General features: G+C 60.0%; 210 protein-coding genes, 13 tRNA genes, 2 other RNA genes, 1 pseudogene and 2 riboswitches (2 of these 228 only partly in view). Of the genes and pseudogenes, 115 read left to right on the top strand and 111 right to left on the bottom strand.

Features of this window, described 5'->3' with window-relative positions; translation table 11 throughout:
• From J9788_RS13090 to J9788_RS13070, 5 genes are all read left to right on the top strand, one after another.
• On the top strand, window positions 1-1,123 hold the 3' portion of the coding sequence (locus J9788_RS13090) for a sugar diacid recognition domain-containing protein (RefSeq protein ID WP_182265011.1). Its footprint begins 11 nt before the window's first position; the window shows 1,123 of its 1,134 coding nt (coding positions 12-1,134); the start codon falls outside the window, past its left edge; its stop codon occupies window positions 1,121-1,123.
• A 119-nt stretch (window positions 1,124-1,242) separates the two neighbouring features.
• Window positions 1,243-2,508, top strand: coding sequence for a GntP family permease (locus tag J9788_RS13085; protein ID WP_016928831.1), 1,266 nt, complete (start codon window positions 1,243-1,245; stop codon window positions 2,506-2,508).
• Between the two features lie 9 nt (window positions 2,509-2,517).
• Window positions 2,518-3,681: a glycerate kinase gene (locus J9788_RS13080; RefSeq protein WP_182265010.1), complete on the top strand. Its 1,164-nt coding sequence runs from the start codon at window positions 2,518-2,520 to the stop codon at window positions 3,679-3,681.
• 119 nt (window positions 3,682-3,800) lie between these two features.
• Window positions 3,801-4,763, top strand: coding sequence for a ferrochelatase (gene hemH / locus J9788_RS13075; RefSeq protein WP_046897495.1), 963 nt, complete (start codon window positions 3,801-3,803; stop codon window positions 4,761-4,763).
• 90 nt (window positions 4,764-4,853) lie between these two features.
• Window positions 4,854-6,158: an inosine/guanosine kinase gene (locus J9788_RS13070; protein WP_046897494.1), complete on the top strand. Its 1,305-nt coding sequence runs from the start codon at window positions 4,854-4,856 to the stop codon at window positions 6,156-6,158.
• A 54-nt stretch (window positions 6,159-6,212) separates the two neighbouring features.
• On the opposite strand, the gene ybaL is transcribed toward J9788_RS13070, so the two are convergent.
• Together ybaL and J9788_RS13060 are read right to left on the bottom strand one after the other, a co-directional pair.
• Window positions 6,213-7,904 carry a YbaL family putative K(+) efflux transporter gene (gene ybaL, locus J9788_RS13065; RefSeq protein ID WP_004940247.1) on the bottom strand — a complete coding sequence of 564 codons (1,692 nt, stop codon included), beginning with the start codon at window positions 7,902-7,904 and terminating at the stop codon, window positions 6,213-6,215.
• A gap of 245 nt (window positions 7,905-8,149) precedes the next feature.
• Window positions 8,150-9,370 (bottom strand): MFS transporter, encoded by a 1,221-nt coding sequence (locus J9788_RS13060; RefSeq protein WP_046897493.1) that lies wholly within the window; start codon window positions 9,368-9,370, stop codon window positions 8,150-8,152.
• Between the two features lie 178 nt (window positions 9,371-9,548).
• On the opposite strand from J9788_RS13060, the gene ushA reads away from it, so the two are divergent.
• Window positions 9,549-11,201, top strand: coding sequence for a bifunctional UDP-sugar hydrolase/5'-nucleotidase UshA (ushA, locus tag J9788_RS13055; protein WP_182265009.1), 1,653 nt, complete (start codon window positions 9,549-9,551; stop codon window positions 11,199-11,201).
• 107 nt (window positions 11,202-11,308) lie between these two features.
• Here ushA and J9788_RS13050 read toward each other — a convergent pair whose 3' ends face one another.
• Complete coding sequence (locus J9788_RS13050) at window positions 11,309-12,076, bottom strand: helix-turn-helix domain-containing protein (protein ID WP_046897491.1); 768 nt, start codon at window positions 12,074-12,076, stop codon at window positions 11,309-11,311.
• Window positions 12,077-12,175: 99 nt separating this feature from the next.
• On the opposite strand from J9788_RS13050, the gene J9788_RS13045 reads away from it, so the two are divergent.
• Window positions 12,176-13,333 carry an MFS transporter gene (locus tag J9788_RS13045; RefSeq protein ID WP_182265008.1) on the top strand — a complete coding sequence of 386 codons (1,158 nt, stop codon included), beginning with the start codon at window positions 12,176-12,178 and terminating at the stop codon, window positions 13,331-13,333.
• 92 nt (window positions 13,334-13,425) lie between these two features.
• Window positions 13,426-14,892 (top strand): D-alanyl-D-alanine carboxypeptidase/D-alanyl-D-alanine-endopeptidase, encoded by a 1,467-nt coding sequence (dacB, locus tag J9788_RS13040; protein WP_182265007.1) that lies wholly within the window; start codon window positions 13,426-13,428, stop codon window positions 14,890-14,892.
• 10 nt (window positions 14,893-14,902) lie between these two features.
• Here the strand turns inward: dacB and ybaK are convergent, their stop codons facing one another.
• The 3 genes from ybaK to copA all read right to left on the bottom strand — a co-directional run bounded on the left by ybaK (window position 14,903) and on the right by copA (window position 19,263).
• Window positions 14,903-15,382 carry a Cys-tRNA(Pro)/Cys-tRNA(Cys) deacylase YbaK gene (ybaK, locus tag J9788_RS13035; RefSeq protein WP_046897488.1) on the bottom strand — a complete coding sequence of 160 codons (480 nt, stop codon included), beginning with the start codon at window positions 15,380-15,382 and terminating at the stop codon, window positions 14,903-14,905.
• 228 nt (window positions 15,383-15,610) lie between these two features.
• Entirely contained in the window at window positions 15,611-16,417 is an 807-nt protein-coding gene (locus J9788_RS13030; protein WP_025301805.1) for a TraB/GumN family protein, read from the bottom strand.
• Between the two features lie 134 nt (window positions 16,418-16,551).
• A complete protein-coding gene (gene copA, locus J9788_RS13025; protein ID WP_182265006.1) occupies window positions 16,552-19,263 on the bottom strand; it encodes a copper-exporting P-type ATPase CopA in 2,712 nt (903 codons plus the stop codon).
• 107 nt (window positions 19,264-19,370) lie between these two features.
• Here copA and cueR point away from each other — a divergent pair, with 107 nt between their 5' ends.
• The 3 genes from cueR to J9788_RS13010 all read left to right on the top strand — a co-directional run bounded on the left by cueR (window position 19,371) and on the right by J9788_RS13010 (window position 21,656).
• Window positions 19,371-19,784, top strand: a complete 414-nt coding sequence (gene cueR, locus J9788_RS13020; RefSeq protein WP_046897486.1) for a Cu(I)-responsive transcriptional regulator — start codon at window positions 19,371-19,373, stop codon at window positions 19,782-19,784.
• Between the two features lie 118 nt (window positions 19,785-19,902).
• Window positions 19,903-20,397 carry a hypothetical protein gene (locus J9788_RS13015; protein ID WP_182265005.1) on the top strand — a complete coding sequence of 165 codons (495 nt, stop codon included), beginning with the start codon at window positions 19,903-19,905 and terminating at the stop codon, window positions 20,395-20,397.
• Window positions 20,398-20,450: 53 nt separating this feature from the next.
• Window positions 20,451-21,656 carry a hypothetical protein gene (locus tag J9788_RS13010; protein WP_182265004.1) on the top strand — a complete coding sequence of 402 codons (1,206 nt, stop codon included), beginning with the start codon at window positions 20,451-20,453 and terminating at the stop codon, window positions 21,654-21,656.
• 58 nt (window positions 21,657-21,714) lie between these two features.
• Here J9788_RS13010 and J9788_RS13005 read toward each other — a convergent pair whose 3' ends face one another.
• Window positions 21,715-22,185, bottom strand: coding sequence for an NfeD family protein (locus J9788_RS13005; protein WP_182265003.1), 471 nt, complete (start codon window positions 22,183-22,185; stop codon window positions 21,715-21,717).
• A gap of 2 nt (window positions 22,186-22,187) precedes the next feature.
• On the bottom strand, window positions 22,188-23,093 hold the full coding sequence (locus J9788_RS13000; RefSeq protein ID WP_004940203.1) for an SPFH domain-containing protein: 906 nt from the start codon (window positions 23,091-23,093) through the stop codon (window positions 22,188-22,190).
• Window positions 23,094-23,412: 319 nt separating this feature from the next.
• Between J9788_RS13000 and cfa the strand changes: the two genes are divergently transcribed.
• Window positions 23,413-24,564: a cyclopropane fatty acyl phospholipid synthase gene (gene cfa, locus J9788_RS12995; RefSeq protein ID WP_033642134.1), complete on the top strand. Its 1,152-nt coding sequence runs from the start codon at window positions 23,413-23,415 to the stop codon at window positions 24,562-24,564.
• Between the two features lie 112 nt (window positions 24,565-24,676).
• On the opposite strand, the gene J9788_RS12990 is transcribed toward cfa, so the two are convergent.
• From J9788_RS12990 to tesA, 3 genes are all read right to left on the bottom strand, one after another.
• Window positions 24,677-25,531 carry a co-chaperone YbbN gene (locus tag J9788_RS12990; protein ID WP_182265002.1) on the bottom strand — a complete coding sequence of 285 codons (855 nt, stop codon included), beginning with the start codon at window positions 25,529-25,531 and terminating at the stop codon, window positions 24,677-24,679.
• A 77-nt stretch (window positions 25,532-25,608) separates the two neighbouring features.
• A complete protein-coding gene (locus J9788_RS12985) occupies window positions 25,609-26,385 on the bottom strand; it encodes an SDR family oxidoreductase (RefSeq protein ID WP_004940195.1) in 777 nt (258 codons plus the stop codon).
• Between the two features lie 26 nt (window positions 26,386-26,411).
• Window positions 26,412-27,050, bottom strand: coding sequence for a multifunctional acyl-CoA thioesterase I/protease I/lysophospholipase L1 (gene tesA, locus J9788_RS12980; RefSeq protein WP_182265129.1), 639 nt, complete (start codon window positions 27,048-27,050; stop codon window positions 26,412-26,414).
• Between tesA and ybbA the strand changes: the two genes are divergently transcribed.
• The 4 genes from ybbA to J9788_RS12960 all read left to right on the top strand — a co-directional run bounded on the left by ybbA (window position 27,021) and on the right by J9788_RS12960 (window position 32,621).
• Window positions 27,021-27,707 carry a putative ABC transporter ATP-binding protein YbbA gene (gene ybbA, locus J9788_RS12975; RefSeq protein ID WP_182265001.1) on the top strand — a complete coding sequence of 229 codons (687 nt, stop codon included), beginning with the start codon at window positions 27,021-27,023 and terminating at the stop codon, window positions 27,705-27,707. The genes tesA and ybbA overlap by 30 nt on opposite strands.
• The gene (gene ybbP / locus J9788_RS12970; protein WP_182265000.1) at window positions 27,704-30,136 is read left to right on the top strand and encodes a putative ABC transporter permease subunit YbbP; all 2,433 of its coding nucleotides are present in this window, start codon (window positions 27,704-27,706) and stop codon (window positions 30,134-30,136) included. Before ybbA ends, ybbP begins: the two co-directional genes overlap by 4 nt.
• Window positions 30,137-30,457: 321 nt before the next feature.
• Window positions 30,458-32,014, top strand: coding sequence for a catalase (locus J9788_RS12965; RefSeq protein ID WP_046897613.1), 1,557 nt, complete (start codon window positions 30,458-30,460; stop codon window positions 32,012-32,014).
• A gap of 61 nt (window positions 32,015-32,075) precedes the next feature.
• Window positions 32,076-32,621 (top strand): ankyrin repeat domain-containing protein, encoded by a 546-nt coding sequence (locus J9788_RS12960; RefSeq protein ID WP_046897481.1) that lies wholly within the window; start codon window positions 32,076-32,078, stop codon window positions 32,619-32,621.
• A gap of 56 nt (window positions 32,622-32,677) precedes the next feature.
• On the opposite strand, the gene purK is transcribed toward J9788_RS12960, so the two are convergent.
• From purK to ppiB, 4 genes are all read right to left on the bottom strand, one after another.
• Window positions 32,678-33,745: a 5-(carboxyamino)imidazole ribonucleotide synthase gene (gene purK / locus J9788_RS12955; protein ID WP_046897480.1), complete on the bottom strand. Its 1,068-nt coding sequence runs from the start codon at window positions 33,743-33,745 to the stop codon at window positions 32,678-32,680.
• Window positions 33,742-34,266, bottom strand: a complete 525-nt coding sequence (gene purE / locus J9788_RS12950; protein WP_004940188.1) for a 5-(carboxyamino)imidazole ribonucleotide mutase — start codon at window positions 34,264-34,266, stop codon at window positions 33,742-33,744. The genes purK and purE overlap by 4 nt, the downstream gene beginning before the upstream one ends.
• A 149-nt stretch (window positions 34,267-34,415) precedes the next feature.
• Window positions 34,416-35,138: a UDP-2,3-diacylglucosamine diphosphatase gene (locus J9788_RS12945; protein ID WP_033642139.1), complete on the bottom strand. Its 723-nt coding sequence runs from the start codon at window positions 35,136-35,138 to the stop codon at window positions 34,416-34,418.
• Between the two features lie 10 nt (window positions 35,139-35,148).
• Entirely contained in the window at window positions 35,149-35,643 is a 495-nt protein-coding gene (gene ppiB, locus J9788_RS12940; RefSeq protein WP_016928800.1) for a peptidylprolyl isomerase B, read from the bottom strand.
• Window positions 35,644-35,951: 308 nt separating this feature from the next.
• On the opposite strand from ppiB, the gene cysS reads away from it, so the two are divergent.
• A complete protein-coding gene (gene cysS / locus J9788_RS12935) occupies window positions 35,952-37,337 on the top strand; it encodes a cysteine--tRNA ligase (RefSeq protein WP_033642140.1) in 1,386 nt (461 codons plus the stop codon).
• 58 nt (window positions 37,338-37,395) lie between these two features.
• On the opposite strand, the gene ybcJ is transcribed toward cysS, so the two are convergent.
• The gene (gene ybcJ / locus J9788_RS12930; RefSeq protein WP_033642141.1) at window positions 37,396-37,608 is read right to left on the bottom strand and encodes a ribosome-associated protein YbcJ; all 213 of its coding nucleotides are present in this window, start codon (window positions 37,606-37,608) and stop codon (window positions 37,396-37,398) included.
• Window positions 37,609-37,618: 10 nt separating this feature from the next.
• Complete coding sequence (folD, locus tag J9788_RS12925; protein WP_004940177.1) at window positions 37,619-38,485, bottom strand: bifunctional methylenetetrahydrofolate dehydrogenase/methenyltetrahydrofolate cyclohydrolase FolD; 867 nt, start codon at window positions 38,483-38,485, stop codon at window positions 37,619-37,621.
• A gap of 205 nt (window positions 38,486-38,690) precedes the next feature.
• On the opposite strand from folD, the gene J9788_RS12920 reads away from it, so the two are divergent.
• From J9788_RS12920 to J9788_RS12905, 4 genes are all read left to right on the top strand, one after another.
• Window positions 38,691-38,900, top strand: a complete 210-nt coding sequence (locus tag J9788_RS12920; protein WP_182264999.1) for a hypothetical protein — start codon at window positions 38,691-38,693, stop codon at window positions 38,898-38,900.
• A complete protein-coding gene (locus J9788_RS12915) occupies window positions 38,897-39,205 on the top strand; it encodes a hypothetical protein (RefSeq protein ID WP_182264998.1) in 309 nt (102 codons plus the stop codon). Before J9788_RS12920 ends, J9788_RS12915 begins: the two co-directional genes overlap by 4 nt.
• Window positions 39,206-39,301: 96 nt before the next feature.
• Window positions 39,302-39,378 (top strand) — tRNA-Arg (locus J9788_RS12910).
• Between the two features lie 195 nt (window positions 39,379-39,573).
• Entirely contained in the window at window positions 39,574-40,512 is a 939-nt protein-coding gene (locus tag J9788_RS12905) for a LysR family transcriptional regulator (RefSeq protein WP_182264997.1), read from the top strand.
• On the opposite strand, the gene J9788_RS12900 is transcribed toward J9788_RS12905, so the two are convergent.
• Complete coding sequence (locus tag J9788_RS12900) at window positions 40,509-41,576, bottom strand: ABC transporter substrate-binding protein (RefSeq protein ID WP_182264996.1); 1,068 nt, start codon at window positions 41,574-41,576, stop codon at window positions 40,509-40,511. The two genes, J9788_RS12905 and J9788_RS12900, sit on opposite strands and share 4 nt — an antisense overlap.
• 223 nt (window positions 41,577-41,799) lie before the next feature.
• Between J9788_RS12900 and J9788_RS12895 the strand changes: the two genes are divergently transcribed.
• From J9788_RS12895 to J9788_RS12885, 3 genes are read left to right on the top strand one after another with little or no spacing between them, the layout of a single operon-like run.
• A complete protein-coding gene (locus J9788_RS12895; protein WP_182264995.1) occupies window positions 41,800-43,368 on the top strand; it encodes an ABC transporter permease in 1,569 nt (522 codons plus the stop codon).
• Entirely contained in the window at window positions 43,365-44,108 is a 744-nt protein-coding gene (locus J9788_RS12890) for an ABC transporter ATP-binding protein (RefSeq protein WP_182264994.1), read from the top strand. The genes J9788_RS12895 and J9788_RS12890 overlap by 4 nt, the downstream gene beginning before the upstream one ends.
• A gap of 23 nt (window positions 44,109-44,131) precedes the next feature.
• Entirely contained in the window at window positions 44,132-45,919 is a 1,788-nt protein-coding gene (locus tag J9788_RS12885; RefSeq protein ID WP_182264993.1) for an aryl-sulfate sulfotransferase, read from the top strand.
• 506 nt (window positions 45,920-46,425) lie between these two features.
• Here J9788_RS12885 and J9788_RS12880 read toward each other — a convergent pair.
• Window positions 46,426-46,776 (bottom strand): hypothetical protein, encoded by a 351-nt coding sequence (locus tag J9788_RS12880; RefSeq protein WP_182264992.1) that lies wholly within the window; start codon window positions 46,774-46,776, stop codon window positions 46,426-46,428.
• Between J9788_RS12880 and rfaQ the strand changes: the two genes are divergently transcribed.
• Window positions 46,765-47,925, top strand: a complete 1,161-nt coding sequence (gene rfaQ / locus J9788_RS12875; protein ID WP_182264991.1) for a putative lipopolysaccharide heptosyltransferase III — start codon at window positions 46,765-46,767, stop codon at window positions 47,923-47,925. The two genes, J9788_RS12880 and rfaQ, sit on opposite strands and share 12 nt — an antisense overlap.
• 51 nt (window positions 47,926-47,976) lie before the next feature.
• Window positions 47,977-49,224 (top strand): O-antigen ligase, encoded by a 1,248-nt coding sequence (locus J9788_RS12870; RefSeq protein WP_182264990.1) that lies wholly within the window; start codon window positions 47,977-47,979, stop codon window positions 49,222-49,224.
• Between the two features lie 178 nt (window positions 49,225-49,402).
• Here J9788_RS12870 and J9788_RS12865 read toward each other — a convergent pair whose 3' ends face one another.
• Window positions 49,403-50,899, bottom strand: a complete 1,497-nt coding sequence (locus tag J9788_RS12865) for an NCS1 family nucleobase:cation symporter-1 (protein ID WP_042783826.1) — start codon at window positions 50,897-50,899, stop codon at window positions 49,403-49,405.
• A 133-nt stretch (window positions 50,900-51,032) separates the two neighbouring features.
• Here J9788_RS12865 and J9788_RS12860 point away from each other — a divergent pair, with 133 nt between their 5' ends.
• From J9788_RS12860 to puuE, 3 genes and pseudogenes are all read left to right on the top strand, one after another.
• On the top strand, window positions 51,033-51,749 hold the full coding sequence (locus J9788_RS12860; protein ID WP_033651130.1) for a GntR family transcriptional regulator: 717 nt from the start codon (window positions 51,033-51,035) through the stop codon (window positions 51,747-51,749).
• A pseudogene (locus J9788_RS12855) lies at window positions 51,749-52,616 on the top strand (aspartate/glutamate racemase family protein); the annotation flags it as partial. The gene J9788_RS12860 and the pseudogene J9788_RS12855, both read left to right, overlap by 1 nt.
• Window positions 52,537-53,439, top strand: coding sequence for an allantoinase PuuE (puuE, locus tag J9788_RS12850; protein WP_227414577.1), 903 nt, complete (start codon window positions 52,537-52,539; stop codon window positions 53,437-53,439). The pseudogene J9788_RS12855 and the gene puuE, both read left to right, overlap by 80 nt.
• A gap of 643 nt (window positions 53,440-54,082) precedes the next feature.
• Here the strand turns inward: puuE and J9788_RS12845 are convergent.
• A complete protein-coding gene (locus J9788_RS12845; RefSeq protein ID WP_182264987.1) occupies window positions 54,083-55,264 on the bottom strand; it encodes a hypothetical protein in 1,182 nt (393 codons plus the stop codon).
• A gap of 805 nt (window positions 55,265-56,069) precedes the next feature.
• Here J9788_RS12845 and J9788_RS12840 point away from each other — a divergent pair.
• From J9788_RS12840 to J9788_RS12825, 4 genes are all read left to right on the top strand, one after another.
• Window positions 56,070-56,213, top strand: coding sequence for a hypothetical protein (locus tag J9788_RS12840; RefSeq protein ID WP_162837200.1), 144 nt, complete (start codon window positions 56,070-56,072; stop codon window positions 56,211-56,213).
• A 125-nt stretch (window positions 56,214-56,338) separates the two neighbouring features.
• A complete protein-coding gene (locus J9788_RS12835; RefSeq protein ID WP_182264986.1) occupies window positions 56,339-57,871 on the top strand; it encodes a glycosyltransferase family 39 protein in 1,533 nt (510 codons plus the stop codon).
• Window positions 57,872-58,197: 326 nt separating this feature from the next.
• Window positions 58,198-58,749 carry a flavodoxin family protein gene (locus J9788_RS12830; RefSeq protein ID WP_033642149.1) on the top strand — a complete coding sequence of 184 codons (552 nt, stop codon included), beginning with the start codon at window positions 58,198-58,200 and terminating at the stop codon, window positions 58,747-58,749.
• Window positions 58,750-59,351: 602 nt separating this feature from the next.
• Window positions 59,352-60,800, top strand: a complete 1,449-nt coding sequence (locus J9788_RS12825; RefSeq protein ID WP_046897101.1) for a GGDEF domain-containing protein — start codon at window positions 59,352-59,354, stop codon at window positions 60,798-60,800.
• A 6-nt stretch (window positions 60,801-60,806) separates the two neighbouring features.
• Here J9788_RS12825 and J9788_RS25100 read toward each other — a convergent pair whose 3' ends face one another.
• The gene (locus J9788_RS25100) at window positions 60,807-60,968 is read right to left on the bottom strand and encodes a YnfU family zinc-binding protein (RefSeq protein ID WP_015376921.1); all 162 of its coding nucleotides are present in this window, start codon (window positions 60,966-60,968) and stop codon (window positions 60,807-60,809) included.
• A gap of 81 nt (window positions 60,969-61,049) precedes the next feature.
• Window positions 61,050-61,529 (bottom strand): cold-shock protein, encoded by a 480-nt coding sequence (locus J9788_RS12820; protein WP_004940042.1) that lies wholly within the window; start codon window positions 61,527-61,529, stop codon window positions 61,050-61,052.
• A gap of 167 nt (window positions 61,530-61,696) precedes the next feature.
• Between J9788_RS12820 and J9788_RS12815 the strand changes: the two genes are divergently transcribed.
• Window positions 61,697-62,206 carry a VOC family protein gene (locus J9788_RS12815; RefSeq protein ID WP_015376923.1) on the top strand — a complete coding sequence of 170 codons (510 nt, stop codon included), beginning with the start codon at window positions 61,697-61,699 and terminating at the stop codon, window positions 62,204-62,206.
• 36 nt (window positions 62,207-62,242) lie between these two features.
• Here the strand turns inward: J9788_RS12815 and J9788_RS12810 are convergent, their stop codons facing one another.
• The 6 genes from J9788_RS12810 to J9788_RS12785 form a co-directional block, all read right to left on the bottom strand.
• A complete protein-coding gene (locus tag J9788_RS12810) occupies window positions 62,243-63,070 on the bottom strand; it encodes an amino acid ABC transporter ATP-binding protein (RefSeq protein ID WP_227414555.1) in 828 nt (275 codons plus the stop codon).
• Window positions 63,071-63,079: 9 nt separating this feature from the next.
• Window positions 63,080-63,967: an amino acid ABC transporter permease gene (locus J9788_RS12805; RefSeq protein ID WP_004940038.1), complete on the bottom strand. Its 888-nt coding sequence runs from the start codon at window positions 63,965-63,967 to the stop codon at window positions 63,080-63,082.
• Window positions 63,968-63,997: 30 nt separating this feature from the next.
• Window positions 63,998-64,525 (bottom strand): GNAT family N-acetyltransferase, encoded by a 528-nt coding sequence (locus tag J9788_RS12800; RefSeq protein WP_047025715.1) that lies wholly within the window; start codon window positions 64,523-64,525, stop codon window positions 63,998-64,000.
• A gap of 9 nt (window positions 64,526-64,534) precedes the next feature.
• Window positions 64,535-65,455 carry an ABC transporter substrate-binding protein gene (locus tag J9788_RS12795; protein ID WP_182264984.1) on the bottom strand — a complete coding sequence of 307 codons (921 nt, stop codon included), beginning with the start codon at window positions 65,453-65,455 and terminating at the stop codon, window positions 64,535-64,537.
• Between the two features lie 26 nt (window positions 65,456-65,481).
• Window positions 65,482-66,807, bottom strand: a complete 1,326-nt coding sequence (locus tag J9788_RS12790) for an LLM class flavin-dependent oxidoreductase (RefSeq protein WP_046896761.1) — start codon at window positions 66,805-66,807, stop codon at window positions 65,482-65,484.
• A 188-nt stretch (window positions 66,808-66,995) separates the two neighbouring features.
• The gene (locus J9788_RS12785) at window positions 66,996-68,159 is read right to left on the bottom strand and encodes a M20 peptidase aminoacylase family protein (RefSeq protein WP_182264983.1); all 1,164 of its coding nucleotides are present in this window, start codon (window positions 68,157-68,159) and stop codon (window positions 66,996-66,998) included.
• Between the two features lie 345 nt (window positions 68,160-68,504).
• Here J9788_RS12785 and cspE point away from each other — a divergent pair, with 345 nt between their 5' ends.
• The gene (cspE, locus tag J9788_RS12780; RefSeq protein WP_004940030.1) at window positions 68,505-68,714 is read left to right on the top strand and encodes a transcription antiterminator/RNA stability regulator CspE; all 210 of its coding nucleotides are present in this window, start codon (window positions 68,505-68,507) and stop codon (window positions 68,712-68,714) included.
• A 57-nt stretch (window positions 68,715-68,771) separates the two neighbouring features.
• Here cspE and J9788_RS12775 read toward each other — a convergent pair whose 3' ends face one another.
• From J9788_RS12775 to crcB, 3 genes are all read right to left on the bottom strand, one after another.
• Window positions 68,772-69,962, bottom strand: a complete 1,191-nt coding sequence (locus tag J9788_RS12775; protein ID WP_046896763.1) for a multidrug effflux MFS transporter — start codon at window positions 69,960-69,962, stop codon at window positions 68,772-68,774.
• A gap of 6 nt (window positions 69,963-69,968) precedes the next feature.
• Complete coding sequence (locus J9788_RS12770) at window positions 69,969-70,565, bottom strand: TetR/AcrR family transcriptional regulator (RefSeq protein ID WP_182264982.1); 597 nt, start codon at window positions 70,563-70,565, stop codon at window positions 69,969-69,971.
• Window positions 70,566-70,854: 289 nt separating this feature from the next.
• The gene (gene crcB / locus J9788_RS12765; RefSeq protein ID WP_019454092.1) at window positions 70,855-71,238 is read right to left on the bottom strand and encodes a fluoride efflux transporter CrcB; all 384 of its coding nucleotides are present in this window, start codon (window positions 71,236-71,238) and stop codon (window positions 70,855-70,857) included.
• 78 nt (window positions 71,239-71,316) lie between these two features.
• Window positions 71,317-71,379: riboswitch (Fluoride riboswitch) on the bottom strand.
• Between the two features lie 83 nt (window positions 71,380-71,462).
• Here crcB and J9788_RS12760 point away from each other — a divergent pair.
• Window positions 71,463-71,888 (top strand): GNAT family N-acetyltransferase, encoded by a 426-nt coding sequence (locus J9788_RS12760; protein ID WP_182264981.1) that lies wholly within the window; start codon window positions 71,463-71,465, stop codon window positions 71,886-71,888.
• Between the two features lie 4 nt (window positions 71,889-71,892).
• Here J9788_RS12760 and J9788_RS12755 read toward each other — a convergent pair whose 3' ends face one another.
• Window positions 71,893-72,960, bottom strand: coding sequence for a diguanylate cyclase (locus J9788_RS12755; protein ID WP_182264980.1), 1,068 nt, complete (start codon window positions 72,958-72,960; stop codon window positions 71,893-71,895).
• Window positions 72,961-73,178: 218 nt separating this feature from the next.
• Here J9788_RS12755 and tatA point away from each other — a divergent pair, with 218 nt between their 5' ends.
• Window positions 73,179-73,394 carry a Sec-independent protein translocase subunit TatA gene (tatA, locus tag J9788_RS12750; RefSeq protein WP_004940019.1) on the top strand — a complete coding sequence of 72 codons (216 nt, stop codon included), beginning with the start codon at window positions 73,179-73,181 and terminating at the stop codon, window positions 73,392-73,394.
• Between the two features lie 93 nt (window positions 73,395-73,487).
• Here the strand turns inward: tatA and lipA are convergent, their stop codons facing one another.
• The 13 genes from lipA to leuS all read right to left on the bottom strand — a co-directional run bounded on the left by lipA (window position 73,488) and on the right by leuS (window position 86,989).
• Window positions 73,488-74,453: a lipoyl synthase gene (gene lipA, locus J9788_RS12745; protein WP_004940018.1), complete on the bottom strand. Its 966-nt coding sequence runs from the start codon at window positions 74,451-74,453 to the stop codon at window positions 73,488-73,490.
• Complete coding sequence (gene lipB / locus J9788_RS12740; RefSeq protein WP_176445972.1) at window positions 74,446-75,114, bottom strand: lipoyl(octanoyl) transferase LipB; 669 nt, start codon at window positions 75,112-75,114, stop codon at window positions 74,446-74,448. The genes lipA and lipB overlap by 8 nt, the downstream gene beginning before the upstream one ends.
• Before the next feature lie 134 nt (window positions 75,115-75,248).
• Window positions 75,249-75,515 carry a DUF493 family protein YbeD gene (gene ybeD / locus J9788_RS12735; RefSeq protein ID WP_004940012.1) on the bottom strand — a complete coding sequence of 89 codons (267 nt, stop codon included), beginning with the start codon at window positions 75,513-75,515 and terminating at the stop codon, window positions 75,249-75,251.
• Window positions 75,516-75,619: 104 nt separating this feature from the next.
• Complete coding sequence (gene dacA / locus J9788_RS12730) at window positions 75,620-76,831, bottom strand: D-alanyl-D-alanine carboxypeptidase DacA (protein ID WP_004940010.1); 1,212 nt, start codon at window positions 76,829-76,831, stop codon at window positions 75,620-75,622.
• Window positions 76,832-77,011: 180 nt separating this feature from the next.
• The gene (gene rlpA, locus J9788_RS12725; protein ID WP_046896766.1) at window positions 77,012-78,097 is read right to left on the bottom strand and encodes an endolytic peptidoglycan transglycosylase RlpA; all 1,086 of its coding nucleotides are present in this window, start codon (window positions 78,095-78,097) and stop codon (window positions 77,012-77,014) included.
• A 10-nt stretch (window positions 78,098-78,107) separates the two neighbouring features.
• The gene (gene mrdB, locus J9788_RS12720; protein WP_004940006.1) at window positions 78,108-79,220 is read right to left on the bottom strand and encodes a peptidoglycan glycosyltransferase MrdB; all 1,113 of its coding nucleotides are present in this window, start codon (window positions 79,218-79,220) and stop codon (window positions 78,108-78,110) included.
• An 8-nt stretch (window positions 79,221-79,228) separates the two neighbouring features.
• Entirely contained in the window at window positions 79,229-81,124 is a 1,896-nt protein-coding gene (mrdA, locus tag J9788_RS12715) for a peptidoglycan DD-transpeptidase MrdA (protein ID WP_033642160.1), read from the bottom strand.
• 38 nt (window positions 81,125-81,162) lie between these two features.
• Complete coding sequence (rlmH, locus tag J9788_RS12710) at window positions 81,163-81,633, bottom strand: 23S rRNA (pseudouridine(1915)-N(3))-methyltransferase RlmH (RefSeq protein WP_004940002.1); 471 nt, start codon at window positions 81,631-81,633, stop codon at window positions 81,163-81,165.
• 3 nt (window positions 81,634-81,636) lie between these two features.
• Window positions 81,637-81,954 (bottom strand): ribosome silencing factor, encoded by a 318-nt coding sequence (gene rsfS / locus J9788_RS12705; RefSeq protein WP_004940001.1) that lies wholly within the window; start codon window positions 81,952-81,954, stop codon window positions 81,637-81,639.
• A gap of 194 nt (window positions 81,955-82,148) precedes the next feature.
• Window positions 82,149-82,811, bottom strand: a complete 663-nt coding sequence (gene nadD / locus J9788_RS12700; protein WP_015376938.1) for a nicotinate-nucleotide adenylyltransferase — start codon at window positions 82,809-82,811, stop codon at window positions 82,149-82,151.
• Window positions 82,801-83,835, bottom strand: a complete 1,035-nt coding sequence (gene holA / locus J9788_RS12695) for a DNA polymerase III subunit delta (protein ID WP_182264979.1) — start codon at window positions 83,833-83,835, stop codon at window positions 82,801-82,803. Before holA ends, nadD begins: the two co-directional genes overlap by 11 nt.
• Window positions 83,832-84,392: an LPS assembly lipoprotein LptE gene (lptE, locus tag J9788_RS12690; RefSeq protein ID WP_046896768.1), complete on the bottom strand. Its 561-nt coding sequence runs from the start codon at window positions 84,390-84,392 to the stop codon at window positions 83,832-83,834. Before lptE ends, holA begins: the two co-directional genes overlap by 4 nt.
• Before the next feature lie 14 nt (window positions 84,393-84,406).
• A complete protein-coding gene (leuS, locus tag J9788_RS12685; RefSeq protein ID WP_182264978.1) occupies window positions 84,407-86,989 on the bottom strand; it encodes a leucine--tRNA ligase in 2,583 nt (860 codons plus the stop codon).
• 285 nt (window positions 86,990-87,274) lie between these two features.
• Here leuS and J9788_RS12680 point away from each other — a divergent pair, with 285 nt between their 5' ends.
• Window positions 87,275-87,757, top strand: coding sequence for a zinc ribbon-containing protein (locus J9788_RS12680; RefSeq protein WP_025301844.1), 483 nt, complete (start codon window positions 87,275-87,277; stop codon window positions 87,755-87,757).
• A gap of 40 nt (window positions 87,758-87,797) precedes the next feature.
• Here J9788_RS12680 and J9788_RS12675 read toward each other — a convergent pair whose 3' ends face one another.
• From J9788_RS12675 to miaB, 12 genes are all read right to left on the bottom strand, one after another.
• Complete coding sequence (locus tag J9788_RS12675) at window positions 87,798-88,502, bottom strand: FMN-dependent NADH-azoreductase (RefSeq protein WP_033642164.1); 705 nt, start codon at window positions 88,500-88,502, stop codon at window positions 87,798-87,800.
• A 147-nt stretch (window positions 88,503-88,649) separates the two neighbouring features.
• On the bottom strand, window positions 88,650-89,582 hold the full coding sequence (gene rihA, locus J9788_RS12670) for a pyrimidine-specific ribonucleoside hydrolase RihA (RefSeq protein WP_046896770.1): 933 nt from the start codon (window positions 89,580-89,582) through the stop codon (window positions 88,650-88,652).
• A gap of 113 nt (window positions 89,583-89,695) precedes the next feature.
• The gene (locus J9788_RS12665) at window positions 89,696-90,421 is read right to left on the bottom strand and encodes an amino acid ABC transporter ATP-binding protein (protein ID WP_004939983.1); all 726 of its coding nucleotides are present in this window, start codon (window positions 90,419-90,421) and stop codon (window positions 89,696-89,698) included.
• Complete coding sequence (gene gltK / locus J9788_RS12660; protein ID WP_015376945.1) at window positions 90,421-91,095, bottom strand: glutamate/aspartate ABC transporter permease GltK; 675 nt, start codon at window positions 91,093-91,095, stop codon at window positions 90,421-90,423. Before gltK ends, J9788_RS12665 begins: the two co-directional genes overlap by 1 nt.
• On the bottom strand, window positions 91,095-91,835 hold the full coding sequence (locus tag J9788_RS12655) for an amino acid ABC transporter permease (RefSeq protein WP_004939979.1): 741 nt from the start codon (window positions 91,833-91,835) through the stop codon (window positions 91,095-91,097). Before J9788_RS12655 ends, gltK begins: the two co-directional genes overlap by 1 nt.
• A gap of 216 nt (window positions 91,836-92,051) precedes the next feature.
• A complete protein-coding gene (locus J9788_RS12650; protein WP_033642166.1) occupies window positions 92,052-92,948 on the bottom strand; it encodes an amino acid ABC transporter substrate-binding protein in 897 nt (298 codons plus the stop codon).
• Window positions 92,949-93,343: 395 nt separating this feature from the next.
• On the bottom strand, window positions 93,344-94,873 hold the full coding sequence (gene lnt / locus J9788_RS12645; protein ID WP_182264977.1) for an apolipoprotein N-acyltransferase: 1,530 nt from the start codon (window positions 94,871-94,873) through the stop codon (window positions 93,344-93,346).
• 7 nt (window positions 94,874-94,880) lie between these two features.
• Window positions 94,881-95,759 (bottom strand): CNNM family magnesium/cobalt transport protein CorC, encoded by an 879-nt coding sequence (corC, locus tag J9788_RS12640; protein WP_004939973.1) that lies wholly within the window; start codon window positions 95,757-95,759, stop codon window positions 94,881-94,883.
• Between the two features lie 84 nt (window positions 95,760-95,843).
• A complete protein-coding gene (gene ybeY, locus J9788_RS12635; protein ID WP_004939970.1) occupies window positions 95,844-96,317 on the bottom strand; it encodes an rRNA maturation RNase YbeY in 474 nt (157 codons plus the stop codon).
• Window positions 96,314-97,345: a PhoH family protein gene (locus tag J9788_RS12630; RefSeq protein WP_170853105.1), complete on the bottom strand. Its 1,032-nt coding sequence runs from the start codon at window positions 97,343-97,345 to the stop codon at window positions 96,314-96,316. The genes ybeY and J9788_RS12630 overlap by 4 nt, the downstream gene beginning before the upstream one ends.
• 258 nt (window positions 97,346-97,603) lie before the next feature.
• Window positions 97,604-97,939, bottom strand: coding sequence for a zinc ribbon domain-containing protein YjdM (locus J9788_RS12625; protein WP_004939967.1), 336 nt, complete (start codon window positions 97,937-97,939; stop codon window positions 97,604-97,606).
• Between the two features lie 120 nt (window positions 97,940-98,059).
• Window positions 98,060-99,484, bottom strand: coding sequence for a tRNA (N6-isopentenyl adenosine(37)-C2)-methylthiotransferase MiaB (gene miaB / locus J9788_RS12620; RefSeq protein ID WP_033642169.1), 1,425 nt, complete (start codon window positions 99,482-99,484; stop codon window positions 98,060-98,062).
• A gap of 197 nt (window positions 99,485-99,681) precedes the next feature.
• Between miaB and ubiF the strand changes: the two genes are divergently transcribed.
• Window positions 99,682-100,863 carry a 3-demethoxyubiquinol 3-hydroxylase gene (gene ubiF, locus J9788_RS12615; protein WP_182264976.1) on the top strand — a complete coding sequence of 394 codons (1,182 nt, stop codon included), beginning with the start codon at window positions 99,682-99,684 and terminating at the stop codon, window positions 100,861-100,863.
• An 88-nt stretch (window positions 100,864-100,951) separates the two neighbouring features.
• Here the strand turns inward: ubiF and J9788_RS12610 are convergent.
• The 12 genes from J9788_RS12610 to nagB form a co-directional block, all read right to left on the bottom strand.
• Window positions 100,952-101,026 (bottom strand) — tRNA-Gln (locus tag J9788_RS12610).
• Between the two features lie 4 nt (window positions 101,027-101,030).
• Window positions 101,031-101,107: transfer RNA gene (locus tag J9788_RS12605), tRNA-Met, on the bottom strand.
• A gap of 41 nt (window positions 101,108-101,148) precedes the next feature.
• Window positions 101,149-101,223: transfer RNA gene (locus J9788_RS12600), tRNA-Gln, on the bottom strand.
• A 44-nt stretch (window positions 101,224-101,267) separates the two neighbouring features.
• Window positions 101,268-101,342, bottom strand: a tRNA-Gln gene (locus J9788_RS12595).
• A 30-nt stretch (window positions 101,343-101,372) separates the two neighbouring features.
• A tRNA-Leu gene (locus tag J9788_RS12590) sits at window positions 101,373-101,457 on the bottom strand.
• Between the two features lie 16 nt (window positions 101,458-101,473).
• Window positions 101,474-101,550: transfer RNA gene (locus J9788_RS12585), tRNA-Met, on the bottom strand.
• Window positions 101,551-101,768: 218 nt separating this feature from the next.
• A complete protein-coding gene (gene asnB, locus J9788_RS12580; protein WP_033642171.1) occupies window positions 101,769-103,433 on the bottom strand; it encodes an asparagine synthase B in 1,665 nt (554 codons plus the stop codon).
• 283 nt (window positions 103,434-103,716) lie between these two features.
• Window positions 103,717-105,159 carry a glycosyl hydrolase family 18 protein gene (locus tag J9788_RS12575; RefSeq protein WP_046896774.1) on the bottom strand — a complete coding sequence of 481 codons (1,443 nt, stop codon included), beginning with the start codon at window positions 105,157-105,159 and terminating at the stop codon, window positions 103,717-103,719.
• A gap of 190 nt (window positions 105,160-105,349) precedes the next feature.
• Complete coding sequence (locus tag J9788_RS12570) at window positions 105,350-106,102, bottom strand: HAD-IIA family hydrolase (RefSeq protein WP_004939957.1); 753 nt, start codon at window positions 106,100-106,102, stop codon at window positions 105,350-105,352.
• A 67-nt stretch (window positions 106,103-106,169) separates the two neighbouring features.
• Entirely contained in the window at window positions 106,170-107,390 is a 1,221-nt protein-coding gene (locus tag J9788_RS12565) for an N-acetylglucosamine repressor (protein ID WP_019454064.1), read from the bottom strand.
• Window positions 107,391-107,417: 27 nt separating this feature from the next.
• Window positions 107,418-108,557, bottom strand: a complete 1,140-nt coding sequence (nagA, locus tag J9788_RS12560; protein ID WP_033642173.1) for an N-acetylglucosamine-6-phosphate deacetylase — start codon at window positions 108,555-108,557, stop codon at window positions 107,418-107,420.
• Between the two features lie 18 nt (window positions 108,558-108,575).
• The gene (nagB, locus tag J9788_RS12555; protein ID WP_004939952.1) at window positions 108,576-109,376 is read right to left on the bottom strand and encodes a glucosamine-6-phosphate deaminase; all 801 of its coding nucleotides are present in this window, start codon (window positions 109,374-109,376) and stop codon (window positions 108,576-108,578) included.
• A 334-nt stretch (window positions 109,377-109,710) separates the two neighbouring features.
• On the opposite strand from nagB, the gene nagE reads away from it, so the two are divergent.
• The 5 genes from nagE (at window position 109,711) to J9788_RS12530 (ending at window position 118,676) form a co-directional block, all read left to right on the top strand.
• Window positions 109,711-111,747: an N-acetylglucosamine-specific PTS transporter subunit IIBC gene (nagE, locus tag J9788_RS12550; RefSeq protein WP_046896776.1), complete on the top strand. Its 2,037-nt coding sequence runs from the start codon at window positions 109,711-109,713 to the stop codon at window positions 111,745-111,747.
• A gap of 240 nt (window positions 111,748-111,987) precedes the next feature.
• Window positions 111,988-113,652 carry a glutamine--tRNA ligase gene (glnS, locus tag J9788_RS12545; protein ID WP_046896777.1) on the top strand — a complete coding sequence of 555 codons (1,665 nt, stop codon included), beginning with the start codon at window positions 111,988-111,990 and terminating at the stop codon, window positions 113,650-113,652.
• Between the two features lie 577 nt (window positions 113,653-114,229).
• Complete coding sequence (locus J9788_RS12540; RefSeq protein ID WP_033642176.1) at window positions 114,230-115,633, top strand: OprD family outer membrane porin; 1,404 nt, start codon at window positions 114,230-114,232, stop codon at window positions 115,631-115,633.
• A gap of 45 nt (window positions 115,634-115,678) precedes the next feature.
• A complete protein-coding gene (gene chiQ / locus J9788_RS12535; protein ID WP_046686572.1) occupies window positions 115,679-116,005 on the top strand; it encodes a ChiQ/YbfN family lipoprotein in 327 nt (108 codons plus the stop codon).
• A 13-nt stretch (window positions 116,006-116,018) separates the two neighbouring features.
• The gene (locus tag J9788_RS12530; protein ID WP_182264975.1) at window positions 116,019-118,676 is read left to right on the top strand and encodes a beta-N-acetylhexosaminidase; all 2,658 of its coding nucleotides are present in this window, start codon (window positions 116,019-116,021) and stop codon (window positions 118,674-118,676) included.
• A gap of 249 nt (window positions 118,677-118,925) precedes the next feature.
• Here the strand turns inward: J9788_RS12530 and fur are convergent, their stop codons facing one another.
• The 4 genes from fur to ybfF all read right to left on the bottom strand — a co-directional run bounded on the left by fur (window position 118,926) and on the right by ybfF (window position 121,822).
• Window positions 118,926-119,372: a ferric iron uptake transcriptional regulator gene (fur, locus tag J9788_RS12525; protein ID WP_019454058.1), complete on the bottom strand. Its 447-nt coding sequence runs from the start codon at window positions 119,370-119,372 to the stop codon at window positions 118,926-118,928.
• 329 nt (window positions 119,373-119,701) lie between these two features.
• On the bottom strand, window positions 119,702-120,241 hold the full coding sequence (gene fldA / locus J9788_RS12520) for a flavodoxin FldA (protein WP_004939938.1): 540 nt from the start codon (window positions 120,239-120,241) through the stop codon (window positions 119,702-119,704).
• Between the two features lie 263 nt (window positions 120,242-120,504).
• A complete protein-coding gene (gene ybfE / locus J9788_RS12515; protein ID WP_004939936.1) occupies window positions 120,505-120,792 on the bottom strand; it encodes a LexA regulated protein in 288 nt (95 codons plus the stop codon).
• 256 nt (window positions 120,793-121,048) lie between these two features.
• Window positions 121,049-121,822, bottom strand: a complete 774-nt coding sequence (gene ybfF, locus J9788_RS12510) for an esterase (RefSeq protein WP_182264974.1) — start codon at window positions 121,820-121,822, stop codon at window positions 121,049-121,051.
• 224 nt (window positions 121,823-122,046) lie between these two features.
• Between ybfF and seqA the strand changes: the two genes are divergently transcribed.
• The 4 genes from seqA (at window position 122,047) to J9788_RS12490 (ending at window position 125,439) form a co-directional block, all read left to right on the top strand.
• Complete coding sequence (gene seqA / locus J9788_RS12505) at window positions 122,047-122,589, top strand: replication initiation negative regulator SeqA (protein ID WP_046896779.1); 543 nt, start codon at window positions 122,047-122,049, stop codon at window positions 122,587-122,589.
• 77 nt (window positions 122,590-122,666) lie between these two features.
• A complete protein-coding gene (pgm, locus tag J9788_RS12500; RefSeq protein WP_046897103.1) occupies window positions 122,667-124,310 on the top strand; it encodes a phosphoglucomutase (alpha-D-glucose-1,6-bisphosphate-dependent) in 1,644 nt (547 codons plus the stop codon).
• A gap of 191 nt (window positions 124,311-124,501) precedes the next feature.
• The gene (locus J9788_RS12495) at window positions 124,502-125,140 is read left to right on the top strand and encodes a PadR family transcriptional regulator (protein ID WP_182264973.1); all 639 of its coding nucleotides are present in this window, start codon (window positions 124,502-124,504) and stop codon (window positions 125,138-125,140) included.
• The gene (locus J9788_RS12490; protein ID WP_033642181.1) at window positions 125,140-125,439 is read left to right on the top strand and encodes a DUF3861 domain-containing protein; all 300 of its coding nucleotides are present in this window, start codon (window positions 125,140-125,142) and stop codon (window positions 125,437-125,439) included. The genes J9788_RS12495 and J9788_RS12490 overlap by 1 nt, the downstream gene beginning before the upstream one ends.
• 27 nt (window positions 125,440-125,466) lie before the next feature.
• Here J9788_RS12490 and kdpE read toward each other — a convergent pair whose 3' ends face one another.
• From kdpE to J9788_RS25255, 6 genes are all read right to left on the bottom strand, one after another.
• Window positions 125,467-126,156: a two-component system response regulator KdpE gene (gene kdpE / locus J9788_RS12485; protein ID WP_033637458.1), complete on the bottom strand. Its 690-nt coding sequence runs from the start codon at window positions 126,154-126,156 to the stop codon at window positions 125,467-125,469.
• A gap of 16 nt (window positions 126,157-126,172) precedes the next feature.
• The gene (kdpD, locus tag J9788_RS12480; RefSeq protein WP_182264972.1) at window positions 126,173-128,869 is read right to left on the bottom strand and encodes a two-component system sensor histidine kinase KdpD; all 2,697 of its coding nucleotides are present in this window, start codon (window positions 128,867-128,869) and stop codon (window positions 126,173-126,175) included.
• 73 nt (window positions 128,870-128,942) lie between these two features.
• Window positions 128,943-129,512 (bottom strand): potassium-transporting ATPase subunit KdpC, encoded by a 570-nt coding sequence (kdpC, locus tag J9788_RS12475; RefSeq protein ID WP_182264971.1) that lies wholly within the window; start codon window positions 129,510-129,512, stop codon window positions 128,943-128,945.
• Window positions 129,513-129,530: 18 nt separating this feature from the next.
• Complete coding sequence (gene kdpB / locus J9788_RS12470; protein WP_182264970.1) at window positions 129,531-131,600, bottom strand: potassium-transporting ATPase subunit KdpB; 2,070 nt, start codon at window positions 131,598-131,600, stop codon at window positions 129,531-129,533.
• A 26-nt stretch (window positions 131,601-131,626) separates the two neighbouring features.
• On the bottom strand, window positions 131,627-133,315 hold the full coding sequence (gene kdpA / locus J9788_RS12465) for a potassium-transporting ATPase subunit KdpA (RefSeq protein WP_182264969.1): 1,689 nt from the start codon (window positions 133,313-133,315) through the stop codon (window positions 131,627-131,629).
• Window positions 133,315-133,404 (bottom strand): K(+)-transporting ATPase subunit F, encoded by a 90-nt coding sequence (locus J9788_RS25255; protein ID WP_016928742.1) that lies wholly within the window; start codon window positions 133,402-133,404, stop codon window positions 133,315-133,317. Before J9788_RS25255 ends, kdpA begins: the two co-directional genes overlap by 1 nt.
• A gap of 441 nt (window positions 133,405-133,845) precedes the next feature.
• On the opposite strand from J9788_RS25255, the gene J9788_RS12455 reads away from it, so the two are divergent.
• From J9788_RS12455 to nei, 12 genes are all read left to right on the top strand, one after another.
• A complete protein-coding gene (locus tag J9788_RS12455) occupies window positions 133,846-134,055 on the top strand; it encodes a YbfA family protein (RefSeq protein ID WP_004939916.1) in 210 nt (69 codons plus the stop codon).
• A gap of 142 nt (window positions 134,056-134,197) precedes the next feature.
• The gene (locus J9788_RS12450) at window positions 134,198-135,154 is read left to right on the top strand and encodes a DUF523 and DUF1722 domain-containing protein (RefSeq protein WP_033651168.1); all 957 of its coding nucleotides are present in this window, start codon (window positions 134,198-134,200) and stop codon (window positions 135,152-135,154) included.
• Between the two features lie 16 nt (window positions 135,155-135,170).
• Window positions 135,171-136,601 carry a deoxyribodipyrimidine photo-lyase gene (gene phrB / locus J9788_RS12445; protein ID WP_182264968.1) on the top strand — a complete coding sequence of 477 codons (1,431 nt, stop codon included), beginning with the start codon at window positions 135,171-135,173 and terminating at the stop codon, window positions 136,599-136,601.
• Window positions 136,602-136,623: 22 nt separating this feature from the next.
• A complete protein-coding gene (locus J9788_RS12440) occupies window positions 136,624-137,604 on the top strand; it encodes an MBL fold metallo-hydrolase (protein ID WP_044031756.1) in 981 nt (326 codons plus the stop codon).
• An 18-nt stretch (window positions 137,605-137,622) separates the two neighbouring features.
• Window positions 137,623-138,366: a type 2 GTP cyclohydrolase I gene (locus J9788_RS12435; RefSeq protein WP_016928738.1), complete on the top strand. Its 744-nt coding sequence runs from the start codon at window positions 137,623-137,625 to the stop codon at window positions 138,364-138,366.
• A 158-nt stretch (window positions 138,367-138,524) separates the two neighbouring features.
• Window positions 138,525-139,181 carry a 5-oxoprolinase subunit PxpB gene (gene pxpB / locus J9788_RS12430; RefSeq protein WP_182264967.1) on the top strand — a complete coding sequence of 219 codons (657 nt, stop codon included), beginning with the start codon at window positions 138,525-138,527 and terminating at the stop codon, window positions 139,179-139,181.
• A complete protein-coding gene (gene pxpC, locus J9788_RS12425; protein ID WP_182264966.1) occupies window positions 139,175-140,107 on the top strand; it encodes a 5-oxoprolinase subunit PxpC in 933 nt (310 codons plus the stop codon). Before pxpB ends, pxpC begins: the two co-directional genes overlap by 7 nt.
• Entirely contained in the window at window positions 140,097-140,837 is a 741-nt protein-coding gene (gene pxpA, locus J9788_RS12420; protein WP_004939906.1) for a 5-oxoprolinase subunit PxpA, read from the top strand. The genes pxpC and pxpA overlap by 11 nt, the downstream gene beginning before the upstream one ends.
• Before the next feature lie 55 nt (window positions 140,838-140,892).
• On the top strand, window positions 140,893-141,624 hold the full coding sequence (locus J9788_RS12415; RefSeq protein WP_182264965.1) for a DUF969 domain-containing protein: 732 nt from the start codon (window positions 140,893-140,895) through the stop codon (window positions 141,622-141,624).
• Window positions 141,621-142,640, top strand: a complete 1,020-nt coding sequence (locus tag J9788_RS12410) for a DUF979 domain-containing protein (protein WP_182264964.1) — start codon at window positions 141,621-141,623, stop codon at window positions 142,638-142,640. The genes J9788_RS12415 and J9788_RS12410 overlap by 4 nt, the downstream gene beginning before the upstream one ends.
• A gap of 8 nt (window positions 142,641-142,648) precedes the next feature.
• Entirely contained in the window at window positions 142,649-143,293 is a 645-nt protein-coding gene (pcp, locus tag J9788_RS12405) for a pyroglutamyl-peptidase I (protein WP_016928732.1), read from the top strand.
• Between the two features lie 54 nt (window positions 143,294-143,347).
• Complete coding sequence (gene nei, locus J9788_RS12400) at window positions 143,348-144,139, top strand: endonuclease VIII (protein WP_046896789.1); 792 nt, start codon at window positions 143,348-143,350, stop codon at window positions 144,137-144,139.
• 58 nt (window positions 144,140-144,197) lie between these two features.
• Here nei and J9788_RS12395 read toward each other — a convergent pair whose 3' ends face one another.
• Complete coding sequence (locus J9788_RS12395; RefSeq protein WP_033642196.1) at window positions 144,198-145,490, bottom strand: citrate synthase; 1,293 nt, start codon at window positions 145,488-145,490, stop codon at window positions 144,198-144,200.
• A gap of 729 nt (window positions 145,491-146,219) precedes the next feature.
• Here J9788_RS12395 and sdhC point away from each other — a divergent pair.
• The 8 genes from sdhC to sucD all read left to right on the top strand — a co-directional run bounded on the left by sdhC (window position 146,220) and on the right by sucD (window position 155,973).
• On the top strand, window positions 146,220-146,609 hold the full coding sequence (gene sdhC, locus J9788_RS12390; RefSeq protein ID WP_004939893.1) for a succinate dehydrogenase cytochrome b556 subunit: 390 nt from the start codon (window positions 146,220-146,222) through the stop codon (window positions 146,607-146,609).
• Entirely contained in the window at window positions 146,603-146,950 is a 348-nt protein-coding gene (gene sdhD, locus J9788_RS12385; protein ID WP_004939891.1) for a succinate dehydrogenase membrane anchor subunit, read from the top strand. Before sdhC ends, sdhD begins: the two co-directional genes overlap by 7 nt.
• The gene (gene sdhA, locus J9788_RS12380) at window positions 146,951-148,717 is read left to right on the top strand and encodes a succinate dehydrogenase flavoprotein subunit (RefSeq protein ID WP_015376974.1); all 1,767 of its coding nucleotides are present in this window, start codon (window positions 146,951-146,953) and stop codon (window positions 148,715-148,717) included.
• 16 nt (window positions 148,718-148,733) lie between these two features.
• Window positions 148,734-149,450, top strand: coding sequence for a succinate dehydrogenase iron-sulfur subunit (locus tag J9788_RS12375; protein WP_015376975.1), 717 nt, complete (start codon window positions 148,734-148,736; stop codon window positions 149,448-149,450).
• Between the two features lie 275 nt (window positions 149,451-149,725).
• Complete coding sequence (gene sucA / locus J9788_RS12370) at window positions 149,726-152,533, top strand: 2-oxoglutarate dehydrogenase E1 component (protein WP_182264963.1); 2,808 nt, start codon at window positions 149,726-149,728, stop codon at window positions 152,531-152,533.
• Between the two features lie 64 nt (window positions 152,534-152,597).
• Window positions 152,598-153,812: a 2-oxoglutarate dehydrogenase complex dihydrolipoyllysine-residue succinyltransferase gene (gene odhB / locus J9788_RS12365; RefSeq protein WP_033642197.1), complete on the top strand. Its 1,215-nt coding sequence runs from the start codon at window positions 152,598-152,600 to the stop codon at window positions 153,810-153,812.
• Between the two features lie 122 nt (window positions 153,813-153,934).
• Window positions 153,935-155,101, top strand: a complete 1,167-nt coding sequence (gene sucC, locus J9788_RS12360) for an ADP-forming succinate--CoA ligase subunit beta (protein WP_015376978.1) — start codon at window positions 153,935-153,937, stop codon at window positions 155,099-155,101.
• Window positions 155,101-155,973 (top strand): succinate--CoA ligase subunit alpha, encoded by an 873-nt coding sequence (gene sucD / locus J9788_RS12355; RefSeq protein ID WP_004939878.1) that lies wholly within the window; start codon window positions 155,101-155,103, stop codon window positions 155,971-155,973. Before sucC ends, sucD begins: the two co-directional genes overlap by 1 nt.
• A gap of 72 nt (window positions 155,974-156,045) precedes the next feature.
• On the opposite strand, the gene J9788_RS12350 is transcribed toward sucD, so the two are convergent.
• A complete protein-coding gene (locus J9788_RS12350; RefSeq protein WP_182264962.1) occupies window positions 156,046-157,944 on the bottom strand; it encodes a bifunctional UDP-sugar hydrolase/5'-nucleotidase in 1,899 nt (632 codons plus the stop codon).
• Between the two features lie 684 nt (window positions 157,945-158,628).
• Here J9788_RS12350 and cydA point away from each other — a divergent pair.
• The 21 genes from cydA (at window position 158,629) to pnuC (ending at window position 171,072) form a co-directional block, all read left to right on the top strand.
• Entirely contained in the window at window positions 158,629-160,197 is a 1,569-nt protein-coding gene (gene cydA / locus J9788_RS12345; RefSeq protein WP_004939873.1) for a cytochrome ubiquinol oxidase subunit I, read from the top strand.
• A gap of 14 nt (window positions 160,198-160,211) precedes the next feature.
• Entirely contained in the window at window positions 160,212-161,351 is a 1,140-nt protein-coding gene (gene cydB, locus J9788_RS12340) for a cytochrome d ubiquinol oxidase subunit II (RefSeq protein WP_015376980.1), read from the top strand.
• A 17-nt stretch (window positions 161,352-161,368) separates the two neighbouring features.
• Complete coding sequence (gene cydX, locus J9788_RS12335; RefSeq protein ID WP_004939868.1) at window positions 161,369-161,482, top strand: cytochrome bd-I oxidase subunit CydX; 114 nt, start codon at window positions 161,369-161,371, stop codon at window positions 161,480-161,482.
• Window positions 161,482-161,778, top strand: coding sequence for a cyd operon protein YbgE (ybgE, locus tag J9788_RS12330; protein WP_004939866.1), 297 nt, complete (start codon window positions 161,482-161,484; stop codon window positions 161,776-161,778). Before cydX ends, ybgE begins: the two co-directional genes overlap by 1 nt.
• A 130-nt stretch (window positions 161,779-161,908) precedes the next feature.
• The gene (gene ybgC / locus J9788_RS12325; RefSeq protein ID WP_004939863.1) at window positions 161,909-162,313 is read left to right on the top strand and encodes a tol-pal system-associated acyl-CoA thioesterase; all 405 of its coding nucleotides are present in this window, start codon (window positions 161,909-161,911) and stop codon (window positions 162,311-162,313) included.
• Window positions 162,310-162,993: a Tol-Pal system protein TolQ gene (tolQ, locus tag J9788_RS12320; protein WP_004939862.1), complete on the top strand. Its 684-nt coding sequence runs from the start codon at window positions 162,310-162,312 to the stop codon at window positions 162,991-162,993. The genes ybgC and tolQ overlap by 4 nt, the downstream gene beginning before the upstream one ends.
• Before the next feature lie 12 nt (window positions 162,994-163,005).
• Window positions 163,006-163,434: a colicin uptake protein TolR gene (tolR, locus tag J9788_RS12315; RefSeq protein WP_004939859.1), complete on the top strand. Its 429-nt coding sequence runs from the start codon at window positions 163,006-163,008 to the stop codon at window positions 163,432-163,434.
• 81 nt (window positions 163,435-163,515) lie between these two features.
• A complete protein-coding gene (tolA, locus tag J9788_RS12310) occupies window positions 163,516-164,742 on the top strand; it encodes a cell envelope integrity protein TolA (RefSeq protein WP_182264961.1) in 1,227 nt (408 codons plus the stop codon).
• Between the two features lie 128 nt (window positions 164,743-164,870).
• Window positions 164,871-166,163, top strand: coding sequence for a Tol-Pal system beta propeller repeat protein TolB (gene tolB / locus J9788_RS12305; RefSeq protein ID WP_004939856.1), 1,293 nt, complete (start codon window positions 164,871-164,873; stop codon window positions 166,161-166,163).
• A 44-nt stretch (window positions 166,164-166,207) separates the two neighbouring features.
• Window positions 166,208-166,723 carry a peptidoglycan-associated lipoprotein Pal gene (gene pal / locus J9788_RS12300; RefSeq protein WP_004939853.1) on the top strand — a complete coding sequence of 172 codons (516 nt, stop codon included), beginning with the start codon at window positions 166,208-166,210 and terminating at the stop codon, window positions 166,721-166,723.
• A 9-nt stretch (window positions 166,724-166,732) separates the two neighbouring features.
• On the top strand, window positions 166,733-167,527 hold the full coding sequence (cpoB, locus tag J9788_RS12295) for a cell division protein CpoB (protein WP_182264960.1): 795 nt from the start codon (window positions 166,733-166,735) through the stop codon (window positions 167,525-167,527).
• Between the two features lie 178 nt (window positions 167,528-167,705).
• Window positions 167,706-167,781 (top strand) — tRNA-Lys (locus J9788_RS12290).
• A gap of 29 nt (window positions 167,782-167,810) precedes the next feature.
• Window positions 167,811-167,886: transfer RNA gene (locus J9788_RS12285), tRNA-Val, on the top strand.
• Between the two features lie 7 nt (window positions 167,887-167,893).
• Window positions 167,894-167,969, top strand: a tRNA-Lys gene (locus J9788_RS12280).
• A 15-nt stretch (window positions 167,970-167,984) separates the two neighbouring features.
• Window positions 167,985-168,109, top strand: a non-coding RNA gene (locus J9788_RS12275) — RtT sRNA.
• Window positions 168,110-168,261: 152 nt separating this feature from the next.
• A tRNA-Lys gene (locus J9788_RS12270) sits at window positions 168,262-168,337 on the top strand.
• A gap of 13 nt (window positions 168,338-168,350) precedes the next feature.
• A non-coding RNA gene (locus J9788_RS12265) (RtT sRNA) lies at window positions 168,351-168,474 on the top strand.
• A gap of 45 nt (window positions 168,475-168,519) precedes the next feature.
• A tRNA-Val gene (locus tag J9788_RS12260) sits at window positions 168,520-168,595 on the top strand.
• 6 nt (window positions 168,596-168,601) lie between these two features.
• Window positions 168,602-168,677: transfer RNA gene (locus J9788_RS12255), tRNA-Lys, on the top strand.
• A 587-nt stretch (window positions 168,678-169,264) separates the two neighbouring features.
• Window positions 169,265-170,326: a quinolinate synthase NadA gene (gene nadA, locus J9788_RS12250; protein WP_182264959.1), complete on the top strand. Its 1,062-nt coding sequence runs from the start codon at window positions 169,265-169,267 to the stop codon at window positions 170,324-170,326.
• A gap of 20 nt (window positions 170,327-170,346) precedes the next feature.
• Window positions 170,347-171,072, top strand: a complete 726-nt coding sequence (pnuC, locus tag J9788_RS12245; RefSeq protein WP_021504601.1) for a nicotinamide riboside transporter PnuC — start codon at window positions 170,347-170,349, stop codon at window positions 171,070-171,072.
• Window positions 171,073-171,107: 35 nt separating this feature from the next.
• On the opposite strand, the gene zitB is transcribed toward pnuC, so the two are convergent.
• Genes zitB through J9788_RS12230 form a run of 3 tightly spaced genes read right to left on the bottom strand, consistent with a single transcriptional unit; the run spans window position 171,108 to window position 175,872 of the window.
• Window positions 171,108-172,070, bottom strand: coding sequence for a CDF family zinc transporter ZitB (zitB, locus tag J9788_RS12240; protein ID WP_033652340.1), 963 nt, complete (start codon window positions 172,068-172,070; stop codon window positions 171,108-171,110).
• Window positions 172,070-175,270: a transporter substrate-binding domain-containing protein gene (locus tag J9788_RS12235; RefSeq protein WP_182264958.1), complete on the bottom strand. Its 3,201-nt coding sequence runs from the start codon at window positions 175,268-175,270 to the stop codon at window positions 172,070-172,072. The genes zitB and J9788_RS12235 overlap by 1 nt, the downstream gene beginning before the upstream one ends.
• Window positions 175,267-175,872 carry a response regulator transcription factor gene (locus J9788_RS12230; protein ID WP_033642206.1) on the bottom strand — a complete coding sequence of 202 codons (606 nt, stop codon included), beginning with the start codon at window positions 175,870-175,872 and terminating at the stop codon, window positions 175,267-175,269. Before J9788_RS12230 ends, J9788_RS12235 begins: the two co-directional genes overlap by 4 nt.
• Before the next feature lie 212 nt (window positions 175,873-176,084).
• Here J9788_RS12230 and aroG point away from each other — a divergent pair, with 212 nt between their 5' ends.
• The 3 genes from aroG (at window position 176,085) to J9788_RS12215 (ending at window position 179,631) form a co-directional block, all read left to right on the top strand.
• Entirely contained in the window at window positions 176,085-177,137 is a 1,053-nt protein-coding gene (aroG, locus tag J9788_RS12225) for a 3-deoxy-7-phosphoheptulonate synthase AroG (protein WP_025301893.1), read from the top strand.
• 258 nt (window positions 177,138-177,395) lie between these two features.
• Complete coding sequence (locus tag J9788_RS12220; RefSeq protein ID WP_033642207.1) at window positions 177,396-178,586, top strand: YjgN family protein; 1,191 nt, start codon at window positions 177,396-177,398, stop codon at window positions 178,584-178,586.
• Window positions 178,587-178,593: 7 nt separating this feature from the next.
• Entirely contained in the window at window positions 178,594-179,631 is a 1,038-nt protein-coding gene (locus J9788_RS12215) for a M48 family metallopeptidase (RefSeq protein WP_182264957.1), read from the top strand.
• Window positions 179,632-179,677: 46 nt separating this feature from the next.
• Here the strand turns inward: J9788_RS12215 and gpmA are convergent, their stop codons facing one another.
• The 9 genes from gpmA to modE form a co-directional block, all read right to left on the bottom strand.
• Entirely contained in the window at window positions 179,678-180,430 is a 753-nt protein-coding gene (gpmA, locus tag J9788_RS12210; RefSeq protein ID WP_016928714.1) for a 2,3-diphosphoglycerate-dependent phosphoglycerate mutase, read from the bottom strand.
• Window positions 180,431-180,646: 216 nt separating this feature from the next.
• Window positions 180,647-180,994, bottom strand: a complete 348-nt coding sequence (locus J9788_RS12205) for a PsiF family protein (RefSeq protein ID WP_046896799.1) — start codon at window positions 180,992-180,994, stop codon at window positions 180,647-180,649.
• Window positions 180,995-181,191: 197 nt separating this feature from the next.
• Window positions 181,192-182,235, bottom strand: a complete 1,044-nt coding sequence (gene galM, locus J9788_RS12200; RefSeq protein ID WP_182264956.1) for a galactose-1-epimerase — start codon at window positions 182,233-182,235, stop codon at window positions 181,192-181,194.
• Entirely contained in the window at window positions 182,229-183,380 is a 1,152-nt protein-coding gene (gene galK, locus J9788_RS12195; RefSeq protein ID WP_182264955.1) for a galactokinase, read from the bottom strand. Before galK ends, galM begins: the two co-directional genes overlap by 7 nt.
• Window positions 183,377-184,429: a galactose-1-phosphate uridylyltransferase gene (gene galT, locus J9788_RS12190; protein ID WP_182264954.1), complete on the bottom strand. Its 1,053-nt coding sequence runs from the start codon at window positions 184,427-184,429 to the stop codon at window positions 183,377-183,379. Before galT ends, galK begins: the two co-directional genes overlap by 4 nt.
• A gap of 285 nt (window positions 184,430-184,714) precedes the next feature.
• Window positions 184,715-185,533: a CPBP family intramembrane glutamic endopeptidase gene (locus J9788_RS12185; RefSeq protein WP_182264953.1), complete on the bottom strand. Its 819-nt coding sequence runs from the start codon at window positions 185,531-185,533 to the stop codon at window positions 184,715-184,717.
• A 166-nt stretch (window positions 185,534-185,699) separates the two neighbouring features.
• Entirely contained in the window at window positions 185,700-186,272 is a 573-nt protein-coding gene (locus J9788_RS12180) for a cysteine hydrolase family protein (protein WP_182264952.1), read from the bottom strand.
• A 95-nt stretch (window positions 186,273-186,367) separates the two neighbouring features.
• Window positions 186,368-187,855 carry a molybdate ABC transporter ATP-binding protein ModF gene (modF, locus tag J9788_RS12175; protein WP_182264951.1) on the bottom strand — a complete coding sequence of 496 codons (1,488 nt, stop codon included), beginning with the start codon at window positions 187,853-187,855 and terminating at the stop codon, window positions 186,368-186,370.
• A gap of 90 nt (window positions 187,856-187,945) precedes the next feature.
• Complete coding sequence (modE, locus tag J9788_RS12170; RefSeq protein WP_182264950.1) at window positions 187,946-188,737, bottom strand: molybdenum-dependent transcriptional regulator; 792 nt, start codon at window positions 188,735-188,737, stop codon at window positions 187,946-187,948.
• Between the two features lie 193 nt (window positions 188,738-188,930).
• On the opposite strand from modE, the gene J9788_RS12165 reads away from it, so the two are divergent.
• The 4 genes from J9788_RS12165 to modC all read left to right on the top strand — a co-directional run bounded on the left by J9788_RS12165 (window position 188,931) and on the right by modC (window position 191,766).
• Window positions 188,931-189,080, top strand: coding sequence for an AcrZ family multidrug efflux pump-associated protein (locus J9788_RS12165; protein ID WP_004939813.1), 150 nt, complete (start codon window positions 188,931-188,933; stop codon window positions 189,078-189,080).
• A gap of 158 nt (window positions 189,081-189,238) precedes the next feature.
• Entirely contained in the window at window positions 189,239-190,012 is a 774-nt protein-coding gene (modA, locus tag J9788_RS12160; RefSeq protein WP_182264949.1) for a molybdate ABC transporter substrate-binding protein, read from the top strand.
• A complete protein-coding gene (gene modB, locus J9788_RS12155) occupies window positions 190,009-190,698 on the top strand; it encodes a molybdate ABC transporter permease subunit (RefSeq protein WP_033642225.1) in 690 nt (229 codons plus the stop codon). The genes modA and modB overlap by 4 nt, the downstream gene beginning before the upstream one ends.
• Window positions 190,699-191,766, top strand: coding sequence for a molybdenum ABC transporter ATP-binding protein ModC (gene modC, locus J9788_RS12150; RefSeq protein ID WP_046686592.1), 1,068 nt, complete (start codon window positions 190,699-190,701; stop codon window positions 191,764-191,766).
• A 31-nt stretch (window positions 191,767-191,797) separates the two neighbouring features.
• On the opposite strand, the gene J9788_RS12145 is transcribed toward modC, so the two are convergent.
• Window positions 191,798-192,616, bottom strand: coding sequence for a pyridoxal phosphatase (locus J9788_RS12145; RefSeq protein ID WP_182265127.1), 819 nt, complete (start codon window positions 192,614-192,616; stop codon window positions 191,798-191,800).
• 178 nt (window positions 192,617-192,794) lie between these two features.
• Here J9788_RS12145 and pgl point away from each other — a divergent pair, with 178 nt between their 5' ends.
• Entirely contained in the window at window positions 192,795-193,790 is a 996-nt protein-coding gene (gene pgl / locus J9788_RS12140; RefSeq protein WP_182264948.1) for a 6-phosphogluconolactonase, read from the top strand.
• 60 nt (window positions 193,791-193,850) lie between these two features.
• On the opposite strand, the gene J9788_RS12135 is transcribed toward pgl, so the two are convergent.
• Both J9788_RS12135 and dmeF read right to left on the bottom strand, forming a co-directional pair.
• Window positions 193,851-194,333: a kinase inhibitor gene (locus J9788_RS12135; RefSeq protein WP_046896813.1), complete on the bottom strand. Its 483-nt coding sequence runs from the start codon at window positions 194,331-194,333 to the stop codon at window positions 193,851-193,853.
• A gap of 32 nt (window positions 194,334-194,365) precedes the next feature.
• Window positions 194,366-195,334, bottom strand: coding sequence for a CDF family Co(II)/Ni(II) efflux transporter DmeF (gene dmeF / locus J9788_RS12130; protein WP_072056012.1), 969 nt, complete (start codon window positions 195,332-195,334; stop codon window positions 194,366-194,368).
• Window positions 195,335-195,412: 78 nt separating this feature from the next.
• Between dmeF and J9788_RS12125 the strand changes: the two genes are divergently transcribed.
• A complete protein-coding gene (locus J9788_RS12125) occupies window positions 195,413-195,688 on the top strand; it encodes a metal/formaldehyde-sensitive transcriptional repressor (RefSeq protein ID WP_025301915.1) in 276 nt (91 codons plus the stop codon).
• A gap of 2 nt (window positions 195,689-195,690) precedes the next feature.
• Window positions 195,691-196,092, top strand: coding sequence for a YkvA family protein (locus tag J9788_RS12120; RefSeq protein ID WP_025301916.1), 402 nt, complete (start codon window positions 195,691-195,693; stop codon window positions 196,090-196,092).
• 4 nt (window positions 196,093-196,096) lie between these two features.
• Here the strand turns inward: J9788_RS12120 and bioA are convergent, their stop codons facing one another.
• Window positions 196,097-197,371 carry an adenosylmethionine--8-amino-7-oxononanoate transaminase gene (gene bioA, locus J9788_RS12115; protein ID WP_182264947.1) on the bottom strand — a complete coding sequence of 425 codons (1,275 nt, stop codon included), beginning with the start codon at window positions 197,369-197,371 and terminating at the stop codon, window positions 196,097-196,099.
• An 88-nt stretch (window positions 197,372-197,459) separates the two neighbouring features.
• Between bioA and bioB the strand changes: the two genes are divergently transcribed.
• The 4 genes from bioB to bioD are packed head-to-tail and all read left to right on the top strand — an operon-like array spanning window position 197,460 to window position 201,072.
• Window positions 197,460-198,497, top strand: a complete 1,038-nt coding sequence (gene bioB, locus J9788_RS12110; protein ID WP_033652413.1) for a biotin synthase BioB — start codon at window positions 197,460-197,462, stop codon at window positions 198,495-198,497.
• Window positions 198,497-199,648, top strand: coding sequence for an 8-amino-7-oxononanoate synthase (bioF, locus tag J9788_RS12105; protein ID WP_046896817.1), 1,152 nt, complete (start codon window positions 198,497-198,499; stop codon window positions 199,646-199,648). The genes bioB and bioF overlap by 1 nt, the downstream gene beginning before the upstream one ends.
• Complete coding sequence (gene bioC, locus J9788_RS12100) at window positions 199,632-200,399, top strand: malonyl-ACP O-methyltransferase BioC (protein ID WP_046896818.1); 768 nt, start codon at window positions 199,632-199,634, stop codon at window positions 200,397-200,399. The genes bioF and bioC overlap by 17 nt, the downstream gene beginning before the upstream one ends.
• Window positions 200,392-201,072: a dethiobiotin synthase gene (bioD, locus tag J9788_RS12095; protein WP_033642233.1), complete on the top strand. Its 681-nt coding sequence runs from the start codon at window positions 200,392-200,394 to the stop codon at window positions 201,070-201,072. The genes bioC and bioD overlap by 8 nt, the downstream gene beginning before the upstream one ends.
• A 53-nt stretch (window positions 201,073-201,125) precedes the next feature.
• Here bioD and J9788_RS12090 read toward each other — a convergent pair whose 3' ends face one another.
• Window positions 201,126-202,760, bottom strand: a complete 1,635-nt coding sequence (locus tag J9788_RS12090; RefSeq protein ID WP_182264946.1) for a hypothetical protein — start codon at window positions 202,758-202,760, stop codon at window positions 201,126-201,128.
• Window positions 202,761-202,889: 129 nt separating this feature from the next.
• Window positions 202,890-203,600, bottom strand: a complete 711-nt coding sequence (locus J9788_RS12085; RefSeq protein ID WP_182264945.1) for an ATP-binding cassette domain-containing protein — start codon at window positions 203,598-203,600, stop codon at window positions 202,890-202,892.
• Between the two features lie 454 nt (window positions 203,601-204,054).
• Here J9788_RS12085 and J9788_RS25175 point away from each other — a divergent pair, with 454 nt between their 5' ends.
• From J9788_RS25175 to J9788_RS12075, 3 genes are all read left to right on the top strand, one after another.
• A complete protein-coding gene (locus tag J9788_RS25175; protein ID WP_255326645.1) occupies window positions 204,055-204,183 on the top strand; it encodes a hypothetical protein in 129 nt (42 codons plus the stop codon).
• Between the two features lie 531 nt (window positions 204,184-204,714).
• On the top strand, window positions 204,715-206,727 hold the full coding sequence (gene uvrB, locus J9788_RS12080) for an excinuclease ABC subunit UvrB (RefSeq protein WP_033642236.1): 2,013 nt from the start codon (window positions 204,715-204,717) through the stop codon (window positions 206,725-206,727).
• A 100-nt stretch (window positions 206,728-206,827) separates the two neighbouring features.
• Window positions 206,828-207,094 (top strand): VF530 family DNA-binding protein, encoded by a 267-nt coding sequence (locus J9788_RS12075; protein WP_004939783.1) that lies wholly within the window; start codon window positions 206,828-206,830, stop codon window positions 207,092-207,094.
• Window positions 207,095-207,100: 6 nt separating this feature from the next.
• Here the strand turns inward: J9788_RS12075 and yvcK are convergent, their stop codons facing one another.
• Window positions 207,101-208,018 carry a uridine diphosphate-N-acetylglucosamine-binding protein YvcK gene (yvcK, locus tag J9788_RS12070; RefSeq protein ID WP_033642237.1) on the bottom strand — a complete coding sequence of 306 codons (918 nt, stop codon included), beginning with the start codon at window positions 208,016-208,018 and terminating at the stop codon, window positions 207,101-207,103.
• Window positions 208,019-208,354: 336 nt separating this feature from the next.
• Window positions 208,355-208,499, top strand: a riboswitch (molybdenum cofactor riboswitch).
• On the opposite strand from yvcK, the gene moaA reads away from it, so the two are divergent.
• The 6 genes from moaA (at window position 208,486) to J9788_RS12040 (ending at window position 212,048) form a co-directional block, all read left to right on the top strand.
• Complete coding sequence (gene moaA, locus J9788_RS12065; protein ID WP_182264944.1) at window positions 208,486-209,472, top strand: GTP 3',8-cyclase MoaA; 987 nt, start codon at window positions 208,486-208,488, stop codon at window positions 209,470-209,472. It overlaps the preceding riboswitch by 14 nt.
• Before the next feature lie 24 nt (window positions 209,473-209,496).
• Window positions 209,497-210,012 carry a molybdenum cofactor biosynthesis protein B gene (moaB, locus tag J9788_RS12060; RefSeq protein ID WP_033642238.1) on the top strand — a complete coding sequence of 172 codons (516 nt, stop codon included), beginning with the start codon at window positions 209,497-209,499 and terminating at the stop codon, window positions 210,010-210,012.
• Window positions 210,013-210,015: 3 nt separating this feature from the next.
• On the top strand, window positions 210,016-210,495 hold the full coding sequence (moaC, locus tag J9788_RS12055; protein WP_025301929.1) for a cyclic pyranopterin monophosphate synthase MoaC: 480 nt from the start codon (window positions 210,016-210,018) through the stop codon (window positions 210,493-210,495).
• Window positions 210,492-210,737, top strand: coding sequence for a molybdopterin synthase sulfur carrier subunit (gene moaD / locus J9788_RS12050; RefSeq protein ID WP_004939768.1), 246 nt, complete (start codon window positions 210,492-210,494; stop codon window positions 210,735-210,737). Before moaC ends, moaD begins: the two co-directional genes overlap by 4 nt.
• 2 nt (window positions 210,738-210,739) lie before the next feature.
• Window positions 210,740-211,207, top strand: a complete 468-nt coding sequence (gene moaE / locus J9788_RS12045) for a molybdopterin synthase catalytic subunit MoaE (RefSeq protein ID WP_033642239.1) — start codon at window positions 210,740-210,742, stop codon at window positions 211,205-211,207.
• A 130-nt stretch (window positions 211,208-211,337) separates the two neighbouring features.
• Window positions 211,338-212,048, top strand: a complete 711-nt coding sequence (locus J9788_RS12040; RefSeq protein ID WP_004939761.1) for a Bax inhibitor-1/YccA family protein — start codon at window positions 211,338-211,340, stop codon at window positions 212,046-212,048.
• A 70-nt stretch (window positions 212,049-212,118) separates the two neighbouring features.
• On the opposite strand, the gene J9788_RS12035 is transcribed toward J9788_RS12040, so the two are convergent.
• The 5 genes from J9788_RS12035 to cecR are packed head-to-tail and all read right to left on the bottom strand — an operon-like array spanning window position 212,119 to window position 217,837.
• On the bottom strand, window positions 212,119-213,225 hold the full coding sequence (locus J9788_RS12035) for an ABC transporter permease (protein WP_042783886.1): 1,107 nt from the start codon (window positions 213,223-213,225) through the stop codon (window positions 212,119-212,121).
• A gap of 12 nt (window positions 213,226-213,237) precedes the next feature.
• Window positions 213,238-214,392, bottom strand: coding sequence for an ABC transporter permease (locus J9788_RS12030; RefSeq protein ID WP_182264943.1), 1,155 nt, complete (start codon window positions 214,390-214,392; stop codon window positions 213,238-213,240).
• Window positions 214,389-216,125 (bottom strand): ATP-binding cassette domain-containing protein, encoded by a 1,737-nt coding sequence (locus J9788_RS12025; protein WP_099785322.1) that lies wholly within the window; start codon window positions 216,123-216,125, stop codon window positions 214,389-214,391. Before J9788_RS12025 ends, J9788_RS12030 begins: the two co-directional genes overlap by 4 nt.
• Window positions 216,126-216,133: 8 nt before the next feature.
• Entirely contained in the window at window positions 216,134-217,120 is a 987-nt protein-coding gene (hlyD, locus tag J9788_RS12020) for a secretion protein HlyD (protein WP_164057429.1), read from the bottom strand.
• An 18-nt stretch (window positions 217,121-217,138) separates the two neighbouring features.
• Window positions 217,139-217,837 carry a transcriptional regulator CecR gene (gene cecR / locus J9788_RS12015; protein ID WP_182264942.1) on the bottom strand — a complete coding sequence of 233 codons (699 nt, stop codon included), beginning with the start codon at window positions 217,835-217,837 and terminating at the stop codon, window positions 217,139-217,141.
• Between the two features lie 297 nt (window positions 217,838-218,134).
• On the opposite strand from cecR, the gene rhlE reads away from it, so the two are divergent.
• The 3 genes from rhlE to dusC all read left to right on the top strand — a co-directional run bounded on the left by rhlE (window position 218,135) and on the right by dusC (window position 221,603).
• Window positions 218,135-219,514 (top strand): ATP-dependent RNA helicase RhlE, encoded by a 1,380-nt coding sequence (gene rhlE, locus J9788_RS12010; RefSeq protein ID WP_042783890.1) that lies wholly within the window; start codon window positions 218,135-218,137, stop codon window positions 219,512-219,514.
• Between the two features lie 112 nt (window positions 219,515-219,626).
• On the top strand, window positions 219,627-220,586 hold the full coding sequence (locus J9788_RS12005; protein ID WP_182264941.1) for a D-2-hydroxyacid dehydrogenase family protein: 960 nt from the start codon (window positions 219,627-219,629) through the stop codon (window positions 220,584-220,586).
• Between the two features lie 84 nt (window positions 220,587-220,670).
• Entirely contained in the window at window positions 220,671-221,603 is a 933-nt protein-coding gene (gene dusC / locus J9788_RS12000) for a tRNA dihydrouridine(16) synthase DusC (RefSeq protein WP_033652368.1), read from the top strand.
• 41 nt (window positions 221,604-221,644) lie between these two features.
• Here the strand turns inward: dusC and J9788_RS11995 are convergent, their stop codons facing one another.
• The 5 genes from J9788_RS11995 to uhpC all read right to left on the bottom strand — a co-directional run.
• Entirely contained in the window at window positions 221,645-221,911 is a 267-nt protein-coding gene (locus J9788_RS11995; RefSeq protein WP_033642249.1) for a hypothetical protein, read from the bottom strand.
• A gap of 246 nt (window positions 221,912-222,157) precedes the next feature.
• Window positions 222,158-223,204: a ferric ABC transporter ATP-binding protein gene (gene fbpC / locus J9788_RS11990; protein ID WP_033642250.1), complete on the bottom strand. Its 1,047-nt coding sequence runs from the start codon at window positions 223,202-223,204 to the stop codon at window positions 222,158-222,160.
• Window positions 223,205-223,215: 11 nt separating this feature from the next.
• Window positions 223,216-225,294, bottom strand: a complete 2,079-nt coding sequence (locus J9788_RS11985) for an iron ABC transporter permease (protein WP_182264940.1) — start codon at window positions 225,292-225,294, stop codon at window positions 223,216-223,218.
• Window positions 225,295-225,361: 67 nt separating this feature from the next.
• Window positions 225,362-226,393, bottom strand: a complete 1,032-nt coding sequence (locus J9788_RS11980) for an ABC transporter substrate-binding protein (protein ID WP_182264939.1) — start codon at window positions 226,391-226,393, stop codon at window positions 225,362-225,364.
• Window positions 226,390-226,509, bottom strand: the final stretch of a protein-coding gene (uhpC, locus tag J9788_RS11975) for an MFS transporter family glucose-6-phosphate receptor UhpC (protein ID WP_265183263.1). 1,209 nt of this gene lie beyond the right edge of the window; only the last 120 of its 1,329 coding nucleotides appear in the window; its start codon lies beyond the right edge, outside the window; its stop codon occupies window positions 226,390-226,392. The genes J9788_RS11980 and uhpC overlap by 4 nt, the downstream gene beginning before the upstream one ends.

Below are 226,509 nucleotides of genomic sequence, written 5' to 3'. Positions count from 1 at the left end.
AACCACTCTTCTGGCGGAAGCCACCGCGCGCCAGATCGTCCAGCGGGCGATGGGCATCATCAGCCATTCCGTCAACGTGATGGACAGCAACGGCGTGATCATCGCTTCCGGCAACCCGCAGCGTCTGTTCCAGCGTCATGAAGGCGCGGTGCTGGCGCTGGCGGAGAATCGGGTGGTGGAGATCGACCGCGCCACCGCCGAACACCTGAAGGGCGTGCGGCCCGGCATCAACCTGCCGTTCAGCTTTCGCAATCAGCGGGTAGGAGTGATCGGCATTTCCGGCGAGCCGGCCGAGGTGCGCGCTTACGCCGAGCTGGTCAAGATGGCGGCGGAGATGATGGTGGAGCAGGCGGCGCTGCTGGATCAGCACCAGTGGGAAAAACGCTACCGGGAAGAGCTGGCGAATCAGCTGTTGCAGCCGCAGCCGAACACGGCGTCGCTGGAAGCGATGGCGGCGTATCTGGGATTGGATCTGCGCCAGGCGCGCATCGTGTGGATCGTCGAGCTGCAAGAGGCGCAGCCGCACCTGCTGCGCGAACTGCTGGCTGAGCTGGAGGCCACCCAGCGCGATGCGTTGATCGCCATTACCGGCTTCAATGAAATGACCCTGCTGCGCCCGGCCAGCATGGCGCAAGGCGAGTGGAGCCTGAAGCTGGAGCGCCAACAGGCGCAGCGTCTGCAAAACCAGCTCAAGCACCGCTTTCGGGTGCGGCTGATCGTCGGCGGTTTTTATGATGATCCGCAAAGCGCCTACCGCTCCAGCCTGACCGCGCGCGCCACCCAGGCGATGGCGCAGCGCCTGAAATTGCGCCACGCCACGCTGTTCTACCACGACTATCCGCTGCCGTCGCTGCTGTGCGATCTCGGGGAGGACTGGCGAGCGCAAGAGCTGGGGCGCCCCTGGCGGACGCTGGGCGAACAGGATGAAAAAGGCGTGCTGCGCGCCACGCTGCGCCACTATTTTTCGCAGAATTGTGATCAGACGCAGACCGCCGCGCAGCTGCATATTCACGTCAATACCCTGCGCTATCGCCTGCAGCGCATCGAAGCGATAACCGGCATGAAAATCAATCAATTAACCGACGCTCTGCGGTTGTATATCGGCATGCTGATGCACGACTGAGTTGTGCCAACCCACAAATTCCGCGCCGTTCCTTCGGCGATTTTTTGTTGTTTCCCCTCAGGCCAACGCCGGGCGCGCGGGATATGTTGGCCTGCACATCAACCACGGAGAGAACAACAATGACAACCGTATCCACTCTGGGGGCGTTGGTGGCGTTAGCCGTCGCCATCGTCCTGATTTTACGCAAGGTTCCGCCGGCTTACGGCATGATTGCCGGCGCGCTGGCGGGCGGGCTGTGCGGCGGCGCCGATCTGGTGCAGACCGTGACGCTGATGATCGGCGGGGCGCAGGGCATCACCAACGCCGTGATGCGTATTCTGGCGGCGGGGGTATTGGCCGGGGTGCTGATCGAATCCGGCGCGGCACACACCATCGCCGAAACCATCGTGCGCAAGGTGGGCGAAACCCGCGCGCTGCTGGCGCTGGCGGTGGCTACACTGATCCTGACGGCGGTGGGGGTGTTTATCGACGTGGCGGTGATCACCGTCGCGCCGATCGCGCTGTCGATCGCCCAGAAGGCCGGCATTTCACGCGCGGCGATCCTGTTGGCGATGATCGGCGGCGGCAAGGCCGGCAATGTGATGTCGCCTAATCCGAACACCATCGCGGCGGCGGACAACTTCCACGTGCCGCTCACTTCGGTGATGATGGCCGGCATCGTGCCGGGGCTGTGCGGCCTGGTGGTGGCCTATCTGCTGGCGCGCCGCCTGAGCGATAAAGGCAGCAGGGTGATGGCCGAAGAGTTGACTCAGCATGCCGAGGGCGCGCGGCCGGGCTTTGCCGCGGCGATCAGCGCGCCGCTGGTGGCGATCCTGCTGCTGTCGCTACGGCCGATCGCCGGGATCGCCGTCGATCCGCTGATCGCGTTGCCGGCCGGCGGTTTGGCGGGCGCGCTGTTGATGGGGCGCATTCGCCAGTGCAATCAGTTTATGGTCTCCGGCCTGTCGCGCATGGCGCCAGTGGCGATCATGCTGCTCGGCACCGGTACGCTGGCGGGCATCATCGCCAACTCGGCGCTGAAGGATGTCTTGATTAACGGTTTGACGCATACCGGGCTGCCGGCCTGGCTGTTGGCGCCGCTGTCCGGCGCGCTGATGTCGATGGCGACCGCCTCGACCACCGCCGGCACCGCCGTCGCCTCCGGGGTGTTCAGCTCCACGCTGCTGGAGCTGGGGGTGAGCGGATTGGCCGGCGCGGCGATGATCCATGCGGGCGCTACGGTGCTGGATCACCTGCCGCATGGCAGTTTCTTCCACGCCACCGGCGGCAGCGTCAATATGGCGGTGCACGAGCGGCTGAAGCTGCTGCCGTATGAGACGCTGGTGGGGTTCACCATCGCGGCAATCTCGGCGCTGATGTTTGGCGTATTTAACCTGGCGGGATAAGGAACTGTGATGAAAACGCTGAAAAAAGTGGTTATTGCCCCGGATTCTTTCAAAGAGAGCCTGAGCGCGCTCGGCGTCGCCGACGCTATCGAGCGGGGATTCCGCCAAATCTATCCGCAGGCGCACTATGTGAAGTTGCCGATGGCGGATGGCGGTGAAGGCACGGTGGAGTCGATGGTGGCGGCCACCGGCGGCGAAATCGTTCAGGTGACGGTTACCGGGCCGCTGGGCGAGCCGGTGCAGGGATTTTATGGCCTGCTGGGCGACGGTGAAACCGCGGTGATTGAAATGGCCGCCGCCTCCGGGCTGCACTTGGCGCCGCCCAACCGGCGCGATCCGCGCATCACCACCAGTTACGGCACCGGCGAACTGATGTTGGCGGCGTTAGAGCGCGGCGTGAAGGCGATCATCCTCGGCATCGGCGGCAGCGCCACGAACGACGGTGGCGCCGGGATGATGCAGGCGCTGGGCGTCAAACTGCTGGATCGGGATCGCCGGCCGCTGCCGGTGGGCGGGGCGGCGCTGGCGCAGTTGGCGCATCTCGATCTCGCCGGGCTGGACGCACGTTGGCAACGGGTGAGCGTGACCGCCGCCTGCGACGTCGATAATCCGCTGTGCGGCGAAAAGGGCGCGTCGGCGGTGTTCGGGCCGCAGAAGGGGGCAACGCCGGAGATGGTGGCGCAGCTCGATGCGGCGTTGCATCACTATGGCGAACTGCTGGAGCGGGAAACCGGCCGCGCCGTGCTCACCCAGCCGGGCGCGGGGGCGGCGGGCGGCATGGGGGCGGCGCTGCTTGGCATGCTCGACGCGCGCTTGCGGCCGGGCATCGAGATCGTCACCGAAACCCTGCGCCTGGATGAGGCGGTGCGCGATGCCGACTTGGTGATCACCGGCGAAGGGCGGCTGGACAGCCAGTCTGTCCACGGTAAAACGCCGATCGGCGTGGCGCGGGTGGCCAAGCGTCACGGCGTGCCGGTGATCGCCATCGCCGGCAGCCTGACGCCGGATTATCAGGTGGTGCATCAGCACGGCATCGATGCGGCGTTTTCGGTGCTCGATCGCATCGTGACGCTGGAAGAGGCGTTGGCGGGCGCCGATCGCAATCTGCAGGTGACGGCGCGCAACGTGGCGGCGGTATGGCAGCTGGCGCAAGGAAGAGGCCCACAGGCATAGCCTGTTGCTGTTATCGGTTTCGACGCAGGACTTTTCCGTTACAATAGCCGGCATTAATGGCTGCTGACATCCCGACCCAGAACGGAATGCCGGCCGGAAAGGAAATGAGGGGAACTGAGATGAAGCAAGAGAAACACGGCGTATTGCTGGTGAACCTGGGCACGCCAGATGCGCCGACCTCGTCGGCGGTCAAACGCTATCTGAAGGAATTCCTCAGTGACGATCGCGTGGTCGATACGGCGCCGCTGATCTGGTGGCCGATCCTCAACGGCGCGATCCTGCCGATCCGCTCGCCGCGCGTGGCGAAACTCTATCAGTCGGTGTGGATGGAAGAAGGCTCGCCGCTGCTGGTGTACAGCCGCCGCCAACAGCGGGCGCTGGCGGCGCGCATGCCGAATACGCCGGTGGAGCTGGGGATGAGCTACGGCTCGCCGAGCCTGGCGGAAGCCATCGACAAGCTGCTGGCGCAGGGCGTGACCAACCTGGTGGTGCTGCCGCTCTATCCGCAATATTCCTGTTCCACCAGCGCGGCGGTATGGGACGGCGTAGCCCGGGTGCTGAAAGGCTATCGCCGCTTGCCGTCGGTGGCTTTCATTCGCGACTATGCCGAACACCCGGCCTATATCGCCGCGCTGCAGCAAAGCGTGGAGCGTTCATTCGCCGAACACGGCCAGCCGGACCGTTTGGTGCTGTCATTCCACGGCATCCCCAAGCGCTATGCGCGTCTGGGCGACGACTACCCGCAGCGCTGCGAGGATACGCTGCGAGCGCTGAGCGCCGCGCTGCCGCTGGCGCCGGAGCGGGTGATGATGACCTACCAATCGCGCTTCGGCCGTGAGCCGTGGCTGACGCCGTATACCGATGAGACCCTAAAAGGGCTGCCGGCGCAGGGCGTGAAGCACATTCAGCTGATCTGCCCCGGTTTTTCGGCGGACTGCCTGGAAACGCTGGAAGAGATTAAAGAGCAGAACCGGGAGATCTTCCTCAAGGCCGGCGGCGAGAAGTTTGAGTACATCTCTGCGCTGAACGATGAACCGGCGCATATCGATATGATGCAGCAGTTGGTGGCGCAGCGTCTGTAATCATTCATAATCTGTCTATTAGATGCATCATGATCGGGCGGGGATGTGTTAACATTCTCCGCTTGTTAAACCGCCACCACCACCAATCACATGAAATTTCCTGGTAAACGCAAGTCCAAACACTATTTCCCGGTGAGCGCCCGCGATCCGCTTCTGCAGCAGGCCCAGCCCGAAAGTGAAATCAGCACCTCGTATATCGTCGGCATCGACCAGACGCTGGTGGATATCGAGGCGAAAGTGGACGACGCTTTTGTCCAGCGCTACGGCCTGAGCCTGGGCCACTCTCTGGTGATCGAAGACGACGTCGCCGAGGCGCTGTATCAGGAACTGAACGAAAATAATCTGGTCACCCATCAGTTCGCCGGCGGCACCATCGGCAATACCATGCACAACTATTCGGTGCTGGCGGACGACCGTTCGGTGCTGCTCGGCGTGATGTGCAGCAACGTGAAAATCGGCAGCTACGCCTACCGTTACCTGTGCAATACCTCCAGCCGTACCGATCTTAACTATCTGCAGGGCGTAGACGGCGCCATCGGCCGCTGCTTCACGCTGATCGGCGAAAGCGGCGAGCGCACCTTCGCCATCAACCCCGGCCAGATGAATCAGCTGCGCCCGGAAAGCATTCCGGAAGAGGTGATCGCCGGCGCGTCGGCGCTGGTGTTGAGCTCTTATCTGGTGCGCTGCAAGGAGGGCGAGCCGATGAAGGCCGCCACCCTGCAGGCGATCGAATACGCCAAAAAACACGATGTGCCGGTGGTGCTGACCCTGGGCACCAAGTACGTGATCGCCGACAACCCGCAGTGGTGGCGTGACTTTTTGAAGGAAAACGTGTCGATTCTGGCGATGAACGAAGACGAAGCGCTGGAGCTGACCGGGCTGAGCGATCCGCTCACCGCCTCGGACATGGCGCTGGACTGGGTGGATCTGGTGTTGTGCACCGCCGGGCCGAACGGCCTGTATATGGCGGGCTACACCGAAGAAGCCAACAAACGCCAGACCCAGCACCCGCTGCTGCCGGGGCATATCGCCGAGTTCAACCGCTACGAGTTCAGCCGCGCCATGCGCCGCGAGCACTGTGAAAATCCGCTGCGCGTTTATTCGCACATAGCGCCGTATATGGGCGGGCCGGAGAGGATCATGAACACCAACGGCGCCGGCGACGGCGCGCTGTCGGCGTTGCTGCACGATATCGCCGCCAACGGTTATCACCGCCACAACGTGCCGAACTCGAGCAAGCACGTGCGCAGTTATCTGACCTACTCCTCATTGGCGCAGGTGTGCAAATACGCCAACCGCGTCAGCTACCAGGTGCTGAACCAGCATTCGCCGCGCCTCACGCGCGGCCTGCCGGAGCGCGAAGACAGTCTGGAAGAGTCCTACTGGGAACGTTAACCCGCTGAAAAAGAAAAGGTCCGGCATGCCGGACCTTTTTTTATGCGCGGTGCCTCAGATCGGGCAGCCCCCCATTTTTTCTTCTTCGCTCAGGGTATCCAGCTGCAGGATGTTCAGCATGCTGTTGGCGATCTCCCGTTCGCCCATCACCACCTGATTGGCGCCGCGATCGGTGATGTAGGCCACCTCGTCGTCGTAGTGGGCGCGGGCGATGATCTCGATGTTCGGGCGCTTGGCGCGCGCCGAGGCGACGATCTCGCCGGCCTCATAGCCGTTCGGGATGGTCAGCAGCAGCCAGCGTGCGCAGTCGAGCCGCGCCAGATCCATCACTTCCGGATTGGCGGCGTTGCCCAGCACTGTTTTGATGCCCTGCTCGCGCAGCGCTTCCACCCGCGGGCGGGAGTTCTCGATCACCACCAGCGGGATGCCCGCTTCGGCCAGTTTGCCGCCCAGCAGGCTGCCGACGCGGCCGTAGCCGACCACAAGCGCGTGATTGCACATATCCACCGGGATCTGTTTCTCTTCTTCCACCGCCTCTTCGAGGATTTGCTCTTCGATGGTTTCGGTTTTGGCCAGATAGCGTTCCAGCAGGGTGAACAACAGCGGGTTGAGCATGATGGACAGAATGGCGCCGGCCAGCACCAGATTGCGGCCGTGCTCCGACATCATGCCGAGCGCGATGCCGAGGCCCGCCAAAATAAAGGCGAACTCGCCGATCTGCGCCAGGCTGGCGGAAATGGTCAGCGCGGTGCGCTTGGAGTGACCGAACATTTTCACCAGCAGGAACGCGGCGGCGGATTTGCCGAACACGATGATCGCCAGCGTCGCCAGCACCGCCAGCGGTTCGTTAATCACGATCATCGGATCGAACAGCATGCCGACCGAGACGAAGAACAGCACCGCGAACGCGTCGCGCAGCGGCAGGGTGTCGTGCGCCGCGCGGTGGCTCAGTTCGGACTCGTTCAGCACCATGCCGGCGAAGAAGGCGCCCAGCGCGAAGGAAACGTCGAACAGCTTCACCGCGCCGTAGGCGATGCCGAGCGCCAGCGCCAATACCGCCAGGGTGAACAGCTCGCGCGAGCCGGTGCTGGCGGTTTTCGACAGGATCCACGGCACCAGGCGGCGGCCGACCACGATCATCAGCGCGATGAAGGCGATGACTTTACCGATGGTCAGCGCCAGCTCCATCAGCAACTGGCTGCTGCTGGCGTTGTCATTGCCCAGCATATTGCCGAAGGCCGGCAGCAGCACCAGCGTCAGCACCATCGCCAAATCTTCGACGATCAGCCAGCCGATGGCGATTTGCCCGCGCTGGCTGTCGATCAATTGCCTCTCCTCCAGCGCGCGCAACAGCACCACGGTGCTGGCGGTGGAGAGGCAGAGGCCGAACACCAGGCCGGAGATCAGATCCCAGCCGAGCAGCTTGGACAGCCCCATGCCGAGCAGGGTAGCGACGGCTATCTGCGCCACGGCGCCGGGTATGGCGATAGATTTTACTGCGAGGAGGTCTTTCAAAGAGAAGTGCAGGCCAACACCGAACATCAACAGGATAACGCCGATTTCCGCCAGTTCCGGCGCCAGTGAGGTGTCGGCGACGAAACCGGGGGTGAACGGGCCGGCGAGCACCCCTGCGGCCAGATACCCCACCAGAGGGGAGATGCGCAGGCGGTTAGCCAGCATACCGAGGAGGAAGGCGAGTACTAACCCTCCGACGATGGTGGTGATGAGCGGTGTTGAATTATGCATCCATACTCCTTCTGGCTATGCATCGCGGCACGGGAGAAACGCAACAAAGTTACGAAAAGATACATTTAGTTTATTGCATTTGTTCGCGGCTTGCTTGGCTAATTTGGCCTTTTTTGTAAAAAAGCAGAGGATTTCGCTTAAGGTGCGTCAATGAGGGGGTTTTGTGCCAGATAAACCAAATAACATTGATTTATCCGTAGGATAACCCGGATGAATAAATACTTTCATCCGGGTAGTTCGCGGGGTTATTGCGGTTTATGCTCCATATTGGGCAGTAGCGCGGTAATAATGCCGATAAGCGGCAGGAAAGCACAGATTTGGTAGACTAGCTCGATACTGGTCAAATCCGCGACATAACCAAGAACTGCCGCGCCTAACCCGCCCATACCGAAAGCAAAACCGAAGAATAAACCGGAAACCATGCCGACTTTACCGGGGATTAGCTCCTGTGCGTAGACCAGGATGGCGGAGAATGCGGAGGCGAGAATAACCCCGATGATCACCGTCAAAATGCCGGTCCAGTACAGGGATGCATGGGGTAAAATAAGCGTAAATGGCGCTGCGCCAAGGATTGAGCCCCAAATCACGTATTTACGCCCTATCTTGTCGCCAAGAGGCCCGCCGATGATGGTGCCGGCGGCCACCGCGAACAGGAAGGCGAACAGGTGAATTTGCGCATTCTGCACCGAAACGCCGAACTTATGTATCAGATAAAAGGTGTAATAGCTGCTGATGCTGGCCAGATAGAAGTATTTAGAGAAAATCAGCACAAGCAGAATTCCCAGCGAGTAGGCGACGGTACGTTTTGGCAGCGGTTTCAGCATTGCGGGGCTTTTCGGCTGCCCTTTCGCCGCCCGATGTTGATGTTGGTACCACTTACTGACCTGCAGCAACACCACGATCGCCAGCAGCGCCGCCAGTGAGAACCAGGCGACGTTGCCTTTGCCGTAAGGCGCGATGATCAGCGCCGCCAGCAGCGGGCCGAGCGAGCTGCCGAAGTTGCCGCCCACCTGGAACAGCGACTGCGCCAGGCCGTGCCGCCCGCCGGAGGCCATGCGCGCCACGCGCGAGGATTCCGGGTGGAATACCGATGAGCCGGTGCCCACCAGCGCCGCCGCCAGCAGCACCAGCGGGAAGGTGCTCGCCACCGACAGCAGCAGCAGGCCGGACAGGGTAAAGCCCATGCCGATCGGCAGTGAGTAAGGCTGCGGGTGTTTATCGGTGTAATAGCCGATCAGCGGTTGCAGCAGGGAAGCCGTTAGCTGATAGGTCAGGGTGATCATACCGATCTGTACGAAGCTGAGGTGGAAATCGGCTTGCAGGATCGGGTAAATCGCCAGGATCAGCGACTGGATCATATCGTTGAGCAGGTGAGACACGCTGATGGCGCCGAGGATGGAGAAAGCGGTCCTCTTTACCGTACTGCCCTTGGCGGGCGGCATCGCGCTTTGGCTACTGTCGGTCATATTATTATTAGCCTGATAAGTTGTTGAGCACAGAGATGACATCTTAGGCAGGGCGTTCAATTTTTACCATATCTGAAATAATCAGACTCACATCGCAAAAAATTGAAATCAGCTGTCATTAATTCGCGCTACAATTTCGGCCTCATCATAAAAGCCATTTAATACACGGAGATCCGCCATGCGTTTTTCGCTGAAAACCACCGCATGCGCGTTGGCCGTATCCCTGACGCTGCTGTCGGGGGCCGCCAGTGCCTGGGAAAAGGATAAGACCTACGCCATCACCATTCTGCATACCAACGATCATCACGGTCACTTCTGGCAGAACGATCATGGCGAATACGGTCTGGGCGCGCAGAAAACGCTGGTGGACGGCATTCGCCGCGAAGTGGCGGCGCAGGGCGGCAGCCTGCTGTTGCTGTCCGGCGGCGATATCAACACCGGCGTGCCGGAATCGGATCTGCAGGACGCCGAGCCGGACTTCCGCGGCATGAACCTGGTGGGTTACGACGCGATGGCGATCGGCAACCACGAATTCGACAACCCGTTGAGCGTGCTGCGCCAGCAGGAGAAGTGGGCGACCTTCCCGCTCTTGTCCGCCAACATCTACCAGAAAAGCACAGGCCAGCGCCTGTTCAAGCCTTACGCCTTGTTCGACAAACAGGGCATCAAGATTGCCGTGATCGGCCTGACGACCGACGACACCGCCAAGATAGGCAACCCGGAGTACTTCACCGACATGGAGTTCCGCGTGCCGGCGCAGGAAGCGAAGCAGGTGGTGGAGCAACTGCGCAAGGACGAGAAGCCGGACGTGATTATCGCCGCCACTCACATGGGGCACTATGACAACGGCGAACACGGCTCTAACGCGCCGGGCGACGTAGAGATGGCGCGCAGCCTGCCGGCCGGATATCTCGACATGATCGTCGGCGGCCACTCGCAGGATCCGGTGTGCATGGCCGGCGACAACCGCAAACAGGCGGATTACGTACCGGGCACGCCATGCTCGCCGGATCGTCAGAACGGCACCTGGATCGTGCAGGCGCACGAGTGGGGCAAATATGTCGGGCGCGCCGATTTCGAATTCCGCAACGGCGAGCTGAAGCTGGTGCATTATCAGCTGATCCCGGTGAACCTGAAGAAGAAGGTGGAGAAAGCCGACGGCACCAGCGAGCGGGTGTACTACACCCAGCAGATTGCGGAAGATCCGGCCATGATGAAGCTGCTGACGCCGTTCCAGGATAAGGGCAAGGCGCAGCTGGGCGTGAAGATCGGCAGCGTCAACGGCAAGCTTGAAGGCGATCGCAGCAAGGTGCGCTTCGTGCAGACCAACCTGGCGCGGGTGATGCTGGCGGCGCAGATGGAGCGCGCCGACGCCGACTTCGCCGTGATGAGCGGCGGCGGGGTGCGCGATTCGATTGAAAGCGGCGATATCACCTACAAGAACGTGCTCAAGGTGCAGCCGTTTGGCAACACGTTGGTGCATGTCGATATGAAGGGCCGCGAGGTTGAACAGTATCTGGCGGTGGTGGCCAACATGAAGCCGGATTCCGGCGCCTACGCCCAGTTCGCCAATGTCAGCCTGGTGGCGGACGGCAAGGGCGTCAGCGAGGTGAAGATCAACGGCCAGCCGCTGCAGGCGGATAAAACTTACCGCATGGCGACGCTGAACTTCAACGCGCTGGGCGGCGACGGCTATCCGAAGCTGGACGGGCTGCCGAGCTACGTCAACACCGGCTTTATCGATGCCGAAGTGCTGAAGCAGTACATCGAGAAACACTCGCCGCTGGACGCGGCGGCGTACGAGCCGAAGGGCGAAATCGTCTATCGCTAGAGGCGTCGCGGAACGGCGCTCTCGCTTGTCGCGGGGGCGCCGTTCCCCCCTCGCTTTTCTCCTCTGCATCAACGCCTTTTGTCAGCGTTGCCGTTTTAAACGGCGTCTTACTTTCTTCTCTCCATATACGCCCTCGGCGGGCTGCCCGCCATATTCTTGAAGAAAGTGGCGAAGGCGCTGTCGCTGGAAAACGCCAGCCGACCGGCGACGTCGGATTGGCTCAGCCCTGCGGCCAGCATCTCTATCGCTTTGATCAGGCGCCATTGCTGACGCCACTGTTGATAACCGAGCCCGGTTTCACGGCGGAAAATTCGGCTGATGGTTTTCTCGGAAGCGCCGCTATAGCGCGATAGCTCGTGCAGCGGCGGAAGCATGTCCAGATTGGCCAGATGGCGCAGGCGGCGGTCGCTGGGCAGCGGCAGCAGCGTCAGTTCGCGCGGCGCAGCGGCGATCTCGTCCAGGCAGACCGCCAGAATATTGGCGTAAGGCCCATGCTGCCAGTCGGTGTCGAAGGCGGCGAACGCGATGCGCTCCAACACCTCGCGCAGCAGCGGCGAGGCTGTCAGTACGGCAAGCTGCGCTGGCAGACAGGCATAGCGATCGGCGTCGAGATAAAGCGAACGGTAACCGACGACGCCGTTGACCTGAACGCGGTGAGCCACCTGCGGCGGGATCCAGGCGACTCTGCCCGGCGGCAGCATACAGATGCTTTGGTTGAGCGTGATGCGCATGCTGCCTTGCTGACAGAACAGCAACTGCCCCCTGTCATGCCAATGCGTGCCCGAGTCGTGCTGCGCCAGTTCGGCGGCGATCCCGAGTACGCTGTTGTCGAGCGTATCCGGATTAAAACTGTCCTGCGCCTGAAGCCACGCCATAGTTTGTCCGATTTTGTAAATTTTTCGTCTTTTATATTGTAATCGTCACTGAGACCAGATGCTACCTTGTGCAGCCTATTCTTGGCTACAGGATCTGTTATGCAACGTAAACTGACGCTGACGTTGGCGACGTCGATGATGATGTTTCCCCAGGTGGTGGAGACCATCTACAGCCCGGCATTGACGCATATTGCGCACGGTTTCCGGGTCAGTGCAGAAATGGCGGCGCAAACGCTCTCTTGTTACTTTTTCGCCTTTGCGCTGGGCGTGGTGGTATGGGGGCGGATGTGCGACGTCATCGGACGCCGTCCCACCATTTTGGCCGGGCTGACGCTCTATCTGCTGGCTTCCCTCGTTGCGCTGTTCAGCGGCAGCTTCAGCGTGCTGCTGGTCGCGCGGGTGCTGGCCGCCTTTGGCGCAGCGGTCGGTTCGGTCGGGACGCAAACGGCGATTCGCGATCGCTTCGACGGTTATAAATTGGCGCGGGTATTCTCGGTGATGGGGATCGCCATGGCGATCAGCCCAGCGGTTGGCGTGTTGAGCGGCGCAGTGCTGACTCACTATTGGGGCTATCAGGGGGTGTTCGGCGGTTTGGCGCTGTTGGCGGCGCTGTTGCTGGGCTATGCCGGTTGGCAACTGCCGGAGACGCGTCCGCAACAGGTGGTGAAGAATTCATTTTTCGGCACGCTGGGACGGATGGTCAAGGACGGGGATATTTGGCTCAGCGCGCTGTTGGTGGCGTTGTTCAATATTTGCATGTTCAGCTATTACCAGCTGGCGCCATTCCACTTCTCGGCGTTGGCGCTGCCGGCACAGTGGTTCGGTTATACCGGTTTGGTGTTGGCGGCCGGGGTGGGTATCGGCGCGGCGATCAACACGTTTTTGAGCGGCAAGCACTGGCTGTTCCCCGCGCTGTTGATGCTGGCCTGCGGATTATCGCTGACCGGCGGCCTGCTGGTACTGCTGCTGGAAGGGACCTTGTGGTTCGTTCTGCCGATGATGCTGGTGGTGATGGCGTACGGCATTGCCATTCCCAATATTTTGGCGCGCGCGCTGCGCCATTATAAAGACTGCATGGGCACCGCCGGCGCCATCCTTGGCCTGATGTATTACCTGATGCTCGGCGGTGGCCTGGTGCTGGCCGGGTTGTCGCAGCACCTGGGCGCCGTGCTGTCGCTCTGCAGCCTTGGCGCGCTGCTGTTGGCGTGGCGGGTGGTGCACAATGAGCGTCGTTTGGCGATGTCTGAGCGTATCTGAATGATAAGCGGGCCGGACATTCTCGCCACCGCCGCCTTCCAATGATAGCCTGAGCGACAATTTGGTTTTGATAACGCAAACGGGAAGATGACATGTTGAAAACCGCAGGCTGGCTGTTGCCCGCCATCGTGGCGCTGGTGGGGTGTTCGTCATCCGGCGAACGCCATGGACAAACCCTCGCTCAGGCGCTGGCGCCCCTCGGCCAAGACAAGGCGTTGGTCGGGGCGTCGAGCGGCGTGATGGTGCGCGATGCCGACAACGGCAAGGTGCTGTATCAGGCGCATGCGGATCAGCGTCTGGCGCCGGCTTCCAATATGAAGATCTTCACTTCTTTGGCGGCGTTCGGCGTGCTGGGGGCGGATTACCGCTTTGAAACCCGGCTGCTGGCCAGCGGCAAACAGCGCGGCGATACGTTGCATGGGGATCTCTATCTGCAGGGCAGCGGTGACCCTACGCTCCACCCGGACGATCTCGATACCTTCGCCGCCACCTTGGCGCAGCGCGGCATTCGCCATATCCAGGGGCGGTTGTTGCTGGACGCCGGCGCCTTCGATCAAACGCCATTCGGCGCCGGCTGGAGCTGGGATGATGAACCCTTTGCCTTCGCCGCGCCGATTTCGGCGCTGAACTATGCCTTTACCCCCGGCGGCGATATCAACGTGGTACAGGTGGAGGTGCGGCCGGGCGCTCGCGCCGGCGCGCCGGGACGGGCGAGCTTCTATCCCGCCAATGACGCGGTGACGCTGGTCAATCGCACCACCACCGGCAGTGACACCGCTCTGACGTACGAGCGCCGGCCGGGCAGCAACCGGATCGTGGTCAGCGGCACCATCGCCGCGCAGGCGGAGGCCAGCTCGCGATTGATTACTGTCGATCAACCGGCCCTCGTCGTCGGCGCTTTATTGCAACATGCTCTGCGCGCGCACGGCATCACCCTGCGCGGCAACGCTGAAGAGGGCGTGACGCCGGCCGGCGCACAGCTGCTGGCGCAAAAAACCTCGCCGCCGCTCTCCCGCCTGGTTGTCACCTTCCTGAAAGTGTCCAATAACGGCTACGGCGAGATATTGACCAAGGCGATGGGCCGCAAGACGCAAGGCAAAGGGGATTGGGCCGCCGGTCTTCAGGCGATAAACGGATTTGTGCAAAGCCAGGGCATCGCGGCCGACGCGTATCGCCAGGTGGACGGTTCTGGGCTGTCGCGCATGAACCAGATCACGCCGCAACAGTTGACGACTCTGCTGCTGGCGGCCAGAAAACAGCCGTGGTTTGCCGACTGGTATCAGGCCTTGCCCGTCGCGGGCGAGCCGGGGTTGCTGGTGGGCGGCACGCTGCAAAGCCGCATGGTGAACAGCGCGGCGGCGGGGCGCGCCCACGCCAAGAGCGGTTCCATGACCGGCGTATCGTCGCTCAGCGGCTATGTCGATTCGGCGACCGGGCGGCCGCTGGCATTCGCCATCATCAGCAATAACTATCTGGTGCCCGGCGCGCAGGTGAAGGCGCTGGAGGACCGCCTGGTGGAGATGCTGGCGGCCTGTGACGCCACGGTGGTGTGCCGCTGAGCGCGCGGCGTCAGTCGCGTTTGGCGATGTCGGCGAAGCTGCCGGCCAGCAGGCGGCACAGATCGTCGGCGGCTAGCTCGATGTCCAGCCCGCGTTTGCCGCCGGAAACGTAGATGGTGGCGAACGCTTGCGCCGGGCTGTCGATCACCGTCGGCAGCCGCTTTTTCTGCCCCAGCGGGCTGATGCCGCCCACCAGATAACCGGTGACGCGCTGCGCCAACTGCGGATCGGCCATCTCGGCCTTTTTGGCGCCGAGCGCGCGGGCGACCTTCTTCAGGTCCAACTGGGTCGCGACCGGGGTGACTGCCACCGCCAGGTGTTTGGCGTCGCCGTTCAGCGCCACCAGCAAGGTTTTGTAAACCCGATCGGCATCCAGCCCCAGCTTTCTCACCGCCTCGTCGCCGAAGTTGGTTTCGTCGCTGTCGTGGTGATAAGGATGGAGGGTGAAGGCGACCTTTTGTTTCTCAAGCAGAACGACTGCGGGCGTCATGATGTGTTGTCCAAAATGTCCCCGGCGGGGAAAGGGTGATAACCAGCCTTAAAAATACAAAAATCCAACCTGCCCGGCAACCTGAGCGGCTGTTACATAAAGCGGGTTGCCAAGATATTCACCGGGTTGCTACCCTGTTTACTGTAACCGTTAACACGGTTGCTATGCGTATAACTAGAATACAAGAAATTCCTCTTTGACTGGCCAATAGCGATATTGGCCACTTTTTTACCCCTGCGGCTGCAGCATCGCCGGCAGGTTATCCTCGCCATACAGGTGCAATGCGCCAACCGCCACCACATAGTCTCCGGCCGGCAGCGCCTCTAGCTGGCGCCGCCAGTCGCGATTGCGCTGATGCATCAGCACGTCGTAAAGCCCGGCGCTGAAGGTGGCCGGCAGCGTGTCCAGCGTGCCGCGCGGTTTGGCGTCCAACCACCAGCTCACCATGGTTTGCAGCAGCCGCGCGTTGGTATGCCAGTGCTCCAGCGTATCGCGCAGCAGCGCGATGCCGCCTTCCGGCAGCTGTTCCAGCATCGCCAATTGCTGCTGCGCCCCCTCGAGTTCGATCACCGGTTTGTCCTGCGCTCTGGCGGCCTGCAGCAGCTGATAATCTACGCCGTACTCTGCGCGCAGCCCCAGACGCTGAGCCTGCCGCGCCTGCATCATCAGCGCCACCTGCCAGCCGGGCAGAGTGGCGAAGGCGTGCGGATCGGCGCCCAGTTCGTGGCACAGCGCCAGCAGCTGTTGATATTCTTCGGCGGACAGGCGCTGTTCCAGCTCCGGCTGTTGCTCTGCGTGGTCGAAAGGGGAGGCGGCGCCGGTGATATCGGCTTCGACGATCAGCGCGTCGGCCTGTTGCAGCCGGGCGGCCAGCCGGGGCGGCAGCGGCGACATATCGACGGTGCCCATATGGATGCTGCCCACCAGATGGAGCCGACGCTCGCCCGGCAGAGTGATGTCCAGCGCCGGATAAGCGTAACTTTTGGGCGAGATCAGGCCGAGAAAGGCGGCGAGGCGGCGTAGCAGTTGACCCATACGGCGTGGCTCCTGAATAACGGGTGCGCGTTTTCGCGTGCAAGGCGAGGGAAAATCGTCATTCATGCTAAACGCTATCCGCCGCGCAGGGAAGCCCGGAAAACAGCGGGGCGCCTTGACGGGCGCCCCGAAGCTCACTTCCTGGGTTTAAAACGCAGCAGCCGGTTGGCGTTGCTGACTACGGTAATCGACGACAGCGCCATCGCCGCGCCCGCCACCACCGGGCTGAGCAGCGTGCCGGTCAGCGGGTAGAGCACGCCGGCGGCGATCGGAATGCCCAGCGTATTGTAGATAAAGGCGCCGAACAGGTTCTGCTTCATGTTGCGCAGCGTGGCCTTCGACAGCTCGACCGCATCCGCCACCCCGTGCAGGCTATGACGCATCAGGGTGATGGCGGCGGTCTCGATGGCGATGTCGCTGCCGCCGCCCATCGCGATGCCCACGTCGGCCTGCGCCAGCGCCGGGGCGTCGTTGATGCCGTCGCCAACCATCGCCACGCGTTGCCCCTGCGCCTGCAGCTGTTTGATCGCCGCCGCTTTGCCGTCCGGCAGCACGCCGGCAATCACCCGATCGATACCGGCCTCTTTGGCGATGGCGTTGGCGGTCACCGGGTTGTCGCCGGTCAGCATCACCAGCTGATATCCCTGCTGGTGCAGGCGCTGCAGCGCCGCGATGCTGTCCTCGCGCAGCGGATCGCGAATGGCGAACAGCGCGGCCGGTTTACCGTCAACGGCCAGCAGCACCGGCGTCACGCCGCGTTCGGCCTGGGCGCGCATCGGCGCCTCCAGTTCGTCGGCCGCGACCTGATGCTGTTTCAGCAGCGCGGCGTTGCCCAGCAGCACCTGCACGCCGTCGATCTCCCCGCTGACGCCGGCGCCGCGCAGGGTGCGGAACTGCGCCACCTGCGGCAGCGTTTGCCCGGCGGCGCGTTCCATGATGGCGCGCGCCAGCGGGTGATTGGAGCCTTGTTCCAGCGCTGCGGCCCAGCCGAGCGCCTGCTGTTCGCTGACCTGATTGAAGGTCAGGATCTCCACCACCTGCGGTTTCCCTTCCGTCAGGGTGCCGGTTTTATCGAACACCAGGGTATCCAACTGGCTGGCCTGCTGCAGGGCGTCGGCGTCGCGCACCAGCACGCCGAATTCCGCCGCGCGGCCCACGCCGGAGATGATCGACATCGGCGTCGCCAATCCCAACGCACATGGGCAGGCGATGATCAGCACCGTGGTGGCGATCACCAGCGTATAGACCAACTGCGGCTGCGGACCAAAGAAGTACCACACCGCCGCGCTGAACAGGGCGATAGCCACCACCGCCGGCACAAACACCGCCGAGACGCGGTCGGCCAGTTGGCCGATCGCCGGTTTACTGCTCTGCGCCTGACGCACCAGTTTGATGATGCGCGCCAGCGTGGTTTGGCTGCCGATGGCGGCGGCGCGGAACAGCACGCTGCCGTCGTCGACCACCGTCCCGGCATGCACCGTGTCGCCAGGGCCTTTTTGCTGCGGCACCGCTTCGCCGGTCAGCATCGCTTCATCCAGCCAGACTTCGCCCTGCACGATTTCACCGTCGACCGGCACGCGATCGCCGGTGGTCAGCCGCAGCGTCATGCCGAGCTGCACCTCCGCCAGCGGAATATCGCGCTCGCCGTCGTCAGTCACCAGCCGCGCGGTAGGCGGCGTCAGATCGAGCAGCCGCTCCAGCGCCTGCGAAGAACGCTGGCGGGCGCGCTGTTCCAGCGCATGGCCGAGGTTGATCAAACCGATGATCATCGCGCTGGCCTCGTAATAGAGGTGGCGCGCCGCCATCGGGAAGAAATCGGGCCAAATGTTGACGGCGATCGAATAGAGCCAGGCGGCGCCGGTGCCGAGCGCCACCAGGGTGTCCATGGTGGCGCTGCCGTTCATCAACGCGCGCCAGGCATTGCGGTAGAAGTGCCCACCGGCGAACACCATCACCGCCAGGGTGATGACGCCGACCAGCAGCCAGGGGCGCTGGGTTTCCGGCGTCAGCATCATGCTGCCGCCGAACAGCCCCCAGGCCATCAGCGGAATACCCAACGCCAGCCCCAGCGCCGCCTGCCAGCTAAAGCGCTTCATGTTGGCGCGTGTGGTCTGTTGCTGACGTTCGCGGCGTTCGGTTTCGTCCTGAATCATCTCGGCGCCGTAGCCGGCTTTTTCCACCGCCGCCACCAGCGCCTGCGCATCGGCGGCGCCGGTCACCAGCGCGCTGCGCTCCGCCAAATTGACGCGCGCATGCTCCACGCCGGGAACGCTTTGCAGCGCCTGCTGCACCTTATTGACGCAGCTGGCGCAGGTCATGCCGCTGAGCAGCAGCTGTACGCTGTCGCCCGCGCTGTCGGTTGCCGGAAGAGAAGGTTGCGCCGCTGGCTGAACGTCCGGCAACGAAGGTGTTGCGTCAGTCAACGGCTCAGTTTTTGGGACGACGGCGCCCGCCACGCTGGCGTGATAACCGGCATGTTCCACCGCGGCGATCAGCGCCTGCGGATCGGCATCGCCGTACACTTTCGCGTTGTCTATCTCGACCTCGGCGGCGAACACGCCCGGCACCGCTTCCAGCGCCTTGCGGGTGCTGCCGACGCAGTGCATGCAGCTCAGGCCGCTCAACTGCAGTTCGGTGTCGGCGCGCGGCGCGACTTCTGCCTGATAGCCGGCGGCGATCACGCTGTCGATCAATGCGCTGTCCGACGCTTCGCCGGTCACTTTGGCGTAATGGACGTTAACCTCCGCCTGTTCGACATCGCTGCGGCTTTCCAGGGCTTTTTTCACCCGCTGCGCGCAGTTCATGCAGGACAATCCCTGCAATGCCAGCATAGTGGTGTGTGACATGATTGAACTCCTTGCGTAGAGGCGGTGTTTAAAGGTTGACCGCCTGACCTGTTTTCACTAAGAATGGAGCTTAAACCTTCCAGCAAGGGTAAGGTCAAGGAGGGAAAATGAATATTAGCGACGTCGCGAAAAAAACCGGTTTAACCAGCAAGACGATTCGTTTTTACGAAGAGAAAGCGTTGATTACCGCCCCGATTCGCAGCGACAACGGTTACCGCCACTATTCCGCCAAGCATGTCGAAGAGCTGACGCTGCTGCGTCAGGCGCGGCAGGTGGGCTTCAACCTGGACGAGTGCCGCGAGCTGGTAGCGTTGTTCAACGATCCGGCCCGCCACAGCGCCGACGTGAAGGCGCGCACGCTGCAGAAGGTGGCGGAGATCGAAAAGCACATCAGCGAGCTGGGGAACATGCGCCAGCGTCTGCTCACGCTGGCGGAACAATGCCCGGGCGACGAGGGGGCGGAGTGCCCCATCATCAATAACCTGGCGGGGTGTTGTCATCAGGTGACTGCGGCCAAATAATTCGGACAGCGAGTTGTCCACCTGCGTGTGGCACAACCCGTTGTTTTGGTGCAATGAAGGGCCGAACTTTAAAGTCTTTGTGTCGATTGAGACGCACAGACTTCAAAGAGGTGGTTCTATGACGAGCAGTTCTGACAGCGTTGCCGCGCTTACCGTTATCCCTAGTTTTGAAGCTCTAAGAGCCTATGTACCTGCGCAGACTGGCGTGAGGGTTAGACTTAACGCGTGGAAGGAAGGTGGGATATATGGTGGCGGAGATTTTATTTCTGTCGCTGGTGTGAAAGTTGATGATGGTGGTCACGTCGCGCAAACAACCGGGTTCTATTGGGAAAGGATCGCCGGCTCGGTTAATCTTTATGATTATGGGATAGAAACTACGAATAGGACGACATCAAGTTATGTTGATGTCACCGGAAGCTTACAGGCGGCTATAAACAAAGCGATTGAAAAAAAATGCGCTTTGGTGAGCGAGTTTCCTAAAGCTGGATCTTATGCACAAGTAGGGTTATTTATTTCATCCTCTATCAATATCACCGGGTTGACTTCTCTATCCGGTGCTCTCCACTTATTTATTAAGTCGTCTTCTTTATTCCAAAGACTGATCTTGGGTTGAGACTTCCCTGGGTCGTCATTAACCAGAATGGGCAGTATGACGGAAAAGGTTTAGTGTATGGAACAACCCAAGGTAATCAGGATCTGGATACCATCACTATTTACAATATGGATGGCTACACGGGTAAAGCGATTAATGGCCAACTGCATACGCTTTCAGGTTCCAGAGTTCAATTTCTCTCTTCAATGCACATGAATGGTGCAGGCGTCTATTTTGCTTCTACGTTTGATAACGTATTTAATGACGTCAGGGCGCTGTTCTGTGGCAATGAGATGATGTTCGGTATCGACTTTACCAGTTATCCCGCTGCAACCGGATCGGCGTTTGATGAATCTAACGCCAATACGATCCACTCTTTAATGGCTCATGACTGTAGAGAGAAAGCTTGGCGAGTATCAGGTTCAAAAAATTGGCTGGCAAAAGTTCATGAAGAAGGCACGTTAGTCACTAAGGCAACTGTTGAAACCCCCAACTCTGCCGAAAAAAGAAATGGATATGGCTATATGAATAGCTACTTTTCTTCCGTAGGTGGCGGTGCCGGCGTGATTAATATCTATGCCTCTACAAATAGTACGGTTGAGCATGTTCATACTTTCGGTGCAACGGCAACTGCTGTCGGGAATCTTTCGTCAACGGCGAATGTTTCAATTATACCTGGTGATCCCGCTCCGAATGGGGGGGCTATAGGGACAGTCTTTGCCAAAGACATTGTAGTTATGGCTAATGCCCGCGTCAATTTAGACTCTGTTAGAACGGTAGGTGGAGTAGATATTCGTGACGATAACTCATCCGTATCCAGAGGCAATATTGCGGGTAACCTACAGCTCTCTTCTGCCGCCAAGATTTTAAATAGTTACATCGGTGGCGATGTGATTTCTACGTCGATGCCCAGACTCACTAATTGCGACCTGCAAAAGAGCTTTACCGGCGGCGGGAGTCTGCAAAATACGAAAGTCGTTGGCAATGTAACAACGGTCGATGCGCTGCGGTTGGTTCTGGTTGATGTTTCTTTAGCAACGCTGATGGTTACCGGGAAAGGCGTTTTGTTGGATGTTCAAGGGGGCAACTTTAACCGAATGACCTTTGCCGATGGAGTTACGGGTAGATGGATAATCTTTCCGTCGCCTAGGGTGAATGTGACGGTGGATAATTGGATACCTCCAACATTTGCCGCGGGCCACGGATTATTCACCATCAACCCGCTTTCGAACAAGATTTACACGGTTCGAAACGGCATGTGGGTGGATTATAAGGCGTAAAATACCAGCTCTGCTGGCAGGATGAGTGAGCCGGGTGTGGGCTAGCCCGGCTCACTTGTTAACGCGATGAAGAAGGCAGGGCGCGGATCACCAGCGTCACGCCTTCCACCGCCACCACTTCCACTTCGGTGCCGGCGGGCAGATCTTCCGCCGCCTGCGCGCGCCAGCTGCTGTCGCCGATATTGATGCGCCCCATGCCGTTGTGCATCGGCTCCGTCAGCGTGGCGCGGGTGCCGATCAGCTGACGGTTGCGCTGGTTGAGCACCGGCGAACCGCCGGATGCGGCCGCCGGGCGGCGACGCAGCCAGTACCACCACAGATAGGCGACGACGACGGTCAGGACGGCGAAGATCACGCCTTGCCATTCCCAGGAAAGCGGTGGCAGCAGCCAGATCAAGGCGCCGACCAACAGCGCCGCCACGCCGCTCCACAGCAGGTAGCCGCCGGCGCCGAGCATTTCCGCCGCCAGCAGCACGCCCCCGAGAGAGAGCCAGAACCACAGCGGATTCGCCGCGATCAGTTCGAACATGATTATTTGCCTTTGCTTTCTTTCAGCAGTTCGGTAATGCCGCCGATCGAGCCGAGCAGGCTGCTGGCGTCCAGCGGCATCATCACCACCTTGCTGTTGTTGGAGGAACCGATCTTCTGCAGCGCGTCGGTGTATTTCTGCGCCACGAAGTAGTTCACCGCCTGAATGTTGCCGCTGGCGATGGCGTCGGACACCAGCTGGGTGGCGCGCGCCTCGGCCTCGGCGGCGCGTTCACGCGCTTCCGCCTGCAGGAACGCCGACTGACGTTCGCCCTCGGCCTTCAGGATCTGCGATTGCTTCTCCCCTTCGGCGCGCAGAATGGCCGCCTGACGCACCCCCTCCGCCTCCAGGATGTCGGCGCGCTTGGTGCGCTCGGCCTTCATCTGGGCGTTCATCGAGGCGATCAGTTCCGCCGGCGGCCGCACGTCGCGGATCTCGATACGGGTGATTTTCACCCCCCAAGGATTGGTCGCTTCATCGACGATGTGCAGCAGGCGGCTGTTGATGCTGTCACGCTGCGACAGCATTTCGTCGAGCTCCATTGAGCCGAGCACGGTGCGGAAGTTGGTCATGGTCAGGTTGACGATCGCCTGTTCGAGGTTGCTGACCTCGTAGGCGGCGCGCGCCGGATCGACCACCTGGATAAAGCACACCGCGTCGATGGCGACGTTGGCGTTATCGCGGGAAATCACCTCTTGGGAAGGGATGTCCAGCACCTGCTCCATCATGTTGATTTTGCGGCCGATGCGGTCCATGAACGGCACCACCAGGTTCAGGCCCGGCATCAGCGTTTTGGTGTAGCGGCCGAAGCGTTCTACCGTCCATTGGAACCCCTGCGGCACAATTTTGACGCCGGCGAACACCACAATCAGCGCGACGACGATCACGATGGGAATAAAAGTAAGCATGCAAACCTCCTGTCAGACATATGTAAACAGATATTACGTCAGCGCCGGAAAAATGCCTACTGATACCGCGACTTAATCCAGGGCGCCGACCAAACCCGCGATCAGCGGATCCCGCGTCTGGAACAGAGTGTTGTCACGACAAGTGTGGCACAGCTGAAAAATAAGTATGCCAAAACGGCATGATTTCAATAATTTTTATTCATTTCATGATGTTGCTCGCCTTGGCTAGAGTAAAAACACCCCCGTATTTACCGTCAAAAATTTGTCATTTTTATTTGCGACTATGCTTTTTGAAATGACATTTCGGCCAAGGATTGTTATGGATTCGCTCAGTGTTGATGAACTCGCCCAGAAGAACGATCGCTGGTATCGCATTGTAGAGGAGATGCTGGCGGAAGCCGGCGTCGCCATCAATGGCCCGCGCGCCTGGGATATTCGGGTGCACAACCCGGCGCTGTTCAAACGCATTTTGCAGGAAGGCTCGCTTGGCTTCGGCGAAAGCTATATGGACGGCTGGTGGGAGTGCGAACGGCTGGACATGCTGTTCACCCGCATTCTGCAGGCCGGCGTCGATGAACGGCTGCCGAAAAGCCTGAGCGACATCGCGCGCATCGCCTATGCCCGGCTGTTCAATCGCCAATCGCGCAAGCGTGCCTGGCAGGTGGGCAAAGAACACTACGACATCGGCAACGACCTGTTCCGGGCGATGCTCGATCCTTATATGCAATACTCCTGCGGCTACTGGAAAGAGGCGCAGACGCTGGAGCAGGCGCAGCAGGCCAAGCTCAGGATGATCTGCGAAAAACTGCAGTTGAAACCGGGCATGACGCTGCTGGATATCGGCTGCGGCTGGGGCGGATTGGCGCAGTTTGCGGCGCAAAACTACGGCGTCTCGGTGCACGGCGTGACCATTTCGGCCGAGCAGCAGAAGCTGGCGCAGGAACGCTGCGCCGGGCTGGACGTCGAGATCTTGCTGCAGGATTACCGCGATCTGGATCGTCAGTTTGATCGCATCGTGTCGGTCGGCATGTTCGAGCACGTCGGGCCGAAAAACTACGAGACCTACTTCAGCGTCGCGGCGCGCAACCTGAAGCCCGACGGTCTGTTCCTGCTGCACACCATCGGTTCCAATCAGACCGATCTCAACGTCGACGCCTGGATAGACAAATACATCTTCCCCAACGGCTGCCTGCCTTCGGTGCGGCATATCGCCGAGGCCAGCGAAGGGCGTTTCGTGATGGAGGATTGGCACAACTTTGGCGCCGATTACGATCGCACGCTGATGGCCTGGCTGGAGAATTTCAAACGGGCATGGCCGGATCTGATGGGCGGTTATTCCGAGCGCTTCGAACGCATGTTCACCTATTACCTGAACGCCTGCGCCGGCGCGTTCCGATCGCGCAACATTCAGCTGTGGCAGGTGTTGTTCAGCCCGGCGGGCGTGGAGGGCGGGGTGCGGGTCTATCGCTAATCCCCGTCATATTTCAAGCTGGCTGCACGTTCGAGCCCTGGTCACTTAGTTATCTAAGCTCCCAGGGCTTCTCACATTTGCCGCCTGGATGCAGCTTCAAGTATGACGGATATCAGTACAGCAGGGAGTACAGCTGGCGGCGATATTTAGCGGCCAGCGCGTCGCCGGTGCCGAGCGCGGCCAGAATGTCCATCAGGGTTTTGCGCGCGCTGCCGTTGGCGGCGGCCAGATCTTTCTTCAGATGCCCCATCAGCAGTTCCAGCGCTTCTTCGTTACGCCCGACCTGATGCAGTTGCAGCGCCAGCTGCACCGCCAGTTCGACGTTGTCCGGCTGCTGCTGCACCTGCTGTTGCAGCTGTTGGATTTCCGGCGTGTCCGCCGCCTGCTTCAACAGTTCAATCTGCGCCACCAGGCCCTGATAGCGGGTATCGCGATCCTGCAGCGGGATGGTCGCCAGCACCGCTTCGGCGTCTTCGCTGCGGTTGAGCGCGATCTGAGTTTCGGCCAGCGTCAGGCCGATGTCGCTGCGCTGTTGGCTGCTCTGCCAGGCGTCTTTCAGCAGCGGCAGCGCTTCGGCGGCGTTGCCGGCGGCCAGCAGCTCCTGCGCCTGCGCCAGTTTCAAATCTTCTTCCTTCGGCAGGAAACGCTGCAGCAAGTCGCGGATCGCTTCTTCCGGCTGCGGGCCCTGGAAGCCGTCGACCGGCTGACCGTCTTTGAACAGGTAGACCGTCGGAATGGAACGCAGCCCGAATTGTGAGGCGATCATCTGTTCGGCGTCGCAGTCCACCTTGGCCAGAATGAACTGACCGGCGTATTCCGCCGCCAGCTTGTCCAGCACCGGCGTGAGCTGCAGGCAGTGTTGGCTGCGCTCGGACCAGAAGTAGAACAGCACCGGTGTGGACATCGATTGTTCCAGCGTCTGGTGCAGGTTAGTTTCGTTAATATCAACAACAGCTTGAGCTAGCATCTTTTTTCTCTCTGATCGTGCGGAGCCATGGGGTGTAGATGGGGGCGCGCCGCCATTCTTCAACCCCGTCGGGCGAATTAAGCGTTGCTGCGCAGCAGCCAATCCAGACAGCGGCCCGGCAAAATGCGGCGCAGCACGCTCATCGCGTGCGCCAGCAGGGTGACCGGATAGCGCAGTTTGGCGCGCGGGCTTTCCAGCGCGTGGCGCAGTTTGGGCAGAATGGCCTCCGGCGGCAGCGTCAGGCGCTTGGCGATGCCGGGATTGTGCACCGGTTTGTCGCTCTGCGCCTGATTGACGTTCTGGCTAAAGTGGGTAGAGATCGGCCCTGGTTCGATCAGGCTGACCTGAATGCCGCTGCCGTGCAGCTCCATGCGCAGTGCGTCCGACCAGGCTTCCAGCGCGAACTTGCTGGCGGCGTAGGCGCCGCGCCCGGCGCTGGAGACCAGGCCCATCACCGAACTGGTCTGAATGATCCGCCCTTCGCCGTGCGGCAACATCGCCGGCAACAGCAGCTGGGTCAGTTGGTGGGTGCCGAACAGGTTGGTGGCGAACTGCCGTTCCAGCTGGCTGCGCGAAATGCGGCTGAGCGGGCCGTAAACGCCGAAACCGCCGTTATTGAACAGGCCGTACAGGCGGCCGTCGGTCAGCGCGATCACCTCGGCGGCGGCGCGCTCGACGCTGGCGCTGTCGTCCAGATCCAGCTCGATGCCTTCCAGCCCGAGCTGGCGCATGTTTTCCACGTCCTGCGGCTTGCGGCAGGCGGCCAGCACCCGGTAGCCGCGGTTGCGCAGATCCTGCGCCGCAATCAAGCCAATCCCGCTGGAACAGCCGGTTATCAATACCGCTTTTTGCATAACTTTACCTAGTGTACGACCCTAATTTAGTGAGACTCATGCTTTACTAGAGGCTCCAGGCGCTCCGCCATCCAGGTGGCGATAAACGGCTGGGCGTCCCCATTGGGGTGCAATCCGTCATCCTGCATCCATTCCGGCTTCACCACCACCTGTTCCATATAGAACGGCAGCAGCGGAATGTTGAACTGCTTGGCCAGCGCCGGGTAGACGGCGCCGAACGCTTCAGTATAGCGGCGGCCGTAGTTCGGCGGGATGAGGATCTGCATCAGCAGCGGCTGCGCGCCGGCCTGCTGCACCAACGTGATGATTTGGCCGAGATCGCGCTGTACGTCCTGCGCCGGGAAGCCGCGCAGGCCGTCGTTGGCGCCCAGCTCGATCAGCACCCAGCGCGGCTGATGGTGTTTCAGCAGCGCGGGCAGACGCGCCAGCCCCTGCGCGGCGGTGTCGCCGCTGATGCTGGCGTTAACCAGCTGCGGCGCGCCCGGTTTTTTCTGCCACTGTTCGGCCAACAGCGTCGGCCACGCCCGCTCGATCGGCAGGCGGTAACCGGCGCTTAAACTGTCGCCTAAAATCAACAAGGTATCGGCGGCGGCAGCGCGTAAACTGAATAATCCCAACAGCAAAAGGAAGGGAAGATGCCAGCGGAAAACGTTCTTGAAGTTCATCATCTTAGTAAACACGTTGGTCAGGGTGAGCATCAGCTCACCATCCTTACCGGAGTCGAGCTGCTTGTCAAACCCGCGCAGACGATCGCCCTGATCGGCGAATCCGGATCGGGGAAATCGACCTTGCTGGGCATTTTGGCCGGGCTGGATGACGGCAGCGAAGGCGAGGTGAGTTTGCTCGGCGAGTCGCTGACCGCGCTGGACGAAGAGGGGCGCGCCGCGCTGCGTGCCAGGGACGTCGGCTTCGTGTTTCAGTCGTTCATGCTGGTGCCGACGCTGAACGCGCTGGAGAACGTGCAACTGCCGGCGCTGTTGCGCGGCGAGAGCGACAGACAGAGCCGCGAGCAGGCGGTGCAGCTGCTCGAGCAGTTGGGGCTGGGGAAACGGCTCGATCACCTGCCGGCGCAGCTGTCCGGCGGCGAGCAGCAGCGCGTGGCGCTGGCGCGCGCCTTCAGCGGCCGACCGCGGGTGCTGTTCGCCGATGAACCGACCGGCAACCTCGATCGTCAGACCGGCGATCGCATCGCCGACCTGCTGTTTTCCCTCAACCGCGATTTTGACACCACCCTGATCCTGGTGACCCATGACGAAACCCTGGCGGCGCGCTGCCAGCGGCGGCTGCGGCTGCGCGAAGGCAAGCTGTGGGAGGAAGCATGATCTGGCGCTGGTTCTGGCGCGAATGGCGCTCGCCGTCGCTGCTGATCGTGTGGCTGGCGCTGACGCTCTCCGTCGCCTGCGTGCTGGCACTGGGCAGCATCAGCGATCGCATGGACAAAGGGCTCAGCCAGCAGAGCCGCGATTTTATCGCCGGCGATCGGGTGCTGCGCAGCGCGCATCCGGTGCCGGAAGGCTGGCTGCTGGACGCGCAGCAACAGGGGCTGAAGGTGAGCCGTCAGCTGTCGTTCACCACCATGACCTATGCCGGCGATCGGCCGCAGCTGGCGGACGTGAAAGCCACCGATTTGGCCTATCCGCTGTACGGCAAGCTGGAAACGCGCCCGGCCAACATCCAGCCTGAACCGGGCAGCGTGCTGGTGGCGCCGCGTTTGCTGGCGCTGCTGAACGTGAAAGTGGGGGATTCGCTGGAGGTGGGCGATACCACGCTGCGCATCGCCGGTGAAATTATTCAGGAGCCGGACGCCGGTTTCAATCCGTTCCAGACCGCGCCGCGCATCATGATCAACCTGGCGGACGTCGATAAGACCGGCGCAGTGCAGCCGGGCAGCCGCCTGACCTACCGCTACATGTTCGCCGGCGCCGAGCCGGATATTCAGCGTTACGAAGAACGGCTGACGCCGCAGTTGACGCCGGATCAGCGCTGGTTCGGGCTGCAGGAGTCCGGTAGCGCGCTGGGCAAGTCGCTGCAGCGCTCCCAACAGTTCCTGCTGTTGTCGGCCCTGCTGACGCTGCTGTTGTCGATCGCCGCCGTGGCGGTGGCGATGAGCCACTATTGCCGCAGCCGCTACGATCTGATCGCGGTGCTGAAAACCCTTGGCGCCGGGCGCGGCGCGCTGCGCAAATTGATCGTCGGCCAGTGGCTGGCGGTGATGGCGCTGGCGGCGGTGTGCGGCGGGGCGATCGGGCTGGCGTTCGAGGCGCTGTTGATTCGCCTGCTGAAGCCGGTGTTGCCGGCCGCGTTGCCCGCCGCCGGCGTCTGGCCGTGGCTGTGGGCGCTCGGCGCGCTGGTACTGATTTCGCTGCTGGTCGGGTTGCGGCCGTATCGCCAGTTGCTGGCCACCCAGCCGCTGCGGGTGCTGCGTCGCGATGTGGCGGCCAACGTCTGGCCGCTGCGCTACTTCCTGCCGGTGACGGCGGCGATCGTGGTCGCGCTGTTGGTGTTGCTGATGGGAGCCAGCACGTTGCTGTGGGCGATCCTGGCGGGCATGGCGGTGCTGGCGCTGCTGCTGGGCGGTATAGGGTGGGGCAGCCTGCTGCTGCTACGCCGCATCACGCTCAAGAGCCTGGCGCTGCGGCTGGCGGTCAACCGCCTGCTGCATCAGCCGTGGGTGACCATCAGCCAGTTGGCGGCGTTCTCGCTGTCGTTCATGCTGCTGGCGCTGCTGTTGGTGCTGCGCGGCGATCTGCTCGAACGCTGGCAGCAACAGCTGCCGCCGGACAGCCCGAACTATTTCCTGCTCAACATGACCGAGGCGCAGGTGCCGCAGGTGAAAACCTTCCTGCAGCAGCACCAGATCAAACCGGAAACCTATTACCCGATCGTCCGGGTGCGCCTGACCGAGATAAACCAGCAGGTGGCGACCGAACGGGTGCATGAAGACGATCCGGGCGGCGAGGCGGTGAACCGTGAGCTGAACCTGACCTGGCTGGCCGAACTGCCGGATCACAATCCGCTGGTGGCGGGCAATTGGCCGCCGAAAAGCGGCGAAGTCTCGATGGATGAAGGCATCGCCGGGCGGCTGAAGATCAAGCTGGGCGACACGCTGACCTTCAGCGGCGATACCCAGGCGTTCAGCGCCAAAGTCACCAGCCTGCGCCAGGTGGATTGGGAAAGCCTGAAGCCGAACTTTTACTTTATCTTCCCGCCGGGCGCGCTGGACGGCCAGCCGCAGACCTGGCTCACCAGCTTCCGCTACGACGGCGACGGCCGGATGCTGACCCAGCTCAACCGCCAGTTCCCAACGCTCAGCCTGCTGGACATCGGCGCGATCCTGATACAGGTCGGCGGCGTGCTGCAACAGGTCAGCCGCGCGCTGGAGGTGATGGTGGTGCTGGTGGTGCTGTGCGGCGGCCTGCTGCTGCTGGCGCAGGTGCAGGTCGGCATGCGTCAGCGGCGGCAGGAGCTGGTGGTCTATCGCACGCTGGGCGCCGGTAAACGGCTGCTGCGCCGCACGCTGTGGTGCGAGTTTGCCCTGCTGGGGCTGGTGGCGGGCATCGCGGCGGCGGTGGGGGCCGAAGCGGCGCTGTGGCTGCTGCAAAGCCGGGTGTTCGACTTCCCGTGGACGCCGACGCCGGTGCTGTGGTGGGCGCTGCCGCTGGCCAGCGCGCTGCTGCTGTCGCTGTGCGGCGGCTGGCTGGGCGTGCGCTTGCTGCGCGGCCGGGCGCTATTCCGCAGTTACGAGGGGTGATAGTCAGGTTGTGAAGGGATAGAAATAGTGGGTTCAGGATGTTGAACCCACTATTTTTTCGTCGGTAATGGGCATTATTTATTTGTGATTATTGAACGGAAATTTTGAGTTAAATTTAACCTATCATTATGATAGCCGGCGCACACTTCCAAATTTTTTATTAACTGGTATGGTTTAATTGATTCAGTTTTGGCTGACTTTTAATGTCTTTGTCATATTTCCTCCATATTGTATTGATTTTCTGAATCTGTAATTTAACTCTTAATGAGGATGGGGTTAACCCTCTTCTGGCACTGTATTGTCATTAAAAAGGATAATGTAATGATAAATAGCTATGTGACCAATGATTATAAATTCCGTTTTGCCAGAAAAACGCTGTACATTGCTTTGACATCGTTTCTTTTAAGTTCTTCGGTGACGGCGGAAACGCTGACCAGAGATAATGGTGCACCGGTAGGCGATAACCAAAATTCGCAAACAGCAGGCTCTAATGGGCCGGTATTATTGCAGGATGTTCAGCTGCTGCAAAAATTACAACGCTTTGATCGTGAACGTATCCCAGAACGGGTCGTGCATGCACGGGGGACCGGTGCTTTTGGCGTGTTCACGCCAACCGCTGATATTTCCGATCTTACCGTCGCTGAAGTGTTTAAAATGGGCTCGACGACGCCGGTATTCGTGCGTTTTTCCAGCGTGGTGCATGGCAATCACTCGCCGGAAACATTGCGCGATCCGCATGGCTTTGCTACCAAATTTTATACTGCGCAGGGAAATTGGGATTTGGTGGGTAATAACTTCCCAACGTTCTTCATTCGCGACGCCATAAAATTCCCGGATATGGTACATGCGTTTAAACCGGATCCACGCACCAATCTTGACGATGACTCGCGACGCTTCGACTTTTTCTCCCATGTACCGGAAGCGACCCGGACCTTAACGCTGTTGTATTCAAATGAAGGAACTCCCGCCTCGTATAGAAATATGGATGGCAACGGCGTTCATGCTTATAAATTCGTTAATGGCAACGGAGATATTCATTATGTGAAGTTCCACTGGAAAACGTTGCAAGGGATCAAAAATCTCGATCCCGCTCAGGTCGAAGCTGTACAGGGTAAAGATTACAGTCATCTGACACAGGATTTGGTAACGGCAATCAATCGGGGCGACTACCCGAAATGGGATCTTTATATCCAGGTATTAAAGCCCGAGGAGCTGAAAAATTTCGATTTCGACCCGCTTGATGCAACCAAGATATGGCCGGGCGTTCCTGAGCGTAAAATCGGCCAGATGGTGTTGAACAGGAATCCAAACAACGTCTTCCAGCAAACGGAGCAAGTCGCCATGGCGCCGTCGAACCTGGTGCCGGGGATTGAACCGTCGGAAGATAAGCTCTTGCAGGGGAGGCTATTCGCTTATGCGGACACTCAAATGTATCGTCTTGGCGCGAACGGTTTAAGTTTGCCGATCAACCAGCCGAGGGTCGCGGTCAATAACGGCAACCAGGACGGTAACTTGAATTATGGCGATACCCAGGATTTAGGCGTGAATTATCAGCCGAGCCGACGTTATCCGCGAGAAGAGTTGGCATCCGCACGATACAGCAGCGCGCCGCTCAGTGGTGTGACGACGCAAAGCAAAATCCAGCGTGAGCAGAACTTCCGGCAGGCTGGGGAACTTTATCGGTCCTATAGCGCAAAAGAGAAGGATGACCTGGTGAACAGTCTCGGGACGTCACTGGCATCGGCCGATGTGGAAAGTAAAAATATTATGCTTTCCTACTTTTATAAAGCCGATAAGGATTACGGATCGCGCTTGGCCGCGGTTGCTAAAGGTGATTTGGCCGAGGTGAAAAAACTGGCGGACAAGTTGTCGGACTGATAAGACGACCTTCGAGCGCCCGGTTAATAGGCTCACCGGGCGTTCATGTAAAGAGGTGAAAATGTTTATCATCAAAAAGGCCATTTTATTCTGGCTGAGTGCCGTACTGTTTTTTTCATGGCCTGCACATGCCAGCGAGACTGATCCGACGCTTTCACAACTCAATCATTATCTCTGGGAGGGAGCCAGAAAGGGCGACATTGCAGTGATTAACACCCTAATCGATGGCGGATTTAATCTCGATACCGCCGATGAGAAGGGGTACACGGCCATCATTCTGGCGGCCTACCATGGCCATGATGATGTGGTGCAAGCCCTGCTTGCGGCCGGGGCAGATCCCTGCCTGCGCGACAAGCGTGGAAATAGCGCCTTGATGGGCGCGGTATTCAAAGGCGAGTTAACCGTGGCTCGCCGCTTGATCCGCGCTGATTGCAATGTCAATCAACGCAATCAGGCAGGACAAACCGCGGCAATGTACGCTGCTTTGTTCCAACGGAAAGAGTTGCTGCGTGAGTTAAGCAATAAAGGTGCTGACATGAAACTGGTCGATGATGCGGGTAACAATGTTGAAGCGTTGTCGAAGGGAACGATCAGGACAAGCCGCTAGGCTGTGATATTAAAAATCAGGGTTCACGGGGTTGAACCCTGATTGTTATTGGGTGTTTAAGCCAGCTTCTGCTGTGCCCAGGCCAGCCCGCTTTGGTACTCGCCCGGCAGCAGCGGCGCCAGCGCCTGCAGCGCCTGGCACAGATCGGCGGCGCTCGGGTCGTTCAGATTGAGGTGGCCGACCTTGCGGCCCGGGCGCACCTCTTTCTCATACCAGTGCAGATGCACCAGCGGCAGCGACAGCCACTGTTCGTTGACGGCGGTGCCGATCAGGTTGACCATCACCGACGGCGTACTGACCACCGGCTGCGGCAGCGGCAGGCCGAGGATAGCGCGCAGATGCAGTTCGAACTGGCTGATGGACGCGCCGTTTTGTGTCCAGTGGCCGCTGTTGTGCACGCGCGGCGCCAGTTCGTTGATCAACAACCGATCGCCGACGATAAAGCACTCCATCGCCATCACGCCGACGTAGTTCAGCTCGTTCAGGATCGCCGCCAGCATCTGCTCGGCCTGTTGCTGCAGCGCCGGATTGGGCTGCGGCAGCGCCACGCTGGCGCGCAGGATGCCGTCTTCATGCAGGTTGTGGGTCAGCGGGTAGAACACCGAACGGCCGTCGTGGCCGCGCGCGCCCACCAGCGACACTTCGCCGGAGAAATTGATGCCTTGCTCGACGATGCACTCGCCATAGGCATCGGCCGGCAGTTCGGCTTCCTGCCCCGGACGCAGGCGCCACTGGCCGCGGCCGTCATAGCCGCCGACCCGGCGTTTGACGATCGCCAGCTCGCCCAGCGCAGCGAACACCTGCGGCCATTCGGCGGCGCTCGCCAGCAGCTGCCACGGCGCGGTCGCCAGGCCGAGCTGATCGAGCAGCTGCTTTTGCGTCAGGCGATCCGCCAAACGCGGGAAGATGTCGCGGTTGACGAAGGCGCTGTGAGTCGCCAGTTCGCGCGTCAGCGCGGTTTCCGGCCAGCGTTCAATCTCGGCGGTAATGACGCTGTTCTGATACGGCACCGCCTCAGGTTCGGCATCGATGCCGACAGGGTAGACGGCGATGCCCAGCGGTTCGCCGGCCTGGCGCAGCATGCGCCCCAGCTGACCGTTGCCCAATACGCAAACCGGCTTCATGCGTCCTCCCGCGGATCGGGGTGGTTCAAAACGTCTTCAGTCTGCGCCTGACGCCAGTCCGCCAAACGCTGCGCCAGGGCGGCGTCGTGCAGCGCCAGGATCTGCATCGCCAGCAGCCCGGCGTTGGCGGCGCCGGCTTTGCCTATCGCCAGCGTGCCCACCGGAATGCCGCGCGGCATCTGCACGATGGAATAGAGGCTGTCCACGCCGCTCAGCGCGGCGCTTTGCACCGGCACGCCCAGCACCGGCACCAGCGTTTTCGCCGCCAGCATGCCCGGCAGATGCGCGGCACCGCCGGCGCCGGCGATGATCACGTCAAAGCCGTTGGCGGCAGCCTGCTCGGCGAAGCTGAACAGCTTGTCCGGCGTGCGGTGAGCGGAAACGACTTCGACATGGAAGGGGACATCGAGCTGGGTCAGGACTTCGGCGGCGAACTGCATGGTGGCCCAGTCACTTTTCGATCCCATTACAATTGCGATTTTAGCCCCGGCATTGGCGGCTGAAGCGGCGTTGGCTCCCATGGGTGTAAGGCTCCTGTGATTTGTCTGGCGTCGGCGGAGGGCCGAATGAGGGCGTAGAGCATACCATGAGCGCACGGCGAGGAAAACGGTTGCGTCGTCGGTTTTCACCGGCGAAAGCGCGAATTTTCACCCGCGCGCCAGTGCGGAACTCAGAACGGGAATTGGATCAGCTCGACGGCGTCGGCGCTGACTTTGATCATCGATCCTTCGACGTGCCAGGCGCCCAGCACCGCGCGATGGGCTTCGCCGTTGCTCAACGCCAGCCGATGCACCGCCGGGCGATGGGTATGGCCGTGGATCATCCAGTGCACATCGTGGCGCAGCATCGTTTGCTCGACCGCCTGCGGGTTGACGTCCATGATGGCGTCCGACTTGTACTGGTTGGATTGCTGGCTGCGGGCGCGCATCTTGGCGGCGATCTTCAGTCGCCAGCGCAGCGGCAGCGCCAGGAACAGTTTTTGAATCAGCGGGTTGTGCACTTTACGGCGGAATTGCTGATAGGCTTGATCGTCGGTGCACAGGGTGTCGCCGTGCAGGATCAGGATCCTGCGGCCGTACAGCTCCAGCACTTTTTCTTCCGGCAGCAGCTGCATGCCGCTGGCGCGGGCGAAGCGCTTGCCGAGCAGAAAATCGCGGTTGCCGTGGATGAAATAGCAGGGCACGCCGGCCTGTTGCAGCGCTTTCAGCGCCGCGGCGATCTCCGCGTGCAGCGGCTCGGGATCGTCGTCGCCGATCCAGGCTTCAAACAGGTCGCCGAGGATGTACAGCGCGTCGGCGTGCACCGCTTCACGCCGTAAAAAACGCAGAAAACCGGCAGTGATTGCCGGTTCCTGTGCGCACAAGTGCAGATCTGCGATGAACAGCGTACTCATGCAGCCGCGATTACTCGCTGACGGTCACGCTGTTGATCACCACGTCTTCTACCGGTACGTCCTGGTGCATGCCGCTGCGGCCGGTTTTCACGCCTTTGATCTTGTTGACCACGTCCATGCCTTCAACCACTTCAGCAAACACGCAGTAGCCCCAGCCCTGCACGTTTTCGCCGCGGAAGTTCAGGAAGTCGTTGTCAGCCACGTTGATGAAGAACTGTGCGGTGGCGGAGTGCGGATCGTTGGTGCGCGCCATTGCCAGGGTGCCGATGGTATTTTTCAAACCGTTGTTGGCTTCGTTCTTGATGGCCGCGTTGGTCGCTTTCTGGTTCATGCCCGGCTCGAAACCGCCGCCCTGGATCATGAAGCCGTTGATCACACGGTGGAAGATGGTGTTGTCGTAGAAACCGGCGCGGCAGTAGTTCAGGAAGTTTTCAACGGTAACCGGCGCTTTGTCAGCAAAGGTCTTGATAACGATATCGCCGTGATTGGTGTGGAAAGTAACCATAGTTTTAATCCTAACAAGGTGAAGTGAGACGTCACGTAAAGCGAGTGAACATTCAGACCGCCCTTATAACATATCCGCCCCAGCGAGTCAGCAGCGGCTCAACCGCGCACTGTCTGTGGTAATTGCATTTATGTTATATTATAACAAATGCGCCGGCCGGCGAATTTTGCGCTTTTTCTTCGCGTGAAGTCAGCAAAGCATGGCCTTAACCTTGCAATAGATCAGGCTTCAGGTTTCAATACGCTACCGGGCGTTAAACCTGAAGCCCGGTTATCTTTTTGTTATCACGCACACCACGGAATCTCCCGATGCTAAAGATTTTTAATACCCTGAGTCGTCAAAAAGAGGAATTCAAACCCATTCATGCCGGGAAAGTGGGCATGTACGTGTGCGGGGTAACCATCTATGACCTGTGTCACATCGGCCACGGTCGTACCTTTGTCGCTTTCGACGTGGTGGCGCGTTACCTGCGCTATCTCGGCTATTCGCTGAACTACGTGCGCAACGTCACCGACGTGGACGACAAAATTATCCGCCGCGCGGCGGAAAATCATGAGACCTGCGACCAACTGACCGAACGCATGCTGGCGGAAATGCATGCCGACTTCGACGCGTTGCTGATCGATCGCCCGGACAGTGAACCGCGCGCGACCCAACACATCGCCGAGATCATCGAGATCACCCAGCGCCTGATCGATCGCGATCACGCCTATGTGGCCAGCAACGGCGACGTGATGTTCTCCATCGACAGCGATCCGCAGTACGGGCTGCTGTCGCGCCAGGATCTGGAGCAGCTGCAGGCCGGCGCGCGCGTGGAGATCGACGACGTGAAGCGCAACCCGATGGACTTCGTGCTGTGGAAAATGTCCAAGCCGGGCGAGCCGAGCTGGCAGTCGCCGTGGGGGCCGGGCCGTCCGGGCTGGCACATCGAATGCTCCGCCATGAACTGCAAACAGCTGGGCACCCACTTCGACATCCACGGCGGCGGTTCCGATCTGATGTTCCCGCACCACGAGAACGAGATCGCGCAGTCGAGCTGCGCCCACGACGGCCCGTACGTCAATTACTGGATGCACTCCGGCATGGTGATGATCGACAAAGAGAAGATGTCCAAATCGCTGGATAACTTCTTCACCATTCGCGACGTGCTCGGCCATTACGATGCGGAGACGGTGCGTTACTTCCTGATGTCCGGCCACTATCGCAGCCAGCTGAACTACAGTGAAGAGAACCTCAAGCAGGCGCGCACCGCGCTGGAGCGCCTCTATACTGCGCTGCGCGGTACCGACGCCAATGCCGCGCCGGCCGGCGGCGAGGCGTTCGAAGCCCGCTTCCGCGAAGCGATGGACGACGACTTTAACACCCCGGAAGCCTACTCGGCGCTGTTCGATCTGGCGCGCGAGGTTAACCGCCTGAAGGGGGAAGACATGGCGGCGGCCAGCGGCATGGCGGCGGAACTGCGCAAACTGGCGAACGTGCTTGGCCTGCTGCAGCAGGAGCCGGAGCAGTTCCTGCAAGGGGGCGCACAGGTTGACGACGGCGAAGTGGCGGAGATCGAAGCGTTGATCAAACAGCGTAACGAAGCGCGCGCCGCCAAGGACTGGGCGCTGGCGGATGCCGCGCGTGATCGCTTGAACGAGATGAACATCGTGCTGGAAGACGGCCCGCAGGGCACCACCTGGCGCCGTAAGTAATCCGACAGAAGGAAACAAAAAAGGCGCTGTATTCAGCGCCTTTTTCTATGGCTGCGGGTTAGGGTTTAACCATGACCTTGCCGCCGCCGAACTCCACCACCTGATCGGCGACGATCTTGCAGCGCTTGCGGGTTTCGACCTTGCCGTCGACTTTCACCTGCCCTTCGGCGATGACTTCTTTGGCGGCGCCGCCGCTTTCACACCAGCCCTGGAACTTCAGCAGATCGCACAGTTCGACATGGGGATGATTGTCCAGATTGAAAATTTCCATACTGCCTTACTTATTTAGGTTGAACGTCGTGATATTCCTCGCAGGCCTGCAAGGTATTTTGGATCAGTGTAGCCACGGTCATCGGGCCAACGCCACCCGGCACCGGGGTGATGTAGGCGGCGCGCTCGCTGGCGGCGTCGAAATCGACATCGCCCACCACTTTACCGCTTTCCAAGCGGTTGATGCCGACGTCCACTACGATGGCGCCTGGTTTGATCCAGTCGCCCGGTATGAAGCCCGGTTTGCCGACCGCCACCACCAGCAGATCGGCGTTCTCGACGTGATGACGCAGATTCTTGGTGAAGCGGTGGGTAACGGTGGTGGTGCAGCCGGCCAGCAGCAGCTCCATGCTCATCGGGCGGCCGACGATGTTGGACGCGCCGACCACCACGGCGTTCAGGCCGTAGGTATCGATGTTATAACGCTCCAGCAGGGTGACGATGCCGCGCGGCGTGCATGGGCGCAGCTTGGGCGCGCGCTGGCACAGGCGGCCGACGTTGTACGGGTGGAAGCCGTCGACGTCTTTGTCCGGATGGATGCGTTCCAGCACTTTGACGTTATCGATGCCGGCCGGCAACGGCAGCTGCACCAGAATGCCGTCGATTTCCTCATCGGCGTTCAACTGGTCGATCAACGCCAGCAGCTCGGCTTCACTGGTGGCAGCGGGCAGGTCGTAGGAGCGGGAGAGGAAGCCGACTTCATCGCAGGCGCGGCGCTTGCTGGCGACGTAAATTTGCGAAGCCGGATTCTCGCCGACCAGCACAACCGCCAGCCCTGGCGCGCGCTTGCCGGCCGCCAGACGTTGTTTCACTTGCTCAGCCACTTCGTTTCTAACCTGCTGCGCAATCGTTTTACCATCAATAATCTTTGCTGACATCAGTGTGGAAATCCATCAATTAAGAAAAGCGGGGATGCCGCTATTCTGGCAGAAGCTGAGCGCGCTGTCAGGCGCAGAATCACCCTCGCCGCCGTTGGCGAGGCCGATTTACGCTTTTTTTATGCCGGCTTCAGGAACCTCTACGCCATTTTTACCGGCATTTGCATACGCTGGGGCCATACACAGGGCGAAAGAGGGCAGGATCATGAGAGCGATAACCCGGCTTTATCCGTTGCATCATCAGCCTGATCAGCAACTGGCGCAGCCTAAGCACGTTGGCGAGACGGTGTTCGATTCTTCGCTGCATCCGGCGGACAGTGAGCAACTCACCGCGCTGCATCAGCTCGCTCAGCACCAGACGACGCCGTCGTGGCGGGCGCGCCTGAGCGCCCTGTGGCGGAAGCTGTGCGCATGAACGGCAGCGCATGGGTAGGGTGCGCGCTATTGCTGGCTTGGGCGCCGTGGAGCCAGGCTTCTTTAAACAGCGCCCACCCTGACGTCGTATTGGGGGAAAGACTCACGGCGACTTGCAGTACGCAGGCGGTTGAGCGCGCCGATTGGGGCGACATTACGGCGGTCGTTCAGTCTGTGCGCCTTTGCCTGCGGCGGGGCGATGGGCGGCAAGGGGCCGAACGCACGCCGGGCGATACCGCGGTCGGCCTGGCGCAACGCAGCATAGCGCGGGCCACCGCACGGGCGCTGGCGGAAAAAACGCCATAAAGCACCGTCGCCGCCGTAACGTCATGAAAAGGCATTGACTCGCTAACCTCTGACCGTATAATCGCAACCCGCAACCACAGGTTGCCGCATCTCAATGCGCCCTTAGCTCAGTTGGATAGAGCAACGGCCTTCTAAGCCGTAGGTCATAGGTTCGAATCCTATAGGGCGTGCCATACTTCTACTGAACTCGCTTCATCTCCTTTCTTCCCCCTGAAATTACTGAATTTTTCTGTTTCGAACTCGATTATCTTGGCAAGTTCTAAGGTATTTTGAACGGTAACAAGCTTTTTCTCATCCGGCATTGTGCTGCCAGGAGGCTATACAGTAATTTTATCCGATAACAGCAGGCATGAGGGAGGAGGGAAGCTATGCATCTGGATTTTCGTCAACTGCGCAACTTCGTGGCGTTAGTGGAGTACGGCAGCTTTAATCGTGCTGCGGAGGCTGTTTGCCTGTCGCAGTCGGCGTTTAGCCGCAGTATTCAGGCGCTGGAGCAGGTCGTCGGTCATGCCTTATTCGATCGTCAGAGCAAGCTCCCGACGCTAACGCTGCACGGGCAAAAACTGCTGCCTTATGCCCGCCGTTTTCAGGAACTGAACGTTGAGCTTAGCAGCCAGCTACTCGAAGCGGACGATGCGCAAAACGGTGAGGTAGCCTTTGGCTGCGGCCCAGCTCCAGGTGCGAAACTGATCCCAACCGCCGTCGGTGAGTTTCACCGCCTTTTGCCGCAGGCGAAGGTACGTTTTCAAATCGATAACTGGTTTGCTCTGCATCATGCGCTGGCCACTCAGCAGTACCCTTTTGTGGTCGCCGATAGTTGGCAGGCCGAGCTGGACCCGCAGTTGCGCGTTCAGCCGCTAAGCCCACGGCGCTGCTTCTTCGTTTGCCATGCCGAACATCCGCTGGCAAAGCAGGGGCCGGTCTCTATTCAGGCGATGCTGCGCTACCCCTTTGCAGCTCCCTATTTGCCGCCGGGCGTGCGTAAAGTGCTGGCGACCCTTAGCCAGCAACAGGACTTTACGCCGGCGATTCAGTGCGATCATATCTACGCGCTGTTTTCCACTTTGGCGCAGACCCACGCGATAAGTTTCGCCAGCGAGGATGGCTTCGCGCTATGCCAGCACAGCCATCGGCTGGTGAAACTGGAACTCAGCGATCTGCCTGATGAGTGGCGGCTAATGCAGACCCGGTTTGCCATTATCTCTCCGGTTCACGCGGTTCAGCCGCCGCTGGCTGAGAAGCTGATTGATATTATCCTTCACACCGACCGTCAGCTTCAGCTGCTGGCGCAGGAGGAGAGGGGCTAACCGGCGTTTTTCTCCTCACCTTTGGCATCATATTGCGGCCAGTGTTTTTCCAATTGCTGGGTTTTCAGCGCCTGCTCGACAAACTGTTCGTCCACCCACTTATTGACGTCAAAATCGCTGCGGATCAGACGGCTTGATTTAGCCTGCTCGACGCTGCTGCTAAAGTTGGCGGTCAGGAACGGGTCGATACGCGGCGAGGTGGTAAAGTTCAGATCCTGCGGCTGCAACTTTTCCAGAAACAGCGCTTTGGGGAGCTGGCTCTGCTGCGCCATCTCAGTGGACCAGGCGTCACGATTGGCCGGATCGCTGATTTCAGCGGCGTTCTTCACCAGCACGTTAATGATCTGCTGGGTCGCCTGCGGCCAGGTATCAATAAACGTCTGCGTGCCGAGGAACCCCGCCTGAGTGGTATTCTGGCGGCCGGAGTCACCGCTTTTGACGACCACATCAATCTTATCGCCGCGTAGCGCCAGCAGCGAAACGCCGCCCCACACCGCATCAACGCGACTGGCCGCCAGCGCCGCTTTTCCGGCGTTCCAGTCGAGGTTGATGACCTGCAGACTGCGCTCATTGAGGCCGACGGTTTGCAGCGCCCGGTCAAAGGCCAACTGGTCCGCTGTGCCGCGATAAACCGCCACCCGTTTGCCTTTCAGATCGGCGAGGGTTTTAATCCCTGAGGCTTTGGTCACCGCGAGATAAGATTCCGAACCCCGGCTGCCCAGCAGCAGGCGCGTCGGCAGCCCGTTGGCCTTACCGATAATCGCCGCCAGATCGCCGAGATAAACAAAATCAAGCTGTCGGTTGGCTAACGCTTCATTCACCGCCGGGCCTGCCCCCTTGAAAAACTGCCACTGTACTTCCACCCCCTGTGGTTTAAACACCTCTTCCAACTGATGGCGGATAAACGCCATGCCGACCGGCCCCTCTATAAAGGGTTTGCTGCCCGCGCTCTGGTCCGGCACGCCGATACGAATGGTGCGTAGCGTTTCGGTCTGCGCGTTCGCCGCCAGAACGATGACCGCGATCAGCGCCAGCAAGGTGCGGCTAAAAAAAGCTTTCATCATAACTTATTGCTCCCCTGAGTTTTTTCTCACCCTAAAGAGCCGATGGGCAGCGTGTTAAATGCTTTTATTCGCCAAGCATGGGTGAAAAAAAGCTAAATCAGACGCTGCGCGCCCGGCAGGCTGAAATGCATTCGATGCATCGGGATTATTCGTTTTACGCAATGGCGGCGAAGCGTGAGTCAAGATTTTATAGCGGCATAACTTCCTGAAAAAATGGGCCGATATGTCGCAGATGATTTTAAAAACCGATTCCCCCGGCCGGTTGGGCTTCAGGCTTAACGGCTGGCCATGGCTGCTGCCGGCGTTACTGCTGCTGCTGTGGCACATCGCCGCTCGTGAAGAATGGATGCCGGAGCAAATTTTGCCTGCACCGGCAGTGGTTGCCGATACCGCGCTATCGTTGTTGAGCGGCGATCTGCTGGCGCAGTGGGGATTTAGTCTCCAGCATCTGGCGCTTGGCCTGCTGTTGGGGGCCGTCGCGGGAACACTGCTTGGGGCGCTGTTCGGCCTGGTTCCGGCGGCCGCGCAGCGGGTGGAACCGCTGTTTTATGCGTTGGCCCAAATTCCGACGCTGGGCTGGATCCCGCTATTGATGGTGCTGTTCGGGATTGATAACGGCCTCAAGCTGGCGGTGATCGTCAAAACCACCGTTGTGCCGATGGCCATTAACACGCAGCAGGCGGTTGCCAGCGTGCCGCTTACCCTGAGCGAAGCCGGAAGAGTGATGAACTTTTCACGCTGGCAGCGGCTGCGCTGGCTGGTGATCCCGGCAAGTCTGCCTGGTTGGTTCACCGGTCTGCGCCTGGCGCTCTCGCAGGCCTGGGTATCGCTTATCGTCGTTGAACTGCTGGCGTCTTCAGAAGGCATTGGCTACCTGATGGTTTGGGGTCGGCAGCTGTTTCAACTGGATATCGTCTTCGTCACTATCGCGGTCGTTGGCCTTAGCGGCATGCTGATGGATTGGGCGGCTAATCGGGCCTATTTCCGCCTGGTGTTCTGGCCGCAGCCAGCCGCCGGACGCCTGGCATGGCAACCGCAGGCCAGTTGGCGGGCGCTACAGCTGCCGTTGGTTTTGCTGGTGCTGTGGCAGTTAGCCAGCCAATGGAGCTGGGTGGATAGCGCATTATTTTCTTCGCCGCTGACGGTGGCGGAACGTTTTGTTCAGGGAGGCCTGAGCGGCGAGCTGGCCGCAGCGATGCTGGCAAGTCTGGGCCGGACCTTTATCGGCGGCGCGCTGGGGATCGTCGGCGGTCTGCTCTGCGGGCTGCTACTGGCGCTGTGCTCGCGCGCCGGGCAAGTCTTCACGCCCACGCTTAACGTGTTGCGTCATATCGCCCTGTTTGCCTGGCTGCCGCTGCTGACTGCATGGGTGGGCAACGATAACGGCGGCAAAATCGTCTTTATCGCTCTGGCGTCGTTCTTTCCGATGTTTTTTAGCACGTTGCAAGCCGTGCTTCAACGTAACACGCAGCTTGATGAAGTCGCCAGAGTGCTCCGCTTAGGCGCAATAACCCGCCTAAGCAGGGTCATTCTTCCCGGTGCGTCGCCGGGGATGTTTGCTGGTCTGCGGCTGGCGCTGATTTACGCCTGGCTTGGCAATATCGGCGCGGAATATTTTATGTCCTCCGGCATCGGGATCGGCAGCCTGATGATCAATGCCCAACAGTTGCTGGATATGCCCACCATTCTCTGCGGCATGGTGTTGGTCGGTATCACCGGTGCGGCGCTGGATAAAGCCGGACGTCTACTGGAAATGCGCGCCACCCGCTGGCGTCAACAGGAGCAGCTATGACCTCTTCAACTCTGGTCTCTTTTCGCCACGTGCGTAAATCTTGGCAACAGGTAACGGCGCTACAGAATTTCAGCCTGGATATCGCCGCCGGTGAACTGGTGGCGCTGGTGGGCAGCAGCGGCTGCGGCAAATCGACGCTGCTGCGGATGCTGGTAGGCCTTGAAGCACCAACCCAGGGTGATATTCGCATTCACGGTGAGTCGGTCACCGGCGTGGGCAAAGAGCGCGGCATCGTATTTCAGGAGCCGCGCCTGTTTCCGTGGCTGAATGTGATCGAGAACGTGATGCTTGGCCTCGCGGATGAAAAGCTCAGCCGGGCGGCGAAGCGCCAGCGGGCGCTGGAAATGCTGGAACGCGTGCAGCTCAGCGAATTCGCCAATGCGTTGCCCGCGCAGCTCTCCGGCGGTATGGCTCAGCGGGTCGCGATTGCCCGCGGTCTGGTGGCACGCCCGCAGATTCTGATGCTCGATGAGCCTTTTGGCGCGCTGGATGCTTTGACGCGCCATACCTTGCAGCAGGCACTTTTACAGATTCATCAGCGCGCGGGAACCACCACGCTGCTGGTGACGCACGATGTGGAAGAAGCCGTCGCTCTGGCCGATCGGGTCGTCGTGCTCTCGCCGCGTCCGGGGCGGATACGCGAAGTGATAAGCCTGGTGCTGCCTCATCCGCGCCTGCGAGACGACGCCTCGTTTACCGCCGCCTGCCGCCAGATTCGCAATCTGATTACTTCTGTCTGATTCTTTAATTAAAGGAGCAACCTATGGGACATCCCTCCGTCTACCCGACTGGCGCCACCCGCTACGATCCGCAGCGCGCCTGGAGCGGCTACACCCTTTTCCAGGCCACCGAACACGGTGCGGTGCTGGTGGATATGAACGGTCATGTGGTACGCGAATGGCCTGAACTGCACGGATTTCCCAATAAAATCCTGCCCGGCGGCGCAATCCTTGGCCACAGCGGCGAGCGCGATCCGCGCTACGGCATGCAGGATATGCTCGATCTGATCCAGGTGGACTGGGAGGGCAACGTGACCTGGAAATTCGATCGCTACGAGCAGGTGAGCGATCCCGGCAATGAACCGCGCTGGATGGCGCGAGCTCATCACGATTATCAGCGGGCAGGCAACCCGGTGGGCTATTATGCGCCGGGGCTGGAGCCGCAGGTGGATGGCGGCAATACCCTGATCCTTGCCCATACCAATCTGCTGAACGAAGCGATCTCCGACAAGCTGCTGTTGGACGACACCATTATTGAAGTTGACTGGCAGGGCAACGTGGTGTGGGAGTGGCGCTGCAGCGATCATTTTCACGAGCTGGGATTCGACGATGCGGCGCGCACCGCGCTATACAATAACCCGAATATGCGCGCCAGCGGTGGCGGAATGGGCGACTGGATGCATATCAACGCGATGTCGGCGCTGGGGCCGAATAAGTGGTATGACGCCGGCGATCAGCGATTTCATCCCGACAACATTATCTGGGATGCCCGCGAATCCAACATTATCGCCATTATCCATAAGCAGAGCGGCAAGATAGTCTGGCAGCTTGGCCCGGACTACAGCAAGCCGGAGCTGAAGCACATCGGCTGGATCATCGGTCAGCATCATGCGCATATGATCCCTCAAGGGCTGCCAGGTGCGGGCAATATCCTGATATTCGATAACGGAGGCTGGGCCGGATACGGCGCGCCAAATCCGGCGTCGGCAGACGGAGTGAAAAACGCTTGGCGCGACTATTCACGGATCCTGGAGATAAATCCGCTTACCCTCGATATTGAATGGCGTTACTCGCCTTATGAAGCGGGTCTGCCTCAGCCGACGGATTCATACCGCTTCTACAGTCCGTATATCAGCAATATGCAGCGCCTGGAAAACGGCAATACCCTGATTAACGAAGGCTCGAACGGGCGCATTTTTGAAGTCACCCGCGACCATGAGCTGGTCTGGGAATATATTTCGCCGTTCTGGGGCAAAACGCTGAATAACAATATGGTCTACCGCGCCTACCGCATTCCCTACGCCTGGATCCCGCAGCTGGCGCTGCCGCAGGAAACGCCGATTGCGGCGGTAGATGTACGAACCCTGCGCCAGCCCGGCGCGGCGGCAGCGGGACCGGCGCAAAGCGTGGTGCGGGTGGCGGGCGTACAGCCGTACCGTAAGAGTGCCGATGCGCTGTGCGTGGCAACCGATAATGATACTCTGCGCCGCAGCCCGAAGCTGTTTCGCGTTGCGGAAAGCGCGTTCATGCCGATAAGCGCAGTGAGTGAACTGGAGAGTGAACGGCCAGTGCTGTTGTTCGTTGGCGCGGAGCGCTGCGTGCACTGTCGCAAACTCTGGCAACTGCTGGCGCATGAGAAACTCAGTTCGCGAATTGCTCAGCTGGATACGCGCTATCTGGATGCCGATCGGCATCAGGAGTTGGCGCGAGTTTTGGGCGTACGTGGCTTGCCAACGCTGTTGTTGTTAACCCAGGGTCTGCCGACGACGCAGGCGCCGGCTATGCCCTCGGTTGAAAACTTGCTCGACTGGCTTAATCGCTCGATTGAATGAACCGGCGTGTAGCGGCCTCAGATTGTGGCTCTTTCACAGCTCAGGATAGCAAGAGAACTGTACCAAAATGGGAAAAGCATCTCTCCACCCAGAGTGATAAAGGCCATATCAACAAATTGGTCGCTGCAGCGGGTATTTGTTTGTCATCGTTTTATCTCCTGAAGTGAAAGGGTGAAGGTGTTTGTTTAAACCTGCGGAACGCCTTCAAACGATGCCGGAGCGACGTAATTTTTAACTCCCCGCTTGGCATCCTCCCTGGCGAGTTGGTATCGGGCGACCCGGCCGCGGCGCCGCTGTTCCACCGGTGAAAACGCCTATTTTCCCCTCCACGTTTATTCGCTAACGATGGCTCACTTCCCGCACCGGGCTCTCCGGTCGGGGGAGGGAGTTCAGCACGGCCGCATGCTGCGGCAATAAAAGATATGAACAACCTCAATGGGTTAGGAGTTTTCTCGGTAACCCTGCAATTTGTAAAGGATTGATCGTTTTCAACGATCGGTAGGATCTTATTGATCTGCACAACCAATTATCTTTGCTGCACGGTCGCCGTTAAGATCGGGCAGGATATTATTCGGCGGTAACTCTTTATTCATCCGGTGAATACCACGTAGCGCTCGACAATTTATCAGGATAAAACCCCCGTACTCAGCCATGACGAGAACGTCTGCTAATCGCCCGCTTTCCAGCGATAACGAGATTGACGGTTCAGGGATCACGGCAGAGAGAACGGCGTTTTCTCCCTGCCGCCTTCTCGGGTTATCGAACCGTGGCGCAGCGCTATTTTTATCCTCACGGACTCTTTCGGCCCTGCAGCGGCCTTTTGTATTTTTCTGAGGCGACGAACCATGAATGCCCATCGCACCACCGGCAAACGCCCCGTATCCCCGCTGGCTACACTCCCCGATCGTCGGGTGCCCAATGCGCTTTTGCACCGGGATAGCGTGCAACGCATTCTCGTCATCAAACTGCGCCACTTTGGCGACGTCCTGTTGATGACGCCGGTGCTCAGCACATTGCGCGTCAACTACCCCAATGCGCTGATCGATGTGCTGGTCTATGACGGCACCGAGGCGATGCTGGCCGGCAATCAGGATGTTTATCTGGCCTTTACCGTGGACCGGGATCTCAAGCTCGAGGGGCTGAAAGCGCAATACCGCGGCGAATATGCGTTATGGAACAGCCTGCGGACCGGCCATTACGATCTGGTGATCAACCTCTCCGATCAGTGGCGGGCGGCGTTGTATTGCCGTTTTCTCAAACCGACCTTCAGTCTGGGGTTTCGCTACCCCAAACGCGATAATCGACTCTGGCGGGCCTGCCATTCGCTACTGGTCGACGTTGCCGGCCCGGCGCAGCACACCGTGCTGAATAATCTCAGCATTCTGGCGCCACTGGCCTTGCCCACGACCATCACGCAGGTGACGCAGGCCTGGCGGCAATCTGATGTGGATGACGTTGACCGGCTCAGTCGACGCCATCATCTGACCGATTTTGTGCTGATACAGCCGACCGCACGCTGGGCTTTCAAGACCTGGACGGTGGACGGATTCAGCGCCGTGATTAACCACCTGACCGCCCAGGGCAGAACGGTGGTGCTCACCGGCGGACGCACGCAAGATGAAGCCGCCATGATAAGCGCCATTATGGCCGGCTGCCGGTTACCGCGGCGGGTGATTAATCTGGCCGGGCGTCTGGAGCTGCCGGAACTCGCGGTGTTGATTGACCGGGCGCGGCTGTTTATCGGGGTCGATTCGGTGCCGATGCACATGGCCGCCGCGCTGAATACGCCCTCGGTGGTGTTGTTCGGGCCCAGCGACCTCGCGCAATGGTCCCCGTGGCAGGCGCCCCACACGTTGCTGTGGGCCGGAGATTATCGTCCGCTGCCCGCCCCGGAAGCCGTTGACACCAACACCCGCGAGCGTTACCTCGCGGCCATCCCGGCCGGCGATGTGATACAGGCGGTTAACAGGCAACTGGCATCCCTCGTCGGGTCTGCGCAGCGTTAACCCTGCGCGGCCTTCCACCGTGTTTTTTCTCTTATCAATGAGTACGCCACGATGCTATTCAACTCAGCAGTTTCCTCGTCGCTACAGACGCCCCTTCAGCAACGGTTGTTTGCGTTTACCGCCTTTTTGCTGGGAGCCTCCCTCCCGACCTCCAATCCCCTGATGAATATCTCACTGGGGCTGGTTGTCGTCTGTCTGCTCTGGCTGCGCGATATCCGGCAGTGGGCTGCACTGGTTTGTCATCCCCTGGTCTGGTTGCCGGCCCTGATGTTTGCGCTGCTGGCGTTGTCATTGCTGACGCATGCTCACGCCTACGGCCCCAAAATGGTCGGCAAATACCAAAAATTGCTGTATGTCCTGCCGCTGGCGCTGTTCTTTCTGGCCGACTCGCGGCTGATGACGCAATTTGTCCGCGGCTTTTTGTGGGCCAATGCCGCGATATTGGCCATCAGCTTCATGAGCGGGCTTGGCCATGTCACATTGGGCGGGCTGAATCCCGACAACCCTACGGTGTTTAAGCTGCAAATCACCCAGAACGTGTTTATGGCGCTGGCGGCGCTGGTCTGGTTGTCGCGTGCTTTTGCCTGTAGCGGAAAACGGCGCTGTGGGTATGCGGGACTGGTGTTGCTGGCGACGGTTAATGTTCTGCTGATGGTGCAGGGGCGTACCGGGTATGTGGCATTGGCCGTTGGCATGGGCATCTGGTTATTGCTTACCCTCCGGCGCAAGCAGCAAGTGGCCGTGCTCGGCTGCGGCATACTGGCTGTCGTGATGCTGGTCATGACCCCCAATCGCGCCATGGAGCGCCTGACGCTGGGCGTCCAGCAAATTCAGGGGTGCGTTTTCGCCCCGGCCCAAACGGCTTATGCGGTCTGCGACAACTCCATGGGGCAACGCACCGCTTTCGCCCGCGAAGCCCTGCGACTGATAAAGCAATCCCCGCTGCTGGGCAACGGTGCCGGCAGCTTTTGGTACGGCAATCCGTCCAGCGGCTATGGCGTGCATAATCCGCACAATGAATACCTGTTGGAAACGGTGCAGAGCGGCTTGCTGGGATTGATGGTGTTCCTCACCTGGATGTGGAGTTGCTACCGCGTCGCCTGGCGCTTGCCGCCGGCGCGCCGCAATCTGTTCGTTGCGGTGCTCAGCAGCTACATGGCCTGCCATCTGTTCAATTCATTCCTGCTGGACTCGTCCGAAGGGCACCTGTTTGTCATTATCGCCGCCTTGCTGGCCGGGCTTTCCCTCACCACTCCGCCGTCTCTTCATGCAGACTTGCCTCAACCCCAAATGCGATAGTGGGTTGATGTGCTTCGAAAATACGCGCTTGAACGCGGCGCTCAGCGTTCATCCGCGCATTGGTGAAAAGCCCAGCGGGCGCCTGGTTCGCTCACAACGGCCGCCCCGGCGTTAGCGCTAGGGCGGCGCGGTTGCGGATGGCTTTTTTCCCTTCCGCCGCAGTTTGCTGTGGGCGGAATTACTCTTTTTGCGCCATCACCTTCGCCCGGAACGCCGGACCTGCCACGGCGGCGCGCTCATCGCGGGCCAGCCAGCGGTAGGCGGTCGCGCCGAGGAAGACGCCGATAAACCAGCTGAAGTTGGCCACTTGGTGCAGAGCCGGAATAAAGCTGATGATCAGGCCAATGGCCACCGACGGCAGCAGCGCGGCAATGGCTTTCGGGTTAAAACCGTTGCGGTACCAGTATTTGCCTTTCGGGGTGTCATCAAACAGATCGTCCACGGATACCTGGCCGCGTTTGATCAGATAAAAATCGGCGATCAGGATGCCGAACAGCGGGCCAATAAAGGCGCCCAGCACGTCGAGGGTGTAGTGGATAAGCTCCGGCGAGTTAAACAAATTCCACGGCGTCAGCAGAATCGACCCAACGGCGGCAATCATCCCGCCGGTGCGGAAGCTGATTTTCTGCGGCGAACAGTTCGAAAAGTCAAAGGCCGGCGAGACGAAGTTGGCCACGATATTGATGCCAATGGTGGCGGTGATCATCGTCAGCAGGCCAATGGCGACCGCCAGATCGTTTCCAATGCGGCTGACGGTTTCAATCGGGTCGGTGATCATGTGGCCAAACAGTGATTGTGTGCCGGAAACAATCACTACGGTGACGATGGAGAACAGCAGGAAGTTGAACGGCAGGCCCCAGCGGTTGCCGCGGCGGATCTCGCCCATGTTTTTGCCGTAGCGGGAGAAATCGCCGAAGTTGAGCAGCGGCCCGGAGAAGTAGGAGACCACCAGCGCGGTGGCGGTGATCATTTGCCAGGTCTGCTCCCCGGCGGTCAGCGATTTGCTGGCCAGGGTAAAGGAAATCCCGTCAAAACCGGTCTTGTATACAATCCAGCCCGCCAGCGCCAGCATCACCACGTAGACTGCCGGCCCGGCGATATCGATGAAGCGCTTAATGGCGTTCATGCCGTGCCAAAAGACCATCGCCTGCAGCAGCCACATGGTGGCGAAGCATAGCCAGCCCAGGAGCGACAGCCCGAGGAAGCCGGTTCCGGTGAGCGTGGACAGCGACGGCCAGAACTTGAGCAGCACCAGCATCAGGGCGTTGGCCGCAAGGTAGGTCTGGATCCCATACCAGGCGAAAGCGATAAGCCCGCGGATCACCGCCGGGATATTGGCGCCAAAGACGCCAAACGCCTGACGGCAGATGACCGCATAGGGCACGCCGGCCATTTGGCTTGGCTTCGCCACCAGGTTGGCGCACAGCTGTACGATGCAAATGCCGATCAGCAGGCAGAGCAGCACCTGCCAACTGGCCAACCCGAGCGTGAAAAAGCTCGCCGCGACCACATAGCCCCCCATGCTGTGCACGTCCGACATCCAGAATGAAAAAATGTTGTACCAGCTCCAGTTTTGGTCGCGCGTCGGCGCGAGATCTTCATTACACAGTCGCGGGCTGTAGCCGGCGGTCGCGTCTTTGGCCGAAACCTGATGCATGTGTGTTGAATGTGGCATGAAACCTGCTCCTCTTGTTATGTGGATTGCTGAGGCTATTGCAGGATTCAGGCCACAATGGCTGATTTTGCATACAGAAACCGAGCATTATGTATACGATTTTGCTATCGATAGGTGAAACCGGAGTGGGTGAATGAATACTGAACATTGTCTCCAGGCCGCGCCAGCGCTGCAGGACAAAGATGAAACCATTTATCAGGCGTTGATGACGGCGATTGTCGAGCATCAGCTGCCGCCGGGCAGCAAATTGCCGGAGGAGGCGTTGTCCGACGTGTTTGCCGTGAGCCGCACCGGCATCCGTAAGGTGCTGCAACGACTCGCCGCTGTGCAAATGGTTAGCCTGAAGCCCAAACGTGGTGCATATGTCGCCAGCCCGACGGTGGAAGAGGCGCAGGCTATCTTCCGCACGCGCGCGCTGCTGGAGGTCGCCAACCTTCCCGATATTATCGCCCGCTGTCGGGCGCCCCATCTGGCGGCGCTGGAGCGCATTATTCAGCTGGAACAGCAGGTGCATGAGGCTTACGACGGCCCGGCGGCGATTCGCTATTCCGCCGATTTTCATATTCAGCTGCAGGCGATCTCGGGCAATTCGGTTATCACCGACATGGTGACGCGTCTTTGCCAGCGTTCTTCCCTGGTCATCGCCACCTGGGGCGCGCCGTGGCGGCAGGGGTGCCGTTGCGACGATCATCAGCAGTTGGTCGGTTTGTTGCGGGATAAAGCGCTGCAACCTCTGAGCGATGCCCTGATGCGCCATTTTGATCATATTGTCGCCAGCCTGCGCTTTGAGCGCGATGGCGTCAGCCTGCCCGATTTTTCCCGGTTGTTCGCCGGTTACAAGGAGCCGTGATGTCTTCTGTTTGCATACAGGTTATCAACCCCAACACCAGTCAGGCGATGACCGACACCATCGCCGCCGCCGCGCGCGCCGCCGCCGCGCCGGGTACCGAGATCCTGGCGGTGTGTCCGCGCGACGGGGCGCCGTCCATTGAAGGGCACTTTGACGAAGCCATCGCGGCGATCGGCGTGCTGGAACAGGTGAGGACGGGGCGACGGCAGGGCGTTGACGGTCATGTGATCGCCTGTTTCGGCGATCCGGGATTGCTGGCCGCGCGCGAGCTGGCGCAGGGGCCGGTGATCGGCATTGCGGAAGCGGCGATGCATATGGCGTCGATGGTGGCGACCCGTTTTTCGATCGTCACCACGTTACCGCGCACGCTGATTATCGCCCGCCACCTGCTGCATCAGTACGGTTTTCATCAGCATTGCGCGGCGCTGCACGCCATTGACTTGCCGGTGCTGGCGCTGGAGGACGGCAGCGGGCTGGCGCAGGAGAAAGTGCGCGAGCGCTGCATCCGCGCTCTGAAAGAGGATGGCTGCGGGGCGATTGTGCTCGGCTGCGGCGGAATGGCGACGCTGGCGCAGGAACTGACCCGCGAGCTGCGGGCACCGGTGATTGATGGCGTCAGCGCGGCGGTAAAAATGGTGGAGTCGCTGGTGGCGTTGGGGTTATCGACCAGCAAACAAGGGGACTTGGCCTATCCCGAAACCAAAGCGTTAAGCGGTCAATTTCAGTCGTTAAATCTATTTTAAAGGGATGAAGAATGGTCATTGTCGATGAGAATTACCCCCGCGACCTGCGAGGCTACGCCGGAGATCCGCCGCACGCGCGCTGGCCGGGCAACGCACGGATTGCCGTGCAGTTTGTGCTCAATTACGAGGAGGGCGCGGAGAATCATGTGCTGCATGGCGATGCGGGATCGGAACAGTTTCTCTCCGATATTATCGGCGCAGCCAGCTATCCGGCGCGCCATATGTCGATGGATTCGCTGTACGAATACGGCAGCCGGGCGGGCTTTTGGCGGATCCACCGCGAGTTCAGCCGGCGTGGCCTGCCGCTGACGGTCTTCGGCGTGGCGATGGCGCTGGCGCGTCAGCCGGAGATTGTCGCGGCGATCAAAGCGGCGAAATACGATGTGGTCAGCCATGGCTGGCGCTGGATCCATTATCAAAATATGGATATCGCTGAGGAGCGCGAGCATATGCAAAAAGCGGTGCAAGTGCTGGCCGACCTGTTCGGTAAAGCGCCTACCGGCTGGTATACCGGGCGCGATAGCCCCAACACTCGGCAACTGGTCGTGGAGCAGGGCGGTTTTGATTATGACAGCGATTATTACGGCGATGATTTGCCGTTCTGGAGCGAAGTGGCGTGCGGCGACGGCAGCCGTCGGCCGCACCTGATCGTTCCTTACACGCTGGACGCCAACGACATGCGTTTCGCCACCGCTCAGGGGTTTAATACCGCCGAGCAATTTTACACCTATCTGAAAGACAGCTTCGACGTGCTGTACGCTGAGGGTGAGGAGGCGCCGAAGATGATGTCGGTGGGGATGCACTGTCGTCTGCTGGGCAGGCCGGGGCGTTTTCGCGCGCTGCAGCGTTTTCTCGATTATATCCAGCAACACGAACGGGTGTGGGTCTGTACGCGGCAGCAGATAGCGGACCACTGGCGCGAGACCCATCCGTATCCGGGAACATGACGCATGCCTGGCGGCGTTGTGTCGGCTCCACTGCGAAAACGCCGCCTGCACGTCACGTTTTCAAAGACATGATACGTATGAAAGGCCGCCCTCTCTGCGCCGCTGATGTGACGGGCACGGCGTGATACCGCTCGCCAGTCGGGAGTACTCGAGGCCATTTGACGCTGTGGGGGAGGATTTCAACAGGGGATAGGGGATTAAAAAACCTCGCCGAAGCGAGGGTTTTGTGTACTATGTGACGCTAAGCCATTAAATTAAAAAAAGATAAGTAAGATAGACGATAACAGCAAAAGCCAATGCACTGTATCGCAGGACATCGTATCGCAAGCGGCGCTTGTTTATTCTCACGCCTCCTCCATTCAGTCAGTCTGCCAAAGGTTCGATGAACCACTATGAAATATAGATGTGAAACTCATAACGGATTTTATTTTTTCTGTATTTTGACGTCCGTCGCAATGTGACGGACCTGGCATTGATTTCCAGAATGTGAAGAGGTGAGCAATACGGTTAACTAGATATGATGCTCATGGTTAGCATGAGAGTGTTAACAGAGGGGCGTTGTCGGCATGGGGAGATGTCATCAACGTTAGAACGGCGCTTATATGAGCCGGGGTTAATATCGGCTCATATAAGCGATGGGATGTTATTTAGATATAGGTACGTTCACCGAGATGTTAAGAGATTCGTTCGGGGATTTTCTTTTGGCGTAATATTTTTCGGTCAGAATGTAATAATAAATAGCGATAACAAAACCATCTATTGTAAAAAGTGAGACGGTAGAGGTGAAAATGATCAAAAGAATCAGATCGAAACTTTTGAAGTTCATTACCTGCAGTCCGATGGCCGCTGTGATGAAGCCGATCACGCCCAGGTTAATAAATATGCCGTTCAGGCCAACATTAGGCGTGAAGCCTGCCCCGCCGCCACGAGAGATCAAATAATTGACCATACCCATCTTGGAGTTGTCAAAGCAGTTGTAATCATCGGCACAGCCTAAGAAAAGACTCTTTATATCCATATACTGAATCATATAAGAGGCTGACAGTCTGTGCGCGATTGACTCATTAGGGATGTAAAAATTGGGATCGCCGATGTTTAAATAAGTGGCAAACGATACCAGCGATAAGAAAAATACGGCATAGGTGATCGTTACCGGGATCTTGTTTATTATCCGTTTTAGAGGGTAAAGTATGCCAATGATCAACAGTGAGAATGAAACTTTTGACAGGCTGCATAGAAAACCTGCAGCGAAAAGCGCATATTCTTTTTTCTTCACATTGCCTTCGCGCAGCCTTATCAAGAAAACGACGGCAAGCAGAGAGGCAAAGAACCCCGCTTCCCTAGATAAGCCAGACATGCGAGGGAAAAGAATGATAGCAAATTGGTTGCTCGAAGTTTTGGTTGCGAACTGTCCCCAGATTAATTGGGAGAGGTTTTTAGGCCCCATTGCCAATGCCAGCGATTTGTCGACGAAAAATGCCACAAATTGCATTAGGCACCATACCAGGGAAATTAAAAAGCAAAAATAGACTTTTCGAGATATTTCATTTCGCATTGTGACAAAATAGAAAATCCCTAATGCTAAGACTGCAGATTTAATTGCGATGGTAGGGTTTATTGTGATTAAGCAAACTGCCATCCAAATGAACAAAAACGCAATTGTCTTGCGACTGACTTTTTGCATTCTACTCAGGAATGTTGTGTCGGCGAAAATTAATATTATCCATAAATAAAAGGTCATTCCTGATATATATGGATTAAATGGCACTGCAATGAAAAATATTGCAATCATCCAACGCAGTGTTTCATCATAAAAACGCTTCATGAAAAAATTCCCTTTCATAACAAGCATGCAAAAGAGTTTTTGGCTAATTCTTTGAATTTATCAAACTCTATTTTACCTAGAATGGTATTGCATTGTCTGATTTGTTTTTGTTTGATGATTTATTTGGTGTTAATCACTAATAATTTATTTTATTATGGTTTTTTATTCTAAGTTTAATTTGTTTTTATGTCTGATTTGGTTTTATAATCTGGTTGTTTTGCTTAAAAATTGACCACAAAAAGCTGGCATCAATAAGGTTAATCTGTAAGTTTGGCAATGAGTAGGGCGTTGCTGGTCATGTATGTTGTTATTTATCATGTGATTATGTTCTGGTGTTGATTGTTGTGACATATGGAAACATATTTTCTGTTTTGTGTGTGAGAATTTTCTAGCTGTGCGTGTACGGCATATTAAAAACGCTTAAAGAAAAGTGCAGTGTTATCGCTTTTCAACATGATGCTCATTTTTTTGCTCACGAGGAGGAAGTGGCACCCGGAATGCCTACGGTGCCTGGGGGTAGGTAGAATGAGGGGCATCTGTGGCGGGGCTTACTGCGTTTTCTGTATACACAATGGGGCTGACAATGGGATTGCCGGGCTTTATGCTGGATAACGGCAGCAATGGATAAACGGTTTTCTGTTCCCTTCCGCTGGCCTCGTCACTTATTGATCTGCCCTCGATGTATTAATCTGTATGCTGAAACGATGCTGTCTTGTCCGCTGCGAGGCCGTCGACCCGCTGCCAATTGAACCTTCGTTTATTTTGCCGCGTTACAATAGGTGAAAATTTACCCATGGAGCCTATCGTGCGCAAATCCAGATTCTTTCTCGTGACCTTGCTGTGCCTGTGCGGCGCCGCCGTGCTGTACGTCATGGCTTACCGGGCGTTGGGGCATTACCTCAGCGACGGGGAGAAGGCCTACCCGGACATCACCGTTGAAATCCGCTGAGGGCCGTGCGCCGCCGCGGTGATTGCGCCGATTTTTTCGCACTGATTTACCCGCCATTTACCCGCCGTCGGCAATGATGACGCTGCGTCTCCACACTGTGTGGTTCTCTTGGGCGGAATGCGGTTATGTCACTGCAACAGGTATCGAATGTTTCTTTGAGCAATAACGGCTTAAAAGGCATCGGTTACAAACATTACGCGTTGGCGATCGTGGCGTTTTCGGCGATCGTGCGGTTTATTTCCTTAACGGATCGGTATTTTTGGTGCGACGAGGCCTCCAGCGTGCTGACCAGCCGCTATGATGTGGGCGCTTTGTTGTACCATGCTTCCTTCGATGTTCACCCACCGCTTTATTACCTGCTGCTGCATGGCTGGATGGTGCTGTTTGGCGACGGCATTATGGCGGCCCGCGCGCTGAGCCTGGTGTTCGGCGTGATGACGGTGGCGCTGGCGATGCGTTTTACCCGTTGGTTGACCAACGAGCGGGCGGCGCTGACCGCGGGATGGCTGATGGCGATCATGCCGATGGCGGTGCGTTACAGCCAGGAGGCGCGCATGTATGCGCTGATGGGGCTGCTGGCGATCGCCGCCGCCATGGCGCTGGCGAAGTGGCTGAAAACGCCGGATAACCGCCGTTATCTGGCGCTGTATGCGCTGTTGATGACGCTGAGTTTTTATACTCACTACTTCACGATTTTCACGCTGATCGCGCACTGGCTGGTGGTGTTGGCGCTGTCGTGCCGCCGCGAAGGCGAGTGTTACATCAGACAGCCGGCGTGGTGGGTGGCCAATACGGCGATTGGCGTGGCCTATATTCCCTGGCTGCTGGTGCTGCTCAATCTGCTGGCGCATATCGCCGAACTGCGGGTCGGCGGCGACGTCGGTTGGATCCCTCAGGTTGCCTGGAGCGATCTGCCGGCGATGTATTGGCGTTTTCTCACCGGGCATGATGGCAGCAACTATCCCACGATCATTCTCTGGCTGCTGCCGGCGATGTTTATCGCCTTATGTTCACTGCTGCTGTGGCGGCGCCAGATGCCGAGAAAGTATGCGCTGTTGCTGCTCGGCGGCATGCTGATCCCGGTGACGTTGGTATTCGCCATTTCCTGGCGTTCGCCGCTGTTTGTCGATCGCTACCTTTATTCCGCCGCGCTCGGCATTCCGCTGGTATTGGGCGTGCTGATCGCCGGTACGAAAAGCCGGGTGCGCGGGATCTCTTTGCTGCTGTTCTTCAGCCTGCTGTTCGGCTGCGGCGTGCGCAACGACTATCCGGTCGAGAAAGATGAGTTCAAGGTGATGGTGCACTACATCAACAGTAACTATCAGCCCAACGATGTGGTGGTGGTCAGCAACATGTTCAACTACCTGAGCTATGTGTATTACAACAAGCAGGGCTATCGCGCCTTGCTGTATACCCCCGCCAGGCCCAACGGCATTTCGGGCAAGCCCAATGCCTATGGTTTCGGCACCTTTTTCCACGATCGGGCGGCGCAGACCTACGTCGATAACCTCAGCGCGTTAGCGAAAGGCCATCGCCGGGTCTGGCTGGTCAGCGGCGGGGATTTCAATCAGGACTTCGGCCGTTCGCCGCCGGGGTGGGTCAATACCGGCACCTTCAAAAGCGGCGGTTTCGAGTCGAGGCTGTTCGTGGTGCCTTAAGCGGAATGTCATATTTCCCATTCGGCGTTACATCTGGCCGAGCAAACTTACGCGGGGATGACAGTTCTATACATTGGGATTGGTACTGTAGCTCTACCCGATGATGTTGTGTGTTATCCATTCCCTGTAGTGTATTACCCCATCCCTGTTAAGTTTATCCCGCCTTGTGCGGGATTTTTTTTATCTGCGCATACCCGGCGGCGCGTAGCACGATTTTTTTGAATGACACCGTCAGTTTTATTCAGTATTCAGCCGTTGCGCGCTTGATTAGATTGAACGCGAGATGGGCGTCGTCGGCGCCTCTGTGCAATGAGTGGAGAATTTCTATGGCGAAGACAGTAGTGGTGTTTCATTCCGGCTACGGCCATACCGAGCGTTTGGCGAAAGTGGTGGCGGAAGGCGCAGGGGCCGAACTGATCGCCATCGATCAGGAAGGCGATATCAGCGATGAAGCGTGGCAGAAGCTGGATGAGGCGGACGCCATCATCTTTGGCTCACCGACCTATATGGGCGGCCCGTCCTGGCAGTTCAAGAAATTCGCCGACGCCAGCTCCAAAGCCTGGTTCGGCCGCAAGTGGCAGGACAAAGTGTTCGGCGGCTTTACCAACAGCGCCAGCCTGAACGGCGACAAACAGGTCACGCTGATTGCGCTGCAAACGCTGGCTTCGCAACATGGCGGCCTGTGGGTCAGTCTGGGGCTACTGCCGGCCAACACCAAATCGGCGCAGCGTACCGATGTCAACAACCTGGGCGGTTCGGTGGGGCTGTTGGTGCAAACGCCGTCGGATGCCGGCGTGGACGAGATGCTGTCGGGCGATCTGGCGACCGCCAAGCTCTATGGTCAGCGCGTGGCGGGCTTTGCCGCCAAACTGGCGTAAGGCCTTGCCGCGTGCAGCGTTCATTTTCTCTGCACATTTGGCATGTAAGCTGCGAAATGTTATTAGCCTGCTTGGGCTAACGCTGCATTTCGTACAAATATTCCCGGTTCCTAGGCCGGGTTTTTTGTTGCTAAGGTCTGCTTAAGCTTTCGCCGCTACACTGCATGGCAGCACAGGCATGCAATGAATGGCTGTGTCGTAACTGTCGATTTGCTGTTGTTCAAGCAAGCCCGCTTTAGGCGGGCTTTTTTTGGGTTGTTATTGCACGGGCGGCCCAGTTGCAGGAAAATAATCGCGTAGTTATTCAAATATCATTCAACGAGCAATAACCACAATCTTATTAATGTAATTAACGTCGTCGGCGGCCTATTACGCTTTGCGCTATGCTGTCAGCAGAGCTGAGCATTATTTGCCGACGGTATGCGGGGGAGCCCACCGCCGCCACATTAGGTTCAGAAAAGTCTGTTAATTAATTGTTAATGCTTTTTATTATTGATTTGTCTGGCTTTTTTGGTTGAAATTCGGGTTGATTATCCCTCACTGGCCGGGCGAGAGAGTATGCACATTATTATTCTGGTTATTAGCAAAATATGGGCGAGGCGATGAACGCCAGAATAAACGCCAGGCATGGCCTGCCGCTTACGGTTCAGCTCATCAATCTTTTCATGCTGGCCTTTTTACTTTCCCTGGTGGGCATTCTTAGCCGGCCGATTGGCTCGCTTTCTTTATTTTGGCCGGTGAATGCGATTCTGCTCGGCCTGCTGCTGCGCAAACCCGCTTACGCCACGCCGCTCGGCTGGCTTACGACCTATCTGGGCATGGTTGCCGCCGATCTCAGCACCGGCGAGGGCTGGTCTTTGGCGCTGTGGCTGAATGCCTGCAACATGTCGCTGATCGTCGTCGGTTACGGCATCATGCTGATGCTGCCGCAATCTCAACGGCGCATGGGTAAACCCCAGGCGATACTCTATATGTTCAGCGCCAGCCTGGCCGGTGCGGCGGTGGCGTCGACGCTGTCCGTGCTGCGCAACGATAGCCTGTACAACAACACGGTGGTGGTCGCCTGGTTGGCCTGGTTCAGCGAACAGTTTTCGACGACCCTGCTGCTGTTGCCGGTGCTGATGGCGGCGCCGCGGTTGAAACAGCTGTTGCGCATGCAGGTGCGTTGGCGCTTGAAAGGCTGCCTGCCGCTGCTGGCGCTGCTGCTGTCGCTGGCGTTCAGCGTCTATATCGGCGGGCCGGGCGCGATCGCCTTCCCGATCCCGGCGCTGCTGTGGTGCGCGGTGCGTTATCAGCTGTTCCCCGTGACGTTGCTGACGCTGTTGACCGGTATGTCCGAGATCAGCAGCATCTCTGCCAACCTGGTGCTGTATGAAACGCCGAACAACCATAATGCCTTCCTCGACACGCTGATGTCCGCCCGATTGGGTATCGCCATGCTGGTGATGGGGCCGCTGATCCTCGCCAGTTCCATCGCGGCCAACCGTAAGCTTATGCGGCGTCTGGAGCACAGCGCCAACCACGATTTCCTGACCGGCGTGCTGGCGCGCAGCGCGATGACGCGCAAAGCGGGCGAGCTGTTGGAGCACAAGCACCGTTCCAAAGAAGCGGTGTCGTTACTGCTGATCGATATCGATCATTTCAAGCAGATCAACGATACGCACGGCCACAGCGTCGGCGATCAGGTGCTGGCGTCGTTCGCGCACATCGTGCGGCGCGAGCTGCGGCACGATCAGCTATTCGGCCGCTTGGGCGGGGAAGAGTTTGCCATCATGCTGCCGCGCGCGTTGGCGGCGCAGGGCGTGGCGCTGGGGGAACATCTGCGCCGGCTGGTGGAGCAGACGGAGCTGCAGGCGGAAGGCAAGCAGACGTTGAAAATCACCATCAGCGTCGGCGTCGCCAGTTTGGCGATGAACGAGGTGAAATCGCTGGAGCAGTTGATGAACATGGCGGATATCGCGCTGTATCGCGCCAAATCGCAGGGGCGTAATCGGGTGGAGTCGTTCAACGTGGTGAACGGCAACAGCGTCGAGCATATCCTGTTCCGCTAACCGTTTTCAGCCTTGCCTGGGCTCGAAGCGGGTTTCGCAATTAGGGCAAATCAGTATCACGTCTTGCAGCATTGCCGCGCATTTTTGCCGGGTAACATAGCCGCATTTAGGGCAGACGATTTGGGTGGAGCGGTTGATAAAACCTTTAACGCTGCTGGAATCGGACATATCAATAGCCTGTGTCAGGTGAAAACTCACGCTAACACAGGCGACGACAAATTTCGTTGGTTATTTTCTGTACGCAGAGGCTTACAGGCTTTTCAGCGCCTTGATGGTCTCATCCATGTCGATCTCGTGCTCGGAGAAGGTATGGGTGGTGTTCTGGAAGGTGGTGATGGTCAGCATGCGCAGCGTTTGCATGGCCTGCGCCTGGTCTTCGGACTGCGGGCGAATGCGGTTCATCAGCAGGCCGACTGACAGCACGGTGTTCTCTTTATCCACGTCGGCTTTGACCGGCACTTCTTTGGTGAAGGTATTGAAAGACTTGATGCTGGTGATCTTGATTCTTTCATTGGCGATGATGATGTATTTGCTGGGCGCCAACACTTTGACCGCATAAGCCGACGGGCCTTTGGTGTTGTTGGTCGGTTCGAAGGTCACCGCCGCGTTTTTCTTAATCAGCTCCGGGTTTTGCACTTTAATCACGTGAAAATAACGATTTTCTCCGTTCTCGTCGGTAATAAAGCCGAAGCCTTTGTCTTCAAAAAAAGTCGTTATCTTGCCGTTCATCGCTATTCTCACAAAAAGGTTCAATACAGCGCTTATGATAGCGCGGAATGCCCTGCAGCGACAGATTGCGCGGGCGGCATTTAGTCATGCGATAACGGCATTTAGCGGCTTCCCGGCGACATGCTATGTTCATGATGACTTTATTCAATGCGCAAAAAGGAATAGCGATGGGCATCAAACGTCTCAATCACGCCGTGCTGTACGTCAGCGACGTGCGGCAGAGCGCCGACTTTTATCATCAGGTCTTGGGCTTCAAGCTGAAGCCGTCCGACAGCCCCGATCGAGCGGTATTTACCCAGGCCGCCGACTCGGACAACGATCACGATTTGGCGTTGTTCAGCAAGAACCTGGGCCAGCAGCGCGCCGGGGTGTTTCGCGCCAATGGCGAGCCGCCGGCGGAGCATGAGCCGCCGGCCGGGCTGTACCATCTGGCCTGGGAAGTGGACAGCCTGGAAGAGCTGGAGCGCATTCGCCATCAGCTGGCCGAACGCGGCATTCTCGGGTTGGAAGAGGATCACGGCGTGCACAAAAGCATTTATGGTCACGATCCGGACGGGCTGCTGTTCGAGGTGACCTGGTTTATTCCCCCGGCGTTGCTGACCGAAGAGGACAAAAACCAGCAGGGGATCCGCCCGCTGGATTTCGCCGCCGAGAAGCGGCGTTTCGCCGGCCTCTAACCTGCTCCTGCGCGGGGCGCATCGGCGCCCCGACGCTCACAGCACTTTGTTGAGGAAGTTGACGGTGCGCGGGTGCTGCGGCTGAGCCAGCACCTGTCTGGCATCGCCCTGCTCGACGATCTGCCCGTCGACCATAAACACCACCCGATCCGCCGCTTCGCGCGCAAAGCCGATTTCATGCGTCACCACCACCAGCGTGACGCCCAGATCCGCCAACCCTTTAATCACGTCCAGCACTTCGCCGACCAGCTCGGGATCGAGCGCGGAGGTCGGCTCATCGAACAGGATCACCTTTGGGTTCAGCGCCAGCGCGCGCGCGATGGCGATGCGCTGCTGTTGGCCGCCGGAGAGGTGGCGCGGGTAGGCGTCCGCCTTGTGGCGCAGCCCGACCGTATCCAGCAGCTCATAGGCCAGCGCTTTCGCCCGTTCGCGGGAGTGGATCTTGTGCACCACCGGCGCTTCGATGATGTTTTCCAGCACCGTCAGGTGCGGGAACAGGTTGAAGTTTTGGAACACGTAGCCGACGTTGATGCGCTGCCGGAGGATGGCCTTTTCCTTCAGCTCGTACAGCCGGTTGCCCTTGCGGCGGTAGCCGACGTAGTCGCCGTCGATGCGGATAAAGCCCTCGTCGACGCGCTCCAGATGGTTGATCGCCCGCAGCAGCGTCGATTTTCCGGAGCCGGAAGGCCCGAGGATCACGGTCACGGTGCCCGGCTGCAGCGTCAGGCTGACGTCGTCCAACGCCTTGTGTTTGCCGAAGAACTTGCTGACGTTGCTGATTTCGATCAGGCCGCGCGCCGGCACCGGGGTGAGGTTGCGTGCCGGCTGTTCGGGCAAGGCGTAATAATCAATGGCTTCAGACATGCGGGTCTCCTAACGTTTTAGCCAGCCGGCCAGTTTCTGCCAGGGCGTCGGCGGCAGTTCGCGCACCGCGCCCCGGGCGAAATAGCGTTCGATGTAGTATTGGATCACCGACAGGGCGGTGGTGATGAACAGATACCAGACGGTGGCCACCATCAGCAGCGGTATCACCTGCTGGGTGCGGTTATAGATCACCTGGATGGTGTAAAACAGCTCCGGCAGCGCCAGCACATAAACGATTGAGGTGCCTTTCGCCAGACTGATGATCTCGTTGAATCCGGTCGGAATAATAGATCGCAGCGCCTGCGGCAGAATGATGCGGAAGGTGCGGCGATAGCCCGGCAGGCCCAGCGCCGCCGCCGCTTCGTGCTGGCCGTAATCCACGCCCAGGATGCCGCCGCGGATGATCTCGGCGGTATAGGCGGACTGCACCAGCGTCAGGCCCAGCACCGCCACGGCGAACTGGCCGAGGATATCGATGGTCGGGTAGCTGGCAAATACCACCGAGGTAAAGGGAATGCCCAGCGAGATGGCGTCGTACAGATAGGAAAAGTTATACAGGATGATCAGCACCAGGATCAGCGGCAGCGAGCGAAACAGCCAGATATACCCCCAGGCCAGCGACGCCAGCAGGTAAGAGCGCGACAGCCGCGCCAGCGCCAGCAGGGTGCCGAACAGGATGCTGAACAGCGTGCCGAGCAGCGTCAGCAGCAGGGTCTGTCCCAGCCCCGCCAGCACCGCCGGGGCGAAGAACCACTCGGCGAACACGCCCCATTCCCAGCGCGCGTTGCCCGCCACCGATTGCACGATGGCGGCCAGAATAAACAGCGAAAACAGCGCGCCGATCAGCCGCAGCGGATAGCGGGCGGGCACCACTTTCAAGACTTCTTGTTTGGACATGTCATGTCTCCTGATACAGATAAAGGGGCCTTAGGCGATTTTCCTTTCCGACGCGCAACAACAGGCGTCTTCTGCAATCAGGCTTTTGCGGAACGGCAGGCGGCCATCGTAGGGTGGGCGGCTGTAAACCTCGCTGTCGACGGTGGGATCGAACTGCGGCTGATAACCGTTGCTCAGGTACAGGCCCACCGCTTCGGGCTGGCGAAAGCCGGTGGTCAGATAGAGCCGGCGATAACCCTGCGCCAGCGCCAGCGTTTCCAACTGCTGCAACACCCGTTGCGCCAGGCCCTGGCGGCGCAGATCGCCCCGCGTCCAGATACGCTTCAGCTCGGCGGTTTGCCCGTCATAGCGCTTGAAGGCGCCCATGGCGATCGGCGTACCGGCGCGCAGCAGCACGATGAAGGCACCCTGCGGCGGTGCGTACAGGTCCAGCGGTTCCGGTTCCTGGTCACCAAAATAGTCGCCGTAACGCTGACGATATTCGCCGAACAGCCCCTCGATCACCGGGGCGATCAGCGGGTCGGTCGGCAGCGTCTGAATGAAAGTGTCTTGCGTCATCGCGCGCTCCTAATCGCCCAGACCGGGCGGGTTGATTTCCGACTGCGCAAGACGTTCGACGCTCTCGCCCCAGCGGTTGAGCACCTGATCGTACTGTCCGCCGCGGATCGCGCCGTTCAGCGCTTCATTCACCGCCTGCACCAGCCCGTTGCCTTTACGGGTGGTGACGGCGATGTGCGCCGCCTTGGGCCAACCGCCTTCCACCGTGCCCGCCAGCCGGGTACGGCCATTCAGCGCCGCTTTATAGGCGCCCAGCACGTTGGGCCCGAAATAGGCGTCGGCCCGGCCGGACTGGATCGCCAGCGTGGCGGCCGCATCGTCGGTCACGTAGATCGGCTGGAAGGGTTTGAGCCCCTGCTGCCGGTTCTGTTTGTCCCACGCCAGCAAGATGGCTTCCTGGTTGGTGCCGGAGCCGACGATGATCTTTAATCCGGCGATATCGGCAGGCCGTTTGATCGTCGCGATCTTGCCGCCGGTTTTGACATAAAAGCCGAGCGAGTCGATGCGATAGGTGGCGAAGTCGAAGCGGGTTTTGCGCTCTTTGGTGACGGTGACGTTGGTGATGGCCGCGTCATACTTGCCGGAAACCACCCCCAGCGGCCAGTCTTCCCACGAGGTTTGCACCACGTTCAGTTCCAGGCCCAGGCTGTCGGCCACCAACTGCGCGATATCCACTTCGCTGCCGATAAGCCGCCGGTTGTCGGCGGCGAACAGCGCCAGCGGCGGCGTGTTGAGCGCGGCGATCGCGACGGTGAACCGGCCCGGCTTCACGAAGCGGAAATCGGCCGGCAGCTTGACGATCGCCTGCGGGTTTTTCGGCGCATGGATAGGGGTTTCATTGGCCTGCAAATCGATGCCGGTGCCCGCCTGCGCGGCGCCGGTCAGGCTCAGCAAGGCCGCCACGAGAGCGGCGGTAACGGTTTTCTGCATAGCGGGTATCCCTGAAAACGATCTTATTATTGGGTGAATCTGTTCAACGGACGCTTCAGGCCCAGGTGTTCGCGCAGCGTATCGCCGTGGTACGCCTGGCGGAACAGGCCGCGCCGTTGCAGGACGGGCACCACCCGATCGACGAAGTGCCCGAAGGCGTTGGGCGTACCGCCGCTGATGATGAAGCCGTCGGCGGCTTCGCCGTCGAACCAGCGTTGCAGGCCGTCGGCCACCGCTTCCGGCGTGCCGCTGAACACCGGGCGCGGCGAGGCGGCCTCCAGCGCCACCTGGCGCAGCGTGAGGTTACGCTCGCGGGCGTTGCGCTTGATGGCGTCGGTGGTGCTGCGGAAGCTGTTTTTCCCCAGATCGCCGATGTCCGGGAAGGGCGCGTCCAACGGATGGCGGGAAAAGTCGTAATGTTCGAAGTAGCGGCCAAGGTAGTTGAGGGCGTTCTCGATGCTGACCAGACGGGCGGTCTCCTGGTACTGACGCTCGACGTCCGCATCGTCGTCGCCGACGATCACGCTGACGCCCTGGAAGATGCGTAGATCGTCCGGTTCGCGCCCCTGTTCCACCAACTGCCGCTTCACGTCCTGGTAGAAATCCTGCGCCTGCTCCAGCGTGTCGTGATGGGTGAAGATCGCATCGGCGTGCCTGGCCGCCAGCCGTTTGCCGTCTTCGGAGGCGCCGGCCTGGAACAGGATCGGGCGGCCCTGCGGCGTGCGGCCGATGTTCAACGGCCCCTGCACCGAGAAGAACTCCCCCTGATGATTGAGGGTGTGCAGTTTCCCGGCGCGGAAAAATTCGCCGCTGGCCTTATTGCGCACGAAGGCATCGTCTTCCCAGGAGTCCCACAGTCCTTTGGCGACGTCGAGAAACTCGCCGGCGATGCGGTAACGCAGGCTGTGCTCCGGGTGCTCGGCGCGCGAGAAGTTTTTGGCCGAACCTTCCAGCGGCGACGTCACCACGTTCCAGCCCGCGCGGCCGTTGCTCAGGTGATCGAGGCTGGCGAACTGGCGGGCGACGGTGAACGGATCGCTGTAGGAGGTGGAGAGCGTGCCCACCAGGCCAATTTTGTCGGTGGCGGCGGACAGCGCGGCCAATAAGGTCAACGGCTCGAAACGGTTAAGAAAATGCGGAATGGACTTTTCGTTGATATATAAGCCATCGGCGACGAAGACGAAATCGAATTTCCCTTGTTCGGCTTTTTTCGCCGAGGCGATATTAAATTCGAGGTTGATGCTGGCGTCGGCGGTGGCGTCCGGGTGGCGCCAGGCGGACATATTTCCCGAGGCGCCGTGCAGAATGGCGCCCAGCCGTAATTGCCGTTGATTATTCGCGTTGTCGCTCATCGTGATTATCCTGTCATGCGCCGAAAGGCGCGCGGTGTCTGATGCGTCCACTATTGATGAGCGCTGGCGGGATGTAAAACAACAAAACAGCATATTCAAATGTTGAAAACTGCAAATATCACGGCGAGCGAAAATAATAATCCCCGGCGCAGCATCAGCGGCGTCGGGGAAATACTATTTCACGTTATTCAGGCGTTGCTGAGGGCTTTTTTCGCTGCGGGGGTTAATTGTTGCAGCGTGCGCTCCGCCAGCAGCGAAAAATAGTGGGCGGCAGGGAAGAGGGCGTGCTCATCGGGATTGAAACGCGGATGGTGCAGACCGAATTCGCTGGCGGAGCCGATGCTGACGAATGCGCCCGGCACGTGATGCAGATACAGCGCGAAATCCTCGCCGCCCATTTGCAGTTCCGCTTCTTCGACCCGGTAGCCGGCCTCGGCGGCGACGGTTTTGCTGAACGCCGCCCAATGGGCGTCGTTGATCACCGCCGGCGGCCCCGGCTGCCAGTGGAGTTCGGCCTGTGCGCCGAGCGCGGCGGCAACGCCGTCGATCACCTGGCGAATTTTATCCGGCACCTGGCGGCGCACCGCGTCGCTGTGGGTGCGCACCGTGCCTTCCAGCTCGACGGTTTGCGGCAGCACGTTCCAGGTATTGCCGCCTTCGATGCGCGTCACGCTCACCACCAGCGATTCCAGCGAGCTGAAGCTGCGGCTGGGCAGCGTTTGCAGCGCGCCGACGATCTGGCTGGCGGTGACGATGGTATCGACACCCTGTTCCGGTTTGGCGGCGTGGGCGCCTTTGCCGGTGATGCGGATCTGGAAGCGATCGACGTTGGCGTAGAACGGCCCGGCGCGGGTGGCGAAGGTGCCGGTGGGCAGCTCCGGCGCATTGTGCAGGCCAAATATCGCCGCGACGTTATCCAGCGCGCCGGCGTCGATCAGGTGTCGGGCGCCGTTAAAGGTCTCTTCCGCCGGCTGGAAGAAGATGCGCACCGTGCCCGCCAGTTCGGCTTCACGCGCTTTGAGCAGGTGTGCGGCGCCGAGCATCACCGAGGTGTGAAAGTCGTGCCCGCAGGCGTGCATCACGCCGCTGTTTTGCGAACTGAAGGGCACGTCGGCGATTTCGTCGATCGGCAGGGCGTCGATGTCGCCGCGCAGCGCGATGATCGGCCCCTGGCCGCTGCCGATCTCCGCCACGACGCCGGTTTTCAGCGCCAATGGCAGAAGGCGAATGTTCGCCTCTTGCAGCCAGCGGGTCAGGCGGGCGGTGGTGGCGAATTCGTGATTGGAAAGCTCCGGGTTTTGGTGCAGTTCACGCCGATAGGCGATGATCTTGTCTGCCAACTGGCTGGTCATAGGCTTGGCTCACAGTGGGAAATAAACCCTAACCCTAGTGCAGGGGCCGCCGAAGCAAAAAGACCATCTGGTTATATTTCATAGCGATTGTGTCTGCACGGCGCGTCAACGATGGGGGGCAGGGGCAGGTTTAGGCGTTCGCGCGTTGTTCGCCGGCGCAGGGAGAGGATTGACCTGGAACGGCAACTTACTGCAACCGGTGTCATTCATTTACACCGGACAACACGGATTTTTTCACTCTTTATCGGATTTCTGTGATCGCGGTGGTGGACAAAATCCTGCCTGCTTGCTGTACTGTAATCGACACAGGTTTTGTGTCTTTCATTCACGTTAAAGGTAAGTTTGATGTCTAAGATTAAAGGTAGCGTTAAGTGGTTTAATGAATCCAAGGGCTTCGGTTTCATTACTCCGGAAGATGGTAGCAAGGACGTTTTCGTTCACTTCTCTGCCATCGTTAGCAACGGTTTCAAAACGCTTGCTGAAGGCCAGCGTGTAGAATTTGAAATCACGAACGGTGCCAAAGGCCCATCTGCCGCTAACGTTACTGCTATCTAAGCTGCGTAGCTGAATTTCTTAAAACCCGCTCATTGAGCGGGTTTTTTATTGGGCGCGTTATGCGTCGCTGCGGCGGGCCAACAGGCTGAACAGCAGGATGGCGATGGCGTAACAGCCGACGATGGTCAGCGCCATCGACAGGCCCGAGGTGCCGCCCAGCCCGGTGAGCGGCACGGCGCAGGCGCCAAGCGCGAACATGCACACGCCGATCAAGGCCGACGCGCTGCCGGCTTTGTCCCCCTGGCTTTGCATCGCCAGCGACGAGGCGGTCGGGCCGACGATGCCGATCACCGCCACCGAGAAGAACAGCGGCACCAGCAACACGACCAGCGGCGCATGCAGCGCGGCGGCCAACAGCAGCAACAGCGACGCGATGGCTGCCATCGTCAGCCCGCTCTTCAACACCCGGCGTTCCCCCCAACGTGAACTGAGACGGCTGGCCAGCTGCGCCGCAATGATCAGCCCGACGCCGTTAATGGCGAAGCACAGGCTGAACATCTGCGGGCTGAGGCCGTAGATCTGCTGCAAGACAAAAGGCGAAGCGCCGATATAGGCGAACATGCCGGCCATTACGAAGCCCTGCGTCAGGCACAGGCCCATGAAATAGCGCTGGGTCAGCAACCCGCCGAGCGACATCAGCATCGCCAGAATGCCGCCCTGGCTGCGGCGCTCTACCGGCAGGGATTCGCGCAGCTTCAGCGCCGACAGGCTGAACAGCAGCACGGCGATGGCCGCCAGCACGCCGAAGATGCCGCGCCAGTTCATCACTTGCAGCATGACGCCGCCCAGCACCGGCGCGACGATCGGCGCCAGGCCGTTAACCAGCATCAGCAAGGCGAAGAAACGAGTCAGCTCATGGCCGGCGTACAGATCGCGGGCAATGGCGCGGGAAATCACCGCGCCGCCGGCGCCGGCGATGCCCTGGAGCAGGCGGGCGATCAGTAGTTGGTCAATGGTGGGCGCCAGCGCGCACCACAGCGAAGCGCCCAGCAGCAGGATCAGCGACAGCAGCAGCGGGCGCATACGGCCCAGTTTGTCACTGTAAGGGCCAAAAATCAGCTGGCCGACGCCCAGGCCGAGCAGCCCGGCGGTCAGGCTGAGCTGAGCGGCGGCAGTGGAAGTATTCAGCTCGCCCGCCATTTCCGGCAGGGCGGGCAGATAGAGATCGGTGCACAGCGGCCCCAGCGCGGCCAACAGGCCAAGCACGACGGCGTACACCAGACGTTGTCTGGCTAAGTGTTTGGTCATGGGAGATTAAGATTTCCTGAACAGGTGAGAAATGGCCTGCTGATACAGATCGCGCAGCAGGGACGCATCGGCTTTTTGCGTGGTAAGGATTCGGTAACCGGTACCTTCGCTCATGACGGCGATAAACTCCACCCGCGCGGCGATCTCTTCCGCGCTGAAGTCGGGATACAGCCGCCGCAGGTTGTGGCACACGTGGCGAAACAGCCGCGCTTCCGCATCGCTGAGCAGTTTGGCCACCACCGGGTTGCGCGTGGCCTCGGCGGTCACTTCCAGCATCAGCATGTGATCGGTTTCGCTCTCGCCCGGTTGCTGAAACAGCGTGCGCGCCGCCAGCGTGCCGGCGATCAGGTTGATGTGATCGCCAAGGTTTTCCAGGCGCTGCATCTTGCTGGTGATGATGCGGTTGACGATCTCTTCGATGATCGCGTCTTTATTGGCGAAATAGCGATAGATTTGCCCGACGCTGAGCTGCGAGCCCTGGGCAATCTCCGCCATGCTGGCGGCATGGAAGCCGTGGCGGCGGAAGCTGGTTTTCGCCGCTTCGACGATCTGATCGCGGCGCGCCTGCACCTTGGCCTGTTTACTGTCGTTGGGGGAGAGCATCTGCCCGATCCTTTGCTGCGCGTGAGCCGGGTTCACAATTTTGGGTGTGAACGTTCATTCTCAATTGTAGTGTAACGGATGGGGAGGACGCAAGATGAACGCGCGCCGCGGGGAAAAGGTGTTTAGGCGAACAGGTAGGCGTTGATAAAGGCGGCGACGATCAGCACGCACAGCGCAACGGCGATCGTTTCGGCGGTGGTTTTCGGCAGGCTAAACATAGCGATTTCTCATCCAGTCAGGAGTTCTGGATGAGATTATGCGCATGCAAGATTAAGGAAACATTAAGGGCTTAGCGCCCGTTGACCCACATCACCAGCATGAAGGCCAGCAGCGTCATCGCCAGCGAACCGGCCAGGTTGAGCAGCATATTGGCCAATGCCCAGCCGAAGCGGCCGTCCTGCATCAGATACACCACCTCCAGCGAAAAGGTGGAGAAGGTGGTCAAGCCGCCGCAAAACCCGGTGGTGATCAGCAATTTCCAGGTGGGATCCAGGTGCGTCATGCGGGTGAAAATCGCCATCGCCAGGCCGATGATAAAACCGCCGACCAGATTGACCATCAGCGTACCGAGCGGGATGTGGGCGTTCAGCGGATTCATTTTCATGCTTACCGCCCAGCGCAAAACGCTGCCGACGCCGCCGCCGATAAAGACGGCCAGTAAAGAACTCAACATGGGGCAACTCCCTTTCAAACAGAGAAATTCACGGGCTCGGAAAGGGACAGGCGTAACGCTACGCGCCTCTCTCCGAGAGGTTACGTAGACATCATCAGCCTGTGAAGGCGGTTAGGGAGGAATGTCATCTCCAGCGTGCCGCACGGCCTTTTTCACCGTACCCGATGGATGTTACACCTAACGCCGTCTATTTTGTAGTATCGACCCCCTGCGAGGTAAAACCGATGGAAATCAGAGCGGCGCGTCTGGGCGACCGGCACGCTATCGCCGAATTGATGACGGCGTTGGGCTATCCCGGCACCGAGGCGTTTCTGACGCAGCGCATGCAGCAACTGTTGGCGCACCCGGACGAGGCGCTGCTGGTGGCGGTGGATGGGGCGCAGGTGCTGGGCGTGTTGTCGCTGCATTTTCTGCCGCAGCTGGCGTTGGCCGGCGACATTGGCCGCATCAGCTATTTTTGCGTCGACGATCGGGCGCGCGGCGCGGGCGTAGGGCGGCGGTTGTTGGCGGAGGGAGAGGCGCTGGCACACCGTCGCGGCTGCGATCGGTTGGAGGTTCATTGCCACAGTCGCCGCGAGCGGGCCCATGCGTTTTACCTGCGCGAAGGCTTTGTTGAAGCGCCGAAGTATTTTGCCAAGTTATTAAGTTAGTGAGTTAATCCCCTGGCGACACTGCCGTTTCCAGCCGGTTGCGGCCGTTTTGCTTCGCCCGATAGAGCGCGCTGTCGGCCGCTTTCAGCCAGTCCAGATAGCCGCCCAACGCGGGGTGGTAGTTGGCGATGCCAGCGCTGATCTGCAGCCGCAGCTGTGGCGCCTCTTTGAAGATAACGGCGTCCAGTTGCTGCTGGATGCGCCGCAGGACGGTTTCCGCCTGTTCGGCGCTGGTGTTCGGCAGCACCGCGCCAAACTCGTCGCCGCCGTAGCGCCCGACGATATCCACGTTGCGCAAGCCAATCAGCAGCTCTTCCGCCAGCGCCGCCAGGGCCTCATCCCCCAAAGCATGGCCGAAGGTGTCGTTGATGGTTTTGAAGCGGTCGATATCCATCAGGATCAGCGTGGCGTTGTCCTGGTAGCGGCGGCAGCTGTCGAACTGACGATGCAGCAGATGCTCCCAATGGCGGCGGTTGTACAAGCCGGTCAGCCCATCGCGGGTGCTGATGCGTTGCAGTTCCTGTTTTTTTTCCGCCAGCCGTTTGGCGGTGCGATAGGTCACCAGCCCGAGCAGCGTCGGGTAAAGGTAGATCATCGGCAGGCACAGATAGATCTGCAGCGGCGTGCTGTGCGGGTGGAACGGGAAGCCGAGCAGCGCGCCGGTCAGCGCCGCTGCGGCCAGTTGAATCGCCAATCCTTTGACAAACAGCGCTTTGCCGGCTGAAGCGATGTTATTCATGCTCATCATCGACAGGATGACGATGGCGGGCAGCGCGTTGAACGCCATCATCGCCGCCCAGAAGCCGCCGAAAGCGGAGTCGATCAGCAGGTTGCGAATTTCGGCTTTGAACGGATCTTGGGCGCGGCAGGCCAGGCGGTACGCGAGATGCGGCCAGAGAAAGCCGTGAAAGGCCAGCAAGAGCCAGACCGCCGTGGGCGGAGCCAGGGGATAGAGTGCGACACAAACGCAGATAAAGCCGAGCCCCAGACCGACGGCGCGGGGCAGGTAGGTGCGTTTGGCGAAGCTGAGGCCGGATTTTCGGGCATCGAAAATGGGTGGGGCAATATACATCCGGCATCTCCCTGATGAGTATCATGGCAGCGTATCATGCGGGTGATAAACTAAGAATAGTCTGGGATTCACGCCGTGAAGCCGTGTGGCATTCCTGCGACGGATCTCACTCTGTTACATGTTGCGGTTGTGCCAGCCAAAGGAAAGTCGCTAAATATTCGCAGGCAAGGTCAGTTTTTCTCGCTGTTCACGCAGCGCTCTATGATAAGAAGGTGAGTATGGAAGGTATCAGCATTACCAAACTTCTGGTGATTGCGGTGTTGGTGATTTTACTGTTCGGCACCAGCAAACTACGCACGCTCGGCGCCGATCTTGGCGCGGCGCTGAAAGGCTTTAAAAAAGCCGTGGGCGATGACAGCACGCCGCCGGCCGCCGGCAACAACGCCGCCGAAAGCCAGTCCGCTCAGCAGAGCGTCGAAAAGAAAGACGTTTAACCCCGTCTGACCGCGCGCAATAAAAAACGGATGCCTTGCGGACATCCGTTTTTTGGCGTTTCCGCCGTCTATAGCGTAACAAACTATTACGCGTTATTTCACTTCCATCCCTTTGGCCTGCAGATCGGCGTGGTAAGACGAACGCACGAACGGGCCGCAGGCGGCGTGGGTGAAGCCCATCGCCATCGCTTCTTCTTTCATCTCGTCAAACTCGGCAGGGCTGACGTAGCGCTGCACCGGCAGGTGGTGGCGGCTTGGCTGCAGGTACTGGCCCAGCGTCAGCATGGTCACGCCGTGGCGACGCAGATCGCGCATCACTTCAATGATTTCCGCGTTGGTTTCACCCAGGCCGACCATCAGGCCGGATTTGGTCGGGATATCCGGGTGCGCTTCTTTAAAGCGCTCCAGCAGCTTCAGCGACCATTCATAGTTGGCGCCCGGACGCACCTGACGGTAGACGCGCGGCACGTTTTCCAGGTTGTGGTTGAATACGTCCGGTGGCGTGGCGGTGAGGATCTCCAGCGCGCGGTCCATACGGCCGCGGAAGTCCGGCACCAGCGTTTCAATTTTGATGTTCGGGCTTTTGGCGCGGATGGCCGAGATGCAGTCGGCAAAGTGCTGAGCGCCGCCGTCGCGCAGATCGTCGCGGTCAACCGAGGTGATCACCACGTAACGCAGCGCCATGTCGGCGATGGTTTGCGCCAGCTTTTCCGGCTCGTTGGCGTCCGGCGCGATCGGGCGGCCGTGGGCCACGTCGCAGAACGGGCAGCGGCGGGTGCAGATGGCGCCGAGGATCATAAAGGTGGCGGTACCGTGGTTGAAACACTCGGACAGGTTAGGGCACGAGGCTTCCTCACAGACGGAGTGCAGGCCGTTCTTGCGCATCGCGGCTTTGATGCCCTGAATGCGCGTTGAGTCGGCAGGCAGTTTGATCTTCATCCACTCGGGTTTACGCAACAGCTCCTGCCGTTCGGTGACCACCGTTTTGACCGGGATCAGCGCCATTTTGTCAGCATCGCGGTATTTGACGCCGCGTTCCATCTGAATTGGTTTACTCATAATCGTGCAGGTTCCAGTTACGAAGCTCGACCGTCTGGTAGCCGAGTAAATGAACAAATTCCTGTACCAGGATTGGGTGTATGTCTTCAATGCCAACGCCGGGCGCCAGCGCGCTGACCTGCGTCATCTGCATGCCGGCGTAACCGCAAGGGTTGATGCGTTGGAAAGGGCTGAGATCCATCGCCACATTCAGGGCCAGGCCGTGGAATGAGCTGCCTTTGCGGATCCGCAAACCCAACGAACAGATTTTCTGCTCCCCCACGTACACGCCGGGCGCATCCGGACGGGCGCGCGATGCGAGACGGAAGTGGGCGAGGGTGTTGATAACCGTATCTTCTATCGCCGTGACCAATTGACGTACGCCGACCTTGTTGCGTTTCAGATCGACCATCACGTACATCACCTGCTGACCCGGCCCGTGGTAGGTCACCTGGCCGCCGCGATCGCTCTGGACAACCGGGATGTCGCCGGGCATCAGCACATGTTCGGCTTTGCCAGCCTGGCCCTGGGTGAACACCGGGTGATGCTGCACCAGCCACAGCTCGTCCGGCGTGGTCTCGGTACGACCGTCGGTAAAGTTATGCATGGCTTGGGATACAGGCGCGTAGGGCTGCAACCCCAGCTGACGCAAAATGATCTTGTCTGGTTGCAAAAGAGTCATCGTCAGGTTACAGAAGTGGTAAAGCCATTATACCGGGCGCTCCGGTCTGCGACCAGCCTTTCGCTGACCAAAAATGCGCAACCCGGGAAGACGCTGCGCCATCCCGGGTTGATAAGCAGGGGTTTATGCTGGAATTACAGCACCATGCGAACAATTTCAATGTTGCCCAACTCTTCGTACAGGGTTTCGACCTGCTCGATGTGAGTGGCATTGATGGTGATGGAGACGGAGTGGTAGTTGCCTTTGCTGCTTGGCTTGACCTGCGGGTTGTAATCGCCCGGCGCATGGCGCTGCACCACTTCAACCACCTGGTCAACCAGCTCTGGCTGCGCCAGGCCCATCACCTTGTAGGTAAACGAGCAAGGGAATTCGAGCAGTTCGTTCAGTTTAGTTTTTTGCATGTGCGTGCGCTCCAGAGTGCTAGCTAATCTATAAAGTATAACTCCCGCCGGGGCGGGAGTTAGTGTTATTCACTATATGGGGACGATTTCGCCCGTTTCAACCGTTAACCGAACCAGTGATGGAACATCAGTTTGATGTAGTCCACGATGCGGCTGAAGAAGCCGCCTTCTTTCACTTCGTTCATCACCACCAGCGGACGCTGGTCGATGGTTTTGCCGTCCAGCTGGAAGTTGATGCTGCCCACCACCTGGTTTTTCGCCAGCGGCGCGTGAATTTCCGGCGTGTTCAGCACGTAGCTGGCCTTCAGATCTTTCATGCGGCCGCGCGGAATGGTCAGGTAGACGTCTTTGTCCACGCCCAGCTCAACGCGGTCGGCATCGCCGAACCAGACCGGCTCGGAGGCGAACTCTTTACCGACTTTCAGCGGCGCCACGGTTTCGAAGAAGCGGAAGCCCCAGGTCAGCAGTTTCTTGCTTTCGGCTTCACGGCCTTTGTAGGTGCGGCCGCCCATCACGGCGGAGATCAGGCGCATTTGGCCTTCGGTCGCCGAAGCCACCAGGTTGTAACCCGCCGCGTCGGTATGGCCGGTTTTGATGCCGTCGACGTTCAGGCTGTTATCCCACAGCAGACCGTTGCGGTTCATCTGGCGGATATTGTTGAAGGTGAACTCTTTTTCTTTGTAAATCGCGTATTCTTCCGGCACATCGCGGATCAGCGCCTGGCCGATCAGCGCCATGTCGCGCGCCGAGCTGTATTGGCCCTGCGCATCCAGGCCGTGCACCGTCTGGAAGTGGGTATTCTGCAGGCCCAGCTTGCTGACGTAGGTGTTCATCAGGTTGACGAAGGCATCCTGGCTGCCGGCGACGTAGTCGGCCATCGCCACGCAGGCGTCGTTACCGGACTGCAGGTTGATGCCGCGGGTCAGTTTGGAGACCGGCACGCGATCGCCCGGCTTCAGGAACATCAGCGAGGAGCCTTTGAACACCGGGTTGCCGGTCGCCCAGGCGTCCTGGCCGACAGTCACCAAATCGTCCTGGCCGATTTTGCCCGCTTTCAGCGCCTGGCCGATGACGTAGCTGGTCATCATTTTGGTCAGGCTGGCCGGATCGCGACGCGCATCGGCGTTCATCTCGGCCAGCACCTTGCCGGAGTTGTAATCAATCAGGATGTACGCTTCCGCATCGATCTGCGGGACACCTGGGATCATGGTTTTGATGTTAACGTCATCGGCGTGCGCAACGGAGGCTGCGCTCATTGCGATAACGGTGCCGAGGGCGATGCTTTTGATTAAGCGAAAAGAAGTTACTTGTTTCATGATCGGGACTACAACATCCGTGAAAGTAAAGTTAAAAAACGAGCCACACTATAGCAGATGCGATCCCGGCAGGCATTACCCATTCATCTGACTAATTGCGGTTAGTGCCCTTTTAGCTGCAAGAAAATGTTTCAGCTAAATAACCGCTTATCGGCCGTGAATGCCCGCCGGGCTTAACGCTCAGGGTGCAGCAGTAACGAAAGACTGTTGTTGCGCTTCGCTGGCCAGGCGTTGCTGCAGCTGGGCCGCCTGTTGACGGCTGCTGAACGGGCCAAGCTGGACGCGATAAACGTTGCCGTTGGCCGCTACTTTGCCCGGCACGCCAAACTGTTGGCTCAGGCTCTGTTGCCAGCTCTGGGCGCGCTCGGCGCTGCTCAGCGCACCGACCTGCACCACGTAGCCGCCGGAAGAAGCGACGGCAGCCGTGCCGACAGCCGCAGCGCCGGCCGCGACCGGTGCGGCCACCGCGGCGGCTTCAGGTTCGGAACCTTCCAGCACCCCGGCCGGCACCGCGCTCGGCGCGCCGAGGAAACCGCTGCGGCCGTTGGCGGCATTGCCGCCGGCTGCAGGGGCGCTGTTGTCGTCGGTGCGCAGGGTGCTGTTATCGATCGGGCGCACCGCCGCGCCGCTGGCGATCGGCGCCTCCTGTTGAATAGGGGTGCCCATGCCGCTGGAGCCGAGATCCGGACGCGCCGGCAGGGCGTAGCTCTGTTTCGCCACGATGGTGCCGATGGTGCCGGGGCCGCTCAGCGTGCCGTCGGGCGCCACGTTGATGAAATCGACCTTGACCTTGGTGTTGTTGGACAGGTTGAGGCGGTCGGCGGCGGCTTTCGACAGATCGATGATGCGGCCCTTGGTGTATGGCCCGCGATCGTTGACGCGCACCACCAGCTGACGGCCGTTGGCCAGGTTAGTGACGCGCACATAGCTTGGGATTGGCAGGGTCGGATGCGCCGCCGTCAGGCCGTTGGGGTCAAACTGCTCACCCAGTGCCGTGGTGTTGCCGTTGGCTTCTTCGCCATACCAGGCCGCCAGGCCGGTCTGCGAGAAGTTCTGCGGATCTTTTACGATGCGGTAAGTATCGCCATTAACCTTATAATCCTGCATGTTATTAGGGTTATAGGGTTCATATTGAGGCTCGACGCCGCCGATTTCCACCACCGGGCCGTTGTACGGCTGCGGAGGGGCTTGCTGTTCCGTGGTCGGGGCGGTACAGGCGGAGAGCAACACCGCCGCGACGCCGATCCAAAGCCATTCCTTACGCATTACTCACCTCTTATAAACTTTTAGACAGCATTTTCCGATGCGTGTGGATCGACATGATGATGCCGAAACCGGCCATCAACACTATCAGCGCCGAACCCCCGTAACTGACCAGAGGCAAAGGTACGCCAACTACCGGCAAAATGCCACTGACCATACCGATGTTAACAAAGACATAAACGAACAAAATCAGCATCAAGCCGCCGACCATGACGCGGCCAAAGGTGGTTTGCGCCTTGGCGGCGATCATCAGCCCGCGGATGATCACCAGCAGGTAAAGCGCCAGCAGCACCAGTACCCCGATCAGCCCCAGCTCTTCGGCCAGGACGGCGAAGATAAAGTCGGTATGGCGCTCCGGCAGAAACTCCAGCTGCGACTGGGTGCCGTGCAGCCAGCCCTTGCCGGACAGGCCGCCGGAGCCGATGGCGATCTTGGATTGAATGATGTGATAACCGGCGCCGAGCGGGTCGCTCTCCGGATCGAGCAGCATCATGACGCGGTCGCGCTGATAGCCGTGCATCAGGAAGAACCACAGCACCGGGATGAAGGCCGCCAGCGCGACGGCGGCGACGGCGATCAGCTTCCAGCTCATGCCGGAGAGGAACAGTACGAACAGGCCGGAAGCGGCGATCAGGATAGAAGTGCCCAGATCCGGCTGCGCGGCCACCAGCAGCGTCGGCAGGAAGATCAGCACCAGCGCGATGGCGGTGTTTTTCAGCGAAGGCGGACAGACGTCGCGGTTCATAAAGCGCGCCACCATCAGCGGCACGGCGATCTTGGCGATTTCCGACGGCTGGAAGCGCACTACGCCGAGATCCAACCAGCGCTGCGCGCCTTTACTGATCTGCCCGAAGGCGTCCACCAGGATCAGCAAAATCACGCAGAAGATATACAGATAGGGCGCCCAGCTTTCGTACACACGCGGCGGGATCTGCGCCATGACGGCCATCACGATCAGCCCCATGACGATCTGCCCGATCTTGCGCTCCATCATGCCGATGTCCTGGCCGCTGGCGCTCCACATCACGAAGGCGCTGTAGACCAACAGGGCCAGGATCAGCAGCAGGAACGTCGGGTCGATGTGGATTTTGGTCCAGATCGAGCCTTTTTGTTGGCTTTCAGTCATGTTCTACCTTAGTCACCTTCTACGCCAGGCGGCAGCGGGGCCTCGCTTGGCAATTGCGTATTGTTGTCGCCCAGCAGAATGTGGTCGAGGATCTGGCGGGTGATAGTCCCCACCGCCGGACCGGAGCCGCCGTTTTCCAGGATGATGGCGACCGACACCGTCGGGTTGTTGAACGGTGCGAAGGCGGTCATCAGTTTGTGATCGCGCAGGTGCTCCGCCAGTTTGTGGGCGTTGTAGGTTTCATAGCCGAATACCTGTGCGGTACCCGATTTCGCCGCGGCTTTATAAGGTGCGTCCGCAAAGTATTTGCGCGCCGTCCCGTTCGGACGGTTGGCCACACCGTACATGCCGTCTTTGGCAATTTCCCAGAAGCCGGAGTGAATATCGCCGATCTGCGTGTTTTCTTCCTGTTTGAACGGCACCAGCGCGCCGTTGATGCGGGTGCTCTGCAGCAGGTGCGGCGTTTTGACGGTGCCGTCGTTGATCAGGGTGTTCAGCGCCTTGGCCATCTGGATCGGCGTCGCGGTCCAGTAACCCTGGCCGATGCCTACCGGAATGGTGTCGCCCTGATACCACGGTTTTTTATAGCGTTTCTGCTTCCATTCGCGCGTCGGCATCAGGCCGGAGCGCTCTTCGGACAGATCGATGCCGGTGTACTGGCCGTAACCGAATTTGGTCAGCCAGGTCGACAGCCGATCGATCCCCATGTCATAAGCGACCTGGTAGAAATAGGTATCTGCGGACTCTTCCAGCGCCTTGGTGACGTTCAGGCGGCCGTGGCCCCATTTCTTCCAGTCGCGAAAGCGTTTTTCCGAGCCGGGCAATTGCCACCAGCCGGGATCGAACACCACGGTGTTTTTGGTGATCACCCCGGCGCTCAGCGCCGACACCGCGATATAAGGCTTCACCGTCGAGGCGGGCGGGTAGACCCCTTGGGTGGCGCGGTTGATCAGCGGGCGATTCGGATCGTTCAGCAACCCCTGATAGTCCTTGCTGGAAATGCCGTCGACGAACAGGTTCGGATCGTAGCTCGGGTTGGAGACCATCGCCAGGATGGCGCCGGTGCGCGGATCGCTCACCACCACCGCGGCGCGGCTGCCGACCAACAGCTGTTCGATATAGCGCTGCAGGTTAAGATCGAGCGTCAGGTAGACGTCCTGACCGGCGGAAGGCGGCTGTTCGTGCAATTGGCGGATCACCCGGCCGCGGTTGTTGACCTCGACCTCTTCATAGCCGGTTTTGCCGTGCAGCGTGTCTTCGTAATAGCGTTCGATGCCCAGCTTGCCGATATCGTGGGTGGCGGCGTAGTTGGCCAGTTTGCCGTCTTTGTCCAGCCGCTCGACGTCGCGATCGTTGATCTTCGACACGTAGCCGGTGACGTGGGTGAGGGCGGAGCCGTAGGGGTAGTAGCGGCGCTGGTAGCCTTTCACTTCCACGCCCGGGAAACGGAACTGATTGACCGCAAAACGGGCGACTTGCACCTCGGTCAGCGCGGTTTTCACCGGAATGGAGACGAAACGGCGCGAGCGCTTGCGCTCTTTTTCGAAATTGGTGATGTCGTCATCGGTCAAGTCGACCACCGGGCGCAGTGCCTGCAGCGTGGCTTTGAGATCGTCGACCTTTTCCGGCATCAGTTCCAGCTGATAAATGGTGCGGTTGAGCGCCAGCGGAGTGCCGTTGCGGTCGTAGATGATGCCGCGGCTGGGCGCGATGGGCACCAGCTTGATGCGGTTTTCGTTGGAGCGGGTGCGGTAATCCTCGACGCGGACCACTTGCAGATTATACAGGTTGGCGATCAGGATGCCGGACAGCACCAGGATGACCAAGAACGCCACCAGGGCGCGGCGTACAAACAGGGCGGATTCAGCCGTATAGTCGCGAAAAGGGTTACGTTCTATTTTCATCCCGCTGCTTTATTTCACTCTGTCACGGTCACCACCGGCTATTCCCGGTGGTAAGGATGATTTGTAGTAATACTCCAGGCGCGGTAGAGGCTTTCGGCCACCAGGACGCGCACCAAAGGATGCGGCAGTGTCAACGGAGAAAGCGACCAACTCTGCTCGGCAGCGGCTTTGCAGGCGGGCGCCAGCCCTTCCGGGCCGCCGATCAGCAAGCTGACGTTGCGGCCATCCTGCTTCCAGCGCTCAAGCTGCTGCGCCAGCTGCGGCGTTTCCCACGGCGTGCCTGGGATATCCAGCGTAACGATGCGGTTGCCTTTGCCCACCGCCGCCAGCATTTGTTCGCCTTCCTTGTCCAGAATGCGTTTGATGTCGGCGTTTTTGCCGCGTTTGCCGGCCGGGATCTCGGTCAGCTCAAACGGCATATCTTTGGGAAAGCGGTGCAGGTAATCCATAAAGCCGGTTTGCACCCAGTCTGGCATTTTGGTGCCGACCGCCACCAATTGCAGTTTCACCGCTTAGCTCCAGAGTTTTTCCAGCTCGTACAGGCGACGGCTTTCTTCCTGCATCACGTGCACGATCACTTCGCCCAGATCGACCACGATCCAGTCGGAGGCTTCCTGGCCTTTCATGCCAAACAGCTCCATGCCCGCGGCGCGGGATTCCTGCACCACGTGGCTGGCGATCGACATCACGTGGCGAGTCGACGTGCCGGTGCAGATGATCATGCAATCGGTGATGCTGGATTTGCCCTGTACGTCCAGAGCGACAATGTCTTGGCCTTTGAGGTCATCGATTTTATCGATGACGAAATCTTGGAGCGCTTTACCTTGCAAAGGTTCCCCCTCGGGTGTGTTCTGTTCAGTCGGCTGCGGCGGGCAAAATGCGCGCGCCGCGGCGTAACCGGATAAAGGTTTCGGCAGGCTGCCGCTGAAAGCCAGCTAACTGGTGACTGCCCGGCCAGCTAAGGTTTCCGGGGTTTTCAGCGGATACCTGAAAAATAGCGGCGCAGTATATCACGCACCTTTCGCTAGCGATATAAACCCTGCAACTCGATATAGCGCTGCACCGGGCGCGGCAGCAGATCGTCGCAGTTGAGACCCTGATGGCGGCGCTGGCGGATCTCGGTGGCGGAAATTTCCAGCTCCGGCGTATCGGCCAGATAGATATGGCCGTGCGGGCGGCGGCTGAGCAGCGCCGGGTCGGCAGTGCGATGACGTTCCAGCCACTGCTGCAGTTCCGGCGTGTCCATGCGATCGTTATAGCCCGGGCGCGCCAACACCAGCAGATGGCAGACGTCCAACAGCGCCTGCCAGCGGTGCCATTTATGCAGCGTCAGCAGCGAGTCCTGGCCAATAATAAACGCCAGCGGCTGGGCGGCGCCACGCTCTTTACGAATCGTTTCCAACGTCTCGATGGTGTAGGAGGGGGTGGTGCGATGCAGTTCGCGATCGTCGACCGCGAACAGCGGATTGCCGGCGATCGCCAGCTCGACCATCTTCAAGCGCTGCTGTGCGTTGGCCTCGGGCTGCGGGCGGTGCGGCGGCACGTGGTTAGGCAGCAGCGTGACGCGATTCAGGCCCACTTCGGCGGCCAGCGCCTCCACCGGCCGCAGATGGCCGTAGTGGATCGGATCAAAGGTGCCGCCAAACAGCGCGTGCAATACGGTGGGGTGTTCCGGATTAGTGGGCATCGGTAAAACTCGTGGCCAGGGGTTTGCCGCACAGCAGCATCGACAGGGTTTCCAGTTCCGGCCAGACCGACTGGCCATAGTCCTGCTTGAGGGTCAGCTCGATTTGCGTCAGCAGCTGTACCGCTTGCTGCAGCTGGGCGCCGGACAGGCGTTGCAGCGCCTGGGTCACCAGCGGGCGACGATTCTGCCAGACCTTGTGCTGGTCGAACAGCGTGCGCAGCGGCGCGGACGTCATGCGGCGCTGCAGCGTCAGCAACAGCAGCAGTTCGCGCTGCAGGGTGCGCAGCAGGATCACTGGCTCGACATCCTCTTGCTGCAGCTGCTGCAAAATATGCCAGGCGCGCTTGCTCTTGCCGGCCAGTAAGGCGTCCAGCCAGTGGAACGGCGTGAAGTGGGCGGCGTCGTTCACCGCCTGCTCGACGCGCGGCAGGGTGAGCTTGCCGTCCGGGTGCAGCAGCGACAGCCGCTCCAACGCCTGCGACAGCGCCAGCAGGTTGCCTTCGTAGCAGTAGCACAGCAGCTGATTGGCGGCGTCGTCTAACTCCAGCTTCATCGCCTTGGCGCGCGCGGCGACCCAGCGCGGCAGCTGTGCCTGCTCCGGCGTCTGGCAACTGACGAGGGCGCCGTGCGGGCTGAGCGCCTTGAACCAGGCGCTGTTTTCCTGCGCTTTGGTGAGGCGCGGGCCGCGCAGGATCAGCAGAATATCCTCGTGCAGCAGGGTGGCGAGCTTGGTCAGCTGTTCACCGATCGGCGCCGTTGGGCCGTTTTCCGGGAAAATCAGCAGCAGCGTCTGGCGGCTGGCGAACAGGCTCATCGCCTGGCAGATGCTAAAGATGGCGTCCCAGTCGGTATGGGCGTCGAGGGAAATGCTGTAGTGCTCGCTGAACTGCTGCTGCTGCGCGGCCTGCCGGAGCAGATCCTGGCTTTCCTGCAGCAGCAGCGGTTCATTGCCGCTCAATAAATAACAAGCGCGCAGCCCCTCTCGGAGCTGCGCGGCAAGTTGTTCCGGATAAATGCGGATCATTGTGCGGTTTGGCTTGCCGCTCGTTCGCCAGCGGCAGCGGCTTTCTGCCGGTTTTCTTCTTCCGCCGCGTGCACGGTCAGCAGTTTGCGTACCAGCTGTTGCGCCGCCTGCTCACGCATTTCCTGGCGAATGATCTCCTGCTCGGAGTCTTTGGCCAGCGCGGTCAGCGGGTTGTCGAAGAACGAACGGAACACTTTCACCGACAGCGGATACAGGTCGTGGCCCGGGAGCAGCACCTGGGCCTGCACGGTCAGCACCAGCTGATACTCGGCGGTTTTACCGTCCTGGAAGATTGAAGCGGTATCCTGGCTTTCCGTCGCGCCGAGGATGCGCAGAGAAGGCACGTCTTTACGCTTCGGATCGCTGACGATGGTCACGTCGTTCAGACGCAGCTGCTCACGCACCGCGCGCGTCAACGGACCATAAGGGTCGGCGCTGTCCAGGATCAGCGTTTTCATTTCATTAGGCACCTGCGTGGTGCCACGCAGGTGAAAACCGCAGCCGGCGGTGACCAGCACCGCCAACCCCAGCAACAGCGTCAGAATACGTTGTCGCACAACTCCTCCTTGTGTTAACCCACAACCAGGTTAAGCAGTTTGCCCGGAACGTAGATCACTTTGCGAATCGTGACGCCGTCCAGATATTTAGCCACCAGATGCTCTTCGGCAGCGCGCGCGCGCACTTGCTCTTCGGTCGCATCGGCAGATACGGTGATTTTAGCGCGGACCTTGCCGTTCACCTGCACCACCACCAGCTTGGAGTCTTCGACCATCGCCTGCTCGTCGGCAACCGGCCATGGCGCGGTGTCCACGTCGCCTTCGCCGCCCAGCGCCTGCCACAGGGCGAAGCACACGTGCGGGGTGAACGGATACAGCATGCGAACGACGGCCAGCAGCGCTTCCTGCAGCAGCGCGCGATCCTGCTCGCTCTCCTGCGGCGCGCGGGCCAGTTTGTTCATCAGCTCCATCACGGCGGCGATCGCGGTGTTGAAGGTCTGGCGGCGGCCGATATCGTCGGTCACTTTGGCGATGGTTTTGTGCAGATCGCGGCGCAGCGCTTTCTGCTCTTCGTTCAGCGACGCCACGTCCAGCGGCTGCACCGCGCCTTTTTCCACGTGATCGTAGGCCAGTTTCCATACGCGTTTCAGGAAGCGGTTAGCCCCTTCCACGCCGGATTCCTGCCACTCCAGCGTCATTTCTGCCGGTGAAGCGAACATCATGAACAGACGCACGGTGTCCGCGCCGTATTTTTCCACCATCTCCTGCGGGTCGATGCCGTTGTTCTTCGACTTCGACATTTTGCTCATGCCAGCATAGACCAGTTCACGGCCTTGCGGATCGGTGGCCTTGATGATGCGGCCTTTGTCGTCGCGCTCGACGGTGGCGTCAACCGGGGATACCCAGACGCGCTCGCCGCTGTTGCCGGTGTAGTAGAAGGCGTCGGCCAGCACCATGCCCTGACACAGCAGGCGCTTGGCCGGCTCATCGGAATCCACCAGGCCCGCATCGCGCATCAGCTTGTGGAAGAAGCGGAAGTACATCAGGTGCATGATGGCGTGCTCGATGCCGCCGATATATTGATCGACCGGCAGCCAGTAGTTGGCGGCGGCCGGATCCAGCATGCCCTGGTCATACTGCGGGCAGGTGTAGCGCGCGTAGTACCAGGAGGACTCCATAAAGGTGTCGAAAGTGTCGGTTTCGCGCAGCGCCGGCTGGCCGTTGACGGTGGTCTTCGCCCACTCAGGGTCGGCCTTGATCGGGCTGGTGATGCCGTCCATGACCACGTCTTCCGGCAGGATCACCGGCAGTTGGTCTTCCGGCGTCGGCATCACGGTGCCGTCTTCCAGGGTCACCATCGGGATTGGCGCGCCCCAGTAACGTTGACGGGAAACGCCCCAGTCGCGCAGACGGTAATTGACCTTGCGCTGGCCGACGCCTTTGGCGACCAGTTTGTCGGCGATGGCGTTAAAGCCCGCTTCGTTGTCCAGACCGTCAAACTCGCCGGAGTTGAACAGCGCGCCTTTGTCGGTCATCGCTTCGGCGCTCACGTCAGGCTGGCTGCCGTCGAGGTTCAGGATCACCGGTTTGATCGGCAAATCATATTTGGTGGCGAATTCCCAGTCGCGCTGGTCGTGCGCCGGCACCGCCATCACGGCGCCGGTGCCGTATTCCATCAGCACGAAGTTGGCGACCCACACCGGCAGCTTCTCGCCGCTCAGCGGATGGACAACGAACAGGCCGGTCGGCATGCCTTTCTTTTCCATCGTCGCCATTTCGGCTTCGGCCACTTTGGTGTTGCGGCATTCGTCGATGAAGTTGGTCAGCGCCGGGTTGTTGCGCGCGCCCTGTTGCGCCAGCGGGTGACCCGCGGCGACCGCCACGTAGGTGGCGCCCATGAAGGTGTCGGGACGGGTGGTGTACACCGTCAGCTTCTCTTCGCTGCCAGCCACGTCGAAGGTGATTTCCACGCCTTCGGAACGGCCAATCCAGTTGCGCTGCATGGTTTTCACCTGCTCAGGCCAGCTTTCCAGCGTGTCCAGATCGTTCAGCAGCTGATCGGCGTAGGCGGTGATTTTGATGAACCACTGCGGGATCTCTTTACGCTCGACCTTGGTATCGCAGCGCCAGCAGCAGCCGTCGATAACCTGTTCGTTGGCCAGCACGGTCAGATCGTGCGGACACCAGTTCACCGCTGAGGTCTTCTTGTAGACCAGGCCTTTTTCATACAGCTTGGTGAAGAACCACTGTTCCCAGCGGTAGTATTCCGGCTGGCAGGTGGCGATTTCGCGATCCCAGTCGTAGCCGAAGCCCAGCAGTTTCAGCTGGTTCTTCATGTATTCGATGTTGTCGTAGGTCCACGGGGCCGGTGCGGTGTTGTTTTTCACCGCCGCGCCTTCCGCCGGCAGGCCGAACGCATCCCAGCCGATCGGCTGCAGTACGTTTTTGCCCAGCATGCGCTGATAGCGCGAGATCACGTCGCCGATAGTGTAGTTACGAACGTGGCCCATGTGCAGTCGGCCGGACGGGTAAGGCAGCATGGATAGGCAGTAGTACTTTTCCTTGCTGTCGTCTTCGGTAACTTTGAAAGTCTGCTTCTCTTGCCAGTGAAGCTGTACGTTCGATTCTATGTCTTCTGGACGGTATTGCTCTTGCATGGCGGCCGGTGGTCCTGTAGGTGTAAACCGTTGCCCCGGTCAGAGGCAACGCAATGAACATTTAGTATTCGTAGATCCGCATAGCATAGCTGATAAGACCTCCCGGCAACAACTCCAAGCGCCTGACTCGGCGCATTTAAAAAAAACGCCGCTATGACGCGGCTCACAACCTGCGGATCCCGCGTCTTGCCAAGTGACATCAGTCATTTACGGCTAAAATAAGAACAAGTAGCTTAAGGGTATCCCCATGGCCAAGTCCGGCGCAGCGTTTATCGAGGAGAGTCTATGAACAAGGTTGCTCAGTATTACCGCGAATTGGTGGCATCGCTGACCGAACGTCTGAAAAACGGCGAACGCGATATCGACGAACTGGTGGCCAGCGCGGAGCGGCGGTTGAACGAGGCCGAAGATCTGACGCGCGACGAGGTGCGGCAGGTGACGCAGGCGGTGCGGCGCGATCTGGAAGAGTTCGCCCGCAGCTATCAGGAAAGCCGGGACGAGTTTACCGACAGCGTGTTTATGCGGGTGATTAAGGAGAGCCTGTGGCAGGAACTGGCGGATATCACCGATAAAACCCAGTTGGAGTGGCGCGAGGTGTTCAAGGATGTCAGCCACCACGGCGTGTATCACAGCGGTGAAGTGGTGGGGCTGGGCAATCTGGTCTGCGAGCAGTGTCACTACCACCTGGCGTTTTACACGCCGGAAGTGCTGCCGCTCTGCCCGAAATGCGGTCACGACCAGTTCCAGCGTCGGCCATTTGAACCCTGATGACGTCCCCCGCCGCGGCGGGGGACGCTGACGTTTACCGTTAACGGAACAGTTTCTTCAGCAGGTTGCTCAGGAAACCGCCGCTGACGGCTTCCTGGGCGACGTTTGCCGGCGCCGGTGCGCTGGCCGGGACGGCGACGCCAGCCGGGATTTTCTGCGCGACCGCGATGCGGCTGTCCTGGGCGGCTTTCTCCGCCGCTTCCGGGCCGTAGGCGAAGCCTTCCGCCAGCACGAATTCAACGTCGGTGATGCCGATAAAGCCCAGGAACAGTTTCACGTACGGGGTGATCAGATCCGTCGGCGTGTCGGCGTGGATGCCGCCGCGGCTGGAGATGACGATCGCTTTTTTGCCCGTCACCAGCCCTTCGGCGCCGGCGGAGGTGTAGCGGAACGTCTGACCGGCGCGGGCGATCAGATCGAAGTAGATCTTCAGCTGCGTCGGGATGTTGAAGTTGTACATCGGGGCGCTGATGATCAGCGTGTCGTGCGACTTCAGTTCGGCAATCAGCTCATCGGACAGCGCCAGGGTGCTTTGCTGATGCGGCGTCAGCGGTTTGTCGCCGGCGGTAAAGCCGGCCATCACTTCGCCATCCAGCTCCGGCAGCGTTGGGTTGGCCAAGTCGCGCACGGTGAAGGTGTCTTCCGGGTGAGCTTCACGCCATTGTTCGACAAAAAAATCGACTAATTTTCCAGACTGGGAATATTCACCCAGAATGCTTGATTTCAGGACCAGTACGCGGCTCATTGGCTTATCTCCAGGCGAAGTGTAATCGGTAACGATGTCAATCGGTGTAAACGCATGGTAGAGGCAAGCCATCAACAGTGATAGCGCAAAAATTCGCTGAGTTAAATCAAAAAAGTTGAATGAGGGCGCGAGCGCGCCCCGAGAGGATCAATAACGCGCGACGCGCTCGGCCAGCAGATCGATAAAGCCTGCGCGATCGATGCCGGTCAGCACTTCCACGTTGGCCGCGTTGCCGGTTTGCTGGAAATAGTCCACCACCGTCATGCCGACGGTGTATTCCCCTTTGGTTTCCACACCGACCCAGCGTTCAACGCCGGTAAACAGCTGCGGCGCCAGCAGCCAGGCGATGGTGCAGGGATCGTGCATCGCCGCGCCAGGCAGGCCGCGCGGGTGGCTGAGATACAGTGGCAGGTAAAAATCGAGCATCTCCGCCACCGCCTGCGCGACCGGATTGGCTATCTGACGAATGCGCTCGATATCCTGCGGCAGCACCAGCGCCTGGTGGGTGACGTTCAGGCCGGCCATGGTCAGCGGCACGCCGGATTTCAACACCATCTCGGCGGCTTCGGGATCGACGAAGATATTGAATTCCGCCACCGGCGTGGTATTGCCGGCATTCATGCCGCCGCCCATAAATACGATGCGCTCGATACGGCTTTTCAGCTCGGCGTGCTGGGCCAACAGCAGGGCGATGTTGGTCATCGGGCCGGTCACCACCAGGGTGATTGGCTGCGGGCTGGCGCGCAGCAGGTCGGCGATCAGCTCGACGGCGCCGCGGGGATCGGGTTTGAGGGTCGGCGTCGGCAGGTGGGTGTTGCCCATGCCGGTTTTGCCGTGGACATAGTCGGCGATCACCAGCTCGCGCATCAGCGGGCGAGCGGCGCCGGCGGCGACAGGGATGTCCTCGCGCTGCATCAGGGTCAACAGACCCAGCGCGTTATGCAGGGTTTTCTCCGGCGTCTGGTTGCCGGCGGAGGTGGTGATGGCTTTGACGTCCAGCTCCGGCGAGCGCAGCGCCATAGCCAGCGCGATGGCGTCGTCGAGGCCGGGATCGCAATCGATGATAATAGGGCGGGGCATGTTCTTTCTCCTCTGTTTGTTATCCGGCGAGCATCGGATCAAAAACGAGGAGATACAAGCGCTTTTCGTGCCGGGAGAAAAGATGCGCCCCTGGCGGGGCGCATAGCGAGAACTTAGTGCAGGATCTTGGCCAGGAAGTCCTTGGCGCGATCGGACTCGGGGTTGTTGAAGAAATCGTCTTTGTTGCGGTCTTCGACGATTTTGCCTTCGTCCATAAAGATCACGCGGTTCGCCACCTTGCGGGCGAAGCCCATTTCGTGGGTCACCACCATCATGGTCATGCCTTCGTTCGCCAGCTCGACCATCACGTCCAGCACTTCGTTGATCATTTCCGGATCGAGCGCCGAGGTCGGTTCGTCGAACAGCATGGCGATCGGATCCATGCATAGCGCGCGGGCGATGGCGACGCGCTGTTGCTGGCCGCCGGAGAGCTGGCCGGGGAACTTGTTGGCATGGGCGGACAGGCCGACGCGTTCCAGCAGCTTCAGGCCCTTCTCGCGTGAGGCGGTCTTGTCGCGCTTGAGCACTTTTACCTGCGCCAGTGTCAGGTTGTCGATAATGGACAGGTGCGGGAACAGTTCAAAGTGTTGGAACACCATGCCGACCTTGGCGCGCAGCTGCGCCAGGTTGGTTTTCTTGTCGTTGACGGGCGTGCCGTTCACCAGGATGCTTCCCTGCTGGATCGGCTCCAGGCCGTTGACGGTTTTGATCAGGGTGGACTTGCCGGAACCTGAAGGACCGCAGACGACGACCACTTCGCCTTTTTTCACTTCGGTGGTGCAATCGGTCAACACTTGAAAGTGACCGTACCACTTGGAAACATTTTTCAGGGATATCATCAAACAGTCCTTTTCTTCAAATAGCTTACCAGCGCCGAGGCGGCGAGGCTGATAACAAAATAGACAAAGCCGGCGAACAGGATCATTTCAACCTGGGTGCCGTCGCGTTCGCCAATGGTCGATGCGGTGCGGAAGAAGTCGGCCAGGCTCAGTACGTAAACCAGCGAGGTATCCTGGAACAGTACGATGCCCTGGGTCAGCAGCAGTGGCACCATGGCGCGGAACGCCTGCGGCAGGATCACCAACCGCATGGATTGCCAATGCGTCATGCCCAGCGCCAACGCGGCGGAGGATTGGCCACGCGAGATGCTGATGATACCGGCGCGGATGATTTCCGAGTAATAGGCCGCTTCAAACAGGGAAAAGGCTACCATAGCCGAGATCAGGCGAATATCGGTTTTCGGCGACAGGCCTAGAACCTGTTGTAATAAGCTTGGAACCACCAGATAGAACCACAGCAGCACCATCACCAGCGGCACCGAGCGGAACAGGTTGACATACAGGGTGGCGAACCAGCTGATGGGCTTGAACGGCGACAGACGCATCACCGCCAGCACGGTGCCCCACAGAATGCCGACCACGATGGCGGTCACGGTGATCTTCAGCGTGATCGCCATGCCCTGCAGCAGATAAGGGAAGCTTGGGACGATCGACGCCCAGTCAAATTCGTACATTATTTACTCCCCAGGTTGCCAGGCAACTGCACTTTCTTTTCGACCAGACGCATAAACAGCATGATCACGGCGTTGATGCCGATATAAGCCAGCGTAATGGCGGTAAAGGATTCATAGGCGTGTGCGGAGTAATCCAACAGCTTGCCGGCCTGTGCGGCCATGTCCACCAGGCCGATGGTGGAGGCGATGGCGGAGTTTTTGACCAGGTTGAGCATCTCTGAGGTCATCGGCGGCACGATAACCCGGTAGGCGTTCGGTAACAGCACGTAGCGGTAGGTTTGCGGCAGCGTCAGGCCCATCGCCAACCCGGCGGCTTTCTGGCCGCGCGGCAGGGATTGAATGGCGGCGCGCACTTGCTCGCAAACGCGGGCGGCGGTAAACAGCCCCAGACAGAGCATGGAAGAGACGAAGAACTGCACGTTGGGATCCAGCTCGGTCTTGAACCAGGTGCCGATATTGGCCGGCAGCAGCTCGGGGATCACCAGATACCAGGTAAAGAATTGCACGATCAGCGGCACGTTGCGGAACAGTTCGACGTAACAGGTGCCGAGAGTGGAAAGAAAGCGGTTGGGCACGGTACGCAAGATACCGAACAGCGAACCGACGAAGAAAGCGATAATCCATGCACAGACGGAGAGGGCCACCGTGACCTGAAAGCCGGACCAGATCCAGCCGAGGTAAGTGGTGTTCCCAAACGGGGCCTGCTGCAGGAAGATACCCCAGTTCCAATCTATTGACATAACAAACTCCGATAAACGGGCGCAGGGCGCCGAAGAGTGATGACTTGATAGGCGCCGATCGCCGCGCGGCCAGTTGGGCTGGCTTGTTGCGTGCGGAGATCGGTGACGCGCCTTGGGGAAAATGAGGGAGGGGAACGGCCCCCCTCATTCCTGTCTGTCCCAGTCATCAACTGGGCCGGTTTGGCTTGGCGGCCGCCCCGGCTTTATTCTATTGAGTCAGTTCAACGCTTTGTCGTTAGGCGCTTTGAACAGTTGCTTCATGTCGTCCGACAGCTCGAAGTTCATGTTGAGGTTTTTCGGTGGGATAGGCTGCTTGAACCATTTATCAAACCACTTGGCCGCTTCACCGGAGGTTTGCGCCTGGGCGATAGTGTCATCGACCAGTTTCTTGAACTCAGGATCGTCTTTACGCAGCATGCAGCCGTAGGCTTCTTTCGACTGCGGCGTGCCGATGATTTCCCATTGATCCGGCTTCTTGGCTTTGGCGCGCTCGCCCGCCAGCAGGGCGTCATCCATCATGAAGGCCACCGCGCGGCCGCTTTCCAGGGTGCGGAAGGAGTCGCCGTGGTCTTTGGCGCTGATGATGCGCATGTTCATTTTGTCGCTGTCGTTCAGTTTGTTCAGCAACACTTCGGACGTGGTGCCGGAGGTGACCACCACCGGTTTGCCGGCCAGGTCTTTAAAGTCTTTGATGTCGGAGCCTTTCTTCACCAGCAGGCGGGTGCCGACCACAAAGATGGTGTCGGAGAAGGCGGCCTGTTTCTGGCGCTCTACGTTATTGGTGGTAGAGCCGCATTCGAAGTCATAGGTGCCGTTTTGCAGCAGCGGGATGCGGTTCTGCGAGGTAATCGGCAGCATTTTCACCTGCAGATTCGGTGCATTCAGCTTTTTCTTAACGGCTTCAACGATTTGGTTGGAGTAGTCCTGAGAGTAGCCCACAACTTTTTGCTGGTTGTCGTAGTAGGAAAAGGGCACAGACGATTCGCGGTGGCCGACAACGATAACGCCGTTGTCTTTGATTTTCTTCAGCGTACCGGTCAGGTCTTCCGCGTGCGCCACGCTACCTGCCATACCGAGCAGCAGTAACGATAACGCCAATTTACGCATTTGCATGGTCCAACTCCTTTGCTGTTGTGGTGGCTCTGACTAAAGAGCGTCAGGTTTAAATCGACTATTTATTGCTCAGGTTATAAAGATAGTCTTAGAACGGATAGCCGTTAAAAAATAACCGATTGTGAATATCTTGAAACTAAAATGTTTCATTTTTTGAGACGCCGCGCGCACCAAATCAATGCAACCAAACCCCGACGCACCCGCATGGTGCGTTCGGTGCCTCCAAAATGTGCACGGGTGCGACAAAACGTCAGCAAAAGTTAACCGACGTGCGATGTCACCTTAGATAAAGCAAGGAGTGTGCCAGCCGCGTTGATTTAACGACGTTTTCTGACCGAGGTGGGGGAACGTTTACGGAAACGCGGGGCGCGGCGGGCGCGCCCCGGCGAACAGGACTATTTGCGGCGCAGGCCCAACATCAGCGCCCAACCGCCCAGCAACAGGGTGATCACCCACAGCGGCGCGGCGCCGAAACGCGCGTAAGGCGTGACGCCGGTGGTCGGTGTGACCTTCACTTCAAGCACCTGACGAGTGAACTGCGGGATCTCGGCGATCACCTCGCCGTTCGCGTCCACCGCGGCGGTGACGCCGTTGTTGGTGCTGCGCAGCAGCGGCCGGCCCAGTTCCAGCGCCCGCATGCGCGCCATCTGGAAGTGCTGCCATGGGCCGATGGAGTGGCCGAACCAGGCGTCGTTGGAGATGGTCAGCAGGAAGTTGGTGTCCGGGCGGAAGTTATCGCGCACCTGCTGGCCCAACACGATTTCGTAGCAAATGGCCGCCGTCAGGTTGTAGCCGCGTACGCTGAGCTGCGGTTGTACGTAGTCGCCGCGGCTGAAGGAGGACATCGGCAGGTCGAAGAACGGCGCCAGCGGCCGCAGCAGTGTCTCCAGCGGCACAAACTCGCCGAACGGCACCAGGTGGTGCTTGTTGTAGCGATCGTTGGCAGGGTAGCTGTACGGCGTCGGTTCACCGAGCACGATGGCGCTGTTATAGATTTGCTGGCCCTGCGGCGTGGCGCGCACGTCGACGATGCCGGTGATGAGGCTGCTGTTCTTCGCCCGCATCAGGTCGTCCATCATCGTCAGGAAGCCGTTCTGATTGGCTTCATAATCCGGGATGGCGGATTCCGGCCAGATGACGATCGGCGCCTTGCCCATGTAGGGACGGGTTTCGTCCAGATAGGTTTGCAGCGTGCTGACCAGCGCTTTCGGATCCCATTTCATCGATTGAGCGATGTTGCCTTGCACCATGGCGACATTCACCGCTTTATCCGTCTGCGGGGTAAACCACTGCAGCTGGCGCAGCGGCCATGGCAACAGCAGCAGCGCGGCGGCGATCACCGCCGCCGAGAGGCGGCGCTGATTGACGGCGTACACCAGCAGGCCGGCGATGGCCATCAGCACAAAGGTGATGGCGTCGACGCCCAGCAGCGGCGCGATGCCTTTCAGCGGGCCGTTAATCTGGCTGTAGCCGAACTGCAACCACGGGAAGCCGGTCAGCACCCAGCCGCGCAGGAATTCCGTGACCTGCCACAGCGCCGGCGCGGCGATGGCCAGCCGCCACCAGCGCGTAGCCGGCCACAGGCGGGTCAGCAGCCCGGCGAACAGCCCGGTATACAGCGACAGGTAAGCGGCGAGCAGCGCCACCAGGAAGACGTTGACGGCGAACGGCATGCCGCCGAAATCGGCGATGCTGACATACACCCAGTTGATGCCGCTGCCGAACAACCCGAAGCCCCAGATAAAGCCGAGCAGGGCGGACTGTTTGGTGGTGCGATTGAGGGTAACGGCCAGCAGGCCGAACAGGGAGACGATGGCCGCGGGCCAGAAATCGTAGGGCGAGAACGCCAGCGTCCCGCCGGCACCTGACAACAGCGCCAGCAGGGCGCGAACCCACTGGCGTTCAAGTAATGAGGCTTTAGCCATGTTGGATTTAATCTTCCAGTTTCGGTGGTGGAGAGTCGTCCGGAATTTTTACATGAACCTGGATGATACGTCGACTGTCTGCCATGGCAACTTTAAATAGGTAACCTTCGATTTCAATGGTTTCCCCGCGCGCCGGCAGATGGCCGAAGGCCTGCATCACCAAACCGCCGATGGTATCGACCTCGTCGTCGCTGAAATGGGTGCCGAAGGCTTCGTTGAAGTCTTCGATCGGCGCCAGCGCGCGTACGGTGTACATGTGGCGGCTGAGCTGGCGGATATCCAGATCGTCTTCGTCGTCGTATTCGTCTTCGATCTCGCCGACGATCAGTTCCAGAATGTCTTCGATGGTGACCAGGCCGGACACGCCGCCGAATTCGTCAATGACAATCGCCATGTGATAGCGCTGGGAGCGGAACTCTTTCAACATCCGGTCGACGCGCTTGCTTTCCGGCACCACCACCGCGGTGCGCAGCACTTTGTCGATGCTGAACGGCTCGGAGTCTGCGCGCATGAACGGCAGCAGATCCTTGGCCATCAGGATGCCTTCGATGTGATCTTTGTCTTCGCTGATCACCGGGAAGCGCGAGTGGGCGGAGTCGATAATCACGTCCAGGCACTCTTCCAGCGTCTGGTTGCGCTTGAGCGTCACCATCTGGGAGCGGGGGATCATGATGTCGCGCACGCGCTGTTCGGCGATATCCATCACGCCTTCCAGCATGTCGCGGGTATCAGGATCGATCAGGTCGTTTTGTTCGGAATCACGGATCAGCTCGACCAGATCGCCACGGTTTTTGGGCTCGCCGTGGAACAGCTGGTTAAGGATAAGAGTAAAGAACCCCTTCTTGGGACTGGGGCTGTCATTGCTTTGTGAATGGTCGTCGCTCATGGCGTTTTCGTTACTGTCACTCATGTCAGAGTTAAGGGGCGTCAGCGACAGCCCCGTTAGGGGCTGTAAGGTAAACGGCTGACGTCAGACGGGGTCTTTTTCCGCCAGGTACGGATCAGGATAGCCCAGTCCGTGCATGATTTCGGTTTCCAAAGACTCCATTTCTTCGGCTTCATCGTCTTCGATGTGGTCATACCCTAGCAGATGAAGGCTGCCGTGGACAACCATATGCGCCCAGTGGGCCTCCAGCGCCTTGCCTTGCTCAATCGCTTCCTGTTCAACCACCTGGCGGCAGATGATCAGATCGCCGAGCAGCGGCAGCTCGATGCCAGGCGGGGCCTCGAACGGGAAAGAGAGCACGTTGGTCGGCTTGTCTTTGCCGCGATAGGTCAGGTTCAGCTCGTGGCTTTCCGCTTCGTCCACCAGACGCACGGTGACCTCCGCCTCTTCCTGAAATTGCGGCAGCACGCCTTCCAGCCAGCGCTGGAACGTGGCTTCATCCGGCAGGCCATCGCTGCTTTCACAGGCAATCTGAAGATCCAAAATCACCTGACTCATGGTGTCTCCTGCTCGGAGGCGGCGAGCGCCTCGCGCTTACGTTGTTCGGCAATTGCGTCTTTGCGTTTCTGTTCGGCCGCTTCCCAGGCCTCATAAGCGATGACCACGCGGGCCACCACCGGGTGGCGCACCACGTCTTCGCTGTGGAAGAAGTTGAAGCTCAGTTCTTCCACGTCCGACAGCACTTCCACCGCGTGGCGCAGGCCGGATTTCTGGTTGCGCGGCAGGTCGATCTGGGTGACGTCGCCGGTGATGACCGCCTTCGAGTTGAAGCCGATGCGCGTCAGGAACATCTTCATCTGCTCGATGGTGGTGTTCTGGCTCTCATCCAGAATGATAAAGGCGTCGTTCAGCGTACGGCCGCGCATATAGGCCAGCGGCGCGACTTCGATCACGTTGCGCTCAATGAGCTTCTCCACGCGCTCGAAGCCCAGCATTTCGAACAGGGCGTCGTACAGCGGGCGCAGATAAGGATCGACCTTCTGGCTCAGATCGCCCGGCAGGAAGCCCAGCTTTTCGCCGGCTTCGACCGCGGGACGGGTCAGCAGAATGCGGCGAATTTCCTGGCGTTCCAGCGCATCCACCGCGGCGGCGACCGCCAGGTAGGTTTTGCCGGTACCGGCCGGGCCGATGCCGAAGGTGATGTCGTGATCGAGAATGTTGGCGATGTACTGCGCCTGGTTAGGCGTGCGCGGTTTCACCATGCCACGCTTGGTTTTGATGGTGACCGCCTTGCCGTAATCCGGCACGCTGTCCGCCACCTGTTCCAGCACCCGGCTCTCTTTGATAGCCAGATGGATTTGCTCCGGATCGATATCCGGGATCACGCCGCGAATCGGCGCGGTATCCACGTACAGATGGCGCAGGATATCGGCGGCGGCGACCACGCACAGGTTTTTGCCGACCAGCTTGAAGCGGTTGTCGCGACGATTGATTTCGATGCCCAATCGGCGCTCGAGTTGCTTGATGTTGTCATCAAACGGGCCGCACAGGCTGAGCAAACGCTTGTTGTCTGCGGGCTCCAACATAATTTCTTGTGTTGCGACGTTCAAACTATTCCTCTAGGTCACATCGGGCCTGGTTGATGTCACATAGCGCGTCCGGGACGCGCGCGTTCAGGGCGAGCCTGAATACTCTCTTTCTTGAATTATTCATGGTGCGCCGCAACGGCGCAAGTTTACCGCTGATCTATCTGTGCGCCGTCGGCGGAATTCAAGGGAAGATAAGGAAAAAACGCGGCGGGGCGCAAAGCCCGCCGCGTCATCACAGGACAAGGCCGCCGAGAATCAGTTCTTTTTCACGAACTCGGATTTCAGTTTCATCGGGCCGAAGCCGTCGATTTTGCAGTCGATGTTGTGATCGCCTTCCACCAGACGAATGTTTTTCACCTTGGTGCCGATCTTCAGCATCGAGGAGCTGCCTTTAACCTTCAGGTCCTTGATCACGGTGACCGCGTCGCCGTCCGCCAGCAGGTTGCCGTTGGCGTCTTTGACGATCAGCGCGTCCTGATCTTCCGCCGGGGCGCTGTCGCTCCACTCGTGGGCGCACTCAGGGCAGATGAACAAGGCATTGTCCTGGTAGGTGTATTCGGAGTTGCACTTCGGGCAGTGTGGGAGTTGCATGTTATGTCGCCTCTTCAACAATAAAAAATAAAAAAAAGAACATCACCGGGCGTGGACGCCCGGCGGAGAAACGGTAAGGAGTAGCGCGAACGGGCGGCGATAATGCGGGCCGCCGCGGCGTCAGGGCTGGTAAATGCCGACGCCCAGCGCGTTTTCTTTGCGGGTACGGGCGATCACCGACTGCGGGGATTCATGTACGCGCAGATCCATCTGCTGTTCGGTGCGCACCACTGCGCCACGCAGGGTGTTGGTCAGCACCTCGGTAATTTCCACGTCGACAAACTGGCCGATCATATCGGGCGTGCCTTCGAAGTTTACCACACGGTTGCACTCCGTGCGCCCGGCCAGCTCCATCACGCTTCTGCGCGAGGTGCCTTCTACCAGAATGCGCTGGACGGTGCCGAGCATGCGGCGGCTGAACTGCAGCGCCTGCTGGTTGATGCGATCCTGCAGAATGTACAGCCGCTGTTTTTTCTCTTCTTCGCTGACGTCGTCAACCATGTCCGCCGCCGGCGTACCGGGGCGCGACGAATAGATGAAGCTGAAGCTGACGTCGAAGTTGACGTCGGCGATCAGGTTCATGGTCTGTTCGAAGTCGGCCTGGCTCTCGCCCGGGAAACCGACGATGAAGTCGGAGCTGAGCTGGATGTTCGGACGCGCCTTGCGCAGCTTGCGGATAATCGCCTTATACTCCAGCGCGGTATGGGCGCGTTTCATCATGGTCAGGATGCGATCCGAACCGCTCTGCACCGGCAGATGCAGGAAGCTGACCAGCTCCGGCGTGTCTTCGTACACCGCGATGATGTCGTCGGTGAACTCGATAGGGTGGCTGGTGGTGAAGCGAATGCGATCGATGCCGTCGATGGCGGCCACCAGGCGCAGCAGTTCGGCGAACGAGCAGATATCGCCGTCATGCGTGGCGCCGCGGTAAGCGTTAACGTTTTGGCCGAGCAGGTTGACTTCGCGCACGCCCTGCGCCGCCAGTTGGGCGATTTCGAACAGCACGTCGTCGCTCGGGCGGCTCACTTCCTCGCCGCGGGTGTATGGCACCACGCAGAAAGTGCAGTATTTGTTGCAGCCTTCCATGATCGACACGAACGCGGTCGGGCCTTCGGCGCGCGGCTCCGGTAGGCGGTCGAACTTTTCGATCTCCGGGAAGCTGATATCGACCACCGGGCTGCGGGTGCCCTGAACGTGGTTGATCATTTCCGGCAGGCGGTGCAGGGTCTGCGGGCCGAATACCACGTCGACGCAAGGCGCGCGGCTGCGGATCAGTTCGCCTTCTTGCGAGGCCACGCAACCGCCGACGCCGATGATGACAGACGGGTTCTTCTCTTTCAGCAAGCGCCAGCGCCCCAGCATGGCGAAAACTTTTTCCTGCGCTTTTTCACGGATCGAGCAGGTGTTCAGCAACAGCACGTCCGCTTCCTCGGCGTTGTCGGTCCACTCGAAGCCGTGCGTGCTGTTCAACAGGTCGGCCATTTTCGATGAATCGTACTCATTCATCTGGCAGCCCCAGGTTTTGATATGTAGTTTTTTCGTCATTGACTTGCCATTACTCAGTGCGGAGCGAAAGTTGCGTTACGCGACATGCAGGGCGCGTATTGTAATCATTTGCCGCCGTTGTGACCAGCGCGGGGGAAAATGGCACGTAACCTGAAGCAGAAGCGAAAATCCGGTACACTGCGCAAAACGCCATGTCGGGTGGGATGGCGAGCATTCACATAGAAAACATAGCCAATATGAAGACATCTCAAAATCGGTATGACGCGGTGGTGGTGGGCGGCGGCATGGTCGGCGCGGCGGCGGCTCTGGGCCTGGCGCAGGCGGGCTGGTCGGTGGCGTTGCTGGAACATCAGGCGCCGCAGGCGTTCGAGGCGCAAAGCCCGCCGGACCTGCGCATTTCCGCTATCGGCTGCACCTCGGTGGGGCTGCTGAAACAGCTTGGCGCCTGGCCCGCCGTGACGGCGATGCGCACGGCGCCGTATCGCCGGCTGGAGACCTGGGAATGGGCGTCGTCGCGCGTGGCGTTCGATGCGGTATCGCTGGGGCTGCCGGAGTTGGGCTTTATGGTGGAAAACCGCATTTTGCAGCTGGCGCTGTGGCAGCAGTTCGCACAGTGCGCCAATTTGACGCTGCTGTGCCCCGCCAGGCTGCAATCGCTGCAGCGGGCGGACAAGGCCTGGCAACTGACGCTGGACAGCGGCGAAACGCTGCAGGCGCGGCTGGTTGTCGGCGCCGACGGCGCCAACTCGCAGGTGCGCAAGCTGGCGGCGATCGGCACCAACGGCTGGCAGTATCGTCAGGCGTGCATGTTGATCACCGTCGATACCGGCGCGCCGCAGCAGGATGTGACCTGGCAGCGCTTCTTCCCGTCCGGGCCGCGCGCCTTCCTGCCGCTGTACGATAGCTGGGCGTCGCTGGTGTGGTATGACAGCCCGCAGCGCATTCGCCAACTGCAGGCGATGCCGCCGGCGCAGCTGGAGCGTGAGATCGCCGCCGCTTTTCCGGCGCGACTGGGCCCGGTCAAGGTGCACGCCGCCGGATCGTTCCCGTTGACGCGCCGCCATGCGCAGCGCTACGTGCTGCCGGGCCTGGCGCTGCTGGGCGATGCGGCGCATACCATCAACCCGCTGGCCGGGCAGGGCGTCAATCTGGGGTATCGCGATGTGGATGCCTTGCTAAACGTGCTGAGCGAGGCGCGGGAGCAGGGAGAAGACTGGAGCAGCGAGGCGGTGCTGCTGCGCTATCAAAGCCGCCGCCGTACTGACAATCTGTTGATGCAGAGCGGCATGGATCTGTTCTATACCGCCTTCAGCAATAACCTGGCGCCGCTGACCGTGGCGCGCAATCTGGCGCTGATGGCCGCGCAGCGGGCGGGCAAGCTGAAAGAGCATGCGTTGAAGTACGCTTTGGGATTGTAACCGACAGGGCTCAGCGGTGGCTGGGCCTATTTAAGGTTGGCTGAACGGCAGACAGCAAAAAGCCCGCCGAAGCGGGCTTTTCTAAATATGGCTGGGGTGCCAGGATTCGAACCTGGGTATGCTGGTATCAGAAACCAGAGCCTTACCGCTTGGCGACACCCCAATTATGGTGGCTACGACGGGATTTGAACCTGTGACCCCATCATTATGAGTGATGTGCTCTAACCAGCTGAGCTACGTAGCCGATGTTACTTTTTACTTCTTTGATTTGCAAGCAGTTTGTTATGGCTGGGGTACCTGGATTCGAACCAGGGAATGCCGGTATCAAAAACCGGTGCCTTACCGCTTGGCGATACCCCACCTGCAAACAAATCTTATGTTGAAACCCCATTCCCGAAAGAATATGGCTGGGGTACCTGGATTCGAACCAGGGAATGCCGGTATCAAAAACCGGTGCCTTACCGCTTGGCGATACCCCATCAACATACTGCGCCGACGATGAAGAGAAATGGTGCGGGAGGCGAGACTTGAACTCGCACACCTTGCGGCGCCAGAACCTAAATCTGGTGCGTCTACCAATTTCGCCACTCCCGCAAATACAAAAAATAGATGGTGGCTACGACGGGATTCGAACCTGTGACCCCATCATTATGAGTGATGTGCTCTAACCAGCTGAGCTACGTAGCCCTCTTTTTTTGCTTTGCCTTCATCGGCGTTGCGGGGCGCATTATGCGTATATGACCGATTTGCGTCAACAAGTTTTTTCCCGAAAAAGCGCCCGGAAGCGCCGTTTGTCTGGGTTGTGAACATTATGGCGATAAAATCGGCAATTCAGGCAGTTGGCGGGCGGAAAAGGCAACAAAAAGGCGGGCCAAAAGGCCCGCCCCGGGGAAAATGCCGCGCGATTATTTATAGGCGGCCTGGTGCACGCCGACGGCGCGGCCGGAAGGATCGTCCATCTTCTTGAACGATTCATCCCACTCGATGGCCTTGGCGGACGAGCAGGCGACGGATGGGCCGCCCGGCACGCATTCGGCGGCGCTCGGCAGCGGGAACAGCTCCTCGAAGATTTCGCGGTACAGGTAGCCTTCTTTCGAGGTCGGCGTGTTGTACGGGAAGCGGAAACGCGCGGTTTCGAGCTGTTGATCGCTAATTTGCTGCGCAGCCACCTCTTTTAGCGTGTCGATCCAGCTGTAGCCGACGCCGTCGGAGAACTGCTCTTTCTGGCGCCAGGCCACGCTGGCCGGCAAATAGGACTCGAAACATTCGCGAACGATGTGTTTTTCCATTTTGCCGTTGCCGCACATTTTATCTTTCGGGTTGATGCGCATCGCCACGTCGAGGAATTTCTTGTCCAGGAACGGCACGCGGGCTTCGACGCCCCAGGCGGACATCGCCTTGTTGGCGCGCGCGCAGTCGAACATGTGCAGCGCCAGCAGTTTGCGTACGGTCTCTTCGTGGAATTCGCGGGCGTCCGGCGCCTTATGGAAGTACAGGTAGCCGCCGAACACTTCGTCCGCGCCTTCGCCGGAAAGCACCATCTTGATGCCCATCGCCTTGATTTTGCGCGACATCAGGTACATCGGCGTCGAGGCGCGAATGGTGGTGACGTCATAGGTTTCGATGTGGTAAATCACATCGCGGATGGCGTCCAGCCCTTCCTGCACGGTGAAGTGGATCTCATGGTGCACGGTGCCCAGATGGTTGGCCACCTCCTGCGCGGCGCGCAGATCCGGCGAGCCTTCCAGCCCGACGGCGAAGGAGTGCAGCTGCGGCCACCAGGCTTCGCTGCGTTCCTGATCTTCCACGCGGCGCGCGGCGTACTTCTTGGTGATCGCCGAAATGACCGAGGAATCCAGCCCGCCCGACAGCAGCACGCCGTAAGGCACGTCGGACATCAGGTGGCTTTTCACCGACTCTTCCAGCGCGGTGCGCAGGGCGGCGGCGTCGGTCACGTTGTCCTTGACGCTGTCGTAATCGAACCAGTCGCGGCGATAGTATTCGCGGATCTGGCCGTCCTGGCTCCACAGGTAGCTGCCGGCCGGGAATTCCTTGATGGTGCGGCACACCGGCACCAGCGCTTTCATTTCCGAGGCAACGTACAGGTTGCCGTGTTCGTCATGGCCCATGTACAGCGGGATGATGCCCAGATGATCGCGGCCGATCAGGTAGGCGTCTTTTTCGGTGTCATACAGGGCAAAGGCGAACATGCCTTGCAGATCGTCGAGGAACTCCGGGCCTTTCTCCTGATACAGCGCCAGGATCACTTCACAGTCGGAGCCGGTCTGGAAGGCATAGCGGTCGCTCAACTGTTGGCGCAGCGCCTGGTGGTTGTAAATTTCGCCGTTGACCGCCAGAACGTGGGTGTGCGCAGCGTTGTACAGCGGTTGAGCGCCGTTGTTGACGTCGACGATCGACAGGCGTTCGTGAGCCAGAATGGCTTTGTCGCTGGCGTAAACGCCGGACCAATCCGGGCCGCGGTGGCGCATCAGACGTGACAGCTCCAGCGCTTTCTTACGCAGTTCAACGGGATCGGACTTCAGATCGAGCACACCGAAAATAGAACACATACAACTCTCCTAACGGGCTTTTATGACTGTGATGTTGTTTTTACTGTTATGGGCAGCATTGCCGATTTATCAGCGATAACGCGGTTTTGCTGCGCTGTGGTTATGAAAATGCGCCAAAAGCTGCAGAGGTTGCAAGCGTTTTAGCCATGCGCTGAGAAATAGTTGTTTGCGTGGCTGAGGTTTTTAACGGATTTTCAGTTATTGGCGTGAAAAATTATCGATTATGCAATTTTTAGCGTGATGGCGGGATTGCCGGCCAGTTTGACCGGCAATCGATTAGCGATTAGGCGATGAGCTGCCAGAGAGTGAACGCGGCATCCGGCGTCCAGCCGGCATTGGAGGTGTGCGCCTGAATACAGGTGTATTTCTTGCCTTTATAACTCACGACGTCGCCGGCTTTGTAGCTGTGGTTGTTCTGCCACTCGGGCGCGCCCGGATCGGGCGGCGTACCGTCATTGGCGGTTTTGACCGCCAGCGCGCTGCTCGGCAGGGAGGTATTGCCCTGGGTGTCGGTCGCGGTAACGAAGTAGCTGTACTGGGTTGCCGGCGTCAGACCGCTGTCGGCCAGCGACAGACCGGCGGTTTGGCCGATCGGGTTGCCGTCGCGGTAGACGGTGTAGCTGGCGATCGGTGAGGCGCCGGTGGCGGCGGCCCAGCTCAGTTTCAGCGAGGTGGCGCCCAGCTCTGCGACCGTCAGCGCCGTCGGCGCATTAGGCTTTCCCGGCGGTGGGGTGACGCCGCCCTGAATCAGCGGCGCATAGCGGGTTTTGAACTCCCAATTGTAGGCGACGCCGGCTTTGCTCTTGCCGTTATCCCAGTTGATTGACCAGGTCATCAGGCCCTTGATCGACAGGTTTTTGGCGTCGAGACGCGAGAAAGCGTTATACACCGCCTGTTTGTTGACCACGTAGCCGGTGGCGGCGGCATCGTTGTTGCTCGGCAGGCCGATGACGAATTTCGCCGCCGGGATCTTCGCATAGCCGCGGGTGCCGGTAACCAGGCTTTCCGTCAGGTAGTAGAGGAAGTCCTCTTTCAGGGCGTCGTTATTCTGCGTGATCCAGGCATTGAGTTCATCCACCCAAATACCGTCGCCGCCCTGGTTATAATATTGCGGCGCGATAAAGTCGTAATAGCCTTCGAGGGCATTAATATAATCCAGGTAGGTGCCGTTGGTGCGTAAATACGGGAATTCCGGCGCCATGCTGATAATAAAGTTTTTTCCCTGCGCGGCGTAATGGTCTTTTACTTTTTTCAACGCCGCTGGCAAGACGGTTTTATTATTGGCGGCGCCGATCGCCGCCTGTTCCAGATCGATATCCAGGCCGTCGAAGCCATAGACTTCCACCAGGCGAATAATCTCGTCTTTCAGCTTGTCTTCGTCGCCGGTTTTCAGCTCGATATGCGCGTCTGCGCCGCCGAGGGAGATCAGCACCGCGCGGCCCTGGCTGTTCAGCACGCCCACCTGGCGGCGGAACTCAGCGTCGGACAGGTTGTAAGGCTTGAAGGTCGGGATGCCCTGGCCTTTCATAAAGGCGACGGCCACCACGTTGTACTCGGCGGGAATGTCGGTCAGGTTCATATTGGTGAACTGGCCCTGCTGATAGCCGTCACTGGCGCCGGCGGCCCAGTTGTGCCAGAAACCCATCAGGATCTTTTTATTGGCGATAGACGGCATAATGGCCGCGTCATCGGCGGCGACGGCATTAATAGTGTTATTTGTGCTCATGGTAGCCTCATTAATTAGGGGTAAGGGTTTTCCGCTCGCCGGCAATATCAGCTATTGGCGGGGCGTAACGTTATAATGAGGATTTTTAACGCAGGCAGGCTGAAACCTTTTATGGCCATGGACGAATTAAATTCAAACTGACGCTGAGGGAGAAGGAAATAATGGCGGCCGGGCGGCCGCCATGGCCGCATCAGAAGATGGTGATATCGGCGACGGAAGGGTAGACGTAGCTCGGGCGGAACGGCATGGTTTCGATGTCGCTCAGCGTGGAGACGCCGGACAGCACCAGCACGGTTTCCAGGCCGGCCTGGAAGCCCGCCAGAATGTCGGTGCGCAGGTTGTCGCCAACGATCACCGTCTCTTCCGAGTGCGCCTGCATTTTGTTCAGTGCGGCGCGAATGATCCACGGGCTGGGCTTGCCGACGTAAAACGGCTTGCGGCCGGTGATCTTCTCGATGGGGGCGCACAGCGCGCCGCAGGCCGGCGAGAAGCCGTGGCCGTGACTATCCGGGTTGGTGGCGATAAAGCGCGCGCCGTTGCTCACGAAGTAGGCGGCTTTATGCATCATGTCCCAGTTGTAAGAGCGGGTTTCACCGACGATCACGAAGTCCGGGTTGATGTCGGTGATGGTGAAACCGGCTTTGTACAGCTCATGGATCAAGGCGCCTTCGCCGACCACATAGGCTTTTTTGCCTTCCTGACGGCGCAGGAAATCGGCGGTGGCCATCGCCGAGGTGTAGAACGCGCTCTCCGGCACTTCCAGCCCGGCGGCGGCGAAGCGGTTCGCCAGATCCTGTGCGGTCTGTGATGGGTAGTTGGTCAGCACCACCAGCGGCATGCCTTGTTCCTGGATGCGCGCCAGGAACAGATCGGCGCCGGGAACCGGCGTATTGTCATGCAGCAGCACGCCGTCGATATCGCATATAACGTTTTTGATTTTCATTTGTCGCTGTTTCTCATGATTACGGCAGGCGAAGGGTGACGATAACACGCCTGCCAGAAGCGGCGGATCAGCTTTCCAGCAATCGCTGCAAGAGCACGCCGTTGAGCATCGCGCGTTTGGCCAGGGCGAAAGCGCCGATCGCCGAGCGATGATTGAGTTCGGAGGTCACCACCGGCAGATTTTTGCGGAAGTCCTTCAGCACCTGGGTATTGATACAGCTCTGGATCGCCGGCAGCAGCACCTTGTCCGCTTCGGTGATCTCACCGGCGATCACCACCTTCTGCGGATTGAACAGGTTGATGGCGATGGCCACCGCCTTGCCCAGATAGCGGCCTACGTGTTCGATCACTTCGCTGGCCAGCAGATCGCCGCGGTTGGCGGCCTTGCAGATGGCGTTGATGCCGCAGTCTTCCAGCGTCAGTTTGCTTGGGTAGCCCTGGCTCAGCAACTGGCGCACGCGCTGTTCGATCGCCGCGTTGGCGGCCACGGTTTCCAGGCAGCCGAAGTTGCCGCAGTGGCAGCGTTCCCCCAGCGGATCGATCTGGATATGGCCGATCTCGCCGACGTTGCCGTTGTTGCCGAGAAAAATCTGCCCGTTGACGATGATGCCGGCGCCGGTGCCGCGGTGCAGGCGCACCAGAATCGAGTCTTCGCAGTCGCGGGTGGCGCCGAAGTAGTGCTCCGCCAGCGCCAGGCTGCGGATGTCGTGGCCGACGAAGCTGGTGACGTTGAAGCGCTGCTGCAGGTTGTCCACCAGCGCCCAATTGCTGACGCTGATATGCGGCATGTAGCGCACCACGCCCAGCGCCGGATCCACCAGGCCGGGCAGGATCACCGCGATGGCGATCAGCTCGCGCAGGCGGCGCTGGTTAGCGTCGATGAATTGGGCGATGGCGGCGAACAGCGCATTCTCCAGCGTTTCTTGAGTGCGTTCCGGCAGCGGATAGTGTTCTTCGCTGAGCGACTTGCCGCTCATGTCATACAGGGTGATAGTGGCGTCGTGACGGCCGAGACGCACCGCGACGGTATGGAAATGACGGGTTTCCGACACGATGGAGATCGCGCGGCGGCCGCCGGTGGAGGCTTGCTGATCGACTTCTTTGATCAGCCCGCGCTCCAGCAGCTGGCGAGTAATTTTGGTGACGCTGGCGGGGGCGAGCTGGCTGAGTTCGGCAATCTGAATGCGCGAGATCGGGCCCTGCTGGTCGATCAGGCGGTAAACTGCCGCGCCGTTAAGTTGTTTGACTAAGTCAACGTTCCCTATTTGTGCTTGTCCGCCAGTGCTCATCAATAATTTTACTCGCTGTTCATTGAATTAAACCTCGTTACCGTTAACGAGCGTTTTGGTGATCTTGAAATCACGGGTGAAGGCGGTCAGGTTAGCCACCTTGCCGGCTTCGAGGGTGCCCAGACGGTGATCGACGCCGATGGCGCGCGCCGGATACAGCGTCGCCATGCGCAGCGCTTCGTCCAGCGCGATGCCGATATGCTCGACGCTGTTTCGCACCGCTTCGATCATGGTCAGCGCGGAACCGCTCAGGGTGCCGTTCTCATCCACGCACAGCCCATCCCGATAGTATATTGTTTTACCGGCGAAAATAAATTGGTCAATATCTGCGCCCGCCGGCGCGGTGGCATCGGTGACCAGGACCAATTTATCACCTTTCAGGCGTTTGGCGTTACGGATACTCGCCCAGGCCACGTGATGGCCGTCGGCGATGATGCCGGTATAGACCTCCGGCGTATCGAAGATCGCCCCCATCAGCCCCGGTTCGCGGCCGGTGATATAAGGCATGGCGTTGTACAGGTGGGTGGCGAAGCTGATGCCGGCGGCGAAACCGGTGCGAGCCTGATCGTAGGTGGCGTTCGAGTGGCCGGCGGAGACCACGATGCCGGCCTCGGTCAACTGCTTGATAAAGTGCGGCTCAACCATTTCCGGCGCCAGCGTCACCTTGGTGATCACGTCGGCGTTGGCGCACAGGTAATCGATCATTTCCTGGGTTGGCTTGCGAATGAACGCCGGATTGTGGGTGCCTTTTTTCACCGGGCTGAGGTATGGCCCTTCCAGGTGCAGGCCCAACGCCTGGTTTTGGTGCTTTTTCAGATAAGCGCGCATCACGTCGACGCTGTGCTTCATGAATTCGTCGCTGCTGGTGATCAGCGTCGGCAGATAGCTGGTGCAGCCGGATTTCTCGTTGGCGCGCTGCATGATCTCCAGTGTTTCTTCCGAGATCGCTTCCAGCGAATCGTTGAACTGTACGCCGCCGCAGCCGTTCAGCTGCACGTCGATAAGCCCGGGGGCCAGGATGGCGCCACCCAGGTCGCGCGTTTCGATGCCGGCGGGCAATTCAGCCGCCGGGCAGACTTTCTCGATCAGCCCATCAGCGATAATGACTGCATGGTCATCAAGTACGTCGTGGCCGGTATAGATTCGGCCGTGGGTTAAAGCGAACATCGTAGCCCCCTGCAAAGATTAAAGACTTTTAACGCTTTCCGCTTCTAACTCGCGGAAATATTTGACAGTTTTGACTTTCAGCTCCATGGTGGCCGGTTCGTCGCACACCACTACCGCTTTGGCGTGCAGCTGCAGACAGCTGATGGTCCACATGTGGTTGATATTGCCTTCCACTGCGGCTTCCAGCGCCTGCGCCTTGGCGTGGCCGGTCACCAGGATCATCACTTCTTCCGCGTCCAGCAGCGTGCCCACGCCGACGGTCAGCGCATATTTCGGCACCAGGCTGACGTCGCCGCCGAAGAAGCGCGAGTTGGCGATGCGGGTGTCTTCGGTCAGCGTTTTGATGCGGGTGCGCGAAGCCAGGGACGAAGCCGGCTCGTTGAACGCGATATGGCCGTCGATGCCCACGCCGCCCATGAACAGGTTAATTTTGCCGTAAGACTTGATCTTCTCTTCGTACTGGCGGCACTCGGCGTCGACATCCGCGGCGTTGCCGTTCAGCAGGTTGATATTTTCGCGAGGGATATCAACGTGATCAAAGAAGTTGCGGTACATGAAGGTGTGATAGCTTTCCGGGTGTTCCTGCGGCAGGCCAACGTACTCGTCCATGTTGAAAGTCACAACATGCTTAAAGCTTACTTCACCTGCTTTGTGCATCGCAATCAGATGTTTGTAGGCTTCCAGCGGCGTGCCGCCGGTGGGCAGGCCGAGCACAAACGGGCGCTCTGCGGTTGGCTTGAATGCGTTGATGCGTTGAACGATATGACGCGCGGCCCATTTGCCGACTTGTGCGGTATCTTTCAGTGGGATAAGTCTCATCTAACACCTCTTGGGATAAGTAAACTAAAGCTATACTGTACGGGCCTGCGGGAGTCGTAAGCGTAACCCAGCTTTATGATTCTCGCGTGAATCGTCCGTCCGGTTGATTTTTTGAATGATAAAATAAGTTTTGTGTGATGGCCAGCAATCTGGGAGGTAAAGACTACTTTTTGGTGATATTTATCACAAAAAAGGAGGTTTTAATTTGCGATACAAAATAAATTTTTTACACTCGGCATGAGTGATACGTGCCAAGCGCTGTTTCTAAAAAGGTAGTGAGAGCTCCAAATAAACTACTAATAGGGTCCGTCCGCGGACAACATAGGGGGAAAAGGTGAACATTCTTAGTTATTTGCAAAAGGTGGGACGGGCGCTGATGGTGCCGGTCGCCACGCTGCCCGCCGCCGCCATCTTGATGGGCGTCGGGTACTGGATTGACCCTGTTGGTTGGGGCGGCGACAACGCGCTCGCCGCTTTCTTTATTAAATCCGGCTCCGCTATCATCGACAACATGTCGGTGCTGTTCGCTATCGGCGTGGCCTACGGCATGTCCAAAGACAAGGACGGCGCCGCCGCGTTGACCGGCTTCGTCGGCTTCCTGGTGCTGACCACCCTCTGTTCCCCGGCCGCCGTGTCGATGATTCAGAAGATCCCGCTGGATCAGGTGCCCGCCGCGTTCGGCAAGATCCAGAACCAGTTCGTCGGTATTCTGGTCGGCATCATCTCCGCCGAAGTGTACAACCGCTTCAGCGGCGTCGAGCTGCCCAAGGCGCTGTCGTTCTTCAGCGGCCGCCGTTTGGTGCCGATCCTCATTTCCTTCCTGATGATCCTGGTGGCTTTCATCCTGATGTACATTTGGCCGGTGATCTTCAACGGTCTGGTGAACTTCGGTGAACACATTCAGAAAATGGGCTCGGTCGGCGCGGGCATCTACGCCTTCTTCAACCGCCTGCTGATCCCGGTCGGTCTGCACCACGCGCTGAACTCGGTGTTCTGGTTCGACGTGGCCGGCATCAACGATATTCCTAACTTCCTTGGCGGCCAGCAGTCGATCGAAGCCGGTAAAGCGGTTGTCGGCATCACCGGCCGTTATCAGGCGGGCTTCTTCCCGATCATGATGTTCGGTCTGCCGGGGGCGGCGCTGGCCATTTACCACTGCGCGCGTCCTGAGAACAAAGCCAAAGTGGCGGGCATCATGCTGGCAGCCGCTTTCGCCGCCTTCTTTACCGGTATTACCGAACCGCTGGAATTCTCCTTCATGTTCGTGGCGCCGGTGCTGTACGTGATCCACGCTGTGCTGACCGGTATCTCGGTGTTCATCGCCGCCAGCATGCATTGGATCGCCGGTTTCGGCTTCAGCGCCGGCCTGGTGGATATGGTGCTGTCGTCTCGCAACCCGCTGGCGACCCACTGGTACATGCTGATCCCGCAAGGCCTGGTGTTCTTCGTCATCTACTACGTGGTGTTCCGCTTCACCATCAATAAATTCAACCTGATGACCCCGGGCCGCGAGCTGGCGGTTGCCGGTGACGAAACCGACGGCTACGACGTCAACGTCGACAGCAACGCCGGTAAAGACGAGAACGAAACCACCACCCTGGCTCGTCGTTACGTCGGTGCGATCGGCGGTTCCGACAACCTGACCGGCATCGACGCCTGCATCACCCGCCTGCGTTTGAATGTGAAAGACTCCGCGCTGGTGAACGACGCATTGGCGAAACGCCTCGGCGCGTCGGGCGTTATCCGCCTGAACAAGCAGAGCGTGCAAGTGATCGTCGGCACCCGTGCCGAACTTATCGCCAGCGCAATGCGCAACGTGATTGCAGCCGGCCCGGTAGCGGCAGCGGCGGCCCCGGCGGCGGCGCCTGCCGCGGAAGCCAAACCGCAGGCGGTGCCGAACGCGCCGAAAGCCGCGTTTGAAACGCTGCTGGCGCCGGTGACCGGCGAAGTGGTGGCGCTCGAACAGGTGCCGGATGAAGCTTTCGCCAGCAAGGCGGTAGGCGACGGCCTGGCGATTCGCCCGACCGACAAGATCGTGGTGGCGCCGGCTGACGGCACTGTGGTGAAAATCTTCAATACCAACCACGCATTCTGCCTGGAAACCGACAAGGGCGCCGAGATCGTGGTGCACATGGGGATCGACACCGTCGCGCTGGAAGGCCAGGGCTTCAAACGCCTGGTGGAAGAGGGCGCGGAAGTGAAAGCCGGTCAACCGATTCTGGAACTGGATCTGGATTACCTGAATGCCAATGCGCGTTCGATGATCAGCCCGGTGGTAGTCAGCAACTCTGACGAGTACGCCGGCCTGGCGGCGCTGGCCAGCGGCTCTGTGGTCGCCGGTCAGACCAAGCTGTACGAGATCCAGAAATAAGGCTGTTTTTACCTGAGTAGTGCCTGGGGCCGAACACGCATCATGGCGGCGTTTGCCCCGACTTGGCGGGAAGAGAGCGATCTCTTCCCGCTTTTTTTATCCCGTTTCGCCCCACGGCGGTGCGCTGCGCGCCGATGGTGCAACGCGCCGCATTTTTCATGAAACAAACGGTTGTTTCCAGACGTGGCTTGTTGGATCATAGGCGGTTATGTGTAGCGCTTTGCATTGAGGAACAGTGAAATGAGTGAGGCTGAAGCCCGCCCAACCAATTTTATCCGTCAGATCGTCGATGAAGATCTGGCGTCGGGGAAACACACGTCGGTACATACCCGTTTCCCGCCGGAGCCTAACGGCTATCTGCATATCGGCCACGCCAAGTCCATCTGCCTGAACTTCGGCATCGCCAAGGACTATCAGGGCCAGTGCAACCTGCGCTTCGATGACACCAACCCGGTGAAAGAAGACATCGAGTTCGTCGAGTCTATCAAGCACGACGTGGAGTGGCTGGGCTTTGAGTGGAGCGGCAACGTTCGTTACTCCTCAGACTATTTCGATCAGCTGCACCAGTATGCGGTGGAGCTGATCACCAAGGGCCTGGCTTACGTCGACGAACTGTCGCCGGAGCAGATCCGTGAATATCGCGGTACCCTGACTGCGCCGGGCAAAGACAGCCCGTACCGCGGCCGCAGCGTGGAAGAGAACCTGGCGCTGTTCGAGAAGATGCGCAACGGCGAGTTCGCCGAAGGAGCCGCCTGCCTGCGCGCCAAGATCGATATGGCTTCGCCGTTTATCGTGATGCGCGATCCGGTGCTGTACCGCATCAAGTTCGCCGAACACCACCAGACCGGCAACAAATGGTGCATCTACCCGATGTACGATTTCACCCACTGCATTTCCGATGCGCTGGAAGGGATCACCCATTCGCTGTGCACCCTGGAGTTCCAGGACAACCGCCGTCTGTATGACTGGGTGCTGGATAACATCACCATTCCTTGCCACCCGCGTCAGTACGAGTTTTCGCGTCTCAACCTCGAATACGCCATCATGTCGAAGCGCAAGCTGCACCAGCTGGTGGCCGAGAAGATCGTCGAAGGCTGGGATGACCCGCGCATGCCGACCGTCTCCGGTCTGCGCCGCCGCGGTTATACCGCCGCCTCGATCCGCGAGTTCTGCCTGCGCATCGGCGTAACCAAGCAAGACAACAACGTTGAAATGATGGCGCTGGAATCCTGCATTCGCGACGATCTGAACGAAAACGCGCCGCGCGCCATGGCGGTGCTCGATCCGGTGAAAATCGTTATCGAGAACATGGGCGACGCGGTGGAAATGGTCAGCATGCCTAACCACCCGAACAAGCCGGAAATGGGCAACCGCGATGTGCCGTTCAGCCGTGAGATCTATATCGATCGCGCCGACTTCCGCGAAGAAGCCAACAAGCAGTACAAGCGTCTGGTGTTGGGTAAGGAAGTGCGTCTGCGCAATGCGTACGTGATCAAGGCCGAGCGCGTCGAGAAGGACGAAGCGGGCGAGATCACCACCATCTTCTGCAGCTACGATGCGGAAACGCTGAGCAAAGATCCTACCGACGGCCGCAAGGTGAAGGGCGTGATCCACTGGGTGTCTGCGGCGCACGCGCTGCCGGCGGAAATTCGCCTGTACGATCGCCTGTTCAGCGTACCTAACCCGGGTGCGGCGGAGGACTTCCTCTCCACCATTAACCCGGAATCGCTGGTGATCAAGCACGGTTTCGTTGAGCCGAGTCTGGCGGCCGCACAGCCGGAGAAAGCCTATCAGTTCGAGCGTGAAGGCTACTTCTGCGCCGACAGCCATTACTCTTCGGCTGAGCACCTGGTGTTTAACCGCACCGTCGGTCTGCGTGACACCTGGGCGAAAATCGAAGGCTAATCTTAATCGCCTCGAAAATTAATGTATCAGCGCGGCTCAGGCCGCGCTTTTTTATGCCTGCGATTGAGCAAATCCTCTATTCCCGCCACGTTTTTCCGGGCTGCTTTTAATTAACTGCGGTGCGTTAATCAATAAGTTTTCTTATATTGGGCTTAGTAGTCTTAATCTTTTCTTATATATTCGTGATGCGAATTAATTTCATTTAGAGAGCGCTCTCAAATTTTATTTCCTGACTGACGCATTTAGTCAGGCTGAAACCATTAATCGTCTCTGGTTGACCTGGTATCTGTATTTATTCTGATTTAATTGAATTTTTTATTCGACACCTTCCATGAATGTCAGCGTAACAAATTATCACCGATATGTGCTCTTTGTCATACTTTGACAAATCTTCCGCATTTTTCATTTGATAATTCGCGTCGCGAAAAATAGTCTGTCTGTAGCAATTAGTGCTGTGGGAATAACATCTCGTCGGCAATATTTTTTACCCGTTCGGGTTTTTTATTGGCAGTCGTGCAGGGCAGTGGTGAACACAGGCGGCTGCAACTTTTAAGTTAAGTCAAAGAGGAATTTCAATATGGGTACGCACGGTGCTCAGCGTAAAACGCTGGCGCTCGCAGTCGCGGGCGCGCTGTTGGGAACAGGGTTTGCCATGGCGCCTGAGGCGAAAGCCGCAGGGTTTATCGAGGATTCCACGCTGACCGGCGGCATTTATTACTGGCAACGTGAGCGCGACCGTAAAGATCTCAATCCGGACAGCAAGGATTACAATCAATACACCACCAACCTGTCCCACTCCACCGCCAACCTGAGCCTGGATTTCGCCTCGGGCTACGCCTGGGACATGTTCGGTCTGGATGTCGGCACTTTTACCGCCATCGAACTGGCTGAATCCAGCGCCAGCGGTCACCCGAACGAAATCGCATTCTCCTCGAAGAACCGTACCTACGACGAAGACTACTCCGGTGACAAAGGCGGTATCAGCCTGTACAAAGCCGCCGCCAAATTCAAATACGGCCCGGTCTGGGCGCGCGCCGGCTATATTCAGCCGAGCGGCCAAACCCTGCTGGCGCCGCACTGGAGCTTTATGCCGGGCACTTATCAGGGGGCTGAAGCCGGCGCCAAGTTCGACTACGGCGATGCCGGCGCGTTGAGTTTCTCCTACATGTGGGCCGACAAATACAAAGCGCCGTGGCATATCGAGATGGACGACTTCCGCCAGAACGACAAGAAAACCCGCGTCTCCTACCTGCACTCGCTGGGCGCCAAGTACGATTTCAAAAACGATCTGGTGCTGGAAGCCGCTTACGGCCAGGCCCAGGGGTACGTGAATCAGTACTTCACCAAGGCGTCTTACAAATTCGATCTGCTGGGCAACCCGCTGACCACCAGTTACCAGTTCTATGGCGCGGAAGACCGCATCAGCAACAAGAACGATCCGAACAGCATCTACGACGGCCTGGCCTGGCTGCAGGCCCTGACCTTCGGTTACACCACCGGCCAGTTCAACTGGCGTCTGGAAGGCACCATGGTCAAGGCGGAAGGCAATCAGGGCTTCTTCCTGCAACGTATGACCCCGACCTACGCCTCGTCAAACGGTCGCCTGGACGTGTGGTGGGATAACCGCTCCGACTTTAACGCCAACGGCGAGAAAGCGGTGTATGCCGGCGTGATGTATGACCTCAGCAACTGGAACCTGCCGGGCATGGCGGTCGGCGGCTCTTACGTTTACGCCTGGGACGCCAAGCCGAGCACCAACCCAATCTACGATCAGAGCCAGCGCCTGAAAGAGAGCGCCTGGAGTCTGGACGCGATGTACACCATCCAGGAAGGGCGAGCCAAGGGCACGCTGCTCAAGCTGCATTACACCCAGTATGACAATCACACCAACATTCCGAGCTGGGGCGGCGGTTACGGCAACATCTTCCAGGACGAGAAAGACGTCAAGTTCATGGTCATCGCGCCATTCACCATCTTCTGATGCGTTCCCCGGCCTCGCCGCCGGGGCAGTTAAGGGAATTCAACGATGAAAAAAATCATGCTGATGTTGGCGGCCGCTGCGGCCCTGAGCGCCTGTGCGCAACCCGCTGCGCCGCCGGAAGACGCCAGGTTGAAACAGGCTTACAGCGCCTGCATCAATACCGCGGAAGGCTCGCCGGAGCGTCTGCAGCCGTGCAAGGCGGTGCTTAACGTGCTGAAGCAAGAGAAACAGCACCAGCAGTTCGCCGCGCAGGAAACGGTGCGGGTGATGGATTATCAGAACTGCATTATGGCGGTTCACAGCGGTAACGGTCAGGCTTACGACGCCAAGTGCGGCAAGCTGTGGCAAGAAATTCGCGATAACAATAATTAAGAAGGACGAGAAGATGAACGCATTCAAACTGAGCGCACTGGCCGCCTTGACGGCAACGATGGGATTCCTGGGCGGCATGGGGAGCGCCATGGCCGATCAACAGCTGGTGGATCAGCTGAGCCAACTGAAGCTGAACGTGAAAATGCTGGATAACCGCGCCGGGGAAAACGGCGTGGATTGCGCGGCGCTGGGCGCCGACTGGGCCTCATGCAACCGGGTGTTGTTCACCCTGAGCAACGACGGGCAGGCGATCGACGGCAAAGACTGGATCATTTATTTCCACAGCCCGCGCCAGACTCTGCGGGTAGACAACGATCAGTTCAAGATCGCTCACCTCACCGGCGATCTGTACAAGCTGGAGCCCACCGCCAAGTTCAGCGGTTTCCCGGCCGGTAAGGCGGTGGAAATCCCGGTGGTCGCCGAATACTGGCAGCTGTTCAGAAACGACTTCCTGCCGCGCTGGTATGCTACGTCCGGCGACGCCAAGCCGAAAATGCTGGCGAATACCGACACCGAAAATCTGGATCAGTTTGTGGCGCCATTTACCGGCGATCAGTGGAAGCGCACCAAGGACGACAAAAATATTCTGATGACGCCGGCTTCGCGTTTTGTCAGCAACGCCGATCTGCAGACGCTGCCCGCCGGGGCGCTGCGCGGCCAGATCGTGCCGACGCCGATGCAGGTGAAAGTGCACGCGCAGGACGCCGATCTGCGCAAAGGGGTATCGCCGGATCTGAGCACGTTGGTCAAGCCGGCGGCGGAGGTCGTCAACCAGCGCTTCGCGCTGCTGGGTGTACCGGTTCAGGCCAACGGTTACCCGATCAAGACCGACATCCAGCCGGGCAAGTTTAAAGGTGCGATGGCGGTGCCGGGCGCTTATGAGCTGAAGATCGGCAAGAAAGAGGCGCGGGTGATCGGCTTCGATCAGGCCGGGGTGTTCTACGGGTTGCAGTCTATCCTGTCGTTAGTGCCGACCGACGGCAGCGGCAAGATCGCCACGCTCGACGCCAGCGATGCGCCGCGCTTCCAGTATCGCGGCATTTTCCTCGACGTGGCGCGTAACTTCCATAAGAAGGATGCGGTGCTGCGCCTGCTGGATCAGATGGCGGCTTACAAGCTCAACAAATTCCACTTCCACCTGAGCGATGACGAAGGTTGGCGCATCGAAATTCCCGGCTTGCCTGAGTTGACGGAAGTCGGCGGCCAGCGCTGCCACGATCTGAGCGAAACCACCTGCCTGCTGCCGCAGTACGGCCAGGGGCCGGATGTCTACGGCGGTTTCTTCACTCGTCAGGACTACATCGACATCATCAAATACGCCCAGGCGCGCCAGATTGAGGTGATCCCGGAGATCGACATGCCGGCGCACGCCCGCGCCGCGGTGGTCTCGATGGAAGCGCGCTACAAGAAACTGCATGCCGCCGGCAAAGAGCAGGAGGCCAACGAGTTCCGCCTGGTGGATCCGACCGATACCTCCAATACCACCTCGGTGCAGTTCTTTAACCGTCAGAGTTACCTGAACCCGTGCCTGGATTCCTCCCAGCGCTTTGTCGACAAGGTGATTGGCGAGATTGCCCAGATGCATAAAGAAGCCGGCCAGCCGATCAAGACCTGGCACTTCGGCGGCGACGAAGCGAAAAACATTCGTTTAGGCGCCGGCTACACCGACAAGGCGAAACCGGAACCGGGTAAAGGCATCATTGACCAGAGCAATGAAGACAAGCCGTGGGCCAAGTCGCAGGTGTGCCAGGTGATGATCAAAGAGGGCAAAGTGGCCGACATGGAGCATCTGCCGAGCTACTTCGGCCAAGAGGTCAGCAAGCTGGTGAAGGCGCACGGCATCGACAGAATGCAGGCCTGGCAAGACGGCCTGAAGGACGCCGAGAGTTCGAAGGCGTTCGCCACCTCGCGCGTGGGGGTCAACTTCTGGGACACCCTGTACTGGGGCGGTTTCGATAGCGTCAACGACTGGGCCAACAAAGGATATGAAGTGGTGGTCTCCAACCCGGACTACGTCTATATGGACTTCCCTTACGAGGTGAACCCGGACGAGCGTGGTTACTACTGGGGCACCCGCTTCAGCGACGAGCGCAAGGTGTTCAGCTTCGCGCCGGACAACATGCCGCAGAACGCGGAAACCTCGGTCGACCGCGACGGCAACCACTTTAACGCCAAAAGCGACAAGCCGTGGCCGGGCGCCTACGGTCTGTCCGCTCAGCTGTGGAGCGAAACCCAGCGCACCGATCCGCAGATGGAATACATGATCTTCCCACGCGCGCTGTCGGTGGCGGAACGCGCCTGGCATCGCGCCGGTTGGGAGCAGGACTATCGCGCCGGCCGCGAATACAAAGGCGGGGAAACCCACTTTGTCGATACCAAGACGCTGGAGAAAGATTGGCTGCGCTTCGCCAATATTCTGGGCCAGCGTGAACTGGCCAAGCTGGACAAAGGCGGCGTCGCTTATCGTCTGCCGGTGCCGGGCGCTCGCGTGGCGGGCGGCAAGCTGGAGGCGAATATTGCGCTGCCGGGATTGGGCATCGAGTATTCCACCGACGGCGGTAAGCAGTGGCAGCGCTATGATGCCAAGGCCAAACCTGCGGTCTCCGGCGAAGTACAGGTGCGCTCGGTCAGCCCGGACGGCAAACGCTACAGCCGCGCCGAGAAGGTCTAAGAAGGGCGGTGCGGCCCGCAGTTTTGGCGGCGGGCCGCATCATAACGAAGGGGGAATGCGTTCGCCCGCGCGTGTCGGCGCAGGGCGGACGTTGTAGTGAGAGTAGTACGTGGAGTCGCTGTGCCGCTGCAATTGTGGTATTTCATGACATGATTTTCCCCGGCTGGTCCGGGGATTTTTTTTCCCGTTGTACGGCGGGCATAAAAAAACCGCCTCAAGGTGAGGCGGTTTTTCATAGCCGGTCAGGGCTTATTTCTTGTCGTGCAGCGTTTCGTCTTCGCGACAGTCACCGGTTTCACAGTGGCCGTACAGGTACAGACTGTGGTTGGTGAGCTTGATGCCGTGCTGCTTGGCGATATCACGCTGGCGCACTTCGATGGATTCGTCGCTGAATTCGATCACTTTGCCGCAATCCAGGCAAATCAGGTGATCGTGGTGATGCTGTTGGGTCAGCTCGAACACGGACTTGCCGCCTTCGAAATTGTGACGTGTCACAATGCCCGCATCGTCAAACTGGTTCAGTACGCGATAAACCGTCGCCAGCCCGATCTCTTCGCCCATATCAATCAGTTTTTTGTACAAATCTTCCGCACTGACGTGATGGCATTCCGGATTTTGCAGTACTTCCAGGATTTTGAGTCGCGGAAGCGTGACTTTTAAGCCGGCCTTCTTCAATGCGATGTTGTTGTCGGTCATGCGAATTCAGTCCTGTTACTATGCTAATCAAGTTGAGGCGTACTCGCCTGTGGCATCGGTCGGCACAAAGAGTTAATGCGTCTCATTATAGAACCGGTTGTACTAAATGGAAACCGCCGGTTGTTAACAAAGATATAATTGCACTATTGCATGTTTTGCATGCAACGCCTTGATGGATGGGATAAACCGATATCTCAGTCTACCGTGACGGGGTGGGAAGTTACAAATCTGTAGCTTCTATCGCAGCAATCCCTGTTGCCGATGACGGCCCTGTCGGCACACTATGCACTTTACAGGGCCTTTGTTCAACCTTTCGCCAGTCCCGGCGTTTAGCCGACGATATCGGCCAGGCTCAGCTCTTCGACGATCTGTTTGACCCAGGCGTCGACACGCTCGTTGGTCAGCTCCGGCTGACGGTCTTCGTCGATCGCCAGACCGATGAAGTGGTTGTCGTCCGCCAGGCCTTTGGAGGCTTCGAAGTGGTAGCCTTTGGTCGGCCAGTGGCCCACGATGGCCGCGCCGCGCGGTTCGATGATGTCGCGGATGGTGCCCATCGCGTCACAGAAATATTCCGCGTAGTCTTCCTGGTCGCCGCAGCCGAACAGCGCCACCAGTTTGCCGTTGAAATCGACTTCTTCCAGCGTCGGGAAGAAATCGTCCCAGTCACACTGCGCTTCACCGTAGTACCAGGTCGGGATACCCAGCAGCAGGATATCGAACCCTTCCAGGTCTTCTTTGCTGCTTTTAGCGATGTCGTGCACTTCAGAGACGTCGTCGCCAAACTGTTTCTGGAGAATTTTCTGGATCATTTTGGCAATGTTTTCGGTATTGCCAGTGTCGCTGCCAAAGAAAATGCCTACAGTAGCCATATCGCGTATAACCTTTAAATTCAAGTAATTGCATTACTCGATGCCAGCACTGCCGCCGCTGACGCCGATTAAAATGATGCCATGGCAAGAGCCGTTCGCCGCGGGGGGCGGGCGCCGACAGGCGCAGTCTCTTACCGGTAAATGCGTATCATGCCAGAAAGTGGCGCCGGGGTTTTATCGCATTTATGCGATGCCGGAGATGAAGAAAAGCGTGTCGATCCGGCGTTGTCCTTAACGCCGCGCCGCGCGTGCGGCCGAAGAGATCAATGTTCCGGCTGTTCTTCCGCCAGTTGCGCCAACAGCATCTGCTCGATGAGTTCGCTGCGGCTGATGTTGCGCTGTTCCGCCAGTTTGTTCAGGGCGTCCACCGCATCCGCGTTGATTTTCAGCTCTACGCGCCGCAATCCACGCACTTTATCGCGCCGTAACTGATTGCGCTTATTGATTCTAAGCTGTTCATCGCGGGAAAGCGGGTTGGTTTTCGGGCGCCCCGGACGGCGTTCATCTGCGAACAGATCCAGCGTCGTGCGATCCGTTTGTTCTTTTGCCATAGGTAGCGGTACTGCAAGGGAGTTTGCATCAAAAAGCGCTCGCACGCTTCCGGAGGCATCGGTTAACACACTTCGGGCCAATAAACCCTAACCCAAATTCACCCCCGACCCGGCGTTCGCGAACGCGCTGGCGCGGCGGCAAAATTATAGCGCGCCATATTACCCCAGCAGATGGAGCGGCGACAATGCCTAACTGCGGGCTAAACGCGCTAAGCCGTTATCTTTAGCGCGTTTTTTCGCCAGGTGAGCGTATTTTTCAGGCTTCGTCGAGGAAACGGTGGATGGCGCGCAGCACCGCCTCCGGTTTTTCGGCGTGCACCCAATGGCCGGTGCCGGCAACGACGTGCGCGCGGGCCTGCGGGAACTGGCGGGCGATGTCCGCACGGTAGCTGTCCTGCACGTACGGCGACAGGCCGCCGCGAATGAACAGGGTCGGGTGCGGCCAGGCCGGCACGTCCTGCCAGCCGGTGATGTCATCATAGCGTTCAATCAGCACCGACAGGTTGAAGCGCCATTTGCCGTTATGGAAGGATTTCAGCAGGAACTGGATCACACCTTCTTCCTGCAGGTAATCGCGCATCAGCTGGGCGGCGGCCTGGCGCTGGGTGATGCCGGCGGCGCTGACGGCCTTCAGGGCGGCGAAAATCTCGTCGTGACGTCGGGTCTGATAATTCACCGGCGCGACGTCGATGACGATCAGCTTGGCGACGCGCTCGGGCGCGATGGCGGTCAGCGCCATCGCCGCTTTGCCGCCCATCGAATGGCCGATGACGATCGCTTTCTCAAGCCGCAGTTCGTCGAGGAGCTCCAGCAGATCCTGCGCCATCGCGGGGTAGTTCATCTCGTCGGCGCGCGGGGAGAGGCCGTGGTTGCGCAGATCGACCTTAATTACGCTGTGACGCTGATGCAGATCGCGCGCCAGCACGCCCAGGTTGTCCAGATTGCCGAACAGCCCGTGGATCAGCAGCACCGGCAGCGCGTCTGACTCGGCGGCCAGCAGTTGATAATGTAATTTCATGGCGAAGTTCATACTGAGAGAGATTCAGATTAGGGTATCATGATTGAATCGCACGATGAATCATGCGGAATTTTCGCGGCGCGGGCTTGGCAGTGCCGGCTATAGGTATTAGTCTGCATTTGCCGTCCGGAGGCACATTGTTGTGTTCGCCCCAGCGCTTTTAACCTTATAATCCCATGGCTTGAATGCAGGATCTGGCTTCAGGTTCTAAGTAGAAAAAACAGTATTGGATAAAGATGAAAACTATTGAAGTCGACGAAGAGCTTTACCGTTATATTGCCAGCCACACGCAACACATCGGTGAAAGCGCGTCCGATATTTTACGCCGCATGTTGAAATTCACCGCCGGTCAGCCGGTGCGCGCGTTGCCTGCCGCCAGTGCGTCGCCGTCCGTCGAACCGGAAAAAGCGGCGCCGGTTCAGCGCCCGCGCGATCGCGTACGCGCCGTGCGTGAACTGCTGCTGTCGGATGAATACGCCGAGCAGAACAAAGCGGTCAACCGTTTCATGCTGGTGCTGTCCACGCTGTACACCCTCGATGCCGCCGGTTTTGCCGCCGCCACCGAGGCGTTGACCGGCCGTACCCGCACCTATTTCGCCGGCGATCAGCAGACCCTGCTGGCCAACGGCACGCATACCAAGCCGAAGCATGTACCGGGCACCCCTTACTGGGTGATCACCAATACCAATACCGGCCGCAAACGCAGCATGATCGAACACATCATGCAGGCGATGCAGTTCCCGGCGGAACTGATCGAGAAAGTTTGCGGTACCGTCTAATTTAGCGAACAGCCCGTCATGATGGCCGTGCGCGACGTATTTGCCCGGTCACCGACAGGGATGAGGGAGATATGTCGATGGCGAATAATCCACGTGCCGGGCAGCCCGCCCGTCAAAGCGATCTGATCAACGTAGCCCAGCTGACGTCGCAGTACTATGTGCTGCAACCGGAAGCCGGCAATGCCGCACATGCGGTGAAGTTTGGCACCTCCGGCCACCGCGGCAGCGCGCAGCGCCACAGCTTCAACGAAGCGCACATCCTCGCCATCGCTCAGGCGATCGCCGAAGTTCGTCATCAGCAGGGCACCACCGGCCCGTGCTACGTGGGCAAAGACACCCATGCGCTGTCCGAGCCGGCCTTTATTTCCGTGCTGGAAGTGCTGACCGCCAACGGCGTCGATGTGATCGTGCAGGAAAACAACGGCTTCACGCCAACGCCGGCAGTATCGCATGCCATTTTGTGCCACAACCGCCGCGGCGGCGCGCAGGCCGACGGCATCGTCATTACGCCGTCCCATAACCCGCCGGAAGACGGCGGCATCAAATACAATCCGCCGAACGGCGGCCCGGCTGACACCAACCTGACGTCGGTGATCGAAAAGCGCGCCAACGAACTGCTGGCGCAGCAGCTGAAAGGCGTGCAGCGTCAGTCGCTGGACAAGGCCTGGAACAGCGGCCATCTGCACGCCAAAGATCTGGTGCAGCCTTACGTCGAAGGGCTGGTGGAGGTGGTCGACATGCCGGCCATCCAACGCGCCGGCCTGAAGCTGGGCGTGGATCCGCTCGGCGGTTCCGGCATCGCCTATTGGCAACGGGTAGCGGAACACTACAAGCTGGATCTGACGCTGGTGAACGATTCCATCGATCAGACGTTCCGCTTTATGCACCTGGATCACGACGGCATCATCCGCATGGACTGCTCGTCGGAGTCGGCGATGGCCGGCCTGCTGGCGCTGCGCGACAAATTCGATCTGGCGTTCGCCAACGATCCGGATTACGACCGCCACGGCATCGTCACGCCGAAGGGCCTGATGAACCCGAACCACTATCTGGCGGTAGCCATCAACTACCTGTTCCAGCATCGCCCGCAGTGGGGCGCCGATGTTGCGGTAGGTAAAACGCTGGTGTCCAGCGCGATGATCGATCGCGTGGTAGCCGATCTGGGCCGCAAGCTGGTGGAAGTGCCGGTCGGCTTCAAGTGGTTCGTGGACGGCCTGTTCGACGGCAGCCTGGGCTTTGGCGGCGAAGAGAGCGCCGGGGCCTCGTTCCTGCGCTTCAACGGTCAGCCGTGGTCGACCGACAAAGACGGCATCATCATGTGCCTGCTGGCGGCTGAAATCACCGCGGTAACCGGTGAGAACCCGCAGCATCACTATGACGATCTGGCCAAGCGTTTCGGTGCGCCAAGCTACAACCGCATCCAGGCGCCGGCAACCCATGCGCAGAAAGCGGCGCTGTCCAAGCTGTCGCCGGAGATGGTCAAGGCCAGTACGCTGGGCGGGGACCCGATCACCGCACGTCTGACCGCAGCGCCGGGCAACGGCGCGTCGATCGGCGGCCTGAAAGTGATGACCGACAACGGCTGGTTCGCGGCCCGTCCTTCCGGCACCGAAGAGGCATACAAGATCTATTGCGAGAGTTTCCTCGGGGCGAAACACCGCGAGAAAATCGAGCACGAAGCGGTCGAGATCGTCAGCGAAGTGCTGGCTTCCGCCAAGTAATCGCTTTTCTTGATTGATAAAAAGCGCTGTTTTTACAGCGCTTTTTTTATGGGCGCTATTTAGATATATCTTTTTCACGGCACGCGCTTGCGCATTTAGATATATCGATCTAGATTAGCGCTATCGATGCTGTTTAGATATATCTAAACAACCTCGTATTGATGTTCCCAACTAAAGCGAGGTCTCACCTTATGTTTCATCGATTAGGTTTACACCGGCATCATCATCACCATGAATGCGAAGAGGGCCGTCGTCATCGCAGCGGGCGCCATCACTTCGGCGGCGAAGGCGAAGAGCACGGCCGGGGTGGGCGCGGCGGCCGGGGCGGGCGTCATCGTCTGTTCGAACACGGCGATCTGCGCCTGGTGTTGCTGGCGCTGGTGGCGCGCAAGCCCAGCCACGGGTACGAATTGATCAAGGCGATCGAGGAAGCGTCTTCCGGCCTGTATGTACCGAGCCCGGGGGTGATTTACCCCACGCTGACGCTGCTGGAAGAGCAGGATTTCCTCGAACCGCTCACCACCGGCAACGGCCGCAAAAGCTACCGCATCACCGCGGCGGGCGAGAGCGAGCTGCAAAAGCATCAACAGGTGGTTGAGGTCATTCTGGCGCGTCTGGCGGGTGCCGGCCGCGAGCGTCATCGGCACGGCAACCTGGCGGAAGGCATCTACGACGCCATGAACCGTCTGCGCAGCCTGCTGCGCGGCAACGTGATGCGCGCCGATCTCACGCCGCAGCAGGTGGAGCGCATCAACGCCGCGTTGCTGACCGCCGTGGCGGCGATCGAAAGCGAAATGCAGATTCAACCTTCGCAACAGGAGAAGAACTGATGCCCGGCCACCGTTTTAACATTACCGTTGAAGCCCTGAGCGATCGCCAGGGCAATCCCGTCGAGAAAGCGCCGCTGAGTTTTGAAGTGAGCAACCACGACGATATTCTCGAGATCGTCGAGCGCATTCGGGCGCGTGACGATCTGAACTTTGGCCCCGAGCAGAGCGCCGCCTTCGCCGTAGGGTTGAAACTGTTCTCCGAAGTGATGATCGAAAACCGCAAACACCCGGTGTTCGCGCCGCTGCGCGAGGCGTTTAAGGAATTTATGGTCGGATTGAAGAAGGGCCCGGCGGCGTAAAGGCGCGGCAAGCCGCGCCCACCGGGGTTAAGGCATGAAACGATAGCCGACGCCGGTTTCGGTCAGCAGGTGTTTGGGCCGGGCCGGATCGGCTTCGAGCTTCTGCCGCAAATGGCCCATGTAGATGCGCAGATAGTGGCTGTGCTCTACGTAGTTCGGCCCCCAGACGTGGCTCAATAGCTGACGTTGGGTGATCACCTTGCCGGCGTTGGCCAGCAGCTCCGCCAACAGGCGAAACTCGATCGGCGTCAGATGCAGATCTTCGTCGTTGCGCAGCACCCGGCGATTCACCAGATCGACGGTGATCGCCGAAAAGCTCACCAGCGGGCTTTCCTGTTGGCTGGCGGAGTGGCGGCGCAGCGCGACCCGCACCCGCGCCAGCAGCTCGCCGATGCCGAACGGCTTGCTGAGGTAGTCGTCGGCGCCGGCGTCCAGCGCGGCGATCTTGTCCTCTTCGGCGTTGCGCGCCGACAGCACGATCACCGGAATGGCGCTCCACTGCCGCAGATCGCGGATGTAGCTCAGCCCGTCGCCATCCGGCAACCCCAAATCCAGGATGATCAGATCCGGTTTGCGCGTGCCGGCCTCAATCAGCCCCCGCTGCAGCGTTTCACTTTCAAACACCCGCAGGCCTTCGCTCTCCAGCGCGGTGCGCACGAAGCGGCGGATCTCTTTTTCATCTTCAACAATCAGAATGTTGGTTGGCGTTATGCTCACGTTTCCCCTGCGTTGATTACAGATCGAAGGCGTCGCCGTCGATCTCGGGCGGTTTTTCCAGCGGCAGCACGAAGCGGAAGCTGGCGCCGCCGTTGGCGCCGTTTTCCGCCCAGATGCGGCCGTCATGCACTTCAATAATGGCACGACAAATCGCTAACCCCAAGCCGACGCCGGGGATCGCCGACTCTTTATTGCCGCGTGAAAACTTGTCGAAAATCAGCTGCAGCTGATCGGCGGGGATGCCGGGGCCGTTATCCCAGACCTCGACTTCCAGCCACTCGGGCAGCGTGCGGGCGCGAATGCCGATGGTGGCCTCGGCGCCGGCGTATTTATTGGCGTTTTCCAACAGGTTGGTGAACACCCGTTCCAGCAGGCTGCCGTCGCAGTTGACCAGGATCTGTTCCGGCGGCAGCTCGACCTCGATCGGATGCTGGCTGAGCAGCGGTTCCAGCATGTGCAGCGAGGCGCCGACGATCTCTTCCAGCGACTGCCACTCTTTACGCAGGCTGAAACCGCCGGACTGGATGCGCGCCATATCCAGCAGGTTGTTCACCAGCCGGGTGGTGCTCAGCACCTGCTGGCGGATCTGGCTGGCCTGGGTGGCGTGATTGGAGCCTTCGGCCGCGAGGTCCAGCGTGAGAATTTCCGCCTGGCCGAACAGCACGGTCAGCGGGGTGCGCAGATCGTGCGACAGCGCCGCCAGCAGCGAGTTGCGCAGCTGTTCGCGTTCGGCGTCCAGCTTGGCTTCTTCGGCGCTGCGCGCCAGGTGCAGCCGTTCCAGCGCGCTGGCGATCAGCACTGCGAAGGTTTGCAGCAGCCGCTGTTGTTCCGGCACCATCAGCTGGCGCAGGTTGTTGGGTTCGATGGCTAACAGGCCGAAGGTCTGTTTGGGGGTATTGAGCGGCAGCAGCTGGTAAGGCACGCCGGGCAGGGTGTCGGTGCCGGCGCCGGCCGGCAAGCCTTTATCGAAACTCCAGCGTGCGATGGCTTCGTCTACCGACAGCAGCCCGCCTTCCTCGCCGATCATTTGCTGCAGCCGACCGTCTTCCTGCGGTAGTAGCAGCACGGTTTTCGCCTGGAAGCTGCTGGAGAGGAAATGACGGCTGGTGTTGGCGATGTCGGCCACGGTCAGCGCGCGGCTCAGCCCGCGTGACATTTCGTACAGGTGGCGCGCCCGCTGCTCGCGATAGCGCGCCACCCGGGCCTGATAACGCACCCCGGCGGTCAGGTTGCCGATGATGATGCCGACGGCGAGCATCACGCCGAAGGTCAGCAGATACTGCATATCGCTGACGGCGAACGACCATTCGGGCTGAACGAAGAACAGATCGAAACTGGCGACGTTGATCACCGCCGCCAGCACCGATGGCCAGCGGCCGAAGAACAGCGCGACGATCGCCACGCCGAGCAGGTAGACCATCACCAGGTTGGCCTGATCGAAGCCCGGCAGCAGCCACTGCGAGAGCAGGGTAATCAGCGCGCACAGCGCCACCGCCACCGCGCAGCCGCGCAGCTGCATGCGCCATTTCTCATTGAAGCTGCGGCCGTCGTGCTCCTTGCCCGGCGGCGGCTGTGCGGCGTCGTTGTCCAGCGCGACGATCACCAGATCGAGATCCGGGCCCAGCCGGCCGAGGCGATCGGCGAAACTGCCGCGCAGCTTCCAGCGCTGCTCGCTGCGGCGGCCGATGATGATTTTGCCGAGGTTATGCTCGCGGGCGTAGCGCAGCACTGCGCGCTCTTCGGACGGATCGGCCAGGGTGGCGGTTTCGGCGCCCAGCTCCTGCGCTAGCCGCAGCGCGCGCAGAATGGCGCGGCGCTGGTTTTCCGGCAGCCGGTGCAGCTTGGGGGTTTCCACGTAGACCGCATGCCAGTGGCAGCCGAGCCGCGCCGCCAGCCGGGCGGCGATGCGCACCAGCTTTTCGTTGCCGCTGTTGTGGCCGACGCACAGCAGAATGCTGTCGCGGGTGTGCCACACTTTCTCGCGCCCCTGGGTGTCGCGAAACTCGCGCATCTGGTCATCGACCCGATCGGCGGTGCGGCGCAGCGCCAACTCGCGCAGGGCGATCAGGTTGCCTTTACGGAAAAAATGCTCGATGGCGCGCTCGGCCTGGCCGGGAATATACACTTTGCCTTCGTGCAGCCGTCGGCGCAGATCGTCCGGCGGCAGATCGACCAGCACCACTTCGCTGGCCTCGTCAAACACGTGGTCGGGCACCGTTTCGCGCACCCGCACGCCGGTCACGCCGCCCACCACGTCGTTCAGACTTTCCAAATGTTGCACGTTGACGGTAGTCAGCACGTCGATGCCGGCGTCCAGCAGCTCTTCCACATCCTGCCAGCGTTTGGGGTGGCGCGAACCGTGGGCGTTGCTGTGCGCCAGTTCGTCCATCAGGATCAGCGCCGGATGGCGCGCCAACGCGGCGTCGAGGTCGAATTCATGCACCAGTCGCCCACGATGCTGGATGCGCTTTTGCGGCAACAGCGCCAGGCCGTCGAGCAGGGCGGCGGTCTCGCTGCGGCCGTGGGTTTCCACCACGCCGACCAGCACATCCAGCCCCTGAGCGCGCAAACGCTGGGCCTCCTGCAGCATGGCGTAGGTTTTGCCCACGCCGGCGCAGGCGCCGAAGAATACCTTCAACCGGCCGCGCGGTTTTTCATTGGCCAGCGCCAGCAGGCTATCGGGATCGGGACGCTGCTGTTCTTCTTCGACCATGACAATTCCTTGTGTTACCAAGCAAAAAGGGGTTCGGCACGCCGAACCCTATCACTATGCTGAATACGGCGCGTTACTTCAACGCATCCAGCGCCAGGTTCAGTTTCAGCACGTTGACCACCGATTCGCCCATGAAGTTGGGCGTGGCCCGATCGGTGTTGTCTTCGATCAGTTTGGCGACCTGTTCCGGCGGCAGATGACGCGCCGCCGCGACCCGCGCCAGCTGATACCGCGCCGCAGCGGTCGAGATCTGCGGATCCAGCCCGCTGCCGGAGGCGGTCAGCAGATCCACCGGGATCGGGCCGCTCATGGCCGGATTGGCCTGGCGCAGCTGCGCCGCGCGTTCGGCGATAGCCTTATCCAGCGCCGGGTTGGTGGCCGCCAGGTTGCTGCCGGCGGAGGCCAGTGGATTATAGGCTGAATCGCCGGTCGCCGACGGGCGGCCCCAGAAATAGTCGGCGCGCGTGAACTTCTGGCCGATCAACGCGGAGCCGACCGCCTTGTTGCCCTGGTACAGCAGCGAACCGTTGGCCGCGCCCGAAAACAGCAGCTGCGCCAGCCCGGTGGTCAGCAGCGGATAGGCGATGCCGGTGATCAGCGTCAGCAGGATCAACATCACCAGCGCAGGTCGTAAATACGTCATGTTCATTTCCCTCAATGGTTAACCGGCGACGTGCAGCGCGACCAGGATCAGGTCGATCAGTTTGATGCCGACGAACGGCACCAGCAGACCGCCGACCCCATACAGCCACAGGTTGCGGCGCAGCAGAGCTGCGGCGCTCATCGGTTTGTAGCTCACCCCTTTCAGCGCCAGCGGGATCAGAAACACGATCACCAGGGCGTTGAAGATCACCGCCGACATGATGGCGGAGGCGGGGGAGTGCAGGTGCATCACGTTCAGCGCGTTCAGCTGCGGATAGGTGGCCGCGAACGCCGCCGGAATGATGGCGAAGTACTTGGCCACGTCGTTGGCGATGCTGAAGGTGGTCAGCGAGCCGCGCGTCATCAGCATCTGTTTGCCGATATGCACCACTTCGATCAGCTTGGTCGGGTTGGAATCCAGATCGACCATGTTGCCCGCCTCTTTGGCGGCCTGGGTACCGGAGTTCATCGCCACCGCCACATCGGCCTGCGCCAGCGCCGGGGCGTCGTTGGTGCCGTCGCCGGTCATCGCCACCAGACGGCCTTCCGCCTGATACTGGCGGATCAGCGCCAGCTTGGCTTCCGGCGTGGCTTCCGACAGGAAGTCGTCCACCCCGGCTTCGGCGGCGATCGCCGCCGCGGTCAGCGGGTTATCGCCGGTGATCATCACCGTTTTGATGCCCATCTTGCGCAGCTCATTGAAGCGCTCTTTGATGCCGCCCTTGACGATATCCTTCAACGCCACCACGCCCAGCACCCGTGCGCCTTCCGCCACCACCAGCGGCGTACCGCCGGTGCGCGCCACGCTTTCCACCAGATCGTCCACCGCCCGCGGGAAGTGCCCCTGATTGGTTTCGACGTGACGGCGAATGGCGTCCACCGCGCCTTTGCGGATCATGCGCTCCTGCACGTTGACGCCGCTCATGCGGGTCTGGGCGGAGAAGGGCACGAAGGTGGCGTTCAGCGCCTGCAGATCGCGCTCGCGCAGGTTAAAGCGCTGTTTGGCCAGCACCACGATGCTGCGGCCTTCCGGCGTTTCGTCCGCCAGCGAGGCCAGCTGCGCGGCATCCGCCAGCTCTTGCTCTTTCACGCCCGGCGCCGGCAGGAACTCCGAAGCCTGGCGGTTGCCCAGCGTGATGGTGCCGGTTTTATCCAGCAGCAGCACGTCCACGTCGCCGGCGGCTTCCACCGCGCGGCCGCTGGTGGCGATCACGTTGGCGCCGAGCATGCGGCTCATCCCGGCCACGCCGATGGCGGACAACAGACCGCCGATGGTGGTGGGGATCAGGCAAACCAGCAGCGCGACCAGCACGGTGATGGTGACCACGCTGCCGCTGCCGGCCGCCTGGACGCTGTATTGCGAGAACGGGAACAGGGTGGCGGTGGCCAACACGAACACGATGGTCAGCGCCACCAGCAGGATGGTCAGCGCGATTTCGTTCGGCGTTTTGCGGCGTTTGGCGCCTTCCACCATGGCGATCATGCGATCGAGGAAGGTTTCCCCCGGGTTGACGCTGCACTGCACCACCAGCCAGTCGGACAGCACGCGGGTGCCGCCGGTGACCGAAGAGAAGTCCCCGCCGGATTCGCGGATCACCGGGGCGGATTCCCCGGTGATGGCGCTTTCATCCACCGAGGCGCCGCCCTCCAGCACTTCGCCGTCGCACGGAATGGTGTCGCCGGCTTCCACCAGCACGATATCGCCTTTGCGCAGGCTCTCGGCAGCCACTTTCTCCGTGGCGCCGTCGCGGCGCGGGCCGGCCAGTTTTTTCGCCCAGCTGGTTTTCTTGGTGCCTTTCAGGCTTTCCGCCTGGGCCTTGCTGCGGCCTTCGGCCAGCGCCTCGGCGAAGTTGGCGAACAGCACGGTGAACCACAACCACAGGGCGACGCTGCCGGTAAAGGCGGCGGCGCCGTCGGTTTGGCCGGCGAGGATCGCCAGCCAGATGGCGGTGGTCAGAATGCTGCCGATATACACCACGAACATCACCGGGTTGCGCCATTGAACGCGAGGATCCAGTTTTTTCACCGCATCGATCAGCGCGGTGCGCACCAGGGCCGGTTCAAACAGCGCGCGTTGTTTGCGAGTCATCTCTTATTCTCTCTCTGTGACGTCGGTTAGTTTGCCAACCAAAGTTGCAAATGCTCGGCCACCGGGCCCAGCGCCAGCGCAGGCACGAAGGTCAGCGCACCCACCAGCAGCACGGTGCCGATCAGCAAGCCGATAAACAGCGGCCCATAGGTCGGCAGGGTGCCGTTGCCCGCCGGCTGGCGCTGCTTGGCGCTCAGTGAACCGGCGATCGCCAGCACCGGCAGGATCACCCCGAAACGGCCGACGAACATGGCGAAGGCCAGCAGCAGGTTGTAGAACGGCGTATTGACGCTCAACCCGGCGAAGGCGCTGCCGTTGTTGTTGGCGGCGGAGGACAGTGCATACAGCACTTCGCTGAAGCCGTGGGCGCCCGGATTGAGGATGCCGGCGCGGCCCGCGTCGGTGCCGATGGCCAGCGCGCTGCCCAGCAACACCAGCGCCGGCGTGACCAGGATCGCCAGCGCGGTCATCTTCATGTCATAGACGTCGATCTTCTTGCCCAGATATTCCGGGGTGCGGCCGATCATCAGACCGGCGATAAACACCGTCAGCAGCACGAACAGCAGCATGCCGTACAGGCCGGAGCCGACGCCGCCGAACACCACTTCACCGATCTGCATCAGCCACATCGGCACCATGCCGCCCAGCGCGGTGAAGGAGTCGTGCATGGCGTTGACCGCCCCGCAGGACGCGGCGGTGGTCACCACCGAGAACAGGCTGGTGGCGAGAATGCCGAAGCGCGACTCTTTGCCTTCCATATTGATGTTGCTGTCGGCGCCCAGCGCGCTCAGGTGCGGGTTGCCCGCCAGCTCGGCGTACATCACCACCACCACCGCCACCACGAAGATCAGCGCCATCGCCCAGATCAGCGCGTGGCCCTGACGGTTTTCACCGGCCAGTTGTCCGAAAGAGAAGCACAGCGCGCAAGGGATCAGGAAGATGGCCAGCATCTGCACGAAGTTGGTCAGCACGGTCGGGTTTTCGAACGGGTGCGCCGAGTTGGCACCGAAGACCCCCCCGCCGTTGGTGCCGAGCATCTTGATCGCTTCCTGCGAGGCGACCGGCCCCATCGGCAGCGTCTGCTGCGCGCCTTCGAGCGTGGTGACGTGCAGGTAAGGCAGGAAGTTTTGCAGCGTGCCCTGGCTGACGAAGAACAGGGCGATCAGCAGCGCGATCGGCAGCAGCACATACAGCGTGATGCGGAACAGATCGGCCCAGGCGTTGCCGACGGTCTTGCCGGCGCGGCGGGTAAAGGCACGGATCAGCGCAAAGGCCACGGCGATGCCGGTGGAGGCGGAAACGAAGTTCTGCACCGCCAGCCCGGCCATCTGGCTGAAATAGCTGAGGGCGCTTTCACCGCTGTAGGCTTGCCAGTTGGTGTTGGTGACGAAGCTGACGGCGGTGTTGAGCGCCAGATCCCAGGAGAGGCCAGGGAAGCCTTGCGGGTTGAGCGGCAGCGAGCCCTGCGCCATCAGCAGGGCGAACAGCAGCGCCAGGCCGAGCAGGTTAAACGCCAGGATCGCCAGCGCGTACTGCCACCAATTCATCTCGGTGGGGCGGATGCCGCAGGCGCGCCAGACGCCGGCTTCCACTGCGCGCAGCGCAGGCAGCGGCTCACCTTCGATCAGGCGCGCCATAAAACCGCCCAGCGGCCGGGCCAGCAGCAGAAGCACCAGCAGGAAACTGGCGATCAGTAAAAAGGCTGAAGCCGCCATCAGAAATCCTCCGCGTTAAACAGGGCGTAGACCAGATAGGCCAACAGCAGCAGAACCAACAGCGCACCACCAATAACGCTGAAACTCACGGGACACCTCCAGAGGTGTTGTTTTTGATAGAGGCAGTGTAGGGAGCGGGGTAGAAAGAAGATGAAAAAATCGCGCGGGCGGGTGTAAAAAAAGTATAAAAATGGCTGAAATTTCAGCAAAAATTGAGCATTTCAACCAGCAGGTTGGCGGCGAGATTGCGCCTGATGAGTGAATAAGCAAGGGCAGCGGCGTGGAAGCAGGAACCGGATAATAACCACAACGTAACCAATGTTAAGTTAAAAATTAACTTGGTTGTAACAAAATTACGAATCGCCGCGGTGATTAGCGATTTTTTGTGCGATTTAGTGGTCGGATGAGTAGTAAACTTTCATCAAGTGCGCTAAAATTTTGTCCAGTTACCAAATTACCGATTGTTCATTTGATACGCCCACGCCGTTTTCCCTGACAAATCAACGGCAGGCGTTTTTAAGGAGGTTCGCATGTCTACGACCTATCACGCTTATTCACTGCATCGGATTCTCCTGCGCCGCAGCGCAGTGGTGATCGCGGGCATTTTGGCCCTGCCGGTGATGCTGTTCCGCAGCGATCGCGGGCGTTTTTACAGCTACCTGCACCGCGTCTGGTCAAAAACCAGCGATAAGCCGGTCTGGCTGCAGCAGGCGGAACTGGCGTCCTGCGACTTCTACTGAGTCACTGCCGACTCACGAACAACCCTCGCCCTGCGGCGGGGGTTTTTTTATGCCCCAAGCCCGCTGCCGTCAAGCGCAAGGTCGTATTTGGCAAGCCATTCTTCTACACTTTCCTCATCGACCAACACCACGAGAGAACGGTATGAGTGACAAGATCCCTATCGGCATCAGCGCCTGTTTACTGGGCGACGCGGTGCGTTTCGACGGTGGCCACAAGCGGCTGGCCTTCGCGGTGGAACAGTTGGCGCCCTATGTGCGCTTTGAGCCCGTTTGCCCGGAAATGGCGATCGGCCTGCCCACGCCGCGCCCGGCGCTGCGTCTGGTGAAACAGGCGCAGCCGTGGCCGGCGATGCGCTACAGCAACGACGCCGGCGTGGATCTGACCGAGGAGATGCGCAGTTTCTCCGCGCAGCGCGTGGCTGCGTTGCAACACCTGTGCGGCTATATCGTCTGCGCCAAGTCGCCGAGCTGCGGCCTGGAGCGGGTGCGGGTCTACAGCGAGAACGGCAAGGACTCGCGTAAAAACGGCGTCGGGCTGTTTACCGCCGAGCTGCTGCGCCAGATGCCGTGGCTGCCGGTGGAAGAGGATGGGCGTTTGCAGGATGCGGCGCTGCGGGAAAACTTTATCGAGCGAGTGTACGCGCTGTATGAGTTGAACATGCTGTGGCGTCAGGGGCTGACCCGCGGCGGGCTGATCGCGTTTCACAGCCGCTACAAACTGTCGTTGCTGGCGCATTCGCAGCCGGCGTACCGCGAACTGGGGCGTTTCGTCGCCGACATTCATCGCTGGGACTCGCTGGAAGACTTCGCCGTGGAGTACCGCAGCCGCCTGATGGCGCTGTTGGCGCACAAGGCGACGCGCCGCAACCATACCAACGTGCTGATGCACGTGCAGGGTTACTTCCGCCGCCAGCTCAGCGCGGCGCAGCGCCAGGAGCTGGCGCACCTGATCGACCGCTACCGGCAGGGCATGCAGCCGCTGCTGGCGCCGATCGCCTTGCTTAAGCATTACATGGCGGAATACCCCGACAGTTATCTGGCGGAGCAACGCTATTTCGAACCTTATCCGGAGGCGCTGCGTTTGCGTTACGGCCATTGATTGACAAGGGAATTTTATGACCACGCATCTGGTCTGGTTGCGTAACGATCTGCGTATCACCGACAACAAAGCGCTGCACGCTGCCTGCAGCGATCCCAAAGCCCGGGTGCTGGCGGTGTTTATCGCCACCCCGCAGCAGTGGCGGCAGCATGAGATGGCGCCGCGGCAGGCGGCGCTGATCTACGCCAGCCTGCGGGCGGTACAGCAGGCGCTGGCGCAAAAGGGCATTGCGCTGCATTGCCATGCCGGCACGGACTTTGCCGCGTCGATCGACTGGCTGGCGGAGTATTGCCGGCGAGAGCAGGTGGACGCGCTATTTTACAACCGCCAGTACGAACTGAATGAACGGCGACGCGATGCGCGGCTGGAGCAGCAGTTGAATGGACGGGTAACGTGCCACGGTTTTGATGACAGCCTGCTGTTGCCGCCGGGCAGCGTGCTAACCGGCGGCGGCGAGATGTACAAGGTTTATACGCCGTTTCGCAACGCCTTCATTCAGCGCCTGACTGAGTCCGACGTGAGCTGCCTGCCGGCGCCGAAGATCCGTGCCGATGGCGCGTTGCCTGCGCCTGAGGCGCCTGTGGCGTTCGATTATCCCGCGGCGGACATCGGGGATGACTATCCCGCCGGCGAGGAGGCCGCGCTGCAGCGGCTGCGCGCCTTTTGTCGTGAGCAGGTGCAAGATTACCTTCGGCAGCGCGATCTGCCCGCCATCGCCGGCACCAGCAGCCTGTCGCCCTATCTGGCGATCGGCGCGCTGTCGCCGCGCCAGTGTTTTAACCGCCTGCGCGCCGAATGCCCGCAGCTGCTGGAAGATCGCGAGAGCGGCGCTTTCGCCTGGCTGAACGAGCTGATTTGGCGCGAGTTCTATCGCCACCTGCTGGTGGCCTACCCCGAGCTGTGCCGCCATCGTCCCTTTATCGCCTGGACGGACAAGGTGCGCTGGAGCGATGACGCGGCGAAGCTGCAGGCCTGGCAGCGGGGCGAGACCGGCTATCCGATCGTCGATGCCGCCATGCGCCAGCTGAACGCTACCGGCTGGATGCACAACCGGCTGCGCATGATCAGCGCCAGTTTTCTGGTGAAGGACCTGCTGATCGACTGGCGGGCCGGGGAGCGCTACTTCATGTCGCAACTGCTGGACGGGGATCTGGCGGCCAATAACGGCGGCTGGCAGTGGGCGGCCTCCACCGGCACCGACGCCGCGCCGTATTTCCGCATCTTTAACCCGACCACCCAGGGTGAACGTTTTGATCCACAAGGCACTTTCATCCGTAAATGGTTGCCGGAACTGGCGGATGTGCCCGACAATGACATCCATTACCCCCACCGCTGGGCGGAAAAGCAGCGCCGTACGCTGAACTACCCGCTGCCGATCGTCGATCACAAACAAGCCCGCGTGGAGACGTTGGCGGCGTTCGAGGCGGCGAAACGGGGAGAGTCTTGAGGCAACTGCAAGGAGCGACGTAATGATGAAAAAGGTGCTGGCCCTGTGCCTGAGCGGCTATTCCGCGCTGGCGATCGCCGGCTTTGACGTGGTGGCGCTGGGTGTCGACGGCGGCGTCAGCGACGGCAACCTGACCTCTTATCTGATCCGCAGCGATAATCAGCCGCAGTATGTGGCGCTGGACGCCGGCTCGCTGCTGCCGGGCATCGCCAAAGGGCTGGAGAAGGGCAGTTTCCCGCAGGTGACCCCTGAGCTGGCCGCGCCTTACACGCCGCAGGGCTATGTGTTCCGGCAGTTGATCGGCGGCTATTTCATCAGCCACGGCCATCTGGACCACGTGGCGGGGCTGATCGTCGGCTCGCCCGAGGATAATAAAAAAACCGTTTACGCCCAGGCGGACACCGTGCTGACCCTGCGCAACCATTACTTCAACTGGAAGGCCTGGCCGAACTTTACCGACGCCGGCAACGGCTCGCGGCTGGGCACCTACCGGCTGCAAACGGTGCGGCCGCAGCAGCGCTTTACCCTCGGCCTGACCGGGTTGACCGGCGTGATGTACCCGCTCAGCCACGATCGCTACCCGTCGTCAATGCTGCTGATTTCCAACGGCAACGAGTTCTTCGCCTACTTCGGCGATACCGGGCCGGACAAGGTGGAGCAGTCGCGCGATCTCGATACCGTGTGGCGCGTGCTGGGGCCGCTTGTCGAGCAGAAAAAGCTCAAGGGCATGATTATCGAAACCTCTTACCCCAACGGGGTGGAGGACAAACATCTGTACGGCCATCTGACGCCGGCCTGGCTGCTGAAGGAGCTGAAGAACCTGACGCAGTACAGCGGCGGCGAAGGCTCGCTGAACGGTCTGCCGGTGGTTGTCAGCCACATCAAGCCGAGCCTGAAGCAGGGCGAAGACGCGCGCGCCGCCATTGCGCAGCAGCTGGCGCAGGGCAACGATCTGGGAGTGAAATTCATCCTGATGGCGCAGGGCGACCGGCAGACATTTTGACTATGAAGAGAGAAGAGAATGCGTAACCTCGATCTGGAACAACTGATCAACACGGAACTGAACGCCGCGGCGTTTCAGGACTATGCCCCCAATGGATTGCAGGTGGAAGGGCGCCCGCACGTGCAGCGCATCGTGACCGGCGTCACCGCCTGTCAGGCGCTGTTGGACGCCGCGGTGGCGCATCAGGCCGACGCGATCATCGTGCATCACGGCTATTTCTGGAAAAACGAGGCGCCGGCGGTGCGCGGCATGAAGCGCAACCGCCTGAAAACGCTGTTGACCCACGACATCAATCTGTACGGCTACCACCTGCCGCTGGACGCGCATCCGGTGCTGGGCAACAACGCGCAGCTGGCGCAGGCGCTGGGCATTCGGGTGATTGGCGACGTCGAGCCGCTGGTGCCGCACGGGGAATTCGAACAGCCGCTGACCGGCGAAGCGCTGCAACAGCGCATCGAAAGCCGGCTGGGGCGCGCGGTGCTGCACTGCGGCGATAACGCGCCTGAGCATATTCGCCGAGTGGCCTGGTGCACCGGCGGCGGCCAGGGCTTTATCGACAGCGCGGCGCGCTTCGGCGTCGATGCTTTCATCAGCGGTGAAGTGTCTGAGCAGACCATTCACAGCGCGCGCGAAATGGGCGTGCATTTCTTTGCCGCCGGCCACCACGCGACCGAGCGCGGCGGCGTGAAAGCGCTGGGGGAATGGCTGGCTCAGCACCACGGTTTTGATGTGACCTTTATCGATATCCCGAATCCCGCCTGATTTTTTCTGCGTCGGATCCAGCCCGGCCTGCGCGCCGGCTGAATCCTTTTACCGCGCTATTTCCTTATTTTCCTTATGGTTGCGTTCTATTGACAGCCGGGGCTGCGTCACGCATAACTGGTGTGTTTTTCAGCGCGATAATAATAAGGAGAATAAGGGTGCAACAAGCGCGTTATTACCTTTTAGGTGAAAGAGCGGTAGTGCTTGAACTGTCACCGCCGGTGACGTTGCCGAGCCAGCAGCGCATCTGGGCGCTGGCGGAAAAGCTGAATCATCATCCCGACGTGCGGGAAGTGGTGCCGGGAATGAACAACCTGACGCTGCTGTTGCATACGCCACAGGCCGACGCCGAAGCGATGCTCGCGTTACTGCAGCAGGGGTGGGAAAGCAAAGAGCGCCTGACGCCGGAGTCGCGTCAGGTGGAGATCCCGGTTGTCTACGGCGGGGAACAGGGCCCCGACCTGGATGAGGTGGCGCGCCATACCGGCATGACGCCGCGACAGGTGGTGGAATGCCATGCGGCGGCGGCTTACGTGGTCTATTTTCTCGGCTTTCAGCCGGGCTTCTCCTATTTGGGCGGCATGCCGGAAAAACTGGCGACGCCGCGCCGCGCCGAACCGCGTCTGGCGGTGGCGGCCGGCTCCGTCGGTATCGGCGGCGGCCAGACCGGCATCTATCCGCTGACGACACCCGGCGGCTGGCAGCTGATCGGCCGCACGCCGCTGGCGTTGTTCAATCCCCATGAAATGCCGCCGACGCTGCTGCGCCCGGGTGATAGCGTACGCTTTGTGCCGCAGAAGGAGGGCGTATGCTGATTATTCTGCGTGCCGGCATCTATACCACGGTGCAGGATTTGGGCCGTGAAGGATTTCGCCGTCTGGGCATCAGTACCGGCGGCGCGTTGGATCAACCGGCGCTGAAGATCGCCAACCTGCTGGTGGGCAACGCGCCGGAGGCCGCCGGGCTGGAGATCACGCTCGGCCAGTTCAGCGCCGAGTTTACCCGTCCCGGCTGGATCGCCCTGACCGGCGCCGGCTGCGACGCGCAGCTGGACGGTAAGCCGCTGTGGACCGGCTGGCGCTACCCGGTGAAAAAGGGGCAGCGTCTGGTGCTGGGCACGCCGAAGCGCGGCATGCGCAGTTATCTCGCGATCGCCGGCGGTATCGCCGTGCCGGAAATGCTGGGCTCGCGCAGCACCGACATGAAAGCCGCTTTTGGTGGGTGCGAGGGGCGTAATCTGAGGGACGGCGATCGGTTGCCGCTGGGCCAATCCGCCGCTGAACCGCAAACCCGCTGTGGCGTGAAGCAGTTGCTGTTCACCAATCGCATCCGTGCGTTGCCGGGGCCGGAGTACGCCGAATTCAGCGAAGAGGCGCAAGATACGTTTTGGCGCGCCGCCTGGCAGCTCAGCCCCCAGAGCAACCGCATGGGCTACCGTTTGCACGGCGGCACGCCGCTGGCACGCACCACCGAGAGAGAGATGCTGTCGCACGGTCTGATGCCTGGTGTGGTGCAGGTGCCGCACAACGGCCAGCCGATCGTGCTGATGGCCGATGCGCAAACCACCGGCGGTTACCCGCGCATCGCCTGCGTGATCGAAGCCGATCTTTACCATTTGGCGCAGATCCGTCTCGGCGAACCGATCCATTTCGTTCTCTGTTCACTGGCCGAGGCGCAGCGCGCCAAGGCCGAGCAGGATCTTTTCCTTCGACAGATTGCCTGGGGGTTACATGATCGTTGATTTGAACGCCGATCTCGGCGAAGGCTGCGCCAACGACCAGGCGCTGTTGCAATTGGTGAGCTCGGCCAACATCGCCTGCGGCTTCCACGCCGGCGATGCGCAGACCATGCGTCAGTCGGTGCGCTGGGCATTGCAGTACGGCGTGGCGATCGGCGCCCACCCGAGTTTTCCCGATCGGGAGAATTTCGGTCGCACTCGCATGCAGCTGCCGCCGGAAACGGTGTACGCGCAGGTGGTGTATCAGCTCGGGGCGCTGGCGGCCATCGCCCGCGCCGAGGGCGGGGTGATGGTGCACGTTAAGCCGCACGGCATGCTGTACAACCAGGCGGCGGTTGAGCCGGCGCTGGCGGAAGCCATCGCCCGGGCGGTGCAGGCGGTCGATCCGGCGCTGCGGCTGGTGGGGCTGGCCGGCAGCGAGCTGATCCGCGCCGGGCAACGGCTCGGTCTGACCACCCGGCAGGAGGTGTTCGCCGATCGCGGTTATCAGGCCGACGGCACGCTGGTGCCGCGCGGTTTGCCGGGGGCATTGATCGAGGATGACGAACAAGCGCTGGCGCAAACCCTGGAGATGGTGCGCCATCACCGGGTGCGCAGCGTCGATGGCGTTTGGACCGCCGTACAGGCGGAGACCGTCTGCCTGCACGGGGACGGCGAGCATGCGCTGGCGTATGCGCGCAAGCTGCGGGACAGTTTTGTTCAACAGGGCATCCGCGTCAGCGCAGAGCAGTAAAGCAAGACACAACATCACAAACAAAAAAATTATTAGAAAATATCGAGGGAAGACTATGGAACAGGCCCTGAATCTCTGGCCACTGATCGGCATCGCCGCGATAGTGGTCGGGTTTGTATTGCGTTTCAATCCGGTGCTGGTGGTGATCGCCGCCGGCATCATCACCGGTCTGGCGGCGCTGATGCCGCTGGACGTCATTCTGGAAAAGCTCGGCGAGGGCTTTCTCAATACCCGAAACCTGCCGCTGATCCTGCTGCTGCCGCTGGCGGTGATCGGCCTGCTGGAACGTCACGGGCTGAAAGAGCGGGCGCAGGCGTGGATCGCCAGGATCAAAAGCGCCACCGCCGGCCGTTTGCTGATCGTGTACCTGTTCGTGCGCGAGATCACCGCGGCGATGGGGCTGACCAGCCTGGGCGGGCATCCGCAGATGGTGCGGCCGCTGCTGGCGCCGATGGCGGAAGGGGCGACGGAAAACCGCTACGGCGAGTTGCCGGAGCGCACCCGCCACCGTCTGCGCGCCATGTCGGCCGCCACCGACAACGTCGGGCTGTTCTTCGGCGAGGATATCTTCGTGGCCTTCGGCGCGATCATCTTCATGCATAACTTTATGCTGGAGTCCGGCGGCATTCAGACCGAGCCATTGCATATCGCGCTGTGGGGCATTCCGACCGCCATTTTCGCTTTCCTGATCCACGCTTTCCGGCTGTATCGGATGGATAAACAGCTGAGCGCCGAGCTGGCGCAGCTGAATCAGGCGGCGCTGCAGGCGAAGGGGGAAGCACGATGAACTTCCAGCAACAATATCTCTACTGGCTGGCCGGCGCGGTGCTGCTGATTGTGGCGGTGATGTCCTTGCGCGATCGCGCCAACCCGCGCCGCATCACCACCGGGCTGTTTTGGGGGCTGTACGGCCTGGTATTCCTGGTCGGCGACTGGACTTATCGCCTGCTGGGCGATGTGCTCGGCGAAGGCAGCAACGAGAAACGCATGCTGCACATCATCGTTGGCGTGGTGGTGGTGGTGATGGCCCTGATCGCCGGCTTCGGCGGCGTGCGCCTCGGCAGCTATCATCAGCGAACGCCGCAGGAGCGCGAGGCGAGCGCCAAGCGCCTGGGCAACAAGCTGTTCATTCCCGCGCTGGCGATCCCGGTGGTGACGGTGGTCGGCGTGCTGCTGTTCAACAACGTGCCGGCGTTGCAAAACGCGGTATTCGGCAGCGGTAACCACGCGACCCTGATCACCCTGTTCTCGATGACCGTCGGTTGTCTGATCGGGTTGGCGATCGCGGTGAAAATGACCCATGAGAAGGCGCTGCAGCCGATACAGGAAGCGCGGCGCCTGCTGGATTCGATCGGCTGGGCGTTCATTCTGCCGCAGATCCTCGCCACGCTGGGGCTGCTGTTTACCGTCGCCGGCGTTGGCACTGCGATCTCGCATTTGACCCAGGAATATCTGGCGGTCGATAACCGTTTTATCGCCGTGGCGGTCTACGCTATCGGTATGGCGGTGCTGACCATGGTGATGGGCAACGCCTTCGCCGCTTTCCCGATCGTTACCGCCGGCATCGGCATTCCGATCCTGGTGTTGCAGCACGGCGGCAACCCGGCGGTGATGGCGGCGATCGGCATGTTCTCCGGCTATTGCGGCACCCTGATGACGCCGATGGCGGCGAACTTCAACATTGTGCCGGCGGCGCTGCTGGAGTTGCCGGACAAGAATGCGGTGATCAAGGCGCAGGTGCCGACCGGCGCGCTGCTGCTGTTGGTTAACGTGTTCCTGCTGTATTTCCTGATGTTCCTGTAGGAGTAAGGATGCAAAAAGTATTGATTACCGGCTTCGAGCCGTTTGGCGGCGAGCGCCTCAATCCCTCCTGGGAAGTGGTGAAGCAGCTCAACGATATGGAACTGGTGGGCACGCGTATCGTGGCGCGCCAGTTGCCGTGCGTGTTCGGCGCCGCGCTGGAGGCGCTCAATGCGGCGATCGACGAGGTGCAGCCGGTGATGGTGCTGGCTATCGGCCAGGCCGGCGGCCGCACCGATATCACGATTGAACGGGTGGCGATCAACGTCGACGATGCGCGTATTCCCGACAATCAGGGGCAGCAGCCGGTGGATGAGCCGATCGTCGCCGGCGGTCCGGCGGCCTATTTCAGCACCTTGCCGATCAAAGCGATGGTGAGTTCGATGCGCGAGGCCGGCATTCCGGCCGCCGTTTCGCAGACTGCCGGCACCTACGTGTGCAACCATGTGATGTATGGGCTGCTGCACCGTTTGAGCGGCCAGCGCGAGGTGAAGGGCGGTTTTATCCATATCCCGTATCTGCCTGAGCAGGCGGCGGCGCACCCCGGCGCGCCGAGCATGGCGGCTTCGACGGTGCTGTTTGCATTGGAGCTGGCCGTTTCCATCGCTTTGCAGGTGGAACACGATCTGAAAGTGGTGGGCGGTGCAACGCATTAAGCCTGATAATCCCCGGCGCATCGGGCTGCGCCGGGTCTATGCAAGGAGTGGTCTATGCCGGAAGGACCGGAGATCCGCCGGGCGGCGGACAAACTGGCGGCGGCGGTGATCGATCAGCCGCTGACCGCCGTCGATTTCGCTTTTCCCCAGTTGAAGCACTACCGCCAGCGTTTGCTCGGCGAGCGCATCGTCGCCATCGAGCCGCGCGGCAAGGCGCTGTTGACCCACTTTTCCAATGGGCTGACGATGTACAGCCATAACCAGCTGTACGGCGTATGGAAAGTGGCGGCGGCGGGAGAGACGCCGGAGACCAAGCGCGATCTGCGGGTGCGGCTGGAAACCGCTCGCAGCGCAATATTGCTCTACAGCGCTTCCGACATCACCGTCGGGCCGCGCGAGGAGATAGAACAGCACCCGTTCCTGCAACGCATCGGCCCCGACGTGCTGGACATGTCGTTGACGGTGGATGAGGTGCAGGCGCGTTTGCTGACGCCGCGTTTTCGCCGCAGGCAGCTGGGCGGCATGCTGCTCGACCAAGCGTTTCTCGCCGGATTGGGCAATTATCTGCGCGCCGAAATTCTGTGGCAGGCCGAACTGGCGCCGCAGCACAAACCGCAGGATCTGGCGCCGGAAGCGCTTTGGCGTCTGGCGGAGGCGCTGCTGGCGGTGCCGCGTCTTTCCTATCAGACGCGCGGGCAGGCGGATGAGAACCGCCATCACGGCGCGCTGTTTCGCTTCAAGGTGTTTCATCGCAGCGGCGAGCCCTGTGAGCGCTGCGGCGCGATGATTGTGCGCACCGACCTGTCGTCGCGGCCGTTTTATTGGTGCCCGGGCTGCCAGAAATAAGCAAAAAAAAACGCCGCCCGAAGGGGCGGCGCTGTGCGGTTTCAGCCGGGGAAGCGGCTTACTTGGTTTTCAGCTGGGATTTGAAATCACGCTCGGCATAGCCGGTGTACAGCTGACGCGGACGGGCAATTTTGATGCCTTCGTCGTGCATTTCGTTCCAGTGCGCGATCCAGCCGATGGTGCGCGCGATGGCGAAGATCACGGTGAACATGGAAGAAGGAATGCCCATCGCCTTCAGGATGATGCCGGAGTAGAAGTCGACGTTCGGGTACAGTTTCTTCTCGATGAAGTACGGGTCGTTCAGCGCGATGTGCTCCAGCTCCATCGCCACCTGCAGCAGGTTGTCGTCCTTCTTGTTCAGCTCTTTCAGCACTTCGTGACAGGTCTCGCGCATCACGGTGGCGCGCGGATCGTAGTTCTTGTACACGCGGTGGCCGAAGCCCATCAGGCGGAAGGAGTCGTTCTTGTCCTTGGCGCGCTTGATGAATTCCGGAATGTGATCGACGGTCTTGATCTCTTCCAGCATTTTCAGCGCCGCTTCGTTGGCGCCGCCGTGCGCCGGCCCCCACAGGGAGGCGATGCCGGCCGCGATGCAGGCGAACGGGTTGGCGCCGGAAGAGCCGGCGGTGCGCACGGTCGAGGTAGAGGCGTTCTGCTCATGGTCGGCGTGCAGGATCAGGATGCGATCCATGGCGCGTTCCAATACCGGGTTCACCACGTACTCTTCGCACGGGGTGGCGAACATCATGTGCAGGAAGTTGCCGGCATAGGACAGATCGTTGCGCGGATAAACGAACGGCTGGCCCAGGGAGTATTTGTAGCACATCGCGGCCACGGTCGGCATTTTGGACAGCAGACGGAACGCGGTGATTTCACGGTGACGCTCGTTGTTAACGTCCAGCGCATCGTGGTAGAACGCCGCCAGCGCGCCGGTCACGCCGCACAGCACCGCCATCGGGTGCGAGTCGCGACGGAAGCCACGGAACAGATGGGTGATCTGGTCGTGGATCATGGTGTGGCGGGTTACGGTGGTTTTGAAGGTCTCGAACTCTTCCGGCGTTGGGGTCTCGCCGTACAGCAGGATGTAGCACACTTCCAGGTAGGAAGATTCTTTCGCCAGCTGTTCGATAGGGAAGCCGCGGTGCAGCAGCACGCCTTTGTCGCCGTCGATGAAGGTAATCTTGGATTCGCAAGAAGCGGTGGAGGTAAAGCCGGGATCAAATGTGAAATAACCTTTGGAACCCAGAGCGCGGACATCGAGGACATCAGGGCCCAGTGTCGGTGTCAATACGCCCAGTTCGATCGGAGCTTCGCTGTCGTTAATGGTTAGCGTCGCTTTCTTATCAGTCATTTACTGTCTCCTTAGCGCCTTATTTTAAAAACCACTAACAACTGAAATACCTTAAATCTCTGCAGGTTGCCCGCAAAAAAATGGTGCGGACGCTAACTCTGTGAGCGACTGCGCAACTGTGCGCGGGTAGGGTACAGAGTGCTGACCAGGCGAACGAGACGGGTGACCAGTTGTTAACGATTCAGAGTAATTCGTTATAGTCTGTTAATCTTACCTATGAGCTGTTCGAAGAGATGTGAACCTATCCCAATAATCTGTTTTTACGTGCTTTATTTGCTTTTGACGCCGGCAAACTCGAGCGGGAAACAACGGCTATTGGGATAGGTTCGCCAAATACACTGTTGCATAACTCGAACCCGGGAGGAAGTGTATCTGCTGACCCATAGCGCATCATAGGACCGTTTGTGCCCCTATATGTAATGGAAATGTTGATCTCTTGTCAAATCAGATAATTAATTTTGCACTAATTGTGAAATCCGTGATCTGAATCACTGTTCGGGGGAAATGTTATCAAAGCGGTTGTATGAGAATTGTAATCAGAATGTGATCCTCCTATACTGCCGCCAGGTCTCCGGATTACCCTGAAGTAGGAGCACCCAGCGTTATAAATGCGCGCCGTTTGAGCACAGAGGATGTTGATGTTTGAGCGCGTGACGTGTAAGGGTTTTAGGCTCTTAACGCTGTCTGATCCCCGCCCAGGCCCGGAGGAAGGAAAATAATAAGAGCTGTGTGGGCAAATACGTGAAAAAACAACGACCTGTCAACTTGGATCTGCAAACGATCCGGTTCCCCGTAACTGCGATAGCGTCTATCTTACACCGAGTCTCTGGCGTAATTACCTTCGTTGCCGTGGGTATCCTCCTCTGGCTGCTGGGCCTGTCACTCTCTTCCCAAGAGGGGTTCCTGCAGGCGGCCGCCATCATGAATAGCTTCATCGTCAAATTCATATTCTGGGGCATCCTCACGGCGCTGGCCTATCACATTTGCGGTGGCATCCGTCACTTGTTAATGGATTTTGGCTACATCGAAGAGAGTTTGGCCGCCGGCACCCGTTCCGCCCAGGTGGCGATCGGTCTGACCGTCGTGCTGTCAGTTCTGGCTGGAGTCCTCGTATGGTAAACAACGTTTCTGCATTAGGGCGCAACGGCGTGCACGATTGGTTGCTGCTGCGTGCTTCCGCTATCATCATCACCCTGTACGTCCTGTATATCCTGGGCTTTTTCGTCACGGCTCCGGAACTCACTTATGACATCTGGCGCGGTTTCTTCGCCACTTCCATTACGAAAGTGTTCACTCTGCTGACCTTGCTGTCGATTCTGGTTCACGCCTGGATCGGGCTGTGGCAGGTGCTGACGGACTACGTCAAGCCGCTGGCGGTTCGCCTGGTGTTGCAGCTGGCTGTCGTGGTCGCGTTGCTGGTCTATTTACTGTACGGAACAATCGTAGTGTGGGGTGCTTAAATGAAACTGCCAGTCAGAGAGTTTGATGCCGTCGTAATCGGCGCCGGCGGTGCGGGCATGCGTGCCGCGCTGCAAATTTCCCAAGCGGGCTCGACCTGTGCCCTGCTGTCCAAAGTTTTCCCGACCCGTTCCCATACCGTGTCCGCCCAGGGCGGCATCACCGTCGCGCTGGGCAACAGCCACGAGGACAACTGGGAATGGCATATGTACGACACGGTGAAAGGTTCCGACTATATCGGTGACCAGGACGCCATCGAATATATGTGTAAAACCGGCCCGGAAGCGATTCTGGAACTGGAACACATGGGCCTGCCGTTCTCTCGCCTGGACGACGGCCGCATCTATCAGCGCCCGTTCGGCGGCCAGTCGCTGAACTTCGGCGGCGAGCAGGCGGCGCGTACCGCCGCCGCAGCCGACCGTACCGGCCACGCGCTGCTGCACACCCTGTACCAACAGAACCTGAAAAACCACACCACCATTTTCTCTGAGTGGTATGCGCTCGATCTGGTGAAAAACCAGGACGGCGCGGTGGTCGGCACCACGGCTATCTGCATCGAAACCGGTGAAGTGGTTTACTTCAAAGCCAAGGCCACCGTGCTGGCGACCGGCGGCGCAGGCCGCATTTACCAGTCCACCACCAACGCCCACATCAACACCGGCGACGGTGTCGGCATGGCGCTGCGCGCCGGCGTGCCGGTGCAGGACATGGAAATGTGGCAGTTCCACCCGACCGGCATCGCCGGCGCGGGCGTGCTGGTGACCGAAGGCTGCCGCGGCGAAGGCGGTTACCTGTTGAACAAACACGGCGAGCGCTTCATGGAGCGTTATGCACCGAACGCCAAAGATCTGGCGGGCCGCGACGTGGTTGCCCGTTCGATCATGATCGAAATCCGCGAAGGCCGCGGCTGCGACGGTCCTTGGGGCCCGCACGCCAAGCTGAAGCTGGATCACCTGGGCAAAGAGGTGCTGGAATCCCGTCTGCCGGGCATTCTGGAGCTGTCCCGCACCTTCGCGCACGTCGATCCGGTGAAAGAGCCGATCCCGGTTATCCCAACCTGTCACTATATGATGGGCGGCATTCCGACCAAGGTGACCGGTCAGGCGCTGACCGTGAACGAGAAAGGCGAAGACGTGGTGATCCCGGGGCTGTTCGCCGTGGGCGAAATCGCCTGCGTATCGGTGCACGGCGCCAACCGTCTGGGCGGCAACTCGCTGCTGGACCTGGTGGTGTTCGGCCGTTCCGCCGGCATGCACCTGCAGGAATCGTTGGAAGAGCAGGGCGTGAGCCGTGACGCCAGCGACTCCGACGTGGAAGCCTCGCTTGATCGTCTGAACCGCTGGAACAACACCCGTTCCGGCGAAGATCCGGTCGAAATTCGCAAAGCGCTGCAGTCTTGCATGCAGCACAACTTCTCGGTATTCCGCGAAGGCGATGCGATGGCCAAGGGCCTGGAAGAACTGAAAGTGATCCGTGAACGTCTGAAGAACGCACGCCTGGACGATACCTCCAGCGAGTTCAACACCCAGCGCATCGAGTGCCTGGAGTTGGATAACCTGATGGAGACCGCGTATTCCACCGCCGTGTCGGCCAACTTCCGTACCGAGAGCCGTGGCGCGCACAGCCGCTTCGACTACCCGGAACGCGATGACGCCAACTGGCTGTGCCATTCGCTGTATCTGCCGCAATCGGAAAGCATGACGCGTCGTGAAGTGAACATGCAACCGAAGCTGCGCCCGGCATTCCCGCCGAAAGTGCGTTCTTACTAATTGCGGAGATCGACAGATGAAACTCGAATTTTCCATTTATCGCTACAATCCGGATGTCGACGACGCGCCGCACATGCAGGACTACACCCTGGAAGCGGAAGAAGGCCGTGACATGATGCTGCTGGATGCGTTGATCCAGCTGAAAGAAAAAGACCCGACCCTGTCGTTCCGTCGCTCATGCCGCGAAGGCGTGTGCGGTTCCGACGGCCTGAACATGAACGGTAAAAACGGCCTGGCGTGCATCACCCCGGTTTCGTCGCTGCGCAAAGGCAACGGCAAGATCGTGATCCGTCCGCTGCCGGGCCTGCCGGTGGTGCGCGATCTGGTGGTGGATATGGGTCAGTTCTACACCCAGTATGAAAAGATCAAGCCTTACCTGCTGAACGACGGCAAGAACCCGCCGGCGCGCGAGCACCTGCAGTCGCCGGAGCAGCGCGCCAAGCTGGACGGTCTGTACGAGTGCATCCTGTGCGCCTGCTGCTCGACTTCTTGCCCATCGTTCTGGTGGAACCCGGACAAGTTCATCGGGCCTGCCGGTCTGTTGGCGGCGTATCGCTTCCTGATCGACAGCCGTGACACGGAAACGCAAGAACGTTTAGATGATCTGGACGACGCTTTTAGTGTTTTCCGCTGCCATAGCATTATGAATTGTGTCAGTGTATGTCCTAAAGGCTTGAACCCGACGCGTGCGATCGGGCATATCAAGTCCATGCTGCTGCAACGCGGCGCATAAACGGAATGAGATGCTGCGCCGGGCTCTTTTCCGGCGCACATCCCATAGGGGAGGGAACCTCTAAAAACTGACCCGCGGCTGCGGCGCTATGCAGCCTGGTTCTTCCGCCGGTTTTTAGAGGTTCCTTGTAAGGGACCGCAAGGTCCATAACAGAACGTATCGGGCCGACATGGCCGCAAGTACGTCGAGTGAACCGTTTTACGGCAAACCGTATTCATCACGGTAATTATGTTAACCACGGCGAAAACTAAAGCTTCAAAGCTTAAGGGATCATGATGCAGAACGGCGCAATGAAGGCCTGGCTGGATTCCTCCTATCTGGCGGGCGCGAACCAGTCTTACATAGAGCAGCTCTATGAAGACTTCTTAACCGATCCGGGTTCCGTTGAAGATAGCTGGCGTTCCATTTTTCAACAGCTACCAACCGCGGGTGTCAAACCCGATCAGCTTCACTCTCAAACGCGCGATTACTTCCGCCGCCTGGCGAAAGACTCCGCGCGCTACAACACCACCATCACCGATCCGGAAACCGACGCCAAACAGGTCAAGGTACTGCAGCTGATCAACGCCTTCCGCTTCCGCGGGCATCAGCATGCCAACCTCGATCCGCTCGGCCTGTGGCAGCGCGAGCAAGTTCCTGACCTTGATCCCGCATATCACAACCTGACCGAAGCCGATTTCCAGGAAACTTTCAACGTGGGCTCTTTCGCCATCGGCAAAGAAACCATGAAGCTGGGCGATCTGTACGCCGCGCTGAAGCAGACCTACTGCGGTTCGATCGGCGCTGAGTACATGCACATCACCAACACCGAAGAGAAACGCTGGATCCAGCAGCGCATCGAGTCGGTGGTGGGGCGCGCCAGCTTTACCGCCGACGAAAAACGCCGTTTCCTGAACGAGCTGACCGCGGCGGAAGGCCTGGAACGTTACCTGGGCGCCAAATTCCCGGGTGCCAAACGCTTCTCGCTGGAAGGTGGCGACGCGTTGGTGCCGATGCTCAAAGAGATGGTGCGCCACGCCGGTAAGAACGGCACGCGCGAAGTGGTGTTGGGCATGGCCCACCGCGGCCGTCTGAACGTGCTGATCAACGTGCTGGGCAAAAAGCCGGCCGATCTGTTCGACGAATTCGCCGGCAAGCATAAAGAACACCTCGGCACCGGTGACGTGAAATATCACCAGGGCTTCTCCTCCGACGTGGAAACCGAAGGCGGCATGGTTCACCTGGCGCTGGCGTTCAACCCGTCGCACCTGGAGATCGTCAGCCCGGTGGTCATGGGGTCGGTTCGCGCCCGTCGCGATCGTCTGGACGAAGCGCGCAGCAACATGGTGCTGCCGATCACCATCCACGGCGACGCCGCCATTACCGGCCAGGGCGTGGTGCAGGAAACCCTGAACATGTCTCAGGCTCGCGGCTACGAAGTGGGCGGCACCGTGCGCATCGTTATCAACAACCAGGTTGGCTTCACCACCTCCAACCCGCTGGATGCGCGCTCTACCGAATATTGCACCGACATCGCCAAAATGGTTCAGGCGCCGATCTTCCACGTTAACGCGGACGATCCGGAAGCCGTGGCCTTCGTCACTCGCCTGGCGTTGGATTTCCGTAACACCTTTAAGCGTGACGTGATGATCGATCTGGTCTGCTACCGTCGCCATGGGCACAACGAGGCCGATGAGCCGAGCGCCACCCAGCCGGTGATGTATCAGAAGATCAAGAAACACCCTACGCCGCGCAAAATCTACGCTGACGTTCTGACCGAGCAGAAAGTGGCCAGCCTGGAAGATGCCACGGAAATGGTCAACCTGTACCGCGACGCGCTCGACCGCGGCGATTGCGTGGTTGAAGAGTGGCGTCCGATGAACCTGCACTCCTTCACCTGGTCACCGTACCTGAACCACGAGTGGGACGAAGAGTACCCGAGCAAGGTTGAGATGAAGCGTCTGCAGGAACTGGGCCGCCGCATCAGCACCGTGCCGGAAGCGATCGAAATGCAGTCGCGCGTGGCGAAAATCTACGCTGACCGCGCCGAGATGGCCGCAGGCAACAAGCCGTTCGACTGGGGCGCCGCCGAAACGCTGGCCTACGCCACCATGGCGGATGAAGGCATTCCCATCCGCATCTCCGGCGAAGACGCCGGCCGCGGCACCTTCTTCCACCGTCACGCGGTGGTGCACAACCAGAAAAACGGTTCGGTCTATGTTCCGCTGGCGAATATCCACAGCGGCCAGGGCGAATTCAAGGTCTGGGACTCCGTGCTGTCTGAAGAGGCGGTGCTGGCGTTCGAATACGGCTACGCCACGGCGGAACCGCGCACGCTGACCATCTGGGAAGCGCAGTTCGGTGACTTCGCCAACGGCGCGCAGGTTGTTATCGACCAGTTCATCAGCTCCGGCGAGCAAAAATGGGGCCGTATGTGCGGCCTGGTGATGCTGCTGCCGCACGGTTATGAAGGCCAGGGCCCTGAGCACTCCTCCGCGCGTCTGGAACGTTATCTGCAGCTGTGCGCTGAGCAGAACATGCAGGTGTGTGTCCCGTCCACGCCGGCGCAGGTTTACCATATGCTGCGTCGTCAGGCGCTGCGCGGTATGCGCCGTCCGCTGGTGGTGATGTCGCCGAAGTCGTTGCTGCGTCACCCGCTGGCGGTCTCTTCGCTGGACGAGTTGGCCAACGGCACCTTCCTGCCGGCGATCGGCGAGATCGACGATTTGGATCCGAAAGCGGTCAAGCGCGTCGTGCTGTGCTCCGGTAAGGTTTACTACGACCTGCTGGAACAGCGTCGCAAGAACGAGCAGAAAGACGTGGCCATCGTGCGCATCGAGCAGCTGTATCCGTTCCCGCATCAGGCCGTTCAGGCCGTGCTGGAGCAATACTCGCACGTGCATGACTTCGTCTGGTGTCAGGAAGAGCCGCTGAACCAGGGCGCCTGGTACTGCAGCCAACACAACTTCCGTGAAGTGGTGCCGTTCGGGGCTTCTTTACGTTACGCAGGACGTCCGGCCTCCGCCTCTCCGGCGGTGGGTTATATGTCCGTACACCAGAAGCAGCAGCAGGCTCTGGTGAATGATGCGCTGAATATTGACTAATGTTCGCTCGCTTGCCGGCCGAGGGGCCGGCAAGCAGATGATAAAAAACTTAAGGGAAAGCTAAATGAGTAGCGTAGATATTCTGGTTCCTGACCTTCCTGAATCGGTTGCCGATGCGACCGTAGCCACCTGGCACAAGAAACCGGGCGACAGCGTTCAGCGTGACGAAGTCCTGGTTGAAATTGAAACCGACAAAGTGGTGTTGGAAGTGCCGGCCAGTGAAGCGGGTATTCTCGATGCTATCGTGGAAGAAGAGGGCGCGACCGTGCTGTCTCGCCAGCTGCTCGGCCGCATCCGCCCAGGCGACAGCTCCGGCAAGCCGACCGCTGAGAAGAGCCAGGAGAAAGAAGCCACGCCTGCGCAGCGCGCGACCGCGAGCCTGGAAGAAGAAAGCAATGACGCGCTCAGCCCGGCGATTCGCCGCCTGATTGCTGAACACGATCTCGATGCCGGCGCCATCAAAGGCACCGGCGTGGGTGGCCGCATTACGCGTGAAGACGTGGAAGCGCACCTGGCCAAAGGCGGCGCTGCTGCCAAACCAGCCGCCGCTGAAGCCGCGCCGCAGCCAGCTCTGGCCGGCCGCAGCGAAAAACGCGTGCCGATGACCCGCCTGCGCAAACGCGTAGCCGAGCGTCTGCTGGAAGCGAAAAACAGCACCGCGATGCTGACTACCTTCAACGAAATCAACATGCAGCCGATCATGGACCTGCGCAAGCAGTACGGCGAAGCCTTCGAGAAACGCCACGGCGTGCGTCTGGGCTTCATGTCCTTCTACATCAAGGCGGTGGTTGAAGCGCTGAAGCGTTTCCCGGAAGTGAACGCGTCGATCGACGGTTCCGACGTGGTTTACCACAACTACTTCGACATCAGCATCGCGGTTTCTACCCCGCGCGGCCTGGTGACGCCGGTACTGCGCGATGTGGACGCCATGAGCATGGCTGACATCGAGAAGAAAATCAAAGAGCTGGCCGTTAAGGGCCGCGACGGCAAACTGACCGTGGAAGAGCTGACCGGCGGTAACTTCACTATTACCAACGGCGGCGTATTCGGCTCCCTGATGTCCACCCCGATCATCAACCCGCCGCAGAGCGCCATCCTGGGCATGCACGCCATCAAAGATCGCCCAATGGCGGTCAATGGTCAGGTGGTGATCCAGCCGATGATGTATCTGGCGCTGTCTTATGACCACCGCCTGATCGACGGTAAAGAATCCGTCGGTTATCTGGTGACGGTCAAAGAGATGCTGGAAGATCCGGCTCGTCTGCTGCTGGACGTCTAGTAACCCTTGCCGGGCGCGGCATGCCGCGCCCGCACTCTGTGCTATGTGGCCGGAAAACCATGCGGTTTACCGCGTAATAATGGTCCGGCTAAAAACCTTCAGAACTGAATGGATAGAACATCATGAATTTACACGAATATCAGGCAAAACAGCTGTTTGCTCGGTATGGCATGCCGGCACCAACCGGTTACGCCTGTACCACTCCGCGTGAAGCAGAAGAAGCCGCATCCAAAATCGGCTCCGGCCCGTGGGTGGTGAAATGTCAGGTTCATGCTGGCGGCCGCGGTAAAGCGGGCGGCGTTAAAGTCGTCAACAGCAAAGAAGATATCCGTGCCTTCGCGGAAGCCTGGTTGGGCAAACGTCTGGTGACTTACCAGACTGACGCGCTGGGCCAGCCGGTTAACCAGATCCTGGTAGAAGCGGCGACCGACATCGATAAAGAGCTGTATCTGGGCGCCGTTGTAGACCGCGCGACCCGCCGCATCGTATTCATGGCGTCTACCGAAGGCGGCGTGGAAATCGAAAAAGTGGCGGAAGAAACCCCGGAACTGATCCACAAAATGACCATCGATCCGCTGGCGGGTCCACAGCCTTATCAGGGCCGTGAGCTGGCCTTCAAACTGGGCCTGACCGGCAAGCAAGTCAGCCAGTTCGCCAAGATCTTCATGGGTCTGGCGACGCTGTTCCTGGAGCGTGACCTGGCGATGGTTGAGATCAACCCGCTGGTGATCACCAAGCAGGGCGATCTGGTGTGCCTGGACGGCAAACTGGGCGCCGACGGCAACGCCCTGTTCCGTCAGCCTGAACTGCGTGAAATGCGTGACCCTTCGCAGGAAGACGAGCGTGAATCCCGCGCGGCTCAGTGGGAGCTGAACTACGTTGCCCTCGACGGCAACATCGGCTGCATGGTGAACGGCGCCGGTCTGGCGATGGGCACCATGGACATCGTTAAACTGCACGGCGGCGAACCGGCCAACTTCCTGGACGTTGGCGGCGGCGCGACCAAAGAGCGCGTGACCGAAGCGTTCAAAATCATCCTGTCCGACGACAAGGTGAAAGCGGTTCTGGTTAACATCTTCGGTGGTATCGTACGTTGCGATCTGATCGCCGACGGCATCATCGGCGCAGTGGCTGAAGTGGGCGTTAACGTCCCGGTCGTGGTGCGCCTGGAAGGGAACAATGCCGAACTGGGCGCCAAGAAACTGGCGGACAGCGGCCTGAATATCATTGCTGCGACCAGCCTGACTGATGCGGCTCAGCAAGTTGTTGCAGCAGTGGAGGGTAAATAATGTCCATCTTAATCGATAAAAACACCAAAGTAATTTGCCAGGGCTTCACCGGTAGCCAGGGGACTTTCCACTCCGAACAAGCCATCGCTTACGGCACCAAAATGGTTGGCGGCGTCACCCCGGGCAAAGGCGGCACTCAGCACCTGGGTCTGCCGGTGTTCAACACCGTGCGTGAAGCGGTTGAAGCGACCGGCGCGACGGCCTCTGTCATCTACGTTCCAGCGCCGTTCTGCAAAGACTCCATCCTGGAAGCGATCGATGCCGGCATCAAACTGATCATCACCATCACCGAAGGCATCCCGACTCTGGACATGCTGACCGTGAAAGTGAAACTGGACGAAGCCGGCGTGCGCATGATCGGGCCGAACTGCCCAGGCGTGATCACCCCGGGCGAGTGCAAAATCGGTATCATGCCTGGCCACATCCACCTGCCGGGCAAAGTGGGTATCGTGTCCCGCTCCGGTACCCTGACCTATGAAGCGGTGAAACAAACCACCGATGCCGGTCTGGGCCAGTCCACCTGCGTGGGCATCGGCGGCGACCCGATCCCGGGCTCCAACTTCATCGATATCCTGAAGATGTTCCAGCAGGATCCGCAGACCGAAGCGATCGTGATGATCGGTGAGATCGGCGGCAGCGCTGAAGAAGAAGCGGCAGCTTACATCAAAGAACACGTCACCAAACCGGTCGTGGGTTACATCGCCGGCGTGACCGCGCCGAAAGGCAAACGCATGGGCCACGCGGGCGCCATCATCGCAGGCGGAAAAGGCACCGCGGACGAGAAGTTTGCTGCGCTGGAAGCGGCGGGCGTGAAAACCGTTCGCAGCCTGGCGGACATCGGCGACGCGGTAAAAGCGGTGCTGAAGCGCTAAGCATTGAGTACGAAATAACACTATCTCGACATGTTTGGCCACCCATTGGGTGGCCTTTTTTATGGGTGAAGATCAGAAGTCGTTAAGCGCCTTGATCAACGCGATCCGATCCTGCAGGCGGCGCTGCCGCACCGGATCCGTGGCGGTTTGCCGCTGTTGCTCCAACGAGGTGAGGGCGGTGCGGTAATCGTCGGCATTGTTGAACAGCGCGTCTTTGACGTTGATCGAGGCGACGTTGGTGTAGCGCCCGTCGTCGGTGGTCGGCACCTGGATGACGCCATCATTGAGCAGCCGTTTGACTATCGCTCGCTGCGGTTCGTATCCCGCCATGCCGACCAGCTTCCAGCGCTGCGGCGGCACGCTCTGATACTGGCCGTGTTTCACTTCCGTCAGGTAGCGCAGAGTCAGGTTGCGAATGGTGCCTTCTTCTTCACCGTATTGCGCTTTGCTGTCGAACAGCACCGGGAAGGATTGCCCCTCCAGCGCGCCACCCTTCTGCGTCAGGTGGCCCATACGGTAACTGTTCATGCCCAGGCGGATCGGCATGTCGTCGGTGACCGGCGTGCCGTCTGCCAGGTGCAGACTGACGATGCGTGAACCGGCCGGTTGACGCAGATCGATGGTGTAAGTGACGCCGTCGAAGAAATCGTTGGTGGAATATTTGGACGAGCGCCGTGCCGGGTTAAAGCTGTAGGTGACGTCGCCCGGCTGCAGCTGGTTGAAATAATCGGCAGACCACTCCATGTAGCGTTTAAGCGCTTTGCCGTTGAGCTGATAAACGGTGATCTCGCCGCCGGCGTATTGGTAGTTAAAGGCGATATCCTTGGCCTTGATGTCGCCGACATCCAGTTTGGCGCGATCGTTGTCGATCTGCAGGGCGATCACCTGCGCCAGCGGTGCATAGTGACGGGCGGCCTGCTGGAATAACTCACTGATGCCGGTATCCTGAACGTGTACCTGAGGAATGCCGCGAAACTCGTCGGCAGGCACCAGATCGCTGCCGCTCAGTTTCGCCACGACTCGGTTGGCGTTGGCGCGCAAAATGTCATGATACGGCTGGTAGAGAGCCTGCATGGCGCTGTCTGGCGCCAGCCCCTTGATGGAATAGGTGTAGCTGTTTTTGTCGATCAGCGTGAATTTGCCATCGCGGCGTTCAAATTGCAGGTCAATGCGTGACAGCGCGCGACCGTACTTATCCGGCTCCGTGATGATGACGCCGTTCACCACCGCTTTGTCGATCTTCACATGCATGTGACCGGCGACGATCGCCGCCAGCTCCGGGTTGGCGTTGGCGATGTCCGCCACGCCGGTGCCGGGGCGCTGGTTCTCGTTGTCGATGCCCATATGCGCGACCAGCACGATCGCGTCGACCTGGCCGTCGATCTGCCTGATGACCTGTTTCACCGCCTGTACCGGATCGGTGAAGTTCAGCCCTTTGATGCGATCAGTGCCCTTGGCGAATTCCGCAGTCATCGGCGTGTCCATGCCGATAATGCCGATCTTCACGCCCTGGCGTTCAACGATGGTGTAAGCGGGCAGGTAGGGTTTGCCGCTGTCCCAGACGATATTGCCTGCGAGCGCCGCCCCCTTGAACTGTTTGAGCGGCGTGGCCAGCACAGGCAGACCGAAGTCGAATTCGTGGTTGCCCATCACCCAGACGTCGTAGTCAAGCGCGTTGAGGCCCAGCATCATCGGGCTGACGGCCTCCTGTTTGAAGGTTTCGACGAAGTTGCCTTGGATGGTGTCGCCGGCGTCCACCAGAATCAGGTTGGGCTGTTCGGCGCGCACCTTTTTGACCTGGGTGGCTATCTGGCTCAGGCTGCCCGCCAGGTTTTCCGTGTCGCTGGCGTAGTCCCAGGGCACGAAAGTGCCGTGCAGATCGGAGGTGCCCAACAGGGTGATATTTACCGTTTCGGCGGCCATGGCGTTTCCCGAGAGTCCCAAGACAGAGGCAAAGATGATTTTTTTCATAAGTTATTGTCACTCAATGCAATTTTAACATAATTGGTCATTTTGCTACAAAATCGCAACCTTTACGATCCCATTGCGAGAAATAGACTAATATTGGAGAGAGATTTGTTGTTTTGTGACTGCTATCACTGTCACGGCTTATTGGAAATAAAAGGTTAATTATGTCGCATAATAAGTGCGTAATAATACAATGGCGGCTCTTTTGAATTACATTTATTTAACACAAAAATATCATTAAAAAACAATTAAACCATTGCGCAACATGACCCTAAGAAAATTATGCGAAATGTGCTGATGAATATGGAAATAATATGCGGATAGGCTTAAATTGTCTCAGATCAAATTAGGCCGAAGTACCTCTTTCGGCTAAGATTTGACCTGTAACCAAAAGTCCAACCCACGTCACGTAAAAACCTATTTATTGTGTGGGATTGGGCGAGTATCATCCATGTTGTGATTATGGATGGTTGATCTTGTTGCATTTGTTACCCGTTGTCGGTTTTCAGTGGCGTGCTTGTCGACGGCCCGTGCGGGCTATTGGCCGAGTGTGCGGTTGAAAGCGGAGAAGCTGGATCAAATTTGTTGTGTTTAAGGGCATTCACTGCGGGGCGTTACTGGCGGCTTTGAAAGAAGCGTGCCGATAACCGCGTGTCGGAGTCTTCCTGCGAGGAGCAAGGAGTCAAGATGTTTGATATTGTCGAACTGTCGCGCTTACAGTTTGCTTTAACGGCGATGTACCATTTCTTATTTGTCCCATTAACGCTCGGTATGGCGTTCTTGCTGGCAATTATGGAAACGGTATATGTCCTGTCTGGCAAACAAATCTATAAAGACATGACCAAATTCTGGGGAAAGTTATTTGCGATTAACTTTGCTCTGGGTGTGGCCACCGGTTTGACCATGGAGTTCCAGTTCGGGACTAACTGGTCATATTTCTCTCATTACGTCGGCGATATCTTCGGGGCCCCACTGGCTATCGAAGGTCTGATGGCGTTCTTCCTTGAATCGACGCTGGTCGGCCTGTTCTTCTTCGGCTGGGATCGTCTGAGCAAGGTGCAGCACATGGCGGTAACCTGGTTCGTGGCCCTCGGCTCCAACCTGTCCGCGCTGTGGATCCTGGTCGCCAACGGCTGGATGCAGAACCCGATCGCGTCGGATTTCAACTTCGAAACCATGCGCATGGAGATGGTCAGCTTCTCCGAGTTGGTGCTTAACCCGGTTGCGCAGGTGAAATTCGTTCACACCGTGGCTGCAGGCTACACCACCGGCGCCATGTTCGTGCTGGGCATCAGCGCTTACTACCTGCTGAAGGGCCGCGACATCGCTTTCGCCAAACGCTCCTTCGCCATCGCCGCCAGCTTCGGCATGGCTGCGGTGCTGTCGGTGATCGTGCTGGGTGACGAATCCGGTTACGAAATGGGCGACGTACAGAAAACCAAACTGGCCGCCATCGAAGCGGAGTGGGATACCCAGCCGGCGCCGGCGTCCTTCACCCTGTTCGGCATTCCCGATCAGGACAAGATGGAAAACTCCTTCTCTATTCAGATCCCGTATGCGCTTGGCCTGATCGCCACGCGTTCCACCGACACTCAGGTCACCGGCCTGAAAGATCTGCTGGCGCAACATGAAGTGCGCATCCGCAACGGCATGAAAGCCTACCAGCTGCTGGAAGAGCTGCGCGGCGGCAATACCGATCCTGCGGTGCGTGCGGAATTCAACAAAACCAAGCAAGACCTGGGCTACGGCATGCTGCTGAAGCGTTATACCCCGAACGTCAGCGACGCGACGGAAGCGCAGATCCAGCAGGCGACCAAGGACTCCATTCCACGCGTGGCACCGCTGTACTTCGCCTTCCGCATCATGGTGGCCTGTGGCGTGCTGATGCTGCTGATTATCGGTCTGTCCTTCCTGAGCGTGGTGCGCGGTCGTATCGGCCAGAAAAAATGGCTGTTGCGTGCGGCGCTGTATGGCCTGCCGCTGCCGTGGATCGCGGTGGAAGCCGGCTGGTTCGTGGCGGAATACGGCCGTCAACCGTGGGCGATTGGTGAGGTGCTGCCGACCGCAGTCGCCAACTCTTCGCTGACCGCGGGCGACATTCTGTTCTCGATGGGGCTGATTTGCGGCTTGTACACCCTGTTCCTGGTGGCTGAAATGTACCTGATGTTCAAGTTTGCGCGTCTGGGTCCAAGCAGCCTGAAAACCGGCCGCTACCACTTTGAACAACCGACTGCCGCCGTGCAGGAAGCGCGCTAAACAGGAGTCCACGTATGTTTGACTATGAAGTACTGCGATTTATCTGGTGGGTGCTGGTTGGCGTACTGCTGATCGGCTTCGCCGTCACCGACGGTTTCGACATGGGCGTCGGCATCCTGGTGCGCATCATCGGTAAAACCGATACCGAGCGCCGGGTGATGATCAACTCCATCGCCCCTCACTGGGACGGTAACCAGGTGTGGCTGATCACCGCCGGCGGCGCGCTGTTCGCCGCCTGGCCGATGGTCTACGCAGCGGCCTTCTCGGGCTTCTACGTCGCCATGATCCTGGTGCTGGCGGCGTTGTTCTTCCGCCCGGTCGGTTTTGACTACCGTTCCAAGCTCGAGAGCAGCCGCTGGCGCAACATGTGGGACTGGGGCATCTTCATCGGTTCCTTCGTGCCTGCGTTGGTGTTCGGCGTGGCGTTCGGCAACCTGCTGCAGGGCGTGCCGTTCCATGTGGACGAGTACCTGCGTCTGTTCTACACCGGCAACTTCTTCCAGCTGCTGAATCCGTTCGGTCTGTTGGCGGGCGTGGTCAGTCTGACCATGCTGGTCACTCAGGGCGCGACCTACCTGCAGATGCGCACCACCGGCGAGATCCACCTGCGGTCACGCGCCGCAGCGCAGATCGCGACGCTGATCATGGCGGTATGCTTCCTGCTGGCGGGGGTGTGGCTGGTTAAAGGCATCGACGGCTACGTGATCACTTCGGCGCTGGACACCATGGCGGAATCCAACCCGCTGCGTAAAGAAGTGGCGCATCAGGCCGGCGCATGGCTGATCAACTTCAACAAGTATCCGCTGCTGTGGGCCTTGCCTGCCCTGGGCGTAGTACTGCCGTTGTTCACCATCCTGTTCTCGCGTCTGGAGAAAGGCGCGCTGGCGTTTGTCACCTCGTCGCTGACCATCGCCTGCGTCATCCTCACCGCCGGGGTCACCATGTTCCCGTTCGTGATGCCGTCCAGCACCGTGCCTAACGTCAGCCTGACCATGTGGGACGCGACGTCGAGCCTGTTGACGCTGAAAGTGATGACCGTCGTGGCGGCGATCTTCGTGCCTATCGTTTTGGCGTACACCAGCTGGTCGTACTACAAAATGTTCGGTCGTCTCGACAAGAACTACATCGAAAACAACAAGCATTCGCTGTACTAAGGATAAGGAGCTAAACCATGTGGTATTTTGCCTGGATTCTCGGAACGCTTCTTGCCTGCGCCTTCGGCATCATCACGGCGCTGGCGCTTGAGCAGAGCGAAGCGACCAAAGCTCAGCAAGACGGTAAGTAATGAGCTCGTCCGTGATTGACAAGCTGTACGCTGTCACTGACAAGGGCCCGGTTCGGGCCCTTTCCCTGGTGCTGGCGTTGATTTTGGCGGGGTGCGTGTTCTGGGATCCGACGCGTTTCGCCGCCAAAACCAGCTCGTTGGAGATTTGGGAAGGGCTGTTGCTGATTTGGGCCGTATGCGCCGGAGTGATCCACGGCTTCGGATTCCGCCCGCAGCGCAGCGTCTGGCGCGCTTTTTTCGCGCCGCTTCCTGCAATTGTGATCTTGTGCGCAGGATTACTTTACGTTTCTTTATAATCTCCCCGATGTCCCCACGTTATGGGCCCTCACGGCCCATAATTATTTTCATTCCCATCTTGTAACCCATTCCCAACCCGATCCGTCTTGCGTATAGTAGCAGCGTTAAATTGCATTGCTGGGAAGTAGAGTGAGTAATACGTTGTTTCGATGGCCGGTTCGCGTTTACTACGAGGATACCGATGCCAGTGGTGTGGTCTATCACGCCCGCTACGTCGCCTTTTTTGAAAGAGCGCGCACAGAGATGCTGCGTCAGCACAACTTTCATCAACAGCAGCTGCTCAGTGAACAAGTCGCTTTTGTCGTCCGGCGCATGACGGTGGATTATCTGGCTCCGGCTCGTCTCGACGAGCAACTGGAGGTCCAGAGTGAAATCACCTCTCTGCGCGGGGCTTCTCTCACGTTTGCTCAACGCATTGTCAATTCTGACGGGGCCCTACTGAGCCAGGCAGATGTCCTGATTGCCTGTATTGATCCACACCAAATGAAGCCAAGAGCGCTTCCTAAGTCTATTGTCGCGGAGTTTAAGCAGTGACTGACATGAACATCCTAGATTTATTCTTGAAGGCGAGCCTGCTGGTTAAGCTTATCATGTTGATTTTGATATGCTTCTCGGTAGCCTCTTGGGCGATCATCATTCAGCGCACCCGCATCCTCAATGCGGCGACGCGTGACGCCGAAGCCTTTGAAGACAAATTCTGGTCCGGTATCGAGCTTTCCCGTCTGTACCAGGAAAGTCAGGCGCGTCGCGATAGCCTGACCGGTTCCGAGCAGATCTTCCATTCCGGCTTCAAGGAGTTCGCCCGCCTGCACCGCGCCAACAACCATGCGCCGGAGTCGGTGATCGAAGGGGCGTCGCGTGCGATGCGCATTTCGATGAACCGCGAGCTGGAAACGCTGGAAACCCATATTCCGTTCCTCGGCACCGTCGGTTCGATCAGTCCGTACATCGGCCTGTTCGGCACCGTGTGGGGGATTATGCACGCCTTTATCGCGCTGGGCGCGGTGAAGCAAGCCACGCTGCAGATGGTGGCGCCGGGTATCGCCGAAGCGCTGATCGCCACCGCGATCGGTCTGTTCGCCGCCATCCCGGCGGTAATGGCCTATAACCGTCTCAACCAGCGCGTCAACAAGCTTGAGCAGAATTACGACAACTTTATGGAAGAGTTCACCGCTATTCTGCATCGTCAGGCCTTCTCCAGCGACAGCAAATAAGTAGGAGGTAGCATGGCGAGAGTACGTGGACGTAGTCGGCGCGAGCTGAAGTCCGAAATTAACATCGTTCCGCTGCTCGACGTGTTGCTGGTGCTGCTGCTGATCTTTATGGCAACCGCGCCAATCATCACGCAGAGCGTGGAGGTTGACCTGCCGGACGCCACCGATTCCAAAACGGTGTCCAGCGATGACAATCCGCCGGTGATCCTCGAGGTTTCCGGCGTAGGTCAATACACCCTGGTGGTGGATCACAACCGTATGGAGCTGCTGCCGCCTGAACAAGTCGCGGCCGAAGCCAAGTCGCGTTTGGCGGCTAACCCGAAAACGGTCTTTTTGATCGGCGGTGCGAAGGAAGTCCCTTACGATGAGATTATCAAAGCATTGAATATTCTCCATCAGGCGGGCGTGGCTTCCGTGGGGCTGATGACCCAGCCGATCTGACCGTAAGGCGAACGGCAACCCGGTTCCTGCGCTGTGGCCCAGGAACCCCGTATAAGCAACACCAGTTTTTGGGAATCTATTTTGGTAAAGGCAACTGAGCAAAACGATAAGCTGAACCGCGCCGTTATTGTTTCGGTCGTTCTGCACTTCATATTGATTGCCCTGCTGATTTGGGGATCGCTGCAGGAAAAGGTCGACATGGGCGCCGGCGGTGGCGGTGATGGCACCGTGGTGGGCGCGGTGATGGTCGATCCCGGCGCGGTGGTGGAGCAGTACAACCGCCAGCAGCAGCAGAGCAACGATGCGCAGCGTGCCGAGAAGCAGCGCCAGAAAAAAGCGGAGCAACAGGCCGAAGAGCTTCAGCAGAAGCAGGCGGAGCAACAGCAGCGCCTGAAAGAGCTGGAGAAAGAGCGTTTGGCGGCGCAGGAGAAAGCCGCGCAGAACGCCAAGGCGCAGGCTGAGCAACAGCAGAAGGCGGCGGAGCAGCAGAAGCAGGCCGCCGAGCAGCAAAAAGCGGCGGAAGCCGCCGCTGCGAAGGCCAAAGAGCAACAGAAGGTCGCCGAAGCCGCCGCCGCCAAGGCGAAGGCCGAAGCGGAAAAGATAGCGAAGGCGCAGGCGGACGCGCAGAAGAAAGCCGAAGCGGAAGCCAAGAAAGAAGCGGCTGCTGCCGCCGCCGCCAAGAAACAGGCGGAAGAGGCGAAGAAAGCCGCCGCCGCTGCCGCAGAGCAAAAAGCTGCAGAGGCCGCGGAGAAGAAAGCGGCTGCTGAAGCCGAGAAAAAAGCCGCAGCGGAAGCCGAGAAGAAGGCAGCCGCCGAGGCAGAGAAGAAAGCGGCCGCCGCTGAGAAAGCTGCGGCAGCCAAGAAAGCCGCTGCAGAGAAGAAAAAAGCCGCCGCCGAGGCTGCGAAGCAATCGGCGGAAGTTGATGACCTGTTTGGTGGCCTGGCGGACGGCAAGAACGCGCCGAAAGGTGGTGGTGCCAAATCGAAAGGTGATGGTAAACCGGCTGGGCAGGGCAATGCCAAGGCGGCAGGCGCCAGCGGGGCGGATATCAGCGGTTATATGGGGCAGATTCAAGGGGCGATTCAGAGCAAGTTCTATGACGCCAGTTCGTTCGCCGGCAAAACCTGCGACCTGCGTATCAAGCTGGCGCCGGACGGCCTGCTGATAAGCGTACAAGCAGCGGGGGGCGATCCTGCTCTGTGTCAAGCTGCGGTGTCTGCCGCCAAGTTGGCGCATATACCGAAGCCGCCGAGCGATGCCGTTTATCAGCACTTTAAGAATTCTATACTTGAATTCAAGCCGCAATAACGGTTGATTGAGTGATATCACAGGGATGTACTAAGGTAACCAACAGGGATTATGTAGTTTTACGTAAGTTGGTTTGTTAAAATTCTGCTAATTTATCGCAGGCATCCCGCCTGGATAAGGGAGATGAGATGAAGCAGGCATTTCGAGTAGCGCTAGGTTTTTTAATTCTGTGGGCGTCCGTGTTGCACGCGGAAGTTCGCATTGAAATCACCCAAGGGGTCGACTCCGCTCGTCCGATTGGCGTGGTGCCGTTTAAATGGGCGGGCCCAGGCACGCCGCCGGAAGATATCGGCAAGATTGTCGGTGCGGATCTGCGCAACAGCGGCAAATTCAACCCGATCGACGTGGCGCGCATGCCGCAGCAACCCACCTCCGCGTCTGAAGTGACGCCGGCGGCCTGGACTGCATTGGGCATCGACGCCGTGGTTGTCGGCCAGGTTCAACCTGGCGCCGACGGCAGCTACCTGATCTCCTACCAGCTGGTGGACACCTCGGGTTCGCCGGGCACCGTATTGGCGCAGAACCAGTATAAAGTGACCAAACAGTGGTTGCGTTATTCTGCCCATACCGCCAGCGACGAAGTGTTCGAGAAGCTGACCGGCATCAAGGGCGCGTTCCGCACCCGTATCGCCTACGTGGTGCAGACCAACGGCGGGAAATTCCCGTACGAGCTGCGCGTAGCGGATTACGACGGTTACAACCAGTTCACGGTGCACCGTTCGCCTGAGCCGCTGATGTCGCCGGCCTGGTCGCCGGACGGTAGCAAACTGGCTTACGTGACCTTCGAGAGCGGCCGTTCCGCGCTGGTGGTGCAAACCTTGGCTAACGGCGCCATCCGCCAGATCGCTTCGTTCCCGCGCCACAACGGTGCGCCGGCGTTCTCGCCGGACGGCAGCAAGCTGGCCTTCGCGTTGTCCAAGAGCGGCAGCCTGAACCTGTACGTGATGAACCTCGGCTCCGGCCAGATCACGCAGCTGACCGATGGCCGCAACAACAACACCGAACCGACCTGGTTCCCGGATGGTCAGTCTCTGGCGTTTACCTCCGACCAGGGCGGGCGTCCGCAGATTTATAAAATCAGCGCCAGCGGCGGTGCCGCACAGCGTCTGACGTGGGAAGGCTCTCAGAACCAGGATTCTGAAGTCAGCTCCGATGGTAAATTCCTGGTGATGGTCAGCACCAACAGTGGTGCACAACACATCGCCAAACAAGATCTTGGATCAGGCGCCGTTCAGGTTTTGACCGGCACCTTCCTGGATGAAACGCCTAGTATTGCGCCAAACGGCACCATGGTGATCTATAGCTCCACGCAAGGTATGGGCTCCGTGCTGCAGTTGGTGTCAACTGATGGGCGTTTCAAAGCGCGTCTTCCGGCAACTGATGGACAGGTCAAATTCCCTGCCTGGTCGCCGTATCTGTGATGCATGTGTAAATATGTATGGCAAACTATAAAAGGATCAAAGAAATGCAACTGAACAAAGTGCTGAAAGGGCTTCTGCTGGCACTGCCAGTTCTGGCTGTAGCAGCTTGTAGTTCTAACAAAAGCGCGAACAACGACCAATCTGGTATGGGCGCTGGCGCCGGCACTGGTATGGAAAACGGCAGCAGCAACCTGTCTTCCGAAGAACAAGCTCGTCTGCAGATGCAAGAACTGCAGAAGAACAACATCGTTTACTTCGGCCTGGACAAGTATGACGTAAGCTCCGAATTCGCTCAGATGCTGGACGCGCACGCTGCATTCCTGCGTAACAACCCGTCTTACAAAGTGACCGTTGAAGGCCACGCTGACGAACGCGGCACGCCGGAATACAACATCGCTCTGGGTGAGCGTCGTGCTAACGCCGTTAAAATGTACCTGCAGGGTAAAGGCGTTTCCGCTGACCAGATCTCTATCGTTTCTTACGGTAAAGAAAAACCAGCAGTACTGGGCCACGACGAAGCGGCTTATGCTAAAAACCGTCGTGCCGTTCTGGTTTACTAAGAGAATCGCATGAACAGTAACTTCAGACGTCACCTGTTGAGTCTGTCGTTACTGGTTGGCGTAGCGGCCCCTTGGGCCGCTACTGCCCAAGCGCCAATCAGTAATGTCGGCTCCGGCTCGGTCGAAGACCGCGTCACCTCGCTTGAGCGCATCAGCAATGCTCAAGGCCAGCTTTTAAACCAACTCCAGCAACAACTCTCTGACAATCAACGCGACATTGATTCTCTCCGTGGGCAAATCCAGGAAAGCCAGTATCAGTTGAATCAGGTCGTTGAACGCCAGAAGCAAATCTATCAACAGATGGATAGCCTCAGCCAGGGCGGCGCTCAGAGCGCCTCTGCGGCAGCGGGCGCTGCCGGCGGGGCAGCCGCAGGCGCATCTTCCGATGCGGGCAGCAGCGCGCCTGCAGCCGCTTCTGCAACGCCGAGCGGCGGTGATGAGAACAGCGACTACAACGCCGCTGTTTCTCTGGCGCTGGAAAAAAAACAGTATGACCAGGCGATTTCCGCCTTTCAGTCCTTCGTAAAACAGTACCCGAAGTCTACTTACCAGCCCAACGCCAACTATTGGCTGGGCCAGTTGTTCTACAACAAGGGTAAAAAAGACGATGCGGCCTATTATTTTGCGGTGGTGGTGAAGAATTACGCTAAATCACCGAAGGCGCCGGACGCCATGTACAAGGTGGGTATCATCATGCAGGAAAAAGGGCAGGCTGATAAAGCCAAAGCCGTGTTCCAGCAGGTGATTAAACAATACCCAACCAGTGCGGCGGCCAAGCAGGCGAAAAGTCGCGTAGGCAGTTAACGGTTAGAAAAATGAGCCCAGAAGTTAGTCGATTTGACCGATTTCTGGGCTCGTTCGCGTGAAGAACAAGCAGTTGAACGCATCGGTAAAAAATTTAGGTTGCGCTGCCAAGATAAATTAGTAATATATGCCGCCGTTGCCAAGACATCTTGCAAGATGTTAAAGCGGCAGGGAAATTGGGTCGTTAGCTCAGTTGGTAGAGCAGTTGACTTTTAATCAATTGGTCGCAGGTTCGAATCCTGCACGACCCACCAATTTCTGAAGTAGCAGTAACCACAACAGTGGGTGATTAGCTCAGTTGGTAGAGCATCTCCTTTACACGGAGGGGGTCGGCGGTTCGAGCCCGTCATCACCCACCACTGTTATGGGTCGTTAGCTCAGTTGGTAGAGCAGTTGACTTTTAATCAATTGGTCGCAGGTTCGAATCCTGCACGACCCACCATTCATAGAGAATGGCTGCAATAGAAAATCGTAAAGGATGAGAACCGTAAAGGTTCGAGTCTCGCGAAGCGAGACAACATCACTCCGGTGATGGCCCGCAAGGGCGAGGCCAAAGGCCGAGTTATCCTGCACGACCCACCATTCTTAGAGAATGGCAGCTTCAGAATCGGTTTGATGTGGCAAAGTAAAGGTCCGAGTCGAGTACCCGTCGAGTTGTCCTGAACATCCCCATCCTTGTTTTCCGCGAGTCGGTTTTTGTAACCTATTCGCCATCAGCAGTAAACCACATCAGTGGGTCGTTAGCTCAGTTGGTAGAGCAGTTGACTTTTAATCAATTGGTCGCAGGTTCGAATCCTGCACGACCCACCACTCTTTGATAGAGCAAGGTGTTAAATCGTCAGGATGAGAACCGTAGAGGTTCGAGTCTCGCGAAGCGAGACAACATCACCCCGGTGATGGCCCGCAAGGGCGAGGCCAAAGGCCGAGTTATCCTGCACGACCCACCACTCTTTGATAGAGCAGGATGTGAAAAATAGCAGTACCACAGCAGTGGGTGATTAGCTCAGTTGGTAGAGCATCTCCTTTACACGGAGGGGGTCGGCGGTTCGAGCCCGTCATCACCCACCACACTGCGGGTCGTTAGCTCAGTTGGTAGAGCAGTTGACTTTTAATCAATTGGTCGCAGGTTCGAATCCTGCACGACCCACCAATTCAGAGAAAAGCGCCTTTTGGCGCTTTTTTCGTTTCTGTAACACCCAAACCTGACTTATCCTCTTGCCAACAGAGTTTACCGAGTTGTGCAGGATGAGACAAAAGCATTTATGCTTTTGAACAGCGCTTGCGCTGGCCCGAAGGGGCCGTCTATGAAATAGGCGGATAGCCGTAGAGGCTCGAGCATCGCGCAGCGATACGACAACGCGCAGCGTTGCCCGCAGGGTGAGGCCACAGGCCGAATCAATCCTGCACGACCCACCCATTCAGAAAAAGCGCCTTTTGGCGCTTTTTTCGCATCTGTAATCCCGCACCCGAATCTTCTGCTTTCTCGTTTCAACACCGCAACGTTCTGCATCTCGTCGTTCTCTGAACGCTATACGTTCTCTCCGGGGCATTATCTGCAGCGATTTGCGTGGTCAACGCCTATGTTTTTTAATCCATTAAACACTGAGTGCGCAAATATGAAAATATCAGCGGACTTTTCGCGCGATTTTAGGTATTTTGTTTAGTATATAAAACGATGGGCGTTGCGGCAGGCGATATTCACGCGGCAGGCGCCTAGCCTAGCATGAGATTGCAGCGATGAGTGAAATGTTTGATGTCAACGCGGCGGTGTATCCCTTCCCGCCGAAACCGGTACCGCTGGACGTAGCGGAAAAAGCCTTTTATCGCGAGAAGATCAAAACCCTGCTCAAGCAGCGCAATGCGGTGATGGTCGCCCACTACTATACCGATCCGGAAATCCAGGCGCTGGCGGAAGAAACCGGTGGCTGCGTGGCGGATTCGCTGGAAATGGCGCGCTTCGGCAGCGCCCATCCGGCTTCCACGTTGTTGGTGGCCGGCGTGCGCTTCATGGGGGAGACCGCCAAGATCCTCAGCCCGGAAAAACAGGTGCTGATGCCGACCCTGTTTGCCGAATGTTCGCTTGACCTGGGTTGCCCGGAAGAGGAGTTCCATGTGTTTTGCGACAGCCATCCCGATCGCACCGTGGTGGTCTATGCGAACACCTCGGCGGCGGTCAAAGCACGCGCCGACTGGGTGGTGACCTCCAGCATCGCCGTCGAACTGATCGAGCATCTGGATAGCCTGGGCGAGAAAATTATTTGGGCGCCGGATCGCCATCTCGGCAGCTATGTGCAGAAGCAGACCGGCGCCGACGTGCTGTGCTGGCAAGGCGCCTGCATTGTCCATGACGAGTTCAAGACCCAGGCGCTGCGGCGCATGAAGGCGCTCTATCCGCAGGCGGCTATCCTGGTGCATCCCGAATCGCCTCAGGCGGTGGTCGAGCTGGCGGATGCGGTGGGGTCTACCAGCCAGTTGATTCAGGCGGCGAAAACATTGCCGCATCAACAGCTGATCGTTGCTACCGATCGCGGTATCTTTTACAAGATGCAGCAGGCCTGTCCGGACAAGGAGCAGTTCGAAGCGCCGACCGCCGGAGAAGGCGCGACCTGCCGCAGCTGCGCGCATTGCCCGTGGATGGCGATGAATGGCCTGAAGGCGATTGCCGAAGGGCTGGAGCAGGGGGGCGCGCAGCATGAGATCCACGTGGACGCTGCGCTGCGTGAAAAGGCGCTGGTGCCGCTGAACCGCATGCTGGATTTCGCCGCTCAGCTTAAGATGCAGGTTAAAGGCAACGCTTAACCGTTTAAAAGGATGACCTCATGAGCTTCTTCAGTACCAGCAATATTCTGGTGCATATTCCGCTTGGCGCGGGCGGTTACGATCTGTCGTGGATCGAAGCCATCGGCACCCTGTTCGGATTGCTGTGCATCTGGTACGCCAGCAAGGAAAAAATCATCAACTACCTGTTCGGCCTGATCAACGTCACGCTGTTCGCGGTGATTTTCTTCCAGATCCAGCTGTACGCCAGCCTGCTGCTGCAGCTGTTTTTCTTCGGCGCCAATATTTACGGTTGGTATGCCTGGAGCCGCCAGACGCAGGATAATCAGGCTGAGCTGCAGATCCGCTGGCTGCCGCTGCCGAAAGCGCTGGCTTGGGCGGCGGTGTGCGTCATCGGCATCGGCCTGATGACCTTCAACATTGACCGCGTGTTCGCCTGGCTGACGCAGATTGCGGTGGCGGTGATGCAAGGGCTGGGGCTGAACGTACAGATGCCGACGCTGCAGCCGGACGCTTTCCCGTTCTGGGATTCGGCGATGATGGTGCTGTCCATCGTGGCGATGATCCTGATGACGCGCAAGTACGTGGAAAACTGGCTGCTGTGGGTGGTGATCGATGTCATCAGCGTGGCGATCTTCGCTTACCAGGGCGTTTACGCGATGGCGCTGGAGTACGTCATTCTGACGTTGATCGCGCTGAACGGCTCCTGGCTGTGGATCAAGAGCGCCGGGCGCAACCATTCCAATCCGCTATCTTCCGCGCCGTAACAACGCAGAGGGCGCCGTGATGGCGCCCTCTTGGCTTAGTGGCGATGCCCAAGGTGCGAATGCGCTTCGGCATGTGAGTGTTCACTCGGCTCCGGCGCCCGATTGATACCGCAGTCCGGCGTCTCGCAATGCCGGTACTCCATCTGAATGGTCACGTGGCCGATCTTGTAGTGTTGCAACAGATAAGCCTGGATGCGTTGCAACAGCCCATCGTGGTCATGTGGCGGGATCACCTGCGCATGCAGCGTCATCAGCTTCTGTTCGCCGATCTGCCAGACGTGTACGTGGTGGATATTGCGCACTTCCGGGATGTTCAGGCACAGGTCTTTTTGCAGCTTGGCGATGTCAACCTCCTGCGGTGTGCCTTCCAGCAGCTCGTGGAAGCTCTCCTTCAGCAGCCGCCAGGCGCTGCGCAGTACCAGACAGGAGACCAGTACCGACAGGATCGGGTCAATCGGCGTCCAGCCGGTGGCGAGAATAACGATGGCCGCGACGATAGCGCCCACCGAGCCGAGCAGGTCGCCCAGCACATGCAGCGCGGCGGCGCGCACGTTGATATTTTTCTCTTCGCTGCCGCGATGCAGCAGCCAGAAGGCGAACAGGTTCGCCAGCAGCCCCGCTATGGCGATGATCAGCATCGGGGTACCCATCACCGGCTGCGGTTCGAAGAAACGCCGTATCGCCTCCCACAGGATGAATACCACGATCACCAGCAGCGCTGCGGCGTTGAGGAAGGCCGCCAGCGTGGTCAGGCGCAGGTAGCCGAAGGTGTGGCGCGCGTTGGGTTTGCGCTGGGAGAAGTGTACCGCCATCAGCGCCACCAGCAGCGCGGCGGCGTCGGTCAGCATATGGCCGGCGTCGGCCAACAGCGCCAGCGAGCCGGACAACAGGCCGCCGACCACCTCGGCCACCATAAAGACGGCGGTGACTAAAAAAGCGGTCAGTAGGCGTTTACTATTACTGTCTTTCGGCAGGTGTACGTGTGGAGTGTCCGACATTATTCATCCTTATGCATAGCGAAAGAGGGGGCGGCGGCGAGCAGAGCGCCCAGCTCCGGTTCTATCTGCGCCACTAACGCCTTTAATTTAGTATAAGCGGCGGCGGCAAGCTCGCCCCGACGTGCGGTATCCACCAGCTGTTGGCACAGTTGCGCAGCTTCCGGCAGCTGCAGCATCAGCAGGCTGCCCTTGATGCGGTGTGCCGCCTGCTCCAGGCGAGGCCAGTCGTTCGCGGCGACGGCGTCCGCGAGCCGCTGCCGGTCTTGCCGCAGCGTATCGCCGAGGGTCTGCGCCAGCCGCTGCAGCATGGCGCGATCGCCGCCCGCCATTTCGGCCAGCGTTTGCCGTAGGTCAGTAAGGACTGACTTTTCTTCCTGAGCCTGCGGTTGCTGAGCCAATACCTGGCCGATCGCCGTCAGCGAAATCGGCTTGGTCAGGAAGTGATCGATCGCCACCAGCCCCGGCGGGATGCGGGTAAACTCCTGCACGTCCGCCGAACAGAGCACGATGCGGCAAGGCGGGCGCTGCAGCCGCTGTTCGTCGCGCCGGATCAGCCTGGCCAGCGTCAGGCCGTCCGGGCGCGGCATGTTATAGTCGATAAACAGCAGGTCAAACGGCTGCCGTCGCTGGGCCTTCAGCAGCGCATAGCCTTGTTCGAAGCGGGCGGGTTGCTGCCCGAAGTGGCGCAGTTGGCGTTCCAGCAGCAACAAATTGGTGGGATGATCGTCGATCAGCGCGGTACGCAAGGCGGAAGACGGCAGAGCAAAGGTGTGCTCCTCCTGGGCGCCAGCTGGCGCGTCGCCGCTCAGCTCGACCGGTATCACTACCTCGACGCGGGTGCCGACGCCCGGCTGCGAGTGCAGCTCTATGCGGCCGCCCATCTGTTCGACGATTTCTTTGCAGATAGAGAGGCCCAAACCGGTACCTTGCACCGAGATGCGTTGCGCGCCGCGCGCGCGGTAAAACGGTTGAAACAGCTTGCTTACTTCATCGGCGGCGATGCCGCAGCCGCTGTCGTTCACCGTTAACTGCAACTCTCCCCGTCGTTCATCCTGCGCGCGCCAGCCGACCTCGACCTGAATGGTTCCGCGCGTCGTGAACTTTATCGCGTTGTTTATCAGGTTGTTAGCCACCTGAAGTAAACGCTCACCATCAATGACCACCGCCTCCGGCAGCGCCGGATCCGCCGCCACCTTCAACGTCAACGGCCGTTCGCCGATAAGCGGCCGGTAAAGGGCGTCAATGCGCGCGACCCAGGGGCGCAGCGCCACCGGTTTTGGTGCCAACGTCAACGACCCGGTTTCCAGCCGCGCGTGATCCTGCAGGTCGTTGAGCAGGTTGAGCAGCGATGAGGCCGAACTGTAAATCACCGGCAGGCCTTCCGGCGCCGGTTGGCGTTTGAGCTCCAGTTCCAGCAGGCCAAGGATGGCGTGCATCGGCGTGCGCAGTTCATGGCTGACGGTGGCGAGGAATTTGCTCTTCATGCGGTTTTCCGCTTCGGCGCGGCGGCGCGCCTGCTCGAGCTCTTCGCGTTCGCGTTTTTCACGGCGCTGCAGCATGAAACGGCGCAGCGTCAGCGCCAACAGCAGCACGGTGGCGGCGGCCAACAGCGCCAGCAGCCAGGTGGTCTGCGGCGGCATGCGGTTGTCGTTCACCGCGTCGATAAGGTTGCTGCGGTCGACGATCCACTCGTCGCGCAGCGATTGCAGGGTATCCGCCGGGATCTGCATCAGGTTCTTATCGAGGATCGCCAGCAGCAGCGGCTGATCGCGGCGTACGCCGAAGGCTACCGGATAGGGGATGTTGTTGGCGGCGAAGGCCAGTTTGATCGCGCCGGAATAGCGCGACAGCGCCAAAAAGTTGGCGGAAATGACGTTATCTACCAGCGCATCCAACTGGCCGTTGGCCAGCGCGTCGTACATCGACTTGCTGTCGGCGAAGCTGACGGTCTGTTCCTGCTCCGGTACCAGCCCCTGAGCCAAATCGCCCTGCAACACGCCGATGCGCTTGCCGGCCAGATCGCTCCAGGTCGAGACGCCGTTGGCATACTGGCCGACGTAAACGCCCCACAGCGAACGGTGGATCGGCATGCTGGCGCCATAGCGCGCCTTGACGCCGCGCGCCAGTGGCAGGGCGGCGCGGAAGCTGGCCTGGCCGGATTGCACCAGTTGATCGGCCTGCTCGGCGTTGCGCGCCCACAGCGGCGCGAAACGCAGCCCAGTGTTTTGCGCGATGATGTTGAGAATATCGATGGCGTAGCCGCGCGGCTGGCCGTCGGAACCGCGGTAGGCGAACGGGAAGTTGTTCTCGATGGCGGCATAGTAAACCACGCGGTGGCTCGCCACCCAATTCTTCTCCATCGTCGTCAGATCGGCATTGCCGGTATCGAGGTAGCTGGGGATCTTTTTGCTCCAGCGGCTCTGTAGGGCATTCATCAGTTCCATCGGCGCGTCGGCGATGGCGGTGTCCAGCGTGTCTATCAGGCGCGGGTCGGCGGCGGCGAACACGAAGGAAAGGTTGCCCAGGTTCTCGTTGCTTTCAATTTGATAGAGCTGGCCGAGCTGCAGCTGGTCGATGATAAAGCTGGCGCTGGCCTCGTCGGCGATAAAGTAGTCGCTGCTGCCGTTGAGCAGCGAATAGACCGCCTGCAGGTTGTTGTCGTAGCGCTGGATCTGCGACGCCACCGCCTGCAGGGCGCCGCCGGACTGCATGTCGGTCAGCGCGCCGATCGCGACGCGGGCGTTGGCGGAATTGAGCATCACCGGCCGATCGTTGCTGCGATCGCGCAATACGCGCAGGTTGCTGATGTAGTAAGGCTGGGAGATCTCCAGCCCGTGCAGCGCTTCGCTCTGCGGGATGCCGTACAGCAGATCGACCTTGCCGTCGTGCAGCGCCTGTTCCAGCTGGGTCAGATCGGCGAAGCCGTAAATGGCGAAGCGGATGCCGGTCACCTGCTGAATATAGCCGAGGTAGTCGGCGTTCAGCCCATACAGATCGTCGTCCACGATGATGTTGTACGGGCTGGTGTTCTCACTGATGATGCCGACGCGCAGCGTGCGATCGCGCCAGGGATTTTTCTCGCCGACGATCAGCATATTCTCAGGGGTATTCAGGTTGCTGACCAGCTGATAGCGCACCGGCTCCGCCGCCTGCGCCAGGCCGCACCACAGGATCAGCAGCAGCAGGGCGCGGCGCATCATGGCGCCAGCTCTTTAAACACCGCCACCAGCTCCAGCAGGTTGCCGGCGCCGGTTTTGCGCTGGATGTTTTTTTTGTGCGTGCTGACGGTCTTGTTGCTGATGTGCAGCCGGTCGGCGATCTGCAGGTTGGATAGCCCCTGGCTCAGCAAGCCCAGCACCTCGAGCTCCTTAGGGGTGAGCAGCCCGCCGTCCGCCGTCGGCGCCTCTTCGGCCAGCGCGGCGGCGGGGAAGCTGATTTCACCGTCCAGCACCTGCTCGATCGCCTGCACCAACTCCGCCAGCGAGCTGCCTTTATTGACGAAACCGTCGGCGCCGGCGGCATGCGCCATGCGCGCATAGACATCGGCTTCCTGCGCTGTATAGATCAGGATCTTTTGTTGCGGATAGCGGCGGCGGATTTTTTTCAACAGCTGCAGCCCGTCGACCTGCGGCAGGCCGATATCCAGGATCACCAGGCCGAAAGCGGCCTCGGCCAGCAGGGCCAGCGCCTGTACGTCATCCTGCGCCGCCTGCAGGCGGTAGGGGCGGGATGATTTCATTAGCGCCGCTTCCAGTGCGACATGAACCACCGGGTGGTCATCAACTAATAGCAGAGAGGGCATGTTCAACTCGGGTCACTTTATATTCCGATCGCTAGCATAGCGAAAAAGGAGGCTCTGCGCTCGCCAGATGAAACAGCACAATCTGCTGTTAATTTGGCGGTTCCAGCGGTGGGGGGCAAAGGTGATTTACAGCGCCATTCTCACAGGCTAGATTGTTGGGATCTACACCGTTACGCACTGCGAAATACCCCACGATACCGAATGGAAAAGCTATGAATTACCAAAACGACGATTTACGCATTAATGATATTAAGGAACTCCTGCCGCCGGTGGCTTTGCTGGAGAAATTCCCGGCCACTGAACGCGCGGCAAAGACGGTGTCCCAGGCCCGCAGCGCAATTCACAATATCCTCCGCGGCAGCGACGATCGCCTGCTGGTGGTAATTGGCCCTTGCTCCATCCATGATACCCAAGCCGCCAAAGAGTACGCGGGGCGCCTGCTGGCGCTGCGTGAAGAACTGAGCGGCGAGCTGGAAGTGGTGATGCGCGTGTACTTCGAAAAACCGCGCACCACCGTGGGCTGGAAAGGCCTGATCAACGATCCGCAAATGGACAACAGCTTCAACATCAACGACGGCCTGCGCCTGGCGCGCAAGCTGCTGGTGGAGATCAACGACAGCGGGCTGCCGGCCGCCGGCGAATTCCTCGACATGATCACGCCGCAATACCTGGCGGATCTGATGAGCTGGGGCGCTATCGGCGCGCGCACCACGGAATCGCAGGTGCACCGTGAACTGGCCTCCGGCCTCTCTTGCCCGGTCGGCTTCAAGAACGGCACCGACGGCACCATCAAGGTGGCGATCGACGCCATCAACGCCGCCGGCGCGCCGCACTGTTTCCTGTCGGTGACCAAATGGGGCCACTCGGCGATCGTTAACACCAGCGGCAACGGTGACTGCCACATTATCCTGCGCGGCGGCAAAGAGCCAAACTACAGTGCGGCGCATGTGAAGGACGTCAAAGCCGGCCTGAGCAAAGCGGGGCTGCCGGCGCAGGTGATGATCGACTTCAGCCATGCCAACAGCAGCAAACAGTTCAAAAAACAGATGGACGTGAGCGCCGATGTTTGCGGGCAGATTGGCGGCGGTGAAAAAGCGATTATCGGTGTGATGATCGAAAGCCACCTGGTGGAAGGCAACCAGAGCCTCGAAAGCGGTGAGCCGCTGGTTTACGGCAAGAGCGTCACCGACGGTTGCATCGGCTGGCAGGATACCGAAACCGTGCTGCGCGATCTGGCGGCGGCGGTGAAAGCGCGCCGCGGTTAATCGCGTAAAGAGGGCTCGCCAGCGGGCCCTTTTTCTATTTACCTTAAAATTTTATATCTCTTGTCAATTTAAGGCCTACAGTCAATAGGCTTATTAAATCTTTAAGCGGCCGTATTCGCATTATTCCTATTTAATAAAAGAATAATTGTCACCGCTCTCGGCATTGTGCTTATATAAGACGCTTTTTTATTCCATAAACCCCGCAGGCCTAATAAGTGGGGAGTGGTATGACCTTATTCCTTTCAGGATGAAAGAATTATGACAAACAATACCTCGCAGCCGCTGGGGCTGCACCGGATTAAATTCCATGGGAAAGGTGGTGAGTACTTCGCTATTTGGTTAGTCAACGCGTTATTGACCGCGCTGACCCTGGGCATCTATTCCGCCTGGGCGACGGTGCGTCGTCGTCGCTATTTTTACGGCAACACGGAATTGGACGGCGATCGTTTCGATTATCATGCGCAGCCGCTGCAAATTCTGAAAGGACGGCTGTTGGTGATTGGCGGCATCATCGTATTTTATTTCCTGCTGGCGGTGACGCCATTGCTGGGGCTGTTGGCGCTGCTGGTATTGCTTGCCCTGCTGCCGTGGATTGTTATCCGCAGCTGGCGCTACAATGCGATTATGTCGAGCTATCGCGGCGTGCGCTTTAATTATGTCTGCCGCACCGGGCGCGCCTATTGGGCTTTGCTGTTCTGCCCGTTATTGCTGATTATCGGACTGTATGTCGGTCTGATCGTCTTGCTCGGCATTGGCAGCGGTCTTGGCAGCATCAACGCCATCGCATTTATGCTGGTGCTGACGCTGATTTTGGCCGTGCCGGCATTTGCGGCGGTAAACGGCATTATTAGCGCACTGCAGCATGATTTGTACGTTAATAACCTGTTTTTCGGGAACACGCCGTTTATTGCCGAACTGAAGAAATCGGCCTTTATCAAATTTGCCTTGATCGGCCTGCTCATATTCCTGCCGTTCATGTTGGTCGCGCTGGTGTGCATCGGTTCGTTCTTCTTTACCCTCTATCAGATGGTGTTGATGGGCATGTTGACCAACGAAGCCATCGATGTGCTGGTGCTGGACAATATCAGCAGCCTTCTGCTGATGATGGTGGTGCTGCTGATCGGCGCCCTGGTGGCCAGCAGCTACCAGGTTGTCGCCCAACGCAACTACCTGTTTAACCAGGCAAGGCTGAACGGCGACATCAAGCTGCATTCCTCAATGAAAACGCTGCCGTACATGGGATTGTTGATCACCAATACCCTGATTACCCTGTTCTCGCTCGGTTTGGCGGCGCCGGTGGCGGAAGTGCGTCATGCCCGTTATCTGGCGGCGTGCACGGCGGTTGAAGGCGATCTGGCGCTGCTGGACATTACGGCGCATCAGGAAACCGCCAACAGCGCGGTGGCCGAAGAAGCGGTGCAGGCGCTGGATCTGGGCGGCAGCTTCTGAGGCGCCGATGATCCTTGAAGGCGCTTATCAGTTGCCGGGGCGGGCCGCACGTGAGGCGGCTCGTCTGCTGGTGAACGAAAGCGGCGAAGGCGTGACGTTGCAGCGGCAGGATGAACAGCGTTACATCCCGCTGACGGACATCACCGTTTCTGCCGCGCTGGGCAATATTCCGCTGACGCTCACCTTCAAGGGGGGCGGGCGCTTTGTGCCCGACGACGACGCGGCCTTTCGCCGCTGGTTCTATCAGCGCCGTTCGCCGGGGTGGGTGCATCGCCTGGAACGCCATAAACGCGGCGTCGCCCTGGCGCTGCTGATGACGCTGTTGGCGGTAGTGGCTTACGTTTACGTGGTGCTGCCGTGGGCGAGCAGCGAGATCGCCATGCGCATCCCCACCTCGGTGGAACAGAAGCTGGGCGAACATACGCAGACGTTCTTGGAGCAGAGCGGCTTCGCGCCCTCGGCACTGCCGGCCGAGCGGCAACGGGCGCTGCAGCAGCTGTTCCGGCAGGTGATGCCGGCCGACATGCGCCAAGAGCGCACGCCGCTCTCGCTGAAGTTGATGGCGGCGCCCGGTGCGCCGAACGCCTTTATGTTGCCGGACGGCACGCTGGTGCTCAGCGATAGCCTGGTCACCTTGTCGAAAAACGACGATGGCCTGGCGGCGGTGATGCTGCACGAAATGGGGCATCACGCTTATCGCCATCCGATGCGCATGTTGGTGCGTTCGTCACTGGTGGCGTTGACGCTGATGTGGATGACGGGTGACGTCAGCGGCATCGGCGACACGTTGCTGCAGTCCGCATCCTTCGTAAATGAGATGCAGTTTTCTCGCGGGATGGAGCGTGAGGCGGATGCGTTTGCGATAGCGGAAATGCAGCGCCAGGGGCATTCGCTGGCGGAAATGGCGGCGATCTATCGCGCGTTGGCGCAGGCGCCTGAACGAGAAAAGACCGATGACTGGGCGCTGCCGGCCTGGCTCAGCACCCATCCGGCGATGCAGGAACGGCTGGATGCGGTGAATGAGGCGATGGCGCAGCAGAAATAAAAAAGCCCCCGGTGAAAACCGGGGGCTTTTTCGTGAACCGGCGAAATTACTTCGCTTTACCCTGGTTCGCCACGGCCGCCGCTTTTGCAGCGATCTCATCGGCGTTACCCAGGTAGTAACGTTTGGTTGGCTTGAAGTTCTCGTCGAACTCATACACCAACGGCACGCCGGTTGGGATGTTCAGCTCGAGGATTTCGTCTTCGCTCAGGTTATCCAGGTATTTCACCAGCGCGCGCAGCGAGTTGCCGTGCGCCGCAACGATCACGCGCTCGCCGCTCTTGATGCGTGGCAGGATCTCTTCGTCCCAGTAAGGGATAACGCGATCGATGGTCAGCGCCAGGCTTTCGGTCAGCGGCAGCTCTTGCTCGCTCAGCGAGGCGTAGCGCGGATCGTGGCCAGGGTAACGTTCGTCTTCTTTGGTCAGCTCCGGCGGGGTCACCGCGAAGCCGCGACGCCATTGTTTCACCTGCTCGTCGCCGTATTTTTCAGCGGTTTCGGCTTTGTTCAGACCCTGCAGCGCGCCGTAGTGACGTTCGTTCAGCTTCCAGGATTTTTCGGTTGGCAACCAGGCCTGATCCAGCTCGTCGAGGATGTTCCACAAGGTGTGGATCGCGCGCTTCAGTACGGAGGTGTAAGCGAAGTCGAAAGTGAAACCTTCTTCTTTCAACAGCTTGCCTGCTGCTTTCGCTTCGGTGCGGCCCTTATCGGACAGATCAACATCATACCAACCGGTGAAGCGGTTTTCTTGGTTCCACTGGCTTTCGCCGTGACGCACCAGAACCAGCTTAGTTACAGCCATAGCTTAACTCCTTAATAATCTGACATTTCAATGATAACGAAAATCATTATATTGCCGCGGGCCGGGGCTCGGCAATCGATAGTGTCTAACCATAGCCAATTTCTTGCCGCAAAGTAAGGGCTGGAGAAAGGAAAAAGCTGAATCGTTCAGCCTGAGGCGGAAGGGGGAGAAACGGCGCGCCGAAATCGTTTCGGGCGCGCCGTGGCGTGGGGTAAATCAGGCCGATTTTTTCAGGCAGTTGCTCATGAAGGTTTTACGCGCGTCGCCCTTCAGATTCTTGGTCTTGGCGTCGGCGTTGCAGGTTTTCATCTTCTGCTGCTGCGGCGTCAGGGTTTTGCCTGTCGCAGCGGCGCCTTCGGATTTCAGACAGGTGCTCATAAAGGTGGAGCGATCCGCGCCTTTCAGCGACTTGGTGGATGCCTGCTGGTTGCAATCGGTCATGCGTTTCTGTTGGGCCGCCTGCGCCGGCGAAGGCGTTTTTGTCGCCGTCGTCGCGTCGGCCGCCATCAGATTGGTGCTCAGCATTAAGCCCGCCAGCAATGGAAGTGCAGTAATCAGACGCATAGGTGTTCCTTCAGCTATTGATTGGCCGCCATCGGCCGAAAATTGTGACGTTGCACAAGGCGTTGTGCTTATCACGGTAGCCTGAGTGTAGTGCGCGCTTTGGAATAAGGAAAGGTGGGCGCCGGCGGGGGGATAGCGCTAAAAGGTAAGCATTTATAACAAATCGCCCCCGGCCGCGCGGCGAGGGGCATGGCGGGTCAGATAGGATAAAACTGATAATGCGTGGCGCTGCGGTAGCGGCTCCCCGGCTGCAGCCAGCAATCCGGCTGCGGCCACTCGGGATGGTGCGGGCTGTCCGGCAAAAACTCGCTTTCCAGCGCCACGCCGGCATGGTTGGCATAGCTGCCGCCGTCGCGCGCCGGCGTGCCGGCCAGAAAATTGCCGCTGTAGAGTTGCAGCGCAGGCGCGTCGGTGAACACGCTCATTTGCACCTGCCCGTCGGCGGACCACAAATGGGCCGCCGGGCTTTCCAGCGCGCCGCAGATGCGGTGCAACAGAAAGGCGTGATCGTAACCGTTGACCCGCTGTTGGTCGCGATCGCGCAGGAAATCCTGCAGCAGCGTTTTCGGTTGACGAAAATCCATGCCGCTGCTGCCCACCGGCGTCAGCTCGGCGCAGGGAATGCCCTCGGCGTCGACGGGCAGATAGCGATCGGCGAACAGCTGCAGCCGTTGGGCGCGGGCGTCGGTGCCGGGGCCGTCCAGATTGAAATAGGCGTGGTTGGTCAGGTTGACCGGGCAGGGGCGATCGACCTGCGCCAGATAGCTGATTTCCAGACGATTATCGGGGGTCAGGCGGTAGCAAATCTGCACGTCGAGATTGCCGGGGAAGCCCTGATCGCCATCCGCTGAATGCAGCGCATAGCAGACCTGTTGCGTATCCTGCTGTATCCGGCGCCAGCGGCGGGCATGAAAACCGTCGGGGCCGCCGTGCAACTGGTGCGCGCCCTGATTGGCGAGCAGCGCATGGGATTTACCGTCGATGGGCAGGCTGGCATTGGCGATGCGGTTGGCGTAACGGCCGACGGTGGCGCCCAGATAGGCGCCCTGACGTTGATAGTCCGCGGCGCTGCGGCAGCCGAGCAGCAGCTCGCGTTTTTCGCCGGATGTGAGCGGCAATACCGCGGACAACCAGGTGGCGCCCCAGTCCATCAGGGTGACGGTCATGCCGCCGGCGTTTTGCAGCCGCGTCAGCTGGTAAGGCTGCCCATCGGGCGCCGCTTCCGTGCTCACCGTCAGCATGTGCCGGCCCCCTGCGAAGCCTGGCAGACGTAAAACGTTTCCCGCAATCCGCCGGTTTGCAGCGGATACTCGTGCGCCACGGCGGCGCGCACCGTTTCCACGAGGTCCTGCGGCATCAGCGCGACGATGCAGCCGCCAAAGCCGCCTCCGGTCATGCGCACGCCGCCGCGCGGGCCGAGGATCGCTTTGACAATCTCGACCAACCGATCGATTGGCGGCACGGTGATTTCGAAGTCGTCACGCATCGAGGCGTGGGACTCCGCCATCAGCCGGCCCATGCGTTGCAGATCGCCGGCCGCCAGCGCATCGGCCGCCGCCAGCGTGCGGGCATTCTCGCTGATGACATGGCGCGCGCGTTTGGCCACCAACGGATCCAACTCATGTTGACGCGCTGCAAACTGTTCGGGGCTGACGTCGCGCAGCGCCTTGACGCCAAAGAAACGCGCCGCTTCTTCGCACTGTTTGCGGCGGGTGTTGTATTCGCTGTCCACCAGCCCGCGTTGCACATTGGAGTTGATGATCACCACCGCCACGCTGTCCGGCATCGGCACCGCGCGGGTCTCCAGCGAGCGGCAGTCGATCAGCAGAGCGCTGTCGCGCCGGCCGAGCGCGGAGATCAGCTGGTCCATGATGCCGCAGTTGCAACCGACGAATTGGTTCTCCGCCTCCTGGCCGTTCAGCGCCAGCGCCACGCCGTCCAGCGGCAGCTGATAGAGCGCCTGCAGCGCCTGGCCCACCGCCACTTCCAGCGCGGCGGAGGAGCTGAGCCCCGCGCCCTGCGGCACATTGCCGGCGATCACCAGATCCGCGCCGCCGAAATCGGCGTTACGGCGCTGAAGGTGCTTCACCACGCCGCGGACATAGTCGGACCAGCGCTGGTCGGGATGGCTGACGATCGGATCGTCGAGCGAGAATTGATCCTGCTGATTCTGATAATCGGCGGCCAGCACGCGGATCTGGCGGTCGTCGCGCTTGGCGCAGGCGATAACGGTTTGGTAATCAATGGCGCAGGGCAGCACGAAGCCGTCATTGTAATCGGTGTGCTCGCCGATCAGGTTCACCCGCCCCGGCGCCTGGATGGTCAACGCCGGCGCATAGCCGAAGTGTTTGGTAAACAGGGAATGGGTAAGCGGTTTCAGGCTCATGCTTGGGCTCCGGCTTCACGGTAATGAATATCGCTGACGGCGCGCAGACGCTCTGCGGCCTGTTCGGCGGTCAGGTCACGCTGGGTTTCCGCCAGCATCTCGTAACCGACCATAAATTTGCGCACGCTGGCTGAGCGCAGCAGCGGCGGATAGAAATGGGCGTGCAGCTGCCAGTGCCGGTTGTCGGCGCCGTTGAACGGCGCGCCGTGCCATCCCATCGAATAGGGGAACGAGCACCGGAACAGGTTGTCGTAGCGGCTGGTCAGCTTCTTCAGCGCCAGCGCCAGATCGCGGCTCTGCGCCGCGCTGAGATCGGTGATGCGCTGCACCGCCGTTTTCGGCAGCAGCAGCGTTTCAAACGGCCAGGCGGCCCAGTAGGGCACCACCGCCAGCCAGTGTTCGGTGTTCACCACGATGCGTTCGCCTGCGGCCAGCTCGCGCTGCGCATAGTCCAGCAGCAGCGGGGAGGCATGTTCCCGGAAATAGTCGTGTTGCAGGCGATCTTCGCGTTCGGCCTCGTTCGGCAGAAAACTGTTGGCCCAGACCTGCCCGTGCGGGTGCGGGTTGGAGCAGCCCATCGCCGCGCCTTTGTTTTCGAACAGTTGCACCCAGGGGTAATGCTTGCCCAGCTCCTCGGTTTGCGCCTGCCAGGCGGCGACCACCTGCTCCAGCGCCGGCAGCGTCAGTTCGGGCAGGGTTTTGCTGTGATCGGGAGAGAAGCAGATAACCCGGCTGACGCCGCGCGCGCTCTGGCTGCGCATCAACGGATCGTGGCTGTCGGGCGCCGGCGGCGTATCGCTCATCAGCGCGGCGAAATCGTTGGTAAAGACATAGGTGCCGCGATATTCCGGATTGCGATCGCCGGTGACGCGCGCGTTGCCCGGGCACAGGAAACAGTCGGGATCGTGCGTCGGCAGCGTTGCCGTGGGGACGCTCTCCTGTTGGCCCTGCCAGGGGCGCTTGGCGCGGTGCGGTGAGACCAGCACCCACTGGCCGCTCAGCGGGTTAAAGCGGCGGTGTGGATGGTCGATAGGGTTAAATTCCGTCATACGGTTCCTTTCTTGGCGTCGACGAGGGTGTAATCGCTTCCAATTACCGTCTTGATACGCCCATTGCTGAACAGGGAGTGGTCAATGCGCAAAAAGATAGCATGGCTACAGCGATAAAAAGGTGATCCAACGCGAAAAATGGAATCGTTTACACTTCGGTGAAAAGTACCGGAAAGGCGGTGTAAAGCAGCGTGCAAAACGGTTGATGGCGGGGCGGTGAGGCGCTTGTGATAACGTTTTCATCCAGCCAACCGGCAGAGAAGCGCTCTCTGCCGGCGTCAGAGGTTAGGGATGCTGATACAGTGGGTAGGTGAAGAACAGCAGATGGGTCAGATTCAGTCCGAAATGGAACAGAATCGGCACCCACAGACGGCCGCTCCACATCCACGCCAGACCGTAGATCACCCCGGCGAGGGTCGCGAAGATCACCATCAGCATGCCGCCCGCCAGATGCGCGGCGCCGAACACCAGGGAGGCGACGATCAGCGCCGGCCAGGCCCCCAGCCACTGGCTGAGGCGCTGCTGCAGGTAGCCGCGAAACAGCGCTTCTTCGGCCATGCAGACGAAGAACAGGTTCGCCATGACGAAGGGCAGGATCCAGGCGGGCGCATGCAGCTCGATTTTTAATCCGCCCAGCGCCACCGCCAGCAGCAACAGCGCCGGCACGGCCAGCAGCAACGCAATCCAGCCCGCCTTGCCGCCGTTGCCGCCGCGTTCGGCGGAAAACAATGTGGGCAAGCAGGCGAACAGCAGGAACGGCACCATCGCCTTGTCGAAGTTGTAATACATGGTGAACGGCGCGCTGAGCGGGCCGGCCTTTTCGCCGTCGATCATCAGCTGGTTGTGGATGCCAGGCACCAGATGCAAGAACAGCGCCACGCAACCGGCGATCACCAACCCTTCGAGCGCGATCGCCAGATTACGCTGCGCGCGAAAATAATGACGCAGACCCGCCAGCGCCACGATGGCCAACAGGCAACCCAGGCTGAGCGGCGTCAGCACCCCATGATAAAGCCCCATGCCCGCCGAGGCGGCCAGGATCACCCAGGCTATCAGCCGGTTAAACGGCAAGAAAAATAACGAAGCAGCCAGTACGCCCCACATAATATATCCCTTTAAATATGTACACGGCGCTCAGCGCCTTTGCGGCGTGCGATGATGGCGAAATTGAGCGCTAAAGCGGATAGTAGCACACCAGAATGACGCTAAAGGTCGGGGCAGTGATGGATTTGTACATGATGCCGGCCGACACAACCGGCGGCGATGCGGGTTAGCTTCTCATCCAGGCCTGCGAACGGGTGATTTCGGCCAGATTTTGCAGGGTATCCAGACTCTGCTGGTGGATCTCCTGCGTAGGGGCTGCGCACAGATCGTGCAATACGGTCACCTGAAAGCCGGCGTCGTGCGCCTGACGCGCGGTGCTTTCTATGGCGAGCGGCGTGCTGATGCCCGCCAGCAGCAAATGGTGGCACCGATGTTGCCGCAGCCAGGCTAACAAATTGTTACCGGAGAAGGCGCTAACCGCCGTTTTTTCAAACTGCAGATCGGTCTCTTCCTGATGCAGTTCGGGCATCCAGCGGCAGCCCGGGCCGTTTAACCGCAGCGCGCCGATCTGCTTGAGATGGTTGAACAGCGGCGAGTGAGGCGGGATGTCATGATAATCGTCGGCGAATCCCACCCGCACCCAAATTACCGGGATTTTTCGCACCCGCGCGTAGGCCGCGGCGGCATTGACGTTGGCGAGCAGGTGGGTCGCCGCCACCTGTTCACGGCAGTGGTTGGCGCGGCCTTTGGGCCCGATAAGATCCTCGATCAGGTCGATGATAATCAACGCAGCGGACATGGCGTCTCCAGAAAATGGCCTTCTTTCTTTCTATGATAAAAGGCCAAATGTGATGTGCTGCGGTGAAGTGTTGCCGGATATGTTTACGCCGCGTTTCAGGCGGAGGCCGCTTCCAGCCGCTGGTGTTGATAGCCGTAGCCGTCCTGGCCGTCGGGCACGAAGCTGAGGCGGTGGGTGATGCACTGCGGCGCATCTTCGGCATGGTGCGAAACGAACAGCAGCTGGGTGGCGCCCTGGCCGATCAGCACGTCGATGAAGCGGCGCACCAGCTGGCGATTGAGCGGATCCAACCCTTGCAGCGGCTCGTCGAGGATCAGCAGCGCCGGGTGTTTCACCAGCGCGCGGGCGATGAGCGCCAACCGCTGTTGGCCCCAGGAAAGGCTGTGGAACGGGGCGTCACCGTGGGCGCCGTCGAGCCCGAGCAGCGCCAGCCATTGCTCGGTCAGCTGCCGCTGGCGATCCGAGACCGCCTGATAAATGCCGATAGAATCGAAGAACCCCGACAGCACCACGTTGCGCACGCTGGTGTTGACGCGATAATCCAGATGCAGGCTGCTGCTGACGTAGCCGATATGGCGTTTGATTTCCCAGATGGTTTCCCCGCTGCCGCGGCGGCGGCCGAACAGTGTCAGATCGTTGCTGTAACCCTGCGGGTGATCGCCGGTGATCAAACTGAGCAGGGTGGATTTGCCGGCGCCGTTCGGGCCGACGATCTGCCAGTGTTCACCGGGGTTAACCTGCCAGTCGAGATGATTGAGGATCGGCCGCTCGTTATAGCTGACCACGCCGTCACGCAGGACGATCAGCGGACGATCCGCCGGCAGGGCCACTTTATGCGCCGGATCCTCCGTTTCCGGCAGCGCCAGCCCGCTGAGGTTTTCGCTGTGCGCCAGCTGCGCCACCAGCGCGTCCGCCATCACCTGGCTGCGCGGCCCGCGGTTGGTCAGGGTGCAGTCCGCCAGCACGCCCACCTGCCGGACAAAATCCGGTATTTCGTCGAAACGGTTGAGCACCAGCACCACGGTCTGCCCCTGGGCGGAAAGCTCGCTCAGCAGCGCGGCGAGCTGCGTGCGCGAGTGAACGTCCAGCCCGTCGAAGGGTTCGTCGAGGATCAGCAGGTCGGGCTGCGGCATCAGCGCGCGGCACAGCAGGGTTTTGCGCGTTTCGCCGGTAGACAGGTATTTGAAGCGGCGCGTCAGCAGGGCGGTGATGCCGAACTGCGCGGCCAGTCGCTCACAGCGTGCGGCGTCTTTCACCTCTTCCTGAATGATCTCCGCCGCGGTGCGGCCGGTGTCGTCTTCGTCCGCGCTGAGCAGATCGGTATTGTTGCGTTGCCACTCGTCGCTGACCATCTTTTGCAACTGTTCGAAGGAGATGCGCACCGCATGCTGAAAATCGCTGCGGCGTTCGCCGCGCAGCAGAACCAGTTCGTCGGCCAACGCGCGCGCCAGGGCGGATTTGCCGCTGCCGTTGGCGCCGACGAAGGCCCAGCTTTCACCGGCCTGGATCGCCAGCGCTTCCAGCGTCAGGGTGCGGGTATCGCTCAAGCGGAATGAACCTTGCGAAATGTGCAACGACGACATCACCTGTTCCTTTTTTTGCAATTATTTGCCTTAGAAATAGGCGCATTGCAGGGGGATGTCAATCAACAAAAACGCAACATCACGTTGCGCTTAACACAACGTGGCGACAATCACCCGATCGGCGTTGAACAAGGCGTGTACGGCGTCGCCGACGCTCAGCTGCAGGCGCTGCAGCTCTGCCGTCGTCAGGGTCGCGCACAGGGTTTCGCCGCCCGCCAGCGTCACCAGCACCTCGCTGTGTTCGGCGCCCGGCTGAATGCCGGCCACCACGCCCGCCAGCGCATTATCCGCGTCGGCGTTATCGGCCGCATTGACGCTCAGACGCACCCAGGGCGCCTTGATCAGCGCCAGCACCTCTTTGCCGGGCGTCAGTTGCAGCCGATCGGCGCTTTGCTGGGTAATGGCCGCCGTCAGGCGAGTGCTGCCGTCGTTCAGCAGGATCGCCAGATGCTGCTGTACCTGTTGGTGGTCGCGTTCGATCACTGTGCCGAAAAACTGATTGCGCGCGCTGGTTTGCAGCGAGAAGCGCGAGATGGCCGCCAGCAGGCTGTCGAGCGGCAGATCGTCCTGCTGCAGCACGTCGAAGGCTTTTTGCTGCACCTGGCCCAGCAGATCGTACAGCTGGATTAGCCGTTGGCCGTAGTGCGTCAGATGCGCGCCGCCGCCGCCTTTGCCGCCGGTGGCGCGTTCCACCACCGTTTGTTCCGCCAGTTGGTTCATCTCATTGATGGCGTCCCAGGCGCTTTTGTAGCTGATGCCCGCCAGTTTGGCGCCCTGGCTGATGGAGCCGGTGTGCTGCACCTGTTTCAGCAGCGCGATGCGGCGCGGATCGGCGAACAGCTTTTGCTGGAGTTTAAGAGTCAGAAGAATTTCGGCCTGCATAAGCGCATCCTGTCGGCGGCAAAAATCGTATTGTCGCCGATTTGGCGGCAAAGCGCCAAAGGGCACGTTTGGCCGATCACAATTTTGCCTCGCTGGCTAAAATAACTCCGATTTTAGCGATTTTTTGGGTTAGAATAACCCGATATGCGGTGAAAGGCATTTGCCGCTCAATGGGCAGTTAAGCGAGGCTATCATGTTGGAATTATTGAAAAGTCTGTTATTCGCCGTGGTGATGGTGCCGGTGGTCATGGCGCTCATTCTCGGCTTGATCTACGGTTTTGGCGAAGTGTTCAACGTCTTCTCCAAAGTGGGCCGTTCGAAAGAAAACCGCACCCAGCACTGACCGTTCCCCATCCCGATACCCGTCGGCATCGCCCGGCGGGCATTCCTCAAGTTATCTCACGCTTTGCCGATAAACCGCATGACAAGCTTTCGCGCAACGTTATATTATTTTTTATATAACGAAGAGTGATAATGCACGTTAACTTGCGGAGAAAAACAATGAAACAGCAATGGACCAAATGGGTTGGCGGGATCGTGTTGGCATCGGGCCTGGTGGCTCAGGCCTCGGCGGCGGAAAAGATCACCGTGTTCGCCGCCGCGTCGCTGACCAACGCGCTGCAGGACATCGCCACCCAATATCAAAAAGGCAAGGACGTGCAGGTGGTTTCCTCCTTCGCGTCGTCCTCGACGCTGGCGCGCCAAATTGAGCAGGGCGCCCCGGCCGATCTGTTTATCTCCGCCGATCAACAGTGGATGGATTACGCCATCGACAAACAGCAGATGGTAAAAGACACCCGCTATACGCTGCTGGGCAACGAACTGGTGCTGATCGCCGCCAGGAACGATAAACAAGACAAGATCGCCATCGACAAGCAGACCGATTGGGCCATGCTGCTGAACGGTGGCCGCCTGGCGGTGGGCGATCCGGATCACGTGCCGGCCGGCATCTACGCCAAAGAGGCGCTGGAGCATCTGGGCGCCTGGCGCGCGCTGGAGCCTAAACTGGCGCGCGCCAACAATGTGCGCAGCGCGATGGCGTTGGTGGAGCGCGGTGAAGCGCCGCTCGGCATCGTTTACGGTTCCGACGCGGTCGCCAGCGACAAGGTGAAAGTGGTGGGCGTGTTCCCGGAAGACAGCCACAAACCGGTTGAATATCCGATGGCGATTGTGAAAGATCGTCAAAATCCGACGGTCAGCGCTTTCTATACCTATTTGAAGAGCCCGGAAGCGGCCGCTATTTTCGAACATTATGGATTCACCCCGCGTAAATGATTCTGAGCGAGTACGAGTGGCAGGCGGTTGAGCTGAGCCTGAAAGTTTCCGGTTTGGCGGTAGTCTGCAGCCTGCCGTTCGGCATTCTGATGGCCTGGGTGCTGGTGCGCTGCCGTTTTCCCGGCAAGGCGCTGCTCGATGGCGTCATTCACCTGCCGCTGGTGCTGCCGCCGGTGGTGGTCGGTTATTTGCTGCTGATCGCCATGGGGCGGCGCGGCGTCATCGGCGAGCGGCTGTACGATTGGTTCGGCTTCAGCTTCAGCTTTAGCTGGCGCGGCGCCGCGCTGGCGTCGGCGGTGGTGGCGTTTCCGCTGATGGTGCGCGCCATTCGGCTGGCGCTGGAGGCGGTGGATACCCGGCTGGAGCAGGCGGCGCGCACGCTGGGCGCCAATCCGTGGCGGGTATTTTTCACCATCACGCTGCCGCTGTCGCTGCCCGGCGTCATTGTCGGCGTGGTGCTGGCCTTCGCCCGTTCGCTGGGGGAGTTTGGCGCCACCATCACCTTCGTCTCCAACATTCCCGGGGAAACTCGCACCATTCCGCTGGCGATGTATACGCTGATTGAAACGCCGGGTGCGGAGGCCGCCGCCGCGCGTCTGTGCGTGATCGCCATCGTGCTGTCGCTGGCTTCGCTGATGGTGTCCGAATGGCTGGCCCGCTGGGGCCGCAAACGGATGGGGGTGTAAATGCTGGAGCTGGATTTCTCGCAGCAGCTGGGCGACCTCAATCTCAACGTCCGCGCCGATTTGCCGGCGCAGGGCATCACCGCGATTTTCGGCCTGTCCGGCGCAGGCAAAACTTCATTGATCAACGCCATCGGCGGCCTGACTCGCCTGCAGCAGGGGCGCATCGCGCTCAATGGTCGCACGCTGGTGGATACCGCCGCGGGCCTCTGCCTGCCGCCGGAAAAGCGCCGTATCGGCTATGTGTTTCAGGATGCGCGGCTGTTCCCGCATTATCGGGTGCGCGGCAACCTGCAGTACGGCATGGCGGCCGGCATGCGCGCGCAGTTCAATACCATCGTCGAGCTGCTGGGCATCGGGCCGCTGCTTAATCGGCTGCCGCTGACGCTCTCCGGCGGTGAAAAACAGCGGGTGGCGATCGGCCGCGCGCTGCTGACGGCGCCGGAACTGCTGCTGATGGACGAACCGCTGGCCTCGCTCGATCTGCCGCGCAAACGCGAGCTGCTGCCGTATCTGGAGCGGTTGGCGCAGGACGTGAACATCCCCATCCTCTATGTCAGCCACAGCCTGGACGAGATCCTGCGCCTGGCCGAGCAGGTATTGGTGCTGGATCGCGGCGAGGTGCGCGCGTTCGGCGGGCTGGAAGCCGTCTGGGCCAGCAGCGCGCTGCGGCCGTGGCTGCAACGTGAAGATCAGAGCAGCGTGCTGCGCGTCAGCGTGATTGAGCATCATCAACGTTATGCCATGACCGCGCTGGCGCTCGGCGATCAGCGGCTGTGGGTCAGCGGCATCGACGCCGAGTTGGGCACTCAGCTGCGCATTCGCATCAATGCCGCCGACGTCTCGTTGGTGCTGCAGCCGCCGGTCAACAGCAGCATTCGCAACGTCTTGCCGGCCAAGGTCAGCGAGTGTCTGGACGTGGACGGGCAGGTGGAAGTGAAACTGGCGGTCGGGGAACACGTGCTGTGGGCGCGCATCACGCCCTGGGCGCGAGACGAACTGGCGATCCGCCCCGGGCAGTGGCTGTACGCGCAGGTGAAAAGCGTGTCGATCAGCCGCGAGAGCCGTTAAGGCGGGCCCTCCCGGCGGGAGGGCGAAAAGACTACAGCACGCGGGTGCGGATCACCTCGGCGATGCCCGGTTGCAGGTTATCGGCGATCACCAGATCGGCGCGTTCCTTGATCGCGTCATCGGCGTTGCCCATCGCCACGCCCAAACCGACCGCTTCCAGCATGCTGATGTCGTTGTAGTTGTCGCCGAACGCCACCACCTGATCCATGCTCAGCCCCTGCGACTCCACCCATTGGCGCAGGCGTTTGCCTTTGCTGTTGCCGCCTTTGGCGATATCCACCTGATCGTGCCAGGACCATTCGCACGCCAGCCCCAGCTCTTTTTCCACCGTGTCGGCAAACTCGCGCAGCGCCGGAATATCGGCGTGCGAGGTGGCGAATTTCCAGATCGCCTGCGCGTCGTCGGCCGCCTGCGCCAGGCTGCCGACCTGCAGCAGCGTCGGGCGCTGCGCCGCAGGCAGGGTTTCGGCCCAGGCCAGCGAGCGAATCACGTGGCCGCTCGGTTCCTGATACAGCATGGCGTCGTCAACGTACATCAACCCGTGAATGTCGGTCTGTTTGAGCATCTGCAGCACCTGTTTGGCCTGCTCCTTCGCCAAGGGATCGGCGGCCAGCACCTTTTTCTGCTGAAAATCATACAGGTAAGTGCCGTTGCAGCAGATGGCCGGTGTGTCAATCTGTAGCGCCTGGTAGAACGGATGGATGGCGACGTGATGGCGGCCGGTGACCACCACCACCTGGACGCCGGCGGCGCGCGCCTGCGCCAGCGCTTCCAGCGACTGCGGTAAGATGCGTTTTTGATTGTCCAGCAGGGTGCCGTCAAGATCGAGGGCGATGACGCGGTAGCTCATAGGGTTCTCGTTATCGTTAGCCATAAAATTAATCCGATGGTACACCGGATAGCCAATGGAGAAAACCGCGTGTGCTTCCGGTGCTAAGCAGGGTTGCCATGCGACGGATGTGCGGTAAGCTAGGGACAATCGAACGGCCTGAAACCGGTTCCTCTTTTACCCTTTGCAAGGAGAACACATGAAGCAAATCGTTTATGTCGCCAGCCCGGAGAGCCAGCAGATCCACGTCTGGCAGTTGGACGACGCCGGCGCGCTGGCGCTGCTGCAAACCGTTGACGTGCCGGGCCAGGTGCAGCCGATGACCCTTCATCCGGACAAGACTCACCTGTACGTCGGCGTGCGTCCGGCGTTCGGCATCGTCAGCTACCGCATCGAGGCGGACGGCACGCTGCAGCAGGCCGGCATGGCGCCGCTGCCGGGCAGCCCGACCCATATCTCCACCGATTTGCAGGGGCGTTACCTGTTCTCCGCTTCCTACAGCGGCAACTGCGCCAGCATCAGCCCGATCGGCCACGACGGCGTGGTCACGGCGCCGATCCAACAGATCGACGGTCTGAACGCGCCGCACTCGGCGAACATCGATCCGACCAACCAGCTGGTGCTGGTGCCGTGCCTGAAAGAAGACCGCATCCGTCTGTTCAACCTGAGCCTGGCGGGCCAGCTGACGCCGCACGCGCAGGACGCGGTGGATATCGCCGCCGGCGCCGGTCCGCGCCATATGGCGTTCCACCACAACGACAAGTTCGCTTACTGCGTCAATGAGCTGAACGGCACGGTGGACGTGCTGGCCATTTCGGAAAACGGCGGCAAATACACCGTGACGCAAACGCTGGATATCATGCCGGACGATTTCGACGGCACCCGCTGGGCGGCGGACATTCATATCACGCCGAACGGCCGCTTCCTGTACACCAGCGATCGCACCGCCAGCATTCTGACCCTCTTCAGCGTCTCCGAAGACGGCGGCACGTTGAGCGTGGTCGGCTATTATCCGACCGAAGCGCAACCGCGCGGTTTCAATATCGATCACAGCGGCCGCTTCGTGATTTCGTCCGGCCAGAAGTCCGATCACATCGCGGTGCATGAAATTGATCAGGCCAGCGGTCAGCTGACTATGTTGGCGCGTTATCCGGTGGGCAAAGGCCCGATGTGGGTAAGCGTGCTGGCGAAGTAATTCGGCGGGCAGAGTGGAAAAGCGCGGTTCGGTTGAGCCGCGCTTTTTTATGGGCGGAGATCAGTTGAACATCACCGTCAGCGTGGCGCTGCCGAGGCTGTGGAAATGCACGTTAAAGCCCACCAATGCGCCGCTGGAACCTTCATCCACCTCAATGCTTTCCACGTCCAGCGCATGCACGGTGAACTGATAGCGGTGGCGTTCGCCATTCGGCGGCGCGGCGCCGCCGTAACCGGCCGAGCCGAAGTCGGTACGGGTTTGCAGCGCGGCGCTCGGCAGCGGCGCTTTGCCGGAGCCTGCGCCCTGCGGCAGCTCGCGCACGTCGGCCGGAATATTGGCCACCACCCAGTGCCACCAGCCGGAGCCGGTCGGGGCATCGGGATCGTACAGGGTGACGACGAAGCTTTTGGTGCAGGCTGGCACGCCGTCCCAGGCCAGGTGCGGCGACAGGTTATCGCCGCGGTAACCCATGCCGTTGAAGACCTGCGTCTGCGGCATTGTGCCGCCGTCCTGCAGATCGTTGCTGTACAAACGAAAAGCCATAATGACTCCCAGTTGTCGATAAACGCGGACCCTTAAGCTAGATCTTTTCGCTGGAACAATACAACCCCTTGCGCCAGCGGTGGACGGTTGATCTCGACGGTGACATGCACCAGTTCAGGATGCGCAGCCAACAGTTGGCGCACACGATCGGCGGTGAGGGCGCGATCGGCGCTGCTCAGGGCGAGGACGCAATGATATTTTCCTTTGCCGATGCGGCCTACATGCAAATCGGTCAGCGTGAGCGCGTGGCCGGAATCGGCCAGGGCCTGGCGGATGTCTTGCGCCACCGGGGCGTCCATTTCGGCATCCAGCAAAATCTTTCCGCTATCGCGCATCAGGCTATAGGCCCAGGCGGCCACCATCGCCGCGCCGACGATGCCCATCAGCGGATCGAGCCAGGCGGCGCCCCAAAGCTTGCCGCCGAACAGCGCGACGAGCGCCAGCACCGAGGTGGCGGCGTCGGCGAGCACGTGAACATAGGCAGAACGCAGGTTGAGGTCATGATGAGTGTCGTCGTGGTCATCCCCGTGATGATGATGGTGGCCGCCGCCGCGCAACAGCCAGGCGCAGAGCAGGTTGACGGCCAGCCCGATCGCGCCGATGGCGATGGCTTCGTTGTAATGAATCGGGCTGGGATTCAGCAGCCGCTGCCCAGACTGAAACAGCATCAGCGCCGCCACCAGCACCAACAACACCGCGCTGGTGTAACCGGCCAGCACTTCGATCTTCCAGGTGCCGAGGCTAAAGCGGCGATCCTTGGCCAGTCGGCGTGCTGCGCCGTAAGCCAGCACCGACAGGCCCAGGGCCAGCGCGTGCGAACTCATGTGCCAGCCGTCGGCCAGCAGCGCCATCGAGTTAAACAGCCAGCCGCCGGCGATCTCGATAGCCATCATACTGGCGGTGAGTATCACCGCCCATCTGGTGTTTCTTTCGGCCAATGGGTTACCATCGTCAAAAACGTGGCTGTGCTCGCGGGGCAAAACGGGCGCGTGAGACGTCATGGTGAAGTTCCTCAGCAAAAGATAGTGTGCTGAAATATACTATACCCCAGTATAGTAAATGACAATCAGGCGGAAATGATGAGCCATACCCACAGAGATCAAAAGAAGCTGTTGGCGCGGGTGCGCCGCATTAAAGGGCAGGCCGAAGCGCTGGAACGCGCGCTGGAGAGCGGCGGCGAATGTTCGGCTGTTCTGCAGCAGATCGCGGCGGTGCGCGGCGCGGTCAACGGTCTGATGGCGCAGGTGCTGGAAGGGCATGTGCGCGAACATCTGGCTGCCGCGGACGCTACGCCGCAGCAGCGCGAGCAGGACATCGAGCAATTGATGACCGTTTTACGTTCTTATATGAAGTAATCATGATTTCACTGAAAAAACGCACGCCGTGGTTCGGCTGGCTGCGCCGTTGGGCCAAAGGCATCAAGCGCGATATCTACGCGCTGTGGCTGGCCGCCCGTGATAAGCGCACCCCGTGGTACGCCAAGCTGATCGCGCTGCTGGTGGCCGGTTATGCGATCTCACCGATCGATCTGATCCCGGATTTTATTCCGGTGCTGGGCTATCTGGACGATGTGATCATCGTGCCGTTGGGCATCATGTTGGCGGTGCGGCTGATCCCCAAACCGCTGATGGCCGAGCTGCGCGAGAAGGCGCAAAAGCGCGTCGATAATCCCACCGGCCGCATGGCGGCGGCGATGATCATTTTACTGTGGCTGCTGTGTTTGGGATTGCTGGCCCGCTATCTGGACCAGCATTGGTAAGGCATTAACGCGCGGCGGCGGCGACGGCGGCGGTCAGGCGGCTGAGCTGGTCCGCTTCGATGATGTAAGGCGGCATCAGGTAAATCAGCTTGCCGAACGGCCGGATCCATACCCCGCGCTCGACGAATCCGCGCTGCAGCTCGGCGACATCCACCGGTTCGCGCATCTCCACCACCCCAATCGCGCCCAGCACCCGCACGTCGGCCACCTTCGGCAGCGCCGCCAACGGCAACAGTTCCCGCTTCAACTGGGTTTCGATGGCGCTCACCTGCGCCTGCCAGCGATTTTCCGCCAGCAGCGCCAGACTGGCGTCCGCCACGGCGCAGGCCAGCGGATTGCCCATAAAGGTCGGCCCGTGCATAAAGCAGCCGGCCGCGCCGTTGCTGATGGTCTCCGCCACATGGCGGGTAGTCAAGGTGGCGGAAAGGGTCATATAGCCGCCGGTCAGCGCCTTGCCCAGACAGAGAATGTCCGGCACCACCTGCGCGTGCTCGCAGGCGAACAGCTTGCCGGTGCGGCCGAAACCGGTGGCGATCTCGTCGGCGATCAGCAGCACCTGATGGCGATCGCACAGCTCGCGCACCCGCTTGAGGTAGGTCGGATGGTAGATGCGCATGCCGCCGGCGCCTTGCACCACCGGTTCCAGGATCACCGCCGCCACTTCACCGGCGTGCTGTTCCAGCAGCGCGGCGAACGGCGCGATATCCTCTTCGCGCCATTCCTCGTCGAAGCGGCACTGCGGCGCGGTGGCGAACAGGTGTGGCGCCAGATACCCCTGATAGAGGCTGTGCATCGAGTTGTCCGGATCGCAGACCGACATCGCGCCGAAGGTATCGCCGTGATAGCCGTGGCGCAGCGTCAGGATGCGCTGCCGGCGCTCGCCGCGCGCCTGCCAGTACTGCAGCGCCATTTTCAGCGACACTTCTACCGCCACCGAACCAGAGTCCGCCAGGAACACGCACTGCAGCGCTTCCGGCGTCATTTCCACCAGCCGACGGCACAACGAGATAGCGGCCGGATGGGTAATGCCGCCGAACATCACGTGCGACATCTTCTCCAACTGCTGGCTGGCGGCCTGATTCAGGCGCGGATGGTTGTAACCGTGGATCGCCGCCCACCAGGAGGACATGCCGTCCACCAGACGCCGGCCGTCCGCCAGCTGCAGTTCGACGCCGCTGGCCGATTCGATCGGGTAACAGGGTAACGGGCGGCTCATGGAGGTGTAGGGGTGCCAGATATGGCGTTGGTCAAACGCCAGGTCGGAAGCGGTGACAGACATTGTTGTAAACCAAAAAGTATTAAGATTGGTTGACAGTATATCCACAATATTTAAACTGGCGACACTTTTTCGTTTTGGAGACGCCATGATGGCCGACCGCATTCACTGGACAGTAGGGCAAGCCCAGGCCCTGTTTGACAAACCGCTGCTAGAACTGCTGTTCGAAGCGCAAACCGTACACCGCCAGCACTTCGACCCGCGTCAGGTGCAGGTCAGCACGCTGCTGTCGATCAAGACTGGCGCTTGCCCGGAAGACTGCAAATACTGCCCGCAGAGCTCACGCTACAAGACCGGCCTGGAGTCGGAGCGGCTGATGCAGGTCGAGCAGGTGCTGGAATCGGCGCGCAAGGCCAAGGCGAACGGTTCGACCCGTTTTTGCATGGGCGCGGCGTGGAAGAACCCGCACGAGCGCGATATGCCTTATCTGCAGCAAATGGTGCAGGGCGTGAAAGCGATGGGCATGGAAACCTGCATGACGCTGGGCACATTGGATGGCACCCAGGCCGAGCGGCTGGCGGAGGCCGGGCTGGATTACTACAACCATAATCTCGACACCTCGCCGGAGTTCTACGGCAACATCATCACCACCCGCAGCTACCAGGAGCGCCTGGATACGCTCGACAAGGTGCGCGACGCCGGCATCAAAGTGTGCTCCGGCGGCATCGTCGGGCTGGGTGAAACGGTGCGCGATCGCGCCGGGCTGCTGGTGCAACTGGCCAACCTGCCAAAACCACCGGAGAGCGTGCCGATCAACATGTTGGTGAAGGTGAAAGGCACGCCGCTGGCGGATAACGACGACGTCGATCCGTTTGATTTCATCCGCACCATCGCGGTGGCGCGCATCATGATGCCATCTTCTTATGTCCGTCTCTCCGCAGGCCGCGAACAGATGAACGAACAGACGCAGGCGATGTGCTTCATGGCCGGCGCCAACTCGATCTTCTACGGTTGCAAGCTGCTGACCACGCCGAATCCGGAAGAAGACAAAGACCTGCAGCTGTTCCGCAAGCTGGGGCTCAACCCGCAGCAGACCGCCACCGAACACGGCGACAACCAGCAACAGCAGGTGCTGGCCAAGCAACTGCTGAACGCCGATACCGCCGAGTTTTACAACGCGGCGCCGTGATGAGCTGGCAGCAACGCATCGAGCAGGCGCTGGCTGAGCGGCGCCTGAACGCCGCCTATCGCCGGCGACAGACCACCGAGGGCGGCAACGGCCGTCAGATCCGGCTCGGCGATCGTCTCTATCTGAACTTCTCCGGTAACGACTACCTGGGGCTGAGCCAGGATGCGCGGGTGATCGCCGCCTGGCAGCAGGGCGCGCAGCGTTACGGCGTCGGCAGCGGCGGTTCGGGCCACGTGACCGGTTTTAGCGCGGCGCATCAGGCGCTGGAAGAGCAACTGGCGGCGTGGCTCGGCTATCCGCGCGCGCTGCTGTTTATCTCCGGCTACGCCGCCAACCAGGCGGTGCTGGCGGCGTTGATGCAAAAGGGCGATCGCATTTTGGCCGATCGTCTCAGCCACGCCTCGCTGCTGGAGGCGGCGGCGCAGTCGCCGGCCGAGCTGCGCCGGTTCCAGCATAATCAACCGCAGGCCTTGGCGGATCTGCTGGCCAAACCCTGCGACGGGCAGCGGCTGGCGGTCACCGAAGGGGTGTTCAGCATGGATGGCGACGGTGCGCCGTTGGCGGAGCTGCATCGCTTAACCCGTGCGGCGGGCGCCTGGCTGATGGTGGACGACGCCCACGGCATCGGCGTGCGCGGCGAACAAGGCCGCGGCAGCTGCTGGCAGCAGGGCGTGCGCCCTGAACTACTGGTGGCGACCTTCGGCAAGGCGTTCGGCGTCAGCGGCGCGGCGGTGCTGTGCGATGAAGCGACCGCCGAGTATCTGCTGCAGTTCGCCCGCCATCTGATCTACAGCACCGCGATGCCGCCGGCGCAGGCCTGCGCGCTGCAGGCGGCGCTGGTCTGCATTCGCGAGGGCGATGACCTGCGCGCCCGGCTGCAGGCCAACATCCGGCGTTTCCGCCAGGGCGCGGCGCCGCTGGCGCTGACCCTGACGGATTCCGATACCGCCATCCAGCCGCTGCTGGTGGGGGACAATCAACGCGCGCTCGATCTGGCGACCCGTCTGCGCGAGTGCGGCCTGTGGGTGAGCGCCATCCGTCCGCCGACGGTGCCCCCGGGCGGCGCGCGGCTGCGCATTACCCTGACGGCGGCGCATCAGCCGCAGGATATCGATCGCCTGCTGGAGGTGCTGAATGACGTCAGCCAATGACACAGTGAACAAACAGGCGGTCGCCTCGGCCTTCAGCCGCGCGGCCGGCAGCTACGACGCCGCCGCCGAGCTGCAGCGTGACGTTGGCGAGCGCTTACTGGGGATGGGGAGTTCTCACCCAGGCGAACAGCTGCTGGACGCCGGCTGCGGCACCGGCTATTTCAGCCGCATGTGGCGTGAGCGCGGCAAACGGGTGACCGCGCTCGATTTGGCGCCGGGCATGCTGGACGTCGCCCGCCAACGGCAGGCGGCGCATCATTATCTGCTGGGCGATATCGAACAGGTGCCGCTGCCAGATGCGGCGATGGACATCTGTTTCAGCAGCCTGGTGGTGCAGTGGTGCAGCGATCTGCCTGCCGCGCTGGCGGAGCTGTATCGCGTGACCCGGCCCGGCGGCGTGATCCTGTTTTCCACGCTGGCGGCGGGCTCGCTGCAGGAATTGGGGGACGCCTGGCAACAGGTGGACGGCGAACGTCACGTGAACGCCTTTTTGCCGTTGACGCAGATCCGCGCCGCCTGCGCCGCCTATCGACACGAGCTGGTGACGGAGTTGCGCACCCTGAATTACCCGGACGTGATGACGCTGATGCGCTCGCTCAAGGGCATCGGGGCGACGCACTTGCATCAGGGGCGCGAGGGCGGCCTGATGTCGCGCGGCCGCCTCGCCGCGCTGCAGGCGGCTTACCCGTGTCGGCAGGGGCAGTTCCCGCTCAGCTATCATCTGGCTTATGGAGTGATTTATCGTGAGTAAACGTTGGTTCGTGACCGGCACCGACACCGAAGTGGGGAAAACCGTCGCCAGCAGCGCCTTGCTGCAGGCCGCCAACCGGGCGGGCTATCGCAGCGCCGGCTATAAGCCGGTGGCCTCCGGCAGCGAGATGACCGCCGAGGGGCTGCGCAACGGCGACGCGCTGGCGCTGCAGGCCAACAGCGGTGTGGCGCTGGATTACGACGAAGTGAACCCTTACGTATTTGCCGAACCGACCTCGCCGCATATCGTCAGCGCCGATGAAGGCCGGCCGATCGACGCGGCGCGGCTGTCCGACGGCCTGCGCCGGCTGGAGCAGCGCGCCGACTGGGTGCTGGTCGAGGGGGCCGGCGGGTGGTTTACCCCGTTGTCGGCGGAGTACACCTTCGCCGACTGGGTGCGGCAAGAGCAACTGCCGGTGATCCTGGTGGTGGGCATCAAGCTGGGCTGCATCAACCACGCGGTGCTGACGGCCCAGGCGGTGCAACAGGCCGGGCTGACGCTGGCCGGTTGGATCGCCAACGACGTGGCGCCGCCGGGGCGGCGGCATCAGGAATACCTGGCTACGCTGCGCCGTATGCTGCCCGCGCCGCTGCTGGGCGAAATCCCGCACCTGCCGCAGGCCGAACGGGCGCCGCTGGGGCAGTATCTGGATATCAGCTTGCTGGCGCAGTGAGAGGTTCTGGCTGATGAATCACAACGCCGGGTCTTATGACCCGGCGTTGGCTTTTACATGGCGGTAATACAGGCGTTATCGAGATAAAGCACGCCATTTTTCGCCAGGGCAAACAGGTTGAACGTCAGGATGACATGGGTCGCCCAGACCGGGACTTTTCGTCGATTGGCGTTGAAACGATATTCGGTGTACTCGGCGTAAGCATCGGCTTTCAAGGCGGCGTCCCAGGCTGCCGGCGCGGCTTTGGCGACGAGCGAGATGCCATTGTCCGCATGGTCCTGGATACAGGCATATTGCAGCGTCGCGAACAGATTGCCGGTACCGCCGTTGACCGTTTTCAGGGTAAAACAGGCGCCCAGCTGCTCATATTGCGCGGCGGGCACGATCACTCTCACTCCGGCGTTGGTATTGGCGTTGCCCAACTTGGTCACTTTCAGGGCATTGCTGCCGTTGACGCCCGCGCCGGCTTCGATACTGATAGTCACTGCGTCTGAGGTAAAGGGCTCGCTGATCGTGCCGCCTGTCACTTCCCAGCCAAACGGCTTAGCGGAAAAGGCGAACTCACCGTCTTTTAACTTGTTATTCACGGCGCCGACCAGCGTCTGGATCCCGGCGCCACCCCCACCGCCATCCAGTCGGCTATTGACGATGACAAAGTCGCCGGTACCGCTGAAATAGCGGCCGCTGGCGGTTCGTACGCCATAGAACTTCACGCTGTCGACGATAATCCCGCTACTGCCGGCCTCGGCGTAAAACAGCGACGCTTGTGCCAGTCGGCCGCCGGCGACGATGATTTCGCCGCCGTGTATCAACAGCGATGCATTTTGATTGGCGCTGCAACGGAAGGGAATTTCCGTAAGTGGACTATTACCGTTGTTGAATTCCATATGGCAGCCATGCAATTCAATGCTACCGGCCTCAACGTCGGCAATCGAGCCGGCATAGTCGATCGAAGTGCCGAACAGGCGGAAGGCGCCGTTGGGGTTAGCGTTGCGAACGGCCAGCCCCTGGGAATTGCCGAGGGTGCCACCGAAGAAGTTGATGCCTTCGCCGAAGTTTTGGGCGCCGCTGTTCGTTGAAGGCATATGCAGGCACTCAAAACAGCGAATGACTTCACAGGCGTAGTGGTGGGCGATATAGGCATTGGTACCGTAGTACAGGCCGTAGTAGAAGCCGGAAATATAGACGTTATTGACGGAAAAGTTGCCCAGCGGGCCTTCAGGCGAATCGAAACGGACGCCGTCGATATAGGTGTATTCGATCGTCGTTTCATCTTTGCTGTTGTTAATCCTGGCGCCGATGCCCTTTACGGTGAAATCTTTCATGATAGGCGCCGGGCGAATAGGAACGTTGTTATCCAGCGCGCCGCTGCTGGTATAGCAGCGCAGGAAATAGTTATGGTCGCTTTCCGTGCCGTTGGGGATCTCGGTAGTGATGTTGACGCCGTTGCCGTCGATATAGACGAATCCGACATTGATATCGGTTTTAGGCGCCGTCCAAAGGGCAAAAGGCGCGGCGAATCTGACAATCGCAGGGCGTTTTAACGTTTTGATGATAAAGTCTTGTGCGCCGACCAGTTCGTCGCGCGAACTGACGTAAATGCCTTCAATATTAAGACGTTCCTGCAGGCTCCAGTTTTTGTTGCGCAAATCCGCGTATTGAATAAATGCCGCGTTGTTGTCTGTCATGCTTACATCCCTCGATATTATGGTGTCGGTGTGGCCCCTATCGAGTATGAAAAGATGGCCGGCCCATGCCTATTGGGCGCAGACCGGCCGTGACTGATACAACAGCAACCTAATCGCTAACCCGAGCACTCACTCTGCCAGCCCGGCGCCGATCAGCGCCTCATCCAGCTGCGCCAGCGCGCCGTGCGCCACGGTGCGCCCGCTCTCGAGCAGACAAAAACGATCCGCCACCCGGCGCACGAACGGCAACTGATGCTCTACCAGCAAAATGGTCATGCCCAACTCATAGTTGAGTCTGCGGATCACGTTGCCGATGTCGGCGGCGATCGAGGGCGGTACGCCCGTCGTGGGTTCGTCGAGGATCAGCAGCGCCGGCTCCTGCGCCAGCGCACGACCAATCGCCAACTGGCGCTGAGCGCCTTCGCACAGATCGCCGGCGCGGCGGGTGCGCATCTGGCGCAAATTGGGAAACAGGCTGTAGATCAGCGGCGGAATGCGGTAAGGGGCGCCGCGCACGGCCATCTGCGCCACTTGCAGATTCTCTTCCACGCTCAGCTGCGAGAAGAGTTGCCGCCCTTGCGGGACGTGGCTGATGCCGAGTGCGGCGCGGCGCTCCATCGGTTGCAGCAGCAGGTTTTGCGGCGGCTGATCCGCCGGCTGCCAGGTCATGCTGCCGCTCACCACCGGCAAATGCCCCATGATGCAGTTGACCAGCGTGGTCTTGCCCACGCCGTTGCGCCCGATCAGCACTGTGCACTGGCCGCGCGGCAGCTCCAGGTTGATGTCCCACAGGGTATGATTTTGCCCGTAAAATTGATTGACCGATCTCAGACTCAGCATGTGGCATTCTCCTCATAGACATAGGCGCCCGTTCCACTCGTTGGTGGGGTGCTGCAAAGGCCGCATTGGCGGTTGATTTCCCGAGTGTGGCAATGTCCGGAACAAAATGCCGTCCCTCCGATTCGCCTGAGCAATGTCTGCGGTGGACGGAAAGACAGTCAATATGTCGTGAAAAACGACGTTTATGACGACTTGGTGTCGTTCTCGCGCTTTTACGAGGCATAGCCAGGCGGCAGTTGCACGTCGCATTCGGCAGCGCATTATGCTGTCGCGCCTCGTTCGCACGCGGGAAGATAAAGCAACTCCCAGGCCAGTTTTGCCACTGGCCGAAAAGGGGGGAGTGTTATCGCTTTGTTAACCGCCTGTCAGGCCCGACGCGCTCTGCCGCGGCGGCCTGAAAATACGCCGGGAAGTTAACCCGGACATTTTTTGCACTCTTGTGGTGCTCTCCGGCGTGGGCGTGGTGCAAGGCGTTGCGCCGCCGTCAAGCGCGATCGGCGTGAAAGGGGGCAATGCGATTTTGGCAATGGGGATTTTTAGTATTAATCGGCATAAACAAAGCGATATTTTTATGAAAAAATAACTAAAAAAGCCATTTTGGCGAGTGTAAAGGGCGAAAAGCTTTCTTTCTGTAACTCCCGCCACGGGCGGGGCGGTGAGAGTTATCCACTATTCCTGTGGATAACCTTGTGCATTAGATTTAGAAAAACGCTGTAAAGCGAGAGCCGACGCGGGTTCTGTTCGCTTTGTCCGCAATCTCGTCTTTTTATTAAAAACATTAATTATCAATAAATTAACTAAAATCAAGACGCCAGGGCATTGATCGGGTTTCTATGTGTGATTTTTCGCCGGCGTGCTATCAATAAGTTAATTTTCGGCAAGTTCTGGGGATAAATCTGTTATTGACAATAAAAATGTCACCCCGCTGTAATCTCACGGTGCAACGGCGTTGCCGCGCTGCCGGGCGCAGCGACGAATCCGCTTGAAGCTGGTTTTATATCCAGTATCATGGGCACTGGCGCAAATCGCCGACACTTTCCATAATTAGGGGCCACGTCCGGCGCAGAGCCGGCTGGCCGCCTGAGCGCGCGCATCTCCACAGGGTAGCCGAGCAATGAGTAAACTTTTCAAACTGCATTCTGATTTCAAACCGGCCGGCGATCAGCCGGAAGCCATCCGCAAACTGGAAGAAGGGTTGGAAGACGGCCTGGCGCACCAGACGCTGCTGGGGGTAACCGGCTCGGGCAAAACGTTCACCATCGCCAACGTGATAGCCGATCTGAATCGGCCGACCATGGTGCTGGCGCCGAACAAGACGTTGGCGGCGCAGCTGTACGGCGAGATGAAAGAGTTTTTCCCGGAGAATGCGGTGGAGTACTTCGTCTCCTACTACGACTACTACCAGCCGGAAGCCTACGTGCCCAGCTCCGACACCTTCATTGAAAAAGACGCTTCGGTGAATGAGCACATCGAGCAGATGCGCCTTTCCGCCACCAAGGCGCTGCTCGAGCGGCGCGACGTGGTGGTGGTGGCGTCGGTGTCGGCGATCTACGGCCTGGGCGATCCGGATCTTTACCTGAAGATGATGCTGCACCTGACCAAGGGCATGATCATCGATCAGCGCTCCATTTTGCGCCGGCTGGCGGAGCTGCAGTATTCCCGCAACGATCAGGCTTTCCAGCGCGCCACCTTCCGCGTGCGCGGTGAGGTGATCGACATTTTCCCGGCGGAGTCGGACGAGCTGGCGCTGCGCGTCGAGCTGTTCGACGACGAAGTGGAGCGGTTGTCGCTGTTCGATCCGCTGACCGGGCAGATTGAGCAGGTGGTGCCGCGTTTCACCATCTACCCGAAGTCGCACTACGTGACGCCGCGCGAGCGGATCATTCAGGCGATGGAAGAGATCAAGGTCGATCTGGCGGACCGCCGCAAGGTGCTGTTGGCCAACAACAAGCTGCTGGAAGAGCAGCGCCTGACGCAGCGCACCCAGTTCGATCTGGAGATGATGAACGAGCTGGGTTACTGCTCGGGCATCGAAAACTACTCGCGCTACCTTTCCGGGCGCGCCGAGGGCGAGCCGCCGCCGACGTTGTTCGATTACCTGCCGGCGGACGGCCTGCTGGTGGTCGACGAATCCCACGTGACCATTCCGCAAATCGGCGCGATGTTCAAAGGCGACCGCGCGCGCAAGGAAACGCTGGTGGAGTACGGTTTCCGCCTGCCGTCGGCGCTGGACAACCGCCCGCTGCGCTTCGAGGAGTTCGAGGCGCTGGCGCCGCAGACCATCTATGTTTCCGCCACGCCGGGCAAATATGAGCTGGAGAAATCCGGCGGCGATCTGATCGACCAGGTGGTGCGCCCGACCGGGCTGCTGGATCCGATCGTGGAAGTGCGGCCAGTCGCCACTCAGGTGGACGATCTGCTCTCCGAGATCCGCAAGCGTGCGGCGATCAACGAGCGCGTGCTGGTGACCACCCTGACCAAACGCATGGCGGAAGACTTGACCGAATATCTGGAAGAGCATGGCGAGCGCGTGCGCTACCTGCACTCGGATATCGACACCGTGGAACGCGTCGAAATCATTCGTGACCTGCGTCTGGGCGAGTTTGACGTGCTGGTGGGCATCAACCTGCTGCGTGAGGGGCTCGACATGCCTGAGGTGTCGCTGGTGGCGATTCTGGACGCCGACAAGGAAGGCTTCCTGCGTTCCGAACGTTCGCTGATCCAGACTATCGGCCGCGCGGCGCGTAACCTGAACGGCAAGGCGATCCTGTATGGCGATCGCATCACCGATTCGATGGCCAAAGCGATCGGTGAAACCGAGCGGCGGCGCGCCAAGCAGCAGGCTTACAACGAAGCCAACGGCATCGTGCCGCAGGGGCTGAACAAGAAGATCGGCGACATTCTGCAGATTGGCCAGCCGGTCAACCGCGCCAAGGGTAAAGGCAGGGGCAAGGCGGCGGACAGCGGCGCTCAGCTGCAGAACCTCACGCCGAAAGCGCTGGATCAGAAAATCCGCGATCTGGAAGCGCAGATGTATACCCATGCGCAAAATCTGGAGTTCGAGCAGGCGGCTGCGCTGCGCGACGAGATCCACCAGCTGCGCGAGCAGTTCATCGCGATTTCCTGACCGTTGGACGGCGCCCGCGCTGTGGGCGTCAAAATTCCTTGTCGGCCGCGTCAAAGCTGTTATGGTGTGCGGCCCGATTTGACCACGAAGAGTACCGAACATGAGCCAACACCAGTCTAAAGACCCGCTGCACGGCGTGACGCTGGAGCAACTGCTGAATAAACTGGTGGATCACTACGGTTGGTCCGAGCTGGGCGCGCGCATTCGCATCAACTGCTTCCGCAGCGATCCGAGCATCAAGTCCAGTCTGAAATTTTTGCGTCGTACGCCCTGGGCGCGTAAAGAGGTGGAAGATCTGTATATCGATATGGTCAGCCATCCCGCCCCAGCCAGCGATAATCCCTGGCTGCGCGGGCGAGACGGTTAAATTCGGTCAGCGGCGGTCGGCCAGCTCCACCAGCGCTTGATCCAGCGCCTGGCGCAGCAGCTGGCGATCGTGGCGATAAGGGATGTCGCTCGCTTCCAGCGGTTGCTGAATCACCACCCGATCCTGCACTTCACTGGCGTCCACCGCCGGGCCGACGATCAGCGCATCGATCATCCGGCGGCCGATCTTCTCTTCCATCAGCGTCAGCTTATCCTTTAACGACAGCGCCGCGGCGGCCACGCTCAGCTCGCGGCCGAGGTTGCCGATATAGATCATGCTGGCGCTGCTGCGGCGCAGCGCCTGGGTGAGATCGTCGAGCAGCAGCAGCGGCATCAGGCTGGTGAGAAAACTGCCCGGCCCAATCAGGATCACGTCGGCCTGCGCGATGGCGTCCAGCGCTTCGCGCGTGGCGTTGACCGGGGGAGACAGCATCAGCTCCTGCGGCATATGAGTCAGTTGGTCAACATTCACTTCACCGTAAACATGGTTGCCTTCGTGATCGTGCGCCATCAAATCCACCGGCTGTTCCGACATCGGGATTAACGCCGCGTCCACCTTCAACAGGCTGCGCACCAGGTTGATCGCTTCCAGCGGGCGCACGCTCAGGTGATCCAGCGCTTTCAACATCAGGTTGCCGAGGTTATGGCCGGCCAGTTCGCCGTTGCCGCTGAAGCGGTATTCGAACATCGCCGAGGCGACGCTCGGCTCGGTGATCAGCTGGTTGAGACAGTTGCGGGTATCGCCCCAGGCAATGCCGCCTTCCGAACGGCGGATCCGGCCGGTGGAACCGCCGTTGTCGGTGGTGGTAACGATGCCGGTCAGGCGGGAGCCTAAGGACGACAGGGCCGACATCACACGGCCCAGGCCGTGTCCGCCGCCCAACGCCACCACGCGGTCGAGATCGGCCAGGGTACGATTACGCATAAATTTCCTTACAAAGGGGCTGAACTGCCCGCATAAGGTAGCGGATCCGGCGTAAAAACGCGATATACCCGTTATCCTTGACGTTGCCTCTGGGGTGAACGCGCTTGCCGTCGGGAGGCGACGCCCATTATTTAGGGGATAAAGAGTGCCATTTGCGTGATTCTGGTCAATTCGCCCTCGTAAGCGATGTTTATCATGGTTTACCCGATTACGCGGCGTCTAAAAACGCTGTATAGACAGTTATATAGCGAATTAACGCGTTGGCTATCGTTGCCGATTAGCGCTAGAATTCTGCTGAAAACCACGGTTTCATTCCGGCTACTCAAGGTAGCGGGAAGAGAAATCAAACTCCTAGCCCCTGCGCCTACGTTGTTCATCCGGAACGATATGGCGCCTGGGCCGTGGCGAAGTCAGCCACCAGGGTGCAGAGGGGAAACGCTCGCATCTCCCGACTTTGGAAAGGTGTTATGGTACCGCAACTCATTGATGCTTATGAGCGCAAGTTCTATTACCTGCGCTTGTCGATCACCGACGTGTGCAACTTTCGTTGCACCTACTGTCTGCCCGACGGCTACAAGCCGAGCGGCAGCCCGAAAAGCTTCCTGTCGCTGGATGAAATCCGCCGCGTCAGCCGCGCGTTCGCCGAACTGGGCACCGAAAAGGTGCGCCTGACCGGCGGCGAGCCTTCGCTGCGCCGCGACTTTACCGAGATCATCGCCGCCGTGCGGGAAAATCCGGCCATTCGCACGCTGGCGGTCACCACCAACGGCTACCGTCTGGCGCGCGACGTCGCCGCCTGGCGTGACGCCGGTCTGACGGCGATCAACGTCAGCATCGACAGTCTGGATCCCCGCCAGTTTCACGCCATTACCGGTCAGGACAAGTTCTGCCAGGTGATGGACGGCATCGACGCCGCCTTCAGCGCCGGTTTCAGCAAGGTCAAGGTCAACGCCGTGCTGATGCGCGACGTCAATCACCAGCAACTCGGCGCGTTTCTCGCCTGGATCAAGGATCGGCCGATCCAGCTGCGCTTTATCGAACTGATGGAAACCGGCGAGGGGGGCGAACTGTTTCGCAAACACCACGTTTCCGGCGAAGTGATTCGTCTGCAGCTGGAGCAGCAGGGCTGGCAGCGCCAGGCGCGCGGACGCAGCGACGGCCCGGCGCAGGTGTTCAGCCACCCGGACTACCAGGGTGAGGTGGGTCTTATCATGCCGTATGAAAAAGACTTCTGCGCCAGCTGCAACCGGCTGCGCGTTTCTTCCATCGGCAATCTGCATCTGTGCCTGTTCGGCGAGCAGGGGGTGCCCCTGCGCGATCTGCTGGCGGACGACGGCCAGCTCGACGCGCTGAAGGCGCGCATTCAGAGCGGGCTGCTGAGCAAGAAGCAGACCCATTTCCTGCATCAGGGCAACAGTGGGATCACCCAGAACCTGTCGTTTATCGGCGGCTGACAGCCAATAGGAGCTTATTGAACCATGAGCCATGCGAGCAGCGAGTTTATTCCGGCGCATATCGCCATCCTGACCGTGTCCGACAGCCGCGGCGCGGCGGAAGACACCTCCGGCCAATATCTGCAGGAAGCGGCGCAGGAAGCCGGCCATCAGGTGGTGGATCGCGCCATCGTCAAAGATGACATTTACCAGATCCGCGCACGGGTTTCCGCGTGGATCGCCGATGACAACGTGCAGGCGGTGCTGATCACCGGCGGCACCGGTTTTACCGCGCGCGACAACACGCCGGAAGCGCTGTTGCCGCTGTTCGACAGAGAGGTGGAAGGGTTCGGCGAACTGTTCCGCATGGTGTCGTACGAAGAGATCGGCACCGCGACGATCCAGTCGCGCGCGCTGGCCGGCCTGGCCAACCGCACGGTGATTTTCGCCATGCCGGGCTCCACCCGCGCCTGCCGCACCGCCTGGGAGCGGATTATCGAAGAACAGTTGGACGCGCGCCATCGCCCGTGCAACTTCCAGCCCCATTTGAAGAAGCCCTGAGTCATGACACAGCTAACCCACATTAACGCCGCCGGCGAAGCCCATATGGTTGACGTTTCCGCCAAGGCCGAAACGGTGCGCGAGGCGCGCGCCGAAGCCTTCGTCGATATGCTGCCCGCCACGCTGGCGATGATCGTCGACGGCAGCCATCACAAGGGCGACGTGTTCGCCACGGCGCGCATCGCCGGCATTCAGGCGGCCAAACGCACCTGGGAACTGATCCCGCTGTGCCACCCGCTGATGTTGAGCAAAGTCGAAGTGCAACTGGAGGCGCAAACGGAGCACAGCCGGGTGCGCATTGAAACCTGCTGCCGGCTGACCGGCAAAACCGGCGTCGAGATGGAAGCGCTGACCGCCGCCTCGGTGGCGGCATTGACCATCTATGACATGTGCAAAGCGGTACAGAAAGACATGGTGATCGGCCCGGTGCGCCTGCTGGCGAAAAGCGGCGGCAAATCCGGCGATTTTAAGGTGAACGCATGATCGATATTCTTTTCTTCGCGCAGGTGCGCGAACTGGTGGGCACCGGCGCGCTGTCGATGCCGGCGGATTACCCGACCGTCGAGGCGCTGCGTCAGGCGCTGTGCGCGCGCGGCGATCGCTGGGCGCTGGCGCTGGAGTCCGGCAAACTGCTGGCGGCGGTCAATCAGTCGCTGGTGGCGGCGGATCACCCGCTGCGCGCCGGCGATGAAGTGGCCTTCTTCCCGCCGGTTACCGGGGGATAAGCATGGAAAACACCCGCATTCGCGTGGGCGAAGCGCCGTTCAACGTCGGCGACGAGTATCAGTGGCTGGCGCAGTGCGACGCCGACGGCGCGGTGGTGACCTTCACCGGCAAGGTGCGCAACCATAACCTCGGGGACGACGTCAGCGCGCTGACGCTGGAACACTATCCCGGCATGACCGAGAAGGCGCTGGCGGAGATCGTGGCCGAGGCGCGCAGCCGTTGGCCGCTGCAGCGCGTGACGGTGATCCACCGCGTCGGCGCGCTGTATCCCGGCGACGAGATCGTGTTCGTCGGCGTGACCGGCGCGCACCGCGGCATGGCGTTCGCCGCCAGCGAGTTCATCATGGACTACCTGAAGACCCGCGCGCCGTTCTGGAAGCGCGAAGCGACCGGCCAGGGCGATCGTTGGGTGGACGCTCGAGACAGCGATCGTCAGGCCGCGCAGCGCTGGCACGACGCGGCTAAATAACGCCTCAACAGCGGAAACAAATCAAGACCTTTGCCGCTTTCGCGCGGCCTATTCTGTGGTACGCTTATAGCAGGCGAAGCCCCGTTTACGGGGCTTCGGAATCTTGTTTACAACGCAAAAGGTAACCGTCATGGACCGATATCCACGCTCTAATGGTTCAATCGTCGAACGTGCCAACAGCGGCATTCAGGCCTACATGGCGCAGGTTTACGGCTGGATGACCTGCGGTCTGCTGCTGACGGCGTTCGTTTCCTGGTATGCGGCCAATACGCCCGCGATCCTCAACTTCATCTTCTCCAGCCAGATCACCTTCTTCGGTCTGATCATCGCCCAGTTGGCGCTGGTGTTCGTGATTTCCGGCATGGTCAACCGCCTGAGCGGCGCGGTGGCCACCTCGTTGTTCATGCTGTACTCGGCGCTGACCGGGCTGACGCTGTCGAGCATCTTTATCGCGTACACCTACAGCTCGATCGCCAGCACTTTCGTCGTCACCGCCGGCATGTTCGGCGCGATGAGCCTGTACGGCTACACCACCAAGCGCGATCTGAGCGGCTTCGGCAGCATGTTGTTCATGGCGCTGATCGGCATCGTGCTGGCTTCGCTGGTGAACATCTGGCTGAAAAGCACCGCGCTGATGTGGGCGATTACCTACATCGGGGTGGTGGTGTTCGTCGGCCTGACCGCGTACGACACGCAGAAACTCAAGGCGATGGGCGAGCAGCTGAACGCCGATGATAAAGACGGCTTCCGCAAGTACGCCATCGTTGGCGCGCTGACGCTGTATCTCGACTTCATCAACCTGTTCCTGATGTTGCTGCGCATTTTCGGCAACCGCCGCTAAATCCGTCGTCTTTCATGCCTTAGGGTATTTGGCGATCAAAAAGCTCTGCATGTGACATGCAGAGCTTTTTTTATGCGATCTTGCGGCGGAACAGCGCGTAGGCGGCGCTGCCGGTGGTGGCGGTGATCACCAGCAGCGGCCACAGGCTGCGCCAGATAATGCTGAAGCTGGCGTCCTTCAGGTAGATCTGCTTGGTGATGTCGGTGAAGTGGCGTATCGGGTTCACCCAGGTCAGATCCTGCAGCCACACCGGCATATTCTCCACCGGCGAGACATACCCCGAGAGCAGGATCGCCGGCATCATGAACACGAACACGCCGATAAACGCCTGTTGCTGAGTGGCGCACAGCGACGAGATCAGCAGGCCGAAACCGACCAGCGACAGCCCGTAGATCAACATGGTGGCGTAGAACAGCAGTAGCGATCCGGCGAACGGGATCTGATACAGGAAGATGCCGATCAACAGCACGATGCTGGCCTGGAAGCTGGCGACGATCAGCGCCGGCACCGCCTTGCCGATAAAGATCTGCCAGGTGGTGAGCGGCGAGACCAGCAGCTGTTCCAGCGTGCCCTGTTCACGTTCGCGCGCCACCGACAGCGAGGTGACGATCAGCACGCCGATGGTGGTGATCATGGCGATCAGCGACGGCACCACGAACCATTTGTAGTCCAGATTCGGGTTATACCAGTTGCGCACCACCAGTTCGCTGTTGTTGGGTTTGGCGCGCTTGCCGAGCAGCTCGTTCTGATATTCCTGCACGATCTGCTGCACGTAGTTGGCGGCGATCTGCGCGCTGTTGGAGTTGCGCCCGTCGAGCAGCAGCTGCAGCGGCGCGGTGTTGCCGGCGGCGATATCGCGTGAGAACTGCGCCGGGAAGCGGATCAGCAGCAGCGCCCGCTGGTTGTCGATGGTGGTCTTTATCTCCTGCGGATTGCGCAGCAGCAGGACATGGGAGAAGGCTTTGGCCTTGGCGAAGCGTTGGGTCAGCTCCACCGATGCTTGGCCGCTGTCCTCGCTGTAGACCGCGATGGTGGCGTTGGTGACTTCCAGCGTCGCGGCGAACGGGAACAGCAGCACCTGCAGGATCACCGGCATGATCAGGATGGCGCGGGTTTGCGGATCGCGCAGCAGCGCCTGCATTTCCTTGATGATGAGCGTCAACAGACGGTGAAACATCACTCTTTCTCCTTAATCCAGCCGGCGCTGGGTTTTCCAGGCCGTCAGGCCAATGAACACCACGGCGGAAGCGATCAGGAACAGCAGATTGATCGCCAGCACGGTGCCGACGTTGCCCGCCAGGAACAGCGTTTGCAGCGTGCTGACGAAGTAACGCGCGGGAATGATGTAGGTCACTGCGCGTACGATGGCCGGCATGCTGTCGATCTGGAAGATGAAGCCGGACAGCATGATCGACGGCAGGAAGGCGGCGTTCAGCGCCACCATCGCCGCGTTGAACTGGTTGCGGGTGAGGGTGGAGATCAGCAGGCCCATGCCGAGGGTGCTGGCGAGGAACAGGCTGCTGATCAGCAGCAGGATCAGCAGCGAACCGCGATAGGGCACGCCGAGCACCCAGACCGCCACCGCCATGCACAGCGCCATGGCGATCATGCCGAGGAAGTAATACGGGATCAGCTTGGAGAGCAGCAGCTCGCTGCGCGTCACCTGGGTGGAGAGCAGGGCTTCCATGGTGCCGCGCTCCCATTCGCGGGCGATCACCAGCGAGGTGAGAATGGCGCCGATCACCGTCATGATGATGGTGATGGCGCCGGGAATGATGTAGTGCCGGCTGATGGCCGCCGGGTTGAACCAGTAGCGCATCTGCACGTCAATCAGCGGCTTGTCGTTGCTCCCCCGATCGGCGGCGCGCTGCTGCTGCCAAACTTGCCATACGCCCTGGGCATAGCCCTGCACGAAGTTGGCGGTGTTCGGCTCGCTGCCGTCGGTGATCACCTGGATAGGGGCGCTGTCGTGCGGGCGCGCCATGCGCTGGTCGAAATCCACCGGGATCACCACCAGGCCGCGGATCGTGCCGGCCTGCATCTGCTGGATCAGCTGCTGGCGGTTATCGCTGATGGTCGGTTCGATATAGGGCGAACCGGCGAAGGCGTGGGCCAGATCGCGCGCGTCTTCGCTCTGTTGCTCCATCAGAATGCCCAGATGCAGCTTGCTGGAGTCCAGGTTGATGCCGTAGCCGAAGATAAACAGCAGCATCAGCGGGATAACGAAGGCGATCAGGCCGCTGCTGGGATCGCGCAGTATTTGCCGCGTCTCCTTCAGGCACAGCGCGCGCAGTCGGCGCCAGGAGAAGCCGCCGTCGTCGATTGGGGCTCGGTTGTCGCTCACCGCGGTTCCTCCTCGTCGTAGCCCTGCACCAGTTCGATAAACGCCTGTTCCATCGAGGGGTTGGGGTTGTCGTCGCGCGCTACCTGTTGTTTGAGATCGTCCGGCGTGCCGGCGGCGATGATCTTGCCGCGATACACCAGGCCGATGCGGTCGCAGTATTCCGCCTCGTCCATAAAGTGGGTGGTCACCATCACCGTGACGCCTTTGTCGACCATGCCGTTGATGTGCAGCCAGAACTCGCGCCGCGTCAGCGGATCGACGCCGGAGGTCGGTTCGTCGAGGAACAGAATATCCGGTTCGTGCATCAGCGCGCAGGCCAGCGCCAGGCGTTGCTTGAAGCCGAGCGGCAGGGCATCCGGCGTCTGATCGAGGATCGGCGCGAAGTTGAAGGCGCGGGACATCTCGTCGATTTTGTCGCGCTGCGCCTTGCCGCTCAGGCCGTAGACGCCGGAGAAGAACTTCAGGTTCTGCGCCACCGTCAGGTTGCCGTACAGCGAGAATTTTTGCGCCATGTAGCCGAGGCGTTGGCGCGCCTTGCCGGAACTGGTCTTCAGATCCATCCCCAGCACCAGCGCCTTGCCGCCGGACGGCACCAGCAGGCCGCACATCATTTTGAAGGTGGTGGACTTGCCGGCGCCGTTCGGGCCGAGCAGACCGAAGATTTCGCCGCGCCGTACCTGAAAATCGACGTGATCGGTGGCGGCGAAATCGCCGAATTTCTTGGTCAGCTGCACCGCTTCGATCACCGTTTCACCGCTTTCTCCGTCAACGGTCGGCATGATCTCCGCCAGCGCCGAGCGATGGTTGGGGCCGCCGCCGAGCAGATCGATAAACGCATCCTCGAAGCGCGGATCCGCTTCGTCCAGTTCGGCGTCCGGCAGATCCAGCGCCTGCAGCAGCTGCCGGTGATCTTCGCCTTCTTTCAGGATCAGGCGCAGGTACTTGCCCTGGATCACGCCGTCGGTGACCGCCGGCAGGCAGATCGCCCGCTGCAGCAACGATCGATGGCTGCCGGGCGGCGCGGCGATCAATACCGTGCGTCCGGCCATGCGCTGGGTCAGATCCTGCGGCGCGCCGCTGAACAGCAGCTCGCCCTCGTTGAGCAGCAGCACTTCGCGACACTGCTCGGCCTCGTCGAGATAAGAGGTGCTCCACAGGATCAACATGCCGTCATTGGCCAGCTCGTGCACCATGCGCCACAGCTCGCGGCGCGAGATCGGATCGACGCCGACGCCCGGTTCGTCCAGCAGCAGCACCTGGGGTTCGCCCACCAGCGTGCAGGCCAGTCCCAGTTTTTGCTTCATGCCGCCGGAAAGCTTGCCCGCTAGACGCTCGGTGAAGCGGGTCAGATCGGTGAATTTCAGCAGCCGTTCGAAGGTCTGGCGGCGAAGATCGCCGGTGACGCCGCGCAGATCGGCGTACAGCGTCAGGTTCTCCATCACCGTCAGATCCTCATACAGCCCGAACTTCTGCGGCATGTAGCCGAGGATCGCATGCAGTTGGCGATCCTGGCCGATCGGATCCAGCCCGGCGACCCGCAGTTTGCCGCTGCTGGGCTTCAGCAGCCCGGCCAGCATGCGCAGCAGGGTGGTTTTGCCGGCGCCGTCCGGGCCGACCAGCCCGATGACCGCGCCGCTGCGCAGGGTGGTGGTCAGGCTGGCGACCGCCGGTTTCTCAAGCGACGGGAAGCGCTTTTCCAGCCCTTCCAACTCGATGGTGTGCGCCTGTTCCATGGCCGGCCTCAGGGTTTGGCGAAGCGCAGGGTGACCGGCATGCCCTGACGCAGCGCATCGTCGGCGTCGGTGACGATCACCCGCAGGCGGTACACCAGATCGGTGCGCAGATCCGGCGTTTCAACGCTTTTCGGCGTGAACTCTGCGGTTGGCGAGACGAAACCGATCTTGCCGTGGTAAGGCTTGTCGGGGCGGCCGTCGGTGTAAATTTCCAGCTCGGTGCCGGGCACCGCCTGGTTCAGGCTGGTCTCGTTGACGTAGGCGCGCACCCACACCGGCCGGGTCAGCGACAGGGTGAACACCGTGCCGCCGGCGCCGAGCATGGTGCCCGGCTCCACCGCGCGGGTCAGCACCGTGCCGGCGGAAGGGGAGAGCAGCGTGGCGTCTTGCAGGTTCAATTGCGCCTGCGCCAACGCCGCTTCGCTTTGCGCCACCTCGGCCTTGGCCTGTTCAATCTCTTGCGGGCGGTTGCCGCTGCGGTATTGCGACAGTTTGTCCTTCGCCGCCTGCAGGTTGGCCTGCGCCTGGTTGCGGGCGGTGCGCGCATCCTCCAGCGCGTCGGCGGAGGTGGCGTTTTTCGCCCACAGCCCCTGCTGGCGCTTCAGGAAACTGTCGGCGTAGGCGAAAGCGGACTGGCGCTGCGCCATTTCTGACTGCACCTGGGCTATCTCTTCGCTGCGATAGCCGGCCTGCAGCAGCGACAGTTTGGCGCGCGCGCTGCCGACGTTGGCTTCGGCCTGTTGCAGCGCATTGCGGTAGGGAGCATCGTCCAGTTTGCCGAGCAGCTGGCCCGGCTGAACGGTATCGCCTTCATCCACCGTCAGCGACGCCAGGCGGCCGTCGACGCGAAAGCCGAGGTTGACCGTGCGGATATCGACGTTGCCGTACAGCGTCAGCGGCCGCTCCTGCTGTTGTTGGTAATGCCATACCCCGTAAGCGACGGCCGCGATCAGCAGAATCAACAACACGATCAAGGCACTGCGTTTTTTGTTCATAACACTCCCTGCCTGAATTTACGCGCCGTGACGTTGGCGCAGCCCAATAACTAAAATCTCGATATGCTCGCTCAGCACCGCCGCGATTTGCGCCGCTTCGCCCTCGCCAATCTCTTGCCAGCCGGCCTGACGGCGGATGGTCTCCCGCGCTACGCGGAACGACAGCACCTCGCCGATCAGCGCATGGGTATGCAACACGAGGCGGGCAGCGCGTTCGTCGATGCCGGTGGCGGCCGACAGCAGGCGGCACAGCCGTTCGTGCATCGGCGCGATCACCTGGCGGTGGATCAGCGGGTAGGCGTCGGTTGGGGCGAGCTGTTCGCGCGACATGATTTTGCTCAGATTCAGCGTGTGCGGCTGGGTCATCAGTTCGCTGAAGGCCAGCAGGCCACGCTGCAGCAAACGCAGCGCTGCGTCGGGCGATCGCTGTGCGGCAGGCTGCTGCCCAAAGCGATCGGCCTCTTCGGCCAGCGGGGCGAACGCCTGCTGGATGAAATCGGCGAGCGACTGCGCCACGGCCAGATACAGCCCCTCTTTGGAGCTGAAGTAGTAGGTGATGGCGGCGATATTCTGGCCGGCGCGCTGGGCGATATCGCGGGTGGTGGCGCCCTGCAGGCCGAATTCGCCGAACAGGTCGGTCGCCGCGGCGAGCAGTTGCCGACGCGTTTGCTCGCCGCGCGCCCGGCCGGCGGCCTGATGAGGGACGGAAGCTGGCATGGGGCACGCTCAAAGTTAATCAATCATATGATTAACTTTATGCCAGATTGTTTAAAACGCAACCGCTAACCACAATGAGTTATGTGACCGACTTCAGATAATGCTGAATTTACGGCAGATTGTGCTCTCTGCACGTAAAAGTGCTTTTTATTGCGCGACTTCTGTTACAATCGCCGCCTGGTGCACTGCAGTTTGTGCCAATCCCTCGTGGTCATGCTTAATGCCCCGTCTGATCATCCTCCCAGGAAACTGCACCGAACACTGTTAGGTTAGGGGGGATCTGGAGTTTTTCTCTTTATGTCATTTGAAACCCTCGGCTTAAGTGCTGAAATTGTGCGCGCTGTTGAAGAACAGGGCTATCGCGAACCGACGCCAATTCAGCGTCAGGCTATCCCTGTCGTGCTGGAAGGTCGTGACCTGATGGCCAGCGCCCAGACCGGCACCGGTAAAACCGCCGGTTTTACCCTGCCGCTGTTGCAGCTGCTGAGCAAGCATGACCATCCGGTCAAAGGCCGTCGCCCGGTGCGCGCGCTGATCCTGACGCCAACCCGTGAGCTGGCGGCGCAGATCGGCGAAAACGTTGATGCCTACAGCAAACACCTGCGCCTGCGTTCGCTGGTGGTGTTTGGCGGCGTGAGCATCAACCCGCAGATGATGAAGCTGCGCGGCGGCGTCGATATCCTGGTGGCGACGCCGGGCCGTCTGCTGGATCTGGAACATCAGAACGCGGTTGACCTGTCCAAAATCGAAATTCTGGTGCTGGACGAAGCGGACCGCATGTTGGACATGGGCTTTATCCACGACATCCGTCGCGTGCTGGCCAAGCTGCCGGCCAAGCGCCAGAACCTGCTGTTCTCCGCAACCTTCTCCGACGACATCAAGGCGCTGGCCAACAAACTGCTGCATAACCCGGCCTCGGTGGAAGTGGCTCGCCGCAATACCGCGTCCGAGCAGATCGAGCAGAGCGTGCACTTCGTCGACAAGAAGCGTAAGCGGGAACTGCTGTCGCAGATGATCGGCGAAGGCGACTGGAAACAGGTGCTGGTCTTTACCCGCACCAAGCACGGCGCCAACCACCTGGCGGAACAGCTGAACAAAGACGGCATCACCGCCGCGGCGATCCACGGCAACAAGAGCCAGGGCGCCCGAACCCGTGCGCTGGCCGATTTTAAAGACGGCCGCATCCGCGTGCTGGTGGCGACCGACATTGCGGCGCGCGGTCTGGATATCGACCAGTTGCCGCACGTGGTGAACTACGAGCTGCCTAACGTGCCGGAAGACTACGTGCACCGCATCGGCCGCACCGGCCGCGCGGAGCGCACCGGCGAAGCTATCTCGTTGGTGTGCGTGGATGAGCACAAGCTGCTGCGCGACATCGAACGTCTGCTGAAGCGTGAAATTCCGCGCATTGCGCTGCCGGGCTACGAGCCGGATCCGACCATTAAGGCCGAGCCGATCATCAACGGCCGCCAGGGCGGCGGACGCGGTGCGCCGCGCGGCAACGGCGGCGGCCAACGTTCCGGTAACGGCGGCGGTCAGCGCAGCGGTAACGCCAACGGCGGCCAGCGTGAAAACCGTGGCAACGGTAACGGCAACGCTCGCCCGCAGGGTGATGGCCAGCGCCGTTCTGGCGCGCCGGCCTCGCGTCGCCCGCGCAACCGCAAACCGGCCGAATAAGCCCGATTGCGCAAAAGCAAGCCGCCTGTATGGGCGGCTTTTTTTTGCCTGGCGGAACGGCATTTTCGTACTAGGCTGGACGGTGGCTACCCCTACATTCCAGGAGACGGAGATGAAATTGAAGTGCGCAATTCTCGATGACTATCAGCAGGTGGCGCTCAACATGGCGGATTGGTCAGCGCTGACCGATCGGGTGGTGGTGTCGGCCATCAGCGCGCACTTTACCGATGAGGCGGAGCTGGCGGTGCATCTGCAGGAATGTGACATTCTGGTCATCATGCGCGAGCGCACGCCGATAACCGCCTCGCTGCTGGCGCGGTTGCCGCAACTGAAACTGCTGATCACCTCCGGCATGCGCAATGCCGCTATCGATCTGGCCGCCGCCGCCGAGCGCGGCGTGGTGGTGTGCGGCACTGCCAGCGGGTCGGCCGCGCCGATGGAGCTGACCTGGGCGCTGCTGCTCGGGCTGGCCAAGCATATCGTGCCGGAAAGCGCAGGGCTGCGGAACAACGGCCCGTGGCAGTTGGGCTTGGGCGTCACGCTGCAGGGGAAGACGCTGGGGCTGCTGGGGCTGGGTAAGATCGGCGGCCAAATGGCCAAGGTGGCGCAGGCGTTCGGCATGCGGGTGCTGGCCTGGAGCCAGAACCTGACGGCGGAACGGGCAGCGCAGGAAGGCACCCTGCTGGCGCCGTCCAAGCGGGCGCTGTTCGAGCAGAGCGATTTTGTCTCCATTCACCTGGTGCTGAGCGATCGCAGCCGTGGGTTGGTGGGGCGCGACGAATTGACGGCGATGAAACCCACCGCTTACCTGATCAACACCTCGCGCGCGGGGATCGTCGATCGGGCGGCGCTGGTGGACGTGCTGCAACAGCGGAAGATCGCCGGCGCCGGGCTGGACGTGTTCGAGACGGAGCCGCTGCCGGCCGACGATGTGTTTCGTCAGCTGCCCAACGTGCTGGCGACGCCGCATGTGGGTTACGTGGCGGAGGACAACTACCGCGCCTACTTCACCGAGGCGGTCGAGGACATTGCGGCGTTTCTCGCCGGCCAACCGATCCGTCGGCTGGGCTGACGGCGTTTTTAATGCCCGCAGAGGCTTGTCTGGCGCGGGCATTCACCCGTATCATTGCGGGTCTTTTTTTAGCTGGGATTGGTCATGCGCGTATTATTGGCTCCGATGGAGGGCGTTCTCGACTCTTTGGTGCGTGAATTACTCACCGAAGTGAACGACTACGATCTGTGCATCACGGAATTTTTGCGCGTGGTCGATCAGCTGCTGCCGGCCAAGTCGTTCTACCGGCTGTGCCCGGAGCTGCGTCACGCCAGCCGCACGCCGTCGGGCACGCTGGTGCGGGTACAGCTGCTGGGGCAGTACCCGCAGTGGCTGGCGGAGAACGCCGCGCGCGCGGTGGAATTGGGCTCTTACGGCGTCGATCTCAACTGCGGCTGCCCGTCCAAGCTGGTGAACGGCAGCGGCGGCGGGGCGACGCTGCTCAAAGATCCGGAATTGATCTACCAGGGCGCCAAGGCGATGCGCGCGGCGGTGCCGGCCCATCTGCCGGTCACGGTGAAGGTGCGCCTGGGCTGGGACTCTTCCAATCGCAGCTTTGAAATCGCCGATGCGGTGCAGCAGGCGGGCGCCAGCGAACTGACGGTGCACGGTCGCACCAAAGAGGACGGCTATAAGGCGGATCGCATCAACTGGGCGGCGATCGGCGAGATCCGTCAGCGGCTGAGCATCCCGGTTGTCGCCAACGGCGAGATCTGGGATTACCAGAGCGCGCAGGATTGCCTGCAGACGACCGGCTGCGACGCCATCATGCTGGGGCGCGGCGCGCTCAACGTGCCGAACCTGAGCCGGGTGGTGAAATATAACGAACCGCGCATGCCCTGGCCGCAGGTGGTTGAGCTGCTGCAAAAATACGTCCATCTGGAAAAGCAGGGCGACACCGGCCTGTATCACGTGGCGCGCATTAAACAGTGGCTGGGTTATTTGCGTAAAGAATATGATGAAGCAACTGAACTGTTCAGCGAAATACGCGCGCTGACGACGTCCGGGGATATTGCGCGCGTCATCTGCCGCAGCTGAAAATAAACCCGCGCGTGGCGGGTTTATTTAAATCGGCATTATCAGGCGGCTTTATCAAGTCTGTTTAATTCTATCTCGATATCCTGAATGGTTTTTTCCAGTCCTTCCAGACAGGCGCCCTGTTTATTCAATAGGTCGTTAATGGCTTCGGCGAATGCCTTATTTTTGCATTCCCCCTGATCGAAGGCCAGCCAGTGTGCGGAGAGCGTCTCGATATTCGACTGCGCGTAGTGGCGCATTTCCTTCAGCTGGGAAGCGACATTGCGTAAATTATCCAGCTGCGCCTGTGCATTTGCATTGTTGCTCATGAATTTCTCCTTGAGTTGGCCGTTAAATAATTTCGACTGCGGGATCAAGCTTACCCCATTTAAATAAAAATATCACCCTGAGTGGTCTGGGTGGTTATTTTTTGGTGGGTGTGACTATATTTATTGTTCGGTTGAACAAGGACTTGGGTGGAATTGTAAAAATAGATAAATAAGGTGTTTTTGGCGATTATTTTCGGCCATCCCGTTCGGGATGGCCGTTATTCTACCCCTTAAGCGTGAGGCCGACTATGCCGCGTCCGCCAGCATAAACATGCCGTAGGGGTGAATTTCCAGATAATACTGCTCGCCGACGTTCGGTTGCAGGCGGGTGGCGTTAACCTGCAGCAAAATCTGTTGCCCGTGCCACGCCACCGTCACCTCATACTGCGGCCCCATGTAGGCGACATGCTGGATCTCGCAGCGCTGGCTTTCATCGCCATGCTCGCTCAGCGTGATCGCTTCCGGCCGCACGCCCACCGTGCCGGCGCCCTGGGCGGCAAAGTGCGCGGGGCGCGGCAGGCGATAGCCGCTGATATCGACATGATCGGCGCTGAAGCTGGCCGGGAACAGGTTGGCGTCCCCCATAAAGCTCGCCATAAAGCGCGAGGCGGGTTGCCGATAGAGATCCTGCGGCGAGCCCATCTGCATGATATGCCCCTTGTTCATCACCAGTACGGTGTCGGAGACTGCAAAAGCCTCGCTCTGATCGTGGGTGACGTACAGCGACGTGATATCAAACTGCTTTTGCAGCTCGCGGATCTTTTCGCGCATGCTGCGGCGCAGGTTGGCGTCGAGGTTGCTCAACGGCTCGTCGAACAGCAGCACTTTCGGCTTGAGGATCAGCGCGCGCGCCAGCGCCACGCGCTGCTGTTGGCCGCCGGAGATCTGATCGACATAGCGATCGTCGAACCCCGCCAAGTCCACCATCGCCAGCGCTTCCTGCACGCGCGCTTTCACTTCGGCGCGCGGAATGCCGAGCATCTTCAGGCCATAGCCGACGTTCTCCCCCAGCGACATGTGCGGGAACAGGGCATAAGACTGGAATACCATGCAGATGTCACGCTGCTGGATGGAACGATGGGTGACGTCTTCACCATCAATGAATATCTGCCCGTCGCTCGGTTTTTCCAGCCCGGCGACCAGGCGCAAAATGGTGGTCTTGCCGCAGCCGGAAGGGCCGAGTAGCGTCACCATTTGCCCCCGTGGGATGGTGAGCGTGATGTTATCGATTACCGTGTTGCTGCCGAACCGTTTGGAGACGTTACGCAGTTCAACGAAATTTTTCTGGCTCATCATGGGCTCCATTACGCCTGGTTTTTGGCTTTTGAACGGGAGATGCGTGCCTCGCCGATCAGCCAGTCAAAGAGGAAAATAATCGCCAGCATCACCACGATCAGAATTGAACCGTAGGCGATCGCCACGCCGTATTCGCCGTCTTCCACGCGGTTGAGGATGTAGGCGGTGGCCACGCGGGTATCGGGGGTGACCAGGAAGACGATGGCGCTGACGGTGGTGATGGCGCGCACGAAGCTGTAGATCAGCGCCGACAGGATAGCCGGGCGCAGCAGCGGCAGCAGGATGTGCGTGATGGTGCGCAGCGAGCCGGCGCGCAGGCTGAGTGAGGCTTCGTCCAGCGATTTGTCTATCTGGCCCAGCCCGGCGATCCCGGCGCGAATGCCCACCGGCACGTTGCGCATCACCATCGAAATAATCACGATGGCGGCCGTCCCGGTGAGGTACACCGGCGCGCCGTTAAAGGCGAGAATGTAAGAGACGCCCGCCACGGTGCCCGGCACCGCAAAGCACAGCATGGTGGTGAACTCGATGGTCTTTTTGCCCTTGAACTGCTGGCGCACCACGATCCAGGCGATCAGCAGGCCGAACGCGGCGGTGATCGGCGCGGCGATCCCGGCGTACAGCAGCGTATCGAGCAGCGAAGGCCACGCGCCGTCGCTCATGCCCTGGCCGAACAGCTTGATGAAGTTATCCAGCGTCAGCGTGTAATCCACCCCCCAGTTGACGGTGAAGCTGCCGTAGAAAATGCTGCCGTAAAGCAGGGCGTTAAAGGCTATCCACACCGCCAGCAGCGCGATCACGCTCCATACCAGCGTGACCGGCAGCGGCTGTACGTCGCCGCGATAGGATTTGCCGGACACGGTGACGTAGGAACGCTTGCCGATCCACATATACTGGATGCAGAACACCAACAGCGAGAACAGCAGCAGGAAGGCGCCGAGGGTGCTGGCGGCCTGATAATCGAGCTGTGAACCGGTAATGTAGAAATAGATTTGCGTCGCCAGCACGTCGAAGTTGCCGCCGAGCACCAGCGGGTTGCTGAAATCAGCCAGCGATTGCACCACCACGATCAGAAACGCGTTGGCCAGCGCCGGTTTCAGCAGCGGCACGAACACGCCGTTAAAGGTTTGCCAGCGGCTGGCGCGCAGGGTGTAGGAGGCTTCTTCCAGCGAAGGATGAATGGTCTTGATCGCGCCGTCGAGGATCATGAATGCCATCGGAGTGAACGCCAGCACCTGCGCCAGCCAGATGCCGGTAAAGCCGTACAGCCAGTTGGTGTTGGTCAAACCGAACCAGGCCACCATCCACTCGGTGACGTAGCCGGAGCGCCCCATCATCAGCGTGACGCCCAGGCCGACGACGAACGGCGGCGTGACGATGGGCAGGATGGAGAAGATGCGGCCGATAATGGCGCTGCGCCTGGCGACGCGGGTGGTGTAAATCGCCAGCACCAGGCCGAAAAAGGTGCAGCCGGCGCCCACAGCGATCGACAGGGCGATGGAGTTGAGGATCACCTGAATGATATGCGCCTGCGACAGCACGTTCATAAACGCCAGCGGCGCGAACGCGCCCGTCTGGTCGGTGAACATCGGAATGAAAATCGCGATGCTCGGCCAGACGATAAAGACGCCGATCAGCGCCACGATGGTGACCAGCGCGCCGATCACGAAACGGTCGCCCCCCAGCCAGTCGAGGCGGGTCAGCGCCAGCGTCATGATGGCGCCCAGCGCGGTCAACTGCACCAGGGTGGCGTAGCCTAAACCGCGTCCCGCCACCGTGGCGCTGACAACGATAAAGGCCATGCACAGCAGCGCCCAGCCGGCATCGAGCGCGTGGCGGCGCCGCTGCTCACGGCCCGCCGCAGCGTAAGGGCGCAGCAGCAGCAGGCTCGGCAGCAGGCACCAAAGCCAGCTGATATTGCGGTGTGACCAGCCATAGGCCGCGAGGATCTCTTCGCCGGTGGACTCCAGCAGGCCGTAATCCAGGCTCCAGCTCGGCAGCAGGGCGAACGCCAGCCAGCCAAGCAAAACCCAAAGGGATATCGCATCTCGTTTTTTCACGAGATGGAGTGCATGTGTATGTGACATAAGTTTCCCGGATGTTCAGGCCGGGCAAGCCGTGAGGCTTACCCGGCAACAGGCGCAGAATGTGGGCTTATTTACCCATCTTGACTTCGCTGACCCATTTATTGATCAGCGCCTTGCGGACGTCGGTCGAACCGTACTTGTCCATGTCGTAGTTGATCAGCTTCAGGTCGTCGAGCTTCAGCGAGTTCGGCGAGGTGTCGGCGGTGGTGTTGGTCAGGATCTGATAGGACTTGCCTTGCTTCCACGCCAGCTCCTGCGCCTCTTTCGACAACACCCAGTCCACGAACAGCTTGGCGTTGTCGAGGTTGCGCGCGCCTTTGAGGATGCTGACGCCGCCGATTTCGTAGCCGGTGCCTTCGCAAGGCGAGATCAGCTCCAGCGGCGCGCCCTGTTCCTTTTCGAGCGAGTAGTCATGCAGGAAACCGATGCCGATCGCCGTTTCACCGCGGGCGGCGTTGCGCGCCGGGGCAATGCCGGATTTGGTGTACTGCGAGACGTTGGCGTTCAGCTGCTTGAGGTAATCGAACGCCTGATCGTCTCCCCACAGCTGGGCAAAGGTCGCTAGCGCGGTGTAGGCGGTGCCGGAGCTTTGCGGATCGGCGATTTGAATCTCGCCTTTGTATTCCGGTTTGGTCAGGTCTTTCCAGCACTTGGGCACCGGCAGGTTTTTCTCTTTCAGGCGCTGGGTATTGACGCCAAAGCCGAGAATGCCGACGTAGACCGCCGAGGAGTAGTTGCCTTTCAGCTTGGCCGGATCGCGGAATTGCGTCATCACCTGGTCGAGATTCGGCGATTTGTACGGCTGCAGCAGCCCCATTTCACCGGCCTGGGATTGCGGATCGAGCGTGCCGCCGTACCAGACGTCCGCCTGCGGGTTCTTCTTCTCGGCGTCCACTTTCGCCAGCGTACTGCCGGATCCGTTGCGGATGAACGCGGTTTTCACGTCATATTTCTCGCCAAAGGCTTTGGTTTCCGCTTCGCACATTTCATTGGTGGCGCTGCAGTAGACCACCAGGCGGCCCTTGGCGTGCGCGGCGCCGCTCAGCGTGGCCAGCGCGATGCCGGACGCTATCAAGGTAGTGACCCACGTTTTTTTCATTGTTTTATCCTTCTCTCGGTAGAGGTGGTAACGCTCGCCATCAGCAGCGGCATCAGCAATAAACCCATAAGAACGGCGGCGATCGACAGCAAACTGAACATGCCTGACCAGCCGTA

The organism is Serratia sp. X10 (assembly GCF_017811775.1).
Classification (GTDB): domain Bacteria; phylum Pseudomonadota; class Gammaproteobacteria; order Enterobacterales; family Enterobacteriaceae; genus Serratia; species Serratia ureilytica.
Note: the sequence above shows the minus strand (reverse complement) of the source record. Positions and strands in the feature narration are given on the sequence as shown.

What these genes read in the sequence shown, in the direction of transcription:
- J9788_RS13085 (WP_016928831.1), top strand. Translation starts at nt 1,243, where the DNA reads ATGACAACCGTATCCACTCTGGGGGCGTTGGTGGCGTTAGCCGTCGCC.
- J9788_RS13080 (WP_182265010.1), top strand. Translation starts at nt 2,518, where the DNA reads ATGAAAACGCTGAAAAAAGTGGTTATTGCCCCGGATTCTTTCAAAGAG.
- hemH (WP_046897495.1), top strand. Translation starts at nt 3,801, where the DNA reads ATGAAGCAAGAGAAACACGGCGTATTGCTGGTGAACCTGGGCACGCCA.
- J9788_RS13070 (WP_046897494.1), top strand. Translation starts at nt 4,854, where the DNA reads ATGAAATTTCCTGGTAAACGCAAGTCCAAACACTATTTCCCGGTGAGC.
- ybaL (WP_004940247.1), bottom strand. Translation starts at nt 7,904, where the DNA reads ATGCATAATTCAACACCGCTCATCACCACCATCGTCGGAGGGTTAGTA.
- J9788_RS13060 (WP_046897493.1), bottom strand. Translation starts at nt 9,370, where the DNA reads ATGACCGACAGTAGCCAAAGCGCGATGCCGCCCGCCAAGGGCAGTACG.
- ushA (WP_182265009.1), top strand. Translation starts at nt 9,549, where the DNA reads ATGCGTTTTTCGCTGAAAACCACCGCATGCGCGTTGGCCGTATCCCTG.
- J9788_RS13050 (WP_046897491.1), bottom strand. Translation starts at nt 12,076, where the DNA reads ATGGCGTGGCTTCAGGCGCAGGACAGTTTTAATCCGGATACGCTCGAC.
- J9788_RS13045 (WP_182265008.1), top strand. Translation starts at nt 12,176, where the DNA reads ATGCAACGTAAACTGACGCTGACGTTGGCGACGTCGATGATGATGTTT.
- dacB (WP_182265007.1), top strand. Translation starts at nt 13,426, where the DNA reads ATGTTGAAAACCGCAGGCTGGCTGTTGCCCGCCATCGTGGCGCTGGTG.
- ybaK (WP_046897488.1), bottom strand. Translation starts at nt 15,382, where the DNA reads ATGACGCCCGCAGTCGTTCTGCTTGAGAAACAAAAGGTCGCCTTCACC.
- J9788_RS13030 (WP_025301805.1), bottom strand. Translation starts at nt 16,417, where the DNA reads ATGGGTCAACTGCTACGCCGCCTCGCCGCCTTTCTCGGCCTGATCTCG.
- copA (WP_182265006.1), bottom strand. Translation starts at nt 19,263, where the DNA reads ATGTCACACACCACTATGCTGGCATTGCAGGGATTGTCCTGCATGAAC.
- cueR (WP_046897486.1), top strand. Translation starts at nt 19,371, where the DNA reads ATGAATATTAGCGACGTCGCGAAAAAAACCGGTTTAACCAGCAAGACG.
- J9788_RS13015 (WP_182265005.1), top strand. Translation starts at nt 19,903, where the DNA reads ATGACGAGCAGTTCTGACAGCGTTGCCGCGCTTACCGTTATCCCTAGT.
- J9788_RS13005 (WP_182265003.1), bottom strand. Translation starts at nt 22,185, where the DNA reads ATGTTCGAACTGATCGCGGCGAATCCGCTGTGGTTCTGGCTCTCTCTC.
- J9788_RS13000 (WP_004940203.1), bottom strand. Translation starts at nt 23,093, where the DNA reads ATGCTTACTTTTATTCCCATCGTGATCGTCGTCGCGCTGATTGTGGTG.
- cfa (WP_033642134.1), top strand. Translation starts at nt 23,413, where the DNA reads ATGGATTCGCTCAGTGTTGATGAACTCGCCCAGAAGAACGATCGCTGG.
- J9788_RS12990 (WP_182265002.1), bottom strand. Translation starts at nt 25,531, where the DNA reads ATGCTAGCTCAAGCTGTTGTTGATATTAACGAAACTAACCTGCACCAG.
- J9788_RS12985 (WP_004940195.1), bottom strand. Translation starts at nt 26,385, where the DNA reads ATGCAAAAAGCGGTATTGATAACCGGCTGTTCCAGCGGGATTGGCTTG.
- ybbA (WP_182265001.1), top strand. Translation starts at nt 27,021, where the DNA reads ATGCCAGCGGAAAACGTTCTTGAAGTTCATCATCTTAGTAAACACGTT.
- tesA (WP_182265129.1), bottom strand. Translation starts at nt 27,050, where the DNA reads ATGAACTTCAAGAACGTTTTCCGCTGGCATCTTCCCTTCCTTTTGCTG.
- ybbP (WP_182265000.1), top strand. Translation starts at nt 27,704, where the DNA reads ATGATCTGGCGCTGGTTCTGGCGCGAATGGCGCTCGCCGTCGCTGCTG.
- J9788_RS12965 (WP_046897613.1), top strand. Translation starts at nt 30,458, where the DNA reads ATGATAAATAGCTATGTGACCAATGATTATAAATTCCGTTTTGCCAGA.
- J9788_RS12960 (WP_046897481.1), top strand. Translation starts at nt 32,076, where the DNA reads ATGTTTATCATCAAAAAGGCCATTTTATTCTGGCTGAGTGCCGTACTG.
- purK (WP_046897480.1), bottom strand. Translation starts at nt 33,745, where the DNA reads ATGAAGCCGGTTTGCGTATTGGGCAACGGTCAGCTGGGGCGCATGCTG.
- purE (WP_004940188.1), bottom strand. Translation starts at nt 34,266, where the DNA reads ATGGGAGCCAACGCCGCTTCAGCCGCCAATGCCGGGGCTAAAATCGCA.
- J9788_RS12945 (WP_033642139.1), bottom strand. Translation starts at nt 35,138, where the DNA reads ATGAGTACGCTGTTCATCGCAGATCTGCACTTGTGCGCACAGGAACCG.
- ppiB (WP_016928800.1), bottom strand. Translation starts at nt 35,643, where the DNA reads ATGGTTACTTTCCACACCAATCACGGCGATATCGTTATCAAGACCTTT.
- cysS (WP_033642140.1), top strand. Translation starts at nt 35,952, where the DNA reads ATGCTAAAGATTTTTAATACCCTGAGTCGTCAAAAAGAGGAATTCAAA.
- ybcJ (WP_033642141.1), bottom strand. Translation starts at nt 37,608, where the DNA reads ATGGAAATTTTCAATCTGGACAATCATCCCCATGTCGAACTGTGCGAT.
- folD (WP_004940177.1), bottom strand. Translation starts at nt 38,485, where the DNA reads ATGTCAGCAAAGATTATTGATGGTAAAACGATTGCGCAGCAGGTTAGA.
- J9788_RS12920 (WP_182264999.1), top strand. Translation starts at nt 38,691, where the DNA reads ATGAGAGCGATAACCCGGCTTTATCCGTTGCATCATCAGCCTGATCAG.
- J9788_RS12915 (WP_182264998.1), top strand. Translation starts at nt 38,897, where the DNA reads ATGAACGGCAGCGCATGGGTAGGGTGCGCGCTATTGCTGGCTTGGGCG.
- J9788_RS12905 (WP_182264997.1), top strand. Translation starts at nt 39,574, where the DNA reads ATGCATCTGGATTTTCGTCAACTGCGCAACTTCGTGGCGTTAGTGGAG.
- J9788_RS12900 (WP_182264996.1), bottom strand. Translation starts at nt 41,576, where the DNA reads ATGATGAAAGCTTTTTTTAGCCGCACCTTGCTGGCGCTGATCGCGGTC.
- J9788_RS12895 (WP_182264995.1), top strand. Translation starts at nt 41,800, where the DNA reads ATGTCGCAGATGATTTTAAAAACCGATTCCCCCGGCCGGTTGGGCTTC.
- J9788_RS12890 (WP_182264994.1), top strand. Translation starts at nt 43,365, where the DNA reads ATGACCTCTTCAACTCTGGTCTCTTTTCGCCACGTGCGTAAATCTTGG.
- J9788_RS12885 (WP_182264993.1), top strand. Translation starts at nt 44,132, where the DNA reads ATGGGACATCCCTCCGTCTACCCGACTGGCGCCACCCGCTACGATCCG.
- rfaQ (WP_182264991.1), top strand. Translation starts at nt 46,765, where the DNA reads ATGAATGCCCATCGCACCACCGGCAAACGCCCCGTATCCCCGCTGGCT.
- J9788_RS12880 (WP_182264992.1), bottom strand. Translation starts at nt 46,776, where the DNA reads ATGGGCATTCATGGTTCGTCGCCTCAGAAAAATACAAAAGGCCGCTGC.
- J9788_RS12870 (WP_182264990.1), top strand. Translation starts at nt 47,977, where the DNA reads ATGCTATTCAACTCAGCAGTTTCCTCGTCGCTACAGACGCCCCTTCAG.
- J9788_RS12865 (WP_042783826.1), bottom strand. Translation starts at nt 50,899, where the DNA reads ATGCCACATTCAACACACATGCATCAGGTTTCGGCCAAAGACGCGACC.
- J9788_RS12860 (WP_033651130.1), top strand. Translation starts at nt 51,033, where the DNA reads ATGAATACTGAACATTGTCTCCAGGCCGCGCCAGCGCTGCAGGACAAA.
- J9788_RS12845 (WP_182264987.1), bottom strand. Translation starts at nt 55,264, where the DNA reads ATGAAGCGTTTTTATGATGAAACACTGCGTTGGATGATTGCAATATTT.
- J9788_RS12835 (WP_182264986.1), top strand. Translation starts at nt 56,339, where the DNA reads ATGTCACTGCAACAGGTATCGAATGTTTCTTTGAGCAATAACGGCTTA.
- J9788_RS12830 (WP_033642149.1), top strand. Translation starts at nt 58,198, where the DNA reads ATGGCGAAGACAGTAGTGGTGTTTCATTCCGGCTACGGCCATACCGAG.
- J9788_RS12825 (WP_046897101.1), top strand. Translation starts at nt 59,352, where the DNA reads ATGAACGCCAGAATAAACGCCAGGCATGGCCTGCCGCTTACGGTTCAG.
- J9788_RS25100 (WP_015376921.1), bottom strand. Translation starts at nt 60,968, where the DNA reads ATGTCCGATTCCAGCAGCGTTAAAGGTTTTATCAACCGCTCCACCCAA.
- J9788_RS12820 (WP_004940042.1), bottom strand. Translation starts at nt 61,529, where the DNA reads ATGAACGGCAAGATAACGACTTTTTTTGAAGACAAAGGCTTCGGCTTT.
- J9788_RS12815 (WP_015376923.1), top strand. Translation starts at nt 61,697, where the DNA reads ATGGGCATCAAACGTCTCAATCACGCCGTGCTGTACGTCAGCGACGTG.
- J9788_RS12810 (WP_227414555.1), bottom strand. Translation starts at nt 63,070, where the DNA reads ATGTCTGAAGCCATTGATTATTACGCCTTGCCCGAACAGCCGGCACGC.
- J9788_RS12805 (WP_004940038.1), bottom strand. Translation starts at nt 63,967, where the DNA reads ATGTCCAAACAAGAAGTCTTGAAAGTGGTGCCCGCCCGCTATCCGCTG.
- J9788_RS12800 (WP_047025715.1), bottom strand. Translation starts at nt 64,525, where the DNA reads ATGACGCAAGACACTTTCATTCAGACGCTGCCGACCGACCCGCTGATC.
- J9788_RS12795 (WP_182264984.1), bottom strand. Translation starts at nt 65,455, where the DNA reads ATGCAGAAAACCGTTACCGCCGCTCTCGTGGCGGCCTTGCTGAGCCTG.
- J9788_RS12790 (WP_046896761.1), bottom strand. Translation starts at nt 66,807, where the DNA reads ATGAGCGACAACGCGAATAATCAACGGCAATTACGGCTGGGCGCCATT.
- J9788_RS12785 (WP_182264983.1), bottom strand. Translation starts at nt 68,159, where the DNA reads ATGACCAGCCAGTTGGCAGACAAGATCATCGCCTATCGGCGTGAACTG.
- cspE (WP_004940030.1), top strand. Translation starts at nt 68,505, where the DNA reads ATGTCTAAGATTAAAGGTAGCGTTAAGTGGTTTAATGAATCCAAGGGC.
- J9788_RS12775 (WP_046896763.1), bottom strand. Translation starts at nt 69,962, where the DNA reads ATGACCAAACACTTAGCCAGACAACGTCTGGTGTACGCCGTCGTGCTT.
- J9788_RS12770 (WP_182264982.1), bottom strand. Translation starts at nt 70,565, where the DNA reads ATGCTCTCCCCCAACGACAGTAAACAGGCCAAGGTGCAGGCGCGCCGC.
- crcB (WP_019454092.1), bottom strand. Translation starts at nt 71,238, where the DNA reads ATGTTGAGTTCTTTACTGGCCGTCTTTATCGGCGGCGGCGTCGGCAGC.
- J9788_RS12760 (WP_182264981.1), top strand. Translation starts at nt 71,463, where the DNA reads ATGGAAATCAGAGCGGCGCGTCTGGGCGACCGGCACGCTATCGCCGAA.
- J9788_RS12755 (WP_182264980.1), bottom strand. Translation starts at nt 72,960, where the DNA reads ATGTATATTGCCCCACCCATTTTCGATGCCCGAAAATCCGGCCTCAGC.
- tatA (WP_004940019.1), top strand. Translation starts at nt 73,179, where the DNA reads ATGGAAGGTATCAGCATTACCAAACTTCTGGTGATTGCGGTGTTGGTG.
- lipA (WP_004940018.1), bottom strand. Translation starts at nt 74,453, where the DNA reads ATGAGTAAACCAATTCAGATGGAACGCGGCGTCAAATACCGCGATGCT.
- lipB (WP_176445972.1), bottom strand. Translation starts at nt 75,114, where the DNA reads ATGACTCTTTTGCAACCAGACAAGATCATTTTGCGTCAGCTGGGGTTG.
- ybeD (WP_004940012.1), bottom strand. Translation starts at nt 75,515, where the DNA reads ATGCAAAAAACTAAACTGAACGAACTGCTCGAATTCCCTTGCTCGTTT.
- dacA (WP_004940010.1), bottom strand. Translation starts at nt 76,831, where the DNA reads ATGAAACAAGTAACTTCTTTTCGCTTAATCAAAAGCATCGCCCTCGGC.
- rlpA (WP_046896766.1), bottom strand. Translation starts at nt 78,097, where the DNA reads ATGCGTAAGGAATGGCTTTGGATCGGCGTCGCGGCGGTGTTGCTCTCC.
- mrdB (WP_004940006.1), bottom strand. Translation starts at nt 79,220, where the DNA reads ATGACTGAAAGCCAACAAAAAGGCTCGATCTGGACCAAAATCCACATC.
- mrdA (WP_033642160.1), bottom strand. Translation starts at nt 81,124, where the DNA reads ATGAAAATAGAACGTAACCCTTTTCGCGACTATACGGCTGAATCCGCC.
- nadD (WP_015376938.1), bottom strand. Translation starts at nt 82,811, where the DNA reads ATGCCCACTAATCCGGAACACCCCACCGTATTGCACGCGCTGTTTGGC.
- holA (WP_182264979.1), bottom strand. Translation starts at nt 83,835, where the DNA reads ATGATCCGCATTTATCCGGAACAACTTGCCGCGCAGCTCCGAGAGGGG.
- leuS (WP_182264978.1), bottom strand. Translation starts at nt 86,989, where the DNA reads ATGCAAGAGCAATACCGTCCAGAAGACATAGAATCGAACGTACAGCTT.
- J9788_RS12680 (WP_025301844.1), top strand. Translation starts at nt 87,275, where the DNA reads ATGAACAAGGTTGCTCAGTATTACCGCGAATTGGTGGCATCGCTGACC.
- J9788_RS12675 (WP_033642164.1), bottom strand. Translation starts at nt 88,502, where the DNA reads ATGAGCCGCGTACTGGTCCTGAAATCAAGCATTCTGGGTGAATATTCC.
- rihA (WP_046896770.1), bottom strand. Translation starts at nt 89,582, where the DNA reads ATGCCCCGCCCTATTATCATCGATTGCGATCCCGGCCTCGACGACGCC.
- J9788_RS12665 (WP_004939983.1), bottom strand. Translation starts at nt 90,421, where the DNA reads ATGATATCCCTGAAAAATGTTTCCAAGTGGTACGGTCACTTTCAAGTG.
- gltK (WP_015376945.1), bottom strand. Translation starts at nt 91,095, where the DNA reads ATGTACGAATTTGACTGGGCGTCGATCGTCCCAAGCTTCCCTTATCTG.
- J9788_RS12655 (WP_004939979.1), bottom strand. Translation starts at nt 91,835, where the DNA reads ATGTCAATAGATTGGAACTGGGGTATCTTCCTGCAGCAGGCCCCGTTT.
- J9788_RS12650 (WP_033642166.1), bottom strand. Translation starts at nt 92,948, where the DNA reads ATGCAAATGCGTAAATTGGCGTTATCGTTACTGCTGCTCGGTATGGCA.
- lnt (WP_182264977.1), bottom strand. Translation starts at nt 94,873, where the DNA reads ATGGCTAAAGCCTCATTACTTGAACGCCAGTGGGTTCGCGCCCTGCTG.
- corC (WP_004939973.1), bottom strand. Translation starts at nt 95,759, where the DNA reads ATGAGCGACGACCATTCACAAAGCAATGACAGCCCCAGTCCCAAGAAG.
- ybeY (WP_004939970.1), bottom strand. Translation starts at nt 96,317, where the DNA reads ATGAGTCAGGTGATTTTGGATCTTCAGATTGCCTGTGAAAGCAGCGAT.
- J9788_RS12630 (WP_170853105.1), bottom strand. Translation starts at nt 97,345, where the DNA reads ATGTTGGAGCCCGCAGACAACAAGCGTTTGCTCAGCCTGTGCGGCCCG.
- J9788_RS12625 (WP_004939967.1), bottom strand. Translation starts at nt 97,939, where the DNA reads ATGCAACTCCCACACTGCCCGAAGTGCAACTCCGAATACACCTACCAG.
- miaB (WP_033642169.1), bottom strand. Translation starts at nt 99,484, where the DNA reads ATGACGAAAAAACTACATATCAAAACCTGGGGCTGCCAGATGAATGAG.
- ubiF (WP_182264976.1), top strand. Translation starts at nt 99,682, where the DNA reads ATGAAGACATCTCAAAATCGGTATGACGCGGTGGTGGTGGGCGGCGGC.
- asnB (WP_033642171.1), bottom strand. Translation starts at nt 103,433, where the DNA reads ATGTGTTCTATTTTCGGTGTGCTCGATCTGAAGTCCGATCCCGTTGAA.
- J9788_RS12575 (WP_046896774.1), bottom strand. Translation starts at nt 105,159, where the DNA reads ATGAGCACAAATAACACTATTAATGCCGTCGCCGCCGATGACGCGGCC.
- J9788_RS12570 (WP_004939957.1), bottom strand. Translation starts at nt 106,102, where the DNA reads ATGAAAATCAAAAACGTTATATGCGATATCGACGGCGTGCTGCTGCAT.
- J9788_RS12565 (WP_019454064.1), bottom strand. Translation starts at nt 107,390, where the DNA reads ATGAGCACTGGCGGACAAGCACAAATAGGGAACGTTGACTTAGTCAAA.
- nagA (WP_033642173.1), bottom strand. Translation starts at nt 108,557, where the DNA reads ATGTTCGCTTTAACCCACGGCCGAATCTATACCGGCCACGACGTACTT.
- nagB (WP_004939952.1), bottom strand. Translation starts at nt 109,376, where the DNA reads ATGAGACTTATCCCACTGAAAGATACCGCACAAGTCGGCAAATGGGCC.
- glnS (WP_046896777.1), top strand. Translation starts at nt 111,988, where the DNA reads ATGAGTGAGGCTGAAGCCCGCCCAACCAATTTTATCCGTCAGATCGTC.
- J9788_RS12540 (WP_033642176.1), top strand. Translation starts at nt 114,230, where the DNA reads ATGGGTACGCACGGTGCTCAGCGTAAAACGCTGGCGCTCGCAGTCGCG.
- chiQ (WP_046686572.1), top strand. Translation starts at nt 115,679, where the DNA reads ATGAAAAAAATCATGCTGATGTTGGCGGCCGCTGCGGCCCTGAGCGCC.
- J9788_RS12530 (WP_182264975.1), top strand. Translation starts at nt 116,019, where the DNA reads ATGAACGCATTCAAACTGAGCGCACTGGCCGCCTTGACGGCAACGATG.
- fur (WP_019454058.1), bottom strand. Translation starts at nt 119,372, where the DNA reads ATGACCGACAACAACATCGCATTGAAGAAGGCCGGCTTAAAAGTCACG.
- fldA (WP_004939938.1), bottom strand. Translation starts at nt 120,241, where the DNA reads ATGGCTACTGTAGGCATTTTCTTTGGCAGCGACACTGGCAATACCGAA.
- ybfE (WP_004939936.1), bottom strand. Translation starts at nt 120,792, where the DNA reads ATGGCAAAAGAACAAACGGATCGCACGACGCTGGATCTGTTCGCAGAT.
- ybfF (WP_182264974.1), bottom strand. Translation starts at nt 121,822, where the DNA reads ATGAACTTCGCCATGAAATTACATTATCAACTGCTGGCCGCCGAGTCA.
- seqA (WP_046896779.1), top strand. Translation starts at nt 122,047, where the DNA reads ATGAAAACTATTGAAGTCGACGAAGAGCTTTACCGTTATATTGCCAGC.
- pgm (WP_046897103.1), top strand. Translation starts at nt 122,667, where the DNA reads ATGGCGAATAATCCACGTGCCGGGCAGCCCGCCCGTCAAAGCGATCTG.
- J9788_RS12495 (WP_182264973.1), top strand. Translation starts at nt 124,502, where the DNA reads ATGTTTCATCGATTAGGTTTACACCGGCATCATCATCACCATGAATGC.
- J9788_RS12490 (WP_033642181.1), top strand. Translation starts at nt 125,140, where the DNA reads ATGCCCGGCCACCGTTTTAACATTACCGTTGAAGCCCTGAGCGATCGC.
- kdpD (WP_182264972.1), bottom strand. Translation starts at nt 128,869, where the DNA reads ATGGTCGAAGAAGAACAGCAGCGTCCCGATCCCGATAGCCTGCTGGCG.
- kdpC (WP_182264971.1), bottom strand. Translation starts at nt 129,512, where the DNA reads ATGACGTATTTACGACCTGCGCTGGTGATGTTGATCCTGCTGACGCTG.
- kdpB (WP_182264970.1), bottom strand. Translation starts at nt 131,600, where the DNA reads ATGACTCGCAAACAACGCGCGCTGTTTGAACCGGCCCTGGTGCGCACC.
- kdpA (WP_182264969.1), bottom strand. Translation starts at nt 133,315, where the DNA reads ATGGCGGCTTCAGCCTTTTTACTGATCGCCAGTTTCCTGCTGGTGCTT.
- J9788_RS12455 (WP_004939916.1), top strand. Translation starts at nt 133,846, where the DNA reads ATGTCTACGACCTATCACGCTTATTCACTGCATCGGATTCTCCTGCGC.
- J9788_RS12450 (WP_033651168.1), top strand. Translation starts at nt 134,198, where the DNA reads ATGAGTGACAAGATCCCTATCGGCATCAGCGCCTGTTTACTGGGCGAC.
- phrB (WP_182264968.1), top strand. Translation starts at nt 135,171, where the DNA reads ATGACCACGCATCTGGTCTGGTTGCGTAACGATCTGCGTATCACCGAC.
- J9788_RS12440 (WP_044031756.1), top strand. Translation starts at nt 136,624, where the DNA reads ATGATGAAAAAGGTGCTGGCCCTGTGCCTGAGCGGCTATTCCGCGCTG.
- J9788_RS12435 (WP_016928738.1), top strand. Translation starts at nt 137,623, where the DNA reads ATGCGTAACCTCGATCTGGAACAACTGATCAACACGGAACTGAACGCC.
- pxpC (WP_182264966.1), top strand. Translation starts at nt 139,175, where the DNA reads ATGCTGATTATTCTGCGTGCCGGCATCTATACCACGGTGCAGGATTTG.
- pxpA (WP_004939906.1), top strand. Translation starts at nt 140,097, where the DNA reads ATGATCGTTGATTTGAACGCCGATCTCGGCGAAGGCTGCGCCAACGAC.
- J9788_RS12415 (WP_182264965.1), top strand. Translation starts at nt 140,893, where the DNA reads ATGGAACAGGCCCTGAATCTCTGGCCACTGATCGGCATCGCCGCGATA.
- J9788_RS12410 (WP_182264964.1), top strand. Translation starts at nt 141,621, where the DNA reads ATGAACTTCCAGCAACAATATCTCTACTGGCTGGCCGGCGCGGTGCTG.
- pcp (WP_016928732.1), top strand. Translation starts at nt 142,649, where the DNA reads ATGCAAAAAGTATTGATTACCGGCTTCGAGCCGTTTGGCGGCGAGCGC.
- nei (WP_046896789.1), top strand. Translation starts at nt 143,348, where the DNA reads ATGCCGGAAGGACCGGAGATCCGCCGGGCGGCGGACAAACTGGCGGCG.
- J9788_RS12395 (WP_033642196.1), bottom strand. Translation starts at nt 145,490, where the DNA reads ATGACTGATAAGAAAGCGACGCTAACCATTAACGACAGCGAAGCTCCG.
- sdhD (WP_004939891.1), top strand. Translation starts at nt 146,603, where the DNA reads ATGGTAAACAACGTTTCTGCATTAGGGCGCAACGGCGTGCACGATTGG.
- sdhA (WP_015376974.1), top strand. Translation starts at nt 146,951, where the DNA reads ATGAAACTGCCAGTCAGAGAGTTTGATGCCGTCGTAATCGGCGCCGGC.
- J9788_RS12375 (WP_015376975.1), top strand. Translation starts at nt 148,734, where the DNA reads ATGAAACTCGAATTTTCCATTTATCGCTACAATCCGGATGTCGACGAC.
- sucA (WP_182264963.1), top strand. Translation starts at nt 149,726, where the DNA reads ATGCAGAACGGCGCAATGAAGGCCTGGCTGGATTCCTCCTATCTGGCG.
- odhB (WP_033642197.1), top strand. Translation starts at nt 152,598, where the DNA reads ATGAGTAGCGTAGATATTCTGGTTCCTGACCTTCCTGAATCGGTTGCC.
- sucC (WP_015376978.1), top strand. Translation starts at nt 153,935, where the DNA reads ATGAATTTACACGAATATCAGGCAAAACAGCTGTTTGCTCGGTATGGC.
- sucD (WP_004939878.1), top strand. Translation starts at nt 155,101, where the DNA reads ATGTCCATCTTAATCGATAAAAACACCAAAGTAATTTGCCAGGGCTTC.
- J9788_RS12350 (WP_182264962.1), bottom strand. Translation starts at nt 157,944, where the DNA reads ATGAAAAAAATCATCTTTGCCTCTGTCTTGGGACTCTCGGGAAACGCC.
- cydA (WP_004939873.1), top strand. Translation starts at nt 158,629, where the DNA reads ATGTTTGATATTGTCGAACTGTCGCGCTTACAGTTTGCTTTAACGGCG.
- cydB (WP_015376980.1), top strand. Translation starts at nt 160,212, where the DNA reads ATGTTTGACTATGAAGTACTGCGATTTATCTGGTGGGTGCTGGTTGGC.
- cydX (WP_004939868.1), top strand. Translation starts at nt 161,369, where the DNA reads ATGTGGTATTTTGCCTGGATTCTCGGAACGCTTCTTGCCTGCGCCTTC.
- ybgE (WP_004939866.1), top strand. Translation starts at nt 161,482, where the DNA reads ATGAGCTCGTCCGTGATTGACAAGCTGTACGCTGTCACTGACAAGGGC.
- tolR (WP_004939859.1), top strand. Translation starts at nt 163,006, where the DNA reads ATGGCGAGAGTACGTGGACGTAGTCGGCGCGAGCTGAAGTCCGAAATT.
- tolB (WP_004939856.1), top strand. Translation starts at nt 164,871, where the DNA reads ATGAAGCAGGCATTTCGAGTAGCGCTAGGTTTTTTAATTCTGTGGGCG.
- pal (WP_004939853.1), top strand. Translation starts at nt 166,208, where the DNA reads ATGCAACTGAACAAAGTGCTGAAAGGGCTTCTGCTGGCACTGCCAGTT.
- cpoB (WP_182264960.1), top strand. Translation starts at nt 166,733, where the DNA reads ATGAACAGTAACTTCAGACGTCACCTGTTGAGTCTGTCGTTACTGGTT.
- nadA (WP_182264959.1), top strand. Translation starts at nt 169,265, where the DNA reads ATGAGTGAAATGTTTGATGTCAACGCGGCGGTGTATCCCTTCCCGCCG.
- pnuC (WP_021504601.1), top strand. Translation starts at nt 170,347, where the DNA reads ATGAGCTTCTTCAGTACCAGCAATATTCTGGTGCATATTCCGCTTGGC.
- zitB (WP_033652340.1), bottom strand. Translation starts at nt 172,070, where the DNA reads ATGTCGGACACTCCACACGTACACCTGCCGAAAGACAGTAATAGTAAA.
- J9788_RS12235 (WP_182264958.1), bottom strand. Translation starts at nt 175,270, where the DNA reads ATGATGCGCCGCGCCCTGCTGCTGCTGATCCTGTGGTGCGGCCTGGCG.
- J9788_RS12230 (WP_033642206.1), bottom strand. Translation starts at nt 175,872, where the DNA reads ATGCCCTCTCTGCTATTAGTTGATGACCACCCGGTGGTTCATGTCGCA.
- aroG (WP_025301893.1), top strand. Translation starts at nt 176,085, where the DNA reads ATGAATTACCAAAACGACGATTTACGCATTAATGATATTAAGGAACTC.
- J9788_RS12220 (WP_033642207.1), top strand. Translation starts at nt 177,396, where the DNA reads ATGACAAACAATACCTCGCAGCCGCTGGGGCTGCACCGGATTAAATTC.
- J9788_RS12215 (WP_182264957.1), top strand. Translation starts at nt 178,594, where the DNA reads ATGATCCTTGAAGGCGCTTATCAGTTGCCGGGGCGGGCCGCACGTGAG.
- gpmA (WP_016928714.1), bottom strand. Translation starts at nt 180,430, where the DNA reads ATGGCTGTAACTAAGCTGGTTCTGGTGCGTCACGGCGAAAGCCAGTGG.
- J9788_RS12205 (WP_046896799.1), bottom strand. Translation starts at nt 180,994, where the DNA reads ATGCGTCTGATTACTGCACTTCCATTGCTGGCGGGCTTAATGCTGAGC.
- galM (WP_182264956.1), bottom strand. Translation starts at nt 182,235, where the DNA reads ATGCTGACGGTGAGCACGGAAGCGGCGCCCGATGGGCAGCCTTACCAG.
- galK (WP_182264955.1), bottom strand. Translation starts at nt 183,380, where the DNA reads ATGAGCCTGAAACCGCTTACCCATTCCCTGTTTACCAAACACTTCGGC.
- galT (WP_182264954.1), bottom strand. Translation starts at nt 184,429, where the DNA reads ATGACGGAATTTAACCCTATCGACCATCCACACCGCCGCTTTAACCCG.
- J9788_RS12185 (WP_182264953.1), bottom strand. Translation starts at nt 185,533, where the DNA reads ATGTGGGGCGTACTGGCTGCTTCGTTATTTTTCTTGCCGTTTAACCGG.
- J9788_RS12180 (WP_182264952.1), bottom strand. Translation starts at nt 186,272, where the DNA reads ATGTCCGCTGCGTTGATTATCATCGACCTGATCGAGGATCTTATCGGG.
- modF (WP_182264951.1), bottom strand. Translation starts at nt 187,855, where the DNA reads ATGTCGTCGTTGCACATTTCGCAAGGTTCATTCCGCTTGAGCGATACC.
- modE (WP_182264950.1), bottom strand. Translation starts at nt 188,737, where the DNA reads ATGCAGGCCGAAATTCTTCTGACTCTTAAACTCCAGCAAAAGCTGTTC.
- J9788_RS12165 (WP_004939813.1), top strand. Translation starts at nt 188,931, where the DNA reads ATGTTGGAATTATTGAAAAGTCTGTTATTCGCCGTGGTGATGGTGCCG.
- modA (WP_182264949.1), top strand. Translation starts at nt 189,239, where the DNA reads ATGAAACAGCAATGGACCAAATGGGTTGGCGGGATCGTGTTGGCATCG.
- modB (WP_033642225.1), top strand. Translation starts at nt 190,009, where the DNA reads ATGATTCTGAGCGAGTACGAGTGGCAGGCGGTTGAGCTGAGCCTGAAA.
- modC (WP_046686592.1), top strand. Translation starts at nt 190,699, where the DNA reads ATGCTGGAGCTGGATTTCTCGCAGCAGCTGGGCGACCTCAATCTCAAC.
- J9788_RS12145 (WP_182265127.1), bottom strand. Translation starts at nt 192,616, where the DNA reads ATGAGCTACCGCGTCATCGCCCTCGATCTTGACGGCACCCTGCTGGAC.
- pgl (WP_182264948.1), top strand. Translation starts at nt 192,795, where the DNA reads ATGAAGCAAATCGTTTATGTCGCCAGCCCGGAGAGCCAGCAGATCCAC.
- J9788_RS12135 (WP_046896813.1), bottom strand. Translation starts at nt 194,333, where the DNA reads ATGGCTTTTCGTTTGTACAGCAACGATCTGCAGGACGGCGGCACAATG.
- dmeF (WP_072056012.1), bottom strand. Translation starts at nt 195,334, where the DNA reads ATGACGTCTCACGCGCCCGTTTTGCCCCGCGAGCACAGCCACGTTTTT.
- J9788_RS12125 (WP_025301915.1), top strand. Translation starts at nt 195,413, where the DNA reads ATGAGCCATACCCACAGAGATCAAAAGAAGCTGTTGGCGCGGGTGCGC.
- J9788_RS12120 (WP_025301916.1), top strand. Translation starts at nt 195,691, where the DNA reads ATGATTTCACTGAAAAAACGCACGCCGTGGTTCGGCTGGCTGCGCCGT.
- bioA (WP_182264947.1), bottom strand. Translation starts at nt 197,371, where the DNA reads ATGTCTGTCACCGCTTCCGACCTGGCGTTTGACCAACGCCATATCTGG.
- bioB (WP_033652413.1), top strand. Translation starts at nt 197,460, where the DNA reads ATGGCCGACCGCATTCACTGGACAGTAGGGCAAGCCCAGGCCCTGTTT.
- bioF (WP_046896817.1), top strand. Translation starts at nt 198,497, where the DNA reads ATGAGCTGGCAGCAACGCATCGAGCAGGCGCTGGCTGAGCGGCGCCTG.
- bioC (WP_046896818.1), top strand. Translation starts at nt 199,632, where the DNA reads ATGACGTCAGCCAATGACACAGTGAACAAACAGGCGGTCGCCTCGGCC.
- J9788_RS12090 (WP_182264946.1), bottom strand. Translation starts at nt 202,760, where the DNA reads ATGACAGACAACAACGCGGCATTTATTCAATACGCGGATTTGCGCAAC.
- J9788_RS12085 (WP_182264945.1), bottom strand. Translation starts at nt 203,600, where the DNA reads ATGCTGAGTCTGAGATCGGTCAATCAATTTTACGGGCAAAATCATACC.
- uvrB (WP_033642236.1), top strand. Translation starts at nt 204,715, where the DNA reads ATGAGTAAACTTTTCAAACTGCATTCTGATTTCAAACCGGCCGGCGAT.
- J9788_RS12075 (WP_004939783.1), top strand. Translation starts at nt 206,828, where the DNA reads ATGAGCCAACACCAGTCTAAAGACCCGCTGCACGGCGTGACGCTGGAG.
- yvcK (WP_033642237.1), bottom strand. Translation starts at nt 208,018, where the DNA reads ATGCGTAATCGTACCCTGGCCGATCTCGACCGCGTGGTGGCGTTGGGC.
- moaA (WP_182264944.1), top strand. Translation starts at nt 208,486, where the DNA reads ATGGTACCGCAACTCATTGATGCTTATGAGCGCAAGTTCTATTACCTG.
- moaB (WP_033642238.1), top strand. Translation starts at nt 209,497, where the DNA reads ATGAGCCATGCGAGCAGCGAGTTTATTCCGGCGCATATCGCCATCCTG.
- moaC (WP_025301929.1), top strand. Translation starts at nt 210,016, where the DNA reads ATGACACAGCTAACCCACATTAACGCCGCCGGCGAAGCCCATATGGTT.
- moaD (WP_004939768.1), top strand. Translation starts at nt 210,492, where the DNA reads ATGATCGATATTCTTTTCTTCGCGCAGGTGCGCGAACTGGTGGGCACC.
- moaE (WP_033642239.1), top strand. Translation starts at nt 210,740, where the DNA reads ATGGAAAACACCCGCATTCGCGTGGGCGAAGCGCCGTTCAACGTCGGC.
- J9788_RS12040 (WP_004939761.1), top strand. Translation starts at nt 211,338, where the DNA reads ATGGACCGATATCCACGCTCTAATGGTTCAATCGTCGAACGTGCCAAC.
- J9788_RS12035 (WP_042783886.1), bottom strand. Translation starts at nt 213,225, where the DNA reads ATGTTTCACCGTCTGTTGACGCTCATCATCAAGGAAATGCAGGCGCTG.
- J9788_RS12025 (WP_099785322.1), bottom strand. Translation starts at nt 216,125, where the DNA reads ATGGAACAGGCGCACACCATCGAGTTGGAAGGGCTGGAAAAGCGCTTC.
- hlyD (WP_164057429.1), bottom strand. Translation starts at nt 217,120, where the DNA reads ATGAACAAAAAACGCAGTGCCTTGATCGTGTTGTTGATTCTGCTGATC.
- cecR (WP_182264942.1), bottom strand. Translation starts at nt 217,837, where the DNA reads ATGCCAGCTTCCGTCCCTCATCAGGCCGCCGGCCGGGCGCGCGGCGAG.
- rhlE (WP_042783890.1), top strand. Translation starts at nt 218,135, where the DNA reads ATGTCATTTGAAACCCTCGGCTTAAGTGCTGAAATTGTGCGCGCTGTT.
- J9788_RS12005 (WP_182264941.1), top strand. Translation starts at nt 219,627, where the DNA reads ATGAAATTGAAGTGCGCAATTCTCGATGACTATCAGCAGGTGGCGCTC.
- dusC (WP_033652368.1), top strand. Translation starts at nt 220,671, where the DNA reads ATGCGCGTATTATTGGCTCCGATGGAGGGCGTTCTCGACTCTTTGGTG.
- J9788_RS11995 (WP_033642249.1), bottom strand. Translation starts at nt 221,911, where the DNA reads ATGAGCAACAATGCAAATGCACAGGCGCAGCTGGATAATTTACGCAAT.
- fbpC (WP_033642250.1), bottom strand. Translation starts at nt 223,204, where the DNA reads ATGAGCCAGAAAAATTTCGTTGAACTGCGTAACGTCTCCAAACGGTTC.
- J9788_RS11985 (WP_182264940.1), bottom strand. Translation starts at nt 225,294, where the DNA reads ATGTCACATACACATGCACTCCATCTCGTGAAAAAACGAGATGCGATA.
- J9788_RS11980 (WP_182264939.1), bottom strand. Translation starts at nt 226,393, where the DNA reads ATGAAAAAAACGTGGGTCACTACCTTGATAGCGTCCGGCATCGCGCTG.